This window comes from Cardinium endosymbiont cEper1 of Encarsia pergandiella (genome assembly GCF_000304455.1).
Taxonomy (GTDB): Bacteria; Bacteroidota; Bacteroidia; order Cytophagales; family Amoebophilaceae; genus Cardinium.
In genome coordinates, this window is sequence record NC_018605.1 from 403,699 (window position 1) to 634,384 (window position 230,686).

General features: G+C 36.2%; 185 protein-coding genes, 7 tRNA genes and 16 pseudogenes (1 of these 208 cut by a window edge). 139 read left to right on the forward strand and 69 right to left on the reverse strand.

What is annotated here, in order from left to right; genetic code table 11:
* Positions 1-29: 29 nt before the first annotated feature.
* The 8 genes from AL022_RS01770 (at position 30) to AL022_RS01805 (ending at position 10,133) form a co-directional block, all read left to right on the forward strand.
* Positions 30-2,279: a BamA/TamA family outer membrane protein gene (locus AL022_RS01770; protein WP_148269033.1), complete on the forward strand. Its 2,250-nt coding sequence runs from the start codon at positions 30-32 to the stop codon at positions 2,277-2,279.
* 71 nt (positions 2,280-2,350) lie between these two features.
* Positions 2,351-2,554 carry a hypothetical protein gene (locus tag AL022_RS01775; protein WP_014934536.1) on the forward strand — a complete coding sequence of 68 codons (204 nt, stop codon included), beginning with the start codon at positions 2,351-2,353 and terminating at the stop codon, positions 2,552-2,554.
* Positions 2,541-3,227, forward strand: a complete 687-nt coding sequence (locus tag AL022_RS01780) for a nicotinamide mononucleotide transporter family protein (RefSeq protein WP_041546078.1) — start codon at positions 2,541-2,543, stop codon at positions 3,225-3,227. Before AL022_RS01775 ends, AL022_RS01780 begins: the two co-directional genes overlap by 14 nt.
* A 527-nt stretch (positions 3,228-3,754) precedes the next feature.
* Positions 3,755-5,308 (forward strand): Rne/Rng family ribonuclease, encoded by a 1,554-nt coding sequence (locus tag AL022_RS01785; RefSeq protein WP_014934539.1) that lies wholly within the window; start codon positions 3,755-3,757, stop codon positions 5,306-5,308.
* Between the two features lie 393 nt (positions 5,309-5,701).
* Entirely contained in the window at positions 5,702-7,132 is a 1,431-nt protein-coding gene (locus AL022_RS01790; RefSeq protein ID WP_014934540.1) for a hypothetical protein, read from the forward strand.
* Positions 7,133-7,342: 210 nt separating this feature from the next.
* Positions 7,343-8,677: a hypothetical protein gene (locus tag AL022_RS01795; protein WP_014934541.1), complete on the forward strand. Its 1,335-nt coding sequence runs from the start codon at positions 7,343-7,345 to the stop codon at positions 8,675-8,677.
* A 137-nt stretch (positions 8,678-8,814) separates the two neighbouring features.
* Positions 8,815-9,501, forward strand: coding sequence for an SIMPL domain-containing protein (locus tag AL022_RS01800; protein WP_014934542.1), 687 nt, complete (start codon positions 8,815-8,817; stop codon positions 9,499-9,501).
* An 83-nt stretch (positions 9,502-9,584) separates the two neighbouring features.
* Positions 9,585-10,133, forward strand: coding sequence for a CvpA family protein (locus AL022_RS01805; protein ID WP_014934543.1), 549 nt, complete (start codon positions 9,585-9,587; stop codon positions 10,131-10,133).
* 212 nt (positions 10,134-10,345) lie between these two features.
* Here AL022_RS01805 and typA read toward each other — a convergent pair whose 3' ends face one another.
* The 6 genes and pseudogenes from typA to AL022_RS01835 form a co-directional block, all read right to left on the reverse strand.
* Positions 10,346-12,163: a translational GTPase TypA gene (typA, locus tag AL022_RS01810; RefSeq protein ID WP_014934544.1), complete on the reverse strand. Its 1,818-nt coding sequence runs from the start codon at positions 12,161-12,163 to the stop codon at positions 10,346-10,348.
* 207 nt (positions 12,164-12,370) lie between these two features.
* A complete protein-coding gene (radC, locus tag AL022_RS01815; protein ID WP_014934545.1) occupies positions 12,371-13,105 on the reverse strand; it encodes a RadC family protein in 735 nt (244 codons plus the stop codon).
* 13 nt (positions 13,106-13,118) lie between these two features.
* Positions 13,119-13,385 (reverse strand): 30S ribosomal protein S20, encoded by a 267-nt coding sequence (gene rpsT, locus AL022_RS01820; RefSeq protein WP_014934546.1) that lies wholly within the window; start codon positions 13,383-13,385, stop codon positions 13,119-13,121.
* 167 nt (positions 13,386-13,552) lie between these two features.
* Positions 13,553-13,699 (reverse strand): annotated as a pseudogene (locus AL022_RS04665) (IS982 family transposase); the annotation flags it as partial.
* A gap of 70 nt (positions 13,700-13,769) precedes the next feature.
* Positions 13,770-14,735: an ankyrin repeat domain-containing protein gene (locus AL022_RS01830; protein ID WP_014934547.1), complete on the reverse strand. Its 966-nt coding sequence runs from the start codon at positions 14,733-14,735 to the stop codon at positions 13,770-13,772.
* Between the two features lie 20 nt (positions 14,736-14,755).
* Positions 14,756-15,049 (reverse strand): ankyrin repeat domain-containing protein, encoded by a 294-nt coding sequence (locus tag AL022_RS01835; RefSeq protein ID WP_014934548.1) that lies wholly within the window; start codon positions 15,047-15,049, stop codon positions 14,756-14,758.
* A gap of 411 nt (positions 15,050-15,460) precedes the next feature.
* Here AL022_RS01835 and AL022_RS01840 point away from each other — a divergent pair, with 411 nt between their 5' ends.
* A complete protein-coding gene (locus AL022_RS01840) occupies positions 15,461-16,441 on the forward strand; it encodes a zinc dependent phospholipase C family protein (protein ID WP_014934551.1) in 981 nt (326 codons plus the stop codon).
* A 212-nt stretch (positions 16,442-16,653) separates the two neighbouring features.
* On the opposite strand, the gene AL022_RS01845 is transcribed toward AL022_RS01840, so the two are convergent.
* Complete coding sequence (locus tag AL022_RS01845; protein WP_148269035.1) at positions 16,654-17,406, reverse strand: hypothetical protein; 753 nt, start codon at positions 17,404-17,406, stop codon at positions 16,654-16,656.
* Between the two features lie 375 nt (positions 17,407-17,781).
* Here AL022_RS01845 and AL022_RS01850 point away from each other — a divergent pair, with 375 nt between their 5' ends.
* Positions 17,782-18,627, forward strand: coding sequence for a glycogen/starch synthase (locus AL022_RS01850; protein ID WP_014934554.1), 846 nt, complete (start codon positions 17,782-17,784; stop codon positions 18,625-18,627).
* Positions 18,628-18,704: 77 nt separating this feature from the next.
* On the forward strand, positions 18,705-21,356 hold the full coding sequence (locus AL022_RS01855) for a UvrD-helicase domain-containing protein (RefSeq protein WP_158309911.1): 2,652 nt from the start codon (positions 18,705-18,707) through the stop codon (positions 21,354-21,356).
* A 234-nt stretch (positions 21,357-21,590) separates the two neighbouring features.
* Here AL022_RS01855 and AL022_RS01860 read toward each other — a convergent pair whose 3' ends face one another.
* From AL022_RS01860 to AL022_RS01895, 8 genes are all read right to left on the reverse strand, one after another.
* Positions 21,591-22,040 carry a hypothetical protein gene (locus tag AL022_RS01860; RefSeq protein WP_014934556.1) on the reverse strand — a complete coding sequence of 150 codons (450 nt, stop codon included), beginning with the start codon at positions 22,038-22,040 and terminating at the stop codon, positions 21,591-21,593.
* A gap of 343 nt (positions 22,041-22,383) precedes the next feature.
* A complete protein-coding gene (locus tag AL022_RS01865; protein WP_014934557.1) occupies positions 22,384-22,566 on the reverse strand; it encodes a hypothetical protein in 183 nt (60 codons plus the stop codon).
* A 179-nt stretch (positions 22,567-22,745) separates the two neighbouring features.
* Positions 22,746-23,420 carry a PASTA domain-containing protein gene (locus AL022_RS01870; RefSeq protein WP_014934558.1) on the reverse strand — a complete coding sequence of 225 codons (675 nt, stop codon included), beginning with the start codon at positions 23,418-23,420 and terminating at the stop codon, positions 22,746-22,748.
* A gap of 56 nt (positions 23,421-23,476) precedes the next feature.
* A complete protein-coding gene (locus AL022_RS01875) occupies positions 23,477-24,796 on the reverse strand; it encodes a D-alanine--D-alanine ligase family protein (RefSeq protein WP_014934559.1) in 1,320 nt (439 codons plus the stop codon).
* An 89-nt stretch (positions 24,797-24,885) separates the two neighbouring features.
* Positions 24,886-26,892, reverse strand: coding sequence for an ATP-dependent zinc metalloprotease FtsH (gene ftsH, locus AL022_RS01880; RefSeq protein WP_014934560.1), 2,007 nt, complete (start codon positions 26,890-26,892; stop codon positions 24,886-24,888).
* Between the two features lie 165 nt (positions 26,893-27,057).
* Positions 27,058-27,696 (reverse strand): superoxide dismutase, encoded by a 639-nt coding sequence (locus tag AL022_RS01885; RefSeq protein ID WP_014934561.1) that lies wholly within the window; start codon positions 27,694-27,696, stop codon positions 27,058-27,060.
* A gap of 34 nt (positions 27,697-27,730) precedes the next feature.
* A complete protein-coding gene (locus AL022_RS01890; RefSeq protein ID WP_014934562.1) occupies positions 27,731-28,186 on the reverse strand; it encodes a nucleoside deaminase in 456 nt (151 codons plus the stop codon).
* A gap of 25 nt (positions 28,187-28,211) precedes the next feature.
* Positions 28,212-28,670, reverse strand: coding sequence for a deoxycytidylate deaminase (locus AL022_RS01895; RefSeq protein ID WP_014934563.1), 459 nt, complete (start codon positions 28,668-28,670; stop codon positions 28,212-28,214).
* 505 nt (positions 28,671-29,175) lie between these two features.
* Here AL022_RS01895 and rpmB point away from each other — a divergent pair.
* From rpmB to sufB, 17 genes are all read left to right on the forward strand, one after another.
* Entirely contained in the window at positions 29,176-29,433 is a 258-nt protein-coding gene (gene rpmB / locus AL022_RS01900; RefSeq protein WP_014934564.1) for a 50S ribosomal protein L28, read from the forward strand.
* Between the two features lie 42 nt (positions 29,434-29,475).
* On the forward strand, positions 29,476-29,661 hold the full coding sequence (rpmG, locus tag AL022_RS01905; RefSeq protein WP_014934565.1) for a 50S ribosomal protein L33: 186 nt from the start codon (positions 29,476-29,478) through the stop codon (positions 29,659-29,661).
* A gap of 14 nt (positions 29,662-29,675) precedes the next feature.
* Positions 29,676-29,834, forward strand: coding sequence for a DUF4295 family protein (locus tag AL022_RS04240; RefSeq protein ID WP_014934566.1), 159 nt, complete (start codon positions 29,676-29,678; stop codon positions 29,832-29,834).
* Positions 29,835-30,111: 277 nt separating this feature from the next.
* Positions 30,112-31,074, forward strand: coding sequence for a signal recognition particle-docking protein FtsY (gene ftsY / locus AL022_RS01915; protein ID WP_041546084.1), 963 nt, complete (start codon positions 30,112-30,114; stop codon positions 31,072-31,074).
* A 258-nt stretch (positions 31,075-31,332) separates the two neighbouring features.
* Positions 31,333-31,521, forward strand: coding sequence for a 50S ribosomal protein L32 (gene rpmF, locus AL022_RS01920; protein ID WP_014934569.1), 189 nt, complete (start codon positions 31,333-31,335; stop codon positions 31,519-31,521).
* Between the two features lie 89 nt (positions 31,522-31,610).
* Complete coding sequence (locus tag AL022_RS01925) at positions 31,611-32,618, forward strand: beta-ketoacyl-ACP synthase III (RefSeq protein WP_014934570.1); 1,008 nt, start codon at positions 31,611-31,613, stop codon at positions 32,616-32,618.
* An 83-nt stretch (positions 32,619-32,701) separates the two neighbouring features.
* Positions 32,702-33,277 (forward strand): elongation factor P, encoded by a 576-nt coding sequence (efp, locus tag AL022_RS01930; protein WP_014934571.1) that lies wholly within the window; start codon positions 32,702-32,704, stop codon positions 33,275-33,277.
* 2 nt (positions 33,278-33,279) lie between these two features.
* The gene (accB, locus tag AL022_RS01935; RefSeq protein ID WP_014934572.1) at positions 33,280-33,729 is read left to right on the forward strand and encodes an acetyl-CoA carboxylase biotin carboxyl carrier protein; all 450 of its coding nucleotides are present in this window, start codon (positions 33,280-33,282) and stop codon (positions 33,727-33,729) included.
* A 38-nt stretch (positions 33,730-33,767) separates the two neighbouring features.
* On the forward strand, positions 33,768-35,123 hold the full coding sequence (accC, locus tag AL022_RS01940; protein ID WP_014934573.1) for an acetyl-CoA carboxylase biotin carboxylase subunit: 1,356 nt from the start codon (positions 33,768-33,770) through the stop codon (positions 35,121-35,123).
* Between the two features lie 40 nt (positions 35,124-35,163).
* Positions 35,164-35,433 (forward strand): hypothetical protein, encoded by a 270-nt coding sequence (locus tag AL022_RS01945; protein ID WP_014934574.1) that lies wholly within the window; start codon positions 35,164-35,166, stop codon positions 35,431-35,433.
* A 123-nt stretch (positions 35,434-35,556) separates the two neighbouring features.
* Entirely contained in the window at positions 35,557-35,871 is a 315-nt protein-coding gene (gene rplU / locus AL022_RS01950) for a 50S ribosomal protein L21 (protein ID WP_014934575.1), read from the forward strand.
* 9 nt (positions 35,872-35,880) lie between these two features.
* Positions 35,881-36,135, forward strand: a complete 255-nt coding sequence (rpmA, locus tag AL022_RS01955; RefSeq protein WP_014934576.1) for a 50S ribosomal protein L27 — start codon at positions 35,881-35,883, stop codon at positions 36,133-36,135.
* 85 nt (positions 36,136-36,220) lie between these two features.
* On the forward strand, positions 36,221-36,577 hold the full coding sequence (rpsP, locus tag AL022_RS01960; protein WP_014934577.1) for a 30S ribosomal protein S16: 357 nt from the start codon (positions 36,221-36,223) through the stop codon (positions 36,575-36,577).
* A 105-nt stretch (positions 36,578-36,682) separates the two neighbouring features.
* Complete coding sequence (gene acpP / locus AL022_RS01965) at positions 36,683-36,937, forward strand: acyl carrier protein (RefSeq protein WP_014934578.1); 255 nt, start codon at positions 36,683-36,685, stop codon at positions 36,935-36,937.
* Positions 36,938-36,948: 11 nt separating this feature from the next.
* Positions 36,949-38,199: a beta-ketoacyl-ACP synthase II gene (fabF, locus tag AL022_RS01970; RefSeq protein WP_014934579.1), complete on the forward strand. Its 1,251-nt coding sequence runs from the start codon at positions 36,949-36,951 to the stop codon at positions 38,197-38,199.
* On the forward strand, positions 38,184-38,921 hold the full coding sequence (gene rnc / locus AL022_RS01975) for a ribonuclease III (RefSeq protein WP_014934580.1): 738 nt from the start codon (positions 38,184-38,186) through the stop codon (positions 38,919-38,921). Before fabF ends, rnc begins: the two co-directional genes overlap by 16 nt.
* A 170-nt stretch (positions 38,922-39,091) precedes the next feature.
* Positions 39,092-40,534: a Fe-S cluster assembly protein SufB gene (sufB, locus tag AL022_RS01980; protein WP_014934581.1), complete on the forward strand. Its 1,443-nt coding sequence runs from the start codon at positions 39,092-39,094 to the stop codon at positions 40,532-40,534.
* An 86-nt stretch (positions 40,535-40,620) separates the two neighbouring features.
* Here sufB and AL022_RS01985 read toward each other — a convergent pair whose 3' ends face one another.
* Positions 40,621-42,096 carry a sodium:solute symporter family protein gene (locus tag AL022_RS01985; RefSeq protein WP_014934582.1) on the reverse strand — a complete coding sequence of 492 codons (1,476 nt, stop codon included), beginning with the start codon at positions 42,094-42,096 and terminating at the stop codon, positions 40,621-40,623.
* A 588-nt stretch (positions 42,097-42,684) separates the two neighbouring features.
* Between AL022_RS01985 and AL022_RS01990 the strand changes: the two genes are divergently transcribed.
* The 3 genes from AL022_RS01990 (at position 42,685) to AL022_RS02000 (ending at position 45,018) form a co-directional block, all read left to right on the forward strand.
* Complete coding sequence (locus AL022_RS01990) at positions 42,685-43,422, forward strand: ferredoxin--NADP reductase (RefSeq protein WP_014934583.1); 738 nt, start codon at positions 42,685-42,687, stop codon at positions 43,420-43,422.
* 192 nt (positions 43,423-43,614) lie between these two features.
* A complete protein-coding gene (locus tag AL022_RS01995; RefSeq protein WP_148269037.1) occupies positions 43,615-44,244 on the forward strand; it encodes a site-2 protease family protein in 630 nt (209 codons plus the stop codon).
* 51 nt (positions 44,245-44,295) lie between these two features.
* On the forward strand, positions 44,296-45,018 hold the full coding sequence (locus tag AL022_RS02000) for a hypothetical protein (protein ID WP_014934585.1): 723 nt from the start codon (positions 44,296-44,298) through the stop codon (positions 45,016-45,018).
* A gap of 255 nt (positions 45,019-45,273) precedes the next feature.
* On the opposite strand, the gene AL022_RS02005 is transcribed toward AL022_RS02000, so the two are convergent.
* Positions 45,274-46,428 carry an ankyrin repeat domain-containing protein gene (locus tag AL022_RS02005; protein ID WP_041546086.1) on the reverse strand — a complete coding sequence of 385 codons (1,155 nt, stop codon included), beginning with the start codon at positions 46,426-46,428 and terminating at the stop codon, positions 45,274-45,276.
* A 304-nt stretch (positions 46,429-46,732) separates the two neighbouring features.
* Between AL022_RS02005 and mutS the strand changes: the two genes are divergently transcribed.
* The 6 genes from mutS (at position 46,733) to AL022_RS02035 (ending at position 51,380) form a co-directional block, all read left to right on the forward strand.
* A complete protein-coding gene (gene mutS, locus AL022_RS02010; RefSeq protein ID WP_014934587.1) occupies positions 46,733-49,330 on the forward strand; it encodes a DNA mismatch repair protein MutS in 2,598 nt (865 codons plus the stop codon).
* 71 nt (positions 49,331-49,401) lie between these two features.
* A tRNA-Gly gene (locus tag AL022_RS02015) sits at positions 49,402-49,474 on the forward strand.
* Between the two features lie 104 nt (positions 49,475-49,578).
* Positions 49,579-49,664, forward strand: a tRNA-Leu gene (locus AL022_RS02020).
* Between the two features lie 22 nt (positions 49,665-49,686).
* On the forward strand, positions 49,687-49,962 hold the full coding sequence (locus tag AL022_RS04245) for a SemiSWEET family sugar transporter (protein WP_041546088.1): 276 nt from the start codon (positions 49,687-49,689) through the stop codon (positions 49,960-49,962).
* 130 nt (positions 49,963-50,092) lie between these two features.
* Positions 50,093-50,608, forward strand: coding sequence for a metallophosphoesterase family protein (locus tag AL022_RS02030; RefSeq protein WP_014934589.1), 516 nt, complete (start codon positions 50,093-50,095; stop codon positions 50,606-50,608).
* Positions 50,609-50,621: 13 nt separating this feature from the next.
* Positions 50,622-51,380, forward strand: coding sequence for a TatD family hydrolase (locus AL022_RS02035; protein ID WP_014934590.1), 759 nt, complete (start codon positions 50,622-50,624; stop codon positions 51,378-51,380).
* 21 nt (positions 51,381-51,401) lie between these two features.
* Here the strand turns inward: AL022_RS02035 and AL022_RS02040 are convergent, their stop codons facing one another.
* Positions 51,402-54,185 carry a putative LPS assembly protein LptD gene (locus tag AL022_RS02040; protein ID WP_148269039.1) on the reverse strand — a complete coding sequence of 928 codons (2,784 nt, stop codon included), beginning with the start codon at positions 54,183-54,185 and terminating at the stop codon, positions 51,402-51,404.
* A 403-nt stretch (positions 54,186-54,588) separates the two neighbouring features.
* On the opposite strand from AL022_RS02040, the gene secD reads away from it, so the two are divergent.
* Positions 54,589-57,492 carry a protein translocase subunit SecD gene (secD, locus tag AL022_RS02045; protein WP_014934592.1) on the forward strand — a complete coding sequence of 968 codons (2,904 nt, stop codon included), beginning with the start codon at positions 54,589-54,591 and terminating at the stop codon, positions 57,490-57,492.
* Between the two features lie 74 nt (positions 57,493-57,566).
* On the forward strand, positions 57,567-58,793 hold the full coding sequence (locus AL022_RS02050) for an MFS transporter (RefSeq protein WP_014934593.1): 1,227 nt from the start codon (positions 57,567-57,569) through the stop codon (positions 58,791-58,793).
* A gap of 172 nt (positions 58,794-58,965) precedes the next feature.
* On the opposite strand, the gene AL022_RS02055 is transcribed toward AL022_RS02050, so the two are convergent.
* On the reverse strand, positions 58,966-59,610 hold the full coding sequence (locus tag AL022_RS02055) for an alpha/beta hydrolase family protein (RefSeq protein ID WP_014934594.1): 645 nt from the start codon (positions 59,608-59,610) through the stop codon (positions 58,966-58,968).
* A gap of 188 nt (positions 59,611-59,798) precedes the next feature.
* Here AL022_RS02055 and nth point away from each other — a divergent pair, with 188 nt between their 5' ends.
* Positions 59,799-60,437, forward strand: a complete 639-nt coding sequence (gene nth, locus AL022_RS02060; RefSeq protein WP_014934595.1) for an endonuclease III — start codon at positions 59,799-59,801, stop codon at positions 60,435-60,437.
* A 14-nt stretch (positions 60,438-60,451) separates the two neighbouring features.
* On the opposite strand, the gene lepA is transcribed toward nth, so the two are convergent.
* Positions 60,452-62,251, reverse strand: coding sequence for a translation elongation factor 4 (lepA, locus tag AL022_RS02065; protein ID WP_014934596.1), 1,800 nt, complete (start codon positions 62,249-62,251; stop codon positions 60,452-60,454).
* 131 nt (positions 62,252-62,382) lie between these two features.
* Here lepA and rplS point away from each other — a divergent pair, with 131 nt between their 5' ends.
* From rplS to AL022_RS02095, 4 genes and pseudogenes are all read left to right on the forward strand, one after another.
* Positions 62,383-62,739: a 50S ribosomal protein L19 gene (gene rplS / locus AL022_RS02070; RefSeq protein ID WP_014934597.1), complete on the forward strand. Its 357-nt coding sequence runs from the start codon at positions 62,383-62,385 to the stop codon at positions 62,737-62,739.
* A 250-nt stretch (positions 62,740-62,989) separates the two neighbouring features.
* Positions 62,990-63,062 (forward strand) — tRNA-Thr (locus tag AL022_RS02075).
* Positions 63,063-63,313: 251 nt separating this feature from the next.
* Positions 63,314-63,992 (forward strand): annotated as a pseudogene (locus AL022_RS04385) (transposase); the annotation flags it as partial.
* Positions 63,993-64,327: 335 nt separating this feature from the next.
* A complete protein-coding gene (locus tag AL022_RS02095) occupies positions 64,328-65,953 on the forward strand; it encodes a tetratricopeptide repeat protein (RefSeq protein WP_014934601.1) in 1,626 nt (541 codons plus the stop codon).
* Between the two features lie 336 nt (positions 65,954-66,289).
* Here the strand turns inward: AL022_RS02095 and recJ are convergent, their stop codons facing one another.
* Genes recJ through pdhA form a run of 3 tightly spaced genes read right to left on the reverse strand, consistent with a single transcriptional unit; the run spans position 66,290 to position 69,749 of the window.
* Positions 66,290-67,999: a single-stranded-DNA-specific exonuclease RecJ gene (gene recJ / locus AL022_RS02100; protein WP_014934602.1), complete on the reverse strand. Its 1,710-nt coding sequence runs from the start codon at positions 67,997-67,999 to the stop codon at positions 66,290-66,292.
* A gap of 14 nt (positions 68,000-68,013) precedes the next feature.
* On the reverse strand, positions 68,014-68,709 hold the full coding sequence (locus AL022_RS02105; protein WP_014934603.1) for a tetratricopeptide repeat protein: 696 nt from the start codon (positions 68,707-68,709) through the stop codon (positions 68,014-68,016).
* A 5-nt stretch (positions 68,710-68,714) separates the two neighbouring features.
* The gene (pdhA, locus tag AL022_RS02110; protein ID WP_014934604.1) at positions 68,715-69,749 is read right to left on the reverse strand and encodes a pyruvate dehydrogenase (acetyl-transferring) E1 component subunit alpha; all 1,035 of its coding nucleotides are present in this window, start codon (positions 69,747-69,749) and stop codon (positions 68,715-68,717) included.
* Positions 69,750-70,531: 782 nt separating this feature from the next.
* On the opposite strand from pdhA, the gene AL022_RS02115 reads away from it, so the two are divergent.
* The 12 genes from AL022_RS02115 (at position 70,532) to AL022_RS02165 (ending at position 80,876) form a co-directional block, all read left to right on the forward strand.
* On the forward strand, positions 70,532-70,774 hold the full coding sequence (locus tag AL022_RS02115; protein WP_014934606.1) for a F0F1 ATP synthase subunit delta/epsilon: 243 nt from the start codon (positions 70,532-70,534) through the stop codon (positions 70,772-70,774).
* A gap of 375 nt (positions 70,775-71,149) precedes the next feature.
* Positions 71,150-71,710, forward strand: coding sequence for a Pvc16 family protein (locus AL022_RS02120; RefSeq protein ID WP_014934607.1), 561 nt, complete (start codon positions 71,150-71,152; stop codon positions 71,708-71,710).
* A gap of 5 nt (positions 71,711-71,715) precedes the next feature.
* Positions 71,716-72,579, forward strand: a complete 864-nt coding sequence (locus AL022_RS02125) for a hypothetical protein (protein WP_014934608.1) — start codon at positions 71,716-71,718, stop codon at positions 72,577-72,579.
* Positions 72,580-72,646: 67 nt separating this feature from the next.
* Entirely contained in the window at positions 72,647-74,107 is a 1,461-nt protein-coding gene (locus AL022_RS02130; protein ID WP_242388166.1) for a phage tail sheath family protein, read from the forward strand.
* 101 nt (positions 74,108-74,208) lie between these two features.
* Complete coding sequence (locus tag AL022_RS02135) at positions 74,209-74,673, forward strand: hypothetical protein (protein WP_014934610.1); 465 nt, start codon at positions 74,209-74,211, stop codon at positions 74,671-74,673.
* A 74-nt stretch (positions 74,674-74,747) separates the two neighbouring features.
* Positions 74,748-75,203 (forward strand): hypothetical protein, encoded by a 456-nt coding sequence (locus AL022_RS02140; RefSeq protein WP_014934611.1) that lies wholly within the window; start codon positions 74,748-74,750, stop codon positions 75,201-75,203.
* A gap of 32 nt (positions 75,204-75,235) precedes the next feature.
* Entirely contained in the window at positions 75,236-75,685 is a 450-nt protein-coding gene (locus AL022_RS02145; protein ID WP_014934612.1) for a phage tail protein, read from the forward strand.
* A 45-nt stretch (positions 75,686-75,730) separates the two neighbouring features.
* Positions 75,731-75,904, forward strand: coding sequence for a hypothetical protein (locus AL022_RS04495; protein ID WP_014934613.1), 174 nt, complete (start codon positions 75,731-75,733; stop codon positions 75,902-75,904).
* An 18-nt stretch (positions 75,905-75,922) separates the two neighbouring features.
* On the forward strand, positions 75,923-77,233 hold the full coding sequence (locus AL022_RS02150) for a CIS tube protein (protein ID WP_014934614.1): 1,311 nt from the start codon (positions 75,923-75,925) through the stop codon (positions 77,231-77,233).
* Between the two features lie 33 nt (positions 77,234-77,266).
* Complete coding sequence (locus AL022_RS02155; RefSeq protein WP_014934615.1) at positions 77,267-78,712, forward strand: S1C family serine protease; 1,446 nt, start codon at positions 77,267-77,269, stop codon at positions 78,710-78,712.
* A 147-nt stretch (positions 78,713-78,859) separates the two neighbouring features.
* Positions 78,860-80,317 (forward strand): S1C family serine protease, encoded by a 1,458-nt coding sequence (locus AL022_RS02160; protein ID WP_014934616.1) that lies wholly within the window; start codon positions 78,860-78,862, stop codon positions 80,315-80,317.
* A gap of 100 nt (positions 80,318-80,417) precedes the next feature.
* The gene (locus AL022_RS02165; protein WP_014934617.1) at positions 80,418-80,876 is read left to right on the forward strand and encodes an Lrp/AsnC family transcriptional regulator; all 459 of its coding nucleotides are present in this window, start codon (positions 80,418-80,420) and stop codon (positions 80,874-80,876) included.
* A 153-nt stretch (positions 80,877-81,029) separates the two neighbouring features.
* Here AL022_RS02165 and AL022_RS02170 read toward each other — a convergent pair whose 3' ends face one another.
* Entirely contained in the window at positions 81,030-81,710 is a 681-nt protein-coding gene (locus tag AL022_RS02170) for a hypothetical protein (RefSeq protein WP_148269041.1), read from the reverse strand.
* Between the two features lie 291 nt (positions 81,711-82,001).
* On the opposite strand from AL022_RS02170, the gene AL022_RS02175 reads away from it, so the two are divergent.
* The 3 genes from AL022_RS02175 to AL022_RS02185 all read left to right on the forward strand — a co-directional run bounded on the left by AL022_RS02175 (position 82,002) and on the right by AL022_RS02185 (position 84,261).
* Positions 82,002-82,075, forward strand: a tRNA-Ile gene (locus tag AL022_RS02175).
* A gap of 97 nt (positions 82,076-82,172) precedes the next feature.
* Entirely contained in the window at positions 82,173-83,036 is an 864-nt protein-coding gene (murI, locus tag AL022_RS02180) for a glutamate racemase (RefSeq protein ID WP_014934619.1), read from the forward strand.
* 118 nt (positions 83,037-83,154) lie between these two features.
* Positions 83,155-84,261: a lipase family alpha/beta hydrolase gene (locus AL022_RS02185; protein WP_014934620.1), complete on the forward strand. Its 1,107-nt coding sequence runs from the start codon at positions 83,155-83,157 to the stop codon at positions 84,259-84,261.
* Positions 84,262-84,340: 79 nt separating this feature from the next.
* On the opposite strand, the gene AL022_RS02190 is transcribed toward AL022_RS02185, so the two are convergent.
* From AL022_RS02190 to AL022_RS02200, 3 genes are all read right to left on the reverse strand, one after another.
* Entirely contained in the window at positions 84,341-86,044 is a 1,704-nt protein-coding gene (locus AL022_RS02190) for a M3 family oligoendopeptidase (protein ID WP_014934621.1), read from the reverse strand.
* 208 nt (positions 86,045-86,252) lie between these two features.
* Entirely contained in the window at positions 86,253-87,128 is an 876-nt protein-coding gene (locus AL022_RS02195; RefSeq protein ID WP_014934622.1) for an Rpn family recombination-promoting nuclease/putative transposase, read from the reverse strand.
* A 399-nt stretch (positions 87,129-87,527) separates the two neighbouring features.
* Positions 87,528-88,220, reverse strand: coding sequence for a ComF family protein (locus tag AL022_RS02200; protein WP_014934623.1), 693 nt, complete (start codon positions 88,218-88,220; stop codon positions 87,528-87,530).
* A 139-nt stretch (positions 88,221-88,359) separates the two neighbouring features.
* On the opposite strand from AL022_RS02200, the gene AL022_RS02205 reads away from it, so the two are divergent.
* The 6 genes from AL022_RS02205 to mnmA all read left to right on the forward strand — a co-directional run bounded on the left by AL022_RS02205 (position 88,360) and on the right by mnmA (position 93,772).
* Entirely contained in the window at positions 88,360-89,622 is a 1,263-nt protein-coding gene (locus AL022_RS02205; RefSeq protein WP_014934624.1) for a M16 family metallopeptidase, read from the forward strand.
* Positions 89,623-89,768: 146 nt separating this feature from the next.
* The gene (gene rplM / locus AL022_RS02210) at positions 89,769-90,218 is read left to right on the forward strand and encodes a 50S ribosomal protein L13 (protein WP_014934625.1); all 450 of its coding nucleotides are present in this window, start codon (positions 89,769-89,771) and stop codon (positions 90,216-90,218) included.
* Between the two features lie 10 nt (positions 90,219-90,228).
* Positions 90,229-90,618: a 30S ribosomal protein S9 gene (gene rpsI, locus AL022_RS02215; RefSeq protein ID WP_014934626.1), complete on the forward strand. Its 390-nt coding sequence runs from the start codon at positions 90,229-90,231 to the stop codon at positions 90,616-90,618.
* Positions 90,619-90,654: 36 nt separating this feature from the next.
* Positions 90,655-91,593 (forward strand): 30S ribosomal protein S2, encoded by a 939-nt coding sequence (rpsB, locus tag AL022_RS02220; protein WP_014934627.1) that lies wholly within the window; start codon positions 90,655-90,657, stop codon positions 91,591-91,593.
* Between the two features lie 38 nt (positions 91,594-91,631).
* Positions 91,632-92,465 carry a translation elongation factor Ts gene (gene tsf, locus AL022_RS02225; protein WP_014934628.1) on the forward strand — a complete coding sequence of 278 codons (834 nt, stop codon included), beginning with the start codon at positions 91,632-91,634 and terminating at the stop codon, positions 92,463-92,465.
* Between the two features lie 200 nt (positions 92,466-92,665).
* The gene (mnmA, locus tag AL022_RS02230; protein ID WP_014934629.1) at positions 92,666-93,772 is read left to right on the forward strand and encodes a tRNA 2-thiouridine(34) synthase MnmA; all 1,107 of its coding nucleotides are present in this window, start codon (positions 92,666-92,668) and stop codon (positions 93,770-93,772) included.
* A gap of 29 nt (positions 93,773-93,801) precedes the next feature.
* Here mnmA and AL022_RS02235 read toward each other — a convergent pair whose 3' ends face one another.
* Both AL022_RS02235 and AL022_RS02240 read right to left on the reverse strand, forming a co-directional pair.
* A complete protein-coding gene (locus AL022_RS02235) occupies positions 93,802-95,730 on the reverse strand; it encodes a RecQ family ATP-dependent DNA helicase (protein ID WP_014934630.1) in 1,929 nt (642 codons plus the stop codon).
* Between the two features lie 157 nt (positions 95,731-95,887).
* Complete coding sequence (locus tag AL022_RS02240) at positions 95,888-96,829, reverse strand: hypothetical protein (protein WP_014934631.1); 942 nt, start codon at positions 96,827-96,829, stop codon at positions 95,888-95,890.
* Between the two features lie 256 nt (positions 96,830-97,085).
* On the opposite strand from AL022_RS02240, the gene AL022_RS02245 reads away from it, so the two are divergent.
* Genes AL022_RS02245 through dut form a run of 3 tightly spaced genes read left to right on the forward strand, consistent with a single transcriptional unit; the run spans position 97,086 to position 99,883 of the window.
* On the forward strand, positions 97,086-97,934 hold the full coding sequence (locus AL022_RS02245; protein ID WP_041546094.1) for a DUF3108 domain-containing protein: 849 nt from the start codon (positions 97,086-97,088) through the stop codon (positions 97,932-97,934).
* 27 nt (positions 97,935-97,961) lie between these two features.
* Positions 97,962-99,392: an Asp-tRNA(Asn)/Glu-tRNA(Gln) amidotransferase subunit GatA gene (gatA, locus tag AL022_RS02250; protein ID WP_014934634.1), complete on the forward strand. Its 1,431-nt coding sequence runs from the start codon at positions 97,962-97,964 to the stop codon at positions 99,390-99,392.
* Positions 99,393-99,448: 56 nt separating this feature from the next.
* Positions 99,449-99,883 carry a dUTP diphosphatase gene (dut, locus tag AL022_RS02255; protein WP_014934635.1) on the forward strand — a complete coding sequence of 145 codons (435 nt, stop codon included), beginning with the start codon at positions 99,449-99,451 and terminating at the stop codon, positions 99,881-99,883.
* Here the strand turns inward: dut and dusB are convergent.
* On the reverse strand, positions 99,880-100,866 hold the full coding sequence (dusB, locus tag AL022_RS02260) for a tRNA dihydrouridine synthase DusB (protein WP_014934636.1): 987 nt from the start codon (positions 100,864-100,866) through the stop codon (positions 99,880-99,882). The two genes, dut and dusB, sit on opposite strands and share 4 nt — an antisense overlap.
* Positions 100,867-101,185: 319 nt before the next feature.
* On the opposite strand from dusB, the gene AL022_RS02265 reads away from it, so the two are divergent.
* Positions 101,186-101,259 (forward strand) — tRNA-Ile (locus AL022_RS02265).
* A gap of 113 nt (positions 101,260-101,372) precedes the next feature.
* Complete coding sequence (gene sppA, locus AL022_RS02270) at positions 101,373-103,091, forward strand: signal peptide peptidase SppA (RefSeq protein WP_014934637.1); 1,719 nt, start codon at positions 101,373-101,375, stop codon at positions 103,089-103,091.
* Between the two features lie 53 nt (positions 103,092-103,144).
* Here sppA and AL022_RS02275 read toward each other — a convergent pair whose 3' ends face one another.
* Positions 103,145-104,092, reverse strand: coding sequence for a 5'-3' exonuclease (locus AL022_RS02275; RefSeq protein ID WP_014934638.1), 948 nt, complete (start codon positions 104,090-104,092; stop codon positions 103,145-103,147).
* Between the two features lie 31 nt (positions 104,093-104,123).
* Entirely contained in the window at positions 104,124-104,669 is a 546-nt protein-coding gene (locus AL022_RS02280) for an ankyrin repeat domain-containing protein (protein ID WP_014934639.1), read from the reverse strand.
* Positions 104,670-104,938: 269 nt separating this feature from the next.
* Here AL022_RS02280 and AL022_RS04670 point away from each other — a divergent pair.
* The 7 genes and pseudogenes from AL022_RS04670 to pheS all read left to right on the forward strand — a co-directional run.
* Positions 104,939-105,016: pseudogene (locus AL022_RS04670) on the forward strand (transposase); the annotation flags it as partial.
* A gap of 275 nt (positions 105,017-105,291) precedes the next feature.
* Positions 105,292-108,081 carry a leucine--tRNA ligase gene (gene leuS, locus AL022_RS02285; RefSeq protein WP_014934640.1) on the forward strand — a complete coding sequence of 930 codons (2,790 nt, stop codon included), beginning with the start codon at positions 105,292-105,294 and terminating at the stop codon, positions 108,079-108,081.
* Between the two features lie 215 nt (positions 108,082-108,296).
* Positions 108,297-108,782 carry an RDD family protein gene (locus AL022_RS02290; protein ID WP_014934641.1) on the forward strand — a complete coding sequence of 162 codons (486 nt, stop codon included), beginning with the start codon at positions 108,297-108,299 and terminating at the stop codon, positions 108,780-108,782.
* 158 nt (positions 108,783-108,940) lie between these two features.
* Complete coding sequence (locus AL022_RS02295) at positions 108,941-109,420, forward strand: ankyrin repeat domain-containing protein (RefSeq protein ID WP_014934642.1); 480 nt, start codon at positions 108,941-108,943, stop codon at positions 109,418-109,420.
* Positions 109,408-109,545: a hypothetical protein gene (locus AL022_RS04500; RefSeq protein ID WP_014934643.1), complete on the forward strand. Its 138-nt coding sequence runs from the start codon at positions 109,408-109,410 to the stop codon at positions 109,543-109,545. Before AL022_RS02295 ends, AL022_RS04500 begins: the two co-directional genes overlap by 13 nt.
* 116 nt (positions 109,546-109,661) lie before the next feature.
* On the forward strand, positions 109,662-111,275 hold the full coding sequence (locus AL022_RS02300; protein ID WP_014934644.1) for a hypothetical protein: 1,614 nt from the start codon (positions 109,662-109,664) through the stop codon (positions 111,273-111,275).
* A 12-nt stretch (positions 111,276-111,287) separates the two neighbouring features.
* Entirely contained in the window at positions 111,288-112,343 is a 1,056-nt protein-coding gene (gene pheS, locus AL022_RS02305) for a phenylalanine--tRNA ligase subunit alpha (protein ID WP_014934645.1), read from the forward strand.
* 112 nt (positions 112,344-112,455) lie between these two features.
* Here pheS and AL022_RS02310 read toward each other — a convergent pair whose 3' ends face one another.
* Entirely contained in the window at positions 112,456-113,958 is a 1,503-nt protein-coding gene (locus AL022_RS02310; protein ID WP_014934646.1) for a sodium:solute symporter family protein, read from the reverse strand.
* 442 nt (positions 113,959-114,400) lie between these two features.
* Here AL022_RS02310 and murB point away from each other — a divergent pair, with 442 nt between their 5' ends.
* From murB to AL022_RS02325, 3 genes and pseudogenes are all read left to right on the forward strand, one after another.
* On the forward strand, positions 114,401-115,438 hold the full coding sequence (murB, locus tag AL022_RS02315) for a UDP-N-acetylmuramate dehydrogenase (RefSeq protein ID WP_014934648.1): 1,038 nt from the start codon (positions 114,401-114,403) through the stop codon (positions 115,436-115,438).
* 143 nt (positions 115,439-115,581) lie between these two features.
* Positions 115,582-116,165: pseudogene (locus AL022_RS02320) on the forward strand (IS256 family transposase); the annotation flags it as partial.
* A 64-nt stretch (positions 116,166-116,229) separates the two neighbouring features.
* Positions 116,230-117,318 carry an IS481 family transposase gene (locus AL022_RS02325; RefSeq protein WP_014934650.1) on the forward strand — a complete coding sequence of 363 codons (1,089 nt, stop codon included), beginning with the start codon at positions 116,230-116,232 and terminating at the stop codon, positions 117,316-117,318.
* Positions 117,319-117,372: 54 nt separating this feature from the next.
* On the opposite strand, the gene AL022_RS04645 is transcribed toward AL022_RS02325, so the two are convergent.
* Positions 117,373-117,495, reverse strand: a complete 123-nt coding sequence (locus AL022_RS04645; RefSeq protein ID WP_014934651.1) for a hypothetical protein — start codon at positions 117,493-117,495, stop codon at positions 117,373-117,375.
* Between the two features lie 281 nt (positions 117,496-117,776).
* On the opposite strand from AL022_RS04645, the gene prmC reads away from it, so the two are divergent.
* From prmC to AL022_RS02340, 3 genes are read left to right on the forward strand one after another with little or no spacing between them, the layout of a single operon-like run.
* Positions 117,777-118,676, forward strand: a complete 900-nt coding sequence (gene prmC / locus AL022_RS02330; protein WP_014934652.1) for a peptide chain release factor N(5)-glutamine methyltransferase — start codon at positions 117,777-117,779, stop codon at positions 118,674-118,676.
* 34 nt (positions 118,677-118,710) lie between these two features.
* Entirely contained in the window at positions 118,711-119,568 is an 858-nt protein-coding gene (locus AL022_RS02335; RefSeq protein WP_014934653.1) for a hypothetical protein, read from the forward strand.
* Positions 119,569-119,622: 54 nt separating this feature from the next.
* Positions 119,623-120,570, forward strand: coding sequence for a Ppx/GppA phosphatase family protein (locus tag AL022_RS02340; RefSeq protein WP_158309912.1), 948 nt, complete (start codon positions 119,623-119,625; stop codon positions 120,568-120,570).
* 516 nt (positions 120,571-121,086) lie between these two features.
* Here AL022_RS02340 and gap read toward each other — a convergent pair.
* Together gap and AL022_RS02350 are read right to left on the reverse strand one after the other, a co-directional pair.
* Positions 121,087-122,073 carry a type I glyceraldehyde-3-phosphate dehydrogenase gene (gene gap, locus AL022_RS02345; RefSeq protein ID WP_014934656.1) on the reverse strand — a complete coding sequence of 329 codons (987 nt, stop codon included), beginning with the start codon at positions 122,071-122,073 and terminating at the stop codon, positions 121,087-121,089.
* A 12-nt stretch (positions 122,074-122,085) separates the two neighbouring features.
* On the reverse strand, positions 122,086-123,198 hold the full coding sequence (locus tag AL022_RS02350) for a hypothetical protein (protein WP_014934657.1): 1,113 nt from the start codon (positions 123,196-123,198) through the stop codon (positions 122,086-122,088).
* A 448-nt stretch (positions 123,199-123,646) separates the two neighbouring features.
* Here AL022_RS02350 and AL022_RS02355 point away from each other — a divergent pair, with 448 nt between their 5' ends.
* Together AL022_RS02355 and rnr are read left to right on the forward strand one after the other, a co-directional pair.
* Positions 123,647-125,944, forward strand: coding sequence for a transglycosylase domain-containing protein (locus AL022_RS02355; protein ID WP_014934658.1), 2,298 nt, complete (start codon positions 123,647-123,649; stop codon positions 125,942-125,944).
* A gap of 425 nt (positions 125,945-126,369) precedes the next feature.
* Positions 126,370-128,463 (forward strand): ribonuclease R, encoded by a 2,094-nt coding sequence (rnr, locus tag AL022_RS02360; protein WP_014934659.1) that lies wholly within the window; start codon positions 126,370-126,372, stop codon positions 128,461-128,463.
* 75 nt (positions 128,464-128,538) lie between these two features.
* Here rnr and serS read toward each other — a convergent pair whose 3' ends face one another.
* Positions 128,539-129,810, reverse strand: a complete 1,272-nt coding sequence (serS, locus tag AL022_RS02365) for a serine--tRNA ligase (RefSeq protein ID WP_014934660.1) — start codon at positions 129,808-129,810, stop codon at positions 128,539-128,541.
* A gap of 614 nt (positions 129,811-130,424) precedes the next feature.
* Here serS and rho point away from each other — a divergent pair.
* The 3 genes from rho (at position 130,425) to AL022_RS02380 (ending at position 134,394) form a co-directional block, all read left to right on the forward strand.
* Positions 130,425-131,951, forward strand: a complete 1,527-nt coding sequence (gene rho / locus AL022_RS02370) for a transcription termination factor Rho (RefSeq protein WP_014934661.1) — start codon at positions 130,425-130,427, stop codon at positions 131,949-131,951.
* Between the two features lie 147 nt (positions 131,952-132,098).
* Positions 132,099-132,806: a phosphatase PAP2 family protein gene (locus tag AL022_RS02375; protein WP_014934662.1), complete on the forward strand. Its 708-nt coding sequence runs from the start codon at positions 132,099-132,101 to the stop codon at positions 132,804-132,806.
* The gene (locus AL022_RS02380; RefSeq protein ID WP_041546104.1) at positions 132,778-134,394 is read left to right on the forward strand and encodes an ArnT family glycosyltransferase; all 1,617 of its coding nucleotides are present in this window, start codon (positions 132,778-132,780) and stop codon (positions 134,392-134,394) included. Before AL022_RS02375 ends, AL022_RS02380 begins: the two co-directional genes overlap by 29 nt.
* Positions 134,395-135,290: 896 nt before the next feature.
* On the opposite strand, the pseudogene AL022_RS04260 reads toward AL022_RS02380, so the two are convergent.
* A pseudogene (locus AL022_RS04260) lies at positions 135,291-136,254 on the reverse strand (IS5 family transposase).
* A gap of 592 nt (positions 136,255-136,846) precedes the next feature.
* Positions 136,847-137,743, reverse strand: coding sequence for a DUF3822 family protein (locus AL022_RS02400; RefSeq protein ID WP_014934668.1), 897 nt, complete (start codon positions 137,741-137,743; stop codon positions 136,847-136,849).
* A gap of 301 nt (positions 137,744-138,044) precedes the next feature.
* Here AL022_RS02400 and AL022_RS02405 point away from each other — a divergent pair, with 301 nt between their 5' ends.
* From AL022_RS02405 to AL022_RS04675, 6 genes are all read left to right on the forward strand, one after another.
* Positions 138,045-138,398, forward strand: a complete 354-nt coding sequence (locus AL022_RS02405; protein WP_014934669.1) for a DUF4296 domain-containing protein — start codon at positions 138,045-138,047, stop codon at positions 138,396-138,398.
* Positions 138,399-138,417: 19 nt separating this feature from the next.
* Positions 138,418-138,876, forward strand: coding sequence for a Smr/MutS family protein (locus AL022_RS02410; protein ID WP_014934670.1), 459 nt, complete (start codon positions 138,418-138,420; stop codon positions 138,874-138,876).
* A 72-nt stretch (positions 138,877-138,948) separates the two neighbouring features.
* On the forward strand, positions 138,949-140,898 hold the full coding sequence (gene gyrB, locus AL022_RS02415) for a DNA topoisomerase (ATP-hydrolyzing) subunit B (RefSeq protein ID WP_014934671.1): 1,950 nt from the start codon (positions 138,949-138,951) through the stop codon (positions 140,896-140,898).
* Between the two features lie 145 nt (positions 140,899-141,043).
* Positions 141,044-141,220 carry a hypothetical protein gene (locus tag AL022_RS04505; protein WP_014934673.1) on the forward strand — a complete coding sequence of 59 codons (177 nt, stop codon included), beginning with the start codon at positions 141,044-141,046 and terminating at the stop codon, positions 141,218-141,220.
* 96 nt (positions 141,221-141,316) lie between these two features.
* On the forward strand, positions 141,317-141,511 hold the full coding sequence (locus AL022_RS02420) for a hypothetical protein (protein ID WP_014934674.1): 195 nt from the start codon (positions 141,317-141,319) through the stop codon (positions 141,509-141,511).
* Positions 141,512-141,609: 98 nt separating this feature from the next.
* Positions 141,610-141,735, forward strand: a complete 126-nt coding sequence (locus AL022_RS04675; protein ID WP_014934675.1) for a hypothetical protein — start codon at positions 141,610-141,612, stop codon at positions 141,733-141,735.
* A 182-nt stretch (positions 141,736-141,917) separates the two neighbouring features.
* Here the strand turns inward: AL022_RS04675 and AL022_RS02425 are convergent.
* A pseudogene (locus tag AL022_RS02425) lies at positions 141,918-143,004 on the reverse strand (IS481 family transposase).
* Between the two features lie 52 nt (positions 143,005-143,056).
* Complete coding sequence (locus tag AL022_RS02430; RefSeq protein ID WP_014934679.1) at positions 143,057-143,830, reverse strand: glycoside hydrolase family 25 protein; 774 nt, start codon at positions 143,828-143,830, stop codon at positions 143,057-143,059.
* 388 nt (positions 143,831-144,218) lie between these two features.
* On the opposite strand from AL022_RS02430, the gene AL022_RS02435 reads away from it, so the two are divergent.
* Positions 144,219-144,686 (forward strand): deoxycytidylate deaminase, encoded by a 468-nt coding sequence (locus AL022_RS02435; RefSeq protein WP_014934680.1) that lies wholly within the window; start codon positions 144,219-144,221, stop codon positions 144,684-144,686.
* 353 nt (positions 144,687-145,039) lie between these two features.
* On the opposite strand, the gene htpG is transcribed toward AL022_RS02435, so the two are convergent.
* From htpG to AL022_RS02455, 4 genes and pseudogenes are all read right to left on the reverse strand, one after another.
* On the reverse strand, positions 145,040-146,857 hold the full coding sequence (htpG, locus tag AL022_RS02440; RefSeq protein WP_014934681.1) for a molecular chaperone HtpG: 1,818 nt from the start codon (positions 146,855-146,857) through the stop codon (positions 145,040-145,042).
* Positions 146,858-147,574: 717 nt separating this feature from the next.
* Positions 147,575-148,201 (reverse strand): annotated as a pseudogene (locus tag AL022_RS04265) (IS6 family transposase).
* A gap of 179 nt (positions 148,202-148,380) precedes the next feature.
* On the reverse strand, positions 148,381-149,475 hold the full coding sequence (locus tag AL022_RS02450; RefSeq protein WP_148269043.1) for a hypothetical protein: 1,095 nt from the start codon (positions 149,473-149,475) through the stop codon (positions 148,381-148,383).
* A gap of 185 nt (positions 149,476-149,660) precedes the next feature.
* Positions 149,661-152,255 (reverse strand): ATP-dependent Clp protease ATP-binding subunit, encoded by a 2,595-nt coding sequence (locus tag AL022_RS02455; RefSeq protein ID WP_014934686.1) that lies wholly within the window; start codon positions 152,253-152,255, stop codon positions 149,661-149,663.
* Between the two features lie 274 nt (positions 152,256-152,529).
* On the opposite strand from AL022_RS02455, the gene AL022_RS02460 reads away from it, so the two are divergent.
* Both AL022_RS02460 and AL022_RS02465 read left to right on the forward strand, forming a co-directional pair.
* A complete protein-coding gene (locus AL022_RS02460) occupies positions 152,530-154,620 on the forward strand; it encodes a hypothetical protein (protein ID WP_014934687.1) in 2,091 nt (696 codons plus the stop codon).
* A 72-nt stretch (positions 154,621-154,692) separates the two neighbouring features.
* Positions 154,693-157,479 (forward strand): PD-(D/E)XK nuclease family protein, encoded by a 2,787-nt coding sequence (locus AL022_RS02465; protein ID WP_014934688.1) that lies wholly within the window; start codon positions 154,693-154,695, stop codon positions 157,477-157,479.
* Positions 157,480-157,641: 162 nt separating this feature from the next.
* Here the strand turns inward: AL022_RS02465 and AL022_RS04270 are convergent.
* The 5 genes and pseudogenes from AL022_RS04270 to AL022_RS02490 all read right to left on the reverse strand — a co-directional run.
* Positions 157,642-158,312: pseudogene (locus tag AL022_RS04270) on the reverse strand (IS982 family transposase); the annotation flags it as partial.
* A 386-nt stretch (positions 158,313-158,698) separates the two neighbouring features.
* Positions 158,699-158,893 (reverse strand): RpnC/YadD family protein, encoded by a 195-nt coding sequence (locus tag AL022_RS02475; protein WP_014934690.1) that lies wholly within the window; start codon positions 158,891-158,893, stop codon positions 158,699-158,701.
* 35 nt (positions 158,894-158,928) lie between these two features.
* A complete protein-coding gene (locus AL022_RS02480; protein WP_014934691.1) occupies positions 158,929-160,146 on the reverse strand; it encodes an IS3 family transposase in 1,218 nt (405 codons plus the stop codon).
* Between the two features lie 82 nt (positions 160,147-160,228).
* On the reverse strand, positions 160,229-160,984 hold the full coding sequence (locus AL022_RS02485) for an Rpn family recombination-promoting nuclease/putative transposase (protein ID WP_014934692.1): 756 nt from the start codon (positions 160,982-160,984) through the stop codon (positions 160,229-160,231).
* Between the two features lie 476 nt (positions 160,985-161,460).
* Positions 161,461-162,069: a hypothetical protein gene (locus AL022_RS02490; protein WP_014934694.1), complete on the reverse strand. Its 609-nt coding sequence runs from the start codon at positions 162,067-162,069 to the stop codon at positions 161,461-161,463.
* A 210-nt stretch (positions 162,070-162,279) separates the two neighbouring features.
* Between AL022_RS02490 and AL022_RS02495 the strand changes: the two genes are divergently transcribed.
* The 4 genes and pseudogenes from AL022_RS02495 (at position 162,280) to AL022_RS04680 (ending at position 168,542) form a co-directional block, all read left to right on the forward strand.
* On the forward strand, positions 162,280-165,177 hold the full coding sequence (locus AL022_RS02495) for a sodium:solute symporter family protein (RefSeq protein ID WP_014934695.1): 2,898 nt from the start codon (positions 162,280-162,282) through the stop codon (positions 165,175-165,177).
* 2 nt (positions 165,178-165,179) lie between these two features.
* Positions 165,180-165,710: an HD domain-containing protein gene (locus tag AL022_RS02500; RefSeq protein WP_014934696.1), complete on the forward strand. Its 531-nt coding sequence runs from the start codon at positions 165,180-165,182 to the stop codon at positions 165,708-165,710.
* Positions 165,711-165,818: 108 nt separating this feature from the next.
* Complete coding sequence (locus AL022_RS02505; RefSeq protein WP_014934691.1) at positions 165,819-167,036, forward strand: IS3 family transposase; 1,218 nt, start codon at positions 165,819-165,821, stop codon at positions 167,034-167,036.
* Positions 167,037-167,319: 283 nt separating this feature from the next.
* Positions 167,320-168,542, forward strand: a pseudogene (locus AL022_RS04680) (IS256 family transposase).
* A 344-nt stretch (positions 168,543-168,886) separates the two neighbouring features.
* Here the strand turns inward: AL022_RS04680 and AL022_RS02515 are convergent.
* The 3 genes from AL022_RS02515 to AL022_RS02530 all read right to left on the reverse strand — a co-directional run bounded on the left by AL022_RS02515 (position 168,887) and on the right by AL022_RS02530 (position 173,000).
* A complete protein-coding gene (locus AL022_RS02515; protein WP_014934699.1) occupies positions 168,887-170,035 on the reverse strand; it encodes an RtcB family protein in 1,149 nt (382 codons plus the stop codon).
* A 337-nt stretch (positions 170,036-170,372) separates the two neighbouring features.
* Positions 170,373-171,563 carry an IS256 family transposase gene (locus AL022_RS02520; RefSeq protein ID WP_041546106.1) on the reverse strand — a complete coding sequence of 397 codons (1,191 nt, stop codon included), beginning with the start codon at positions 171,561-171,563 and terminating at the stop codon, positions 170,373-170,375.
* 525 nt (positions 171,564-172,088) lie between these two features.
* Entirely contained in the window at positions 172,089-173,000 is a 912-nt protein-coding gene (locus tag AL022_RS02530) for an Rpn family recombination-promoting nuclease/putative transposase (protein ID WP_014934702.1), read from the reverse strand.
* Between the two features lie 348 nt (positions 173,001-173,348).
* Here AL022_RS02530 and AL022_RS02535 point away from each other — a divergent pair, with 348 nt between their 5' ends.
* The 4 genes from AL022_RS02535 (at position 173,349) to AL022_RS02550 (ending at position 176,877) form a co-directional block, all read left to right on the forward strand.
* The gene (locus tag AL022_RS02535; RefSeq protein WP_014934703.1) at positions 173,349-173,951 is read left to right on the forward strand and encodes a tyrosine-type recombinase/integrase; all 603 of its coding nucleotides are present in this window, start codon (positions 173,349-173,351) and stop codon (positions 173,949-173,951) included.
* Between the two features lie 739 nt (positions 173,952-174,690).
* Positions 174,691-175,890 (forward strand): sodium:solute symporter family protein, encoded by a 1,200-nt coding sequence (locus AL022_RS02540; protein ID WP_158309913.1) that lies wholly within the window; start codon positions 174,691-174,693, stop codon positions 175,888-175,890.
* A complete protein-coding gene (locus tag AL022_RS04445; protein WP_148269045.1) occupies positions 175,877-176,071 on the forward strand; it encodes a hypothetical protein in 195 nt (64 codons plus the stop codon). The genes AL022_RS02540 and AL022_RS04445 overlap by 14 nt, the downstream gene beginning before the upstream one ends.
* 383 nt (positions 176,072-176,454) lie before the next feature.
* Entirely contained in the window at positions 176,455-176,877 is a 423-nt protein-coding gene (locus tag AL022_RS02550) for a hypothetical protein (protein WP_014934707.1), read from the forward strand.
* Positions 176,878-177,020: 143 nt separating this feature from the next.
* Here the strand turns inward: AL022_RS02550 and bioB are convergent, their stop codons facing one another.
* Positions 177,021-177,983 carry a biotin synthase BioB gene (bioB, locus tag AL022_RS02555; protein WP_014934708.1) on the reverse strand — a complete coding sequence of 321 codons (963 nt, stop codon included), beginning with the start codon at positions 177,981-177,983 and terminating at the stop codon, positions 177,021-177,023.
* Between the two features lie 27 nt (positions 177,984-178,010).
* Here bioB and AL022_RS02560 point away from each other — a divergent pair, with 27 nt between their 5' ends.
* The 16 genes and pseudogenes from AL022_RS02560 to AL022_RS04390 all read left to right on the forward strand — a co-directional run.
* Positions 178,011-179,147, forward strand: a complete 1,137-nt coding sequence (locus AL022_RS02560; protein ID WP_014934709.1) for an aminotransferase class I/II-fold pyridoxal phosphate-dependent enzyme — start codon at positions 178,011-178,013, stop codon at positions 179,145-179,147.
* Complete coding sequence (locus AL022_RS02565; protein ID WP_014934710.1) at positions 179,144-179,806, forward strand: alpha/beta hydrolase; 663 nt, start codon at positions 179,144-179,146, stop codon at positions 179,804-179,806. Before AL022_RS02560 ends, AL022_RS02565 begins: the two co-directional genes overlap by 4 nt.
* Positions 179,775-180,512 (forward strand): methyltransferase domain-containing protein, encoded by a 738-nt coding sequence (locus tag AL022_RS02570; RefSeq protein ID WP_014934711.1) that lies wholly within the window; start codon positions 179,775-179,777, stop codon positions 180,510-180,512. Before AL022_RS02565 ends, AL022_RS02570 begins: the two co-directional genes overlap by 32 nt.
* Positions 180,509-181,126: a dethiobiotin synthase gene (gene bioD, locus AL022_RS02575; RefSeq protein WP_014934712.1), complete on the forward strand. Its 618-nt coding sequence runs from the start codon at positions 180,509-180,511 to the stop codon at positions 181,124-181,126. The genes AL022_RS02570 and bioD overlap by 4 nt, the downstream gene beginning before the upstream one ends.
* Positions 181,117-182,367, forward strand: coding sequence for an adenosylmethionine--8-amino-7-oxononanoate transaminase (gene bioA, locus AL022_RS02580; RefSeq protein ID WP_014934713.1), 1,251 nt, complete (start codon positions 181,117-181,119; stop codon positions 182,365-182,367). The genes bioD and bioA overlap by 10 nt, the downstream gene beginning before the upstream one ends.
* Before the next feature lie 683 nt (positions 182,368-183,050).
* Positions 183,051-183,521, forward strand: coding sequence for a transcription elongation factor GreA (gene greA / locus AL022_RS02585; protein ID WP_014934714.1), 471 nt, complete (start codon positions 183,051-183,053; stop codon positions 183,519-183,521).
* 87 nt (positions 183,522-183,608) lie between these two features.
* Positions 183,609-183,953 (forward strand): 4Fe-4S binding protein, encoded by a 345-nt coding sequence (locus AL022_RS02590; RefSeq protein ID WP_014934715.1) that lies wholly within the window; start codon positions 183,609-183,611, stop codon positions 183,951-183,953.
* Positions 183,954-184,005: 52 nt separating this feature from the next.
* Positions 184,006-184,311, forward strand: a complete 306-nt coding sequence (locus AL022_RS02595; RefSeq protein ID WP_014934716.1) for a DUF3276 family protein — start codon at positions 184,006-184,008, stop codon at positions 184,309-184,311.
* Positions 184,312-184,389: 78 nt separating this feature from the next.
* On the forward strand, positions 184,390-185,487 hold the full coding sequence (gene ychF / locus AL022_RS02600) for a redox-regulated ATPase YchF (RefSeq protein ID WP_014934718.1): 1,098 nt from the start codon (positions 184,390-184,392) through the stop codon (positions 185,485-185,487).
* A 353-nt stretch (positions 185,488-185,840) separates the two neighbouring features.
* On the forward strand, positions 185,841-186,374 hold the full coding sequence (locus tag AL022_RS04550) for a CPBP family intramembrane glutamic endopeptidase (RefSeq protein WP_198407661.1): 534 nt from the start codon (positions 185,841-185,843) through the stop codon (positions 186,372-186,374).
* A 191-nt stretch (positions 186,375-186,565) separates the two neighbouring features.
* Positions 186,566-187,663 (forward strand): dual-specificity RNA methyltransferase RlmN, encoded by a 1,098-nt coding sequence (rlmN, locus tag AL022_RS02610; protein WP_014934720.1) that lies wholly within the window; start codon positions 186,566-186,568, stop codon positions 187,661-187,663.
* A gap of 122 nt (positions 187,664-187,785) precedes the next feature.
* Complete coding sequence (locus AL022_RS02615) at positions 187,786-189,069, forward strand: malic enzyme-like NAD(P)-binding protein (protein WP_014934721.1); 1,284 nt, start codon at positions 187,786-187,788, stop codon at positions 189,067-189,069.
* Between the two features lie 139 nt (positions 189,070-189,208).
* Positions 189,209-191,608 carry a phenylalanine--tRNA ligase subunit beta gene (gene pheT, locus AL022_RS02620; RefSeq protein ID WP_014934723.1) on the forward strand — a complete coding sequence of 800 codons (2,400 nt, stop codon included), beginning with the start codon at positions 189,209-189,211 and terminating at the stop codon, positions 191,606-191,608.
* Positions 191,589-191,876 (forward strand): hypothetical protein, encoded by a 288-nt coding sequence (locus AL022_RS02625; RefSeq protein ID WP_041546108.1) that lies wholly within the window; start codon positions 191,589-191,591, stop codon positions 191,874-191,876. The genes pheT and AL022_RS02625 overlap by 20 nt, the downstream gene beginning before the upstream one ends.
* A gap of 4 nt (positions 191,877-191,880) precedes the next feature.
* Positions 191,881-192,168 carry a cell division protein ZapA gene (locus tag AL022_RS02630; RefSeq protein WP_014934725.1) on the forward strand — a complete coding sequence of 96 codons (288 nt, stop codon included), beginning with the start codon at positions 191,881-191,883 and terminating at the stop codon, positions 192,166-192,168.
* 41 nt (positions 192,169-192,209) lie between these two features.
* A pseudogene (locus AL022_RS04390) lies at positions 192,210-192,335 on the forward strand (IS6 family transposase); the annotation flags it as partial.
* A gap of 90 nt (positions 192,336-192,425) precedes the next feature.
* On the opposite strand, the gene mnmE reads toward AL022_RS04390, so the two are convergent.
* Entirely contained in the window at positions 192,426-193,787 is a 1,362-nt protein-coding gene (mnmE, locus tag AL022_RS02635) for a tRNA uridine-5-carboxymethylaminomethyl(34) synthesis GTPase MnmE (protein ID WP_014934727.1), read from the reverse strand.
* Complete coding sequence (gene truA, locus AL022_RS02640; RefSeq protein ID WP_014934728.1) at positions 193,777-194,538, reverse strand: tRNA pseudouridine(38-40) synthase TruA; 762 nt, start codon at positions 194,536-194,538, stop codon at positions 193,777-193,779. Before truA ends, mnmE begins: the two co-directional genes overlap by 11 nt.
* Before the next feature lie 223 nt (positions 194,539-194,761).
* Between truA and AL022_RS02645 the strand changes: the two genes are divergently transcribed.
* From AL022_RS02645 to AL022_RS02690, 10 genes are all read left to right on the forward strand, one after another.
* A complete protein-coding gene (locus AL022_RS02645) occupies positions 194,762-196,249 on the forward strand; it encodes a potassium/proton antiporter (RefSeq protein ID WP_014934729.1) in 1,488 nt (495 codons plus the stop codon).
* Between the two features lie 75 nt (positions 196,250-196,324).
* The gene (gene lpdA / locus AL022_RS02650) at positions 196,325-197,719 is read left to right on the forward strand and encodes a dihydrolipoyl dehydrogenase (protein WP_014934730.1); all 1,395 of its coding nucleotides are present in this window, start codon (positions 196,325-196,327) and stop codon (positions 197,717-197,719) included.
* A 207-nt stretch (positions 197,720-197,926) separates the two neighbouring features.
* On the forward strand, positions 197,927-198,697 hold the full coding sequence (locus AL022_RS02655) for an enoyl-CoA hydratase/isomerase family protein (protein WP_014934732.1): 771 nt from the start codon (positions 197,927-197,929) through the stop codon (positions 198,695-198,697).
* A gap of 373 nt (positions 198,698-199,070) precedes the next feature.
* Positions 199,071-199,736 carry a hypothetical protein gene (locus AL022_RS02660; RefSeq protein ID WP_148269047.1) on the forward strand — a complete coding sequence of 222 codons (666 nt, stop codon included), beginning with the start codon at positions 199,071-199,073 and terminating at the stop codon, positions 199,734-199,736.
* 435 nt (positions 199,737-200,171) lie between these two features.
* The gene (locus AL022_RS02665) at positions 200,172-201,947 is read left to right on the forward strand and encodes a 30S ribosomal protein S1 (protein WP_014934735.1); all 1,776 of its coding nucleotides are present in this window, start codon (positions 200,172-200,174) and stop codon (positions 201,945-201,947) included.
* Between the two features lie 9 nt (positions 201,948-201,956).
* Positions 201,957-202,029, forward strand: a tRNA-Cys gene (locus AL022_RS02670).
* An 82-nt stretch (positions 202,030-202,111) separates the two neighbouring features.
* A tRNA-Leu gene (locus tag AL022_RS02675) sits at positions 202,112-202,198 on the forward strand.
* A 353-nt stretch (positions 202,199-202,551) separates the two neighbouring features.
* Positions 202,552-203,670: an HD domain-containing protein gene (locus tag AL022_RS02680; RefSeq protein ID WP_014934736.1), complete on the forward strand. Its 1,119-nt coding sequence runs from the start codon at positions 202,552-202,554 to the stop codon at positions 203,668-203,670.
* Positions 203,671-203,840: 170 nt separating this feature from the next.
* Complete coding sequence (locus AL022_RS02685; RefSeq protein ID WP_014934737.1) at positions 203,841-204,959, forward strand: ankyrin repeat domain-containing protein; 1,119 nt, start codon at positions 203,841-203,843, stop codon at positions 204,957-204,959.
* Between the two features lie 76 nt (positions 204,960-205,035).
* Positions 205,036-206,316 carry a serine hydroxymethyltransferase gene (locus AL022_RS02690; protein WP_041546274.1) on the forward strand — a complete coding sequence of 427 codons (1,281 nt, stop codon included), beginning with the start codon at positions 205,036-205,038 and terminating at the stop codon, positions 206,314-206,316.
* A gap of 38 nt (positions 206,317-206,354) precedes the next feature.
* On the opposite strand, the gene AL022_RS02695 is transcribed toward AL022_RS02690, so the two are convergent.
* Positions 206,355-207,140, reverse strand: coding sequence for an ABC transporter ATP-binding protein (locus AL022_RS02695; protein WP_041546111.1), 786 nt, complete (start codon positions 207,138-207,140; stop codon positions 206,355-206,357).
* A gap of 10 nt (positions 207,141-207,150) precedes the next feature.
* Positions 207,151-207,894: an MlaE family ABC transporter permease gene (locus tag AL022_RS02700; RefSeq protein ID WP_014934740.1), complete on the reverse strand. Its 744-nt coding sequence runs from the start codon at positions 207,892-207,894 to the stop codon at positions 207,151-207,153.
* Between the two features lie 283 nt (positions 207,895-208,177).
* Between AL022_RS02700 and AL022_RS04280 the strand changes: the two are divergent.
* Positions 208,178-208,885, forward strand: a pseudogene (locus tag AL022_RS04280) (IS6 family transposase).
* 293 nt (positions 208,886-209,178) lie between these two features.
* Here the strand turns inward: AL022_RS04280 and AL022_RS02710 are convergent.
* A complete protein-coding gene (locus AL022_RS02710) occupies positions 209,179-210,114 on the reverse strand; it encodes an Rpn family recombination-promoting nuclease/putative transposase (protein WP_014934743.1) in 936 nt (311 codons plus the stop codon).
* Between the two features lie 260 nt (positions 210,115-210,374).
* On the opposite strand from AL022_RS02710, the pseudogene AL022_RS04290 reads away from it, so the two are divergent.
* Positions 210,375-210,536 (forward strand): annotated as a pseudogene (locus AL022_RS04290) (IS6 family transposase); the annotation flags it as partial.
* Here the strand turns inward: AL022_RS04290 and AL022_RS04530 are convergent.
* From AL022_RS04530 to AL022_RS02770, 9 genes and pseudogenes are all read right to left on the reverse strand, one after another.
* On the reverse strand, positions 210,474-211,427 hold the full coding sequence (locus tag AL022_RS04530) for an SLC5/6 family protein (RefSeq protein ID WP_014934745.1): 954 nt from the start codon (positions 211,425-211,427) through the stop codon (positions 210,474-210,476). The pseudogene AL022_RS04290 and the gene AL022_RS04530 overlap by 63 nt on opposite strands.
* A 206-nt stretch (positions 211,428-211,633) precedes the next feature.
* Positions 211,634-212,341 (reverse strand): annotated as a pseudogene (locus tag AL022_RS04300) (IS6 family transposase).
* A 135-nt stretch (positions 212,342-212,476) separates the two neighbouring features.
* The gene (gene ileS, locus AL022_RS02725) at positions 212,477-215,764 is read right to left on the reverse strand and encodes an isoleucine--tRNA ligase (protein WP_014934747.1); all 3,288 of its coding nucleotides are present in this window, start codon (positions 215,762-215,764) and stop codon (positions 212,477-212,479) included.
* Between the two features lie 197 nt (positions 215,765-215,961).
* A pseudogene (locus tag AL022_RS04305) lies at positions 215,962-216,641 on the reverse strand (transposase); the annotation flags it as partial.
* 236 nt (positions 216,642-216,877) lie between these two features.
* Positions 216,878-217,432, reverse strand: a complete 555-nt coding sequence (locus AL022_RS02745) for a DNA-3-methyladenine glycosylase (RefSeq protein WP_014934750.1) — start codon at positions 217,430-217,432, stop codon at positions 216,878-216,880.
* A gap of 846 nt (positions 217,433-218,278) precedes the next feature.
* Positions 218,279-218,935 (reverse strand): LysE family translocator, encoded by a 657-nt coding sequence (locus AL022_RS02755; protein WP_014934752.1) that lies wholly within the window; start codon positions 218,933-218,935, stop codon positions 218,279-218,281.
* Between the two features lie 68 nt (positions 218,936-219,003).
* Positions 219,004-220,842: an ABC transporter ATP-binding protein gene (locus AL022_RS02760; protein ID WP_014934753.1), complete on the reverse strand. Its 1,839-nt coding sequence runs from the start codon at positions 220,840-220,842 to the stop codon at positions 219,004-219,006.
* A 65-nt stretch (positions 220,843-220,907) separates the two neighbouring features.
* A complete protein-coding gene (gene hemW / locus AL022_RS02765; protein WP_014934754.1) occupies positions 220,908-222,149 on the reverse strand; it encodes a radical SAM family heme chaperone HemW in 1,242 nt (413 codons plus the stop codon).
* Positions 222,122-224,599, reverse strand: coding sequence for a valine--tRNA ligase (locus AL022_RS02770; protein WP_198407662.1), 2,478 nt, complete (start codon positions 224,597-224,599; stop codon positions 222,122-222,124). Before AL022_RS02770 ends, hemW begins: the two co-directional genes overlap by 28 nt.
* A 208-nt stretch (positions 224,600-224,807) precedes the next feature.
* Between AL022_RS02770 and AL022_RS02775 the strand changes: the two genes are divergently transcribed.
* From AL022_RS02775 to AL022_RS02810, 6 genes and pseudogenes are all read left to right on the forward strand, one after another.
* Positions 224,808-225,005, forward strand: a complete 198-nt coding sequence (locus AL022_RS02775; protein ID WP_014934756.1) for a PD-(D/E)XK nuclease family transposase — start codon at positions 224,808-224,810, stop codon at positions 225,003-225,005.
* Between the two features lie 58 nt (positions 225,006-225,063).
* A pseudogene (locus AL022_RS04310) lies at positions 225,064-225,743 on the forward strand (transposase); the annotation flags it as partial.
* A gap of 224 nt (positions 225,744-225,967) precedes the next feature.
* On the forward strand, positions 225,968-226,810 hold the full coding sequence (locus tag AL022_RS02795) for a lysophospholipid acyltransferase family protein (protein WP_014934758.1): 843 nt from the start codon (positions 225,968-225,970) through the stop codon (positions 226,808-226,810).
* A 212-nt stretch (positions 226,811-227,022) separates the two neighbouring features.
* A complete protein-coding gene (locus AL022_RS02800; RefSeq protein ID WP_014934759.1) occupies positions 227,023-227,562 on the forward strand; it encodes a hypothetical protein in 540 nt (179 codons plus the stop codon).
* Positions 227,563-227,908: 346 nt separating this feature from the next.
* Positions 227,909-228,745, forward strand: a complete 837-nt coding sequence (locus tag AL022_RS02805; RefSeq protein ID WP_014934760.1) for a hypothetical protein — start codon at positions 227,909-227,911, stop codon at positions 228,743-228,745.
* Between the two features lie 533 nt (positions 228,746-229,278).
* Positions 229,279-230,368 (forward strand): annotated as a pseudogene (locus AL022_RS02810) (IS481 family transposase).
* Between the two features lie 80 nt (positions 230,369-230,448).
* Here AL022_RS02810 and AL022_RS02815 read toward each other — a convergent pair.
* A protein-coding gene (locus AL022_RS02815) for a sodium:solute symporter family protein (protein ID WP_158309914.1) crosses the window boundary here: on the reverse strand, positions 230,449-230,686 show its final stretch. Its footprint extends 3,140 nt past the window's final position; 238 of the gene's 3,378 nt are visible here — the last part of the coding sequence; its start codon lies off the right edge, out of view; its stop codon occupies positions 230,449-230,451.

The following is a 230,686-nucleotide window of genomic DNA, read 5'->3' on the forward strand; positions in this document are numbered from 1 at the left end:
ATCTATTGCTATCTATTTATGCAAGCTTCTTGCATGCATTTGTTGGTAAATCTGTACCCATTAAAGAAGTAATTATAGGCGTCAACCATATACATAAAAAGGCATTGCAGAAACATTCTATTTACCACCCCTACACTACTTTTTTAGCCATGCCCATTAAAAAATGGCTTTATCAGTGGGGTAATCACCATTTTAATCTTGAAAAGATAAAAAATGAGCGTGCCTCTATTGAAGCAACTTATGGCTACCGAATCCGTACAGCCGCCAGTGAAAAAGAAAAAATTAAACTTATGGCCAAACGGGATAAAGCTATTAAACGAAAAGACAATCTAGCGGCAAATGGGAACCGTCTCATGCGTATGGGTGAAAAACCCTTATACTATGATCCAATCTATGTGCACCATAATGAAAAAATATTTTTAAACTATCTCCATTCCAAAGGCTATTTAGATGCTGAGATTACTACTAAAACTGATTGGCAAAAATCAAGTATACGTGTGACCTATTACATAAAGCCAAAAAATTTATATAAAATTATTTCAACCAAGTTACAAGCAAGCGATCAAATAATCCGCACCCTATTGGCCAACCATAGTAGTGAAAGTTTGATTAAAATAGGCGATCCTTATGCTTATCAAAATTTTGTCAACGAGCAAGAACGTATTCTAAACCTATTGTCAGATAATGGTTATTTTGAATTTAATGAACAATATGTGCACTTTATAGCTGATCGATCAGACCGTGACCATACCATAGCGGTAACTACTGTAGTAGATCTCCCCGATCCTAAAATGGTCTACCATAAAACAAAAATAGGACGTATTGTAGTGGATTTAACGACTCAAAAGGATCACGCTTCGGGTACAACCTGTCTGCTAACCAAAGTATGTCAAGATCTTTATTTTTTAGTTCCATCAGATGGATATCCCTTAGATGACATAGCCACTAAAATACCGCTTCGACCTGGAGATTTGTACAACAAAAGTAAGATTTTAGAAACCTATGAGCGGCTCCATCGAATTGCTATATTTGGCTCTATTGCTATTTTACCCAAGATAGAAGCGGATCAATTGGTCATTTACATTCATGCCAAGCCTGATGAACGGGTACGATTCCAAGCAGAATTTGGGGGGGAATGTGTGGACTTCAACCTTAAGAAACTACGTCCTGCCATCAAATTAAATCCCATTATAAAGCGGGTTGGAGGGCTAGGTATACTGCAGATAGAGGCTAGTATTGCGCGAAGAGAGGAGTTTGTAAACCAAACAGCTTACCAGAATGTTGCCTACGGATTGCGTGGTAAATTTACTACGCCATGCTTTACACTTTTCTTATCAAGAAAAACCAATCTAATGTTGGAAAAGCTTAATCCGAGCACTACTATGACGATCGATTATAGTTTTACTAAAAATTCTGTTTACACTAGCAAAAAAATAGATGCAGCATTAAATTATGATTGGTATAGTAAACAGGTCTTATACCAATGCGTCCCTTTTAAAGTAACATTTGACTACCCCCAAGTTCCAGATGACTCAAAAATAAACCAATCGCATGTAAAATTACCCTCTTGTTTGACTAGCATGGGATGCATATTTACCATACGAGCGGCCACGCCTGCGTTATATTTTAATCCGCTGGTTAGCTACAGATGGATGATTTCAATCGGTATAGAGCATGGAGGGTTCTATGAGCATCTTTTTCTAGTGAAGAAAATTTTACCTAAGGAGATTCAATTGTATAAGTATTTTAAAATTGAGATAGGGTATCGCCATGCCTTTGACCTTACGGCCTATACGACGCTAGTTTACCAAGCTAAATTAGGTGTTGTTAAGGGATACAAAGCAACGGATAAAGTCCCCCTAGACAAACAATATACAATAGGAGGATATGATAGCGTGCGCGCTTGGGATAGAGGAATGGTTGGGCCTGGTCTGTATGAAAGCGAAAAAAATAAACAGGAAGTACAAAAAGGTGATCTGCTTTTACTAGGCAATATAGAACTAGGTCGAAAATTGATTGGCTATTTAGAGGGGGCGCTTTTCTTAGATATAGGCAATACTTGGAAGCTAGGCAAAGATACGCCATTAGAAATGAAATTTAATTTTCATAAATTTTACAAAGCTTTTGCACTAGGAGGTGGTTTTGGATTAAGATTAAATTTCTACAATACTTTTATACTTTGTGGGGATCTGGCATTCCCATTGTATAGACCTTCTTCTGGCAGCAAACTACAAAAGCTGAAACCCATTTTTAATTTAAACATTGGCTACCCTTTTTAAGATTGCCATATACTTGTTATATGAGATAAAATAAGCTATACTCTATACATTTTAAATTAGGAGGTAATCATATGCAGCAAAATACAATAGCACTAAGGTTAAACATTACTGAAGTAAATGTAATTATTAAAGCTTTGTCTGAAAAGCCTTTTCGAGAAGTATATGAATTAATAGGAAAAATTCATGCGCAGTCCAATGCACAACTCAAATCAAGTTGCACGCAACTTCAAACCAATAAATCCATTGATACCCATGATTTACATGATAAAGTATGATGATATATTTTTAATTTTATCTATTCTTGCATTAGATATGCAGATGCATCAACTTTTAGTAGCTACTATGGATGTAGTACAATCGCTCCTCTATCACCCACAAAGGTTATTAGAATTTATCTTAGTAGTTGTATCCATTTTTGCCCATTTTTTAGAAGCACGTCAAAATATTTGGAGCAGAATTTTAGCCTTTCCTATAGCTTTAACGAATATCTATGTTTACTCGGTTAGGCAGCTCTATGGAAAAGTAATCTATAGTATCGTTTTTATATTCTTCAATGCATATGCTTATCTAAGATGGAAAGGAACCTTACATCGAAAATCGGTACAAATTACTAGAATATCCTATAAAATGCTTTTATCTATTACTGGCGTGAGTATGTTGGGTAGTATGGTGTGGACCGTTATAGCATATGTATATCTTAATAAATTCCCATTGATATCTACATATGGCGATACTTGTTATATGTTTTTGGGTTTTATAGATAAGTGGCTGATGTCGCATAAAAAATTAGAACGATGGATCATTGCGGTTTTTCGTTATATCATCTTCTCTTTGACCTGCTATCAAAAGGATGCCATCATACTGAGTATACAGTACCTGATCCTATCACTTATAGCGATTTATGGTCAAATACAATGGTACATATCCTACAAAGCAATGAAAATATAACTGGATCTGGTTTGAGTAGCTAACATCAATAAGATCAGATAGTAATTTACACCAGCTGTTGAATCGCTGGTTTGCCTCTAAAAACCTCTTTATCGTACCCATGTATGGCTATAATCATTATAAGCATGCATGTAATTAGAGAAAAAAACAGTAAATTCGAGGCATTAATCTCCAATGCCTGAACTGTATTGGGATTTTAATAAGGTTTATGGCATAAGTCAATAGACCTGATACATGAATAGTATCCTCTTATGCAACAGAAGTTATAGAGCAGGGAGGGCTATTCTAGAGTGGTATATAAATATAACTTACGAAATCTTAGTAAAATGCCTTGTGGTAGGAAAAGAAAAAGACAAAAGGTAGCTACACATAAGCGTAAAAAGCGTCTTAGGTTAAATAGACATAAAAAGAAAAATAGATAGCACTTAAGTGCCAAGAAGCATTATTATCTACTTTGCTTAACGATTTATTAAATAGGCTACTGATTGCTTTCTAGGTTTTTGTAAAAGCGTAAACAAAATGAGCACGTGGGTAATGAATTAATAATTAATAGTACAGATAATAATTGTAGAATAGCACTTCTAAAAGGTGGAAATCTTTTTGAGTATCAGGTAGAAAAAGAAGATAATAAATTTAAAGTAGGCGATATTTATTTGGGAATTATTAAAAAAGTAGTCCCCAGTTTAAATGCAAGTTTTGTAGATGTAGGATATAAAAAAGATGCTTTTTTGCATTATTTAGATCTTGGTCCGCAGTTTAATTCATTAAAAAATGCGATTCAAGTAGTTAGGCATCAGCAAGGTAATGTAGAAAATCTAGTTGATTTTGTAGTTGAGCCCCCTATAGATAAGCTTGGTAAAATTGGAGATGTGCTCACAAAAGGGCAAGAAGTATTGGTACAGATTGTCAAAGAGCCTATTTCCAGCAAAGGGCCTCGTATAGCTTCTGAGTTAACTTTACCTGGTCGTTATATGATACTTATACCTTTTGTAGATACCATTAGTATTTCTAAAAAAATTACAAATGGCGAAGAAAGAGATCGACTACACCGTTTAATTGCTTCTATTAAGCCAAAAAATTTTGGCGTAATTGTGCGTACGGTAGCAAAAGGAATTGATGTCGCTACATTAGATAGAGACCTCAAAGATCTTATCAATAAATGGAAAAAGGGAATAGAGCAGCTAGTTAATGCATTACCTGGTGAAAAAGTTATAGGTGAGGTAAATAGAGCCTATACTATTTTACGCGATATGCTCAACGAATCTTTCGATAGCATTGTGGTGGACGATCAACTTCTTTATACTGAAATCAAACAGTATATACATACAATTGCACCTGATAAAGAGAAGATTCTTAAACTTCACCAAGGTAAGATTAAGCTTTTTGAACAGTGGGGTATAGAACGTCAGTTAAAAACCCTTTTTGGCCAAACCGTTGGTATAGAGGGGGGGGGCTATTTAGTGATTGAGCATACTGAAGCCATGCATGTTATTGATGTGAACAGTGGCAATAGAGCATTAGATGAAGAGGGGCAAGGGAAAATGGCTTTAAATGTTAATTTAGCCGCTGCACAAGAAATTACACGGCAGTTGCGTTTGCGGGATATGGGGGGCATTATTGTAGTGGATTTTATAGATATAAAGGACATAGAAGATCGTAGGCTTCTTTATCAAAAAATGAAGGAGCTTATGAAGGAAGATCGTGCTAAAACTTCTGTTTTACCATTGTCCAAGTTTAGTATTATGCAAATCACACGGCAACGGGTGCGACCAGAAATGAATGTAGTGACAAGAGAGCTTTGCCCATCTTGTAATGGAACAGGAAAAATTGATGCTTCTATATTGGTTTCAGAAAGAATTGAAGAAAACTTGCGTCTTGTTTTGATGAATCAAAATGAAAAAGGCATAAGACTTTTAGTCCATCCTTATCTCTATGCCTACTTTACCAAAAATTTGTTCTCTAAGCGATTTAGATGGTTTATACAATATGGTAAATGGGTTACACTGGTTGAAGATTCTTCAATGGCAGTAACAGATTATAAACTTATCAACCGAAATCAAGAAGAAATAGAGCTTTATTAGTGCTTTTTATACATTTATTACCAATGGTTTTAGCTTATTAATAAGCCAAAACCATTTTTTATGCGTTTTATAAGTCAGAACAAAGTATGCATACATTTTACTTGCTAAAGTAAAAACATTTGTTTCGCTAGATGGTTGTGTTAGGCTTGTGTAATTCAAAAGGAACCATTACATTAATAGTGGACACTATTGACACATAAATAAGAAATAGCAAACCCACAGCCAGCTAAAAACCAAAATAAGCTAAGGTATGATAGTTGTATTATGGACAACTGGCATCGCTAATGTAGTTGGCTTATTTTTGATTTTTTAAGATGTAGGTGCCACTTAGAAAAGGGCTAAATGAGGTAAAAGCAATAAAAAAGATAACGTAATGAACAATAAAAATTAATTATGGCGCCCACCAATCTATCTGAACGTAGCAAAGCATCCACTTTATTGACAGCTATTGTAAGTATGGTTTTTTGCTTATCTACCCATTCAAGCGACGCAAAAGATAAGAAGATTAAAAATCTTTCTACAATTTTACAAAATACAAAGGACTATTGCAAAAAAATATTTAAAAAAAGTTACCATTTAAAAAATTTACATCATCAAGGGCTCTATGACCTCCAACAGGCAGCAATAGAGGGTGGTGTTGCTATATGTAGCCTAAAATATCGAACACAAAATGGTGCGCGTGTCAGTCTGCTGGACCAGGCTAGGCTACAACCGCTGCACAGTGATCGGCCCATTGATCCAATTATAGATCATAACCCAAGATTTTGGCCATATGAGGTGTCTCATCAAAGCTGGCATAAAGCTAGTCTTATATCCTATTTGCAACAACCCGACACCCAGATAAATAGCGATGCTCCCGCTACGGCTACAAAAAAAACAATTTTAATAGATCAGAATAATCTATTGCATGATCAGCCTATAGCTACAGATGGGCTATTGGAAGAATTGCTGGGTGTTCACACACTTAATAAAAATGATAATCAATTGAAAAATATATTTTCTAAAATTTCATTTGATTGCACCCTAGGCGTTGGAGCTGTTTTCTATACCAACCGCTTAGAACAAATGCAATTACTCCAAAGGAAAAACAATACTTACTTTTTTAGAACTAAGACAGATGAAGTATATAAACCCAATTGGTTCCACCATACGCTTGATGAAGTCATAGACTTTGATCCATTTGATTCTATAGAATATAGTAGCACTGAAAAGACAGAATTTCAAGGAAAAGGGTTAGGCGTGCCTGTTACATTAGGGATACAATATCTTTGTGGCCAACGGCTGTTTATAGGTTTGGGTAGAGAAATGATCTTTAATGCGACCAATAGATTGACCCATTATTACAACCACATACCCCGTAAGGCCTATCATACGCATAAAAAATGGTCCGCACAGGGAAGATGGTTTGCCAAATGTGGGTGGTATGCGTTTGGTAATGAAAAGCATAGATTTTTTGGCGATATGCGGCTATTTTATGTGCATCATTTGGGTAGTAGGTTGGCTAGGTTGGTAACCTTTGGCCCCTATTTACATCATACAGTTGCCTATAATTTCGGTGTAGGATACGAGCAGCAGCTGACGGATTACCTTTCATACACCATGCGTTTTGCTATGGAATGGCAAAGATTTAAACAGTTTGCCAATAAAATTTACAATATTCAATATACACAACCGGCTATTTATCTTCAAATGGGTCTTGCTGTGCGGTGTACTAAGTGTAATCTTGATAACCATTTAAAAAATAGGGCCTGCCATACTAAACCCCATACCTTAAATGACCCAACCAAGTTAGACGGTTTACAAGATTTGCTCGATTTAGATTAATCCTTCCTTAGAAATATTTGTTTATTCCAATCATATTTATTATAATGTGCTATGCTGTATAAATCGTTCAATTTTTGTCGAAAGTGCAGCCATTAGTTAAGCAAATAGCTAATTTTTTATCCTCTTTCATTATATAAAAAGACTGAATAAAATCTATAATTAATCTTATAACACTTTAATGAAATCATACCACCTAAACATATTATTGCCATGAAAATTAAGATCGGGTTACTTAGCTTATTTTTTGCTAACAGCATCATATATCCTATATATGCTGATAAATATGCAACTCAATTAGAGGCGGATGAAGTAAATATAAATCCGATAATTGAGAAAAACGATGAAAAAGTAGACGAAGTTCAAGTAGAAGAAGCTAAATCTAAGGATTTAATAAAATTGGGTGCTACTATTACCATGGGCCCTAGTATCGTATACCAGGAAAAAAGATGGTCGTCTCAAAATAGGATTGGTGCAGATCTAACCTTCAAAGCGGAGGTGCCAAACGCTTGGTGTAACCAAGCTGCAACTTTTAAGATAACTGCTGCTTGCCAACAAGAAAAAACTACGCTTACTAGTGCTGCTGTTACCATTGGGAAAATGATAACGATTGGTTATGGTTCTACTATTTTGTCTTATGAAAAAGCAGATGGTAGTTTACTTATTTCTCCAGGAAGATCTGTGTTACAAATAAAACATCAGTATACTTTTGATTGGTTACGAATTGCCTATGCAATTGAGAAGCCTATTGCATTGCAAGTAGGATGGTTTGATAAAAATCAACTGGAGGAAAAAAAATCAGCATCAAAAGAAAAGGAAGAGAAAAAAGAAGGACAAGGAGAGAAAAAAGAATCAGAAGAACCAAAAGAACCTACAGGCGGCAGTCGGCTTAATAAAGTGGATGACTCAGAACAAAAGGAACGTTTTTTTAAAGTTCAAAATAATTTCCCATCCGTTGGTGTAAACCTAAGTGTCATTAGAGATCACCTTAATATTGGCCTGAGTGGCTTAGGGCGTTTTTCTGATTATACGCATAGTACCGACCTTAGTGCGCAAAATTTGCCTAATAAGTTAGCGTTTACTTACGGTGGCCATGTAGGTATTCAGTATCAAGTAATACCTAAAAAGTTTACCCTTACAGGACAAGGGGCTTATGTACATGGTTTGGGTGATTACCTACCGGGCCTTGCAGCAGTTCAAAGTGAGAAGGAGCGGCAAGAAATGTGTGCCGCCTACTATATACATAAGGACCAAGATCAGTTGTCTTTTATAGATGCATGGGGCCTTGGCGCTGCTTTAGAATACTGTGTAACACCTAAGTGGACGTTATCTATAGCAGGCTCTTATCTTTCTACTGTAGAAGATGCTCAGAAGCCGCCTATAGCATTTCTTAACCAATGGAACCTCATTCCGAAAGTAGCCTATAAGTTCAATAACCATTTCACCTTTTCTGGTAGGTATGATCTAGGCATCGAGTCCAGGGTAGATGAGACAAAAAATAAAGGAGCTGTACAGAAATTCTCTGGGAGTATAAATTTTAGCTTGTAGCATCGCTAGAAGGGACATGGTTCAGTACCCTATTTAAAATTTAATTGTATATAGAAATGGGGTTTACCTAGTTTGAAGGTGCTAACCCATAAAGCTAGCTATTGCCCCTAACTATCATAACTATACATTAAATTACTATGCATAAAAATATAATAAAAGCTACTTTAATGCTAAGCTTAGGATTCGTAGTAAGCAGTATTATTTTTGCCTTAGGGCTATACTATACCCGTTCAAGCGTGGCCGCATCTGTTAGCGTAAAAGGGCTTTCAGAAAGGGAAGTTGATGCCAATCTAGGTATATGGACCATTCCGTTTGAGGCAGTGGATAGTGACTTAGAGGGCGTCAATAGGAAAATCAAAAAGCAAACAGAAATATTACTTGCCTTTCTAAAACAACAAGGTTTTATAGATAAAGAAATTATACATGGTACCCCAGAATTTCGTTATCTTGGGAAAAATGAAGCACAACCTGTTGGTAACTCAATAAAGATGGAAATCGTTGTACATACATCTAATGTATTTTTACTATATGAAACTGTACAAAAGTCTCAAGAGTTAATGAAACTAGGCGTTTGCATAACCTATCATAGGTGGGATGGACCAGCTAAATTTATCTTCACAGATTTAAATACAATTAAGCCATCTATGATCCAAGAGGCTACTATAAATGCCAGAAAAGCTGCAAAGCAGTTTACTACTGATGCAAATGTTCCTTTAGGGAAGTTGCGTAACGCTTCTCAAGGTGCTTTTTCTATAGAAGATACCCATATTCCTACTAAAAAACGGGTCCGTGTAGTAACTCAGATGCAATATGCTATTCAATAAAACCATGGTTCGTTTATTATTTTGTCTGTTTGGATTTATACGCAGTTTTTGCTTGTCATATCCCACAATAGCTAACCATGTAAATGGTGCAATACCCAAGATATATTGATGCTAATAAGCGTATGAATGGTTTGGATATTTTACTGATTATACCACTTATTTGGGGGAGCTATAATGGGTTTAAGAAAGGGTTTGTTGTAGAGCTAATTGCTTCCTCCCTAGTAGTATTGGGTTGCATAAAAGGTGTACCTATGTTTTATACATTGCTGCCCATTGTAAAAGACAAATTACCTCGTTTAGCTACTTGCCTTCCTATTGGCTTGGCCGTTCTTATGCTTTTCATAGGGGGAGGAGTCATTTATTTTCTAATGAAATTAATAAAAAGCATTTTAGTGATTAGTCTGCTGGGTATATTTGATAACCTATTAGGAGCACTATTTGGGTTGTGTAAGGTCGCATTCTTTATCAGCTTGTTGATCTACTGTTGGCGTCTTTTAGAGCTTACTGCTTTGCCCAGTATCTATACAGAGAATAGCCTATTGTTTCCATTATTAGAAGCTATCATTCCGAAGCTTTTACAGTCTCATTATCTGTTTAGTGCACGGTCTGCATTAAAAATGAAATGTCATTGATCCCTTCCTACACATAAAATCTAAGCAGCACCATCCTTTTAACTATCTAGAAACGCTACCACCAATCGCAAAAAAACTGTGTAAAAGTATTTTCTAGAATTTTTTATCCAAGAGGTTGATTTTTATCTATCTTCTGATCAAGTAAAAAGTAATATATATATATTACTTTTTTACCTTGTCCCTAAGCAAATACTATACAAACTTAGTAAAAACTAATAATGTGATTTAGCAGCTCTTTTTCGTTGATTAGGATCCAATATAGCTTTTCGTAAACGGATAGATTGCGGTGTAACCTCTACACGCTCATCATCTTTTATATACGTAATCGCTTCTTCTAATGTCATCACAACCGGTGGACTTAATCGAATAGATTCGTCTGAGCTTGATGCGCGCATATTGGTAAGCTGTTTTCCTTTTAATAAGTTTACTTCTAGATCATTATCCCTATTGTGTTCTCCTACAATCATCCCACCGTAGACTTTTTCACCTGGACCGATAAACATTTTACCTCGGTCTGCTAAATTAAAAAGCGCATAGGCAACTGCATCGCCCATACCCATTGCAATCATTACCCCATTGCGTCGTCCAGTAATGATTCCACGATAGGGACCATAACTATGAAAGGTCCTATTCATAATACCAGTACCTCTAGTTTCAGTAAGAAAAGTGCCATAATAACCAATTAAACCACGTGATGGCCCAACAAAAATAATACGTGTTTTGTCCCCACCTATTGGACGCAGGTCTCTCATCTCTGCTTTTCGTACATTCATAGATTCAATTACAGCGCCTGAAAATGCATCATCTACTTCTATTTGTATTTCTTCTAATGGTTCTAATTTTTCACCATTAGCTCCTAATTTAATTAATACGCGAGGTCTACTAATAGAAAGTTCAAATCCCTCTCTTCTCATGGTTTCTATTAAAACCCCTAACTGTAATTCACCACGTCCTGCTACTTCAAAAGAATCTTTATTAGGGCTTTCTGTTACTTGAATCGATACATTTGATTCGAGTTCACGCATAAGTCTATCACGTAGGGCATTAAAAGTGACCTTATTCCCTTCTGTTCCAGCGAGAGGAGAATCATTTACTGAAAAATTAATGGCCAGTGTAGGTGGATCTATAGGAATCGCAGGTAAAGCTTTCATCACGGTAGGTGCACAAATAGTATCCGCTACGTTGGCTCGTTGCATCCCTGCAATCGCAATAATGTCACCAGCATACGCTGTTTCAATGGGTAGATGTTCCATGCCCCGGAAAGCCATAATTTTTGTAACCTTGCCATTTTCTACCACGCCATTCTCTTTGTTCAGTGCTTTGATGGCCTGTTGTACTTTTAAGCTACCTGTAAAGATACGTCCTGTTAACATACGGCCTAAATAAGGGTCATATTCCCTTGCCGTTATAAGCATCGAAAAATCACTATTTAAATCTACAGTTGGCGCCGGTACATGGTCTAGGATTAGATCAAATAAAGGAGATAGATCTTTTCGTTCACCATCTAATGTTCTACTGGCCCAACCTGCTCTGCCAGAAGCATAGGCGGTAGGAAAGTTAAATTGCGCTTCTGTAGCTTCAAGTGCTATAAAAAGTTCTAAAATTTCATCTTCTACTTCTTCTACACGTGCATCCGGACGATCAATTTTATTTACGACTACAATAGGACGTAATCCTAGTTTTAAAGCTTTGCTCAAAACAAACTTAGTTTGGGGCATCGTTCCTTCTGCAGCATCTACCAATAAGACCACACCATCCACCATACTTAATATGCGTTCTACTTCTCCACCAAAGTCGGCATGACCAGGTGTATCTACAATATTAATACGGGTATCTTTCCAAACTAAAGAGGTACACTTGGCCAAAATCGTAATGCCACGTTCCCGCTCTAAATCGTTAGAGTCCATAACCCGATCGGCTACTTCTTGATGGGCTCTAAATGCGCCACTTTGCTTTAATAGGTTGTCTAATAAGGTAGTTTTTCCGTGGTCTACGTGTGCTATAATGGCAATATTACGTAATGGTTGCATGAAATATTTTAGTTTAATGGCCGCTTAGGTTACTAGTAGTTTTAAATAACGTTAATGAAAAAAAGTGGTTTCTATTTATTGCCCTTCATGGTGACAAGAAGGCAATACATCCAAAAATAGCAATGAACTTCCTATAAAAAGATAATTGAGAAGATTACAACATATCTATAGGTAGAATGGTTACGTGCATTTTTGGGACCTTTTGTCTCAAAGCAGTCCTTCATCAGAAAAACTAAAATAGTTTCTGTCTGTAAATATAATATGATCTAAAACAGCTATATCAAGCAATTTCCCAGCTTTGTCAAGCGAATTGGTTAATACAATATCAGCAGTACTCGGAGTCGTATTGCCAGAAGGATGATTGTGCGCCAATATAATAGAAACAGCTTGATGGTCTAGCACCAATCTAAATAAAAATTTAGCATCTACAATAGTCCTACTCGTGCCTCCACTACTGAGTTTTATCTTCTTGATGAGATAATTTGCTCTATTCAGCAACAAAATCCAAAACTCTTCTATAGATTTATCCGTTAAATCTGGCTGCAGCAATTTGTACGCTTTAGAAGAACTGTTGACCAGTTCTTTTTTTCGGAATGGTTCGTCGGTTCGCCTACGCGTAAGTTCCATAGCACAAACAATAGCAATCGATTTTGCTGTGCCTATACCCCTAAATCGCTGCAATTCTTGTACAGAACGTTTGGCCAGTTCTTGAAGACTATTGCCATTGGCCAGTTCTTGAAGACTATTGCCATTCGTTTTTAAGATATGTTGTGCCAACACCACAACGCTTGTGTTACGTGTACCAGAGCCTATAAGAACAGCTAAAAGCTCTGCATCGGTTAAGGTTGCTGCTCCTTTTTGGAGTAGCTTTTCTCTTGGTCGATCTTCAGGCGCCCAGTCTTGAATCTTGAGCGGAGCTGTTACATATATCTCTGATGCCATATCACTTAAGCGATTAGGCTACAGTTGCAGTTAACCTATTGACATATTTAGTAAGCTTGGCTTTACTATTCGCACTTTTATTTTTGTGCACAATGTTTTTTGCTGCTAGCTTATCTAACATAGAAAAAACCTTAGGTAACAACTGTTCTGCAGCCGTTTTATCTGTAATTTTACTCACCTTTTTTATAAAGGTTCTACATGTTTTTAGCTGATAACGATTACGAAGATACTTAGTATGACTTGACCGTATGCGTTTTTCAGCTGATTTATGATTTGCCATATGAATGGAATTAAATATTTAAATGCTTGCTTTGCTTACAAGATACTACTTTTTTATATATCATTCAATTATTTGATGGCCAAGATAGGATCAGCCAAAGCGCTGCTATTTTTCTAGATCATACCCCCGAAAAAAAGTGATATATTAACCTCAACGCTGGATTGTACTTATTGTAAATCAGTTATATATTTTATTTTTAAAAAATCCTTTATTAGTCGATAAGCTGGAATGCCAGCTATCAAATTTATAATAAAATTAGGGATACTGCTATTGCTAGCATGTTGTATGTAATGAATATTTTTCAGTTGATGGATCTTTTTCGAATCATTCGTTCTACCGTAAAAAAATCGTTGGACCATTTAGCGTCAAGCTTATATTTGCTTTTTAAAGTTTTTTTAGAGCTATTTTTAATAAAGTAACGCATTTTGGGTGTTTATGAATCATAGCTAATTTAAGTGGCGTATAACCACCTTCATTTTGGGTATTAATTAGAATATCTTTAACCCCTAGTAACACTTTTACTACTTCTCTATGCCCCTTACATGATCCAATATGAAGGGGCGTAAAACCATATATACTTTTTGCATTAACATTAATATTGGATTGTTCTACTAACGCTTTTACTACTGCTACATGACCTTTTTCGGCTGCCAAATATAGTGGCGTACGACCACCATAATCTCCTAGATTAACCCGAATATCCTTAGCACATAGTAGTGCTTTTACTACTTCTACGTGACCTTCATGGGCTGCGGTATGAAGGGGACTCCAACCATATTCATTTTTTAGATTAACATTAATATCTGGCTGGTCTAATGGATTTTCTAATAACAATAATCTCACTGTTTTTGCATCATCTGTTGTTATTGGTATATAACTTCCAGGATGACCACAAATAGCATCATTTTGAATATTAATATCAATGCTTTTGTTTTCTAATAAGGTTTTTACTACTTCTATATGCCCCCTATATGCTGCGATATGAAGGGGCGTCCAACCATACTTATTTTTTCTATTAACTTCAATACTTGGTTGTTCTAGCAATACTTTTACTACTGCTACATGACCTTCTTGGGCTGCCGCATGGAGTAAAGTCCACATATCTTTATTTACTATGCTAAGGCTATAGTGGTTACCTTTAAAGAAGGCAATAAATACTTTTACTACCTCTACATGACCTTTATATGCTGCCATATGCAAAGGCGTCCAATCCATTTTTCCTGTACTGATCCGGATACTTGGTTGTTTTAACAACATTTTTACCACTTCTACATGACCTTCTTGGGCGGCTGCGTAAAGCGGCGTAAAACCACCTTTATTTTCTATATTCACACGAATACCTTTAGCCATCAATAACGCTTTTACTATCTCTACATCGCCTTTATATGCTGCGATATGAAGGGGGTACCATTATATTTATCCTTTGCATTGACCAAGATATCTGGTTGTTTTAACAACGCTTTTACTACTGCTACTTGACCTTCTTGGACGGCTAGATGCAGAGGAGAGCGCGTTGCTATATGTAGACTAGTATCACTTTCTTGTACCGATGCATATGGCTCGCCATAACCATAGATCGGAAGTAAAAAAAACAAAAGAAGCTTATACAATATTGCTGATGTGGTAGAAGAGTGGATATATGTAATTTGTTTTGTATACACCATATGTAAAAATGATTTAGTATTGTTTGTAATGCGTTATTTTATAGCCTCTAATCTGTACCTATATGGATCTTAATGGGTTACTTCTTGGAACAAATAAGATAAATCTGTTACTTAAATGCAAATAAAAATAGGATAAAAAATATTCTATGCATAAAAGCTACTAAAAATATAATAATGTACCTGGTTACTAGTTATTTATAGTTAGTATTTAATAAGTTTTTAATCATGATGTTATCGAAAAATATGTTTAAATACTTTAATTATCAAATGTTTGTTTACGAACTTAGGTTGTATTATGCTATAAGTTTATTAGATTCAAAATCGATGGGGTTAAAAATACATAAGGTCGCATTACATAATGGCATAGCTTTTCCCATTTGATGGGTGCATTACAATTTTCTTGTTTAGGCAATGAAAAAACAATTTTTGGTATCTATTCAAACCATTTATTGGTTTTGGATAACCTTTTTCCTTCCTTTAGAGGCTTGGCCTTGGGGTTTTTTTGCACACAAGCAGATTAATCGGTACGCTATTACTACGCTACCGCCAGCTATGTTTGCTTTTTATAAACCACATTTAACATTTTTAACTGAAAACTCTATAGATCCAGATAAACGTAGATATGTGGTCAAAGGTGAGGCCTCAAAACACTTTATAGATATGGAGCATTACCAGGCTAGTCTATTGGATCGACAAAAACTTTTATTTCAACAAGCGGTCGAAAAATATGGTGCTAAAGCGGTAGAGACACATGGTCAACTCCCTTGGGTTATACTCCATGTACACAAACAATTAACAGAGGCTTTTAGGGAGAAGGATATTGCTAAAATCCTAAAAAAATCAGCAGATTTAGGCCACTATATTGCGGATGCGCATGTGCCCTTACACACTACACAAAACTACAATGGACAAATGACGGACCAAGAAGGGATTCATGCTTTATGGGAAACCCGACTCCCTATTTTATTTTTCGATACCTATAATTTTTTTGTTGGACAGGCGGTTTATATAAAAGATCTATTAAGCCATATTTGGCATATTGTCTTAGCATCTCATGCATTGGTTGAAGAGGTACTGCATCTAGAAAAGGAGCTTTCCGCACAATATCCTATGGTAGCAAAATATAGTTTTGAGCAAGATGGTCAGCTACTCAAAAAAGAATATTCAGTTGCATTTGCTACTATCTACCATCAAGCACTACAAGGACAGGTTGAGGCACGTTTGCAACAGTCTATTAAAGAAGTAGGTAACTTCTGGTTAACGGCTTGGATCAATGCAGGATCCCCAAATTTAAATGATTTTAATGCAGATCTACCGATTCAAGATGCAGTAGACGAATCTTTCCAAGAAAGTAGCCCTTTAGAAGGCATTAGGGAATGTGGAGGCGAATAAACTAGTTTCTTGCATTCAATAAGGTTCTGTAACGTTTGTTTTTATGAAAATTATATGTATATCCCTACAGGTTTCCTAAAAATAAATTATCTCGGGCATTTTATTGCTTATAAATTTTTGAATATATAAGGAAAAAATAGATAATAAAGCGAAGATCTATACCAAATAAAAAATATATATACGTCACAGAACCTTAAACTTGAAAGTAGATTTTACCTTATATATTTTATATATTCAGAAGTTTTTTTGACAAAATCCCTAAACCCCCTGTCCTGTTTTTTAGATGCTGATGATGGATTTTGATGAATAACTTTTTCACTTTTATTATTTCCCTCCTCCCTTTTAAAATCTATTTCTTCATAAATAGGCTCTTCATCTTGGTTAGTATCAGTTCTATTTTGATAAATAGGCGCTTCACTTTTATGCGCTTGTGCTAGATTTTCATTTATCCGGCTTAGATTTTGGTGGTTACCATTGCTCCGCGGCGTTTCATAATAGGAGGCTGTCTCAATAATCTCTTTATCTGTATTAGGAATCTCTTCATAAATAGGATCGTTATCAGTAGTTTCGTCATCAACGATCTCTATATAGATAGGTTCTTCTTGATTATTTTCTATTTTTTTTGCTTTTTTTTCTAGTCCTTCGATTGAATGTAGAGCTGTTGTTGTTGATGCAATAGGATCCAATGTAGCCATCTCTTCGCTTACATTATCTAGCCTTTGCTCAAATCGATTAAGATCAATATTTAATTGGTTATCAGACTCTACATATTTATGTGTTAAAACAGATTTGTGCTGTTTTGCTTCTATAGAAGCATCTAACCATTGGGCTTCATTTTGCTTCAATAGTTTATTATTTTGATTGGTTATACCTGCATAGCTTTTTAATTTTTTGCTATCCTTTTTCCCCATTAAAAAAGGTCTTTGTGTACTTTGATCAAAGCATGCAACGCCAAAGGATGCCATAGAAGTGTATATTACCGTACTTTTTAATAAAAATTTTATCCTTTTTTCCATTACTTACTTTTTAAAATTAAACTAGATATTAAAAAAATGATTTTGCCCCGTATATATACCTATTTGGTATAAATTTCCCCTTTTTTTAAAAATAATAAAATTAATATTCAATACATAATACCATTACTAACCGCGTTCTCCATCATATCAAAAATTGCAAAAAGCAAACCCATAAGATTAACAAAAATTATACTGTTAATCTATTGCAACCATCTTAGATTGTACGAATCTATTTACATTTATAAGAAATTAAAATAAAAAATATTGAACATGAGTTTTAAAAAAAAAAGAAAAAAACATTATATTTAAAGCTAGTTTGCTAATATGCTTGTTTTAATCCGACCTTCAAAAGTATCTTCCATGATGTCTCTACAAAGGATACTATATGTAGCAAGTGAAATAGCTCCTTTTTTGGAAACTTCCCTTGTATCAAATTGTGTACGTAAGCTACCTGAAGCCATGCAAAGCAAACAGATAGACGTACGAATTGTAGTACCTAAATTTGGTACCATCAATGACCGCATGAATAGACTACATGAAGTGTTGCGTTTATCAGGTTCTATTGTGTCAGTAAATGATGTAGATCATTCCATTTCTGTAAAGGTAAGCACGATACCTAATACCCGGTTACAGGTTTATTTTGTAGACAACAATGATCTATTTGGCAGTAGAAGATCGGTTTTTAAGGATCAAAATAATAATTTTTTTGAGGACAATGATTTGCGAATGATTTTTTTCTGCATGGGTGTAATGGAAACGCTTAAAAAATTAGAGTGGGAAGCAGATATTGTACATTGTCATGATTGGATAACGGCGCTTATACCTATTTTTTGGAAAAAGCTGTATCAAAATCATCCTCTTTTTACAAAAGCTAAGCTTGTTTTTACGCTTTATAATAATACTTTCTCTCACCATTTTCCCTTTCTGACAGAAAGGATAGAAAAGATAGGTATTGCGCGGGAAGATGCAGTATTATTGACCCCTGGTGGTTTTCGAAACATCATTCAATTTGCTATGGACTATTCTGATCTGGTATTGCGTGGCGAAATACTTGATGCAGTTGAATTTGAAGATTTATTTAAAAGCAACGAGTTACCTTGGGTCCAAAATGATGATCAATATAACGAAGGCTATTTTGCCGTGTATAAAAGCCTACTGCTCCCGGTCTAATGGAACCGAACCAGTATAGCCTTGCATAGAAAAATATATGCAGTTATATTCATGTAGTTACCTGTGAAATGAATGCTATGGCTGAATTGCATATTTATCGTGCTGCTGCAGGTGCTGGTAAAACCCATATATTGGTAACCCGTTATATTCAATGGGCTTTACGTTACCCAGATGCTTTTAAAAATATTTTGGCGGTAACCTTTACCAATCGTGCTACCCAAGAGATGAAGCAACGCATTTTAGCTTATTTGTATAGCTTATCTATTGGAGAAGCAACTGTTTTACAAGAAACACTATGCCAGGAAGGATGGACGTCTGCTCAGTTGCAGCTGCGCAGCAAGGAGGTATTGTCGATGATGGTTCATCACTATGGTGATTGCGCTGTTACTACGATTGATCGTTTCTTCTATAGAATGATTCAGTCTTTTGCTAAAGTACTCGGTTTACAGCACCATTTTTCGGTTGAAATGGATGAACGATTGGCTTTAAAAGAAACCATAGAAGAGCTATTTACCGTAGATGATCCATTCTTGCAACAGTGGATAGTAGATTTTGCACTTACGAAACTATTGGTTGGTAAAAGCTGGAATATTAAAAGCAACATTCAGGAGATAGGTAAATCACTTTTTAATGAATCGTTTAAGCTACATGAAAAAGCATTATTAATGGCTTTTCAGCAACAAGAAACATGGCCGCATTTTGTGTTGGCTACACAAACATCTGTCCATTCCTTTGAACAAAGCATGCAAAAAATCGGTCAAGCTGCGTTGACCATATTGCACCAAGAAGGCCTTGCACCGACAGATTTTGCCTATGGTACCAAAGGGGTAATAGGTTATTTTTTAAGATTGGCTAGCAAGAAAGGGTTTACACCAACCAAACGAGCTGTTATAGCAAAAGATCATCTAACCAGTTGGTACAGCGAAAAAAAACATAATGCCCTTGCTAGGGTAGTGGAGCAATTGCTCCATCCTTTACTTGTAAAGGCTATAGATTTGTATGTAAAAGAGGGGTTAGCCTATAGAACAGCGCTAGTAGCTGCCCGTTTTTCCTATGCTTTTGGTATAATAGGTGCATTGCTTATAGGATTGGAACGGTATCGATCAAAAAACAATGTCTGTTTTATCTCAGATATTTCTGCTTTGCTTTACCAAGCCATTCAGGAAAGCGATGCTTCCTTCTTGTACGAAAAAACAGGCCATTCATTTCATCACTTTCTGATAGATGAATTTCAAGATCTTTCTCTTTTTCAATGGATGAATATCAAACCATTGTTGCGTAATAGTCTGGCCCAAGGCTATAGTAGTCTATTAGTTGGAGATGTCAAACAAGCTATTTACCGTTGGCGTGGCAGCAATTGGAAACTTTTAAACCATCAAGTAGAAGCAGCGTTTAAGGAAAGTACCCTTCATTATTTAACGACCAATAGGCGCAGCCAAGAGGCTATTGTATTATTTAATAATTATTTCTTTAAAATGGCTGCCAACCGGTTGGTTGATTACCTTGAAAGCAGGTCTAATTTTCATCCTATTGATGCATTGTCATATGAATGGGCCCAAATGAGACGGGCCTATGGCGATGTGGTCCAAGAAACCAATGGGCAAAAAGGAGGCCATGTAGGATTGTACCTACTTCGGTCTGACCAAATGGATACAGCAGGTCATCCTATTCATTGGAAAGTCCATGCGCAAAAAAACTGTATGGATCTGCTAGAACAGTTAGAAAAAGAAAATATCCCAGCAAACGATATTGTTATATTGGTGCGCAATAATAGTGAAGCCGCTTTGCTAACCAATGGCTGGCAAACCAGCCATACGACTGGTCGCTATGCGGTACGGTCAGATCATGCCTATGCTTTATGGAGTCATATAGCGATAAAAGTATTGATCCATTCATTATATTATCTTAATGATGAGGATGATCTAATAAATAAAGCAGCCTGGGTGCAAGCCTATTGGCATTGTATACATCAGGATTTAGCCATTGGACATCATGATAGATTGTATAGGGTAGTAGATGCAACCTCTATCGAAAATTTATTGCCCGAGCCATTTTGGGTACAAAAAGACTTTTTAAAAAATCTATCTGTCTATCCTTGTGTCGCGCTACTGATCACCTGTTTATTTAAAAATTCTTCTGATTTTGATGATGTTTTATCTCTTTTTCAAAGTGTTGTTTTAAACTTCAGCCTTACAGAATCTGCTTCTATAGCAGACTTTTTAGTTTGGTGGGAAAAAAGAGGACGCGCCATACTATTGCCTACAAGTCATCTTGAAAATGTGGTTAAAGTAATGACCATCCACCAATCTAAAGGGCTTGCATTTAAAATAGTCATGATCCCTTTTTGTAATTGGACTTTGGATCATCTACCACAAAATGGGCCCATTTTGTGGTCTGTGGACCAACAACCATCGGCCCACTTTCCTATATGGCCTATAAGCTATGGCGTAAATTTAAAAGAAACCCATTACGCCAAAGCCTATTACCTCGAGCAGATGCAAATCCATCTAGATAACCTCAATCTGCTTTATGTGGCTTTTACAAGAGCAGCCGAACGACTTTATGTGATGGCACCCCTTCCAGCGCAAACGGAGGGTATGGATAGCGTTGCTGATTTGATCTACCAATCATTGGTACAAGACAGAACCAATCAGCCTTTTAAAGATGCATGCCCATTAGCTGTAGCAGTGCAAGAGACGGTTGCAGCCACTATCTTTTGTTTTGGGTAATGCGACTATATCCGTTTATCCATCTGTCCATATTACTTTTCAAGAAACAAAAAAGCCCTGTGTAAAAAACCTTGTTTACAGATAAAAAGCAAAACAGATGATTACAATAAAAGGGACCAGATAGCTTACCGCTGTTTTTTTAGCGGTAAGTGGCGTTCTTTCTGCAATTTTTTACACAGCGCTTTATTGTTTGCTTGATTCTTGGTCAAGTAAAAAGTTAAGATATAAATTCCTTTAAGTTCTATTTTTAATTTCTTGTTTAAGAGCTCTTTTTGCTTGTAATAGCAGTATTTTACTGTTCTTAACCTCCTGTGGGGTATCTAGTGATTCATGTAATAATTCATCTAATTTATCTTCAGTAATTTTACCCAATATAAATTGTTTGGCCGCATTTAAGTGTTTTTTTACTTTAGTCCCCGTCTTTCTAGCCCAGTCTGATACGTTTGGCTCATTTTCACTAAGCTTACCATACATAATTTTTATGACATCGTCTAAATCTTTTTTGGGCAAGCGTTCTGAAGATGCATGCAAACGTATTTCCTTTTCGAGGTCCTTTTCGAGTCCTTTTTCGAATTCTTTCGTTGTTGTTTCCTTGTCCTTAGAACAAGATGCTGCGCCGCTATTTAAAATAGCCATACTCCACAGGGCAGAAAAAAGGATAGATTTTATTTTATATTTGTTCATAATTTATTCCAATAATGTATGATGAAAATTTGTATTGAGAATATAAAAAAATAGGCTAAAATAGCCACATTAAGAAGCTTTATCTGTCAAAAATTGATGCGTTGATTGGATAATTCAAAATAAGCGGTATTTATGGTAAAAGGGTTGTATGCTTTTACTAAGCGGTTAGGATAGTAGATTATCAGCACCCACGACCGATAAACCATTGAGGACTAAGACAATAGATTTACTATCTATACAAAAGGGGATAGTTGCTCAGCACTATGGTAGAAAAAGCATTAAAGAACGCCTTGTAACTGTACCAGAAAACAGATCTTTTTACCACAGTGCTGAACAGATGTATCTATTTAGCTTCTTCCCTACTTGCCAACTCCTTCTCAATTTCTTGCATCCGTTTTTGGAGTTCCTCCTTTGGTAGATCTTTTAATTTCGTTTCCTCCTTAGAACAAGATGCTGCGCCACTATTTAAAATAGCCATACCGTAAAGGGCAGAAAAAGCGATAGATTTTATTTTATATTTGTTCATAATTTATTACAATAATGTATGATGAAAATTTCTATTTTAAAAAATACAATATAAGCTAAAATAGCTACATTAAAAAATTTTATCTGTTAAAAATTGATGCGTTGATTGGATAATCCAAATAAATACTCCCCAGCTATGCTACTACTGTCATGAACAGATACCAGTCTTTAACCCATTCGTTAAAGCTGAACGATCCATAGATTCATAGAAGTGCCCAACGGGACCTTGGTGCCTGGCATAGGATTTTGCTGTATCACGCTACCGATGGGTGCGTGACGTTTTTTAAGATGATGCAGCACACCTATCCGCATGCCCCGCTCTAATAGTGTGATATGTGCTTCTTCTAAAGGCATGGCTATTACATCTGGTACTTCAATAATTTCTTCACCTAATCCAGCGCTTACCACTAAGTCAATAGTCGATCCCTTATGAATAAATTTTCCAGTAGGTATGGGATGGTGGTCATGCCATTGTTCCAAAACAGCATATTTTGTAATGTCTGGGACATATTTGATGCTACCTAACTTTAGTCCTTTGTTCTTTAGGAGGAGTTGAGCCTGCCTAATAGAACCCTCAATAAGGTGGGGCATAGATACAAGTGGGGGATTTGCTGCATTTAAGGTTAAATAGATTTTTCGTTTTGTCTTTACCCAACCACCTGCTGTTGGAAATTGTTGTAAAACAGTAAAAGGCGGTAGTTCTGCTGCGTAACTGCTGTTGTCTGTTATAACGTAACGCAAATCATATTTGCTAAGCGCGCCATCCAATGCTTCTAAAGGCATACCGGTTAGATCGGGTACTTGAACTATTTTACCTTGATGGGTAATATAAGGTAATGCTATATAGAAAAACATATATAATATACCGATAAACAAGCAAAATATGTAAATAAGATGTTGGAATATCTTTATTAGCTTTTTTTTATGCATGTATCTAAGATTAGCGTTTCGCTATAGGCAGCAAAATTTCTTTTGGTCCATCCATATTGGATAATGGCATGTATAAAATCAAATGGTGTATAACCGTTTAAAGCACATTGGTGAAAAATACAGGTAGCTGGTGTCATAGCAGGCAGTGCATTGATTTCAATAATCCATACCTCTATTTTTTGATGGGGATAGATTTTTACAAAAGCATCTATTCTGGCATAACCTTGTATATTTAAAACCGTTGCTATATTTGCCAGTTCGTGCTTGACCTTTTTGCTGATTATAGCAGCTACTTTGGCATTACCATCAAAGCGTGCTGGGGTAATATTATGGCCTTCCCCTGCTAAAAATTTTTCTTCTAATGAAAGTATGGCATCTACTGCTACCGTTTCTGAAGGTTCAAATACTTCATATAAGGTTTTCCCATTATGATCTATATGGGTTAGTAAACCTGTTGTAGTTTCTAAACAAGCCAATGCTTTTGGATCTTTTTCAATCAGTGCTTCTAGTAGAAATCGTTTTTGTTGCGGAATATAGTCTGCTACTTGTAACCCCAAGGGTTGCATCACTTTGTTAGACATTAGTGGTTTATCTCTAAAAGTAGCAGATGCATAAGCAGTCAACATATCACTATTGACAATGCGCATGACCCCCGCACTGCAACCATCATCTACAGGTTTAGCAATAATTGGATACGTAAACAGATTCGCTACAGCATGGATCGTAGTAACCTGATCATCATCCCAATCTTTTTGGGTAACCACAAGCTGCTGTGCAACCTGAAATCCTTTTTTAGCTAAAAATTGATTGGTTGCATATTTATCGATCGTTAAAGCGGTAGTAGCTATACCAGATCCGTTGTAAGGTATATCATACTTTTCTAGTATCTTTTGTAGAGTTCCATCTTCTCCAGGCCTGCCATGCAAAGCGATAAAGATAAAATCTATTCTTTCTTTTAAAGCAGAAAAGGTAAGTTCTTCTGCCGTAAAAATAGCATCTTTTGCATAATTTTTAGTAATGGAAACGGCTTCTTGTCTTATAACGGTTAATAACGCTTCTGCGGCTCTAAATCTAGTTGGATGTAAAAGCGCATCGTGCACATCATCTGCATTATCTTTTAACAATAGCGCAGCAGGTAGTATAAAAATTCGAAAGGCCTTCGTAGAGCCAGATAGAAAAAGCGGAAGCGCTTCGTATTGGTTAGAAGCGGCCAATTTACTGTAAATATTTCGCCCACTTTCTAATGATACATGCCGTTCGGGTGTAAACCCACCCATTAGTACACCTATTTTTTTATGCATCTTTTTCGTTCTATCTGCTAGATGGCAAAAACAAATCTATCTTTACTGATCTAAATAGTTTGATGAGTGGCTACAAAACAAATGCTAGTTTAGACCTGCTCTAGGTCATTGGGCAAAGGGAACATTGCTTGGCCATCATCCGATTGCGGAAGTGATACTTCAGGTGATGGCGCATCTTCAGTAGGTATATTTTTTGCTTCTTTGGCAAAGCGTTTGCCTATCAAACGTTCTAAATCTGACTTAAATATAGTTTCTCTTACCAGTAAAGCCTCAGCCAAAAGCGTTAGTTGGTCCATTTTTTCTCTGAGCAACGTTTTTACCCGTTCATATGCACCATCTATGATCGCTTTGACTTCCTCATCTATGGTATGAGCTGTTTTTTCTGAGTAAGGCTTGGTAAAAGTATAATCTACTTGTTTGGAGTTGTGAAAAGAGAGGTGACCTACTTTAGGGTTCATCCCATAGACGGTAACCATGCTATAGGCTAATTTAGTAGTACGTTCCAAATCATTTACCGCACCTGTTGAAATTTTTCCAAAAATAAGTTCCTCAGCTGCTCTTCCTCCCAGCGCCATGGCCAACTCATCTAATAATTGATTCTCTTGATAGATAAATTGCTCTTTTGGCAAATACTGCGCATAGCCCAATGCAGCGATACCACGTGGTACAATACTTACTTTCACCAGTGGATGTGCATGTTCTAGAAACCATCCAGCAATCGCATGACCGGCTTCGTGGTAGGCTACTATTTTTTTCTCTTCTGCAGAAATTAGCTTATTTTTTTTCTCTAACCCACCAATAATGCGATCTATAGCTGCATGAAAGTCGCTTATGGTTACAAATTTCCTATTTTTCCTAGCGGCTATTAAAGCTGCCTCATTACACATGTTAGAGAGATCCGCTCCAGAGAATCCAGGTGTTTGTTCGGCAAGTTGTTTAATCCGTATATGCCTTTCCAGCTTTAGTCTTTTGCTATGGCATCGTATAATCGCCTCCCTGTCTACTACATCTGGGTTATCTATACTAACCTGACGATCAAATCTTCCTGGTCGCAGCAGTGCAGGATCTAGTACTTCTGGTCTATTGGTGGCAGCTATTACAATCACCCCAGAATTGGTTGATACCCCATCCATTTCTACCAAGAGTGAGTTTAAAGTATTTTCACGTTCATCATTCACCCCCGGCATATTGGCTTTGCCTCGTGTCCTACCTACTGCATCGATTTCATCGATAAAAATAATACATGGTGCTTTTTCCTTTGCTTTTTTAAATAGGTCACGGACACGTGCTGCACCTATCCCCACAAACATTTCGACAAAATCTGATCCAGAAAGACAAATAACCGGTACACCGGCTTCACCAGCGACCGCTTTGGCCAGCAAGGTTTTACCCGTTCCTGGAGGACCTACTAGCAATACCCCTTTGGGGATTTTTCCACCAAGCAGCGTAAATTTATCAGGCATTTTCAAAAAGTCTACTACTTCTTTTACCTCTTCTTTCGCCTCTTTCATGCCAGCTACATCTTGGAAAGTAACTTTTAACTGATTGTTTTTATCAAAGATGGTTGCTTTTAATGTATTCATATTAAAAAGCTGTGTACCAGGACCTGCCATACCACTGCCTGGCTTACGAATAAAAAACCAGTAAATAACAAATAGCGTCAATAAAAAGGACCAATTGATAAAACTAGTAGGCTCTGAACGTTCTTGACAGCTGTAACCTATTCTAGCTTCAGGATCTATTTTTGCTTCTATCGCGCCAAATTTTTTATCAAAAATGTCAAAATTGGGTATTCTAAGCGTGTAGACCAATTGCCTGCTGTTTTTCCAAGAAGGTCGTCCTGCTAATTCTTGTTGGTAACGGGGTTTGCGTAATGCGTCTTCTTTGAGTACTACTTCCACTAGATGCTGATTGGTGATTAAAGTAACCGATTTAACCTCCTGGTTCAGCATCATTTCTTCAAAACGTTTCTCAGAAATGGGCATTATACTTTTTTCTTTGTTATAATAGAAAAGTAACCCTATTACCAATATGGCCAATATAAAAATAGACTGTGGGACGTTGTGTTGTATAAATTTTTTTTCTCTTTGTTTCATAATCTGATTTAAATTGAACCGCTATTTTTTCTGAATGAAGATGAAAATTTCAAAAAGGATGGAAATACAACAAGAAATTTTTTAATAATGCTTACAGTTAAAGGGAATAAATTGCGTGCAAACCTAAAGCTATAAGTCGATCTACAACGAAGATAATAGAGCTTTTTATTTTGTGGCTTCTATATACCTGTCTTCGACAACCTTCCAGTGAACCATTTTCCAAAAAGCTTGTATATAGGCTGAGCGTCTGTTTTGATAGCTTAGGTAGTAGGCATGTTCCCATAGATCTAGCCCTAAAATAGGGATACCTTGTTCTTGAATAGGAAGGGTATTCATAAGTGGATTATCTTGCTTATCAGTTGTAGAAATAAATAAACTACCGTCTTTCTTGGCTACCGTTAACCAGGTCCATCCAGCACCAAAGTGGGTAGCAGATGCTGTTGAAAAGGCTTCTTGGAATCCTTCAAAGCTGCCAAATGATTTTTTTAACCTGTCTAGTAAGTCTGTTCCAGGTTTTGGGGAAGCATGTGGTGTGAGGCTATTCCAGAAAAATAGATGGTTAAAATGGCCACCAGCGTTATTCCGTATAGTAGTATGGTAGGCGCTGATATCTTTTAGCAGATGGGTTAATACTGATATTTCGGTTCCTTTTGCGGTAGCTATTGCGGTACCGGCTACTGCTTGATTGAGTCTATCTACATACGTTCCATGATGTTTGGTATGGTGGATTTCCATGGTTTGGGCATCTATATAAGGTTCCAATCCATTGTAGGCATAAGGCAAAGAAGGAAGTGTAAAAATCATAAGCATCTAAAATTATAATAATTAGTTCTATCCGCTACAATATAGTGTTTCTTAGCTTTTTAAAAAAACAAATCAGTAATTCTTTACTTGCTTCCGCTAAAATATTTCGGTGTATGGTGGTTTGAGGGTGTAGAATAGGGGCAGAGCAGCTTTGGTAGCCTCTTTTTGGGTCACTGGCGCCAAAAACAAGTCGTTTTATTTGAGACCAGTAAAGTGCGCCACCACACATTATACAGGGCTCTAGCGTAACATATAGTGTACAACTGGGAAGGTATTTGCTATTGAAGTAATGGGCAGCAGCTGTAATCGCCAATAGTTCTGCATGGGCGGTTGGGTCTTTAAGTTGTTCTACTTGGTTATGGGCACGTGCAATAATTTGATGTTCTGCTACGATTACCGCTCCAACGGGCACTTCTCCAATTGTAGCTGCATGCGTAGCCTCTTGCAGGGCTGCTTCCATAAAGAAAGCATCTTCGTGTATTGGGGCCATTGGGCTTATGTAATGGGTAAAGGATCTATGGGTGATATGGGTCTGCTATGATACCGAACTCAGTTAAAAAATTTAATCCCTCTTCATAATCTAAGTTTTTATAGGCTGCATAAGAATCTTTGTATACCACCCTTTTAATGCCTACACTAAATATTATGCGGGCACAAGGTAGACAGGGCGAAAGCGTCGTGTACAGCACACCATCTTTTATATTTATATGATGGGTTAATGCATAAAGAATAGCATTTTGTTCTGCATGGATAGATAAAGCACATCCTCCTTTTATACTTCTAGTGCAACCTGTTTTCGGCCATATTTCATCGCAATTATAGGTACCCGGTGGAGGGCCATTGTATCCTGTAGAAATAATACGGGTCTCTTTTGTTAAAACAACGCCTACTTTTTTTTTAACACAGTGTGAGCGTTTAGCCAATTGAATCGCCAATGACATAAAAAGATGATCAAATGTAGGTTTTTCTGCCATTAATTTTTATAGGTATAGCACCTGTTTTAGGTTGAACAATAATAAATAAGTTTAAAATTGAAATAGCGTTACCCGTTGCGTGGATAGTTTAAGGTTGCATCACGTTATATACTGTTTGGTTAAAATTCATCGTTAGGTACCTACAATAGGTACATACAAAGTAATAAATGAAGAATGAAATATGGATTCTTTTGATACCAACTTATAATGATTTTATTTATCGTTCAAGTTAAAAAGTTAAAAAATTTAAAGCATCAAAGATAGTATATCTCCAGCAATTTATAAAATAATAAACATATCATGTTATTATAGTCTGATTTTATGTAGTCCTTTAGGCGTGGGATCGTACAAAAAGCGGTAAATCTATTTTAAGCAAGATAAGTTAATCTTGTAGCGCTGCGTTCATTCGATAAATTTTTTATTCCTATTTAGTTTTAATGGCTCAAGGGTTTGAATAATGTGCTAAGTTATATTATATTTGTACCTGTATTAAAGCATATAGAAAATGGCAAGGATTTGTGATATAACAGGTAAAAAACCAATTGTAGGAAATAATGTATCCCATGCAAATAACAAAACCAAAAGGTGGTTTTATCCGAATTTGCAAAATAAGCGTTTTTATATTCCGGAAGAGAATATTTGGATTCCATTGAAGGTTTGCACTTCTGTGATCCGTACCATCAATAAGAAAGGCATTTATGCAGTGCTAAAGGAAGCCAAACAGAAGGGAACCTTATCCAAGCAATACCATTGGTTGGTCTAAATAAAAACCACGTGAAACTTGATAAAAAAGTAGCAAAGTAAAATGGCAAAAAAAAAAAGCGGTAGGGTTCAAGTAATTTTAGAGTGTACAGAGCACAAAAGTAGTGGTATTCCTGGTATATCTCGCTACTGTACGGGAAAAAATAGAACGACTACTACTGCACGAATGGAGTTAAAAAAATATAATCCTATATTGAAGCGTCATACACTTCACAAAGAAATCAAATAAGCATTGTATATATTATGGCAAAGAAAGTAGTAGCTACCCTTGCTAAGGGAGATACCGTTAAGTTAACCAAGTTGATTCAAGTAAAAAAATCAACAAAGACAGGTGCTTATACTTTTCGCAGTAAGATTGTCCCTTCTGAATTGATAAAAGAGATGGTATCTAGCAAAATATAACCATTGCCTATCGTCTTTATGGTTTGAAAGGTGGTTTTTTTTCTAGTTTTGCTATCATATTTGTTATCGAGCATCCAACTATTTAAAAATAGCAATACAATCGCCATCAGCGTAGATTGTTTAAAGCCATTTTCTAGATTTTTAGCCTGAATGGTCTGAATAACAAAAAGCCATAGTATAAAAGTTAAACCAGTTGTAAGATAAGTCCTTTTATCTGTATATATTTCCAAATCCAATAGTAGATCCGTATAATAGATAAAAAAATAAGTTGCTTGCTATGGGTATTTTCAATTTTTTTTCTAAGCCGCCCCCCCCTAAAGCACACTTAGCAGAAAAACTGACTAAAACGCGTCATTCTTTTTGGAGTAAGCTCTCTAAGATTGTGGCTGGAAGGTCTACAATTGACAGTGATGTATTGGATAGATTGGAAGAATTATTGATTGGTTCAGATGTTGGCGTACCCACTACCATTAAAATTATCAATGCTATAGAGCAGCGTGTAGCACGGGATAAATACCTTACTACAGGTGAACTAGACCAGATTTTACAATCTGAGACGGAGCAACTTTTATATGCTTTACCTAGCTCGAAGAGCGATCCTATCGCCACTACTCCATCTGTTCGTCCCCATGTTATACTGATAGTGGGGGTCAATGGTGTAGGTAAAACTACTACTATTGCTAAACTAGCTGCACAGTTTATTAGCCAAGGGAACAAGGTTATACTAGGTGCTGCAGATACTTTTCGTGCAGCAGCTATAGAACAACTGATGATTTGGGGTAATCGTGTAGGTGCAGCAGTAGTAGCACGTCCCATGCAATCAGATCCCTCCTCAGTGGCACATGAGACCGTGCAGCAGGGTATACGCAATCATATAGATGTAGCCATTATAGATACCGCTGGCCGATTACATACAAAAGTGCACCTTATCAATGAGCTGGCTAAAATTAAGCGGACCATTCAAAAATGTCTTCCCGGTGCGCCACAAGAGGTGTGGTTGGTCTTGGATGGTACAAATGGACAAAATGCTTTTTTGCAAGCAGAAGCTTTTACAGCTGCTGTAGCAGTAACCGGTATCGTGGTGACCAAATTAGATGGCACATCTAAAGGAGGGATGGTGCTGGGTATAGCAGATCAGTTTTCCATTCCAATTAAATATATTGGTGTAGGCGAAAAAGTGGAAGACTTAAGGGTTTTTGATCCCCATGCATTTGTTGTTTCCTTATTTCAAAAATGGTAATGAACTAATCACTTTTAGGTAACAGCCATTTAATGGCTACAATAAAGTGCTACAGATTTTTATGCTGTAAGAACTATACTTCAGTTTATCTTAAAAATATCTAGCGCCATTTAATGCTGCTTTATGCCATTTGCATAATAATTTTCTATCTGGTAAAATTATTCGTAAATTTATCCATCTGTTACGTCCTAGAAGGGATAGATTGGCGTAAGCAGCTCTATTCCTTGGGAAAAATTTTAAATAAAAAAATCTAAAAACATGGCACAGCCAAAGAAAAGATCATCCGCTTCCAGAAGAGATAAAAGAAGGACACATGTTAAACTTGCGATGCCTCCGTTAGTGGTTTGTCCCGTTACTGGTGTAGTACATACTCCTCATCGTGCCTTTTGGCATGAAGGTAAAATGTATTATAAAGGAAGGGTGGTAATGCATCGTGCAATACCTTAATAAGCTCTTTGCAGATGGTTCAGTTGTCCCCTATACTATTACTGACTTAGGAAAAGTCTATAAAACAATTACCCCAATCTGCTCAATAAATGAAAATAATAAATCGTGCTGCCATTGCAGGCGTATCTGGCTATCTTCCAGATCATGTGTTGACCAACAGTGCGTTGGAGCAGATCGTAAATACCAATGACCAATGGATCACCACTAGGACCGGTATTCAAGAAAGGAGGATCTTAAAAGGAGAAGGGCTGGGTACCTCAGTCATGGCCATACAAGCCGTAAAAGATTTGCTCCAGAAAACAGCGACCGATCCTGAAACAGTAGACCTCCTTATATGTGCTACCATTACCCCAGATATGATTACGCCTGCTACCGCTAATATTATTGCCCATGCAGTGGGCGCTACCCGTGCTTTTAGTTATGATCTACAAGCTGCTTGTTCTGGTTTTCTTTATGGGCTAGATACAGCTGCTCAGTTTATTGCTTCAGGTAGGGCTAAAAAAGTGGTTGTCGTAGGGGCAGATAAAATGTCTTCCATTACCAATTATACAGATAGAGCTACTTGTATTCTTTTTGGCGATGGTGCGGGTGCCGTACTGGTAACAGCCCATGCGCCAGAGAGTGGTTGTGGGATTGTAGATACCATCTGTAAAACAGATGGCATCGGTCAAGATTTTCTTTATCAAAAAGCAGGCGGTAGTAAATTACCTGCTTCACATGAAACCGTATCAGCCAATGCACATTATATTTACCAAGATGGGCAAACGGTATTTAAGGCTGCTGTTACAGCTATGTCAGAAGTAGTTATAGAAATGATGGCCCGTCATAAGCTTACCCCAGCAGATATTACCTATCTCGTTCCACATCAAGCCAATCAGCGCATCTTGAAACTTGTAGCCGATCGTGTAGCCATTCCTATGGAAAAAGTTATGTTGAATATTCATAAGTATGGCAATACAACTGCTGCAACTATTCCCCTTTGTTTATGGGATTACGAACAAAAACTCAAAAAAGGTGATAAGTTGATTGTAACCGTTTTTGGAGGAGGATTTACTTGGGGTGCCATGTATATAGTCTGGGGGTATGACGGTTTGTAACCTATTTAATCAAGTTTGTTGGTATATAGTAAAGTAAAAGTTTATATCTTATAAAGATCACCAATAGGTTTAGACGAAATAGTATGGCAAACACAAGTGATATTAAAAATGGTCTTTGTATTGTATTAAACAATGATATTTATAGCGTTGTCGAATTTCAACATGTCAAGCCAGGGAAAGGTGCTGCCTTTGTTAGAACCAAACTAAAAAGTTTAACAAAAGAAAGGCAAATTGATCATACGTTTAATGCAGGTGTAAAAATCCATACAGCACGGATTGAGCGTAGGCCTTATCAATTTCTTTATAAGGATGCTTCAGGGTATACCTTTATGCATACCGAGACTTTTGAGCAACTGACCATTGCTCCATCCTTCATCCATACCCCCCAATTCTTAAGAGAAGGCCAGCATGTAGAAATTGTTTACCATGATGATGCAAATCAAGTATTAAAGTGTGCATTGCCTCCATCTGTGGTATTGCGGATTACCTATACAGAGCCGGGTCTTAGAGGGGATACCGCTACGAAAACATTAAAGCCAGCTACTCTAGAAACCGGCGCAGAGATTAGGGTACCTCTATTTATTAACAATGAAGACTGTGTAAAGATAGATACCCGTACAGGTCTTTATATGGAGCGTGTAAACGAGCAGAAAAAGTAAGTATGAAAACTACAGAAATTCAAGAACTGATTGACTTTATTACCCAATCAGGGTTAGAAGAAGTCCATATTGAAACAGAAGCCATTAAAATCCATGTTAAAAGAAGTAATGCCATTCCCCAACAGGTTGCATCCCTTGCTTCTAATGGCCTTCCCTCCCCTACGCAAGTGGTCCCAATGCTACAAGAAAATAAACTTGCAGCCAATTATGTGACCATTAAGTCGCCGATGATTGGTACTTTTTACCGATCACCAAGTCCTGAAGAAGCTCCCTTTGTAAAAGAAGGAGATCCAGTTGTAAAGGGGACCAAGCTCTGTATTATAGAAGCTATGAAGCTCTACAATGAAATAGAATCAGAGGTTACTGGAAAGATTATTCAAATATTAGTTGATGATATCTCTCCTGTAGAATACGATCAACCGCTTTTTTTAGTAGAGCCCGTGACCGAATAAATAAGAAATGCTGCTTTACTTAACCAGTTTGATATGCTATGTTTCAAAAAATATTGATTGCCAATCGTGGAGAAATTGCCTTAACCATCATTCGGGTTTGCAAAGAAATGGGCATTAAAACTGTTGCCGTCCATTCTACTGCAGATAAAGATAGTCTGCATGTCCGTTTTGCAGATGAATCAGTCTGTATTGGCCCACCTGCAAGCCACCTATCTTATCTCTCTATTCCATCCATTATTGCCGCTGCTGAAGTAACCAATGCCCATGCCATTCATCCAGGTTATGGTTTTTTATCTGAGCATGCTAGTTTTGCAGCTATTTGTGCAGAATATGGCATTAAGTTTATAGGTCCTTCCGATAGCGCAATTGGTAAAATGGGTGATAAATCTACTGCAAAAGCAACCATGCAGGCTGCTGGTGTGCCTACTATTCCTGGTTCCAATGGTTTGCTCAGATCAGTTGAAGAAGGCATTCGTTTGGCCCATGAAATAGGCTTTCCTGTATTGCTAAAAGCAACCGCAGGAGGGGGAGGGAAAGGCATTAAGTTGGTGGATGCTCCGGAACAATTTCAGCAAAAATGGGTAGAGGCTAGGCAAGAGGCCATTGCCTCTTTTGGTAAAGAGGGGCTTTATTTGGAAAAATATATAGAAGAACCACGTCATATTGAAATACAAATTGTTGCCGATCAATATGGTAAAGTCATTCATCTATCTGAACGAGATTGTTCCATTCAGCGTAGACATCAGAAACTGGTTGAAGAATCTCCTTCTCCCTTTGTCACCGAACCGTTACGGGCAAAAATAACCGATGCGGCTATAAAAGGCGTATCGGCTATAGGGTATGAAGGCGTTGGTACCATGGAATTTTTAGTAGACAAGTACCAAAACTTTTACTTTATGGAGATGAATACCCGCATTCAGGTAGAATATCTCGTTACAGAAGCAGTTACCGGTTTTAATCTACTAAAAACACAAATCGAAGTAGCCGCTGGCCAACCACTGAATAGATCCAACCTTTATCCACAAGGTCATGCCATAGAGCTCCGTATTAATGCAGAAGATCCCTTTAATGGCTTTCGTCCATCTCCTGGAAAAATTACCCATATGCATTTTCCTGGGGGGCTGGGTATAACCATTGCAAGCCATATTTATGCCGGTTATGTAGTGCCCCCTTACTATGATTCCATGATTGCAAAGCTTATTGTCCATGCCGATACTAGAGTGGATGCCATTGCCAAAATGAGGCGTGCCTTGGAAGAGTTGGTTATAGAGGGCATTCAAACCAACATACCTTTTCATTCTGCTTTGCTAGAAGATGAAGCCTTTCAGGAAGGCCGCTTTACAACGCAATATTTAGATACTTTTGACTTTTCACGGTTGCAACAATCGGAATAAAACGAAAGGTACGCTATAGATACTTTAGAGGAGGTATAGTGTGGCTCCATTTATTTTAGCTGTTTTAGGGTTCCGTGCTTCTTCCTCTGTTGCCTTAATAGGCATGTCTACTGGATTACTATCTATGTTGGCTTGGCAAAAATCGATCGCGCCTATACTGCATACAACTAGTGGCCACGTACCTTGTATGTTGATGAATGGGCTAGTTATCATCCTTGTACACTATATTGTTAGGCAACCTAGAAGAACAAACAAACTAGAAAAGCCTTTTGAGATGGTTAAATCTATTCAACAAAAAAATGAGCTGTAAAAAACAAGCATAAAAATAATATCGGTTGGCCATTTTTTATTTTATAGAATAAAGCTTAACTTTGTTGAGCTTTATTCTTTCTAGTAGTAGAAAAAATATTATTCTTTTAGCCTATAGAAATATATGTATGCAATTGTAGAAATAGCTGGATCCCAATTTAAAGTTTCCAAAGAGCAGTGGCTTTATACCCCTAAATTGCAAAGTGAAGTAGGTGCTTTGCTTACTTTTGATAAAGTGCTCCTTTTAGATGACGGGGAAGGAGCAGTGGTAGTTGGTGCACCTATACTAAATAAAGTAACTGTTAAGGCAAAGGTATTGGAACATACCAAAGGAGATAAAATTATCGTTTTTAAGAAAAAAAGACGAAATGGATATAAAGTTAAGCGCGGCCATCGTCAAGAGCATACCAAAATTGTTATTGAAGACATTGTAAAGTAATATAATCCTATGGCACATAAGAAGGGGGCAGGTAGCTCTCGTAACGGAAGAGATTCAGAAAGTAAACGGCTCGGCATAAAAAAATATGGTGGAGAAAGCGTAATAGCTGGCCATATCCTTGTTCGACAAAGAGGTACTCGTTATTATCCTGGTAAAAATGTTGGGTTAGGTAGGGACCATACTCTATTTGCCTTAACCAATGGTGTAGTCGTCTTTAAAAAAAACAAGGACCTGCGTTCTATTGTTTCGGTGGATAGTATCTAGTCCATTCTTACATAGAGGTTTTGTTAACAAGTAAAAAATAATTTATTAACCATTTGCGAACGAGATTCGCTAGAAAGGCAATACTATGGCTGTAAAAATAAGATTGGCTAGATGTGGTAGAAGACATTTAGCAGAATATGATATCGTTGTAGCAGATGCAAGATCACCACGGGATGGTCGTTTTATAGAAAAAATTGGGAACTATAATCCCAATGCAGCGCCTGCAACCGTTAAGCTTAATGAGGCCAGTGCATTAAAGTGGCTTTTTCAAGGTGCGCAACCTACCGATACAGTAAAAACACTTTTATCCAAGCAGGGTATTATGCTTAAAAAGCATCTTCAGATAGGTGTTATGAAAGGCGCCATCACCCAAGAGCAAGCCAATCAAAAATTTACTAATTGGCAAGCAGACCGGCTAAAAAAATTGGCTGCTCATTTATAATAGTTGTTTAAATTTTTCTTTATGTATTGCCTTACGCAACCAGTAGTGGCATAGTAATTTTAATAATCAAATTCATTTTCATCAAGTTACAAAACAGTTAATTAAATGGATAAAGAAGATATTATGGCTAAAGTAGTAGCCGTTGTAGTGGATAAATTAAATGTTTCAGCGCAAGAAGTATTGCCTACTGCTCATTTTGTAAATAACCTGGGTGCTGATTCCCTAGATCAAGTAGAATTGGTTATGGAACTTGAAAGAGAGTTTGATGTACAGATTCAGGATGATGAAGCGACCCATCTGCAAACAGTTGGTAGTGTTGTAGATTATTTAGAAGAAATCTTATCCAAACGTAAGGCTTAGTTGATTTTTCTATGTCCTCCACAAGAGTAGTGGTTACAGGATTGGGTGCCCTTACCCCAATTGGCAACAATGTTAAGGCATATTGGGATGGCCTAGTTTCTGGTCAAAGTGGCGCAGCGCTTATCACTAGCTTTGATACAACTAAACATAAAACAAAGTTTGCTTGTACCTTAAAAGGGTATGATCCTCATAATCATCTTGATGCAAAAGATGCAAGGCGAATGGATCCATTTGCCCAGTATGCTATGGTAGCTGGAGATGAAGCCATACAAGATGCTGGATTAATCACTCCTTTGGTAGATAAAGAGCGTGTAGGGGTTGTGTGGGGCTCTGGTATAGGTGGTTTAGGTACTACAGAAGCAACCGTTTTAGGTTTTGCGGCTAGTGGTATGGACCCTAAAATCAATCCTTTTTTTATTCCTAAAATTATACCGGATATTCCCTCTGGTCATTTATCTATTAAATATGGTTTTAAGGGGCCTAACTTTGCTACAGTTGCAGCATGTGCTTCTGCAGTAAACGCTATAGTAGCTGCTTTTCAATTGATTAAACTAGGGGATGCAGATGTAGTGGTAGCAGGCGGTTCAGAAGCGCCTATTATTCAAATAGGCATCGCTGGATTTAATGCATTAAAAGCGCTCTCGCAACGCAATGAAGACTACTTAACTGCTTCACGTCCTTTTGATCAGACCAGAGATGGTTTTGTGATGGGAGAGGGAGCAGGTGCTTTGATTCTTGAATCTTATACCCATGCCCAAAAAAGAAATGCTAAAATTTATGCCGAATTAGTAGGTGTAGGTATGTCTGCAGATGCCCATCACATTACCGCGCCAGATACAGGAGGGGTCATTTTAGCATTGCAACGTGCTTTCACCAGTGCCCAAATTACACCAGATGGTATAGATTACATTAATGCCCATGGGACCAGCACTCCATTAGGTGATCTCAATGAGGTGGAGGCTATTCAACATGTATTTGGTACCCATGCTTATAAGCTTAACATTAGTTCGACTAAGTCCATGACGGGTCACTTATTGGGTGCGGCAGGGGCGATAGAGTCTATTGCTACTGTTTTGGCCTTGTTACATCAAGTCGTTCCCCCAACCATTAATCATAAAATATTAGATGAAGCCATTGATCCACGGATCAATCTAACTTTAAATCATCCAGTAAAAAGAACCATATTATTTGCCCAAAACAATGCCTTTGGTTTTGGTGGACATAACGTTTCTATAATCTTCAAAAAATGCGAAGATTCCTAAATTTATTCCAGTATATTTTTATAAAGCAAAATCCTGCTACCCAACAGTTGGTCTCTTTTATAAGAGCAGTTACCGGAATGATGCCTATAAATCTGGCTTTATATAAGGTAGCCCTTCAGCATAGTTCTATAGAAGAAGGACATACTTCCAATGAACGACTTGAATTTCTAGGTGATGCTATATTATCTGCTATTGTTGCAGACTATCTCTTCAAAAAATATCCATTAAAAGAGGAAGGTTTTTTAACAGACATACGGTCAAGGTTGGTCAATAGGGATGCTTTAAATGGGTTGGCACGTAAAATACATTTAGATAAGCTGTTGCATTATGATACCAATCTGGTAAACCCAAGTCGCCATAAATTTATGTATGGCAATGCCTTAGAGGCTTTTATTGGTGCCGTTTATTTAGATCATGGCTATGAGCGTTGCCAAAAGTTTGTTATTGATTATTTAATAGTCAATTATATAAGTCTAAAAGAGCTGATAGAACATGATACCAATTTTAAAAGTAAGATCATTCAATGGGCACACAAACATCACCTTCAAGTAGTTTTCAAAATTCTTGAAGAGAAACAATGTGAACACTATAAAGAATTTACTGCTCAGGTGCTGATAGGTGAAAAAGTTATGGGAGAGGGGACGGGTAGAACTAAAAAATGTGCTGAACAAATGGCTGCCCAGCAGGCGCTACAATATACAGCGCAAATAGAAACAAATTAAAAGCGCTCAGTAGTCTTTTTAGTTGCGACTTTTGACAAGAACTATCTTTCTCTATTTTTAGGCAGCGCAGTTAGAAAGCTAAACAGATACATTGAAAATTGATTGATGATTGGGTCAATACTAAGGTTTTCGTTCTTATTTTCTATAAATAGCATCTATCTAGAACAATTATGGCAAAAGAAGATATACAAGATATTATTCATGCATCTGATTATCCATATGGATTTGAAAGCAATATTCCTGTAGATACCATTCCCAAAGGCTTAACGGAAGCTACCATTCGCCTTATTGCTGAGAAAAAAAAAGAGCCAGCGTGGTTGCTCAAACGCCGTTTAGAAGCTTTTTATCATTGGTCTAAATTAAAAGAGCCTACCTGGGCAAAAATTGTCTATCCACCTATAGATTACCAAAATATTATTTATTACGCAGCACCCAAACAAACGGTACAGTTAAACAGTTTAGAAGAGGCTGATCCAGAACTTTTGGCTACTTTTAAGCGGTTGGGCATTTCGTTAGAGGAGCAAAAAAGACTAACGGGTGTAGCGATGGATGTGGTGCTAGATAGTGTTTCCGTGGCCACGACTTTTAAAGATACATTAAACAAGCTAGGCATTATTTTTTGTTCTTTTAGTGAAGCGGTTCAGCAACATCCTGATTTGGTTGAAAAATATTTGGGTAAAGTAGTCCCTATGACCGATAATTATTTTTCTGCCCTTAATACTGCTGTCTTTAGTGATGGTTCCTTTTGCTACATTCCTAAGGGGGTCCATTGCCCTATGGAACTTTCTACCTATTTTCGCATCAATGCCACTAATACCGGTCAATTTGAACGCACCTTGATTGTCGCAGAAGAAGATGCCTATGTTAGCTATTTAGAGGGGTGTACAGCACCTATGCGGGATGAACATCAATTACATGCCGCTGTAGTAGAGATTTATGCTGCAAGAGGTGCGCATGTAAGATATGCTACAGTACAAAATTGGTATCCAGGCAATAAAGATGGCGTAGGTGGTGTCTATAATTTTGTAACCAAGCGAGGCCTTTGTGCTGGCGCGTACGCTAAAATTTCATGGACGCAAGTAGAAACCGGTTCAGCCATTACTTGGAAGTATCCAAGTTGCATTTTAATGGGCGACCATTCAGTAGGTGAATTTTATTCTGTAGCAGTAACCAAAAACAGACAGCAAGCAGATACAGGTACGAAAATGATCCACTTGGGTAAACATACTAAGAGTCGGATTGTAGCCAAAGGTATTGCCGCTGGTCAATCCAATAATAGCTATAGAGGTTTGGTCAAGATCGCCCCTGGAGCAGTACATGCCACTAATTTTTCTCAGTGTGATTCTTTGTTAATTGGTAATAGCTGTGGTGCCCATACTTTTCCTTATATAGCAGTAAGCCATCCAACTGGCCAAGTCGCACATGAAGCCACGACATCTAAAATTAGTGAGGATCAACTTTTTTATTGTAATCAACGTGGTATCGATCATGAAACTGCTATTGCACTTATTGTCAATGGTTATTGCAAAGAAGTACTCAATCAGTTGCCTATGGAGTTTGCAGTAGAAGCACAAAAATTATTGGCGCTTACGCTGGAAGGTAGCGTTGGATAATCGGACTTTTTGCATAACATTGTCTACTTGTTTAATATTACTAGAGATGTGGGGAGGCTACCATATAGGATGCTACTATTCTAACGCTAACCTTTTTTATACCTTTTAAAGGCTCTGGTAAGTTGTTTTAGTCTTTTTTGTTGATTATTCAGCGGCATCCACCCCGTACCTGTTGGTTGTGGAAGTAGATAATGTGCGGCCATCATGCCTAGCCCATTGGCCGTTACGTGAACCAAATCAATTCCTATAGAAAGTGTTAAACACAATCTTTTACAAAGTAATCTAGTCAATATAGCTGTAGCTATTCCCATCAAAACCGTACGGGAAGTACCCCGAAAGCCAAAAATAGCTAAGATAAAGGGGGCAGGCACTATATATAGATACAAATCAGTAGCAATAGTTCTAATAGAAACTATTGCTTCATATAGGTCATTATTATTGTAATGTATAGCTAATACAACGGCCAATAAGGTGACCATTGCTGCAGCTACTTTAGCTACCCGGATTTGAAGCTTATCGGAAGGCTTTATAGCTCGAATACTTTTTGTCAAATCGTAACCAATCATAATACCAGCCATGTGCAAATAAGAATCAGCTGTGCAGGTGGCTGCCCCTATTATACAAATGACAATACATGTTTTTAGAAAAGGTGACATATCAGCTATTATATAATTCCAAACGGCTGCTGCTGACAAGGTTGGATCGTTTACAAAAACCAATAAGCTAATTGAGCATATGAAAAATGTTATACCTAGACTCAGAAGACTGTTATATAGAAAAACTTTTTTGACTTGCATAGGACTAGCACATATGTAGGTGCTCTGCATAATTGGGGGACTAGTACTTTCTAAAAGGCTAGATGAAAAACATATAACTAAACATAATATTTTAATAGGCGGATGGAGCAGGCTACTAAATGTAAATTTTTCTTGCTTTTGTAAGAACGATATAGTTTCTAAAACCGATTTACCTGTTTTTAGATACATAAGCCTAGTAATCAATAAAATAATGGCGGTAAAGGTTATAAATTGCAGTAGATCTCTATTCGTAACCCCACGGATGCTCCCAAAAGTAGTGTAAGCAATAAGCACTAAAGCTGCCAATACAGTTATGGTACGATTATCAATATCGATACAGATGCTGATCATGGAGGACATTACTTTAATTTGGATGGCCACGACACCAACCGCATCAATAGTACTTAATAGAGCAGTAATAACTCTTGGATACTTTCCATATACGCTACCTATCGTTTCTGCAATAGAAAGATGCTGGATAAATGGGACCATACGTATCCAGATCAGGCTAATCATCCAAAAAGTGATACTACTGGTAAGCCCTATAATCAATAGGGAAAGACTAGTATGCATTGTAAGCAATATGATCCATTCCCCCGAAAAAAAAGTAGACAGTAGCATTGCCATCAACTTAACCGTAGAAAATTGTTTGTTGCCCACAGCATATTCCCGAAATGTGGTTGCTGGCTTACTAGCTAGTCCTACTACTAAGGTCAATACTAAAAAAGCCCCTACTATTAAAAGAGGTTTATAGAGTGTTACCATATGTCACTTTATACCAATAATATCAAACATTGTCCAAACAGGGGTGATCTGTAATGCTTACTACATGTACAAGCTGGATTAATAGGTTTGATGCAAGGATTACATGCAATGTGATCCACTTGTTAAAGATAGCGCAATAAGATAGAAATTTTTACATAGGTTTTCAATCAAGAATATTTTAACCCTGAACTCTTTATTTATTTACTTGATTTATAAAAGTGTTAGAATCGTATTTTTACTAAACAATTAGCTGTTTTACCTACTTTTATAAAGTAATTTATAACATAAAAACTTGATAACCATAATAATTTATATAAAAATATTCTTTATACAACTGTTTATAAATAAATTCTATTAAATTTCTTATGAATGATTATCATATTAAAAAATATTCTAATCCAGAATTGACGTTAATTTAATTTTTGTTTGGAATAGACGCGACAGAACCGTATACAAATGTATACCTCAGGATTGTCATTTGGGTTATCATAAAAAGTTTCGACGGATGATTAATTTTTTTTAGATTTGGGGTAAACATTGAAGCGCTACCCAAATAAAGCAGCAAAAATTTGACAGGTATTATAAAAAATGGAACAAAATCAATTTAAAGTTGAGTTTATAGCTTCTAAAATGCTTACACCTAGTGTAGCAGAGTTGTCTTTTAGACGTTTGGATAAACTACCTTTCCCATTTGTACCAGGTCAATTTATTACTTTTTTATTGCCGCACCCCTCTGGAAAAATAGTGCCACGTAGTTATAGCTTAGCCAATAGCCCTTCGCAAACCAACCAATTGGACATTGCAATAGCGCCTGTTCAGGGCGGTTTTGCGACTAACATCCTCTTTAATCTAAAAAGCGGAGATCTATTAGATTGTGTCGGACCTAAAGGTAGGCTTATCCTTCAAGAAGCAGAAGAACCCAATCACTACCTGTTAGTAGCTACTGGAACTGGTGTAGCACCTTATCGTTCTATGCTTCCCACACTTGCTGAACGGCTAGAAGAAGATAAAAAGGTAACCTTGCTATTAGGTGTCCGTTATGCGAGTGACCTGCTTTATGCAGAAGATTTTATTGCTTTTGCCCAAAAATATCCACACTTTCACTTTCGTGGCTATCTGAGTAGAGCAAGTGCAGAGACACCTCCTTATCAATATATAGGGTATGTACAATCCGCTTTTGAAAGCCTTGATTTAAATCCAATGACGGATTTGGTATACCTATGCGGTAATCCATATATGATTGATGAAAGTATTCAACAGTTGCAAAATATGGGTTTTAATCTACAATCTATAAGAAGAGAAAAGTATATCTCTCGTAGGGTGTAAAATAAAATCTATTGACCAAAACAATCTATGGACATCTTAAGCAAGCAAGCGGCTTAAGGCTATGCGTGGCTTTAAGGCCTTGCTTATCGTTTAGAAATGGGTTACGTAAGGGGTAAAGTAAAGTGGGCCCTATTATACTATTGCCTATTTAATTTTAATTTATAGGTGGATCACCTAAAATATAGTATAGTTTTGCGTTTTAGATTTTTAAAAATTTCAGTATCTATTGAGCTGAGTTATTGGGTCTTTTTATTGTTGGTCATCACTAGTGTAGGTGGCCAATATATAGAGGTTTTGCTATGGTCTAGTGTCTTTACCTTAAGTATATTGGTACATGAATATGGCCATGCGTTAGCAGCTCTTTTTTTTGATGCAGCACCCAACATTGTATTACAAGCTTTTGGTGGCATCACTCGCTTCAATGTCGCACGCTTAACAAGTAAACAAAAATTTTTAATTATCCTTGCAGGCCCCCTTTTTCAAGGATTATTGACACTGATGGCCTATCTGTTGCTTCAATTTAATATTTTTAATAACTATCTGTTGCAGTATTTGCTCTTTATAACTATGTATGTAAATAGTAGATGGTTGCTGTTGAATTTAATACCTATTGTGCCACTAGATGGTGGCTGGTTGTTGCGCTATATACTAGAAAAACTTTTTGGTCATAAGGGCTATCTAGCCAGTATTATCATCGGCTTGGTCGCTGCTGCCATTGCCATTCCTTTTTTGTATCTTGCAGGCTATCACTGGTTCTTTATCGTGCAACTCTTTATAGCTGGATGGCATTACTGTAAATGCTGGCAACAGGCAAGAAAATGATAATAAAAAAACATATTGTGCGCTTTAACCTGTACAAGTAAACCCTATTGTATGGAATGGAAATTTGTTTTGTTGTGCCCAATGCAGATAAGGTTGATAGGCCTATTACCAATCGCAATCGGTTGTCAAAGAGATGCACCTAGGCATGAACCCGGACCTATTGCTCCTACAGAAAACAGGCAACCATCCAATAAACCGCAGGATAATGTAAAAAAATCTACGCAACCTAATCGTGATAGCTCATCCTCCGATTTCTTGTACAAGGAAAATTTGGCATTTATTTTTAAGAATATAGGTTGGTCTGATCTTTTACCACCCCAATTGCAAAATTTAAAAACAACCATCTTATCTATCACCCCGCCTGCTGGGGTATATGCACAAAATGATTTCAGTAGCTTAATACAAGACCATTTACTAAATTTAGAGAAAACTGGTAGCGTTGTATCACATGGATTATGCAGTAGATTAGTGATTAGATTTAACAACAATCAGCAGCATAATAGCTCTAATAAGCCTAGTTTATTTGGAACAGAATTTATAACGCTTAGCTTCAACCCAGGCAACCCAGAAAAGCATACCTATGCTTTAATAGGATTTGTGGTCACTAAACCAAAGCATAGTCCTGATTCGGAAGAACATCTTATTCCATTTGTACAATTGAAACAAGGGTGGTATTTCGATAACCATGACTGTATAAAATTTATTAAAATTCATGAGGCGATTCAGCTAGCCTCAGAAAGAGGGACTATCTTTGTTTACCAACAAATCACATAAACTTATGCAAAGCCATGCATATGGTAATTTTTGCTTGATAAAAAATCTGGTTTCGTTTTTGATGGTTAACACCCTATTCATTTATTGGCTTAATAAGCTATTATTTGGCTTTTTTATACCCTTTTGATGTGGCTATAAATATAGTGTACAGCCAGTATTACTAAGCCATTGACCAACATGCTTTAAAACAAACGCGACAGAGGCCCTTTTTTTGCTGCTATTACAAAAAGAAAGGGCTTACTTTTCTGTATGGTTTTATGCACCTATTGCGTTTTGTAAAGGCTTATATCGATCCACTATTTTGAGCAATTTAGCCCTATATCCCTCGTTGATGGTCCTTTTTTGCTCTAAGCTATTGATTTCATTAGCAATAGATTCCCAATCCGTTGTAGTCAAATTATTGTGTACAGTGGACAAGATAGATGCGAACGGCTTCATATTTTCTTCAAAAATACGAACTCGTCTTTGTGTATCATATTTTGGCAAATAAGCACGTGCAAATACCGAGCGGCCTTTTGTATCTTTCTCAAAAAGTTTACCAATGGATGTACTTTTGTCGTTACACAAATGCTCTATTCTATGAAAAACTATTTGAAATGCATTTGTATCGGTGCCACGCACCGCCATATGTAGTGGGGTTCTTCCTTTTTTATCCTTATCGCATAAATCTTCTATCGTAGAAAATTTTTTGACCAGCGATAGTACTACATCATCTAGATTATGTTCAATCGCCAAATGGAGCGGTGTGTCACCCTTTTTATTCTTTCCCTTTAAATCTTGATCAGAGAGCTTAGTAATGAGTAAAGAAGCTATATCTTCAAGCTTCTGTTCAATTGCCAAATGTAATGGGGAAGAACCTGAAGTTGCATCTTTTGTACGGATATCTGTTTTAGGGTCATTTAATAAAATGGTAGCTATTTCTTTCTTTTTATTCAAGAGCGCTTCCAAAAGTGAAGTTGAGCCTTTTTTTGCTTTATTGATATCAATATGCTCGCTCTGAGCTAGCCGTTTGACGATTTCAATATAATTTTTTTCTATAGCTAGGCCAAGTGCAGTTTTGTTGCTATTGTTATAATATGTGTTGGGAAAATCTTTATGGTTATATTCTAAATCACGTTTAGATGCAATGTCTTCATCGATACGCTTGAGCACAAGAACTACTTTTTGAAGCTCTTTATTGCTTACAGCAGCGTATAGCATGTTATTGCCTACTTCATCTTCCTGACTAATATCTTTTTTATTCCCTATTTCTTTAATAAATTGTTTGTCATCTATCTTTTTTACCATATAATCCATCGTTCCACCACCTGACCGACAGCTTCTACCTTGCAAGATAAACGATAGCGATAGAACCGTAATACTTTTTATAAAAAAACAACGTTGTTTGGTATGTACATTAAGCGTTTTCATCTGTTTTATTGATTGGTTATTCATAATATTATACGTTTTCTTTGTAGCTACAACTGAATTTTTAGCAACAAGTAATCTTTGGATAACGATTCGGTATGGCTTATGGTAAAACTTTTACCTTTGCTTCATTAAGATTACTTACTTTTATTATAAGCAATCAAATGGTAAAAAACTAGATGCCATCTCGTATTTTACCATTTTAAAACAAATCATTATTGTAAATTTGGTTTGTAGGGACATCGATTTAGACCAAATTGCCTAATGTAAGATCCTTAATCTATTTAGATGGTATAATTTTATTGTTATGTCAAAATCGGTTGATTCAACGCCATTAATGCGTCAGTATTGGGCGATTAAAGAAAAGTATCCCGGCGCATTGTTGCTCTTTCGAGTGGGTGATTTTTATGAAACCTTTTTAGAAGATGCGGTTAAAGCCAGTAAGGTGCTAGATATTGCGCTTACGAAGCGGTCTAATGGATCAGCTGCTAGTGTGGCTTTAGCAGGGTTCCCCCATCATGCTTTAGATGTTTATCTACCTAAATTGGTAAAAGCAGGTTATCGTGTAGCCATTTGTGATCAATTAGAAGATGCTAAACAGGCTAAGGGTATTGTACAAAGAGGCGTGACTGAACTCGTTACGCCTGGTCTTTCTTTTAGTGAAGCGGTTTTAGATACAAGAGCCAATAATTACGTAGCATCCATTTTTTTTGACAAAACATTGCTAGGGATGGCGTTCTTAGATCTTTCTACTGGAGAATTCTTTGTCACACAAGGTACGACTGATTACATGCAAAAAATATTGCATCATTTGGGGCCATCTGAAATTCTTTTTAACAAAAAACAGCAAACGTTATGGAATAATTTTACGCAAGATTGTTTTCATACTTATGGATTGGAAGATTGGATTTTTCAATTTGATTATGCTTATGGTTTATTGAATGACCATTTTGGAACCCATTCTTTAAAAGGTTTTGGCATCTCAGATTATTCTGCAGGTATTGTAGCAGCGGGTGTTATTTTACATTATTTATCAGAAACGGAACATAAAGCAATCAAACACATTCGTTCAATGGTCCGGCTAGAGTTCCATCAATATGTTTGGTTGGATCCATTTACCGTTAGGGCTTTAGAGCTGCTGGTTCCTCAGCAAGTAGGCGGAACCGCACTGATTGAAATATTGGATAGAACGGTTACTCCTATGGGGGCACGATTGCTTAAAAAATGGTTGTTGTTTCCGCTGAAGGAGGTGGTTGTGATTCAAGAGCGGCTCGATATAGTAGAATATTTAGTAAAAGATGCCCCATTAGCCACTTTGTTAGTCAACCATTTGAAACAAATAGGTGACTTAGAGCGGTTAATTTCCAAAGTAGCAGTTGGAAGGGTGAATCCACGGGAGATGGTAGCCTTAAAAAGGGCATTGCAGCAAGTGCAATCCATACAAACAGTGTTGCAAACCATTCCATTTCCTTTGCTACAAAAAATGAATGCGCAGCTTCATGGGTGTCATGCTTTGGTGGACCGTATCCACCAAACACTACAAGAGCAGCCCCCCTTACTTACCCATCAAGGCGGTCTGATTCAACCGCATGTCAACGATAAATTGGATGGCTTGAATGAAATTATGCGTACGGGTAAGGATTACTTGGTTGAACTGCAGAAGCAGGAAAGCCAGCGTACCAATATCCCTTCTTTAAAAGTTGCTTATAACCGTGTATTTGGCTATTACCTTGAAGTCTCTAATGCGCATAAAAATAAAGTGCCCACGGATTGGATCCGCAAACAAACCTTAGCCCATGCAGAACGATATAGCTCAGAAGCCCTAAAACAGTATGAAGCCCAAATTCTACATGCAGGTGAAGAGGCGCAACTGCTAGAGCAACAACTCTATCAAGCACTAGTAGCAGAAGCGGTAGAATATATTCCTCAAATTCAAGAAAATGCAAAATATATTGCACAATTGGATTGTTATCTTTCGTTTGCCAAACAAGCTTGTGAATATCATTATAGCAAACCTATGGTAGATAATGGAACTTTGCTCCATCTGAAAAACAATCGACATCCTGTTATTGAACAACGCTTACCCATAGACAAAACCTATACGCCTAATGATATGTATTTGGACCCCTCATCACAACAAATCATAGTGATTACAGGGCCTAATATGGCTGGTAAATCGGCTTTGTTGCGTCAAGTTGCCCTAACGGTATTAATGGCACAAATGGGTTCTTTTGTACCAGCTTCTGATGCGCAAATTGGTGTGGTAGATAAAATATTTACAAGGGTAGGTGCATCGGATAACTTGGCCCAAGGGGAGTCTACTTTTATGATGGAGATGACCGAAACCGCTAGCATTATGCACAATCTTAGTGATCGTAGTTTGGTGTTGATGGATGAGATCGGGCGTGGTACCAGTACCTACGATGGTATTTCTATTGCCTGGGCATTGGTAGAGTATTTGCATCATCATCCACGTTATAAGGCTAAAACGCTTTTTGCCACCCATTACCATGAATTGAATGAATTGGCAAAGTCACTTCCTAGGGTTAAAAACTTTAATGTAGCGGTCCAAGAAATAGAACAAAAAATCTTATTTTTACATAAACTGGTACCAGGAGGTAGTCAGCATAGTTTTGGTATCCATGTAGCACAAATGGCTGGTATGCCCTCTATCATTCTGGAAAGGGCCAGAGAGGTATTGGCCCACCTATCGCAAGTAGGTGGAAAAATCCATGCACAAGTAGAAAATCTGCAACAATACCAGCTAAAACTTTTTGGTCCAGATGAAACTTTGAGTGATTTGAAAGCTTTTTTAGATGGTATGGATATTGACCTTCTTACTCCGGTAGAAGCCTTATTAAAGTTAAATCAGATCAAAAATATGGTTAAAAGATTTAATAATTAGCGATAAAAGTCCGTAACTATTTTGAAAAAAAGGAATCTTTAAGTAAATTGGAACTATTGTCTAGCTTATAAGCGAGAATAGCTCAGTTGGTAGAGCACGACCTTGCCAAGGTCGGGGTCGCGGGTTCGAGTCCCGTTTCTCGCTCATCATATCTGTTTATAGAATCTATTCACTATATCTTATAGTTACAGTTGGTGATAAAGTAGATGGCATCTTTATTTTTAATGGACCCATAGGTGTGTAACTTTGCCAGGATGGTGAAATTGGTATACACGCAAGACTTAAAATCTTGTGGCCTTTGGCCATGCGGGTTCAAGTCCCGCTCCTGGTACCAATATTCTTTTCTTATTGTATCCATGCGCTTTTGTTCTATTTCTTTCTTAGATATTGTAGCATGTATTGGTTCTTTTACAGCTGTTATATCCCTTCTTCCACAAATTATACAGTCATACAAGACAAAATCTGTGGATGATGTTTCCATGTTGATGCTGTTGAATCTAACCGTTGCCTCGGTTAGCTGGACGCTTTATGGCGCACTCACTGCTGATAAGCCCTTGCTAGTCACCAATTTATTACTGACGGTTGGTTCATTGATACTGGTAGTGCTCAAACGAAAATACCGTTCTACGTAAGTTGGGTACCTATTGGTTGAGCGCAATCTGTCTTTCTTGAGTCTATGCGCGGAAGTGGTTACCGATCTATTGTAATCGGTTGGTTGTCTCTTAGGTTTTGTTTTTTGACCTTATAGCCTTATATATTGTCATGAAAATTGGTTTATTTTCAGATACCCACGGATGGATAGATCCTAAAATTTTTGATCACTTTGAAAAATGCGATGAGGTATGGCATGCAGGCGATATTGGCGATGCCAAATTGCTAACTGCATTTGATCAGTTTAACCATTTTAGAGCAGTACATGGTAATATTGATGACCCCATAATAAGACAAAAATATCCAGTATTTCAATCATTTCAATGTGAACAGTTGCATGTATGGCTTATGCATATAACCGGGCATCCATCTTTGTATACGCCAGCAATACGCGCTAAATTAAGCCACGCACAACCTGATATTTTAGTGGGAGGCCATTCGCATATTTTGCGGGTAATGCACGATGCAAAACGTCCTCCACTACTTTATATTAATCCTGGTGCGGCTGGACGTCATGGTTCCCATTACATGCGTACCCTATTGCGTTTTGAAATAAATAATAAAAATATCAACCATATAGAAGTGATCGAATTGGGCAAAAGAGCCACATTAGTAAATGACCACTAACCACTGATAGATTATGCAATTTATTGACACACATGCACATATATATGATCTTCAAAATGCGTTACCACTGGTTTTAGAAAGGGCACAAAAAAACTATATTAAAAAAATTTATATGCCCAATATAGATACCACAACCATAGCAAAGATGATGGATGTGGCTGCATTGTATCCTTGTTTACCTATGATGGGCATCCATCCTTGTTATATCAGAAAAGATTTTGTCAAGCCATTATACCTAGTAGAGGAATGGCTTAATAAAGGTGGTTTTATAGCAGTCGGTGAAATTGGTATAGATCTATACCATGATACTACTTTCCTCGAAGCACAACAGGAAGCATTTAGGATTCAACTTGCATTGGCCAAACGCTATCATCTTCCTGTCTCTATTCATTGTAGAAATGCTTTTAAGGAAGTTATCCAACTACTCGAAAAAGAACAAGATGGCAACCTAAAAGGGGTTATTCACTGCTTTACAGGTAATCTACAAGAAGCAGAAAAATGTATAGCCCTAGGTTTTGCGCTGGGGATTGGCGGCATACTTACCATGGTCAAAAGTGGATTAGCGGCAACAGTAGCCGCTATAGATCTCAACCATTTGGTGTTAGAAACCGATAGCCCTTATTTAACACCAGCACCTCTTCGAAGGAAACCCAATGAGCCAAGCTACTTACCATACATAGCCGAAAAGCTTGCAGTGGTCAAACAAGTAACCTTAGCAGAAGTAGCAGCCGTCACTACACAAAATGCTGAAAAAATTTTTGAGTCAATGTAAGTATTTGGATCCTACTAATATTTAGCCCAAATCAGTTACTTTATTATACGTTCTTTTTCTTGGTAATTTCAATGCTTTTAAAACATTCGCCTTAACCCCCAAAGAAAAATCATATTTACCCGATTCGCCTAGTGGATGCCATGTATAACTAAGTTGCCAACAGTGTAAATCCCTTTGAATGGAAATTTCTGTAGCAGATGGATCAAGTTTACTTTTCGTAAAGTTATAGGTAGTGGATAACGTTACTTTCCACTTTTTCACTAAGGTAATACTGCCGTTAAGAGTTACATATTTTTCTGTATTGGTATTCTTTTTATCGTCCTGATTGGAATATAATGTTTGATACGTCTTGTTCGACTTATCCTGCTTATACTTATACCATGGGCTTTGATAAATCCAATTAAACTCCCACCCAAAATTCCAAGGCAATTCAAAATCTATCTTTCTTCTTTCAAGCTTATCAGTCGACTGATCACGATCATTTAATAGTTCCTTGGGTTTCTTTTTTCCCTCACTGGAATGATGTGCGAAATCTATATTTACCTTGCATTTTGCTGCTTGCACTTTGCCAAGATACTGACCATGGTTCCATGCAAATTGGTTTATTCTTTTTTCTCGGGTTTGATTTATTTCTGACGATTGAATAAATTGATAAGGATCAAAATTTGTTGTTAAATCAAAGCCAATCTTGCCTATTTTTCCCACTTCTATCTCGCTAGCAAGGTGTATATCAATACCATCTATGAGATGGAATTCTTTTTCTGTAAAATCATATTTTGTTTTAAAATCTAAATTTTTTAGTAAATATATCTTACGATTGGTTTCTTTTTTTTCTTTTTCTTCTGGATTGGTTTCTTTTTTTACTTTTAACTCCACTGTATTGTGTAGCTTAAATTTTAGGATAGAGGTAGCTCGATTGGCCAAACTTATGTAGGGCCGCAGTCCTTTAAAGGCATATTCTTTTTCTATTTTTCCTTCTTTATCTTCTATTACTTTGCAATATTTTTCAGAGAAATCAGGTGTATAGGTAAAGTCAACACTGGGTTCTGTCTTGATACGAAACGCTTGAACCCATCTTGCGTTTTCAAAATAATGGGTATAGTATAACGTAGTGCCTATTTCTGCACCAAAATCGCAAGTATAGATTCTATTAAAGCCTGGTACCTGTATAGGTCCTTTTGTATCCTTATTCAGCCAATACCATACTTCATTATAGGTAAAATGCGGCTCTATATTGATAAAATCAAATACTTTGCATGGCATGGTAACCGGTATGGTATGTTTTATACCATTTTCTATATAATGGTTCCATGGACAGGTTACAGGAACAGAGTGAGCTGACGCACTCGATGACCAGGACGAAAGGGTGGATTCTGTAGGCGATTGCTGGGCATTCTGAAAATGCGTTTCAAAATTTATATTATGCTTTAACTGAATATTATCGAACCAATAGTTGGTGCTTTTAGCGTGATCTGTTCTAAATGGATAGCAAGTATCTGTGCTTAGGCTACCTTCTGGCAAGGTCCAATGTTTAAAATTATACCGAAGGTCATTTTTGTATTTTACTTGTAACGTTAATGCATATGGGAAGCCTACCAATCGGTCTCGGTAAGATAGACTAAAACCAGATTCATTTTCCATTTTTTTTGGAATTTTTTTATCCTCATCGTCTACTGTTTTGGAAAATTTTTTGTGAAGGTGCACATTTGTATTCAAGCTTCTAGAGGCACGTATAACGGTTTTATGTTCCCATTTTAAAGACCATCCCTTATCTGTTTTTGTTGTGTTTATTGCATAATCCAGCTCTCCACTACATAAGTGTCTTTTTTTATAACGGAGTGCATTTTTAAGTTCTACAATACCACTGGAATAAATACTACCTAAAAAAGAAATGTCTGCATAATCATTGAAGTTTATATAATATCCACCATTACGGAGGTAAAATCCATTGTCTCCTTCCCCTATTTCCGGTGGAATAATACCATGTGTACGCTTGCCTTCTAGAAATAGGGTGCCAAAAATAGATCCCAATGGCGTAGGCACATGATCAAAATAAAAACGAAAAGGTCCAGTAGTAATTTGCTTATCTTGAACCATTTTAGCCCGTTTGGCACGTATGTAAAAATGGGGATATGCTAGTCCACAAGTTGTATAAACTATATCTTCAGCATAAAAGGTTGATTCGTCCTCTTTTTTTATCTGCTTGCTTTTTATAATAGAGTCTTCTTGTTTGGTAAGTAGTGTCGTAACTAAGGCCCTTTTGGTACCGATATTATAGCGCATTTTATCCATAAAGAAAGTCCGCGTTTGGGTAGAACCATCTTTCCCATATTTGTCTTTTGTTAGGTCATTATAGGTAAAAATAGGCTTTCCTGTTAATGTATTATATGGATGAGTGGTACCTTGTGCATAAATGGTGTTGCTATGTAAGTGTAAAGCGATTAGATTCGCTTTTAGTTTCATACGATCATAGGTAAGCGTACTGGGGCCAAGTAAAGAAAGTATACGCTTATTCGCATCGAAAACAATTGAATCTTCTGCTTGATAATGGACAATACCCAAAGATTTATCTTTTGCTATGTGGGCGCGAGGTGGCATGAAAAGCCATGGGTAGCTTTTATCTAAGAAAAGTTGGTTGTTCCATTTTTTATAAATGCTGTATGGTTTATTTTTATAAAAAAAGTTATTCGGTATCATCCAGCTGCTATACCCATTGTTGTAGGGACTACTAAAATAGAGCCCACCATGCAAATATTTAGTTGCTTTTGATACAATAGATGAACCACTAATTATAAATGTTACCAAAGCAACTATACGTAGGAAATAAGACCTGGCCACACAAACAAATTTTACTTTTACCTTTTGGCATCAAGAGAAACAATCCCAAATATAAATCTATGTATTTGTTTTTCATATAGTAAGCGCAAACTATTCTATCTATGCAATACGTTTTGCCATCGTAAAAGCTAGTGGTTGTGAACATAGCATCTCTATGGCTATGGTACAAAAGCTAGAAGCTTGGCACTAAAAGAAACCCGTAATCTTATCGTTTTTAACCTAAAATAGCCAATATAATTACAAAGCATAACCATGTGGTCAAGATAATTGAAGACAACGTATCGCTCTGATTTGTAGAAATTGTAACAACCTTTGCCAATCACATTTTATTTGTTTTAATAGATGAAAGAAAATATATTTGTTCTAAACTATGCATTCATCCATCTTAGCCTCAATGAAATCTAAAAAAATAGTGTTTTTTCTGGCAATTGTTACTACCTTGCTCTCCCTGTATTATCTTTCCTTTACGTTTATAGACTACCGGGTGCAACGGCAAGCAGAAAAGCAAGCAATGGATGAGCAGGGAAGAGTAGACTTTGATAAAAGTCAGGCCTATTTGATGAAGATATGGAAAAAACCAGTTTGCAATCTATTGGGTACTGTCTACACCTACGAAGAAGTAAAAGAACGTTCCCTGAAATTAGGTTTAGATCTGCAAGGGGGTATGCAGGTAACCATGGAAGTTATGCCAGTGGAACTTGTAAAAAGATTGGCTGCTTATCCTACAGATCCGCTTTTTCTAGAAGCACTCCAATGCGCACAGCATCAGCGAGAAAAAGGTACAACGACCTCTTTTGGTAAACTTTTTGTAGCTGCCTATAAAAAGCTTGCCCCAAATGGAAACCTAAAAGATATTTTTGCTACTGCCCAAGTGGGGCCTTATATTTTTTCTAGTGAGGATGATATTATAAAGGCAATTGATCAAATTATTTCAAAGGCGCTGGATCGCTCCCTTGCCATTGTAGGTGCTAGGTTAGATCGATTTGGCGCTACGCAAACCACTATGCAAAAGTTACCGGGTAGTGAAAGAATTCAAATTGAATTACCAGGTGTTACCCATCCGGAGCGGGTAAAAAAGTTGCTACAAGGTGTTGCACAGTTGCGTTTCTGGACCGTTGAAGAAGCCAATGAATATGGTCCGCTACTAGAAGCTGTCAATAATTTTTTGCTTGATAAAGAAAAAGAAACTATACTGCTAACCTTTCCCAAAGCGCTTACAGAGGAAGAAAAAAACCAACGTCTGCCGAAAGCATCCATAATCAAAAGGATTTGCAAAGATACTTTTCCTTATAGGTTGGCATATGCTCCTGAAGAGATGGACCAAATAGATGCCATACTACACAGCAAACCGGTTAAAGCGCTATTACCTAAAAACATTACTTGGATGTGGGATAAAAAGGCAATAACCTTAGGCGATGGCACAAAAGCGGTTGTGCTTTATGCGATCCAATTGTCTAGGGAAAATCAACCACTTTTAGAAGGAGATATTATTACTGATGCGACCCAATCGTTTGCTGAAAATGGCAAACCATTTGTAATGATACAAATGAACCAAAAAGGTGCACGTATCTGGAAACGCATTACTGCCAGTCATATTGGCAAACGCATCGCTATAACTTTAGATGATCGGGTATACACTGCACCAGTAGTCAACCAAGAAATTCCAAATGGTGTTTCTAAGATAATTGGCGATTTTACCTTAGAAGAAGCCAAAGATTTGGCCAGTGTATTGCAAACCGGTGCGTTACCAGCGCCACTTAAAGTAGTTGAAGAAGCCATTATGGGACCAAGTTTAAGTAAGGTAGCCCAAAACCAAGGACTTATGGCCACAGCTGTGGGTTTAGGGCTGGTGCTACTTTTTATGTTGATTTATTATGCAAAAGGAGGTATAATAGCCAATGTAGCCCTCTTATTGAACTTGCTTTTTATGGTGGCTATTTTGGCACAATTGGAGGCCACCTTAACCCTACCTGGGATTGCTGGCCTTGTCCTTACGATTGGTATGTCTATTGATGCCAACGTTTTGATATTTGAACGCATACGCGAAGAATTGGAACAAAAAGTATCTATAAAAGAGGCCATTCAACATGGATATACCAAATCATATGGCTCTATTATAGATGCCAATATCACCACCTTTCTTGCTGGCGCCATACTCTATTATCTGGGTCAAGGGCCGGTTCGTGGCTTTGCCCTTATCTTAATGCTGGGTATCATCACTTCCATTTTTACTTCTATCTTTATTACAAGGTTGATTTTCTCCTTCTTTATCGATACCTATTCCATACCCAACTTGACCTTTTCTTATCCAACGATACCTAGGCTTTTTAAAAATGTGCAAATTGATTTTATTAAAAATCGTTACCGTTTTTATCTATGTTCCTTATTATTTATAGCCATTGGTGGTTGTTGCTTTTACCACTATAAAGGACTTACTTTGGGCGTAGATTTTGCAGGTGGTCGTTCCTATACGGTCCATTTTTGTAAACCCATTGATGCTTCCTTACTCAAGGAAGGACTGTCATATAGATACAAAGAAAGCGTAGAAGTCCGTACCTATGGTGCCAATAATGTAATGCAGATTACTACTAGCTATTTGCGTGATGAAGATGCCTCTGATAAAAAAGTGCTCAATAAATTGGTTGCTGCATTGAAAGACTTAACGCAATTAGAGGAAAATAATAATCTATCAACTGGTAATGATTTTCGCATTACAAGTAGCACTAGGGTAGGGGCTACTGTAGCACATGATGTCCAAAAGAGTGCACAAAAAGCCATATTACTTGCTATATTGGGCATATTTTTTTACATTAGAATTCGTTTTAGAAGACCGGGATTTGGCTTAGCAGCTGTCGTAGCCCTTGTACATGATGTTTTAGCAGTTATAGCTGGTTTTTGTATAGCACGCGGTTTTGGCCTCAACTATGAAGTAAATGAAGTATTCTTAGCAGCGATGTTGACTGTTATTGGCTATTCTATAAACGATACAGTCGTTATTTATGACCGGATAAGGGAAAAATTGGCCAATAAGGCTATGGGTATGTCCCCCCACATCATTAATGATGCGATTAGAGAAACGCTGAGTAGAACAGTTATTACCTCTTTTACAACATTATTAGCTATTGCTGTACTTTTTTTCTTTGGCGGTGCTGCCTTGCAGGGTTTCTCCTTTGCCTTAACACTAGGTGTATTATTTGGCACTTATTCTTCCATTTGCATTGCAGCTCCTCTTTTAGCAGATTTTGGCCGTAAGCTTTCTGCTACTAAACAGTAGTCCAAATATCCCAAAATTGATGGTGTAATCGTTTGTAATAGCCATCATAATCCAAATAAAGAAACGTATAATCTATGAACATCAAACAAATTATTCCCATTTATATGGTCTTAAATGGACTAAGTAGCATTGTGCCCACTATTTTGGTAATTGGTTTTTCAATTACTTTGTTTGAAACAGATACCAGTGGTATTTCTGCAGCTTATTTGGAGCCAGCTAGCTTATTAGGGATTGGTTCGGCTGGATTAATTGGAGGTTTTTTTTTAAAACGTTTTTCTGCCTATACCATAGGGGTAGGTGCCCTTGTATCGGCTAGCTTGACCTTATTAGTTTTGTCGGTATATAGTGGTGTACATCTACGCGTCTGGACCCTTACATTGTGGGCACTGGCCTGTATCATGAGTATTGAACATTCCAATGGTCTTGCTTTTATGAGTAGACAAATAGGGGCCCGTGATAGGCCTTTCTTTTTTTCTAATTTTCAAATTTTTTTACAATGTTTTAATGTTTTAGCACCTATATTGGCGAAAAATTTATTAGCTATGATAGGATTGAAGGCAGTTTTATTGCTTTGTAGCTTTATTTACATTTTGCGCATCATACCTTGGCAGTTATGCCGCGTGGCAGATATTGGTACAGAAGCAACCGCACTACAACCATTTGGCGTTTTGACCGGTTTTAAAGAAATCGTTCAAAATCCTGGACTATTGCGCATCACCAGTTTTCGTTTGGTGAATTACATAGCCACTATTGCCTATACCGTTAGCTTGCCTATTTTGGTAGCAAGGATTGCCAAAGGCAATAGCCAAGTCAATGCAACATTATACAGCTATAGCATCAGTATGATCAATCTAGCCTTTATTGTAAGTGGCATATGCGGTTCATGGATCCTAAGAAAAAAACCTAAATGGATCATTGGTTTTTTTAATATTAGTCCTGTCTTTATTGTGTTGGCTTCGATTATCGCTTTTTATGTAACAGAGCCATGCTATCTTGAGGCCACTGCATTGCTCTATGGCATGGGACTTTATTTGTTTAGAATCGCTATTGCAATTATAGGTCAAGCTTTAACTAAAAATGAAAAGCTCGCCCACGTGATTTTAGTAGGGGATGCAGTAGTAAAATGTTTTGCTTATGGGGTTGGTTCTTTGATACCATGGTGGATAGTCCTTCCACCTTTATGGGGCATAGCTCCTCCCTTTGTGGGTTTTGTTTTATGCTCTTTACTTTCACTTGGTATGATTAAACCCATTACTAAAATATATCTCGCATCCTTGTACAAAAAAAATAGTACAAAATAATAATAGCTGTTCACGCTAGTGGTAAAACAGGGATTTGGACCTTACTTTATCAAAAGTACAATAAGCTTTTTTACCTGTAAGCCATCTTTGCACATTACAACTTTTTACAAAGGCCACTCCTTGCAAAGTAACCTTTTCAGATAAGTGAAGGGATAAAAACTGCGCAAATGATTTATTGGTTTAAGCCACTTTTTTTGATGAAATCAACAGCAATGTTTAAACCCCTATGGTCTATTGAATGGGAAAGATCCTCTAATTTATGCGTGCTACAGGGTACATTATGGTCAAATAAATATTGTCTGGCATGTTCTATAGCATCTACCGCTACTACTGTGTCCAACATACCATGAATCAAACAAATAGGTGTCATCGTATTGATGCATGATGAAGGGGCTACTAGCAACCCAGAAAATCCTATGGTACATAAAAATGGCTCCATCTGTACAAGGGTTAAATAGATGCCCATCATAGCCCCCTGTGAAAAGCCAATTATAATAGTCTCCTTATTCGTAACATTTAGTGCTATTTGTTTTTGTTTAATGAACTCGTTAACCGGTGGCACATTCCTTCCCAGCAATCTTTTCATTATATATGGCGTTCGATCTTGTAGGCTAAACCATTGTCGGCCATGTGAGGCCATATCATATGGTTCTATGCCATGTGGCGCTATGAAATGACAATCCGGTAAATGATTTTTCATATATGGAACCAATTTGATTACATCATGGCCATTAGACCCTACACCATGTAACAATATTACTAATTTTTTTGCTGGTAATATTTTACTATATACTTCAGGATGTATTAAATTACTCATTATTGATCTGCTACTATGCTAAATTTATAAGATAGACGTTTTAATCTATGCGGTGGCCATTGATACATGTAATATGGGGCCCGGATATTCGATTGGTTATTAAACTACGTTTGCACCCTTCCCCTAATACATAGGGCAAATATAACCCTTTCCTAACAGCCCATATGGCCCTTTGACATAAATATATTATGGAACAACTAATAGTTGACAAAATTTTTGAAATTTTAAGTTATAAGAATCAAAACCCTACTACAGAACTTGTCTATAAAAATGATTTTACTTTACTCGTGGCCGTACTATTATCCGCACAAGCTACTGATATATCAGTAAATATAGCAACAAAACCTTTATTTGAACGATTTGATACACCAGAGAAAATCGTATGCCTTGGAGAAGAAAGATTAAAACAATATATACGATCGATTGGGTTATTTAACCATAAGGCTAAAAATATTATAGCACTATCTAATCTATTGATCAACCATTATAACAGCCGTGTACCCAACCACTTTGACGCACTGGTGCAATTACCAGGCGTAGGCAGAAAAACAGCCAATGTGGTATTAAATTGTCTATTTAACCAGCCAACTATTGCGGTAGATACCCACGTATTTAGAGTAGCCAAAAGGATTGGACTGGCAAAGGGTATCACACCGGAAAAAGTGGAACAGGAGTTATTAGCCGCCATAGACCAAAAGTGGCGCAAACATGCCCATCATTGGCTTATACTACATGGTAGGTATATTTGCAAAGCACGCAAACCCAATTGCACCATTTGTCCCATTCAAACCTATTGTACCTACTATCAAAAAAGTTGCAAAAAATAGTACGCTACGTTGCTTTAATCATCTAATTTTAATACCGCCATAAAAGCCTCTTGTGGAATTTCTACTGAACCTACTTGTTTCATTCGTTTTTTACCTTTTTTTTGTTTTTCTAAAAGTTTCCTTTTTCGTGAAATATCACCACCATAACACTTGGCAATCACATTTTTTCGTAAAGACTTTACTGTTTCTCGAGCAATGATTTTTGTACCAATAGCTGCTTGAATACTTACTTCAAACATATGTTTAGGAATAATTTCTTTAAGCTTTTTACACAAAACTTTACCCCGTTCATAGGCACTTGATCTATGTACAATAGCCGACAGGGCATCTACTTTTTCATTGTGCAATAGGATATCTAATTTTACCAAATCTGCATCAGCAAACCTAGCTAGTTCATAATCTAAGGAAGCGTAGCCACGTGAAATCGTTTTAAGTTTATCAAAAAAATCAAAAACCACTTCTGCTAGGGGTAGTTCAAAAGTAAGTTCTACCCGGTCAGTCGTTAGATAAAGTTGATTTTTTAAAATACCTCTTCGATCCATACAAAGTTTTATAATTCCACCCAAAAATTCTGCCTTTGTAATAATTTGAGCTTTGATAAGTGGTTCTTCAATGCGATCAATAGTATTTGGATCAGGCATATCTGCAGGTGCTTGTACCTCTATGCGTTGCCCTTTTGCGTCTATTACATGAAACTGTACCGACGGAACTGTAGTGATAATGGTAATATTAAACTCTTTTTCTAGTCGTTCTTGGATAATCTCCATATGGAGCATCCCCAAGAAACCACATCTAAACCCAAAGCCTAAAGCCGCAGAGCTCTCTGCTTCCCAAATCAGTGCAGCATCATTTAATTTCAGCTTTTCTATAGCATCTCGTAATGGCTCATATTCTGTGCTATCTACTGGATAGATGCCTGCAAAAACCATAGGTTTTACTGCTTCAAATCCTTTAATTATGGCCCCTACCGGACGCCCAGCTTTATCGATATGGGTAATCGTATCCCCTACTTTTACCTCACTTGCATTTTTAATGCCTGCAATCATATAGCCTACATGGCCTGCTGCTAAAAATGGTTGGGGGATTTGTTGCAGTTTTAAAATACCCACCTCTTCGACTTTATAATCTATCCCTGTACTAATGCACTGAATCTGGTCTCCTGGCTGAATCATTCCATTAAAAATGCGAAAATAAACCTCTACACCACGAAACGTGTTGTACAGTGAATCAAAAATCATTGCTTGCAGAGGAGCTTTAGGATCTCCTTTAGGCGCAGGTATACGGGTAACTACTCCTTCGAGTAGGGCATCAATGCCGATGCCCTGCTTGGCGCTAACCGAAAGAATCTCATCTCGATCGCATCCTATAAGCTCTATGATTTGATCTTTTACCTCTTCTGGCATCGCCCCGGGCAAATCTATCTTATTCAATACAGGAATAATGGTAAGGTTTTGTGCCAGGGCCAGATATAGATTAGAAATGGTTTGCGCTTCAACCCCCTGTGCCGCATCAACCACTAGCAACGCTCCTTCACATGCCGCAATAGAGCGCGAAACTTCATAGGTAAAGTCTACATGTCCTGGTGTATCAATCAAATGGAAGAGGTAAGATTCATCCTTATATGCATAAGCCATTTGGATCGCATGGCTTTTAATCGTGATACCCCGTTCACGCTCTAAATCCATATTATCCAGAACTTGATTTTTTTGATCACGTAGGCCAACCGTTTTAGTGGCTTCTAGTAAACGGTCTGCTAAGGTGCTTTTGCCATGGTCAATGTGTGCAATGATGCAAAAATTCCGAATATTTTTCATTAAACTTGTTTGAGTGAAAATAAAAAGGCTGAATCCATTTCAGACTTAGCCATTTACAGTATTGCAAGGTACGGAATTTAAAAAATAGTATTATCTTTGCATTAATATTTATATAATTTTCTAACCTTATTATGCATCAGTTAATAAAATACGTTGAGGCCACCTGTAATCCCCAGCCTGCCCGCACATTTCCTAATTTTAAGGCTGGTGATACCATCAATGTCCATGTAAAAATACAAGAAGGCAATAAAGTTCGTATTCAACAGTTTCAAGGTGCGGTTATTCAGCGTAAAAATCCCAACACCAATGGGGAAACTTTTACCGTACGTAAGGTATCTAAGGAAGTAGGGGTAGAGCGTATTTTCCCTTTGCTTTGTCCTAATATTGAGAAAATAGAAGTAAAAAGAAGAGGTCGTGTCCGTAGGGCTAGGATTTATTATCTGCGGGGCAAGCAAGGTAAAGCAGCTCGTATTAAGGAGCTTAGGTAAGATCATTTACCGCATGCTTTTTGCTTAAAAAATCAAGCCCACTCTAAAAAAATATTGGAAAAAAACCTTTTAGCTAAAAAACTTAGTCCGGCTTACAGACTACAAAAAGAGGCTTCTGTAGGCCAGCTGTAAAGCTTCTTTGTATAGCAAAATTTTTTACAAAAAGGCGTTTTTCGCAACGTCCCCTATGTCCCTAAAATAGATAAATATATTTTATATATATTTGTTTATAAGTGCCTAATTTTTTGCTGCCTCCTTAGCTCAACTGGTAGAGCAACTGATTTGTAATCAGTAGGTTGCTGGTTCGATTCCGGCAGGGGGCACTTAGCCTCCTATGCATCTTATGGCGTAATAACTGTGCAGCTGTGGCCATCCACTTTATCTTTATAGACTATTTTTGTCATGTTTATGCCCATATGTATATGGTTTTATATTCGATCAGTAATCTTTTTGAGACCGTTGCAATAGCTTTGTTAATTTTTAGGATAAAAAGTTGGCTTAAAATTTATTAAAAGGCTAAGTTATATAGGTTTTTGAGAATTTGTATTTAAGCTTTTTTCTATTATATGTATGTATGTCAATAAAAGTAAGCGGTCAATTAAGTTTATCAGATGTTTCAGCTAGTCGCCGCAAATGTACACACACTTTCTTTGATCAAATGCATAAACTGATTAATTGGTCATCGATAGAAAAAGAACTTCGTATTTATTATCCTAAAGGCTTACGTTTATCAGGCAAGCCTGCCTATAGTCCCTTATTACTTTTTAAAATGCTCTTGCTTGAGCAGTGGTAAGGTAAAAAAAGCTATGATTTGCATGAAGATGATACTATATCGGTATCGCAGAGCTATCAAAAAGGAGTAGATCCAGAAGCTAGTTGGATCAAAAAAGGTCATAATCTTTATTATGGCTATAAGAGACATGTCCTAGTAGAAAGTAAAGAAGGTTTAGTTCTGGCAGTCAGTACTACGCTGGAAGTAGGCTCTATGGAGATAAAGGCTATAGCGGTTTCCCTAAAGAAACTTTACTAAAGAACAAAAATTAAAATCAGCTATTCAAAAGAAAGGTAGTAGAAATCATCCCTTATCATCTGCTGCTAAGCAGTTTAATAAATTGGTATCTAAGACGCGCTATAAAGTAGCAAGAGTATTTGGCAGCATTAAGAGGTGGTTCCGTAGTGCAGGAGCTAGATATATAGGACTGGATAAAAGTCATACGCAACATGTTATGGAAGCTATAGCCTATAATTTATATAATGAATTTTATGGATCCTTAACTGCAAAAACTACAAAAAATAGCACTACAAGCTTAACAAAAATCACAATAACTATCTATAACAACGGTCTCGTATTGTATAATATACCACAATGCTCTGGGACTAAACAGCTAAGATCGTATGGCCTAATAGATTATACTGTGCGTACAAAGTAGCTTCATTTGTATTTTTCAATATAGCCATTTAATTTGCAACCGTTAACAGACCATTTATCCCCTTTGTTTTATCGATTTTCTATGGTACATAAAAAATCGATCCAGTGGTATGGTAGAGACATGTTTAGCCGTTAAGTAGTGCAATAGTAGATTAAAGTATGGATAAAAAATATGAGATGATCATCGATAAAGTAGATAGGTATAGATTTTTTTGTGTACTGATGTGGTGGGTAATCCCCCACTCCCTTTTAGCTATTCCTTCATCGATAGTAGAAATTGTGCGTACCTTTGAAGGCCAAAATAAACAAAAAAGTGCTAAGCCAAACCATAGTGAAGTGCCACCTTTATCAGTAGATGGTGCAGATAATAACTCAGATGGGGCATCTAGCTTGTCTAATGCGCAACAGGCGCGATTGGCTATCGATGGAGCCATTAAAGATAGTAAGCTGGCAAGCCACCCTGCTACTTGGTATTATAGAGGGGTTATTTATGATCGACTCTTAAGGGATCATATCGCTTCAAAAGAAGGACCCGCCTTCTTGGATGAGGCTCTTGCCGCCTATGTGCAAGCGCAGCAATTGAGTGTATCCAAACATAAACAATTTCATAGCTTTGCCCTTAGTAACTTAACCGCTCTATGGAGTTATTTTTTAAACCGAGGGATTGGCTACTATAGGCAAGAATCATTTGATCAAGCTATAGATCAATTTGCTATTTGCAGGCGTATTTTGCCTAAAGAAGCTACGCCATTGTTGTATATGGCTGTTGTTTATCATAGCCATGACCAGCCAGAAGAAGCATTGCGTTATTATCAAGACTATTTAAAAGTACAAGGCCCACAGTTTGCTGTTTTGCGTGCTATGGCTGCTATTCATTACCATAAGCTTAAAAATTTTGATACAGCTATAGCCATTCTAAATGAAGCACTTCTTCAGTTCCCTTTTAATAATGAGTTATTAGAGGAAAAATGCTCTATCTATGAAGCCGCTGGAAAAGTAGATGGCTATGTAGATGGCTTAGCGGTTGGGCTCCAAAGTAAAGAGCTCCATGCCTATTACGCATATGCTTATCTGCTAGAATATTTAGGACGTATAGAAGAGGCCGTTTTTTATTATCAGCAAGTTTTAAAAAATCACCCCCATCAATATGATGCGTTGCGTCAAATGGGTTTTTTATTTTACAATAAAGCCATAAAACTCCATAGGGATACGGTACAATTATTTGGACACAAAGAGCCATTAGCTTCCCATCCTAGGTTGACTGATTGGTATGGGTTAATCCATGTAACGCTTAGATATACAGGGCCCGATGGTATGGGATTTCTAGCGCGTCACCATATATCGCCCATTTTTAGTGTAAGGCGTTGGCGCTATAAGCCACTTCTATTTTCTGTCCCCCCTATCTGTGTAGTATACCATTATCACCTTGTTCAACACAGTAAAGTAAACAGCTTAAATCTGTTGTTAGAAACAGACAATATACCCTATAGCAGCCCTTTATATAGCTATATAAACCAAAAAAAAACACTAGCATTGGCCTGTAATCAGTCCGCACAAAGGGTATCAAAACTAAAAAAGTATCTAAAAAAATCTTTGTATTACCTAAAAATGGCCCATATACAAGATAAAAAAGATAAAAAAGATAAAAAAGTTGCACAAGCTTTGTACCATAGTTATTACTATTTAAAAAAATATGGGTCTGCTTACAGATTGTTACAAGCGATGCACAAAAAAAACCAATATCTTTCAGATGACCCATTTTTCGCCCATAAAGAAAAAGATTAAAGTGTAGTAGTCATTATAATTTCATATATGCTAGGTATTACAGAAACTCGTTCTATTAAACAATCTTCTTGAAAAACTAAGAATTTCTTACGTCGTAATATTATTTTAAGAGGTGTTTAGGGGGATGGTATATCAAAAATGAACAAAAATGAACTTAAAAACCAACAAATAATGAATTTTATGGATCCTTAACTGGAAAAACTACAAAAAATAGCACTACAAGCTTAACAAAAATCACAATAACTATCTATAACAACGGTCTCAAAACATAGCAATACAATAAATTTATACAAAAATGGTATTTCAGGGCCGACTAATTAAAGTCTATTTATTGGTTTAAGCCATACATACTGTTTCTTTAATATCCTTGACCATAAGTTGTAAAGATTTATGACCCAAATAATAATTGTATCCTATGGTGTAGGCTATAGCAAACGGCTTACCAGTTGCAACAAGTGGGAAGTAGCCACCCAAGCCAAAGCCTATGGCTTCATAAGACACTGAACAATCTGTTTGGTAAAGTTCCAACTTAAGATGTTTTCCTTTTATTAAATAAAATTTACGTGCATAAACTTTTTCACTAGCAAATATCGGCGTAGGATTCCCTGGACCAAAAGGAGTCATTTGCATCAATATGTTTACAAATTTCTGAGTAATGGCCTGAAAAGGGATTAGGGCGTGAATGGGTTGTTGAGGGATTAACAAATCATCGGTTATGGTCTCTGATACTACTTCTTCAAACTGTTTCTGAAATTTAGCTACATGGGCTAGTGGCATGGTAAGGCCTGCCGCAAAAGCATGTCCGCCATATTGGTGTAAAAGCCCACTACAGGCTGAAATGGCCTCGTAGATATTATAGCCAGATATGGAACGAGCAGAACCAGTAGCTTTACCATCAGAGCGTGTTAAAACCACAGTAGGCCTATAACATTGTTCAATGCAACGGGAAGCTACGATGCCAATAATACCTTTATGCCAATCTGGATTAAAAAGCACATTGCTTTTGCTTGGATAGGTTTTATTTTCTATCATGGCTAAGGCTTCTTGTGTAATCGTATGGTCAAGCGATTGGCGCAAGGCGTTTTGTTGATCAATAGATTGGGCTAAATGATAGGCTTTTATTAGATCTTGTTCTATAAGTAGCTGAACTGCCAAAGAAGCATGGCTCATACGTCCAGCTGCATTAATCCGCGGGCCTATTTTAAAAACAATATCAGAAATCATAATGGTAGTAGTTAATCCTCCTAGCTCTATTAATGCTTGTAGCCCCGGACGAGGTTGAGTAGCCAATTGTTTGAGGCCAAAATAGGCTAAAATTCTATTTTCATCTACCAATGGGACTATGTCACAAGCGGTACTAACCGCTACAAGGTCTAAGTAACCATAGAGGGTTGCAGGTTTTAAACCACAGTGGCTACAAAAGGCTTGTAATAGTTTAAAACCTATACCACAACCTGATAATTCTTTAAAAGGATAGGAACAACCTGGTTGTTTGGGATTTAAGATTTCATATGCTAGTGGCAACACATCTCCTACTTCATGGTGGTCACAAACCATCACATCTATGCCGCGTTCAGCTGCTAGCGCAATCGGTTCATACGCTTTTATACCACAGTCTAAGGTAATGATAAGTTTGACGCCATCTTGATGGGCTTTTTCTATTGCTTGCATGGAAACCCCATAGCCTTCCACCATACGATCTGGGACATAATAACTTACTGCTGCACCAGGCAATGTGTCAAGAAAACCATAGACCATAGCCACAGCTGTCGTACCATCTACATCATAATCACCATAAATTAATATTTTTTCTTTTTTTGTTAAGGCTTGATACAAACGGCCTACAGCCCGTTCCATACCTTGCATTAAAAAAGGATCATACAACTGTTCTAAATCAGGACGAAAAAAATGCTTAGCTGCTTCAAAAGTTTCTATTTCCCTTTCGACTAAAATAGTTGAAATAGCAGAGGGGATACCGAGTACTTTCTCCAAAGCTGATACCGTATTATATGGCTTAAAAGATTGAATTACCCAACGTTTCTGCATAGATGCAATAGCAATTAATCCATTGATAAAAAAGCTGATAAACGACTAACTTCTTTAATAGCCAAACCACTACCATATGAAGAGTTTGGATATTTTTCTACAATCTCTTGGTAACAACGATAGCTATTTTTATATTGTCCATCTGCCTCAAAAGCACTAGCTGCTTTAACCAAATAGACAGGCGTATATACACTGTTTGGCCTATAACGAGCAGCCTTTATATAATAGGCAGCCGCTTGTTTATAGTTTTTTTGTTCACTGTAGGTATCACCAATGACAGACCAAGAACGGGCTTGTAAAATATAATCCTCAAGCTTAAATCTACTTAAAAAAGAGCGGGCTTTTTCATATTCCTTTTGATGCATGTAGGCAATTCCCGCATAAAAGCAACCTATATTGGCCGTTGTAGTATAAGGGTATTGTGCAATGACTTCTAAAAACCCTTTATGGCTCCCCTCGCCTTTGAGCGCCTTATCAAAATCACTGGCTTCAAAATGATAGATTGCTTGAAAAATATCATCTTCTACCTTTAGATTTTTTGTTTTGGTTAAATAAAAAAATCCAAGGAAAGCGGCTATGGCAAGAAAGGTCATGTAAAAGCCAACGACATACCATTTTCGTTTGTTATGCTTTAAAGATACTGACTTAGCCTTTGCTTTGTCGTTTTCTGAAGGATTTTTAGGAATACTATTTATGTCTATTATTTTCATAGCACTTAATACTGAAGAAATGGATAGTCAATTTGTTTGTAAACGTAATGATACGCAGTTGCTGGATCTGGAAAAGGAGATGTCTCAGCAAAAGCAATTGCTTGTGCAATCTGATCTTTTACCTTGCGCTCAATCGCTTCCAATACGGTTGCATTTGCCACTTTCTTTTCTAAGATCAATGCTTTAAGCTTAAGAATAGGATCTTGTTCTTTATAGGCTTCTACCTCTTTTTTGGTACGATATCCAGCGGGATCAGACATAGAGTGGCCTCTATAACGATAGGTTACCAATTCCAGCAAGCTGGGTATACCTTTTCTAGCTTTTATAGCTGCTTCCTCTACAGCACAGTGTACCGCTTCTACACATAACCCATCTACGCGGGCTGCATCCATACCATAGCTGCTACCCAATCGATAGAGTTCCGTAACATTAGAACTTCGTTCTACTGAAGTACCCATTGCATATCCGTTGTTTTCAATTACAAAAATAATCGGTAAACGATAGAGCATCGCCAAGTTAAACGCTTCATGAATAGCACCTTGACGTACTGCACCATCGCCCATATAAGTTATACAAAGATAACCTGTTTTTTTATATTGCTCAGCAAACGCAATACCGACTCCTAGCGGCACTTGTCCACCAACAATACCGTGGCCACCTAAAAAGTGACAGGATTTGTCGAAGATATGCATGGATCCGCCATATCCTTTAGAAACACCAGTAGCTTTACCATAAAGTTCCGCCATTAGATGGTCTGGACAGCTCCCCAATGCAAGAGGATGGGCATGGTCACGATAAGCCGTAATGTATTTATCTCCTTGGCGTAGTGCTGTAACAGCACCAGCTATGCAGGCCTCTTGTCCTGTATACAGGTGGCAAAATCCTCGAATTTTTTGCTGCCCATAAAGTTGGGCCGCTTTATCTTCAAATTTACGAATCAACCACATCATCTTGTACCATTGCTTGTAAAAATGCGAAAGATCTCCTGTACCAATAGGGGATACTGTAGATGATGCTTTATCTATAGTTGATGGGGCCATGGTTATACTGGATTGTAATCAGTTGATATATTTTTGCCCCTTAGCAAACCGCTATTCTTTTACTTTCCTAAAAATTTAGCAGGAGGAGCAGTATAGTCAAGTAAAGTTACCTAAGTAGTTACAAAAAATCAAAATTATAGTGGCCCGAAAAAATTTCGTAGAAAATAAAAATTTTGTTTCGTATAGTTTTAGTTGCAGGCTTGACGAGCAAGATAAATATAGATATGTTTTTTCGCTTTGAAATTCTGTAGATTAAGTAAGTATAATAAGCAATATATGAGATGTTTTTTTAAGCTTTGACTGCAAGGGTTTCCGCTGGTGACCAATTAATCAAATGATTGATTGCATCAAATAAGCTATACTTGCATTTGTGGCAGCTAGCTGAAATATTTGATAAACTTAATAAATGCTTGATTTGATTGCCATACAAATACCATTAAAAAGTTTACATACAAACTCTAAAGCATGGATATAAGTTAACTATTTAATAAAAATTAATCTGATTTTGTATCCTTATAATTTAAAAGTCTATTGGAAGAGTCTCATTGTAAATAGAGCAGTAGATCGTTATGGTGAACCTTTTAGGAACAATCAAACAGAATTTTTTTTAAGTCTTGATATACTGTATTGAATATTTGCTGAATCTATATTGATTTGTAATCGTTTAATGCCATTTGCTTTTAAAAAACCTTTTGTTTACCTTTCATCCATAAGGAGTCGGAACAATCAGTTAATGCAGGTTGTACATAGTAATCCCTTAGTATAGGATAAATATATTATATATGAACTTGTCTATCGTAGCCCCTAGTGGCAGCCTTTTCAATGGAGAAGTGAATAGTGTAAAGTTGCCAAGTCCCCTTGGTCCCTTTCAGGTATGCGCGAACCATGCTCCCATATTAAGTAGTTTAACAGCAGGGCAAATTACTTATACAGTTGGATCTATTACATCATCGATTTCAGTAAAAAGTGGTTTTACTTCGATAGCTGATAACCAAGTTATGGTAGTTTGTAAGCCAGTAAAGTAAAAAAATGGACGATTTAGTCAAATAAAGCTAACAAATAGCCTATATTAAGTATAAATATAGCTTTTGTACTTCTTTAATCTAATAGAAAATTTTCGACTTTTGGGCTCTTTAATTTTAAAAGAACACCATCTGCTATTGCTTTGGCCTACTATATTACAACTTTTAAGTAAAGCAAGTAGTCTAAAATAAATTTTTTGGGGTTGAGTAAAAAATTAATCTAAAAATGTAATATATTAAACAGTATCCTCCTGTTTGTTTATCTGAATAGATAGATAACTAATCAATAATTAGATCAGCAAAGCCAATCTGGCCCATTTTTGTAATCATTACAGGCAATATGCAATAAGCATCATTAATAACTAAAGGGACTAAAAAATGCTACACCATTGCACTAGTATTATATTATCTGAGGCCAATCAATACATTCAATCTAAAACGAATGTCAAAGGGCCAGCTATATCTTTGGCAATTTTAGCAAATTCTCAAGTAGAAAGCAAATCCTTAAAAGGTATTATGATGAGATTGGTGGATATTACGTCCGTAGAATTGTGTAGCAATCCTACTCAATATGTCCCACAAGGAGATGGTTTTATATTACGAAAAGCACCAGAAGCGTTCAACCTTTATTTTTTATTTTCTATTGATTATAAGGCATCTGAGTTGCTAAAAAATTTAGAATTACTGGCTTATATAGCTGCATTTTTTCAAAATAAATCCCATTTTGATACCTGTAATACTCCCATTTTACAAGAAATAGGGGTAGAAAGTTTTTCCGTTGAGTTGGTTAAAATGACTCCATCAGAAAAGACCATGCTTTGGGAAAGTTTGCATGCGCCGTATAGCCCTTCTTTACTATATAAAGTGGGCCTTATATTTATAGGAGATACTACTATGGGTTTAAAAGTCGTATCCACATTTTCATCACGTGAAACGTAATAGTTATGGCCTTTGCAACAAAATTATTTCGAATCGCTATTTCAAATAATTATTATAAATCTAATAATGTCCAAAATGATTTTGATATTGAACCAACTTTTTCGACTGCTTCTTGGATGGTACAACGTAGAGTGCGCATGTTACGTCACTCGGATGGCATGGAGCTTATATGGCTTTCACAGGATTATGACCATCCGTTGGAATTGTTTAAAAAAAAGGCAGAGGGCATCATTCTTTCTTTTATGATGATCTTAAAAAATAACCAAGCATTGAATCTTTCACAATTAGACGCAGGTTATCCAACAGGGGAAGTCTATTATTTATCTAATCGGTATGGTAATAGTGATTTGCTACATAACAAACCCTTTATGAGTAGATCAGACTTGGTAAAGATTCGGGAAGTAAAACATTATCCTACACAACCAGGTTGTAATGTCTTTGCGATGATTGATATAGATCTTACCCATTGGGTCCATCTGTTATCCAAACAAAAAGACCCTCTTTTTACAAAAACAATTGTCTATAAAATTAAAATTCAAAATCGTTCCACTTTTTGGCGATACTATGTAGTAGATACTAAAAAACGACTCAATGGATTGCTAACCATTCTATCTAAAGAAGATGGCTCTTACTTTACTGCTGTAAAGGCTTCCACTGAATTCCCTAATACCTATTGTGCAGAATCTACAATGGCCATGGAGCTTTGTGATCAATACGATCGTTCTTTCTCACTTTGTAAGCTTGATAAAAGCACTGAGGAACATACAACAATAGTATTAGAAAAATTGCCTTACCCTACCTATGATTCGCTCAAGAAAGATAAGACCAATAAAAAAAAACTCTATAGTGATATAGTTGTATATGTTTAATTTAACTTTTATATAATTAATTAAAAATCAAATAAATAAAATGGCTGAAAATTTAAAAACTCCCGGCGTGTACATCGTCGAGAAGGATACGGGTGCCAACGCTGTGGTTCAAGTATCAACTGCAGTTCCTGCTTTTGTAGGTTTTACTGAAAGAGCTGAAATTAATGGAAAATCCTTTCATATGAAACCGGTTCAGATCTCTTCACTTTCTGAATATGAGTTGTTTTTTGGAGGGCCAGCTGTTCCTGTTTATACCATTAAAGAGGTTACCAGTGGAGATAAAGATTTGGTAATGAATGGGAAATATTATGCAATCGAACAGAGTCAAAACTCTACATTTTACCTTTATAATAGTTTAAAACTATTTTTTGACAATGGTGGAGCAGACTGTTTCATTGTATCTGTCGGTCAATATGGCGATCCAAATGTCCAGCTAACCATTACACCGGATTTATTTAAACAAGGTATAGATACGTTAGCTGGAGAAGAGGTACCAACTATGTTGTTAATGCCGGATTCACTTTTATTAGATGAAGAGGATGCCTCTTACTATGCGGTGCAGACCTATGCACTGGCCCATTGTGGGAAGTATCTGAATAAAGTCGCATTATTTGATATATGGGGCGGTAACCATGAATTATCTATCGAAGATAAAAACAAATATGTAAATAGATTTCGTGAATACATTGGGTTAGATAATTTGAGTTATGGAGCTGCCTATTATCCATGGGTTAGAACAAACATTATCCCATTGAATAGTATTGATTACAAAAATTTTGATCTAGACTCGCTAAAGAATGTGTTGCAATCAGAGCATCAAACCATGCTTTCTAATTTAGTCAGTGCTACGACAGAAAAAGAAAAAATTTACTGGGATGCTGGACTAAAGAATAGTAGTAAAGAGTACAAATTACTTCGTAAAACCATTGCAGATCGCTTAAATATTCTTCCAGCAGCTCCGGCTATGGCAGGCCTTTACACTAGAACAGATAAGGCAAGGGGTGTATGGATTGCGCCAGCCAATCAAAACTTAAATGCTGTGCTTGAACCAATGGTTAAAATTACCCATGAAGAGCAAGAAGCACTTAACGTAGATAGCATTAGTGGTAAATCCATTAACGCCATCCGTACTTTTAAAGGAGCGGGTGCTGCTGTAGTTTGGGGTGCAAGAACCTTGGCTGGCAACAGTCCAGAATGGAGATATATTAATGTGAGAAGGTTGTTTATCCTTATTGAGCAATCTATTAAAAATGCTGCATTTTCTGTTGTTTTTAGGCCAAATGTACCCGTTACCTGGGCCGTTGTACAGGGTATGATTTCTAACTTTTTGACCAATCTTTGGAGACAAGGTGCTTTAGTGGGTGGAAGTCCTGCAGAGGCATTTACAGTCCTTTGTGGATTAGGTGAGACCATGTCGCAAGATGACGTTAATGAAGGCATCATGCGTATTTCGGTAAAAGTATCAGCTCCTAGACCAGCTGAGTTTATTGTGATTACCTTTGAGCAAAAAATGGGTGCAGACGGTTAGCCATCCATGTATACGTGTATAGGGGGGTAAACTAGTTTTTTTGCCCCCTGTATTAAGACGATTACTTATAATTCTAAAAAATATTTAAAACTGAAATAACCATGGCTGATAATTTGTTAATACCTGCTATAGTCCATTTTAATTTAGGTTCTTCAAAGGTTAGTATAACCGATTACCATATAGCAGTTGCTTTAGAGAATGGAGCACAATATGTTAGATCCATCAATGGACAAGCTAAGGCAGTCTATGCGATACACAAAGGAGGCGAAATCAAGCAAACAGCTGATGTAAAAGTTTCTATACTGAAAACACCAGATAAAAAATTTGATGATGATATTAAAAAAATAGAAAAAAACTTAAATGCGACTAAAGAAAATAACCCTGACAAGTATGTAGAAAATATGCTCTTTAGCATTGCAACCAATGATGATAAACCATTTACCCATATGCAATTTCAGGGTTATGTGAGTGACATGAGTAGTGAAGTAGATCCTGAAACTGGATTACAAGAAATAACTGCAGAACTTTCTATTTATGATCCAGTTAGTTTTGTTATTAAGCAATAACTTGCTGCATCCATTATTGAATTTTACAGATATTAAGTAGGTTAACTAGAAAAAAATAGAAATAGCAAGATATTATGCAAAGAGTAACTATTGATTATAAACACTTTAATAAAGCAGGTTTTGATACTAAAACCTGTAGTGTTTCTGCGGTTGGTATGCCTAATCAAAGAACATCTACTAGAGCTACCATATATGATACAGCAACCCGTGCACCTCTTTTTCAGAATCAACACAGTGCACAAGAAGTAGTAACTTTTACCGTAGAATTTTTACCCTTTATAACGGGCAAACAGTTGTTGACAAAAGCATATGGTTTGGTGCAAGAGGTGCTTGTAGATAAATATAATGCAGAACCATTTACGCTTTGTGTACATAAAAAAGATGGTTCAATAGATACAAAAACAACTGTAAATGATGTTATTGTACAAAAAGCAGAGTTGTTTTTAAATAGGAAAAACGAAGCTACAGGTGAAATGGGTTATATCCGTATACGCTTTACTTTACAAGGCTTGCAGCTAAATACAAAGTAACCGTATGATGTTCTAACATTATTCTGATCTTTATGGCTGATTTTAATTTAGTCCATTCACATTCTTTTCAGGTAGAAGTATTGGGTGTAACAGATGGTAGTTCCCCGGAATATTTCTATAGGGTTGAAGGATTAAATAATTTTTTAAATATGGAGGCCTATTTACCTGGCGGTGCCAATAGGCCTTATTATAGATCCAGTGCATGTGAAACGACTGATTTAATCTTGACTAGGCCCTTAGTAGAAGGAAAAACCAAAATGACGCTTTGGTGTGAGAACGCAATTGATAAAGGTCTTTTTACACTTACCCAGGCCCATATTTTGATCCTTAACAAGGAAGCTAAAATTCTAGCACAGTGGAAGTTAGAAGATGTCTATCCAAAAGGGATAGCTATTACGCCATTTCAGTTAAATGTGCAAGAGAATACTGGAATAGGAGAAACCATTACGATTGGGTATTCTAGGCTGGTACGGACCAAGTAATAACCATCATGCTTAGTCTCGTGTATAAAATTGATTGTATTGATTATGCCTGTTAAAATTAATGAACTAGTGATCCAGGTTAAGGTTTATGAAACCAATAAACAAGTAGACCATACTAAAAGTATGCCAGCTGGTTTTTTATTGCATACTACGGAGCAGCAAAAATTAGCATTGGAGAGGGACGTTTTAAACCTATTAGAAGATCGAGCCACAAGGTAAGATGATCCATTTGTAGTTATGAGTAATGTCAGCAAACTAGTTATTAAAGCATGTAGTGACAATAAGTTTTCTTCTTTTACGGGGGAGTTTATCACTTCTATTAATCCAGAAAACATAGTGATTAAAAGTGGCGTATCCTACTATGTGCCTGAAGGAATGGCTAGTGCTCATTTGATTAAATATCGTGGGTCTCCTCCAAGATTGCTCTCTTTTAGTCTTTTGTTTGATAGTACAGGGATTATCCCTGGTAGCAATGCCATTGCAGTGATGGAACAAGTGAAGCAGCTACAAGATGTTACCTATAGTGTCCATAAAAAGCATAATGCGCCTAATTATATTCGTATCATTTGGGGACATATTGATTTTAAAGGCAGGCTGGTAGATCTAGATATAGTTTATTCTATGTTTCAAGTAGATGGTACCTTGGTCAGAGCGGAGGCGCGTATAGCTGTATTAGAAGAGCTTGTTCCTTTAGGTAAAGGGAAATCTGCTGCTGGTGTAGATACCAATTATACAAAGCTATCTGGTAATCATGCAACGGTACATTCAATGAAGCCTGGACAGTCTGTATCTAGTGATACAGCTTTTGCACCGACGCCCAATGGTATGGATGGTGCTTATAGTGGTGCGCCACCTGGTGCTTATGATGGAGGTCCTGATCAGGTTTATCATGGGGCTAGTGGTTCTAGCCATCAGATGGATGGTGCCAACGTGGGCCATGCTGGAAAGCCTACTGCTAGCCTGGACAAAGATAGCTCTGGCCATTATGGTGCTGGTGCAGACATGGATCCTAGTTCTACACATTCTGCCAGTTATGGTACTGGATCAGATGTTGACCATACTGGTAATGGCTTTAAAGGCGGCGTTGCAGGTAATGGGCCTGGTGGAAGTGGGGGGGGGATTGGTGGAGGAGGACATAGGCTAGCTAGTGATTCAGGTTCATCAGCAGGAGGTACTGTTTCTACACGAATGGACAGATCCTCCAATCGATCTGCTCCAAGTAGTAAAAGCCCTCCGTTAGGTGGTGGTCTGGCTAGATCTTCCAAACATAATGTGGCTTCTGGGCCAGGTAGTCCTGCGGCTAAAGGCAAAAGACGCTTCCCGAAAGTAGGCACGATAGCTGGTCATGCCGCATCAGCTGGTCATGCCGCAGTTGCAGTTGCGGCAAATGCACCAGATAGTTTACGTAAACTAAGTAGCCTAAAAGGAAACGTTAATCTTATGAGAAACAAAATAAGCTTCTTGCGAAGGCTCAAAAATTTTGCTAAAAAAGTGGCACCTAGAGCCTATGATGCTGGAAAAAAAGTAGTAAAATCAAGTGGTTTTTAAAAACAGTAAATCATTATTAATTGAAAATATTATATGCGGTATATAAAATCTGTTGTTTTAGGCGTGTTTTTAAGTGTCCATTTTATTTGTTATGGTAAGGCCAAATTTAAACCCAGTGTAATTGAAAATGCCAAGCGGTCTGTAGTTTCTGTGGATACGCGTGCAGCGCTTACGGCTTATACCCCTCCTAGGGAGTCGTATGGCAACGGGGTGGTAATAGATAAGGCAGCAGGGTATATTTTAACTTCTGGCTTTACGGTTGGGCCTGTTATAGTCGCAGACTATACGATTGGTTTTTTTAATGGTATAGAGGCTCCAGCAAAATTGATCTATTATGATACTTGGGCAGATTTTGCGCTTTTACAAATAGATCCATCGCTCTTTCCTAAAGAAGTACAGGCGGTAAAGTTAAGTAATACAAATCCATTGCTGGGCCAATCTGTTTTTACTATTGCTAAAGAAAAAAATAAAAAGGCTATAGATTATCCTGGAAGCATAGATGATACCAATTATAGTATAGAATGGACCATGCCCCAGCATTTTATTCGCGTCAGTATCCCTAGCAAGAGTGGTGCAAGTGGTTCTTTGATTTTCAATGAGGCTGGAGAGGGCATCGCCTTAAATTGTGCTGGTTCAGACACCATGGATATTGGCCTACATCTAAACTATGTGCACCATGCACTAGCTGCCTTAAAAGCAAAAAAATTACCTGTTAGAAAGCATATTGGTGCTTTATTAACTACTTATTCACTAGATGACGTAGTCCGTTATGATCATCTCTCGGCAGCGTCACAAAAGACCTATTGTACAAAATTTCCAAATGCAAAAAATAAAATTTTACAAGTAGACAGTACACTAAAAGGTACACCAGCCCATCTTAGACTTTTACCGGGAGATTTAATTTGGGCGCTTAATGGTCAATTGGTGGGACCCAATTTAGTAGATTTTGATTGGGCTCTAAATAAGTCATCAAAGGACCAGCTGTTGTTAACCATTTTTCGCAATGGCTCCTTTCATGAAGTGACTATACCTTGTTATGATTTGAATAGCCATCGCATTGCTAAAATAGTCCAATTTGGCGGTATTACTTTTTTTGAAACAGATGATATGTGTAGTACACTGGTTGGCCTGTCACCTAAAACTTTGGTTGCCTGTATTGCAGAACCCAATACCATTTTCAAAGTACCTGCTTTCCCTAATGATCGTTTCAAAATTTTAGCTATGCGGTTGTTAGCTATGAATGGTCAGCCTATTCAAAGCTTGGATGTGTTAATTGAATTGATTCCGCAATTGGTGCATCAAAAATATTTTACAGTTGAATACATCAATTATATTCCACTAGGGCATGGAATGTGGCGAAAATTTGTGCATAATCGTTATAAAGGTAATGTAGAATATGACCCGAACTTGGCACCACCTAAGGTTTGGGCATGGGATGCCATTCACCTTGAGTGGAAGGGGCAAGAAATCGTTCTGTAATAGATAACTGGCTTATCTAAATGCTATAAACTAAAAAAGACTTATGAGGAAGTCTCAAAAAGAGGAGATGCTTATGCCATGGTATGCGCTTTTGTGATTTTTATTGATATTTTTAGCTTGTTCTAAGCGTTATTTACTAAAATCCTTATGAAAATAAATGTTTTAAAGCCTAAATGCTGGGCTATACTTTTTGCCCTTTTCCTGCCTACACCCATTCTTTTAGCCAAGGAGTTATTTCCTGAAAAGGTAATTGAACAGGCTAAAAAATCAGTGGTAACCATTGAGGTAAGTGCTTCTTTTGCAGCTTATGAAAAAGGAAACAAGTGGAGTGGAACAGGATGTGTGGTAGATAAGCAACATGGCTATGTGTTAACCAATCGACATGTAATAGGGGCTGCTGTAGTGGGCAGTTACAAAGTAACCTTTTTTAATGGCATTCAGCAAGAGGCCCATCTAATCTATTATGATCCATGGTTGGACTATGGATTTTTACAAGTTGCGCCTACAGTTATTCCACAAGAAGTTACCGAAACTACTTTTAGCCGCCGTAATCCAGTTATAGATCAGCCTATTTTTATCGTTGGCAATAATGCAGGGCATAGTTTTTCTTTACATACAGGCCTTGTAGCAGATTTGTATGAGGTGGAAGGTGAGATGCCCCAACAATCTGTTAAGCTTAGTTTAAATACTAAAGGTGGGTCAAGTGGTTCGCCTGTTTTTAACAAAGATGGACAAGCTATAGGGCTTAATTATGCTGGCAATAACACATTTGCGTGGGCCATCCATCCTGAATATATTCGGTATGCCTTATCGGCCATTCGGCAGGGTCGATGCCCCATTAGGAAGCAAGTCGGGGTCATTACCCAATCTACGCCTATTAAAGATTTGGTCCAGTATGATGGGTTGCCCATAGCACGCCAACAACAATACATCAAGACATTCCCTAATGGCGCGACCTCTCTGATTGCAGTAGATGATGTCCTAACGGGTAGCCCTGCAGATGGGTTTCTCTTTCCTGGAGATGTGATTTGGGCAGTTAATCGTCAGGAAATAGGGCCTAATTTGGTTGCTTTTGATATGGCTATGAATCGCGCTACTACAGATCATGTGTTGTTAACCATTTTTAGAATGGGTCAGTGGCATGATATCAAGATAGGACTTTATGATCTTGAGCGCCATAAGATTATAAAGATGGTCTATTTTGGCGGGGCTATCTTTTTTGAAATGGATGATTATTGCGCTAAAATAAATGGTATAGCTGCTAAGAGCTTAACCTTTGTTAAAGCAGATGCAAATCATATTTTTAACCATGTTGCGTCTAATAGGATTAAAGATGATTTTAGGGTCAAGGTTTTATCTTTTAATGAAAAACCGCTTGCCACTCTTCAAGCATTAGAGGCAGTGATACCATCTTTAATAGCTAAAAAATACTTTACCATAGCCTATAGCGACTTGTCTCCTTTTTATTCATTTGGTGCGCTACATTTAGGTGCTAGGCCATCAAGGGACTATGTGGCATATAAAGCGCATAGTCCTCAGCCTAGATGGTTTATTTGGGATGAGACCCATCATCAGTGGACCAGTTCTCCTATAATTGTAGATTGATTTTTAACTCTTTACAAGGTGGATTTTTTATCATATACCAAGTGGTTGGGGGGGCTCATATTGCCCTTAATTTGATCCCGTTAGCTGAATAGATTGACTTATGGAACTGGATAAGGTAGATAAACATATTTTAAATATTTTGCAAGTTGATTCAAAAATTACAAATGCTGCCCTTGCACAAAAAATCAATTTATCCCCTGCTGCTACCCTTGAACGGGTAAAAAAGTTGGAGCAGCATGAAATTATTACCCATTACGCTGCACAAATCGACTATCCCAAATTAGGTTTTGGGCTACATCTAATGGTTGCTATTCGTCTTCAAAAGATTACAGCTGACCATATCAAGTTATTTAAACTTACGATTAATAAAATACCATCCATTGTAACTTGCTATCAAGTAATAGGTGATTTTGATTTTATTTTAATGGTTTATGTTAGAGAGCTATCTAGTTATCAAACAATGGTCGTAGAAAAACTCTATATGTTGCCCATGGTGGACCATATCAAAACTTTGTCAGTCAGCCAACTACTTAAAAATAAGCCATTATATCTGGAATAGGGGGGCTTTACCACTGACCTGCATAGATAAGTGGTTTCTTTTGCCAAAGGGTATACGATATTGAGTTGTTCCTGAAATATTATGTATTTGTTTGTTAATCAGAAAACATAGTTATAAACTGTATTAGTTAATTACTAATTTTTTAAAAAGCAGCTAGCCAGCTGTATGGATAAAAGTATACACCTTTTTTCCTTCTTTAATATACTTGTTGTGCCGTTTTGCCGCATCCGTAGTGGTTAAAATTTCATAATCTTGAATTTCGTTGTTTTGCTTTTTCTTTTTTAACGCTTCTTGTAGTGATTCACTTATAGCTAACTTGCCTTCTATTCCTTTGCCAATAATCAATATAATTTCTTTGGTGCTCCCTTCTATAGGATCTATAGCCCACCATTCATCCAAAAATTCTTTTGGTAGACCACCTTCTTTATCATCATGATTAACCCTATGCTTCATACCACATTTTATCGTTTCAGGAAATTTTTCCGATGTCACACGCCCATAAAAATTAGGGGTTAATACCCAGTCAAAGGCTTCTGAATCGGCTTTATCCGTCTGAACCATATTATTCTTAACCTGAAAAGTAGCATCATTGCAATGAATTGGCTTTTGACCACTTGCAATATGAAAGCGCATCTTGCCTAAATCCAATTTGGTAACCCGACACTTGTCTTCAGGTAAATCTTCCTCTGACTCATTTAACTCAATCCATCTAGGATGATGATCTTCCATTTCTTTTTTTTCACCAGGGCATGAGGATGCGCCCAAGAAGCACACCGGAATGATAACAACTAAAGCCTTCAGCAAGAATAATAAGAAGCCTATAAAGCAATGCATAAAAAATGGAATAAAAAATCTAAAAAAAGCTAACCCAAACATCCTGGGCAATTTAAAAAAAATAAGTCGAATACAAAAATGATTGGAGACACCCTTTAGCTTACTCCCCAGATGCACAAAGTCGCTCTATCTGAAGCTATATCGAAAAATTGAGTGATTCAGAATCATAACAGATAAAAATCTAACTCACTATGCGCAAGATAGCTGGTTTTTTCAGAAAAAAGACGTAACATTGTGTAGTATTGTGGATTTTATCCCCAAGACCTACCTGTAGCGGTAAATTTTATAAAAGGGCCCATAGCTCAGTCGGTTAGAGCATCTGACTCATAATCAGCAGGTCCCAGGTTCAAGTCCTGGTGGGCCCACACCATTTATCTTATTGTAATGATAACTTGCCTTAACCCATCAGTTGCCTGTTTTGTTTATATAATCAAGTCTTAATGGTGGCCATTTTCTTCTACTGTGTTTTCCGATATATATACCTATGCGCCGATTGCCATTTATGACAGTGGTGTAGGTGGTTTAACCATTGCTAAGGCAATTAAAGCAATATTACCACAAGAATCTATTCATTATATCGGAGATACTAAAAATTTACCTTATGGTGATAAAACATCCGTAGCATTATGTGGTTATATTGCACAGGTAGTAAATTTTTGCCTAAGTAAACGGTATAAGCTGCTGGTCATTGCGTGTAATACAGCGACTGCTGCCGCAGATTATTTTATGCCTAATTACCTTAAAACAATAGGACACAAAATGGGTATCATCAATGTGGTCGATCCAGTAGTCAGATACATCGATGGAATGAATCACTATAACCAGATAGGTCTTATAGCCACAAAATATACTGTATCATATGGCATCTATGCAAAACGATTTCGAACCACTGGTATCACATTAACGTCTCTGGCCACGCCGCTACTGGTGCCTATGGTAGAGGCCTCTTTCAATGGAAAATCACTAGATCATCTTTTGTTAGATGATTATTTAAATCAAATCGTTTCCCCAAACTTAGATGCACTGATTCCAGCTTGTACACATTATATATTTTTAGAACAAGCATTAAATTTTTTTTTAAAAAAACACTTTTCAAAAGAGATTAAACTGATCAATCCAGCGAAACTTACCGCATTAGCGGTCCAGCAACTTTTACGTACACATCATCTTTTAAATAAAACAAAAAAAAAATTGCCTGACTGCTTTATGGCAACCGCGCTAACCCCATCTTTTCAAAATGCTAGTGATAAACTCTTTGGACAAAAACCTATAGCCATCAATCTATCGGACTATACACCATCTATAGACCTTGCATCACTCTGTTGATGGTGCCATATGCTTGTAATTGAATTCGATTTAAATTATATTAAAAATTACTAGCCTATATCTATTGGTTTAACAACCGTCACTAAAGCAGACAAAGGATTACTTCCACTTAGAAGATATGTTTTTATTTAAAATTTCTATTTGCATAACTTTTTTACTCTTTACGATTGGTTGCGGTTGTAATAGACTTGCCCAAAATGGTACTATAAATTTCCACGAAGATGATACCAAGCCACTAATCGTCTTGTTTCATGGGTTAGGTGGGGATGTCTTCTCTTTTAAGACACTTCAAGAGGCGCTTGAGAATGAATTTGGTAAAGACTCTGTGGTTGCTTTGGATTACATAACCAAGGAGCAGACGCTCCTATATTCTATAAAAGAGCAAAGTAATAAATGCTTTGATAAACTTTCAAAGAAAGAACCTAACCTAAAAAATAGGCCTACACTACTAATAGGTCATAGCCAAGGCGGTCTTCGTGCATATAGGATGTTTCATGGATATAAGGATGTATTAAATGTAAAAGGCATTATTACACTAGCTACGCCATGGGAAGGGGCGCCTGTCATTGAGACAGTTAGGAAACTAAACGAACGTGACACAACTACCGGGATTAAAAACGAAGCATTGTATGTAAGATATTTTACACCGCCTGTTTTGAATGATATGTGCAGACTATCCCATAGTATGGGTCAGCCTACCAACTGGATTGAACAAGAGCTTGTGAGCAGGCTAGAAGCATTCCCAGTTTTAGAGCTATTTGTTGGATTCTACGATTTAAAACCAGGAAGTGAATTTTTAGAATCGATTCAGGATGCCCTGCCTGAAGAAGAAGTACCTATACTAGCTATAGGAGGCACTCTCAGTGACTTTAAAAATTTTCTACCTAAAGAAAGTAGCTATGAGAGTAGCTATGATTTTAAACATCTCAACACAGCGTGGGGTAAAATTATAGTTGGCGAAGCAGATCTTGATCTTATAGACAAACATGATATGATTGTGCCGCTCTATAGTCAGCTTGCATCGCATATTCCAAACAAAGAAAATTTCAAAAGAATGGTTATTGACGATGCCCTTCATGGTCAACTTTTAAATGAATTTCCTATTGAAGCCTCTAAAAGTATATTATGCCATCCTACTATGGTAAAAGAGGTGATTCAGTTTGGCAAAGATATTTTCTACAGTGATGCTATCACATCTGAATATCAAGTATCCGAATACAACTGATCCAATCAAACACCATCATGACACCATAAAAGCTCATACAAAAAAAGTAGATTTTATTGGGCAAAGTGCAATCGTAAAGCTAAAGGTCGGCCCAAGTTTTGCGTATGAATTGCGCGAGGGAACGAATATGTTCCTTGCTAAAATCAAAAGCAACACCCGCTGTTTGGTAGACCTTAGGGATCGATGTGGTATAGCCTAATTTTAATGCATTTAGGTAACCATTTAATGCTTGTTTAGGATTTGTTTGGGCCTGCTTCCATACTCCTATTGCACCAAGCTGTGCGATAGCATATTCAATATAATAGAAAGGTACTTCAAAAAGATGCAATTGCTTTTGCCATAAATGGCTTTTCACTACCTCGTAACCTGTCCAATCCGTTACACTATCTGAAAAACTACTAAAGATACGATCCCAATTTTCTGCTCTTTCTGATAAAGTATGATCAGGATGCGTATAGACCCAATGCTGAAAAGCGTCAATGGCAGCTATCCAAGGCAAACAACTGATCACATGGATCAAGTGATCTTTTTTAGCACGATTAAGGTCTTCTTGTTTGGGAAAGAAAATATCCCAATAAGGCATAGTAAGCAACTCCATAGACATAGAGGCCAATTCTGCAATTTCTGATGGACAATGCTTAAAAGGATTTAGCGACAAGTTATGCACTAAGAAAGAATGAATCGCATGGCCTCCTTCATGAAACATAGTTCGTACATCATCTATAGTAGAAGCTGCATTCATAAAAATAAAAGGTACGCCCGTCTCATCCAAAGGATAATTATATCCACCAGGTGCTTTTCCCTTACGGGAGGCCAAGTCCAAGTGGCCCATTTTTTGCATGGTATGCAAACAGTTTGCTAAAAAAGGATCCAGCTGCTCAAATACCGTAATCGTCTTAGCAACTAGTTCTTCGGCATCTGTGAAGGGACGCAATGGCTTTCTACCCTGTATATCTACTGCATGATCAAATGGCTGCAGTATCGTCAATCCGAGCGCTGCTTTCCGTGATTTTGCCCATTCATTGAGTAGTGGAACTATTTCTTCTTGGATCGCTGTATGCAAGGTTAAACAATCTGCTGGGGTGTAATCAAATCGATCCATAGATACGAAAGCGTAGTCTCTAAAATTCTTAAACCCAGCATTTAAAGCCAATTGATGGCGTTGCTGAATCAACTTTGAGTAGAGTGCATTAAGTGTATCTTTATCTTGCAACCTGCGTTGTTGTATCTTATCATATACCTCACGTCGAAAGGATCGGTCAGTAGATGCTAAATGGGGTGCGGCTTGTTGCAAAGTACACTCTTCCCCAGCTATCTCTACTACCATCGCACCTGCTATCACACTAAATTTACTTGTATTTAACTGAATTTCAGTTTGGATAGGTATGTTTTCTTGTCTGTAGCAACGCAATTGATTTTCGATCTTTCGAAAAAAGATATCATATTGCGTTTTTTTACGTAGTATATGGGCCGCTTCTGCAGCTAAAACTTTTTGATGCAATTGATCTGTAACAGCAGCTAGATGAGGGGTAATGGCTGTAATATAGTATTCATAACGATCTTTAGCCACTGCATCAGTCGTATTGCAAGAGGTACGAATGTAACGCCAGCCTGCATCCTCTTCTAGTGCCCCTTCTAGTTCACTCCAATCGGCTAAAAATTGTCTTAGATCGTCCAATGAAGAGAGGTCTCTAGCAAGTAAGTGGCTGTAGAAGGGCTGAATGGAAGTCCAATCTGTGATGACGTAATCTGGTGGCAAAAAAGTACGAATGTATTTTTGCATGGAATATATTTTTTATATGACGAATTTTTTATAGTGAAACACCAATCTACCCATATTAAATAGGAATCGCAAACGGATCTGTCGCGTCTGTAGTTGATTTGGGGTCCCTTTTGTCTTAAATTTTGGGTATTATGCGGTCATTAGCTTAATAAAGTTCTAAAAAATAGATACCTGTTTTTTAGTTCTGATTATTTTATATTTGTCTCCTCTATTTAATTTTTTGAATATCAGACCTAGATAAACCAGTAAGGAGCCCAATATCTTCTATAGCGTAACCTTGTAGAAGCATAGATTTCGCTATCTCTAGCTTACCTTCTTGTCTCCCTTCTTGTCTCCCTTGTTGTTCTGCTTCTTTTCTATATTTTTCTATTGTATTGGCTTCTATTCTCAACCATTTCAAGTGGTCTTCATAAGCCATTCTTTCTTCATCCGTGAAGTTTAGCGTATCTAAAACATGCAATGCTTTTTTCAGGGTATTGATGGCTAATGGTGCTGGTAAGTTGTCTTTATTCAGTAAATCATTACGGGTAAGAAAAGCGGTCCAAATGTCTAAGGAGGTTTTGATCTTTTTTAATAAACTATTTAGATCTTCATCTGGATCTTTACTGAACTTAGTCAGCTCTACAGTATGTAATTCTAAATCCTTAAAATAGGGTAACCCACTTTCTTTTTCTGTAATATGAAATACATTATGATACTTCTGATTGTCTGTTATAGATACAAAGTTAAGAATATGAATACCTATTGCTTTATTTAAACTAGCATAATCCTGAGCACCCTTTAATTGATCTGTATACAACTTGGCCCAGTAGTATAAGGCACGTTTATCGTAGTCTGCTTCGTCTGTAATTTGAATCTCTATATTAAACCTTTTTCCTGTTTCACTTAAGGCTTTAATATCTAGGATAGAAAGTTTGTCGCTTCTAAAACTTTTTGGGTTATAAGGGTTTAATAGCGTAACATCTATTACCTGATCTTCTTTTGAAACCGTAGCATTTATTAACGCAATCAATAGATCTTTATTTTCTTCTACCCCAAATATTTTTTTGAACGCTAAGTCTACTTTCGGGGTAATCTTTTCCATAAATCATTTATATCTATTGCTTTCTAATCACAGGCATGTAATATAATTATTACACAATCAATATACATACTTTTTATGCCATTTAGTAAGCGAATCCTAGTTTATATACAGGATCCTCCTTAGATAGGAGCACAATTATGGATCTCTTGTGTCTGTAGTTGATTGTATATAGGTCTCTGTCTTATTCCTAACTTTTATCTGTTATGCCGCCATTGGTTTAGCGAAGTGCTCAAAAGTGGTCCCGTTTTTTCGGCCACTATATTATAACCCCTTATATTTTAAGTGATCCAAGAGGTCTTAATGTCTAAATTTAATCAGTCTATTGCAACGATCTTTCTTTATGATTTTTACAAAAAAATCTATATTTTTATACACTAACAATACTTCAAGGTCGACTAGTTAGGATTCTACTACTGCTATGGTTGCAATACTTACTTGTCCCACACCTGCTGCTAAAAGTGTATTCGTGCAAGAGGCTAATGTAGCCCCTGTAGTGGGAATGTCATCTACCAATAGCATATGTTTGTCTGTTAGTAGATCTGGGTGCTTTACTTTAAAGGCACCTTGAAGATTCGTAATGCGTTCACTTTTGTTTTTGGTTGTTTGGGATGGCGTATAACGTGTTCGTTCTATACATCCTTCATATAAAGGTATGTGTAATGCATCAGAAAGCCCTTTCGCAAAAAAATCACTTTGGTTGTAGCCTCGTTCCTTAAGTCTTTTGGGATGTAATGGAACTGCTACAATAGCATCCATACTTTGGATGATAGGTGTTTTATCTAAGATACTACCATACCGTTGTCCGAATAGATAGCCAATTTTGGGTTGATTTTTATACTTCATCGCAAAGAGTACCTGCTCAAGACGACTTTTCTTTCTTAGTCTATAGCCTGTCAATCCATAAGTTATTGAGGCTTTACCTACAAAATGATTGGTAATAACATTATCTATTAATGTATGGGAATCTGTTTCTGGAAATCCGTTAAAACAAATTGTGCAGATCAAAGTTTCTCCCTGTACGAGTCTATCATTGCATCCTACACATATGGGAGGAAAAAGTAAATCTAATAATCCGGATATAAATGTTTTCATAGTATGAAGTATAAGCTTATATCACTTCATCGCATTGATTTTGTACTTTTGTTGGTAATCCAATAAGTTGAGTAGAAAAGAACTACCCTTTATGTGCCTTTCCCATTCTGAATGTAATAAATTTTAACTCTATATTTTTATGCTCGATAGAACCATTCCACCACCGTTTAAAGACATTGATCCTATCTGTTTTCCATGGCCAGAAAGCCACTTACTTCAAAATAAAATTCCCCTCTATGTCTTAAACATGGGGACTCAATCCATTATAGAGTTAGAGCTGATTTTTAAATCTGGTAGTTGCTATGCATTACAACCCGGTGCTGCCTATTTTACAACGGCTATGTTATTAGAGGGAACCACAACGAAAAGCAGCCAAGATATTGCCCATATAATTGACTATTATGGTGCAACCATTGATACGCGTGTACAGAAAGATTTTTGTATCCTCTCGCTTTCCACGCTTGCTAAGCATCTTAATCCCCTGTTAGACTTATTGGTAGAGATTCTATTAATGCCTAGTTTCCCTGAAAAATCACTCCAACGCTTAAAGCATCTTAAAGTACAAGCCATTCAAATAGCTGATAAAAAGAACGATCAGGTAGCCTATAAGCGATTTTGTACCGCACTCTTCACAGCAACACATCCCTATGGTAGACCGCTAACTTTACAAGATGTAGATCAAATTCAACCGGCAGATTTACACCACCATTATAAACAGCTCTTTTTTTCAGATTGTACTGCTTTTGTCAGTGGACAAGTTACGCCATCAGCCTTAGCATCTATTAAACAGTCCTTAGCCTATTTGCCCTATCAAAAAAGTTTACAAGTAGCCTCCGTTCCATCTCATCATCTTCCTGAAAAAGTCCATCTAGTGGATCAACAACATCTTCAGTCTGCTATTGTAATCGGTAAAAGGTTATTACTTAAAAAGGAAGCAGATTTTTTACCAATGATGGTGGTCAATACCCTTTTAGGTGGGTATTTTGGTGCTCGATTGGTACAAAATATTCGGGAAGATAAGGGCTATACCTATGCCATTCACTCCAGTATGGTTTCGTTGTTACACGCTGGTTATCTAGCCATTACCACGGAGGTAGCTGAAGCAGTCACAGAAGAAACCATTCAAGAAATTTATAAAGAGATTGCAATATTACAGGATGAACAAGTTTCCGAAGAAGCCTTGCAAAATGTTAAAAATTATTTATTAGGCCATTTTTTGACTATGATTAACGATCCCTTTTCAATCATGGAAAAATTTCAAGGCGCCTATCTCCATGGCTTAGCTCAAGATTATTATACTGAATTTTACCATCATGTACGCAATATAACCCCGTTAGAAGTTAGAAACTTAGCACAAAAATACTTATCTTTGGATTCCTTTACAGAAGTGGTTGTGCGGTAGTGCCCCTTTTATCAGGAGTTATTATAGGTTGGTTCAATGGCCTTCTATTTGTGTTTTACACAATAAAAAGGTATATTTGAGTCTATTAGTTATTTTTCTTACCATCCTCAAATTTTTTTGTTGGTTCAACTTTTTCTTTAAAAAGCGTGGATTATATTAGTTATAAGACAAAATATGCGAACAAGCAGGGTGTCAATAAACAATGGGTTGTTGTTGATGCTTCCTCTCAGCCGTTAGGTAGATTGGCTAGCCAGATTGCTTACCTTATTCGTGGTAAACACAAACCTAATTTTACCCCTCATTTAGATGGAGGTGATCATGTAATTGTTTTGAATGCCGAGAAAGTAGCTTTATCAGGTAATAAATGGGTAAAAAAAATCTATACCACTTATTCAGGCTATCCTGGTGGGTTAAAGCATGCTACGCCTCAAGAAGTTCAAGCTTCGAATCCCAAGCGTATAATAGAACATGCGGTAAAAGGAATGTTGCCTAAAAATAGATTAGGAAGAATGTTGCTGCATCATTTACATGTTTGTGTATCATCTATTCATCCCTATTCGGCTCAGCAGCCAACCGCGATTACTCTAAAATATTAATCATTAACCGATGGAAACAGTTAACGCAGTAGGTCGAAGAAAGACCGCCGTAGCTAGGGTGTATCTTCTTAAAGGGACAGGTGCTATTACCATTAATCATAAATCACTTAGAGATTATTTCCCAGTAGAAGAAATTGGCTTAATGGTTCAGCAACCTTTCGAAAAGTTAGATATAGTAGGCCAATATAATCTGAAGATTAATGTTACCGGTGGGGGGATGCGTGGCCAAGCTGAAGCCATTCGCTTGGGTATTGCTAGGGCACTTTGCAAATTAGACTTAGAAAACAATAGGCCTATACTAAAGAAAGAAGGTTTTCTAACTAGGGATGCTAGGGTCGTGGAGCGCAAGAAATATGGTCATAAAAAGTCTAGAAAGAGATTCCAATTTACCAAACGTTAAGCCCATGTGCACAGTTATTATTTGTTATTACCCATAATGATGCAATTAGAATTTAAAGCACTACTTGATGCCGGTGTCCATTTTGGTCATTTGACTAGAAAATGGCATCCTAAGATGGCTCCCTTTATTTTTATGAAACAAAATGGCATACATATTATCGATCTGCATAAGACGATAGACTGTATGCAAAGAGCTTCTTTGCAACTAAATGCAATGGCGCAAGCTGGGAAAAAAATTCTCTTTGTCGCTACTAAAAAGCAAATTAAATCTTTTGTAGAGCAGACTGCAAAAGATTTAGATATGCCCTATGTTACAGAACGGTGGCTTGGTGGCACACTGACTAATTTTCTAAATACGCGAAAGTTATTGAGGCGTATGCTTGCCATAGAGAAAAATATGCATACATTTGCCTACAAAAGCTTGGCCAAAAAAGAAAGATTGGTTATTGCGCGAGAGCAAGAAAAGCTTACTAGAATATTGCAGGGATTGGTGAATGTTACCAGATTACCCTCTGCATTGTTTGTAATTGATATCAAGGAAGAACATATTGCTGTTAAGGAAGCTAGAAAATTAGGGATCCCAGTTTTTGCCCTTGTAGATACCAATACAAATCCAGATATAGTTGATTTCCCCATTCCTGGTAATGATGATGCATGCCGTTCTGTCGATATAGTAGTGCGTTATCTTGCTGATGCAATTAAAGAAGGCGTAGAATCCTATAAAAAAGAAAAAGCAGAAGCTATCGCTCAACAAGAAGAAGCGGTTGCTCATTCAGCTAATAAAGTAGCCCCTGAAAGAGGTATTAAAGTAGTACAAGGTGTCGTAATCAAGAAAACAGGTTCTCCCCGGTCTAAATTTTCTACTCCTGCAACTAAAGCAAAAGTAGTACAGGCTACTGCCCCCCTTAAAGATCAGTCAGTTGACAAAAAAGAAGTAAAACCTACTGTATCCCTTAAGGATCAGCCGGAAAAGTAAGCATAACTATTACGTCATTTGAATATTTTATAACATATATGGTCGTTACCGCGCAGGATGTAGCTGCACTAAGGCAAAAAACAGGTGCAGGAATGATGGATTGTAAAAAAGCCCTGATAGAAGCAAAGGGTGATTTTACACAAGCAATTGATTTTCTTAGAAAAAAAGGGCAAAAAATATTTGCAGATCGTGCCACGCATCATGCAAGTGAAGGGGCTGTTTTTGCTGCTGCAAGTTTGGATCATAAAATGTCGTTTTTATTGGTGCTGAACTGTGAAACGGATTTTGTAGCTAAAAATGAGTTGTTTTTGAAGTTAGGTAAATCTATTTTAGAGGCTGCAGTGGCATACAGGCCTATCTCTATGGAAGCTTTACAAGCATTGCCATTGGGCAATCAAACGGTCCAAGGAGCTGTTGTGGAATCTATTGGTACCATTGGTGAGAAAATTACCATTTCTAGTTATGAAACCTTGACAGCTGAAACAACCGTTCCCTATATTCATACTGGAAATCGTTTAGCAGTTTTGGTGGGATTAGAAGGTGCGCAAGGTGAACAAGTGCGCGCTGCAGGTAGAGATGTGGCCATGCAAATAGCGGCTATGGCGCCAGTAGCACTTGATAAAAATCAAGTTGATCCGGCTATGCTAGTAAAGGAATCAGCGATTATCCATGCACAAGTTATAAATGAAGGGCATAAAGATGATAAAGCAGAAAAGATAACACAAGGCAGATTACATAAGTTTTTTCAAGAAAATACACTATTGCCTCAGCCATTTGTGAAAAATACTAAATTGACCGTTGCGGAATACCTTCAAACCGTTGCACCATCTTTAACCGTTACCGCATTCAAGCGCATTGCAGTTGGTGCATAATTTCGCCTTTTATATCTAAAGGGCGCTCCTTGTTGCGTATCCTTGTATGAACGATTTTATACTTATTTATTTCTATAAGCCATCTATACATGGCTATGGATCATTCTCTATTGCTTCTTTTAAATCCACTAAATAGTGGAGCTTGTTATGCTCCAAATTATACAATACTTTTAACAGATTTAAAGTTCAACTAGATTTAGATGAGTAAAAAAGGTCGTGTATTAGTGGCTATGAGTGGTGGCATAGATAGTTCTGTAGCGGCTGTAATGTTGCATGAGCAAGGATACGAAGTAGTAGGCATTACCATGAAAACATGGAATTATGCAAGTAGTGGTGGTAAAAAAAAAGAGACCGGCTGTTGTAGTTTAGACGCCATCAATGATGCCAGGAATGTATCGGTTGAGTTGGGATTTCCTCATATTATTTTAGATATAAGAGAAGCATTTGGTAGCTATGTAATTGACCATTTTAAAGCTGAATATTTAGCTGGTAGAACCCCCAATCCATGCGTATTGTGTAATACACATATTAAGTGGGATGCCCTTTTACAACGTGCCAATACATTAGATTGTGATTACTTAGCAACCGGGCATTATGCAAAAGTCCGCGCATCAGGAGGCCGTTATATTATTTCTAAGGGATTAGATCCTAAGAAAGACCAATCATATGCCCTATGGGGCGTTTCGCAAGAGAGTCTGAGTAGGACTTTGCTTCCACTGGGTGGATATACAAAATCTTTTATTCGAACCTTTGCTGCTGAACGTGGCTTTACCGACTTGGTTCATAAGTCTGAATCATACGAAATATGCTTTATTCCGGATAATGATTACCGTGGATTCTTAAAACGACAGCTTCCTGGATTAGAAGAAGGCGTTAAGGGGGGTACATTTATATTGGAAGATGGTACCGTGGTCGGCCATCATGAAGGATATCCTTTTTATACCATTGGTCAGCGTAAAGGATTAAACATTGCTTTAGGCTATCCAGTATATGTAACAGCTATACACAAGGATACGAATCAAATAGTGTTGGGTACGTTTGATCAGTTGCTTCGAGATGGTATGTATGTACACCAACTCAATTTATCTAAATATATAGATCTTAAAGGTAAGAAGTTAGATACCCTTACCAAGGTTCGGTATAATGATCCTGGAACCCCTGCTGTAATTGAACAGGTAGGTGATCAGATGCATGTATTTTTTGGTACCGGTGTACATGCCGTTACACCAGGCCAAGCTGCTGTTTTTTATGAAGAAGAAGATGTAATAGGAGGGGGGTGGATTTTATCCGCTTTTCAAAAAAAGTAGGATACGATACTGAACCGATCAAATGAAGTTTATCCATGTAACGGCTTTGAAGGTTCATTGATTTCTAGTTCGCCAGGCTTTTGATAATATATTTCTTTTGCATCTAGCATTGCTCTTATAATATGTAAAAGTTCTTTTTCTTTATCATAATCAACTGTTTCTATTATATTTTTAAGGTCCTGTTTGCCATTTCTAATGGCATTCATAACGTAATGGCGGCCTTCTAGCATCGCTGTATGGTGTATAGCTTCGTTGCTCTTTTTTTTACAAATATCGCATTGGTTACAAGTCGTTTCGGCTTCATCAAAATAATCTAATAATGTAGCCAAGCGGCACCGTCGGTCGTTGGTAACATATTCTATAACAGCTTCTATTTGTTGATAGGCTATTTTATTTTTTTGCTCAATTTTATGAATAGGCAATGGCAGTTCAGCAGCAAGATACCGTGGTGTTAAGAAAGTAATTTGTGGACTCGCTTTTTGTGGAAGATATTCTAGAACCTTGAGTCGATGCAGGGCATCTAATTGGTCGGCTACTTTGTATTCTGTAATGTGAATAAACTGGGCTATTTTTTTTTCAATAATTTTACAATATGGTGTAAAAAGTGTACCACCATAGAGCCTTAAAAGGGCTTTGATACATAAGTCATAAGCTGGATGACGGAGTTGAAACGCATACAATGCTTCCCTAGATAGCAAAAAATAGACCCTAGAAGGTTGGTAATAGGCTTCATTAAGTTGTATAAACCCGTCTGACTCTAATGCTTTGATGCCATAGTAGGCTTCTTTTGCGTACAGACCAGTTGTTTGTTTAAAATCCTCTAAATCAAAATCGTAGGTAACGAAAGCATGAGAGCCTACTGCGATTTTATAGTAATTAACCAGATGTTGGTAAACTTTTCTAACTTGATCAATAGTAGGGTAACTTTCCTTCCACTTTTGTTTTAAATGTGCAATATCTTGTTCATCATACCAAAGAATAGCGTAGGCTGTAGCATTATTTCGACCTGCTCTTCCTGCTTCTTGGCAATAGGCTTCTAAGGAGGCAGGTAGATCTAAATGCATTACTAAAGAAACGTCTGCTTTATCAATCCCCATGCCAAAAGCAGCTGTAGCAACCATGGTTCGTACTTTATTTTCGCTCCATAAAGCTTGTTTTGTAGCTCGATCAGCCGTCGTTAAACCAGCATGGTAAAATGCACTGGTAATACCATTTTTTTGCAAAAAAGTAGCGATGTTCTCTGTTTTTTTGCGTGTATTTACATAAATAATAGCTGGTCCATTGCTCTGTTGTAATGCTTTGAGCAGTTGTGTTTCTTTTTGATCTGTTTTGCGTACCCAGTAGACTAGATTGGGCCTATGAAAAGTTTGAGCAAAAAGAAGCGGATGGTTTAGTTGTAAACAATCTTGAATATCCTGTTTAACCCTTTTAGTGGCAGTAGCTGTAAAGGCTACTGTATTGGCCTTTGGAATCGTTTGCTTAAAGTGCGCAATTTCTAAATAAGAGGGTCTAAAATCATATCCCCATTGTGAAATACAGTGCGCCTCATCTACTACTAAGGTCGTAATAGGCATAGTAGCCGCACGCAGTTTAAATAGGTCAGTCTGCAAGCGTTCTGGGGATACATACAATAGTTTAACTGTACCATATACACAATTATCTAGTCGTCGTTCTATTTCTAAACTAGACATGCCTGAAAAAATAGCTTCTGCATGAATACCTTTTTGCGCAAGTTGTGTTACTTGATCTTTCATAAGCGCAATAAGTGGCGTAACCACTAAGGTTAAACCTGTTTTCCGCAAGGCTGGTAATTGAAAACAAAGCGATTTTCCACTTCCAGTAGGTAAAAAAACCAATATATCTTTGCCATCTAAAATACCCTTCATGATTGCTTCTTGGAAAGGTCTAAAGGAAGAATAGCCCCAATGTTTTTTTAATAAATCATAAATTTTATCCATGGCTGGTCGGCAGCTTTATACTGTTTTAAAAGCGCGTGGCTAAAGAATAAAGCAGATGGCAATGAAATATTTGTATAGATTGAAATTTACCTACTGGCATAGCATGCAACGCTTACAAGGCGCAAAATATACCAATAACACACTATAGTTAAATCCGTTAGAGGTATATATTTATACTAGTGTAAAAATTTCCTATACGTTTAAGATAGCTCGTTAGTAATTTGATGTCATCTGTTTTTTTTAATTCTATTTCGTATAAAATACCATTTAATTTGGTAATGCCATGCGGTAATGTTGATAGTAAATCTTCATAACTTAAACTATACAGATCATTTGCCAATTGATCAAGCAATCTTAAGCTCGTTGCAATGGCTTGTTTATTTTTTTCATATCTATAGAACTTAGCACTATCTAATATTTTATTTATCTGTTTTTCTTCCTGAATCGATTGCCATAGTTGTTGGCCCGTTTTATGCCCGTCTTTTTTCCATTTTAGCAGATAAGATTGAAGCCTTTTTAGCTTATTGTGCAACATATCTGGCTTATTGCATATAAAATATAGGCACTCTTGGTACGCTAGTATTGCCTCAGTAACCTTAATGTTTTTCGGTTTAGCATACTCTTCTGCTATACAAATTTTAAATGCTTCCATTAGCGTAGTATTAGCTTGTAGCTTTTTCATGGAAGTGAGTAACGCTTTTTCATTTTCTTTTGTAGGCGCTTTCAACAGCTTCCCGAAGCGATCATAGTAGCTTTTTAGAAGTGTAGTATCATGCTTTTGTTGCAGCTTTTTTATTATTTTTTCTTCTATTTCTTCCTTAAAAAAATTATTCCAAAGCTCATCTGGGTTTTTTTCTGTATCAGTTGTGCACCATTTCTTCGTCCTATCTGCTAACTTTTTTCTAAAATCACTAATCTCATCAGGTGATTCTAGCATAGAAATTGTTTTTTCGAATGATTCTATGCTACTTAGCTTAAAGTGGTTCTGCGTATAGTACCCCTCGTCTTCTTGGCTTATGTATTGATATTCCTTGTTACAGGTAGATCCACAGAAAAGAAGCAGTGCAAGCGTATGACTAGGATATTTTCTTAAATTCATATTTTTTAAAAATATTATAATCTGTTTGATTTGAAAGGATTGACTATATTAACTTATAATATACCGCCCATTGGGGGACTTGGCCAAGATAGTTTTTTATCTCTTTTTTTCCTATTGCTAGCTTTTTATTTTTATGAATAGCTTGATTCCCTCGTAACTTGTTGGCCATTTTATTTGGTCTACTGCTTTTTTTGTTGTAAAATTATAAGTTTAATCAACTAATTATCTTTCTAATTAGGCTAATATTTTCGTGGGTATGGTGGTAAAAAGATATGTAAAGAAGTTTTTTGTCTGTTGCCTGACGAGTACTTTTTTAAGTGGTCTACATGCTAAAGCTTCTGGCACAGTTGAACCTCCTTTTCTTCTAGGAGAACGGTTAGAGTATCAGGTTTGTTACAGTTTTATCCATGCGGGTACCGCTACCATGTATGTAGATGAGCAGTTGCATAAGTTAAATGACCACCTTTGCTATAAAATTCAAGTAAAGGGTGTTTCTAGTAATGCATTGGATGTTTTAGGGTTTAATCTGTTGGATACCTGGGAAAGTTATTTAGAGGCTGATGTGTCCAATCTATTGCGGCCACATAGATGTGTCACCCATCTTCAAGAAAATGGCTATGTAAGACAAGAGCAAATTGATTTTGATTACGTATCCAGTCAGGCCAGGGTAAAAGTGGCTGAAAGTAGCCATAATATGGAGCCTGAAGTTACCTATCATCCGCTCTCTAGTGTTCAAAACATCAAAGACTTAATCAGTGGTTATTATGCGTTGCGTTCTATTGATTGCACAAAACTACAACCAGGTGATAAGCTTACGGTCACTGTCTTGTATGACCAGCAAATCTATAAAGATGTTGGGATTCTGTTTCTTGGAAGAAAGAAGATTGAAACCAAATTGGGCAAAACATCCGCGTTGGTTTTCGCACCTTTAGTGCCTGTTGAGGATAGTATATTTTCTGGAGAGCGCCCAGTAGAAGCATATATTTCAGATGATGCCAACAAAGTTCCTCTAAAATTAAAAGTTAATCTAGTAGTAGGTTCAGTAGAAATAGCACTTACTGGCTGCAAAGGTCTTAAAGAGCAGATTCATTTTCAAAAACCTTAAATTTTTATTTTTTATAATTTTGTCTTTATGCTCCATTCTGCCTATTCTTTTAGCCTACTTCGGTTGCTATTCGCATCAAAAAAAGTTACTGCTATGGAAGTAGTTGATCACCTTTTGCAGCATATTGAAATACAAAAAGACTTAAATGCCTTTGTAAATGTTTATGATCAGGAGATAATAGAAAATGCCGTTCTAGTCAATCAAAAAATAGCACACAATCAAGGAGGCCCTTTGGCAGGGATGGTGGTGGGGTTAAAAGATATGATTGCTTATAAAGATCATCCATTACAGGCTGGTAGTAAAATTTTGACCAATTATATTTCTCCATTTCATGCAACCGTTACCCAGCGGCTTTTGGCAGCTGATGCATTGATTATTGGCCATCAAAATTGTGATGAATTTGGCATGGGCTCTTCTTCAGAAAATGGTTATTTTGGTACCGTACTAAATCCTTTAGATAAAACAAGAGTTGCCGGTGGTTCTTCAGGTGGATCTGCAGCAGCCGTAAAGGCAAAAATGTGTCATGTTTCGATTGGTACGGATACAGGTGGGTCGGTTAGACAACCCGCTGCATTTTGTGGCCTTGTAGGGCTGAAACCTTCTTATGGTAGAATTTCTAGGCATGGTCTAGTTGCGTATGCTTCTTCCTTTGATACAGCTGGTATTTTAGCCCATACAGTAGAAGACTGTGCAAGTGTGCTGGAGGTAATAGCTGGGGCTGATCCATTTGATAGTACTGCATCGGCTAGGGAAGTGCCCTGTTATACAAGTGTATTGCATGATTCAGCCCGTTATAAAGTAGCCTGTTTAGCAGAAACACTTAGCCATGGAGGTTTACAGCCGGAAATAAAAGATCATACATTAGATGGGCTAGAACTGTTAAAAAAAGCGGGCCATCAAGTACACAATGTCCATTTTGAATTACTCAAATATGCCCTACCCACTTATTATATATTGGTCAATGCAGAGGCAAGCACTAACCTTGCTCGTTTTGATGGTATTCGTTACGGCTACCGAAGTAGCCATGCTACAACATTAGAAGAGGTCTATATCAAGAGCAGAACAGAAGGTTTTGCTAAGGAAGTGAAAAAGCGGATTATGCTCGGATCATTTGTGCTCAGTGCATCTCAATGTGAAACACATTACATTAAAGCACTAAAAGTTCGTAACATGATTAAAAAAGTCATGCAAGATATCTTGAGCCATTATGATTTTATCATATTGCCTACCACTACAACTACTGCTTTTAAGGTAAATAGCTTTGTCAGTAATCCATTATCCATGTATTGGAGCGATCTCTATACTGTATTGGCATCAGTAGCTGGCCTACCAGCTATTTCTTTACCAAATGGAGTAGATCAAAAAGATTTACCCATTGGTGTGCAAGTGATAGGTAATTATTTTGAAGAAGCCAAGCTACTTACCTTTGCAAGCCACTTTGAATCTATTGTAAAATAGTTAACCTATTCTGTAAACTTGCTGTAAAAAGTAAAATTTTAAATAAATGGTATTGTATGGAAGTTCAAATTGTTAACTACTCACACCATCCATTGCCTGCTTATGCTACATTAGGGGCTAGCGGAATGGATTTGCGTGCTTTTATCCATCTTCCTATTAGATTGGCTCCTAGGAAAAGGATGCTGATTCCTACTGGTATTTCTATTGCTTTACCACAAGGCTATGAAGGCCAAATAAGGCCACGTAGCGGCTTGGCGTTGCACCATGGCATGACAGTCTTAAATAGCCCCGGAACAATTGATGAAGACTATAGGGGGGAAATAAAAATATTGCTTATGAATTGCGGTGATGAACCCTTTGTAGTACAAGATGGGGATAGAATTGCGCAGCTAGTGGTCGCCAAATATGAATCGATTCGTTGGACAGTAGTACCGATGCTAGACCAAACCGATAGGGGATCGGGAGGCCATGGCAGCACTGGTAGAAACTAGTCTCCGTCAGATCTCTTTTGCGTTATTTCATCTAATAGGTCACCTATAGCCCTCGCATCATTAGCAGTTACCAAGCTAGACCGATACGGTTTTATCCCAGTCACACCTCGAAAATAATTGGCATAGTGGCGCCTCATTTCTAATATGCCCGTTCGTTCTCCCTTCCACTCTATCGCATGGGTCAAATGTTTTTTTACAGTTTCAATCCGCTCTACTAGGGTAGGAGGAGGGAGGAGGTTACCTGTTGCATGATAATGTTTGATTTCTCTAAAAATCCAAGGATAGCCAATGCTGGCACGCCCAATCATGATACCATCTACCCCATATTTATCTTTATAAGCAAGCGCTTTAGTAGGACTGTCAATATCCCCGTTCCCAAAAATCGGAATATGAATGCTCGGATCTGCTTTTACTGCTCCAATATAGCTCCAGTCTGCTGATCCTTTGTACATTTGTTGTCGGGTCCTTCCATGAATGGTTACAGCCTGTACGCCAACATCTTGAAGGCGTTGGACTACTTCTAAAATTTTAATCGATTGATGGTCCCATCCTAATCGCGTTTTGACCGTAACAGGAATCGAGACTTGTTTAACGATTTCTGCGGCCATTGCCTGCATCTTAGGAAGATCTAAAAGGATACCAGCGCCTGCTCCTTTACACGCTACCTGCTTAACAGGACAACCATAGTTGATGTCTAATAAAGTAGGTTGGGCCCTTTCTACAATAGCAGCTGCTGTTCGCATCACTTCTATAGTATCTCCAAAAATTTGTATCCCAATAGGACGTTCTGCTTCATATATTTCCAATTTTTTTATACTTTTAGCAGCATCTCTAATCAGTCCTTCGGAGGAAATAAATTCGGTATACATCAGATCTGCCCCATGTGCCTTGCATATGGCACGAAAAGGAGGATCGCTAACATCTTCCATAGGTGCCAGTAAAAGTGGAAAATCACTTAATACACAGTTTCCAATTTGTAACATAAATAGGATGAATATATTTTTAGCTCCTTGAATTTGATCTTTGCACCCACTTGTTGGATGGGCTGGAAATGTCCGGGTAGTTGGTGACCTTCTACAAATCTACGCTTAAAATTAGTATTTCCTATGCATAAAAAGATTGCTGCCTTCCACTAATGGTATGCAGTAGATTAAAATAACTTATTTATTATAGCTATTTATTGGGTATATACAGAATATATACGTAATTTAGCTGTGTTGGAGGAGGCTATGGAAAACCTGTAATAGGTTTGAGTCTAAGTAGGTTTGTTTTTATTCCAAATAATTTCTGTAAAAGATTATAGGGTCTGTAGCTCAGTTGGTTAGAGCGCTACACTGATAATGTAGAGGTCCGTGGTTCAAGTCCACGCAGGCCCACCCTAGCGCACCAAGTTACAAACCGGTACCGTACACCATAAAAATTACAATACATTTCTTGGCACATCTTGTGCGCTCTAGTCATTACTTAATAGACTTTTTTATAATCTAAAATGGGCATAAAATCTTTTATTAAACAGGTATTTACCATTGCTATAGGATGCTTAATCTCTTTATTATCTTTATCCTATATAGTTCTTTTTGTACTTTCAAGATTAACTGCTACCGATATCAGCGAAGTAGCAAGCAATTCAGTCCTATCATTCAATATGGAAGGCCGAGTGGTTGAAAGGATGCCGAGTGGATTATTTGGATCTAATAAAGGAGTGGTTAATTTTAAAGTAGTTACAAAGGCCATTCATGAAGCAACCAAGGATCATCGTATTTCCGCTATTTATTTAGATTTATCTTATCTATATGCCGGCTGGGCTGTTTTAGAAGAAATAAGAGAAGCTTTGTTGGCTTTTAAAGCCCAAGGTAAAACCATCATCGCATATGCGGATGGTTATACGCAAAAGTCCTATTATTTAGCTTCTGTAGCAGACGAAATCATTCTAAATCCTAGTGGTTGGTTGGTATTCAAAGGATTGTCTGCAACAATTGATTTCTATACAAAACTTTTTGAGCATATTTCTATAAAGCCTATCATATTCCGTATTGGAGCCTGTAAGGATGCGGTGGAGCCCTTTTGTTTGACCAAAATGAGTGAAGAAAGTAAAAATCAAACAAAGGCATACCTTGAGTCTGTGTATGATCACTTTTTAACAAAAATAGGTAGTACTAGAAACATAGCGGTTGCAGCGCTAAAAGCGCATGCCAATAACCTTTCAGCGGTACTGCCCAATGATGCCCTTCGGGCCCATTTAATTACCAAGATAGGCTATGCAACAGATGCGAAAAGGTTGTTAAAAGAAAAACTAAAATCTCCTGCTTTTGTCAGCTATATTCATTATACTACTTCAGAAAGCGCATCTAATTCCGTTAATCAAGTTGCCGTTGTAATGGCTGAAGGGGAAATTGTGAATGGGTCCAGTAGTACCGGTTATATTGGTGCCCGCGGTTTTATTAAAACGATAAAGGCTATTCAAGAAGATAGCAATATAAAAGCCGTAGTATTGCGCATTCATTCACCAGGGGGTAATGTGGCTGCTTCAGATATTATATGGAAAGCAATAGAGGAACTTAAATCTGTTAAGCCAGTCGTGGCTTCTATGTCTAATGTAGCTGCTTCTGGGGGGTATTATATTGCTGCGTCATGTAATTATATTTTTGCACAACCTACTACCATTACAGGTTCGATTGGTATTTTTGGTATGTTATTTGACCCCGCTGCATTGATGCATAAAATAGGTATCTACCGTGATGTGGTGAAGACTGCTCCTTTTGCAGATTTTTTAGAACCTAGGCTAAGTTGTTCTGAACAAGAGTCTAAATTTATGTATAAAGTATTGCAACAAAGTTATGACGATTTTTTGCGTAAGGTTGCCAATGGACGTGGGATGGATATAGCCTCTGTGGAAAAATTAGCAGGTGGTAGGGTATATACTGGTGCAATGGCTCAAAATAATGGGCTAGTCGATGGGCTCGGCGGACTGGAATCAGCTATTGCTAAAGCCGCTGCTTTGGCCCAGTTAACCGACCAGTATAGCATTTGTTATTTACCCCGTCCTAAAACAAAATTAGAACAGTTGATAAACTATACTACGGGTAACATCAAAATGGAGGTACTCCATTCCTTGGTCGAAGAATATCCTATACTGAATCATTACCAACTGCTATCTAAACCCTGTGGCATACAAGCCATCCTTCCTTATACGATTCATATTGATTAACTGAATACGGTTCCCTTGCCCATCCAGACCAGGAGATGAGACCAATCATCCTCTTAGCTGTCTATAGTTGAGTGAATAGGATCAAATAAACCAGCTATTTGGTCGCCTTTTTTTTGTGGTTTTGGTCTACCAAATAACCGCTCCTTAAGTTGTTTAAATTCTAGTAAGGTAAATAGAGATGCTAATTTGTCCTTGTTGGGCACCTGGCAATGGCATTTTTCTAAATCTAGCGTGATGGGCACATCTGTTCGAATCGTAGCCAGTTGTTTGGAAAGCATACCTTGCGCTGCATATTGGATAAGGTTTGCTTTTAACTTACCCGTTAGCGCATGGCTATGTGCCAATATATTTTCTAGATTATCAAATTCTTTTATAAGCTTTCGAGCAGTTTTTTTGCCAATAGAAGGAATGCCTGGAATAAAATCAGAAGGATCTCCTTCTAATGCTAAAATATCTTTTACTTGTTCAGGTCTAGCAATTTCCCATTGCGTCAAGATTTCTTTTTCACCAAGTATAGTTGATTTTTGGCCATGGCTATTCGGTTTATAGAGGTAAATATTATATTGTACCATCTGAGCTAAGTCTTTGTCTGTAGACATGATATAGGTCGTACATCCCATTATCGCTGCCTTTTTGGCTAATGTACCCAGTAGGTCATCTGCCTCATACCCATTACCGGTTATCGATAAAATACCAAACCCTTCTAGAATGGATTTGATGTATGGAATCGCTATAGAGATCTCTTCTGGTTGAGCTGGCCGGTGGGATTTATAGGCAGGAAATAGTTCATGTCGAAAGGTTTTTTCTTTTCCGTCAAAGACAACGATGAGGTGGGTAGGTTTTTCTTCTTGCAGTACCTTTACTAAGGTATTCACAAAGCCAAGTATCGCCCCTGTTTTAATGCCCTGTGCGGTAGTAGTCGCTGCCTTTCCAAGCGCAAAATGCGCTCTATAGATCAGCGACATACCATCTAATAAAAAAAGCTTGTGGGGAGTGGGCATAACATTAGACCTTCTGCGAATCTAGTACAATCTAATCGTTTCCCTTTACCATCTCGAAAGTTCCGTTACTAACACCACCAGCTGATTCTAATAACTTAATACATTCTGAAAAGTTATTCATCTTAGCTAAGTCTAGAGCTGTTGCTCCATTCTTAGTTGCTTCATTGATATTAATTTTTTTATAGTTCAGTAGTGCTTTAACTACTTCTGTATGACCAGCAAATGCTGCAGCATGTAGTGGGGTATAACCACGCCAGCCGCATTTATACATCTCAATACCTCCATGATCTAGTAATGCTTTTACTACTTCTGTATCTCCTAACATTGCTGCAATATATAATGGCGTTTCATTATATGTGTTTGTTAAGTTAACATTAATAGATGGATTTGAGCATAGCGCTTTAACCTTTGCTAAATTACCTTTCTGTGATGCGTAATGAAGAGAAGAACCATATGTAGAATCTTTTTCATTGATATCAGTTTGATCCTTACCACAACCAGCAGTAAATAAGACACAGATAGCTATGCCTGATATGGTACAGAAAAATTTAAAATAGGAGGTATATTTTGTATGCATGAAGATTATTATTTATTGGTTACGAGTTTCTTTTGGTAAAAATTTAGTACCATAGGAAATACAGTTATATGAATTGATAAAGATAGAATCCCTCTAAAATCACCCATAACCTTCCTTTGTAGTTTGATAGGCCCATGTTATAATGCCATCGTTCACAACGTCAATGCTGGATTAGACCGTAAAAAAAGGGTTTAAGGTGTTCCTTTTTCCTTTACAATTTCCAAATTAAAAACCAAATTAGCAAAGAACTCTAATCTATGAAAATTAGTTGTAATACCAAAAGAGCTTATGTCCACAAAGTTTTTAAATCAATTGCTAATAAAGGTAAAACCACTACTGGGTGGTTTTAAAGTCCCAGTGTGGCGCAGATGGATAGGGGGTGTGTCCATGTAAATACCTATTTTTAGGAAAAATAGGAAACAAAATTTATAAAAATTTGTCTGATTTTTTCCGTCCAATATAATGTTTGCTTATTAATTTTAAGTTAAATTGCTATGTAAAAGATAAAATCTAGAAAAGCTGTTTTATTTTTCAGATTCAGCCGTTGCTACACCTCGATACAGCTGTAGCGGCTATACCAATCTATTATTCGTTTTACCCATTATCCAACCATATTTTAAGCATGCAACCCTATATTTTTACCGAGATAGAGCAAAAATGGCAGAATAGATGGAGGGAACAAAGATCTGTTACAGCAGATAGGTCTCTTACTACGAACCATTTACCCAAGTATTATATATTAAATATGTTTCCTTATCCTTCAGGATCAGGACTCCATGTAGGGCATTATATGGGATATGTTGCTTCAGATATATTATCTCGGTATTATAAGCATAGTGGATACCATGTGATGAATCCAATGGGGTTTGATGCTTTTGGCCTTCCTGCTGAACAACATGCGATTCAAACTGGCCAACATCCTGCTGTTACCACTGCGAAAAATATAGACAAATATATTGTACAACTCAAACAAATTGCCTTAGACTTTGATTGGGATAAGTCAGTAAATACTAGTGCGCCTGAATATTATAAATGGACACAGTGGATATTTTTAGAAATGTTCAATAGCTGGTACAATACTGCGACACAAAAGGCTGCCCCTATTCATACACTTATCTGTGAATTTGTTGATCACGGTAATACCAAAGTGCAAGCTGCCTGTGACGACCATACCCCTATTTTTTCAGCTAAGGAATGGAATGCATTTTCTGAGACAGAAAAACAAGTTCAACTGTTGCATTATCGCTTGGCTTATTTAAAAGATAGCATGGTAAACTGGTGTGAAGCCTTAGGTACTGTTTTGGCCAATGAAGAAGTCAAAGATGGTTTTTCTGAACGAGGAGGGTATCCAGTCACACGGAAAAACATGAAACAGTGGAGTTTGCGTATGACCTCCTATGCAGAGCGCTTGCTAATAGATTTAGACGGGTTAGATTGGCCCCTTTCTACTAAGGAGATGCAACGGAATTGGTTGGGTAAGTCTCAAGGTGCAGAGATTACCTTTAGGGTACAAGGGCAAAAAGGAGAGACCATTACCGTTTTTACCACTAGACCTGAGACCATTTTTGGTGTTTGTTTTATTGCCTTAGCGCCTGAGCATCCTTGGGTTAGTGCTATGGCAGATCAAACAGGTGACGTAGCACTTATTGCTTATATCGAGCAATCTAAAAATCGTTCAGATCGAAGCCGTCTTGCAGAAACTATCTTTTTAAGTGGTCTATTTGTTGGCGTTTGTGTTATACATCCCTTTACAGGTGCGCCATTGCCTATCTGGGTGGCAGATTATGTATTGCCTAGCTATGGTAAAGGAGCTATTATGGGGGTTCCTGCACATGATAGACGGGATTATATATTTGCGCAATCTTTTGATTTACTCACTTTACCTGTGATAGAAAGTGGCTTGCTGATAGAAGATGGCCCATATGAAGCAGCTGAAGGCAAGATGATTAATTCTGATTTTCTAAATGGTCTTTCTGTAGCAGAAGCGGCTGAAAAAGTTATGCAAAAACTTATCCAAAATAAAATTGGGCAATCTAAAGTGAACTATAGACTACAGGATCCTATCTTTAGTCGCCAACGTTATTGGGGAGAGCCTTTCCCAATATACTATAAAGAAGATGGGCTCCCTTATGCCCTTTCGCAGGACCACCTGCCCCTTGTGTTGCCAGAGGTAAGTAGTTATACACCAAACCCATCTGGTGCACCGCCATTAGCCAATGCCTTCCATTGGTCTACACCGGAAGGATATCCTTTAGACCTCCATACAATGCCAGGTTGGGCAGGTTCTAGTTGGTATTTTTTGCGCTATATGGATCCCCACAATCGGGAAACCTTTTTAAGCAAGGAAAAAGAAGCCTATTGGAAAGAGGTAGATTTCTATATAGGTGGTGCAGAACATGCAACAGGCCATCTCCTTTATGCACGCTTCTGGACCAAACTATTATATGATTTAGGTCATATTCATATTAGTGAACCATTTCCGAAGTTGCTCCATCAAGGCCTCATTCAGAAGTGTACGGCAATAGTATATCGTTTAAAAGATAAGAATGTATTGGTCAGTGCCGGGCTTATAGCGCAATATGATGTCGTACCTATATATATTCCAACAGTATTTGTCGAAAAAAATGTTTTAGACCTAGAAGCCTTAAAAAATTGGCGTTTTGAGTTTCGCGATGTGAATTTTCTATTAGAGGAAGGTAAATATGTATGTGGGGGGAAAATGGAAAAAATGTCTAAGTCTAAATACAATGTAGTCGACCCAGATAGTGTAATGGCCCAATATGGTGCTGATGCTTTGCGACTGTATTTGATGTTTTTAGGGCCATTGGAACAATCTAAACCATGGGACTTATCCGGTATAGAAGGGCTCTTTCGTTTTCTAAATAAAGTATGGCGTTTTGTACATCATGCAAAAGCATCGTGGACCACTACTGCGCTACCTCCTAATCAGGAGATGGTTAAAATATTGCATCAAACCATTAAAAAGGTAACAGAATCCATTAAAAAATATTCTTTTAATACCGCTATAAGTAGTTTAATGATTGGTCTAAACAGGTTGTCTACTTTTGAAAGACCAATCCAATCTGTGGTAGAAGATTTTATTCTATTGTTGGAACCTTTTGCACCTTATATAGCTGCTGAGCTATGGGAAAGTATAGGCAAAACAGGTAGCATTACAGAGGTAGCTTTTCCACTTTGGAATGAAACCTATTTAGCAGAAAAAAGCTTTCAGTATGGTATTGCAGTCAATGGTAAGCTACGGACCAAAATGGTTTTTGATTGTAATGCGTCACCTATCGCTATAGAAAAGGCAGTATTGGCCCATGAGGTGATCCAAAAATGGATCGCAGGTAAGGTAATTAAAAATGTGGTGGTGGTAGCTAATAAAATGGTAAATGTGGTTTTACAATAGCGTTTTTCAGGATGGCTGATGTTGTTATATATGGCTTATAATGCTATATTATATGATATCATCATCTCTGAGAATCTTTAAAAGAAATATTAAGAGCTGCTCGTTTTTTCATAGGTCAACTTATTATTAATTTATTTAGAAGCTTGGGTAAGTAATGGCCATAGCCGTTTACAAACCTAGTTTTAGTGCAACAAAATTTTAAAATTTATAATCTTATGAAGGATAGCAATTGGATTGAACCTGAAAAAATAACGGCTGGCCATGCATGGCGCAGATGGGCAGCAAGGGGGGTTGATCAAAATGTGTTGAACTTTTTATATTGTATAATCTTAGTGTTGGTTCCGGTAGGACCAAATATACTATGGATGAAAAATCTATCGCATGATTTTCTTTCTCTTGTGTTTCAGTCTAGTGTTGCTAGAGGTATTTTATACGTGGGTCTTATGGTCTTGCTAATCCTATTATGTTTTAGATATTTTCTCATATTGTTAGATAGTTTGGTGGTTGCTGCATCTATGACTTGTTTTGGTAATACACCAGGGAAGCAGCTTTTCGGTATAAAAATACTACATGAAACAGGTCGTTCTATTACTTTCAAAGAAGCGTTCAAGTGTGAAATGATCATTCGACGAAAATCACTATATATACTTATTCCGATCATAGGAATAATAATGTGTTTAATATACACGTACAGAGCCTAATAAGAGATTAATAAAATATAATATAACCACTTGGGATAAACAAATACATCTATTGCTTTTATTCTAAATAGCCAGTAGCAATAACTGTATAATACCCATAATTATGATAACAGGAAAATTATAAATATATTTAAATTAAAAACAAGTTATACATTTTTATGATTAGATATATCCAATCTATCACACCGGTCAAGTCTTCTTACACAATGGCAATAGTAGCTGGAACAGTTCTATCCTTTACCGCTTCTTGCAGTAACTTAACAGCCAGATATGGCCACTTGCCAAATAAATCTGATACCGGTCACAACCCAGTTGGTATGAATAACACTAGTAATCCAGCCAATGCAATCGTAGTAGATCTTGATAATACAAGAAATGAAGCCGGTAATACTCCGCTCCAGCTGGCCGCTATAGATAATAATCTAATTAGTTTAGTATCATTGCTAAGGGAACCAGATACTAATCTCAATGCACGAAATGCAAGTGGTAATACTGCGCTCCAGCTGGCCGTTTTGCATAATCATCCAAGGTCTGTACTATTTTTAATAGTATTCGGTACATCAATAATTGATATTAATGCACAAAATGAGGCTGGTAATACTCCTCTTCATCTAGCAGTGCATTTTTGGCGCATATAGAGATTCTAGAAATCTTACTAGGTAGACCCGAAATTGATCTAAATGTAAGGCATGCAAATGAGCTTACCCCTATGGATCTAGGAGCTGAATCGAATCCTCAAGGAGTAGTGCAAATGTTCCAGTAAAATAATATATTGCAGCCTTTGTAGATTGGATGATGAAACCTCTAGGCAATCGCATCTTATTTTAGCTGGCTATTCTATTCTATAGGTTACTTTTTTTAAATCAAAAGATCATCAAGATGCAATACGCTTGGCTATTTATCGCTTTATTTTTTTCGATCTATGCTCCACTATCCTATGCGGAAACCAAAGCAGGCGCTATAAAAGATGCTGAGTTTGTAATTGAAAAACAAAAAAAGAATACAGTAACCCAGGAGCAAAGGTTATTTTTCAAAGCGCCTATACCCACTATAAAACAGCTGAATAAGCCTTTAAAAACCCTAAATGAATTAAAACTAAACGCTATATTATTTCATCCTGCCCCCCAACTATACCTTCCTTTTTCTTTACAACAGAAAGGAATGCCTCCTTCTTGTCATCGCTATTGCAAAATAGGTATCTGTACATCGTTGCTCCCTTACCTAGCGGTTGGATTAGACCACTATCCTTTCGGGAAAGGTATTTGGTCCGCTAACCTGGCTTTGCTTCCACCATTATGGCGCAAAAATTCAAAAGAAGTTTCGTTTACTTTAGAAGGTAGGTATGACGTTGGGTCATGGCGCTTCCAGCCCCATTTAAATTATCAGCCTGCTTGGCACAAATATAGTGACCTCCATACCTGTATGTTACATCAAAGTAAGATCAGCTTATTCGTTAAACAAGCCAGCGAATCTTCTATTCAAGATGGGCAAGTAAACATAAAAGTAATTGATTATAAAAATAAAAATATAAGTGAAAATCTATGTACCTTGCATTATAAATGGATTAAACGGTTGGACAATTGGTTTTTTAAAATAGCTAGCTACCATGCTATAGCCCGCTATGTAAATGGTACAGTGCCACAAACACGGCTTATTTTTTCGGCCACGCCTAGTCTTTGTCTACACCTACATAAGGCTATGCAGCTAAAAGTGGGGTTAAGGATGGCTTATCATAATGATCTAGTTCCCGTAGAAATATCTAATTTTGATCTTTATCCTATGGTCAAAATAGAGTATCAGATAGCCATTTGGGTTGCCCCTTATATAGGCATACAGGGTATGGGCGTAGGCAGCAGCGTAGTGCCATTGCACCTACATGATGTAGTAGCCAAAAATCCTTTTATAGCTTCCAATTGGAAGCTATCCCATCTCCATCAATACTTCAAATTATATGGTGGTAGCAAAGGGATCATTGGGCCTAATCTTTCTTATCGCTTTGATATAGCCTATCGGCAACTTAAAAACCAATCTAGAATCGTCAAGGATCAGCAGGATCAGGTTAGACTAGTTTATCATTCACAGGACTATAAGCTGGTAAAAGTAATAGGAATCGTTGACTATGCTATGCCAAAATACCATGTAACCATACAAGGCACCTATTACCCATATGTTGCAAATCAATCCGCACCGATCTGGTGGTATGATAAACCAAGATACAAACTAAAGCCGACTTTCACCTATATCCCCCATTCAAAAGTTTTCTTGACCAGTAATCTGCATCTAGATGGTGCAACTACTGTAAAAGATATAAATGGTAATTCCATGCCAATCGGAATGCGCATTAACCTTTCTGTAGGGATTGATTATTTTATTTTTAAAAAGTTTGTAGCATTTTTAATGGCTAGTAACCTCCTCAATCGTGCGCATATTGCTTACACCCGGTATCCGGATCAAAAATTCAACCTTATGGTTGGCCTAGCATATAAATGGTAATTATATAATATTATGATCGATCACATTGCCCGACTACGGGAAAAAATGAACACTGCACTGATTGAAGATAAAGCAACATTAGAACGTTTTCGGCAAGATTTTATTGGTAAAAAGGGCTGTATTGCCCATCTATTTGAAACCTTCAAGCAGCTCCCTATTGCAGCAAAAAAAGCAATAGGTCCAGCATTAAATGGGTTAAAAAATGAAGCAGAGAAGAAATTTAAAAGTGCAGCAAGCGCACTAGAAGCGGTCCCTCCACCAGCTATGCAGCAACCAGTTGATGTAACTCTTCCTGCTTTTGGTGCGGCGATAGGTAGTCTACATCCTTTAACCATTGTTCAAAACAAGATTATCTCTATATTCCAGCGTATGGGCTTTAATCTCGCAGAGGGATCAGAAATTGTAGGCGACTGGCACAACTTTGGTGCATTAAACTTCCCTGAAAACCACCCTGCCCGTGATCTGCAGGATACATTTTTTTTGCAACTTAATCCAGCTCAGTTGTTGCGTACCCACACCACTGCTGTACAGGTTGAAACCTGTACAGCCCAAAGCCCTCCTATTCGATCTATTGCGGTGGGGCGTGTGTTTAGAAATGAAGCCATTTCTGCACGATCGCATTGTTTTTTTCATCAAATCGATGGCATGTATGTACACACAGATGTCACCTTTAGTGACCTAAAAGGTACCATCTATCATTTTGTAGAAGCAATGTTTGGTAAGGCTACGAAACTGCGCTTTAGGGCCTCTTATTTCCCTTTTACAGAGCCCAGTGCAGAGGTAGATATACATTGTAGATTGTGCCAAGGCAAGGGATGTACCGTATGTAAATACGCTGGTTGGGTAGAGATATTGGGTGCAGGTATGATTGATCCGAATGTCTTAACCAATTGCCATATCGATCCCGAACAATATAGTGGCTTTGCTTTTGGAATGGGCATAGAACGGATCGCTATGCTCCTTTACCAAGTTGATGATTTGCGCTTATTTTCTGAAAATCATCTTGCTTTTTTGCGTCAGTTTAGGGGTTGTTTGGGATTTAGTGAAGCGTCTTTTTTTGCAAAATAGTTGTCCTGTTCATTTTGTATGGCTTACCTTGTAAGCAGTATAAAAACGTCTTGTTTCTTAATTGAGACGATACAGATGACCTATACCTGCTTTTACAACCATCTGGGAACCACTATTCTGCATCTATATTTTTTCTATGTTTTTTAAATGCCCGTATCAGCTGTCTCATTCTTTTCTGTTCCGGATCTGGCTCCATCCATCCTGTACCACACGGTTGAGGCAGTAGATAGTGTGCCGCCATTGTGGCCAAACCATTGGCGACTGCGGCAATACATTTACCATCTATTGCTATTTTAGGCTTGAGCCAATGGTTCCAAATCAGCATGACCAGTATACTTATACCCATGCCCATGAAAGCGGTAGGCGTAGTACTGCGAAAACCAAGAACAGTTAAGATAAAAAGAGGTATCACGCTAACCGTAAAACAACCTATAAGCCATTCAAAAACAAATGCACTTAATGTAAATAGATTGGGATAGTAAACCGTTACGATCATAGCCAATAGACCGGTAACCAGTGTAGCTAATTTAGCCAGTCGAAGTTTGTGCATATAAGGTGGTGCTTCTATGTTGCGCATGCTTTCCACCATATCATGACTGATCATAATAGAAGCAGTCTGTAAATGAGAATCAGCGGTAGACATCGTCATGGCCAATATACTAATGGCGACATATCCTTTATAAAAAGGCGACATATCCTCTAGTATATAGCCCCAAATTTCGTCTTTCTGTAGCGTTGGATTTCCTACAAAAATAAACAGTGCAATAAGAGCAATACTTATGAATATAATGGCTTCAAAAAGCACTACACGCGAGAAAACCTTTTTAGCTTGAATGGGGCCAGTAGACATATAGAAGCGTTGTATAATTGAAGGAGAGCAGAAAAATAGTAAATGTAAATTATTCAATAACTGTATGCAATACTTTTTGTCAAATTCTAATAAGTGCTTGCATTGAAATTTTTCTTGTTTTTCTAGGAGCTTTATGATTTCTAAAAAAGATTGATCTGTTTTTAGCAATACAATCTTAAGGAGGTAGGGTATAACAATTGTAAAAGTTGTCAGTTGGAATAGATCGGTAATGGTAATGGAACGAATACCTCCAAAAGCGGTATAGCTAATAAGGGTTAAGGTAGCCAAAACAGTCAGGATATCAGGGTTTATTGTATCCATACACATGCCAATAGTGTAAGACATTACATTGATTTGAATAGCCACGCTACCAATACAAGAACAGGTAGTTAATAAAGCCGTAATCATCCTTATATACTGGCCATAGATGCTACCTATGGTCTCTGCTATAGAAAGGTGCTGTATAAATGGCCCCATATGCAACGCTAGTAGACTTAGTATATAGCTTCCTACTGTGTTCATTGTAAATATCAAGAATGGGTATTGTATCCCCTGATCATATATATTCGGTAGTTCACGCATTAAGAATCCCCCTCCAAAGGAGGTAGCTAAAATAGTAGCGATCAAGGTAGTTATATGAAATTCTTGTGTACCTACTGCATATGCACGGAAAGTAGTGTCCTTTTTCCTGATGTAAAGGCCTATTGTAAGGGTCACGAACAAAAAGGCTAATACCATCAATAAGGTGATGTTATAGAGTGGCATAGATGGCTTAAGATTGGATAAAACGCATGAAACGCCTAAGATGTAATATAATAAAAATAACTGACTTATATACTTTTCTTTTCCTAACTTAGCATAAGTTAAACCAAATTTTTAGTAGCTGTTCATTTACTGGTAAAACTATAGTAGCATTAGGATAGAAAGATAAGCGTTTTGTTTCCTTGTATTTAATTTTTATGATACTAGCTATCAAAAACCTATAAAGGTCTATATAGACCATTTAAAAACTATAGGCTAGTAAATGAGCAAGAGCAAGAAACAAAATTAAATATAAGTTGGCTGATTTTTCCGGTCCACTATTTAAATATACTGGGAGAGCAACGCGCCTATTTTACCACCGTCTAGTCCTTATCTAAAATAGAAAATGTCTTACTTTTGTTGAAATAGCACATCAATTATAGACGCGATAAAACCACACAACTTCATGATGTATTGCCTCAACGACTATCCCTTACAATCTTTAAATAGTTTTAAGGTTCCAGCATATGCAGCCCATTACATTCGGCTTAACCGCTTAAAAGATATAGAGGGTTTTTATACTGCGGTAGATATAAGAAAAAAGCCTTTATATATACTAGGTGGTGGTAGCAATACATTATTTGTCAGCAACTTCCCTGGTTATATACTTCATGTTCAACTATCAGGTATTGAAATCATAGAAGAAACCCACTATAAAGTTCTTATTAAGGCAGCTGCAGGCGTGCCGTGGCATACGCTTGTTTTATTTTGTGTCAACAAAGGATATGGGGGTATAGAAAATCTATCGTTGATTCCAGGTACAGTTGGTGGCGCTTCGATACAAAATATCGGCGCATATGGTATAGAACTTAAAGATGTATTGGATACTATTGAAGCCATTGCATTATCCACTGGTCAAAAAATAATTTTTAAATCTTCAGCATGTGGCTTTGGCTATAGAACAAGTTTTTTTAAAACAAAATGGCACAATCAGTATTTAATTACACATATCACATTGGCTGTACATAAAGAAAAAGTTTTTTCTATAGGATATGAAACCATTCAAGCTATGTTGGAAAAAATGAAGATTAAGCAGTTATCATTTAAAGCAATAAGTGACGCAATTATTGCCATTCGAAAACAGAAACTACCAGATCCTACTATTTTGGGTAACGCAGGTAGTTTTTTTCAGAATCCGTTGGTGCCTATAGCCCATTATCAATGGCTTAAGGAGCAATATCCCTCAATAATTGCCTTCAAAACAGAAGATATAGAACAGATAAAAATTTCAGCAGCCTGGCTTATAGAAACAGCAGGTTTTAAGGGATTGCGTAAAGGAAGTGCAGGGGTCTATGGCTCACACGCGCTTATACTAGTAAACTATGGGGGTGCTACTGGTAAAGATATTATAAGTCTAGCTAGTCAAATCAAAAAAAAAGTAAAAATTCAATTTAATATCACGCTAATACCAGAAGTTAATATGGTAGGTGGTGTAATTAAATAACGTCAATTGAGGGCGTATGTCACATCTGTAGTGAGTTTGTAAATAAAATTGTGTAAATGCTTATTTGTTATTAAGAAATCTATCGTTATAAATAATCGGTAGTAATAAATAAGTCATAATCAATGGAATCACAACAAATAAATATAGATCCAAATCTACTAAAAGAATTATCGAAGTCTATTAAGAGTGAAAAAGATTTAGCTATTCTGAGCAAGCAACTATTAAAACTGACGGTAGAACGTGCTATGGATGCAGAGCTAGACGATCATCTTGGCTATTCAAAGCATTCTATAGAAGGTAGGAACACGGGAAATAGTCGTAATGGTTACTCTCTTAAGCGCTTGAAGGGTGATTTTGGCGAAATGGAAATTAATAGGCCACGAGATCGAAACAGCACGTTCGATCCTCAAATTGTTCGCAAAGGTCAAACTAGGTTCACTGATTTTGATGAACAAATTCTGTCACTTTATGCCAGAGGGATGACCACCCGAGATATTTCAGATACGTTCAAAGAGCTCTATGGTAGAGAGGTATCACACAGTTTAATTTCGAAAGTAACTGAATCTGTTATTGAGGAGATTACTATTTGGCAGAATCGTCCATTAGAAAGCGTATATCCCCCATACTGTATTTAGATTGTATCGTTATCAAGTCTCATGAAGATAAACGCGTAATAAATAAATCAATTTATTTGGCATTAGCCATTAATTGTCAAGGCCAAAAAGAATGTAGTAGTTAGGATTTACTCTGACAATTGTTAAATTGTGTTGATATAAATACCGACTATTATTATGAACTTACATCAAAAAATAATTAAACCTAAACTAGGTTTATTAGAGGTAGCCAAAACGTTGGGCAATATCTCATCAGCGTGTAAAAGCATGGGTTATAGCAGAGATAGCTATTATCGTTTTAAGTCCTTATATGAACTAGGTGGTCAGGATGCCCTACATGAGATAAGTCGCAAGAAACCTATATTAGCTAATAGAGTAGATCCTAAGATAGAACAATCAGTAATAGATATGGCCATAGATTATCCAGCATATGGTCAACTTAGGGTATCAAACGAGTTAAAGCAGGAAGGTATACTTGTTTCTCCTGGAGGCGTAAGATCTATCTGGTTACGCAATGACTTAAATAATATAAAGAAACGTCTTAAAGTTTTGGAATCCAAGATGGCTGAAGATGGTCTTGTTTTGACTGAATCCCAGTTATCAGCCTTAGAAAGACGTAAAAATGAACAAGAATCATATGGAGAAATAGATACGGCACATCCTGGTTATTTAGGTTGTCAAGACACTTATTATGTGGGTACCTTTAAAGGTATAGGTAAAGTATATACGCAAGTATTTATAGATAGCTATTCTAGAGTATCTCATGCAAAACTATATACTGATAAGACAGCTCTGACAGCAGCTGATCTGTTAAATGACAGAGTATTACCTTGGTACCAAGAACAAAGTATACCAATTTTACGTATTCTAACAGATCGAGGTACCGAGTATAAAGTCAAAATAGAACATCATGCTTTTGAGTTATTTTTAAGCATTGAAGGTATAGAGCATACGGTTACTAAAGCCTATTCACCGCAAACCAATGGATTTTGTGAGCGTTTTAATAAAACAATGAAACAGGAATTCTTTGATACAGCTATGCGTAAAAAAATCTATACAGACCTGGATGATTTGCAAGAGGATTTAGATAACTGGTTACACTACTATAATCATGAGCGACCCCATTCTGGAAAGTACTGTTACGGAAAAACACCTATACAAACTTGGCAAGATAGCAAAAAACTAGTACTTGAAAAAAATAATCAAATCGCCTATATTAAAAACATGACTGACAACCTAAACTTAACTGACAACTATATACTATAATTTTTTATTGCCTGTTAGATTAAATCCTGACTACTACAAATTACACAAAATCGTTTACAGGCTCAAATCTTTCACTAATTCACCATACTTTTTGTTACCTATTTTACGCCCCTGATGGGCAATCGCATAAACCTCATCTATTGATAAGTTATTACCATCTATTATAACTTTGTTCATGGAGTTAATTTTAAGGCTTTGTTGCATCGCCGATCACAGCTTGCAATGGTTATGCTTTTGTCCCACCTTTTTAGGCCATTATAATAGGTATAATTTTATAAAAATGGCTTATCTCTATTGGATCTGTTTGGGTTATCCTGTTGCATTTTTTATGCTAGTTTATGGATTAACTTTTTATATTTACTTAACATGCCCTCACTAAAAGTAGCTAGTAGGGTAGGTTGATTATAAAAAAGTCAGCAACTGCATGAATCCATCAGATTATATTTTATATACATCCAATGAATCAACTTTCTAATACGCCATCTTCTGTAGTTGAAATGCCTCTTCTTACACTATCAGATCTATTCTGCCAGTCGTTAGCCTTGGCTATACCCAACCAACTAGAATGCCGTGCTATAGTACAACAATTGTTGAACTATTATTTACAAGTTGATCTAACAGATTATATACTCAATCCACTCTGTACCATTTCACCTCCTGTTCAAAAAAATCTGTTGGATGGGTTAAGTAGATTAAAAAAGTATGAGCCCATTCAATACGTTATTGGCACCACCTATTTTGTGGGCAATCTCTTTAAGGTAACGCCTGCTGTACTGATTCCACGACCAGAAACAGAAGAATGGGTAACATGTTTAATGCGTCATCTTTCACCTCCTGCCTCTATCCTAGATATAGGAACCGGTAGTGGTTGCATTGCTATTACCCTTAAGAAGCAGTTTCCAACGGCTTTAGTAGATGCGCTTGATATAAGTAAAGAAGCTTTAGCGGTTGCTGCCTATAATGCAGCGCAGTTAGGTGTGGACGTGCATTTTATAAAAGCGGATATTTTAACAGATCCACTTCCTTCATGTAATTGGTCGTTAATCGTTAGCAATCCCCCCTATGTATCCATACAGGAAAAGGCTTTTATGCATCCAAATGTGCTAGACTATGAACCTCATTTGGCTTTGTTTGTCGATGATGATGATCCACTTTTATTCTATAGACAAATTATTCAATGTGCGGTTCGTCATTTGTGCCTCAATGGTATACTTTGTTTAGAGATTAATGAAGCATTAGGTGAAAAGATTGTAGATTTATTGTGCTGCGCAAATTTTAAGGAAATATCCTTATATAAGGATATACGTCAAAAAGACAGATGGATTATGGCTGTACTAAACGATAAGCCTAATATCTAAGTGTAGATTTAATTTAAATATTGGTATTTTAACTATGGAGTGTGCATTCACGATAAAGATCTTACGTATTGCCGTTGTCTATACATTTTTTAGGATTACAGCTTTTGGAGCTAATCCAGAAAATATCTCTATGGTTGATACCGATGGCTTGCGCTTTCAGCAAGCGCAAGCAGATGCTGATCTAGGAATAGGCAATAGGTTTTCAGAAAAAGAGGGTACCCAGATAGAAAAAGGGGAATATCCATTGGTCAAGGTGGCACATAGAAATGTTATGGATCTTTTACGCCTCTCTTTGGTCGCTAAAACTATCCACGTGGCTAATTATACACCTATTTTACAGGACGTTGGAATAAGGGTAAATTGGTTTGCATGGCTACAAAATATGTGGAAAAGTCGACAAAAAATCTATGGAGTAGGGATTGACTGCCATTCTATTGGTCCAATACAGTTCTCCATTGATGGAGCCTATCAATCTTATCAGCTGGAAAAAGAAGAATGTAATCATAAGTCAAAGGGGTACTATGGTTTAGTAGCGCTACTATATGTAATGCACCCCAATCCGCTTACCAATGCTTATTGTGGTATTGGTTATGGGCATAGCCAATTTGACCTTATTACCTCTTGTAAGCCCCCCCCTGTGCGTCAGCCCCTTATAGCAGGTTGGATTCAGTTGGTTGGAGGATCTGAGTGTAGATTATTCTCTCAACTTTATGGAGGGATGCGGCTTGGAATAGCCCATCGTTTCCATTGTACCGACGAAAATAATAATCATCGTCAGGTATTGAACTATTATGTTCCAGGTTATGGTAGAATAGTAAACAAACTAATGGCCGATGTAACGTTGTATCTAAAATGGAGTATCTCACTCCTTGAAAAAAAAATAATTATTTAGTTTTATGGTATTTAACAAAATAAGGACTAAAACAGCGTTGTAATGGTAATGATTATGTCGAAATTAGCTGTTATTGATTTGGGTACTAATGTTATAAATGTTTTAGTAGGGGAAATTGATCGAGAAAAGTATACCGTACTTTACGAAGAAAAAATTATAAGATCTATGATTCAAGAGCCCCTAAATTCTACGCATATCTCATTAGAAGAACAAAAAAATATTGTAGATACAATGGTAACCATTAGAAAAAAGTTAGATGCAGAGGGTGTCCACTTTATGGTTGCCAAGGCTACAAGCCTCTTACGTGATGCCCCTAATGCAGCTGAAGTCATTAAAGCAATTTGTTTTGAAACCGATATTGAAGTAGAGGTTATTTCTGGTATAGACGAAGCTATGTTAATTTATCAAGGTGTCCGTTCTTCTTTTAAATTAACAGATAAGGATGGCTTAATTGTTGATATAGGCGGGGGAAGTGTAGAGTGTATTATCTTTGACCATCTACAACCGTTATGGGCAGGAAGTTTTAAATTAGGTATACGTCATGTTGCGGCTCAATTTCCCTATAGTGCGCCTATTACGCCCCTTCAAGTAGCGCTTTTAGAAGACTATTATCGCACTGCTTTGGCACCCCTTTTTGTTGAAACTAAGCTACATAAGCCCAGTCAACTTGTTGGAAGTTCTGGTGCTTTTCGTACATTACTAATGTTATATAGATGTTACTATGGTGCTTCAGCTATTGAAACAAATAGTAGTGTAAAAAGAGTCTCTGCGGAGCAGTTTTTTAAAATTTATGAGATTATACGAACCACTCCTGTAAATATTTGGCAAAAACAGCTTGATATTGAACCTGTTTTTTTAAAGCTAATTCCATTGTCTGCTGTCTTTATTAAAGTGATTATTAAAGCATGTCATCTGAAAGAAATTATTATTTCAGATAATGCGTTAAGAACGGGTTTATTTATTCAAGAATGGAATCTTTTAAGACAAAAAAATCTTATTTAGGTTAAACAGGTATCAAAAAATAGCTCGTCCAATATGCTATATAAAAATTATATCATTGCAAAATAAGAAAGATTCCAAAGGTATCTAGTCTAAATATATAGTACAATATTTGCATTGTTTCAATAATAATTGTAGATTAAAAATTGTCGTTGGATTTGATTCATTACCTTATTATTTTTCATCTATGATATCATTTAAAACTGGCTTTTTGATTTTCATAATACTATACATGATAGCAATGAATTATTTATTGTTTCATTACGTAAGAGATAAGTACTTTCGTAAATAAGTAAAACTCCATATTGTGGTTGACGCTATCGTTGAGTAGGCTCTTTACCCAGTATTGCTTTTGCCTGTTGTACCTAACTTTTTTTAATAAAATTAATAACTTAGTAGGGTTAACTTTCATAATAATAAAAAAAATTAAGGTAAGCAATTGCCAAAAGCTTTCACTCAATGCTTTTTCATTGGCAAAAAAAACAACTAATACGGCCTTGCTTTTATAATTTAGACTTATTAGAGCAGTCGTATAATTTCTATCAGCCGATGGGCGTAACTTCCTTCGTTGTCGTACCAACTAATTACTTTTACCAGTTTTCCATTAACGTAGGTTAATTTTCCATCAAAAACAGAAGACTGGGTACTTCCTATTACATCTACAGAAACAATCGGATCTTCCGTATAGGCGAGTATATGTTTAAGTGGACCTTGGGCTGCTTCATACATGGTCTGATTTAAAGCTTCCTTAGTAGTTTCTTTTTTTAATAGTGCAGTAAAGTCTACTACTGAACCATTTGAAACAGGAACCCTCATGGCCATTCCATCTAATTTGCCTGCTAAATGAGGCATTACCAGCCCTATTGCTTTGGCCGCTCCTGTAGAGGTAGGAATAATAGATAGCCCAGCTGCTCTTGCTCTTCTTAAATCATTATGCGGTGCATCTTGTAGCGACTGATCAGCTGTATAAGCATGAATGGTATTAATCACCCCTTGTTCTATACTAAAATGATCATCTAATACTTTGGCAACTGGTGCCAAACAATTGGTGGTACAGGAAGCATTAGATAAAATAACTGGCTTTGTTTTTAAAATATCATCATTTATACCCAGTACAATAGTAGGAATAGCTTGATCCTTAGCAGGTGCTGAAAGTACTACCTGTTTGGCACCTGCTGTTAAATGGCTGGTTGCCCCCTTTGTATCTAAAAAATGACCAGTAGCTTCTATGACTACATCTACACCTAGTTTAGCCCAAGGCAATACAGATGGATCAGGGGAGGAATAGACCTGAATGTATTGGTTGCATATGGTAATGGTGGAAGCATCACATGTAACCTCTCCTTTGAAGGGGCCATAGTGGGAATCATATTTAAATAAATGGGCTAAAATTGTACTATTGGCTAGGTCATTAATGGCTACTACCTCTAAATCACTATAACCTAAAATCGTACGTAAAGCCAATCGACCAATACGGCCGAATCCATTAATCGCAATTTTTTTCATCGTTAAAATATATTATCCTTGTAATAGTTCATCAAGTTTAGTTAATAGTATGACTTGATCTGATGTGGTTTTTTTCCATATACTCAACCTATCAAAATTAGACAATGAAGAAGGCGTGTTACACAGTTTAATGGTAAGTGGTGGCCAACCTTTGTAAAGATAAATGATGGTTCCCAAAAGTTCGATGCGTTCTTTTTTGTTAAATCCTGTATGGTACACAGATAAAAAATTCTCGATACTATCCCGATTTACCTTATCGAAAAGATCTTTTAATGCATTTTGATCTGCTTGAGGGAATTCCATAATCGAGAATAAAAATTGCTTTCTTTCTTTACCTTCTAATGATAGTTTAGGACCCCAGCCATCTGTTGGTACCGCTTTATCTTTTTTTAGTTGTGCTTGTTGCTTTTGTTTAATTAACCCACCCAGATGATCGTTCGTTACGCCGCTTTTTTGACTATTCAAGTGAATCGTTTTTAGAATCTCTTGTCGGTCATGATCTGGCAGTTGGGATAAACTTTCTTTTGCATCATCATTTAATTGCTGTAATGGATTAGGAAAGGTGGATGTAATCAGCTGGTTGATCTCTTCTGGTTTAGTAGCATGGAGAATCTTTTTTTTTAACTCAATAGTTTTTTCTTGGTCTGATTCGACCTGAAGAAAGTCAATATATTGTTGTTGACATTCAATAGAGGTAAGTTGAATCTGCTGTAACAGCTTTTCGTTTTCCTTGATAAGCTCTGCTTGTGCATCTAAGTCAGCTTGATGAAAATGTGTTTGGAATACAGGTCGTTCAGATTTGGGTAGAAGCTTTAGTAATTTATTATATATTGTTTGATTTTCAATACTTTTGTCTATAAAATTTTCTAAAGCATCTGGCGTTTTAATGTTAGAAATGGCTTTTTGTATTTTTCCCTTCCCGACCTCATCATTCATTTGAAGTAGTTGTAGGTACCTTTCTTTCCCCTTGTCAGATATCCCAGACAAAACTGTGTTTCGTTTAGGTATAAGCTCGCTTCGCACACCATTACAACTGAAGAAGGAAAAAAAGACTGTAAATGTAGCATAAAATAAAAAATAATGTAAGAAAAATGGATTGATTTTCCGGGCACTTCTATTTAACATATCACTGCTGTGCGTAATGTGGTAATTTTAAAAAATTATCTAGTATGCCATAAAGAACATATCTACAATAGTAGATAAAGTATACCTAATAGTTGCAACCATTTCTCAATCTTACGAAAAAAATATATAAGTTGGAACTATTCACCTCAATCTAGGATGGATTTCTTACATGAAGAACGTCAATCTTTTTTGTCCTTACTTTTTTTACATTTAAATAATTAATGCTATTTTTTTGCTTCAACCAGTTGATTAATCTAAATGTAGGAATACGTTTTGTATGCCGGTCAGCGCTATGATTACAGAAGGTGCCATAGCTTATTGTAGCCAAACTACATACCCTATTCAAAGCATATAGTGGACTGCAAAAAACAGATAAAATTTATAAAAATTTGTCTTAATAAATCAGTCCACTATATTTGGGGAAAGTTACATGGGTAGATTATAACATATGGAAAAAATAATACGCATACTCTGGAAATGTTTTGCAGCAGCAATTATAAGTATTCCTACTTATCTTTTTTCTGTTCAAGTTGATTTTTACCATTTATATGGTAGCATGCCCTCAACAGAATTATTAGAAAACCCACAAAGCGAATTCGCTTCTGAGCTCTATGCTGCAGATGGCGTTTTGCTGGGCAAGTATTTTAGAAACAACCGCAGCTCTGTAACTTACGAAGAAATTTCGCCCAATATGATTCATGCGCTTATCGCCTCGGAAGACTACCGTTTTGAAAAACATGCTGGCATAGATTTAAGGGGCTTATTACGTGCCTTTTTTCTTTCGATTGTATTACAACAAAACAAAGGAGGGGGAAGTACGCTTACCCAACAGTTGGCTAAAAACCTCTTTAACATTAGAAAAGAGACAAACTATCGAGGCAGATGTTCGCATATTCCCTTCCTTAGTAAACTGATCCTTAAAACAAAAGAATGGATCTTAGCGGTTCAACTAGAACGTGCTTATACCAAGCAAGAGCTTATAGCCATGTATCTGAATACAGTTACCTTTGGGAGTAATACATATGGTATTAAAGTAGCCGCACGTACATTTTTTAACAAAACAGCGGCCGAATTACGCATAGAAGAAGCTGCACTATTGGTAGGACTATTACGTGCACCTACCCGATACAGTCCTATCAAAAATCCTGAAAAAGCCAACCATATTAGAAACGTAGTATTAAGACAAATGGTCAAGTATGGATTTTTAAAAAAGTCTGATTATAACCTTATTTCAGAAATACCTACCGAGTTACACTATCAAGAAGAAAATTATGAAAAAGGCATAGCACCCTATTTTAGAGCAGTAGTACGTGATTTTCTATTAAAATGGACGCAAGAAAATGGATATGATCTTTTTTCAGATGGACTGCGCATCTATACAACCATTGATAGTCGGATGCAAGTGCACGCAGAAGATGCTGTAAAAGAACACATGGCGCAGTTGCAAGCTAAATTTGATGACCACTGGAAAGATCAGAATCCATGGATTCATGAAAATGGGAACGAAATAGCAGACTATATTGAAAAAGAAATACAAACAACACCTTTTTCCCAAAGGTTACATAAAGATTATGGAACAGATGCCGAGTCAATTCATAGGGTATTGCATACACCTGTACCCACTCTATTATTTTCCTGGAATGGGCCTATTCAAAAAATGATCACCCCTATAGAAGCGTTTAAACATCATCGAAGGATATTACAGGCCGGATGTATGGCCATGGATCCCTATACAGGCCATATTAAAGCCTGGGTAGGTGGTATTGATTACAAATATTTTCAGTACGATCATGTAAAACAGAGCAAGCGACAAACCGGTTCAACTTTTAAGCCTATTGTCTATACAGTAGCATTAGATAATGGTTTCTTGCCTACAGATCTGGTAACAGATGTACCCGTTACGTTCTTACAACCCAATGGTGAAATGTGGACACCGCAAAATGCGTGGAAAAGCTATTCTGGTAAGCCCTATACCTTGCGTTATGCTATGGCTAAATCTTACAATTCTATCACAGCTTATTTGATTAAACAGATTGGCGCCCAACGCGTTGTAGACTGTGCCAACCGAATGGGTATCAAAGGGCCTTTAGATCCGGTTCCTGCTATTTGTCTGGGTTGTAGTGATGCTTCTATTTATGAAATGGTAGGTGCCTATAGTACTTTTTTGAATGAAGGGGTTTGGACAGAACCTTTCTTTATTACCCATATTGAAGATAAACATGGTAATATATTACAAACCTTTATTCCACAACATTGCGAAGCGATTCATAAAGATACCGCTGATCTTATGACTTATATGCTGCAAGGCGCGCTGGATGAAGGCGCTTTAAATAGTGTACCTATTGCCCTAAGAGAAGAGAACGATATAGCAGGGAAATCGGGTACCACCTCTAATCATTCCGATGGTTGGTTTATAGGGTTAACCCAGAATCTTTGTACGGGGGTTTGGGTAGGTGGAGAAGACCGCTGTATTCACTTTAGAGATTTTAAGCTAGGAAATGGCAGTGCAACCGCTCGCCCTATATGGGAAAAATTTATTATGAAGTTGTATAATGATCCTTATCTAACTTATAGAAAAGGGCCTTTGATTACAAACAGAATTTTTTCTGAAAGGGTAAAAAATATTATTCAAGGTAAACCTAAGCATAACTTGGGTCTATCTGGCCATAGATCTAATGATGCATCGACCGATCTAGCCGATAAACAGAAAACAGCTATAGCACTAGACATAGATAAAATACTTTAAAACTATAGTGGACTGAAAAATTAGGACAGGAAAAGACTAATTTTGTTTCTTGCTGGTATGTTTTCATCAATTTAAAATGAATAGATCAAATAGGAAAAAATAAAATTAGAAAGTTTAGTTCATCAGAAAAGAGTAAAATAGTATTAGCGTTAATAAAAGAAAATTTAACATGGACAAAAATAGGAAAGAAAATTTATAAAAGTTTGTCCGGTTTTTTCAGCCCACTATAATTACGATTTTTTAAGATCCGTGATAACCTACATACGATGCAGATGCTCCATACTTTAGAATAAAAACAATTGAAAAAAATAATCATATCTTGTATCTTAAGGATAAAGCTAACAGACTAGACTCAAACGACAGACGGAATCCTTCCTTTATAGTGTCTGTAAGATACAGATCTTGATTTTTATAAGACAAAAGCAGTGCAAAATTATACTACGATTATTTGTAAGACCTTACAACAAGATTCACATCACCCATATACCATACAACAACTCTGTACAAGATTAAATATCAATTCAAAATCAGACAAAAACAAGTTACAAAAAGCGTTATTACATCTTGTGCAACAGCGTAAAATTAAAAAGCTAAAAAGAGGACGTTATGCATATGCCAGTACTTATGTAACAGGTCGAGTAGATTATGTCCGTGCAGAATATGCTTATATTATCTCACCTGATCAACCTATAGATATATTAGTGCATCAAAAAAATTTACTATATGCACTAGATAAAGACTTAGTTAAGGTTTGCTTGTTTCCAGGGAAACGCCGCAAACGACCGGAGGGTGTGGTAGTAGAAATTATTGAACGCAATACTGCACCCATCATTGGACGCATCACTGTTTCTGGAAAGCAACCCCAAGCGATTTTTGAACAAAAACGGACTACATATACCGTTCTATTAGACGGAAAATATAACGACATCCTACAAGAAAATGACAAGGTAGTTATTGCATTAACTTCTTTCCCCAATACGCATAAGCAATTAACAGGTACCGTAGTGGAACATCTTGGTCAAGCTGGCCTACATGAAGTAGAGATGCATGCGATTATGGCTGAGTTTGGTTTAAAAGAGGGGTTTCCTGACCATGTAGTGGAAAGTATCAAAAATATACCTACGGTTATTACTGAAAAAGAAATAACCAAAAGAAGAGACATGCGGCATATACCTACTTTTACCATAGATCCAGTAGATGCCAAAGATTTTGATGATGCCCTCTCCTATCAGCCTCTGGCCAATGGCCACCATCAAGTAGGTATCCATATTGCAGATGTAAGTCATTACGTTATACCAGATAGCTTGCTAGATAAAGAAGCATATGCACGCAATACTTCTGTATATTTAGTAGATCGTTGTATTCCGATGTTACCGGAAATACTTTCTAATGGGTTATGTTCCTTGCGTCCAAATGAAACTAAATTAACCTTTTCAGCTATTTTTGAATTAGATGCACAAGGAAAAGTTTATGACAAATGGTTGGGAGAAACCATCATTTATTCGGATAAAAGATTTTCTTATGAAGAAGCGCAAATGGCCATAGATTTCCAAAGAGGTGATTTTTACCAAGCGCTTACGGTATTGAACCACTTAGCCAAACAGATTCATGCAAAACGCTCGCAAAAAGGAGCGATTAATTTTGAAACCCGATCGTTAGTATTTGATCTGGATACCAATGGGAAGCCACTTAAAGTGACTTCAAAGTGCCGCACAGATGCGCACAAACTTATTGAGGAGTTTATGCTACTGGCCAACCAGGAAGTAGCTACGTATGCAGCATACCTAAAACAAAAACAGGAAAATTTACGACCTACTTTTATATATAGAACACATGGCTATCCAGATCCGGACAAGTTAAATGATTTTTTTCTATTTGTGAACCAACTAGGATACAAAATAAATAGAGCCAAAACATCTATATATAAAGCCATGCATGATTTAGAAAAGGCTATTCAGGGGAAAAAAGAAGCACCTATTATCCAATCGCTGGCCATCCGATCTATGGCCAAAGCGCTTTACACCACAAAACCTGACCCACATTTTGCATTGGCCTTTGCACATTATACCCATTTTACTTCTCCGATCAGAAGGTACCCAGATGTACTGGTACACCGTCTTTTGAAGCAATATTTAAAAGGTGAACACATCTATGATGTAGCATCCTATGAAAAAAAATGCCAGTATGCTGTAGAAAAAGAATACCTCGCTGCAAATGCAGAAAGGGCTTCTATCAAATACAAACAAGTAGAATTTATACAAAATCTAAAGGAACAAATATTTGAGGGAATCATCAGTGGCATAACGGAATGGAATATGTATATAGAAATCTTATCCAATGGTTGTGAAGGAATGGTGCGCCTATCAGACCTTACCGATGATGTCTATGCTTTTGAGGAGAAGCACTTTCAAGTAGTTGGAAAATGGTCTAAAAAATGTTACCGATTAGGGGATATCGTAAAGGTAAAAGTAAAAAATTGCGATTTAGATAAACGACATATTAATTTTTTGTTATGCTAATCTGGGTATATAAAAAGAAGCCTATAAGTGGCATAAGATCGAAAGCCTTTTGAAAAAAGTTGCAATAAGAAAGATTTAGTCGATTATATCAAATCCTGTATAAGGTTGTAAGACCTTTGGAATACGGATCCCCTCTGGGGTTTGATTTAATTCCAACAGTGCAGCTAGTACACGTGGAAGGGCCAGCCCACTGCCATTTAAGGTATGTAAAAGACAAGTTTTTTTGGTTTTATCCTTATATCTTAAGGACAACCTATTGGATTGGAAGGTTTCAAAATTGCTAATTGAGCTCACTTCTAGCCATTTATCTTGACCTATGGCATGCACCTCTATGTCATAGGTCATAGCAGCACAAAACCCTAAATCTCCATGACAAAGCTTTAGAACACGGTAAGGTAGCGCCAGGTGTTCCACCAATCCTTGTACATAGGTTAACATTTCTTCTAAGTTTGCGTAAGAAGCGTCCGGATGGGCAATCTGAACCAATTCTACCTTATCAAATTGATGCAACCTATTCAGTCCGCGTACGTCAGCGCCCCAAGAGCCTGCTTCTCTTCTAAAGCAGGGTGTATACCCTACATGTTTAATGGGTAGAGCAGTCTCTGCTATAATGGCATCACGATAGATATTGGTGATGGAGACTTCTGAAGTAGGTATTAGATATAATGGTGTGGATCCAATTTGATACATCTGGCCTTCTTTGTCAGGGAGTTGACCCGTTGCATAGGCAGATGCTTCATTTACCAAAATAGGAGGTTGAATTTCGGTATAGCCTGCTTTTAATGCTTGATCCAAAAAAAAGTTGATTAAAGCACGTTGTAACCTAGCACCTTTTCCCTTATATACTGGGAAACCAGCACCGGTAATTTTATTGCCTAACTCAAAGTCAACTAAGTCATATTTTTTAACCAAATCCCAATGGGCCAAAGGCCCTTTTACAACCATTCGTGACGTTTGATAAATAATAAGATTATGATCAGCATGGCTCCCTACTGGTACGCTTTCATGAGGCAAGTTTGGAAGCGCATAAAGCTGCACCAATAGATCTAATGCATGTGCTTTAAATTTCTCTACCAACTGCTTAATGCTTTTTTTTAATTGGTTGCTTTCTTCTTTTTTTGCTTCTAACGGAGCAGCTCCATCGTTTTTGCGCAAGAGATCTGCTATTTCCTGATTTAGCTTATTGAGTGTAGCGGATAAGTTGTCTAATTGAAATTGTATGGCCCGTTTTTCTATGTCCAGGTTGCATATGGCTTGAATAAGCTCTTCTGCATTAGATACACCTCGCTGATGTAAGCCATTTATTACTGCTTCTTTGTCTGTTCTTATACGATGTAACTCAATCATGCTATTTGTGTTGAATCCCTGTAATATAGGTTTTATTAACCTAAAATCACAATAATTTAAAGCTTTGGTTCTGTCTTTCTTCCAAAAGAATACTTTGTTTGATTTTTTCAAATTATAGTTGTATTATTGCTCATATCGGTTTGCCACGGGGCTGCATTCAAAGTTCTAAGTTGATATTCATTTCTTGGGTTTAATCTTTTTAGTATAATTTTCCGCATTATATCTATTCTATATTCTATATAGGTACAAAAATGTCTTTATTTTTTGACCATTCTTGCTATATTTAAAAAGCAAAATCAAAGCAAATAAGCAGGCAATGTCTTATTTTGGATTATAGACACTACTTTTGTTTAGTAATTAAAAATAGCTAATTTTCAGATGTTTAACACATAAATTATTAAAATGATTTTACAGAATGCCATTGAGGCATTTTATGTAAAAATATTTTTGTGAATGAATAATCAACTGGCAAAAGGTATTTGATGTTCAAGCACTTGGCTTACATGGCTACTACAGTAATATAAGCTACTACTATTTTAAGCAGATTCGTTAAAATAGTTAAGATCATGCCTATTATTTTAATAGGGTTTATTTAACTTACACCTAACTCAATCATGTACAATATCGGAGAACTCAATCAAAAACTTATTTCTGAGTTGCGCGAATTAGCAGAAAAATTTAAAATTAAAAGCTATAAAACGCTTTCGAAGGAAGAACTTATTTATAAAATATTAGACCAGCAAGCGCTACTACCTGTAAGGGAAGTTACTCAGAAAAAGCATACGCCAATGGCTACCCTGCAACCAAAAGAGGTATCCCCACCTTTATCACCCAAAAAAAGTTATACAAAATCTAAGGCAGTAGAAATACAAATTGACACTAATGTAGAAGATAAAAATAGTGAAGTTACCGAGTCAGCTAAATCAGGAGTGATCCAATGCGCGCCTATTTCTACTACAAAAGAGGCAAATGAATCTACCGCTTTATCTGAAAAAGGAAAAAAAGAGACAGTAGCCCAGCACAATTTAGATACTACGATTGAAGGAGAAGGTGTACTGGAAATTATGCAAGATGGCTATGGATTCTTGCGTTCATCTGACTATCATTATTTAGCTAGCCCAGATGACGTCTATGTATCTCCCTCTCAAATCAAGTTATTTAATCTAAAAACAGGTGACACCATCCGTGGAAAAATACGTCCACCGAAAGAAGGAGAAAAATATTTTGCACTTTTAAAAGTAATATATATGAATGGCGTGACGACAGAAGAGGGACGCAATCGTATTCCCTTTGAACATCTTACGCCACTTTTTCCACATAATAAGTTACATATTTCCAACGGGTCTAGCCAATATTCAACCCGTATTATGGACTTATTCTCACCTATTGGTAAGGGACAACGTGGTATGATTGTAGCCCAGCCTAAGACGGGTAAAACAGTACTATTAAAAGAGATCGCCAATGCCATTGCATCCAATCATCCAGAAGTTTATTTAATTGTTCTTTTAATTGGGGAACGTCCTGAAGAAGTGACAGATATGTCCAGAAATGTACAAGCAGAAGTGATCGCTTCGACTTTTGATGAACAAGCTGAACGGCATGTAAAAGTTTCTAATATTGTTTTAGAAAAGGCAAAGAGAATGGTAGAATGTGGTCGTGATGTAGTTATCCTCTTGGATTCTATTACCCGATTGGCTCGGGCACATAATACGGTCAGTCCCTCTTCTGGTAAAGTACTTTCTGGTGGTATTGATGCCAATGCACTGCACAAACCACAGCGATTTTTTGGTGCAGCGCGCAATGTAGAGCATGGAGGTTCATTGACCATTTTGGCTACAGCACTTATTGATACAGGATCTAAAATGGATGAAGTAATTTTTGAAGAGTTCAAGGGTACGGGTAATATGGAATTACAACTGGATCGAAAGTTAGCCAATAAGCGTATCTATCCAGCTATTGATGTGCCTGCTTCTGGAACAAGACATGAAGAGTTGTTAATAGGTAAAGAGGAATTGGCACGAATTTGGATATTACGCAACATTATGGCAGATATGAGTTCTACAGAAGCTATGGATTTCTTACTTAAAAAAATGAGGGGTACACGTAATAATGAAGAGTTTTTGGTTTCTATGAGCAATTAGTAAATATACCAGACAACAAGCTGTAAAAAATTATTAAAATCAAAGATAAGCGTTAGATTGGTATCATCAGTAGTATACTACTTTTACAACTTATTTTTCATATGGGTTTTTTACTTCACTTTATTGCTACCGTTTCAAAAAAATAGCATGAAAAAGATAAGGACCATTAAAATAATTTGGCATGAAAATATTTTATTTTTTTACCTAATTACTAGCTTATTAGTTATCGGTATTTTTCCGCTTTTTGTATGGGATAAAGTTGCGTTTTTTAAATTGCTTAAACAGTGGCACCATCCTATGGTAGATTGTATAGCGCCTTATTGTACTTGGCTGGGTGATGGGATTACCTATCTATCCTTCCTATGTATAGTCACCTTATTACATGCAACTTGTAGAAAGGCTATTGTGATAGCGGGAAGTTTTGGCATTATGTCTATGGTAGTACAATTATTAAAACGTGTTTTTTTTAGAGGTACATTAAGACCTATGGCTTTGCTTCCTGTAGATGAACCGCTACACTTAGTAGATGGGGTATCGCTACCAATAGATTTTAGTTTTCCTTCAGGTCATGCTGCTACCATCTTTTCCTTGATATCTGTACTACAGCTATTGTATAGCAGCAAAAAAAATATATATAGTCTAATTTTGTTAGGAATAGCCCTAATGGTTGTCTATTCAAGAATTTATCTTTGTCAACATTTCTATACAGATGTTTATGTAGGTGCTTGGATTGGTACAATGGCTGCTGTAATAGCATACATCTCTGTTATGGATTATAATGGGCCAAGTTGGTTGGACCGTTCTATCTATTTTTTGTTGTACACCCATGGGAAACGGTTTTCGATTAAAAAATAGCATTGTTTTTTATTTTATAGTTGGGTTTGGGTGCATTTTTGCACTCGGTATAAGAGAGATCCATCTATTTGATTTAGATGAACTCTATTTTGCCGAAATTACCAGGGAAATGATACGTACGGGAAACTATGGTCAAGTGACTTTTAATTTTGAACCACTCTATGAAAAACCACCTTTTTTCTTTTGGCTACAAGCAGTTTCTATGCATTTTTGGGGCATTAATGAGCTAGGCGCCCGTTTCCCTAATTTGGTCTGTGGACTATTAACCCTTGCAACGGTATACTACATAGGTAAGCAATACAAAGATCAATGGTTTGGGTTTTTATGGATGTGCTTGTACGCAACTACTTTTTTGCCTCATTTTTATTTTAAATCAGCCATTATAGATCCTTTTTTTAATTACTTTTTGTTATTGGCGATCTATTTTTTATCTCATAGCATCATGCCATCTAACCCATGGTTGTATGGCAGTGCAGGATTATCTATAGGTTTCGGACTATTGACCAAAGGACCTATGGCCCTGATCATACCATTGGCCACGCTAGGATTATCTTACACTTGGTTTAAGGGCAATGTGGTTTCCTTCAAATCATTGGTTAGCGCACTATTGATTGCCACAGCGGTGGTATCCTGTTGGCTTATTCCAGAGATTTGGTCTAATGGATGCACGTTTATTAAGAAATTTTGGGATTACCATCTATTGCTCTACCATCAACCAGTTTATACCCATGACCAACCTTGGTACTATCACCATCTAGTGCTTTTTTTTGGATGCTTTCCAAGTACGCTACTTGCTATATTGATTTTAAAACAAAAAAAATTCATTCAAGAGCGTTACTTTGCAGCCAATATGCAAGCTTTATTAGTGGTTGTATTGGTTATTTTCACCTTAGTTGGTACAAAAATCGTCCATTATAGTGCTATGGCCTATTTCCCTATAACATTCTTTGCAACTGATTTTTTGCACCAAAAGATCTACAATAGACAATATAGCCATTCAGCTATGGCTTTTTTAGTCATTGGCGTAATGATAGGGAGCACTTTAGCGCTTATGCCATGGATCATGTTACATAAAACCTTATGGATCAGGCTTGTACAAAATCAAACTATAAAAGACGCACTACAGGTACCGGTTATATGGAACTACTGGGATAGCATCCCAGGTATTATCTATACCATAGGTATAGCGACTGCTTACTACTTTCTTGTACAATCCCGCTTTATTCCTTTTATAAGTAACTTCGCGTTAATCAATATTTGTACATTAGCATTATTCTTGATCCGTATAGCACCTAAAGTAGAAGCTTATACTCAAAAATCCATGGTTGATTTTTGTAAAGCTTGTAAAGGAAAAAATGTATATCTTGCTACCGTTGGTTTTAAATCAGCTGCCCCTCTTTTCTATGCTGACTTACCGAAAATTTTACGGGTAACTGACATAAATTGGCTATTAGAAGGCCCTATTGATAAGCCTTGTTTTTTTATTTTATATAAAAAAGATAGTGCTATTTTAAAAGATTATTTAGATATTACTTATATAAAAAGTTCTGGATGTTTCGCATTTTACAAGCGATTGCCTAAAACATAGATTTAGCTAAATAGCTGCAATAGCCTAAAAAAATTAGAAACAAACCATCAAAGATAAACAATCGGATGTTTTTATCGAGTACTATATCTATATAAAGTAATAGACTGATCACTAATGTATATAAAAATTTGTCCTATTTTTTCAGTTCACTATATTCTTTATGAAACGGATAAATTCTGTTACATACGTTGGATATGTTTAAAACTATAAACTTGCAATTTAATTTTTGTGCTAATGTTTAGAACAATTTTTGATCATAACAGAAAGTACAAAATTTGAAGTCTATTTCCTTAAAAAGGTCGTTAAAAGTGTTTTTAAGACACTTTTAAACATATGCAGCAAACGAACAACACTCTTTTGAGAACTTTGCTAAACTTATGGCTGCATAATATCAAAAATTTAAGACAAGTGATAAAATCTAGATAACATGAAACATAAACGCGACAGAACCTTAACTTTTATATATTATGCTGAATTATATAAATAAAGTACAAGAATTTTTTATCGGATTTCTAAGTCGGTTTTATAATTGTATTTAGATCCTATTATTTTGTAACGGTTGTATTAAAGATATAAAAGGTAAAAAAACGTATAAATGTGATGTCTGTGGTGAATATTTTATAAATTTATTTATCTTCAAACTCCACAAAAGCAATCATAGAGAAAACAGATCCCATAATACTAGCCCGATATATTCAAATACGCCGAATCCTGTAGAAATCAAGATTTAATCCTACAGATATGCAAAGTGGTGAGACCGTTGTTATAGATAGTTATTGTGATTTTTGTTAAGCTTGTAGTGCTATTTTTTGTAGTTTTTGCAGTTAAGGATCCATAAAATTCATTATTTGTTGGTTTTTAAGTTTATTTTTGTTCATTTTGGATATACCATCCTCCTAAACACCTCTTAAAATAATATTAGCAGCCCTATATAAATTATAGGCTATAGCTTCCATAACATGTTGCGTATGACTTTTATCCAGTCCTATATATCTAGCTCCTGCACTACGGAACCACCTCTTAATGCTGCCAAATACTCTTGCTACTTTATAGCGCGTCTTAGATACCAATTTATTAAACTGCTTAGCAGCAGATGATAAGGGATGATTTCTACTACCTTTCTTTTGAATAGCTGATTTTAATTTTTTGTTCTTTAGTAAAGTTTCTTTAGGGAAACCGCTATAGCCTTTATCTCCATAGAGCCTACTTCCAGCGTAGTACTAACTGCCAGAACTAAACCTTCTTTACTTTCTACTAGGACATGTCTCTTATAGCCATAATAAAAATTATGACCTTTTGTGGTCCAACTAGCTTCTGGATCTACCTCTTTTTGATAACTATCAGATACGGATATAGTGCCATCTTCATGCAAATCATAGCTTTTTTACCTTTGGGACGTCTAGGAGTAGAGGTAATAGAGGCGTCAATAACGGCACCATGTTCAACTAGTACACCATTACTAGATAGCTGGTTATTAATTAGATTTAATAACTTATCTAAAGCTTTTTTTTCTGTAAGAGCAGTCCTAAATCTGCTTAATACACTATGATCTGGAACGGAATTATCCATCGATATACCACAAAACCTGCTAAAAGTAATACGATCATTTACCTCTTCTTCGACTTGGTAATCACTTAATCCGTACCACTGCTCAAGCAAGAGCATTTTAAAAAGTAATAAGGGACTATAGGCAGCCTTGCCTGACAAACGTAAGCCTTTAGGATAATAAATACGAAGTTCTTTTTCTATCGATGACCAATTAATCAGTTTATGCATTTGATCAAAGAAAGTGTGTGTACATTTGCGGCGACTAGCTGAAACATCTGATAAACTTAACTGACCGCTTACTTTTATTGACATAATAATATCATAAAATTTTTATTACAAAACCTAAACAATAAATACAAGTTAAACTTTTAATAAATTTAAAGATTACTTTTTTATCCTAAAATCTAAAAATCTATTGCAACGGTCTCATATTATTAGAAGTTTGTACTAAATTGACTCATCTTATAAACTATCGTCGCAAACACGGGCTCTAAGGGCCAACCAACTATTCAGTTTTTAAAATGAAAAGAGCTGGGGGCGGAACGTGTAAAACGGTATCTAATACCAGCACTTGAGCGACCTTATTCCAGCTCTTTAATTACGATAATCTTATAATACAAACGTACGACACTTAAATCAAAAGACCGCTCTTGATTCAGTATCATACAAAGATCATAAAACAGTAGTTGCATTATTACGGGCAGCTGGTGCTGTTACTGGCTTTAAAAACGCCAAATAAATATATGTCAGATCCTATAAATAAATCAGTCAGTACTTCTTTCATTTGTAACTTAAACAGCTATCATGATGGGAATATCAATAACCTATTGCGCTTTTAGCTATTTTTCTTGCGCTATCCTTAAATGGATAAGAACAAAGACAACAGCTCTCTCTTAAATTATTGCTATACTTTGCTATGGGTATGACACAATACACTACTCATTAGATCAAAATACAACATAGGTGAGGTGTTACTTTCTTTAAAAACATATGGATTTGATTTAAAAAAATCAATTTTTGTTTTTAAGGTGGTCTTTGGAAGATATGCCTTCAACTGACCATAAGCCAATGATTTTTTTTCAATCAATCCACCTACCAGTAATGTACACGCAGTACGCTCTAATTGCATAACCTGGACTACAGCTGATAGGTAGCTTAACAAGTCATGAGATGTTTTATAAGCAAACAGATTACAATAAAGCAGTTTTCTTTTATTATGGACCAATATGTACAAATAGTCCTCTGCCAACCAGACAAATAATTCTGCTTTATGTGCGCATTCTATTTGAAATCCTTCTATAATAGCATTAGCTTGGTGGATAATATGAAAATTGCTACCAGTATAACGTTTTCTAAACCAATCTAATACAGAAGCATTTTCTGAAAACACAACTGACATTTTTGCAAATGCATGGGTAAAAGAGATCACTTCATCATGTGGATCGACACCACAAGCAACGTGCATATAGGTACACAAATCTTTTTTGCTTAGCAGCAAGTGAGGTATAAGGGTAAATTTTTGATTCGCAATAGATAAAGTAACAGAAAACCAATTTTTTTTAATTAGAAAAAAATCTTGATTATAAAATTGCTCTAAACTTTTGATGTAGCTCGGGTGATTTTTATCCAGAGGGAGTGCATATACGCCTAGCAATAAGCATGCTTGAGTAGTCTTTTCTATACAACATACCTTAATCAAACCATAACCTATATTAATAGACAAATGGTAGTTGATACTTTTATCGAAGTCGAATTTGCTTGGATGAACAACAGCAAGAATTTTTTTTGGGAAGACTTCCATAATCAATCTTTATATGAGCTATCGTTACCTACATAAAAATAGGCCATAAAGTTGCTCCCATTTACCTCCTAACGAGTGGCTTTATATTTGACTTGTGGTTATAGTATATCTAAATTATCTGGCTATTAGGGAATAGACAGATTGGAGGATGGCTCCCTATAGTATCCTAATTTTAGTTGCTATAATAGTTACTTTTTTTTAAATGGCCACCTAAACCTAAAGTATTTAATTTTTACCGTACCCAATATAGGAGTTTTTACTTAACTTTACATAAAATGAATCACTTAAACGCGCTTATAGCATGAAAAAAATAGCTACTATTCTTTTCACATTATTGCTATTGTACTGGACCCGTAACGCACCCTTCACAACAGCTTTTACCAGCCATACACCTATGGCTATAGTTAATGAACTGGTTTTTGTAAATGTGATAAGAGATCTGGAATTGCTCAATAGTTGGTTGTGCAATAGCTATTACCCTGAAGCAACTATATCTATATTACGTCGTGAAAACCAAAAAAAAATATTAGCACTATATCAGATAGACGCACAATCTTTCAACCAAAGTACAAAATATTATCTAGAAGATTCTTCAGAAAGGGCACTTGAAGTCTATAGAAAAGTTTATCAAGCTTTAAAAGAACTTTCTATTTAGTTTTTAAATTCTTTTATATATGTGCTCCAACATTGCAATTGGTAACTATGTACGCATTAAAAATCAAGCTGCTATAGGTCAAGTAATAAGTATCCATCTACATAAGGTACTAATTGCCTTTGGGAAATTGCACTTTTATCTACCACTTCAATCTGTTGAAAACGTAACGTTTCCATCATCTATTCGAAAAAATAGATCTTTATCAAATAATCTTACGATAGACACACGATCTATGCCAGCTGATCCAATACTTGATCTACATGGTTTCAACAAAGCTCAAGCGCTATGTGCACTAGAAAAATTTCTAAATCATGCACTGCTATTAGGCCATTGTCGATTAAAAATCATCCATGGGCAAGGAAAAGGCATTTTGCGTAGTGCCGTACGGCATTACTTAAACGGCCATCCTTTGGTAAAAGGAATAACCCTACAAAGTCCTGTACACTGTATGGCCGGTATGACTATAGTTGAAATATAGTGTGTCTTTCGTTTAAACCTATTATCTTCGCATATAAATTTTTTATCTAAAATATTAAAATAGCTTTTAAAGATGACCCCTACTATTAATGACTATTCAGCAGATAATATCCAAGTCTTAGAAGGGCTAGAAGCTGTTCGCAAACGTCCTGCCATGTACATTGGGGATGTAGGCGTAAAGGGATTACATCATCTTGTGTGGGAAGTAGTAGACAACTCTATTGATGAGTCTTTAGCAGGCCACTGTACTAAAATTGGGATTATTATACACGAAAACAATGCGATTACTGTATGGGATAATGGTCGTGGCATTCCCACTGGCATGCATCTAAAAGAACAGAAATCAGCTTTGGAGGTAGTCATGACCATACTGCATGCAGGTGGTAAATTTGATAAAGGTACCTACAAAATTTCTGGCGGTTTGCATGGTGTAGGGGTTTCTTGTGTAAATGCACTATCTGCTCACTTAGCGGTTACCGTATACCGAAACGGAAAGATTTATAAGCAAGAATATGCACAAGGCGTTCCATGCTACTCTGTTAAAGAAATAGGTACTACAGCACTACGGGGCACTACCGTTCATTTTAGGCCAGATAGTTCTATTTTTACGACTACGGTCTATAACCTACATACCATTATTAATAGACTGCAAGAATTGGCCTATTTAAATGTAGGGCTAAAGATGCAACTAGAAGATCGTCGTGAACAAGACGAACAAGGTAACCCTTTTCAACAAACTTTTTACTCTGAAGGAGGCCTTCTAGAATTCGTTTCCCATCTAGAGCGCACCAAAACCTCCATTATGCCCACGCCCATCCTTATAGAAGGAGAAAAAAATAATATAGGCGTACAGGTTGCCATGACGTATAATACAGGCTATTCTGAAACAGTAGTTTCTTATGTAAATAACATTCATACGATTGAAGGAGGTATGCATGTAACTGGATTTAAAAGAGCTTTAACCCGCACTTTAAAGAACTACGCAGATAAATCTGGCTTACTAGAAAAAGCCAAAATAGAGATTATTGGAGATGACTTTCGGGAAGGACTAACTGCTGTAATTTCTGTAAAAGTAGCTGAACCTCAATTTGAAGGACAAACAAAAACCAAACTAGGGAATGCAGAAGTACAAAGTGCTGTAGAAAGCTGTGTAGCTGAAGTATTACATTACTACCTAGAAGAACATCCTAAGGAAGCAAAACTGATTGTTAACAAAGTTATTGTAGCCGCTCAAGCCCGCCAAGCTGCCCGGAAAGCACGTGAAATGGTACAACGCAAAAATGTATTAATGAGCAACAGCTTGCCTGGTAAATTAGCAGACTGTTCCGAACGAGACCCTACGCTTTGTGAACTCTTTCTGGTAGAGGGTGACTCTGCTGGTGGTACTGCTAAAATGGGTAGGAACAGAAGATTCCAAGCCATTCTTCCTTTAAAAGGTAAAATTTTGAATGTAGAAAAAGCACAAGCATATAAAATATATGATAATGAGCAAGTCAGAAATATGATCACTGCACTGGGTGTAGCGATAGGTACAGATAGTAACGAACAAGCGATTAATCTAGATAAATTACGTTACCACAAAATTGTGATTATGACTGATGCAGATGTAGATGGTAGCCACATTCGTACCCTTATTTTAACTTTTTTCTTCCGCTACATGCGGGACATTATAGAGAAAGGACATCTGTATATTGCCTCTCCTCCACTCTATCTGGTGAAACGAGATAAAGAAGAACACTATTGCTGGACAGAATCAGAAAAAGAAGAATGGGTCACACAATTTAGCCTTAAAGATGGAAAAGTTGATGCGGTATTTGTCCAGCGTTATAAAGGTTTGGGCGAGATGAATGAGATCCAACTTTGGGATACTACTATGGATCCAACACGTCGGAACCTAAGACAGGTAACTATAGCCTCTGCATTGGCGGCAGAACATCTTTTCTCTATGTTAATGGGGGATGAAGTGCCCCCTCGTAGAGAATTTATAGAACATTATGCCAAATATGCTAAATTGGATATTTAGATTTTGTTTCATCTTTATGATATGGATACTGTGCTTAGGGTCGAATATTTTATCTTTTTATAGCTTTATTAACTTAAAGTGTGTAAATTTAATATGTGTTTTAGTTTTATTTAGCGTTTTAAACGCTTTAAATTTAAAGTAAGTTATGTTTAAAAATGTGTATTGCCTATCATTAGGTGTGGTATTAGGTGCTGTATTGGGCATTTTAGTCTGCGATGATACTAAGAAGAAAATTACAAAAGCGATCCAAGGCAAGGCAAAAAAGTTATCAGGCTGCATTAAATCATTGTCTGAAGAAACGGTCCATACTATTAAAGGATAAGCTTACATAGGTTTATAGCATACCATAGAAGCAACTAAAAATTGCCATGCTTTGCTACTCTATCTGCTTTAGAACGCTTAACAATCCCTATAGTTTATGTCTAAAAAATTATCGTTATACTTGGGAACCATTTTAGGGGTACTTTTAGTATGGTGGGTTGTGTCTAATAGACAAAAAATTAAACTTAAGGGAGAGGTATATCAGGGAACAAAAGGGGCTACCCTATCTATTGTAACCAAACTCTTACTGAAGCGTTGTGTAAACAAAATAGTTCGTATACTATTGCGGTAGCTAAAAAACGATAAATAAACAAATGTCCAAAACTCATAACCTTTCTAATTGACAATGGTTTCAATGTATACGCCTGAGACAAATCAGCGCAAATTCCATTGCATTTGGCTGCCAAAAAAGGGCATACGTCCTGTATAAAAATTTTAAGCAAAGAAGGAAAGCTAGTTGATGAAGCAACCCAATCTGGAGCCCCCCCTTATTCCTTGCAGTTCAGGAAGGTATAGTGGACCGAAAAAACTGGACAAGAAATGACTTAAATTGTTGCCTATTTTAGTAGTTTTATTGTTTCATAATCGAAGTTTATCAAATAGGAAGAAACAAGGTCAAAAAATTCAGTTCAGTAAAGAAGACTAAAATAGTTTTAGATTTGTAGTAGTTGAGATTTAATCTGACAGGCAGTAAAAAATTATAGTATATAGTTGTCAGTTAAGTTTAGGTTGTCAGGTATTCTTTTAAGATACGCGATTTGATTATTTTTTTCAAGTACTAATTTTTTACTATCCTGCCAAGTTTGCATCGGAGTTTTTCCGTAACAATATTTTCCAGAATGAGGTCGCTCATGATTGTAGTGATGCAACCAGTAATCTAAATCTTCTTGCAAATCATCTAGATTGCTATAGATTTTTTACGCATGGCTGTATCAAAAAATTCCTGTTTCATAGTTTTATTAAAACGCTCACAAAATCCATTGGTTTGCGGTGAATAGGCTTTAGTAACCGTATGCTCTATACCTTCTATGCTTAAAAACAACTCAAAGGCATGATGCTCTATTTTGCCTTTATACTCAGTGCCACGATCTGTTAGAATGCGCAAGAGGGGTATGCTTTGTTCTTGATACCAAGGCAGTACTCTATCATTTAACATATCAGCAGCTGTCAAAGCTGTTTTATCAGTATAGAGTTTTGCATTAGCTACTCGAGAATAGCTATCTATAAATACCTGGGTATAAACCTTACCTATCCCTTTAAAGTTACCAACATAATAAGTATCTTGACAGCCTAAATAACCAGGGTGTTCTGTATCTATTTCTCCAAATGCTTCTTGTTCATTCTTACGTTTTTCTAATGCGGCTAGCTGGGATTCAGTTAAAACAAGACCATCTTGAGCCATTTTGGCTTCTAATGCTTTAAGACGTTTTTTTATATTATTTAAATCATTACGTAACCAGATAGACCTGACACCACCTGGAGAGACCAGTATACCTTGCTGATTTAACTCGTTTGATACCCTAAGTTGACCATAGGCTGGATAATCTATGGCCATATCTATACTGATTGTTCTATCTTAGGATCTACTCTATTAGCTAATATAGGTTTCTTGCGACTTATCTCATGTAGGGCATCCTGACCACCTAGTTCATATAAGGACTTAAAACGATAATAGCTATCTCTGCTATAACCCATGCTTTGACACGCTGATGAGATATTGCCCAACGTTTTGGCTACCTCTAATAAACCTAGTTTAGGTTTAATTATTTTTTGATGTAAGTTCATAATAATAGTCGGTATTGATATCAACACAATTTAACAATTGTCAGAGTAAATCCTAACTACTACACTGTAGTTGATTTTGCAATTGCATCTTATTTAGATCTACATTACCTTGAATACCTGGAACAGACCCTGTACTAGAATATTGCCATATTTTCCATTCTTGCCAACCATTTGGTAACTCATTTGATGATGGTGGTGTGCTTCTGTATCTAGCAATCCATAGTGGACACTTTTTAACTATATCAGGGGTGGTTTTTACATGTTGATCCCAAAAATTTTGTCTTGTGTATATGAAAGGAGTTATGTTTATCTCCTTGAGATATCCAACGCTTTCTTCTACTACGCTGCTCACTAAACTATAATCTGATCCATTGCTTTCCTCTACGTCTAACGCTATAATTCGTTCATTATTAGCTAATTTAATCTGGTCAGTTAATTTCTGTGCTGCTTGTATTTGACGTATAAAATTATTCATTTGATCCTTAGCCGAACTTGAGCCAAACCTTAGGAAGTGATAAGCACCAGGTTGAAAGCCTGCATTACATATATTTTTATAGTTTTGTATAAATTTAGGATCTTGATAGCTTTTATCTTCTGTTGCTTTAGCAATAATGAAAACTTTATTACTATTACTAGGGGTTAGTTCGTTCCAGTCAATATCTTCTTGATGATGAGATATATCTATTCCTTCTTGATATTCTATTGTTATTTTTTGTTGAGGTATCATATTGTTTTTTGGATGATGGTTGCATCCGGTTAAGGTTAAAGTAAATAATACGCTAGCCCAAACAGTAGAACGATAGTAATAAATAAATAGTTGTTGCATGGTTCCAATAGAATAACAAATTAAGTTTATATTACAAAGTTTAAATCAGTAATTTAGTAAATATTTATAATAATCTTAAGGCTGTAGGAATAGATCATTAAAGTGTAGGGTATAAAAACCGCTTTTAATTTATGTAACCATTTTAGCTTCTCGGTTCCTACTATTGATTTTTTCGATAATCGTCTTATATCCATCCAGTCAAATAGAGGTACATTTAGTCCCATAATGTCAAAAATTACAAATTAAGGATCATACCATCCATCTATTACACTCATCTCGTTCTATGAAAAAAATCATCTGTAGTGTGATATATTTCTATTAATTTTGATAGATTTATGGTTGGCTACTTTTTTATCCAGCTCATCACCCATTCAGGTATATAACATTAATGACGCAAAGACCTACATTCGATCATATTTTTATGTCGCTTGCCATGCACTTGGCGGAACGCTCCCATTGTGTTAAAAAAAAGGTAGGCGTTGTATTAACAAAAGAGACCCGAATTATTTCCACAGGATACAATGGTCCTCCAGAAGGTACCTATAATTGCGATGAGATATGGCCTAAAACAGGTTGTGCTAGGAATATAAAAGGGAGTTGTTCTTTGACCATTCATGCAGAACAAAATGCTATTCTTTATGCATTAACCCATCATATCAATGTAAGGGATGGTGTGCTTTATACAACTCTTGCGCCTTGTCTATCGTGTGCGCGTATGATATTTAGTGTAGGTATTAAAAAGGTAATATATAAAGATGCTTACGCAGCCTATAAAAATTTGGATGATGAAGAGGGATTAAATTTTTTAGATACATTTGGTGTCCTCTTAGAGGGATATGACCCATATAAAATATAATGAATTACCCTAATAAGCTTTGGTAAAACTGGCGCTCGAGGATGTTGGAGCGGATGAAAAAAACAAGCCGAGTATCGCGCTGCTGCAACCACTTTACCCTTGTTCCTTTCCAGGCCTGGGGGATTTAGTAGGAGCTAGCCGTACCGGCTTGCCATAGTAAATTTAATACTTTTTATTGAAATCAAAAAAATGTTGGAGCGAAATAAGTGAATCCTGTTGTAATTTTTTAGCTGGTTAAGAATAGAAGGGCTTATATGAGCCCTTCTATGGTCGCAATAAATGTCGGCCCCATAGGCCATTTCATTACAAAAAAAGGCCTATATATTTACCATTGAAAAGATTAATCGATCTAGCTATTCTTCTAATAATTTATTTGTGTAATTTTTTATAAACCCAGCTAGCCATTCCCCTTCTAGCAACCCTTGTGCCAGTAGGGCCAATTGATAGCTCTGTTTTACCAGTGCTTTTTGAACAGTTTGGTCAGTAGTAGCCAAGATTTTTTTTGCCAAAGGATGGTTCCCGTTAATGGCTACATGCATAGAGCGAAAATGCTTTTGTTTCGCTTCATCTCCTTGTGCAAATTGGGTCATACGCTTCAAATGCTCCGAAGTAATAAAAGCCACAGGCAACTCCTCTGGTAGCATAGATGCGACCTTCCAAGTAGTTTGTTCTGCACCAATCGTTTTTTCATAAATAGACTGTAAGCTTTCACTTTCTTCTTTTGTAAGCCTATGTTCCGTGACCTCTTCTTTTTCAATTAGGTTACCGATGGTATCGGTGTCAATTGCTTTGAGTTTGACTTTATCAAGTTTATATTCCACAAAATTGATAAAGTTGGTGTCAATGGGGCTATTTAGGACCAATACATCATATCCCTTTTGTTGTGCTGATTGTACGTAGACAGCATGTTTTTTAGGGTCTGTTGTATAGAGCAAAACCAAATTTTCATTTTTATCAGTTTGATTTTTAGCCATTGCATCTTTGTATTCAGCTATCGTATAGTAATGGCCAGTTGTGTTTTGCAAGAGAACTATTTCTCGTATCCTTTCATCAAATTTAGGATCGGTTATCATACCATACTTGATAAAAAGGGAGATATCATTCCATTTAGCTTCATACCCTTTACGATCTTGTTGAAAAAGAGCTTCTAACTTCTCGGCTACCTTTTTAGCAATGTATGTATTAATTTTTTTTACATTACCATCTGCTTGTAGCGCGCTTCTAGATACATTTAGCGGTATATCTGGTGAATCGATAATACCATGTAACAACCGTAAAAAGTCAGGAATAACTTCTTTTACATCATTGGTAATAAACACTTGTCTTGCATAAAGTTGAATGGTTTCTTTTTGCTCAAAGTAGTTGGCTACTTTAGGAAAATAGAGTATACCTGTTAAAGTAAATGGATAGTCAATACTTAAATGGATCCAAAAAAGTGGATCTTCTGCAAAAGGATAGAGCTCTTTATAAAATTTAAGATAGTCTTCAGATTGTAAATCTGCTGGCCGTTTGGTCCATAGTGGCATGGGATCATTGATCACCTTTTGATCAAATACGATTTCTATGGGTAAAAAGCGACAATGTTTATCTAAAATAGCTTGAATACGTTCTGGCTTCAAAAATTCTTCCGAATCTTCTGCAAGATGCAAAATTACTTCTGTACCTACTTCACTTTTTTCAGTAGAATATATTTCAAAATTGGTGCTACCATCACAGCTCCAATGGGTTGCTTCGGCTCCTACTCCTACTTGATAAGATTTTGTAATAATTTCAACTTTTTTAGCTACCATAAAAGCTGAGTAAAAACCCAATCCAAAAAAACCAATCAATTGATTTTCTCCTACTTTGTCTTTGTATTTTTCTACAAATGCAGTCGCACCCGAGAAAGCAATTTGGTTGATATATTCTTTGATTTCATCAGCTGTCATACCTAATCCATGGTCTTTAATGGTCAGTGTTTTGGCCGATGCATCAAGTAGTACTTCTACTTGTAGCTTATCGGTAGCCCCCTCGTAAAGGCCCATAGCCCCTAACTTTTTAAGTTTTTGTACCGCATCTACACCATTGGCTACCAATTCCCTCAAAAAAATGTCTTGATCAGAATAAAGAAATTTTTTAATAATTGGAAAGATATGTTCAGTATGTACCGATATAGTTCCTTTTTCATTCATGCTTGCTATTAATTTAAGTTAAATGTATTTATGCTGTATTCTGTCATATTGGTACCTGGCCAACCATTTACAATAGGTATCTAAAGGGTAGACTTTTATGCAACTATATTGGTTATGAATTTATTGGCTGATGGCCCAAGTTTTGCCATATGGGATTCCATATGTATGGACCAAAACCATAAACTTATATCCATATTTTACTATATAGTTGGAACAGTATGGATGTTGATTATCCAACAAAAACTATGCCACTTGATTTAAAATAAGGCTTTTAGATAGTTTATCCCATAGTGGCATAAAAGCATTTTATATATATTTTTTGATATGGGTAATAAGCTCTATTCCTTTTTCCCAAAGTTCAGGTTATTATAAACTATAATCAGGAACGGATGTGCCTAATTTTAAAGTGTTGAACCATTTCTTTACTCTAGATCATTATTAAAAAATATTCTAATCCAGCATTGACGTTAATAATAAAAAAACATTTTACACAATCTTATAGAAAGACCCGTTACGTTATATATTATATAATTTATGTATAAATATAACTCTATATGACAGAATCATTTATCAATATCCGCTACCCTTTTTTTGATTTTTAAAATAAAATCTTGATTATATAAATCATACCATCTCTATAGTAGGTTATACTCTTTGGTGCTGTCGCATCTGTATTTAATTTTGTATAATTCTCTCCCTTGTTTTGAATTTTGGATATTATGCGGCCATAAGTTTAGCAAAGTTCTCAAAAGTAGATGCTTGTTTTTTAGATCCGATTAGTTGTCNTTTTTGAATNATTCTAATATTTTCTATTCCTGTAATGGTAATGTTAGCCGAATGGAAACNCTTAAATCCCAACATAGGNTTTATCCGTTTTTTGATAAACCTGTGATCTTGTTNGACTCTATTATTTAAGTATTTGTTTTGAAATATTTGAATCTTATGATCTTGATCTATTTCTGTATTTAAAGTATCAAGTGCAGATTTATTGCTACCGTTTTTGTCAACTACCACTTTGGATGGAGTGTTATTATCTTTGATAGCCTTACGAAAAAAAGAAAGAGCTGTAGACTTGTCTCTACGTTCACTTAGAAAAAAATCAACTGTATCTCCATAACGATCTACTGCTCTATATAAATAAATCTACTTACCATTTAGTCTGACGTAAGTTTCATCCATTCTCCAGCTACTACCAACTGGGCGTTTTCTTTTTCTTACTTCTTGATCTATAAGGGGAATAAACTTAATGACCCACCTTTGTAAAGTAGCATGATCAATCTTTGCGCCTCTCATACGCATCATCTCTTCCAAGTCTCTATAGCTTAAAGAAAAACGACATTTCATGTAGACAAATCACAAGATTAACTCCTGTGAAGAACAAAATCCTTTAAAATATGGAAATAATTTTGGTGTAATACTAAACATTTTAGTCAATTTTTAACTAAAATTACTAAAATAACCGGATCCCTTAAAACAAACGCGACAGAACCATTTTTTTTGTCCTAATTTTTCAGTCTACTGTATTACGAACCATTTGTCAAATTGTGTTTAGTTAAAAATTCTATTATCAAAGCTATGGCTTTTTTGTTTTGAAATAGCGTTGTACCATATTGCACTTTATAGTCAGATAACATCAGCATTAGATTCCAACAATGGAGTTGATCCTTAGCAATATGGGTTGCTATATTCTTGGCATAAACAGGGTCATTACCAGAATTCGAAATATTTTCAAAGCTAGGTCCTCTACATAATTGACTTTTTATGGAGATCAGTATGTCGTGTGCACCATGCTTGTCTTGAGTAGCCAATAATGCATAATGTTCATTCAGTTGCTGTACTTGCCTTTCATGGGCTTCTTCATAATCGAAATATTCACATAGATTAGAAAGATAACCGCCTATAAGGAGTATAGGGATATGGTGGGTTTCTTTGTCGTTCTTATTTTCACGTATGAATTTTTTAATATGTGCAATGCATGTACTATTGCTACGCATATCGCTTAACCCTTTGAACAAAAATTTAGTAAATTTGTTGATGCAAAACCCGTTGAGTAACCAAGCGGCTAACTGCATATTGACTTGTGAGGTGTCCGGATGGCCTATAGCATTTAATCCTGGTTTTGCCTTTGTTGTAAACGCCTTTACATCAGCTACCTTATTGTCAAGTGCTTCTGTGCCACACAGCGGTGCATGAGCAGTAATTACAGCAGTAATGTTAAGCTCATTACTATAGTTGGCTGCCAATATACAACCAACTAATCCACCCTGGCTATAGCCAAATATACTGATCTGTAAATCCTGAAGTGCTTCTTCAGCATATTGCGGATAGGTATTACGTATTGTTCTTTTTATTTCTTCAGCAACTTGTTTGCTTTGCGTCTCAATGGATAGATAGGCTGATTTTAGCCCTTCTCTACATTTTGGCTGAATGATTAAAATATCTTCTCTAAATACTTTCGCTGCTACTTCCTTGATCTTATCATTTTCAGAGGCATCCATGTTAAGACCATGTAACAACACCAGTACAAATTTAGGCAAAGGTTCAGGCAAAAGGACCACTGTTGCGGAATGATTTGGATTGGGTTGTCTTTGTCGGGTTAAATAGCCTCCCATTTCCATTCGATGGTATTGCTGACAGTTGGCCAATGTGTAAGCTACCACCCAATAAAGGTATTTTTTGATAGAGTATGGTACGATAGGTTGCATTAAAAATGATTTAGGTGGATGGATTGGTTTAGACCCAACCCATGACTATGGTATTTAAATAAATTTTCCCAAATTTCCCTATCGAATCGCGGTATTATTTAGGTAGCATTTGAAAATACTACCGATCCTTGGTAGTAACAAATGAGAATGGGCTGATCTTTGCTGACCTGTCTAGATAGTAATGCTTTAGATAAACCATTAAGTATAATGCGCTGCATCAAGCGCTTTAGCGGCCTTGCGCCAAACTGCAAGCTATATCCTTCTTCTGCTAGGTAGTCTATAAGTGGCTCATCCATCTGGATGACTATGCCATTCTTTAGTAGGTCTGCTTTAAGCTTTTCTACTTGAATATGCACAACATCCTTAATAACCCCTTTAGAAAGGGGATTAAACATGATAATTTCATCGATCCGATTTAAAAACTCTGGACGCATTTGGCTTTGCAGCAATTGTAGGACCGCTGTCTTGGTCTCTTCTAAACTTTCTTTAGAAGGCAAATCTTCAATACCAGCAAACCCACTTTGAATAAGATGTGCACCTATATTACTCGTCATAATGATAATGGTATTTCTAAAATTTGCCGTTCTGCCCTTATTATCAGTTAGTCTACCATCATCCAATACTTGCAATAGAATATTAAAGACATCGGGATGTGCTTTTTCTATTTCATCCAATAAAATTACAGAGTAGGGCTTGGTACGTACTGCTTCTGTAAGTTGCCCTCCTTCATCGTATCCTATGTAGCCTGGTGGTGCACCAATCAACCGACTAACTGCATGTTTTTCCTGGTATTCTGACATATCTATACGAATCATAGCCTGTTCATCGTTGAATAAAAATTGTGCCAGTGCTTTAGCCAGTTCAGTTTTACCTACACCAGTAGTACCTAAAAAGATAAAAGAACCAATAGGCTTACGAGGATCTTGTAATTCAGCACGGCTTCTACGTACTGCTTCAGCAATAACCTGAATAGCTTCTGCTTGACCGGCAACGCTTTTGGCCAGGACAGCCTCTAACTGTAGTAGTTTTTCGCGTTCATCTTGTAGCATTTTAGAAACAGGAATACCGGTCCTTTGCGCTATAATTTCAGCAATATCCTCTTGTGTGACTTCTTCTTTAAAAAGTGGGCTAGTCTCACGAAGTGCTTCTATCTTTTCTTGTAAAGCCTTGAGTTTTTTTTCTGCTTCTATAAGCTTTCCATATCGAATTTCTGCAACCTTACCATAGTCAAAATTTCGCTCAGCTTGTTCAGCATCCAAACGCAATTGTTCAATTTGTTTTTTCTGTGTACGAATACCCTCCACAATAGACTTATCATTTTCCCATTTTGCTTTGAGGGTTTGGTTTTTTTCATTTAGCTCCTCAATGGTTTTAGACAACTCTTCCAATTTTGCAGTGTCTTTTTCTTTTCGAATTGCCTCTCTTTCAATTTCTAATTCGGTAATTTTTCGTTGTATTTGGTCTAAGTCTACAGGAACAGCATCCAAATCAATTCGCTTTTTAGCAGCTGCTTCATCCATTACATCTATCGCTTTATCAGGCAGAAAACCTGGTAAATAACGGTCAGATAGGCGTACAGTTCCGATTACTGCATTGTCTTTAATGTGTACACCATGATGGAGCTCATATTTGGGCTTTATGCCTCGTATAATAGAAACTGCATGTTCTTGGCTGGGTTCATCTACCATTACGACTTGAAACCTTCTTTCTAGGGCTTTGTCTTTCTCTATATACTTTTGGTATTCCTTTAGCGTAGTGGCACCAATAGCGTGTAGTTCTCCACGCGCAAGCGCTGGTTTAAGTAGATTCGCTGCATCCATGGCCCCTTCTCCAGAGGCACCTGCCCCAATAAGCATGTGGATTTCATCGATAAAAAGAATAAACTCCCCGTTGGAATCCACGACTTCTTTAATGACGGATTTAAGCCGTTCTTCAAACTCGCCTTTGTATTTGGCACCAGCAATCAAAAGACCTAGGTCTAATGCAAAAATAACCTTAGATTTGATGTTTTCAGGCACGTCACCAGCTACAATTCTTTGCGCCAGTCCTTCTACAATAGCTGTTTTACCTACACCTGGCTCTCCAATTAATAGGGGATTACTTTTCGTTCTACGTGAAATAATTTGTACCGTTCTTCGCGATTCTTCATCACGTCCAATCACTGGATCTATTTTGCCTTCTTTAACCAATTGATTTAAGTTTTTTGCGTAACGTTCCAATGATCTATACTTAGACTCTGCACTAGGATCGGTAACCTTATGGGTACCCCGTAAGGCTTGAATCGCTTGTAGCAACGGAGCTTCTTCTATGCCGTGCTTTTTCATTAATGTTGCCGTTTGATCTTTACCTGAACAAAGACTTAACAGTAAATGGTCTACTGCGACAAAGTCATCGCCTAATTTTTTCTTGTAACTTTCTGCTTCACGAAGGGTAACATCCATATTGGGTGATAAATAGGGCTGCTGACCAGATGCTTTTGGATAGGTTTGGATGAGTTTATCTAATGCTTCTTCTAAAGGCGTTAAGGCAACTTGAAGTTGCTTAATAAGAAAGGTAACATGTGTTTCATTGCTGATTAAAATGGCCTTGAGTAAGTGACCATTTTCGATCGTAAGTTGTTGGTTTTTTTCCGCTACTTCTATAGCGCTTTGTATTGCTTCTTGTGCTTTAATAGTGTACTTTCTAGGGTCCATAATGTTTCTTATTTATCATTATTTAACGCTTTGGTGTTAAATATAGCATTTTTTTGTAAAAGTATTTAGACGATTGATCTACCTATACTGAGTAACACATTTGATGGTACAAAGTAACCACTATACTATAGATGCAACGTTTTCTATCTGTCTATAGCGCATCCATCAGGTGGATACGCAGCCAATTGTACAACCATTGGTATCCTGCACATTTTTCCCTAATTTACCTTAAAATTATAGGTGTGGTATAAGACATATGCAGAGCAGTTAATTTTTGCTCCATAGTCAAAAATTTAAAGCATGCGTATATACTTTATTTTTTTTTATCCTATTGGTTCATAAGGTTTCTATAGCTTTTTCTGTATCATTAGGCCATTTAGTTGCTTTTGATGATTATGTAAACGCAATCTACCAGCGGCAAAATTTTACGGAAGAAGCAGATTTTGAATCCATCAAAGAAAGACTTCAAGAAGCCTATGCTGCCCCATTAGACTTAAATAAGACAACAGAAGCATCATTGGATGCATTAGGTATTTTATCTAAAAATCAAATAAAAAATTATTTTACCCATTTAGCGACTACAGGTCCATTGTATTCCAGATATGAACTACAAGCCATTCCTGATTTTGATTTGGTCACTATAGCTTTGCTATTGCCTTTTGTTTATGTAGCAGAAACTTATCATTTACCCTGTCATTGCTTGAAAAGCAGTACAAGCAAATCCAACTATTTTTTATTTCGTTATGTGCCTGCATTGTGCTCAAGGGATTTTAGTCAGTCTTCAACCTTAGGCAATTTAAATCGCTGTACTTTTCAATTTTTATTTGATCATCAAAATGATATAACATGGGGTATCACCGCTAGAAAACAAGCAGGGGAATCTTTTTGTTGGGACCATGCTACCTATCGTTATGGATTTAACCTATGGTCCATCTTTGTAATGGTAAACCATAAAAAGTATATAAAACGAATGGTAGTTGGTGATTACCAAATAGGCCATGGACAGGGCTTGTTATTAAGTGCAGGCTATACCCACAAAGGAGATGCGATCAGTTCGGTCATCCGTTCCAATCATATCGGCATTCGTCCCTATAAGGGCATTAGACGTGTTGGATTACGAGGTGTAGCCATCACATCTGATGTGGGCATGGTGGAGTTAACTGGATTCTATGCCAACCATAACCTAGATGCTGCCCTACTGTTAAATGGTCAACAGAAGTGTTATACCCATCGGATAGATTGCATCGGTAAGTATGATACCAGCTATAACTTAGCAAAAAAAGGTGTGGTGAATGAACAGGTCCTTGGGTGCACCATACGGAAGCAATGTCATAGGAATCAAACAGAGGTGGGCATGAATCTGCTTTATAACCATTACGATATACCTGTTATGATAAAAGATAAAGCAACTGTTTCCTATTTATTACAAAACCAACTTGGGCTTAGTCTATTTTATCGTTTGCTATGGAAAAACTGTATAGGATTCGGAGAGCTAGGGTGTACTTTTCCAAATGCAATTTGGTCTAAAAAGTCAAAAGCCTTGATTATAGGATGTATTATAAGTTTTTCCCGTCATATAGATCTGTCTGGTACATTATATTACTATGGGAAAAGATGGTACACACCCTATGGAAATGCTTTTAAACATTATAGCACAGACTATGGAAATGAAAAAGGGGGGTATGCCTGTTTGCAGTTTACGCCTTTATCTAGCTGGAAACTTACAACCAGTAGTCACTTTTTTACTATATTATACCCTAAACCACAGCTGAAAATAGCCAGTATTGGCCATTATCTTACCACGCGTTCTAATTATATATTCAATCGTTCAACTATATTGCTGGTACAGCATAAGCTATATCACCATCCCCGCAATAAGTCTAAAGCAGCAGATCGCTCAGATGACATACAAGCTCAGCGAGCGATCCAAAATAGTTTTAAATGTAGGATAGACCACAAGCTTACCCATTATTGGTGGAGCAATTTGGAAGTACAATATACCCATTATAATTTTTTAGGAGAACCCCATCATGGCTATGCGCTATCCGGTAGACAAAAATGGCAAAGAAATAAATGGAAGCTTACCTGTAAATCAATTTTATTTAAAACCCAAAACTATAGTACTAGACTATATTTTTATCTGCCTAATCCATTATATAGTGGTACACAGTTTCGTTCCTATTGTGGCAATGGTATGGCTACTACTTGGTTGGTTTGTTGGAGGCCGGTGGAGGTAGTGCGCCTGGAGATGCAATATACTTTTATATATTTATTTGATAATATAAATAAAACAAAATCAGTACATAAATGTCTGTCCACCAGAAGTAAGCACAATGGCATCATCCAAATTCTAATAAACTTTTAACCCAGTATACTATTTAAAACTTTCGGTAAGAAGCAGCGATAATAAAAATCAATTATAGACGAGACACAATCTATGAAAACCCTAACCCATCAACCTTTTTTAGCACAAGTCATCCACCATTTGCATCGGTCCAATAGGAAGCAGCAATCACTTTTGATATTTCCTACCCAACTATCTATTGATTATTTTCAATCTCTATTTAATAAAAAAAGGGCACAAGAAAGTGTTACTTGTTTACCGCTGCATCAGTTCATAATAATGCATAGTAGCATCAAGCCACTACCTACTTTAACCTTGCTCAGTAGGCTATATAGATTAGTCGAACGGGTTTTAAATAGGAAAGAATCTTTTGAGCAATTTTATGGTTGGGGGCTTACCCTGTTACAAGATTTTAATGGTATAGATACCCATCTTTTAAACAGTAGTGCATTCTGCGCATCCTTCATCCAGCAAAACAAAAAGACCGTTGATACTTTTGTAGACCAAAATCTATTGGGATCTCTTGAAAAGGCTAGGACTTTATCACTATTGCAAGAAAAAGAGGAGTTGCTTGTTAGCGAACAATTGCCCTTGTTGTATGAATCTTTTAGAGAAAGTTTAATAGAAAAGCAAGAAGGATATGAAGGTTTATGTTATAGCATGGCACAACCATTACCGAAGCTAATCGCTACTTATCAGGAGCTCATCTTTATTGGGTTTAATAGCTTAACAGCTGTTGAAGAGCAGTTTATTCAGCAATGTCAGGCAATCGCTTCTACTACTTTTTTCTGGGATGTTGATGCCCATTATTTAGACCATCCAAATAACGTAGCGGGCCACTATCTGCGCCAGCATAGAGCAAAAAAATGGTTTCAGAAAAGTTTTCTAACTGCTACTTATTTGAATGATCCTAGTAAAAAAGTTTGGCTCATAGAAACCTCTAGTATAGTCGCACAGGTGCAAGCAGTAGTGACAGCTTTACAAGAAAAAACGAATAAGGGTCTACCCAAGTTTCCAGCCAACCAAACTGCCATAGTAGTAAGTGGTAGCGATTTACTTATACCTTTGTTAGATCAGCTTTCTAAGCTATCTATTCCCTTACATTTTAAATTGGAGTACCCATTTAGGGCTACGGTTATATATAGTTTATTAGAGCAATTCGTAAAGCTTTGGGAAGCTACTATGGAAGGGAAGCAGATGGAAATCTATATAGCTAACCTTTTGGCCCTATGTGATCCATTTGTGAAAGACATGATGCAATCGGGGGAGGCTATAGGCAATGCCCTTTCAAATGATCCATCTTATCAGTCGGGAGTCTTTGACCTATGGTTGAACAAAACGCATAAAAACCTTTTATCCTATCTTAAGGAAGGGTTAGCTTATATAGATCACTATTTTATAGAAACAGATGGTCTTTTCTTAGCCCTGAATAAAAGGGCATTAAGTCATCTACTGAAATATATTGATGGCCTAGCAGCAGAAATGGATAGCTGTTCTGTTGCTTTTTTATTAAATCGTCTAAAAGAAAGTAAAATATGCTTTCATCAAAATCATCCTATAACAGGACTCTATATTGTAGAAGTTGCTGCATCCTATAACTTAGATTTTGAACATATTTTTTTTCTGAACATGAATGAAGGGTCCTTTCCTAAACCGATGCATCATGATTCTTTTGTACCGTATGACTTGCGTTATAACTTTGGACTGCCATTTTTAGATAAAGTAGCAGAAAACAACACAGCGTATGGATTTTATAGATTATTGCAGCGTGCCCAAAATATCTATTGTTACTATGTCCAAAAAAATAGTTTAGCTACTTCTAGTGAAATGAATCGACTATTAATGCAATTGACCTTTGATAGTACATTAAAAGTTATACAGTCTGATCATGCTATGCATCTCCCCACCAGGTCAATTCCTGTTATATCTATTCAAAAAGATGATGGAGTAATGCAGTTATTAAATAGGTTTTTGGTCAAAGAGTCATCAGCTGCTGCTTCTAGTTTAACACCTTCTGCATTGATTGCTTATTTATCTTGTCCACTTCAATTTTATTTTATCTATTTGCTTCAATTAAAGCAGCGCGTATGGCCCAAAGATGGCGCAGAGGCTGTACAGTTGGGGACATTGTTTCATCGTGTTATGGCACGATGTTACCAACCTTTTGTAGGTGTACAGATGGATAAAGAAATGGTCATGGAACTGGCGTCAAATATAAAAATAAAGCTAAAAGAAGTTATAGCTGCGCAACGGACTGAACCAAGTGCGCCTATGTTACTCCATGCACTACTAGAAAAGCTCTTAGTGCGTATGCTGGACTCAGATCGTTCGGATGCACCATTTACCATTTTAGGCGTTGAGGTAACCATTAAGCAACCCATCCTGTTGAACCTAGATATAGCACGCAAAGTTTGGTTAAGCGGTGTGATAGATCGTATAGATACATCAAACCACTTAATTCGCATTATAGACTATAAGACCGGCTTATCCAAGTATACAATAGCCAGTATAGCTAGCTTATTTGATCCTCCTCAGATTAAAAAAAATAAAGCTATGTTTCAAACTTTTTTATACGCTTGGCTTTTTAAATCACTACATGGCATGCATGGTCCACAACAGGTTATGCCTTATTTGATTCATATTCGTTCGCTTTTTTTATCTGATTATAAGCCTGGTATATTCATTCAACAATCGGGCAATGGTAAAAAGTATCAACAGATAGAAGATATTATGGAATATGCACAGCTATTTGAAGGGGCATTAAAGGCGTTGCTCTTGGAAATTTTTAATCCTGCTATACCTTTTGTACAAACACAAGATCTTGAAATATGTGCCTATTGCCCATACGTGCGCATTTGTCAAAGGGATATAGTGGCCTGAAAAAATCAGATAAAAAGGGATTTCTCATTTTATCAAATAAGTTTTTATTTACTTTTGCTAAAGACTAGCTAAATAATCGACCTTGAAATAATATATAATTATTTGTGTGATTCGTAGAGATTGTTACAATAAAAAATGTAAGATTAAATCTCAACTACTACAAATAAAAGTATTTTTCATATTTTTTCTGATTTGGGTAATCAGTTCTATACCTTTTTCCATAAGTTTTTCAAATAATTCTTTACTCAAATACCCTTTATCGGCAAATACTTTTACGATCAAATTTTTACATAAATTTTCTACTGGCCATCTATCATTGGCCTTACCTGTAGTAAGAGAAAAGTTCATAATTTCATATAAATCATTGACAATCAAGTTTAAATTAATTCCATAGAACCAACCAGTAGTGGTTTTACCTTTAGTAGCAATTGATTTAAAAACTTTGTGCGAATAGGCTCTTTTGGTATTATAAACTTTAATGGCTGTTGAATCCATAAAGTAACATTCTGTTTTCGTTTTGGAAAGATTTTGTGAAAAAAAATAGAAGGGAACCATTGTTCTTTGAACTAGGGATATAAATCTAGTATAACTTACTAAATTTCTAAACTCACTTGAATGAAATTGCTGTAAATGAAGATAATATAACTTAAAATTTCTAAACCCAATTACATGAAAAGCAATTAATATTGTCATTATTTCGCTCAAAGTCAATGAGCATATTCTAGTTGGTTTCCTCTCAGAGCTGGTTAGCAACTTTTTTCCATATAAGGCATAAATTTTATTAGAAATTCATCAACAACGTAATATATTTCAACTAATTTTGATACATTGATAAGCAGCTCCTTTGGTTTTTATGGTTATTTTTCAATCCCACAAATTTAAAACACAAAGGAGCTTTTTATACTCATTGCTTAGTTTCTAATCCAGAATTGACGTTAATATCTAATCCGTAACGATGAGTTTATGATATTTTGTTTTTTGAGATGGGAATATGATATATTTTATGGAGTATTTTAGCTGGGTATTTAGGTTGTCTTAAAAAACGACCCTTTAATGAGACAAGAACTATTTCTAAAATACACAAGCTTATTCAGATAAGATAAGAAATTTCTAAACTGATATTAAAACCGACTAAATAAGCATTTACACAATTTTATTTACAAACTCTTTTAAATTGGTTATGAGCCTTTATTTTTATCTTATAGGTCACTATAGATAACTACATAATATCCTGAATATCATACTTAGATAGTCCGGTAAATAACATTACCTTATCTAATTGGAAGCCATCTTTAAGCATAGCCTTGGCTATAGAAAGGGCTTTCTTTTTTTCGCCCTTTTCTTCCCCTATTCGGATACCTTCTTCTCTACCTTTTTGTTTTCCTTCTTGTATTAATCTTTCAGCTACAGACATGGCTATATAGTGGACCGAAAAAATCGGACAAAGTTTTATAAATTTTGTTTCCGTGTTATTTCTGCTTTAGCGTATTGATTTTTTACATGTGTAAGATAGACGTTCATAGGTTTTTGATATTTAATACTAGAATGAAATCTTTTGTAATTATATTTATGCATGTAATCGTTAATGCCCTGTTTAATCTCTTTAATATTTTTAAAGTCATTTATAAACAAGCAGTTATATTTTATTGTTCTAAAAAAACGCTCTATAACTACATTATCAATACTTCTACCTTGCCCATTCATTGATATTTTAATACCATACTTTTTTAACAATTGTATGTGACCATGACTGGTATATTGACTTCCATGATCGCTATTAAAGTACTCTGGAGCAGGATATTTGCTAAGAGCTTCTTCTAAAATATCTGTTACAAGTGTTGTATCCATACTGTTAGATACTTTATAGCTCAATATAGCCTTACTATGCCAGTCTATTATAGCTGCAAAATAGATAAATCCATTATTAGTTTTAATATAAGTTATATCCCCGCTCCAAACCTGATTTGATTTAGGTACATAAAGACGCCTGGTCTGACCAGAGGAAAACCAATACTTATCTAGTAAATAACCATGTGCTTTATATTTAGAAGACTTAAAAGAAGTAAAAACTTTTTTACGCGGATAAACAGCACATAAGCCCATTCTACGCATATAATGTAGCACACGATTTTTTCCTATAGACAAACCATCTTCTAATAACTGGTTATATATATAACGGTATCCGTATTCTGGATGATCGATATAAATATCAGCTATTTTATTGATAAGCTCCTTATTAAAACTATCTTCTATACTAGATTTATAATATAAAAAAGAACGATTAATCGATAATAATTTACATTGTCTTGCCTTAGGTAAATGAGTAAGCTTGGATTCGACAAGACCTTTTTTACTTAATAAGTCCAAGCTCTTTAGCTTTCCCACTGCCCAGTCCCGCTCAACTGTAGTTTTACCTAATGTCTTGGCTAAGGAATCATTTTCATCCTTTAAATGAGCTATTTCATCTTTGTATGCACTAACAACTTTGGATGGATCAAAAGCTAAATAAGCATGCTCCATAAACTGATGTTTCCAATTTTGAAGTGTTTTGCTAGTTACTCCATACTTGGACGATAACTCTACTAACGTCAATTCTTCTTTTAATAAATCTAAGACTATTTTAGTCTTCTCTACTGAACTAAACTTTCTAACCTTTTTTCTTCCCATTTTATAAACTCGTTTGTGAAACAATAAAACTAGTACAATACGAAACAAAGTATCTAATTTTCTGTCCGATTTTTTCGGTCCACTATACTATATTCTTTAATTTTGGGTTAGAGTTTTTTATTGTTTCCAGTAAATTTGGATTATCATCTACCTTCAACATATATAAAAATACTGCATCCGCGTAACTAATGTAATCTTTTTCTAGAAATTCTACAATTAAACTGATACGATCAGAAAACCATTGCGTAAAATCTCTATAGATACCTTGCTTTAGAACCATGGCTGCAAAAGCAGCTTTTTTATAGCTAAGAAGTTCATCTTCAGACGTACTATATAAATCAACTAAATGAAAACTATTAAACATATACGATTTTACTAGCTCAGGATCCGAAAAGAGATCAAATAAACTACTTGAACCTTTATAGGGCTTGTTTCCGCTGTATACACAGATATTTAATATAACTGGAAGAGGTACATTTCCATTCTCTTTTAGATGTTGTCTCAACAATTGAACGTTATATTCCAAAAACCTTAGACCCATATAAGGATCTTCAGTAGACTGATGTTCGGCTAACAAATATAGGTAACCAGAATTACCATTTATATTGGTTTTGAAGCCTAAATCAGATTCTCCTCGTCTACCAACTGGATCTACGAAACTCTTATTAGTTAACTCTAATGATTCTTTATCTATTCTAGAAAGTAGATCAGAAGGAAGGTTCGCTGATAAAAAATCTAGCATTGCCTCTTTATTACAAAAAGTATTTTTAAATAACTGGTCATGAGGCTTATCTAATACCTTTTCTTTATCATTGGTTTTGTTCTCTTCCTTATTCATTGGATCAATATATCAATAGCTTAAAAAAATAAATACTCTTATAACCTAAACTCTGAATTAGAATATGAGACCGTTGCAATAGAAAATTAAATCTACTCAAAATAAGAAAAAAGCTATGTAATTATTGTTTTTATGTCCTTTTTATGACATAGAAAGGAAGTATTTTACCAAAAATGTATGCAAAAATGTATGCAAAAATGTATGCAAAAATGTCTAAAATATTTTTTTAAATTTTCTATTGCAACGGTCTCATTTTGTTGGTTTTATAAAATAACATTACTTATAAAAAAGTAGTTATTTCATTATGTAATGAAATAACTATTAGATTATTTAGTTAAATAGTTAGTTCTGTCTACCACAGATTGAACAACTTGTTCACATTTGTTTGGTAATCCAAGATAACGGGTTTCTGCAATTGACCTTCCATCTCTTATTGCTTGTCTAAAAGCTGTTTTTTTCTAAAATATGAATTCTATCTATAAAATAGGTTCTATTTCTTCTTGAAATACTTTCATTGTATTTCTACTTTTTACTTCTATATTAACAACTTTGATACCTATTTCTTTAACAATAACATGTTGTCTAATATCTAAAAATCGATTTGAATCGATCAAATATTTTTCTGGATTACCCTTGTATTCAAATTTTTCTTTAGCCCGTTTTTCTGCTGTTATATAGTCTTCCGTAAGTACAATAGACAAAAACGGATAAGTATTTTTTATATGTTTAGAAAATAGAAAAAATAACTTTTTAGCATCTTCTAAGTCCCAATCAGATAGTTGGTTTTGGTAACCAAATGTTTCTAAAAAAGAACCTTTAGAAACTACTATAAAATCTTGATTCCAATCAACTTGATCAAATATTGCTTTACTACAAGTAAGGTAAAGTAAAGCTTCTGTAAAAGAAGATAAAACAATACCCTGATTAACGACTATGTCATTAGCTAGTCTTCCATAGTTAGATCCCTTTGGATCAGTTATGCAGCTTACTGTTCTACCTTTTTTTTCAAAATACCCAGCCAAACAATTTGTTATTTCTTGTCTAGGAGTACCTGATATTCCATTAATAGTATATAAAAAAGCCATGAAAATTATCTTGTTTATTAGATTTAACAAATCTAGTTTACTAATATAGTAATAGTACTCTATTGAATAGTAGAGTAAGTTCTATAATAAAAAATCCAATTATGATTGATTTAAAGTCTATTATATTTAAAATCTTGAAAAATTTTAAATCCTTATTTTACTTTTAAATATTTTATTAAAGATTAAACATAAAAACAAAAATTTACTGAGATGCATTACACAGATTTAGATCATATCATCGTATATATATTTTTATTGGTTACTTTTTTAATAGGACTTTTTCAGGGAAAAGCTCTAAAAAATATGGAAGAATATACTATTGCCCATAAAATGTATGGAGTTATTCCATTAGTTGCTACTTACTTGGCTACTGATATAGGTGCAGGAAGTATCCTAAGTGATGCCTCAGCTGTATTCAATAAAGGTATTATCGTTAATATTTCTATTTCTTCTTTATTTATTGCTTATATAATTAGAGCACTATTCATAGTTCCTAAAATGGTTTATTTCGATAATTGTTTAACACTTGCGGAGATCATGGGTACATATGGAAAATCAGCCAGAATCATTACAGGAATTTTAAACGTTTTGAATGCCATTATACATACCGGAATACAGTTAACGGCTATTGGTATAATCAGTGAACCTTTATTAGGCATAGATCCTACTTGGTCTATATTAATGGGAGGTTTTATTACAATATTATACACAGCAATAGGAGGTATTAAGGCAGTTACCATAACAGATATCGTCCAATTTTTTATATTTATCGTCGCTGTTCCCCTTATTACTTATAATGTAGTATATCATATTGGAGGTATAGAAGCATTATTTATAAAAGTACCTTCAGAAAGATTTTTGATAATAGATCATGAACGATTCTATCGTTATATGATCTACGTTGTAATATGGTTGTTGCAAATAGGTATGGTAGATCCTGCTGTTGTACAAAGAATGCTTATGGCTAAAAATAAACGTCAATTGCGTAATAAGTATATAATCATTGCCTTTTTTGATCCTATTTTTCGATTCTTAGTCATGCTTATTGGGTTAGGAGGGTTAGTACTATACCCTACTATAAAATCTAGTATAGTTGTACCACATGTCATTCAGACATTATTACCAGCAGGAATAAAAGGATTAACTATAGCTGGTCTATTGGCCATTATAATGTCTAGTGCTGACTCTTATATTCATATAGCTGGAGTAACCTTAGTACATGATGTAATTAACCCCTTATCCAAAAACAGATTGACAACTTTTCATGCTTGTTATTGGGCACGATATACTACACTACTGACAGGATGTTTAGCCACATTTATAGCATTAAAAATGACTCATATCCCTTATTTGGGATTTAAAGCATTGGAACTGACCGCTCCTATGCTTTTAGTACCATTTATAGCAGTCATTATTGGACTTAAGGCCAATAAAAAAGCTTTCATAGCCTCTTTATTAATTGCAGTAATGGCTTTTATGTTGTCTAACTTACTACTCCTTAGTATGTACAATATACTATCCATACCCATTACTACCTTGAGCAGCGGATTCATTTTTCTTTTGGTATACTATTGCACATATAAAAAATGGGAAAAAATGGATCGTGTTGTAAGTAAATTTATCATAATGTTTAAACCAACTAATCGTGGGTTACACCAAATGATAAACAAAAATATACCTAATCTTCATACAATTCTATTTCACGTAAAAAATAATCTGCAAAAATACGGATCCCCTTATATATTATCTGGGATATTATGTGGGTGCAACCTGCTTATACCTAATTTTATAGATCGACAAGCTATAGCATCTAACCAGATATTATTACTTAGCTTGATATCTGTAGGTATTATTTGTTGCTTCTTTGTAATTATAAAGGATAAGTGGCCTAAAATAATTCAAGATAAATACCTTCCTTTATTCTTTCTTTTTACCACTTCCTACTGTTTACCATTCTTAAGTACTATCATGGTACTAGCTACAAAAGGAAACATAATATGGATCATACATATGCTACTGTCTATAATATTTTTTATCGTTCTGACAGACTACCTAAATATGATATGGCTTACTTTATTGAGTATTATGTTCGGATGGTTTATATTTGCAGATCATTTTGAGCCTATCAAATGGAACGTTCATAACATATCGTATTATCTAGTTGGTTATCATTTTATTATTTCTCTACTTATTGGGTTTATTTTTTCTTACATAAAACAAAAGAAAATCACACAACTATACGCACAACAACAGCAAATAAGGCACACCCATAAATTAAACGAATTGGATTACCTATATAATTTACGACATCAAATATTACAAAAAAGATATTTCTTTAGTAAAGAATCCTGTTCTAACTATGTAGAAAAAGATCACAAAGAAATATCTAACCCATCTGTTCAAGATAATCTTTATATAAATAGATCTATTGAGGAAATAGATGACTTTAATTTCTATTATAGAAATCAGATTTACACCAATATATCTTATTTACGTCTCAATATAGCTTCTATAGAAATTAATGAACTTCTTGCTAAACTAGCATTATTTCTTAAACCATTAGGATTAGAAGAGAAAGTACAAGTACACGTTAATACAACATGCAAGTTTATTTGTTGTGATAGTGTACAAATTATTCAACTTTTGGTAAATAGACTACATGATCTAGAAAAACAATCGAAATACTTTCTATTTACCTTATCCTTTCAAGAAACTACATTGTCCTATCCATTACACGTAGCAACCAATCGTAATTATAAAAAGATAGTCCCCGCAATTGCATTGATACTTTCTACAACACAAAATTATACAATAGCAAAACCTGCTTATACAGTAGAGAAAAACATGTTTGAAATCAATTTTCCTAACGATATAACTGAATTAATTAAATATAAAAATCAACGTATAATCGATGCACACTATGGATATAGTGAGACCATAACCACTGAATCAGATAATCAAGCAGTTTATATCATACCAATAGATTTAAAAATGCTTCGACCTAAAGTAATAGATGAACCATCTTTACCGGAAGGACCATTAGAAACCAACGCATCTGTTGCTTTAGAAAAAAATTTCTATCTCAAATACAAGGAAAAACTGATTTAGATGTGACCATTGTGCAGAAGGCTATACATCAAATTAAACAGATACACAGAGGTCAGTTCAGAAAATCAGGTGAATTATTTTATACACACCCTTTAGTAGTGGCCACTATTTTATTAAAGATGACTAGTGATCCAGACGCTATCATTGCAGCTTTACTACATGATACTATAGAAGATACACCACTTTGTCTGTATCAAATAGCTTATCAATATGGAAAAGAAGTAGCTTATATAGTTGACAAGGTTACAAATATAGATTGTATAACATCAAAAAAGATAAAACTTACAGAAACGGAAAATAAACAAAAAATATCTGATTATAAAGATATAAGAGTTGTTATGGTAAAATTATCAGACCGGTTACATAATTTACAAACTATTGGATTTCACTTATTTGATAAACAAAAGAAAATAGCTCAAGAAACGTTAGATTTTTACATACCACTTGGTAAAATACTTAACATTCCTTCTGTAAATGAAATAGTTCATGAAATGCATACAATTTGTCGATCGATTATCGATAAAGCTATTTAAGCATAAAATAAAATATGATATTATAGTGGACCGAAAAAATCGGACAGAAAATTAGATACTTTGTTTCGTATTGTACTAGTTTTATTGTTTCACAAACGAGTTTATAAAATGGGAAGAAAAAAGGTTAGAAAGTTTAGTTCAGTAGAGAAGACTAAAATAGTCTTAGATTTATTAAAAGAAGAATTGACGTTAGTAGAGTTATCGTCCAAGTATGGAGTAACTAGCAAAACACTTCAAAATTGGAAACATCAGTTTATGGAGCATGCTTATTTAGCTTTTGATCCATCCAAAGTTGTTAGTGCATACAAAGATGAAATAGCTCATTTAAAGGATGAAAATGATTCCTTAGCCAAGACATTAGGTAAAACTACAGTTGAGCGGGACTGGGCAGTGGGAAAGCTAAAGAGCTTGGACTTATTAAGTAAAAAAGGTCTTGTCGAATCCAAGCTTACTCATTTACCTAAGGCAAGACAATGTAAATTATTATCGATTAATCGTTCTTTTTTATATTATAAATCTAGTATAGAAGATAGTTTTAATAAGGAGCTTATCAATAAAATAGCTGATATTTATATCGATCATCCAGAATACGGATACCGTTATATATATAACCAGTTATTAGAAGATGGTTTGTCTATAGGAAAAAATCGTGTGCTACATTATATGCGTAGAATGGGCTTATGTGCTGTTTATCCGCGTAAAAAAGTTTTTACTTCTTTTAAGTCTTCTAAATATAAAGCACATGGTTATTTACTAGATAAGTATTGGTTTTCCTCTGGTCAGACCAGGCGTCTTTATGTACCTAAATCAAATCAGGTTTGGAGCGGGGATATAACTTATATTAAAACTAATAATGGATTTATCTATTTTGCAGCTATAATAGACTGGCATAGTAAGGCTATATTGAGCTATAAAGTATCTAACAGTATGGATACAACACTTGTAACAGATATTTTAGAAGAAGCTCTTAGCAAATATCCTGCTCCAGAGTACTTTAATAGCGATCATGGAAGTCAATATACCAGTCATGGTCACATACAATTGTTAAAAAAGTATGGTATTAAAATATCAATGAATGGGCAAGGTAGAAGTATTGATAATGTAGTTATAGAGCGTTTTTTTAGAACAATAAAATATAACTGCTTGTTTATAAATGACTTTAAAAATATTAAAGAGATTAAACAGGGCATTAACGATTACATGCATAAATATAATTACAAAAGATTTCATTCTAGTATTAAATATCAAAAACCTATGAACGTCTATCTTACACATGTAAAAAATCAATACGCTAAAGCAGAAATAACACGGAAACAAAATTTATAAAACTTTGTCCGATTTTTTCGGTCCACTATATATAAACCATAAATCATCCATAAAATTATTACAATTATAAGTATTAAGGGTACTAGGCAAAATCATGCGTAAATGTACGCTAAGGCTTAAATCATTTAATCAAATTTTTATTTATGACATATTCTGCGTAGAGCAAGATATTATCCCATCCGATAGGGCTAATATGCTCTAATAATTTCAAATTATGAGTCTCTCTTTATAAGTGTGTAAATATTTTTTAGGGTTTATATTTACCTAAATGATAACACTTAAAATAGATGAAAAAAAAGATATATGTAAAGACGGAATAATCAAGGCGATAGAAGTGCTTATAGACTCAGGTGTAGACCTATCGACTCTGTTTGATCAAGGCGGTTTACTGAAACAATTAAGCAAACGTCTTGTAGAAAAAGCGTTAGAATCAGAAATGGATAGCTATTTAGGTTATACCAAATATAGTCGTAGTGATTCAGCAAATGCTCGTAATGGTTTATGTAGTAAGCAAGTTATAACTGATAACGGGGTTATATCGGTTGATGTCCCCCGAGATAGATCATCGGCTTTTGAACCTGTTTTATTACCTAAGCGTCAAAGAAGAATCCCTGGTTTAGATGATAAGATTTTATCTTTATATGCTAAAGGGATGAGTCTATCAGATATTCAGCTTCAAATACAAGAATTGTATGGAGCAGAAGTTAGTGAAAGCCTGATAAGTAAGATCACAGATTCTATTATTGAAGATGTTAAGATATGGCAAAATCGTCCCTTAGAATCAGTTTATCCAATTGTTTTTTTGATTGTTTTNTAGTTAAGGTTAGACAAGACAAACGCATCATGAATAAGTCAGTCTATGTTGCGTTAGGTATAGATCGATTAGGGATAAAAGATGTTTTAGGACTATGGATGAGTGAAAATGAAGGATCTAAGTTTTGGTTAGGTAATTTGACAGAGCTCAAAAATCGTGATATGCAGGATATGCTGATTGCTTGTACAGATAATTTATCAGGTATGTCTGAGGCAATCGGTGCTGTATATCCTAAAACAGACCACCAACTCTGTATCGTTCACCAAATTAGGAATAGCTTCAAGTATGTATCCTATAAAGATAGGAAAGCATTATCTGCTGATTTAAAGCCAATTTATACATCAGTAAATGAAGAAGAAGCACTAATGGCATTAGAAACTTTTGCCAACAAATGGGATAAACAGTACCCACAAATAGCCAAGGCTTGGTATGACAATTGGAATAATCTGATGGTATTTTTACAATACCCTAATGCAATACGTAAAGTTATTTATACAACAAATATTGTTGAATCTGTAAATAGTCAATTCCGTAGAGTTACTAAAAATAAAAGAGTGTTTCCTAACGATTTAGCTGTTTTTAAAACCTTGTATCTAACTATTAACTACATAACCAGAAAGTGGACCATGCCTATGCATAATTGGAGTGAGGCTATAGCACATTTTTTAATTAAATTCGAAAATAGAATTTAAAACACATAAAAATATTTTACACACTTAAATGGACAGAGCCTAAAGGAAATAACACGGAAACAAAATTTATAAAATATTGTCCGGTTTTTTCGGTCCACTATATCCGCATAATATACAAATTTGAAGACAAGGGATAGAACTAGAACTATATAAAACCAAATACAGATGCGACAGAACCCCAGAAAGTGGACCATGCCTATGCATAATTGGATTGAGGCTATACCACATTTTCTAATTAAATTTGAACATAGAATTTAAAACACATAAAAATATTTTACACACTTAAATGGACAGAGCCAGTCTATCAGATTAAATCCTAACTACTACATATAAAGACAGACTCTTTAAAACCCTTTCCAGTTAATAATTGGCTTTAAATGTTGTAATATTTTAACACTATTTTTCTGTAATTCCATGACTTCTGTTATATTTTTATAAGCAAAAGGACTTTCATCTATTGTTTTTGTCATTATAGGTGCAATGATCCCTTGCATGGCTTCTTTAAACTGATCTAGCTTGACATGTTTTTGTGCTTGTTTACGAGACATTATTCTACCAGCTCCGTGTGAAGAACTACTTAAAAAATCATCATTACCTAGCCCTTCAACTAGAAAACAACCATCCTTCATATTAGCAGGTATTACACCACGTTCTCCCTTATCTGAAGAAGTTGCTCCTTTTCTATGTATAAATAGATCTTTCCCTACTTTAATACAATGGTTGTGATTTTTATTTGTCCACAAATTTTCTGTCGTGTTGTATGAAATACCTGTTACTTTATGGATAGATTTTTCAACTTTTACCGCCATAGAGATTCTATTTAACAGAGCAAATTCCAAACAATATTGCTGAAAAATCATATATTCATTATGTAAACTTGCATCTTCAATAGCAAATGTTTCTTCAAACCCTTTCTCCAATCCAGAAACAGCTTTCATAAAATAAGTAGCTATATGATGGCCAACACTTCTTGAGCCACTGTGGATCACCAACCACGTTTCATTACCACTGATCAATATTTCAATAAAATGATTACCAGAACCTAAAGTACCTAAATTTGGTTTTGATTTATGATATACCTCATTCCATAAAGCTTGATAAGTTGTCAATTCCTTTAATCTCCTAATGGCTGTTTCCATTTCATCAACCAAATAGACTCGGTCATTTTGTTTATTGTAGCGACCTGTCCCCATAGGTATGTCTCTATTAACTTGATTAAATAGTTGCTGGGCCTTTTCATGTATAATATTTTGTTCATCTATGTGGTTGGCTATTTTAACAGCGATCATCCCACATCCTATATCATAGCCTACCCAAGAAGGTACAATTGATTTGTATGTTTTGATTACACTACCTATAGGTGCAACATATCCAGGATGTGCATCTGGCATCAAAGCAGCTTCTACGACAAAATTTTTGCTACAACAATTGTTGAATTGTTTCAGCGCCTCTTCTTCTATGTTTAAACCGTAAACATTAATTTTTTTAGCCATGAAAATATTTAATAACCTGAACTCTGGATTAGACTATATTTTTTAATTTGATAATGAATTACACAATATAATTATATTTATATCTTGTATAACAGTGTAAAAGAATGATTTATATAAATAAATATGATTATCAACTATTTATAATATAAAACATCTAATAAAGGTAAATAAAATAGCTCATTTTTTAGTAAAAACCAGATATTTAATTATCTGTAAATCAGTTAAATAAATACAAAGTTCACCTTGATAGCCTTACGAAAAAAAGAAATATATGCAGACTTGTCTCTACGTTCACTAGGCTCTGTCCATTTAACTGTGTAAAATATTTTTAAGTGTTTTAAATTCTATGTTCGAATTTAATTAAAAAATGTGCTATAGCCTCACTCCAATTATGCATAGGCATGGTCCACTTTCTGGTTATNTAGTTAATAGTTAAATATAAGGTTTTAAAAACAGCTAAATCGTTAGGAAACACTCTTTTATTTTTAGTAACTCTACGGAATTGACTATTTACAGATTCAACAATATTTGTTGTNTAAATAACCNTACGTATTGCATTAGGGTATTGTAAAAATAGCATCAGATTATTCCAATTAGCATACCAAGANTTGGCTATTTGTGGGTACTGTTTATCCCATTTGTTGGCAAAAGTTTCTAATGCCATTAGTGCTTCTTCTTCATTTACTGATGTATAAATTGGCTTTAAATCAGCAGATAATCCTTTCCTATCTTTATAGGATACATACTTCAAGCTATTCCTAATTTGGTGAACGATACAGAGTTGGTGATCTGTTTTAGGATATACAGCACTGATTGCCTCAGACATACCTGATAAATTATCTGTACAAGCAATGAGCATATCNTGCATACCACGATTTTTGAGCTCTGTCAAATTACCTAACCAAAACTTAGATCCTTCATTTTCACTCATCCATAGTCCTAAAACATCTTTTATCCCTAGTCGATCTATACCTAACGCAACATAGACTGACTTATTCATGATGCGTTTGTCTTGTCTAACCTTAACTACAAAACAATCAAAAAAAACAATTGGATAGACTGTTTCTAATGGACGATTTTGCCATATCTTAACATCTTCAATAACAGAATCTGTGATGTTACTGATCAGGCTTTCACTAACTTCTGCTCCATACAATTCTTGTATTTGAAGCTGAATATCTGATAGACTCATCCCTTTAGCATATAAAGATAAAATCTTATCATCTAAACCAGGGATTCTTGTTTGACGTTTAGGTAATAAAACAGGTTCAAAACTGGATGATCTATCTCTGGGGACTTCAACCGATATAACACCATTATCAGTTATAACTCGCTTACTAGACAGGCCATTACGGGAATTTTCTNAANCACTACGTCCATACTTGCTATAACCTAGATGGGAATCCATTTCTGATTCTAACGCTTTTTCTACAAGACGTTTGATTAATTGTTTCAGTAAACCGCCTTGATCAAACAGAGTCGATAGGTCTACACCTGAGTCTATAAGGAATTCTATCGCCTTGATTATGCCGTCTTTACATATATCTTTTTTTTTCGTCTATTTTAAGTGTTATCATTTAGGTAAATATAAACCCTAAAAAATATTTACACACTTATAAAGACAGACTCAATGATAATTTTATTGAATCTCTTACATTTCCCTCAGAAAATTTAATTTTAAGTATTAAACTTAACTATATATTTAGAATGGATTAAACCTAATGATAGAAAATTTTACAAATTTAAAGTTGCATTAGCCAGGTTAGATTTTTATAGTGTACTAAACATGTCTATTCATCTAGATTTTGGAAACATAACTGGTATATATATAGATGATATATTAAGAGATAATAGAAGATTAACACCCAATAAAAAATCATATACGTGGGATTATAAAACCCAAACAGATAAAGGTGACATAACTTTTGGAGCCTGTAAACGATTTTGTGTAAGTTCAGTTTTAGCTCTATCCACTTGGGGTACTCAATATTTAATATGAAAATCAGTAAAAAAATGACTTACAGGATCTGAATGCACAGGTAGTGTGTTAAATTTATATAATATCCTTAATATCAGAAGGATATAAACCTGTAAGGAGCGTAATGTCTTCCATAGAATAGCCTTTTGAAAGCATAGATTTAGCTATTTTTAGCTTACCCTTTTCTTCCCCTATTCGGATACCTTCTTGTCTCCCTTCTTCTATCCCCTTTTTTCTTCCTTTTTCTTCTCCTTCTTGTCTATATTTTTCCACTGTATTGGCTTCTATGAGTAACCATTTCAAGTGATCCTCATAGGCCATTCTTTCTTCCTCAGTGAAGTTTAAGGTGTCTAAAACATGTAAGGCCTTCTTTAGGCTAGGAATAGCTAATGGTGCAGGTAAGTTATCTTTGTTTAATAAATCATGACGCGTAAGAAAAGCCGTCCAGATATCTAATGATGTTTTGATTTTTTTCAATAAACTCTGTAGATTTTCATTTGGATCTTTACTGAACTTGGTTAACTCTACTGTATGTAATTCTAAATCATGAAAGTAGGGTAACCCGCTCTCTTGTTCTGTAATACGAAAGACATTATGATACTTTTTATTATCTGCTATGGAGATAAAGTTAAGTATATGAATTCCTATGGCTTTATTTAATTTAGCGTAACCTTGAGAAGCCTTTAACTGATCTGTATATAACTTAGCCCAATAATATAAAGCGCGTTTATCATAATCTGCTTCATCTGTGATTTGGATCTCTATATTAAACCTTTTGCCAGTTTCACTTGTGGCTTTAATATCTAAAATAGATAGCTTGTCGCTTCTAAAATTTTTTGGGTTATAAGGATTCAATAGCGTAACATCTACTACCTGATCTTCAATTGAAACCGTAGCGTTTATTAAAGAAATCAATAGATCTTTATTTTCCTCTACTCCAAATATTTTCTTAAAGGCTAAATCTACTTTTGGCGTAATTTGTTCCATAGAATATTCTATCTATTTAATCCGTAATCAGAGGTATATAATATAATTACACGCTACAATATACGTAATTTTTCTGTCCAATATAGTTAGATACACAGGGACCAATTTTTAAAATTTAATACAAAATGGGACCTAAGAAAAGAAAAAACATATGAAAGATATCTTTAATCAGGTTCGCGTTCCGCCTTATATCACGAACTATCAAAAAATGAGTCTAAAAATCGAATGATCTTTTGTAACTCATTATCTATTATATTGTAATCCATACAAAGTAATTACTGATTTCATAAATAACGAATTAAATTCGTAAATTTTAATCCTTTACGAACTTAAATGAAATAGCATAGCATGGCGTATCAATATGTAAGGGAACCTTTACGATTTGAGGAATCAGATCGGCTCTGTCAGGCTTGTGAAACTGTTCAAGAAAAATTAATCGTATGGACTTTATTAGATACAGGGTTAAGAGTATCCGAATTGTGTGGACTTACTACAGAGCAAATCCTATGGCAACAAAAAGCAATCCGTGTTTCTGGTAAAGGTGGACCATATGGGAAAAAATCTAAAAAAAGAGTGGTACCTATGTCTAAGCGCGTTCAAACATTGCTTGAACATTATTTCACTATTAATAATTCCTGGCCTATTGGAATAAGGCAAGTACAAAAAATTATTAAACAGATTGCTAACAAAGCAAAAATAACACAAGAAGTTACTCCCCATGTTTTGCGTCATACTTTTGCCACGTTGGCATTACAAAAAGGCATATCGTTGGCATCTGTACAAAAGATACTTGGACATGATAGACTAATGACCACAGCAATATATCTCAATTTTACAGATGCACACGTTATGGAGGAATATGCCACTAAATGGTACGCGTTTAGCGTACATTTGCGCACGATTTTGGGTTCTGTCGCGTTTGTTTTAAGGGAATGGGATCAAACTCGGTAAACCAAAAGGAACACTTCAAAAAAGTAAGTTTGATGTTGATAGAGACAAGATTATAGAGTTACTGAGTTTGGGTCTATCTGTTAGAAAAATAGCTAATTTGTTGAAATATAAAAACCATATCTCACTAAACACATATATCAACAAACGAAAATTATTTGATACAAAATTATGAATTTTATAGAAAATATAAAATGATTGATATTCAAATGATTATAGAAAAATTAATAAGGAAAAATAAAAGTCAGGATGATACAGAATCAATTGGTTAACAAGGATTTAATAACTAAAATCAGACAACCCGGGCTTTTAGTTAAATAACCCCATGTCTTCATTATGAACAGTAGCTATAGGACATATTTTTACAAAAATTTTAAGGCATAAGTTACAATATTTTTACTTATGAGTTCAATAAATAACCTAAAAATATCTATAACGCATATGTTTCTTAGTTATGTAAATGAGTATTAAGTTTCGCAAAGGGTCCACGGAATTGATTCACGTATTATCGATACGATTCTTTGTTGTTTAATGAGTAACCCTAACTGTTTTTATATGTTTCCCCCCCCCCCCCCCCCACTGAAAGTACTTCATTTTCATCCCAAAAAATGTAAATAAACTTTATAAACTAACTATTACTGTAAAATTTTTACATAATCTAGAATTCAGGTTAGTAAGGTTCCGTGATCACCTGAGGAGAAATTCTCGGGTAACTCGATATTGGATTATACTTTCTCTATTTGTGAACAGTTTTAGTAGATGGCTTTTTAGTCGTTTGATGTTACGTATGGGGCCATTTATGCAAAACCTTTCTGTCCCAGAGATGATGGGTAATGTATATGGTACTTGGCCAAGGATTATTACGGCTCTAGTTGGTATTTGCAGTTCTATTTGCTTCATTGCTATGCAGATTATCGTAATGTCCAACGCGATTAGCATATGTACTCTAAATTTATTTAATGCCGACATCATTAGCATTCTTGCTACTTTAGTCCTTATTTTTTATTCTATGTTTGGAGGTGTTCGTGCGGTTACCTATACAGATCTACTGCAGTTTGTAACTTTTGCTATAATTATTCCACTTTTAGCTTGGTTTATATTCAAACAAACAGGTAAATCAATGGTAGAGGTAGTTGCTTTGTTACAAACTGAAAAAAAATTTCAATGGAACAGTCTGCTGAACAGTTTATTCCACTTTGATATTAAATCATTGGGTATGTGGGCAATGATGCTATGCACTATGGTTCCTGATTTAGGGGCACCTGCAATTATGCAAAGGGTCTATATGTCTTCTGGACCTACTCAAGCTAAAAAAGTCTTTTTGTATGTGAGTGTTTTAGGTTTTTTGATCAGTGGATTTATACTTCTGATTGGTGTATTTGTTTTTATAGGGGGTGGGTCAACATTACCAGTGGAAGGTGTATGGGACTATATCATGACTAATATTTCACCCCTGTTTAAGGGACTAGTTTGTACCAGTTTTTTAGCCATGGCTATGTCTACAGCCGATTCTTATTTAAACGCCTGTTCCGTTATAGTTAGCAATGATATGGTAAAGATCCTACAAAAGAGAGAAAAAATTACTGATGTCTACCAGTTTAAAATAGCTAGATGGACTACCCTATTAGTGGGCCTATCGAGTATGTTTTTAACTTTTTATTGTAAGGATCTTTTAGATTTACTTATGTTATCCTTTGCTTTTTCTCTTCCAATAATAGCCTTTCCAGCTTTGTTAGCTGTTTTTGGCTTTCGGGGTACGTCTCGTACGGCTTTAATAGATGGGTACAGGTGTCTTGGCCATTTTAGCTTGGAAAAAATGGGTTACATCCACAACTGGTATAGACGGCTCCTTTGTTTGTATGTTGGCCAATGGTTTAGATATGATGGTCGCACACTATCTACTGAAACAGCCGAAAGGTGCAGGATGGGTGAAACCCGATAACGTATTTAGACAAATCCAACAAGAGGATTCCCGGAAGCACGCGGAGCAAAAAGAAGCGATTCAAAACGCTTGGGCCAATAAAAAAGACACTTTTGCTCAGCTGATACCCAACAATCTTACCCTATATTTAATAGGGATCTATACAAATTATTACTGCCATTCTAAGTTATTGGTTTATTAGACCAGGTTGCATCCATGCTGCCATATGCCAAGTGGTGCTAGGTGCTTTTTGTATAGCTTCTAAAGCTTTCCTTGGCAAAATACTTCCCAACTGGTTTATTAACCTAGATTCGCTAATCACCTTAGCTGTTTATCTACCCTTAAAACTGATTGAGAACTGGTGGGATATGCTAGATCCCATCTTTAGTCTATCTTTATCTTTGACCTATTGTGGGATAATATTATGTCTATTCCCCCTCTATCTCGCTATAGAGGTGGTTGCCATTACATTTTTAGGGGGCATTATTGCATTTGAGTGGTCTTTTGCCCTATTCGCTTCCCTATATCCGCTATTTCTAGCAGGCCTATGTATGTTTGCCATAATGCTATGATAAAATAGATTATATGGATCCTAAAAAAGAAAAAGAGGCCCCACCATCTATAGACCTGGAGCAGGATACCCTATCTAGTGTAGTCCGTGCCCATTATGGCTATCTAGAAGCTGCTTTTGACCAAAAACAACCTACTATGTTGATGGTACTGCCCATAGATATTACGGATATCCTCAATAAAATGACCGCTAAATTGCCTATAGATTCCTTAACTATAGAAGCGCCTGTTACCCCTAAGGAGCAAGCAGATTCCATGATGAAACTCATGCAATTCCACGACCATATCTGTAAAGCATCTTATCATGCAGATCCTATGGATCTAAAGACCATTTCAGGTATACTTTTACTGCTCAGGAAGCATTTTGGCTTTAAGCGGCATGTCTCCGGACAATTGTTTTATGTACGGGCAGTAGGCATGGTTCTGTCGTGTCTGTAGTTTATTTTGTATAGGTCTCTCCCTAACTTAATGCTTTTTTTAAATAGATGCGAGAGAACCCTTTTTGGTGCCACTATGTTTTTCCAAGCAAGTCTAACAAATAGGAATCTTTCTAATGTTGTATTTTTACAGTGATTTTAACATTATGCATCTATTGCCATAGGCTTTATAACCATTTTTTTCAATCCCAACCGTTGGAATAAATTATGATCTTGTTCTGGTATTGGATTTTGAGCAGTAAGTAGCTTTTCACCATAAAAGATTGAATTGGCTCCAGCAAGAAAACATAATGCTTGAAATTCATCTGACATTTTCTCTCGCCCAGCTGCCAAACGAATATAGGATGTTGGCATCATGATGCGTGCTACTGCAATCGTACGAATAAAATCAAACGGATCAATATTGTCTACATCCTCAAGAGGCGTTCCAGGAATCTTCATCAGCATATTAATTGGAACGGATTCTGGTGGCGTATCCATGTTAGCAAGAAGGATCAACATTTTTATGCGATCTTCATTTGTTTCTCCCATACCGAGAATGCCACCGCAGCAGACCTTAATGTCTGCATTACGGATCTGCTCTAGGGTATTTAAACGATCTTTAAAACTACGTGTCGTTATAATTTTATCGTAATAAGCTTCCGAAGTATCCACATTATGATTGTAAAAATTTAACCCAGCTCTTTTGAGCATATTAGCCTGGTTATCTTTTAATAAACCAAGTGTAACACAGGTTTCAAGACCTAGCTTTTTTACTTCTTTAACCATTTCGCAAACAATTTTTAAATCTTGATCACGTGGTCCACGCCAGGCTGCACCCATACAGAAGCGGGTGCTACCCGTTTCTTTTGCACGTTTGGCTGCTGCAACTACTTCTGCAATGGTTGATAAAGACTTTTTTTGTAATCTAGTGTTATAGTGTGCCGATTGGGGGCAATAGGCGCAGTTTTCAGGACAACTACCTGTTTTAATACTTAAAAGCGTACTAACTTGGATTTCACTAGCATTAAAGTGTTGCTTATGTTCTTTTTGTGCTGTATACATTAACTCTGGAAATGGAAGACTAAAAACTTTGTCTACCTCAGAAAAAGTCCATTTTGGAACCATTATTTTGACATTTTTTTAGATAAAATTATGTACAAGTTATATCATAAATACCTTCATGAACAAAAATCTAAAGAAAAATATAGACAGTTACAATTAGATTTGGATAAAAACCACATTGATTTCTCTACGAATGATTATCTTGGGCTCAGTAAGTCAAAAGTAGTATTTTTAGCAGCACAATCTGCTGGACAGGAGTTTGGAGTAGGTGCTACAGGTTCTCGTTTACTCTCTGGTAATAAAAGCCTATTTCAGCTTTTTGAAAATAAAATTGCCCAAGATAAAAAAACGCAAGCAGGTCTTATTTTTAATTCAGGTTTTCAAGCTAATATAACAGTTCTTTCTAGTCTATTAGATGCATCAGTATGGGGTAGTCGACCTATTGTTTTTTTTGACAAATTGAATCATGCAAGTTTGTATCAAGCTGTATTTTTAAGTCATGCTGAGCTTATACGCTATCAACATAATGACATGGATCATTTAAGTAAGTTGTTGACCAAACACAAAGATGACAAAAGGCCAAAGTTTATCGTTACGGAAACCATTTTTGGTATGGATGGAGATATAGTACCGATAGATGAAATTTTTACGATTAGTAAAGAAAATGAATCTTTTCTATATTTAGATGAAGCACATGCAACGGGTATGATTGGCCATAATGGCTATGGATTATCCACGCATATTAACCTTGCAGAAATTCCCCATTTAGTATTAGGCACTTTCAGTAAAGCTTTGGGGTGCTTTGGTGCATATGTTGCTTGTGCCAATATCCTAAAGGAGTACTTAATTAATAAATGTCCAGGGTTTATCTACTCGACTGCCCTTTCTCCAATGGTAATTGGAGCCGCATCTAAAGCTTGGGACTTAGTAAGGCATTATACTGCTCAACGTCAAAATTTATATTTTAAAGCTGAAAAACTCAGGAGAAAATTGCAGCACCTTGGATTTAACATAGGTCATTCAATCACCCATATTATACCAATTATTATAGGGGATGAACGCCATGCCATCTATGTAAAAGAGCAGCTTTTAAAACATCGATTGGTTGTTTCTATGGTACGTCCACCTACTGTTCCACCTGGTACCTCAAGATTACGGATTGCACTTAATACAAGTCACAGTGATCAGGATTTAGACTATTTAGTAGATATACTTAAACAAGTATGAAACCACTTTTTATATTTTGTCATGGTTGGGGATTTGATCAGCAGTTTTTTGAGCCACTTATAAAAGAATACTTTCCTACCGTTGGCTGCCATTCTTTAGACCTTGGTTATTTTGGAAATGAAAAAATAGACCTTCCGACTGATCAGCCATTTATTGGTGTGGGTCATTCCCTTGGATTTATAAAATTGGCTTCCCTAAAGGTGAAATTTACGGCACTTATTGGGATACAGGCTTTTATAAACTTTTTAGGATTTGATCCACAATTGCAAAAAAAAAGAAGGTTAGAACTTAAAACCATCTTCAACTATTTTCACCGCAATCCGATAGATACATTGACATCGTTCCATAAACGTTGTGGACTAGATTATACCTTTCCCAAAAGTTTTAATACAACAAAGTTGATCCAAGATTTGGCATTGCTCACTACTACACATCCATTCCCATCTATACCACTATTGATAATAGGTGCAAAAAATGATTCTATTGTACCTCCACCCCTTATATATGATAATTTTAGTAAATTAAGTAAATATGTTAAAGTTATAGTGCATCACAAAGGTCATCATTGCTTAGGCCTATATGAGCGTCATTTTATATATCAGCAAATTATAAATTTTTTAGATAGAATTGGCCAAAGTATACATACAACGCAACTTTAACAGCGCAAGCGCATCTTATGATGCAGTTGCTTCTATTCAAAAAAAATGTGCTACACAGTTAGTTGGTTGCTTGAAAAAGCATTTTCCTACATGTCATCCAGATACTATTTTAGATTTGGGTACAGGTACTGGATATATTCCAGAAATATTATTGTATGCTTTTCCTGAAAGCAAGTTTACTTTAAATGACCTATCATTTAATATGCTTGATAAAGCAAAAAAGAAACTACCCAGTAAAAGGGTCAGCTATATTTTAGGTGATATGGAAGTACAAGATTTCGATTTTCATGATCTTATCATCTCCAATTTGGCACTACAATGGGTAGACGATTTATATAGAACCATAAGAAAGTTTTACGAAAAATCAGGTTTTTTTGCTTTTTCATGTTTACTCGATGGTACATTTAGTGAATGGTCTAAAATCTTTATAGATGCCTCTCTGACTACACCCATCCATCGGTATCCATCTAGACCAGCATTAGAGCATTATATAGGTTCCTTAGAGCCAAGTAAATACTTTTGCGATGTATGTGCCTTTGATGTAGTTTTTTCAAGCGCAGCCGACTTTATGAGATACTTAAAGGCACTAGGCGCAAATTACAGCCACCAGCACATTACGATAGCTGATTTAAAAAGGATTATTAACATGTATAGAGATAAAATTAAGGTCACGTATAAAGTATTTTTTTGCATTTTAAGTAGATGAAAATCTTTATCACCGGAACAGATACAGATGTTGGTAAGACCATTGTAAGTAGCTGGCTTTGTCTACATACTGGATACGCTTATTTTAAGCCTATTCAAACCGGAGCTATTTTAGGTAGAGACAGTTATACAGTCAATCAATTAACAGGAACCGATGTCTATAAAGAAGCATTTCTCTTTAAAGCGCCATTATCCCCCCATTTGGCTGCATCAATGGAAAGCAAGGAAATTGACATCAACAAGATAGAGTTACCTAAAGTCAACCATTTAATTATAGAGGGTGCTGGAGGCATTCTTGTTCCAATTAATGAAAATATACTTATGGTTGATCTAATAAAGCAGTTTGCGATACCGGTCATCTTAGTAGCTCGGTCTACGCTTGGCACTATTAACCACACATTGTTAAGTTTAGAAGCCTTGCGTGCAAGGGACATACCTGTACTAGGCATAATTTTAAATGGGCCATATCATCAAGATAATCTTCAAACAATCGAATCCTATGGTAAAACGCAAGTGCTGGCATCTATCCCTAGATTAGCCCATATAACCCAAAAACACTTAATAGAAGTACCCTTTTCTGATCCATTACAAACTATTTTTAAACTATGCATCTAAAGGACAGAGATCGCAAACTGATATGGCATCCATTTACGCAAGAAAAAACAGCTGAACCGCCTATTGCCATTAAAAGGGGCTATGGGTCTTATCTGTATGATACAGATGATACACCATACTTAGATCTTATCTCTAGTTGGTGGGTAAATTTACATGGTCATGCGCATCCCGATATAGTCAAAGCTATACATGCGCAAAGCATGACTTTAGAACATGTGATTTTTGCTGGATTTACCCATGAACCTGCGGTACAGCTTTGTGAAAAGCTCCAGCCTTTGTTACCAGGGTTTTCCAAATTCTTTTTTTCAGATAATGGTTCTACAGCGGTTGAAGTAGCACTAAAGATGGCTTATCAATATTGGCGCAATCAAGGTGTACTTACAAGAACCATCTTTTTAAGTTTTGATGGTGGATATCATGGCGATACATTTGGCGCAATGAGTATAGGGGTAAAATCTGGTTTTCATACACTATTTTCAGATCTATTTTTTTCCGTTTTAACGATTCCTTTTCCTGCAACTTGGGATGGAGATGAAGCCATGCAAAGTAAAGAAGCCTATGCACTTGAAGTATTGGCCTCCCATTTAAGTACCAGTGGTGATCGCATTGTTGCATTGGTTTTAGAGCCTTTAATACAGGGGGCAAACGGGATGAAGATGTGCCGTCCAGCCTTTGTTGAACAGATCGTTCACTTGGTACAGAACTATGAAATCTTAGTAATTTTTGATGAAGTAATGACCGGTTTTGGCCGTACCGGTACCTACTTTTGTTTCGAACAGATTAACATTATACCAGATTTTCTATGTCTTGCTAAGGGATTAACAGGAGGCTTTTTACCCCTTGCTTTAACCATTACGACAGAAAAAGTTTATAAAGCATTTTGGGATGAGCCACTTAACAAATCTTTTGCGCATGGCCATTCTTATACAGCGAATCCTTTAGGCTGTGCAGCGGCCATTGCTTCTTTGGACTTATTGATGCAACCAAGTACTATGCAATCCATTCAAGCCATTCATCATACACATACAAAAGAAATAGTCAATTTACCAGCAAAACATAAACGTATTACCGGTACAATAGCCGCATTTGATGTAGGCAATGCACAAACCTTCAAAAGAAAATGTTTAGAACAAGGACTTTTGATCCGGCCGCTTGGTAATGCTGTTTACCTGTTACCGCCCTATTCCACCACCGTCTCTGAATTAGAAGAAGCTTACGAAAAAATTAAAAATATCCTTTGATATTCATTTAAAAAGGATGTAGCGGACAGAAAAATTAGGACAAGAAAATATTAATTTTATTTCTATGTATTTGATTTTATTATGTTATTTGTTTCACACCTGTAGCAGTTTACCGCCCCATAATACCTAAAATATAAGAGAAAAGAGCGCGTTATACAAAATCAACCATAGATGCGATACAACTATTAATTTTATTCTTTTATTTTTTATATTAGAGCTTTGGCCATGCCGACAGCAAACAGCCATATTGTACGGCTTCCCAACCAAGTTAATTTGACAATATTACTAATTGCTACCAAGTAGCCAAAAATACTGTTATTTTTTGTGCTAATGTGTGTATATGCAGAACAATAAAAAAATTGGGTAAAACCTGACTGTATAATTTTTGTAAGTACGAATCAAGATGAAAGGTAATATCAAAGCAATTGGAAGATTTTTAGCAGTACTCCTTGCCTTACTCTCCGTAGGTATGCATTGGGGCGTTGTAGTCATACCCATCCTTGCTGGGTATAAATTTAACATGTTATGCATTGCCTTCCTACTCCTATTTTTGTCTATAGTTCTTTGATAAATAAGCAGTACTAGCATGAATGTATTAAACATACTAGAAATAGTGTTTTTTTAAAGCAATCGAACAATTTGCGTTGTAAAAAATAATTAAAACCATAAAACATAGAACCTCGATGACCTATTATACAGAAGAAGGATTAGAGCGCATGAAGAAAGAGCTAATTTGGTTAAAAAGCGAAGGGCGCATTCGGGTGGCCAATGACTTGGCAGAAGCTCATAAAAAGGGAGATCTAAGTGAAAATGCCGAATATGATGCTGCTAGAGATGCACAAGGATTATTAGAAGCAAAGATTGCTGCTTTAGAAACTTTGGTGGCCAATGCTAGAGTACTACAAGCAGATGAAATTGACTTATCTCGCGTTTCTATTCTCTCTAAAACACGGGTTAGGAATAAAAAAACAGGTACAGAATCTGTTTTTATGCTTGTCTCTCAGGGTGAAGCTGATCTAAAGCAGGGTAAGATTTCTGTTGAATCCCCTATGGGCAAAGGGCTATTAGGTAAAAAGGTATCTGAGACTGCTCAAATCGATACCCCCTCTGGTATCATTGAATTGGAAATTTTAAAAATCGGCTTAGATCTTTAAAATTATTCATACAAACCTTACATAAGAATTTGCTGCAATCTTTTATTTCTATTAATTTAGCAAGTATTATAAAATAGTTTTAGCAATATGGCTTTACGGATAACAGAAGCATGTATTAATTGTGGTGCATGTGCAGTTGAGTGCCCTAATACTGCAATATATGAAGGTGGAGCAGATTGGAAATGGGCTGAAGGTACGCAGTTGAAAAGCGTGGAGGTAGGGGGAACGTTATTGGATGCAACCACGCCACAACCACCCTACACAGATGATACCTTTTATATTGTTACAGACAAGTGTACAGAGTGTGTTGGTTTTCATGAAACACCCCAATGTGCAGCAGTTTGCCCAGTAGACTGTTGCGTATTAGATCTAGATCACCCAGAAACAAAAGAAAGATTGCTAGAAAAAAAGAATTTTTTACATGGGCATTAAAACGTGTCGCCAGAACCAGGATATATAATTTTATATATAAATTAACTATACAGTGGAATTACACAGAGGATTAGATGAGGTTTATTCCAAAAGAGTAAATGCAGGAAAAAGAGTTTATTTCTTTGATATAAAGTCAACCAGAAGCAAAGACTATTATCTTACCATCACCGAAAGTAAGAAAAGAGCAGAAACAGATGGCATGGCTTACGAAAGGCATAAAATTTTTTTATATAAAGAAGATATAAATAAATTTATTCGTGCACTTAATGAAGTAGTTGATCACCTTAAAACTACGCTAATGGCGGACTATGCATTCGATCAATTTGATCGGAATACAGAAGAAAATCCAAACAAATAAGCTATTCACATCAAATTAAGACACATTTAGGATGCTGATAGCCGTCATATTAAAGTTTTTGATTTTATACATTGATCCATGGCTTTAAAATGTGGACTTGTTGGGTTGCCCAATGTAGGCAAATCTATGTTATTTAATGGTTTATCAAATGGGAATGCAGCTTCTGCGAACTTTCCTTTTTGTACCATAGAGCCTAATCTAGGTATGGTAATGGTGCCAGACCCACGTATCGACCTCCTTGTTAGACTGGCAAAATCTAAAAATAGTATACCTGCTATTATAGAGTTTGTAGACATAGCTGGATTGGTAAAGGATGCCCATCAAGGAGAAGGGTTGGGTAATAAATTCCTTAGCCATATTCGCGAAGTGGATGCAATTGTACATGTGATCAGGTGTTTTGAGGATGAAGATGTATTACATGTAGCTGGTGGTGTAGATCCTGTTTTTGACAAACAAATTATAGACCATGAACTACGGTGCAAGGATATCGATAGCTTAACCAAAAGGTTAAATAAAATGGAGCAGTTTGCTAAACATCCATCAAAAGCTTCACAAGATGGCTATAAGCTATTGAATCTATTTTTAACAGCACTTAAACAAGGCCGTAATGCACGAGATATTCGCGTAACAGCAGCAGATCAGCCATTGATTGATGATTGGCAGCTACTTACGTCAAAACCTGTTATTTACTTTGCCAATGTAGATGAGGCCACCATACTTGGCCACAAGAACCTTCACTTGTCTTCCCTACAAGAGGCTGTTACCGAAGAAAATAGTAAGATGATTGTAGGCTCAACTGCATTAGAAATACAACTTAACGCATTAAGTGGTGAAGAAAAAGATTTTATCTTACAAACATACAAACTTAAAGCATCTGCATTAGACACGCTTATTCAATCAGCCTATTCGTTGCTTCAGCTTATTACCTATTTTACAGTAGGCCCACAAGAAGTACGGGCATGGACTATTCAAAATGGCACGAAAGCACCTCAAGCAGCAGGCGTAATTCATACAGACTTTCAACGTGGATTTATTAAAGCAGAGGTTATTGCTTTTGAAGATTATCAAACCTATAAAAGTGTAAATGGTTGTCGTGAAGCGGGAAAGCTACGCATAGAAGGTAAAGATTATATAGTCCAGGATGGTGATGTAATCCTTTTTCGTTTTAATGTGTAGGTAGGCTAAATGGCATATATCAAATGAACGCTACCTACCTGCTTTTAATGTGTACCATAGTGGTAGCTTTATTTTGTAAGAAAAGCAGACCTATCTACCTATGGATAATCGCTACAAATTTAGTAGCGTGGTACCAAGGTGTAATAAATAGCATCGGTATCTTTTTTTTAGCGCTATTTACCACTCTTAATTATATATATTTAAATTTTCTACTGAACAAGTTCCTAAAGACTTTATTGTGTATAATAATATATACATTTATAGTAGCAGCTATGATTCATTATCTCCCAGGGTTTTTGAATTTATGGGTGGTCCATGAATCAAAACTATCCACATTATCTATACCCTTTTCAATGCATTTAAACTTTGATCAGCCTATGGTTGTGCTAATGGTTTATTGTATGAGTGACCTATCTACTTTAGAAAAAAATAATAACCTGAGCTGTCAACAGCTCATGAAATATACCATTGTTCCCTATATATGCTCTATTCCATTTATTTTTATACTCGGTTATCTAAGTGGCCTTATATTATTTGATCCTTGCCTGACCAATATACTGTGGATATGGATCATGCATAATTTTTTTTTAGTTTGTCTGACAGAAGAAGTACTTTTTCGTGGTTGTTTACAAAGAGCCATTCAAAATGGGTTAACCCGTTATGGCGTGCACAATGGATTATGGGCCGTTATACTCGCTTCATTCCTATTTGGCATAGTACATTTTAAAGGAGGTCTTATCTATATGGGACTCGCGGCTATAGCTGGTTTTTTATATGGATATGCCTATTACAAAACAGGTAAAGTAGTATGCGCGATGATCGTCCATTTTGCTGTAAATCTACTCCACTTTTTACTATTTACCTATCCCATGGCAATGGCTAAATAAGATTGTTTCTTCTAAAGAAGCAAAGCTTAACGATGGTTTTAGCAGCTTAAGTCTATTGGTCATCATATGCATGTATCATATTTTGAATAAAATATTTCCAAACCATTAAATTTTTTTCTAGTGCTTATTTGCGCATTATAACAATATACTAGTATGCTATATAATTTTAATACTTTATTTTAACCAATTTTATGTCAGCACCTCTAAGCAGCTGTTTGTCCAAACCATCTATCTATAATTTAACTGAAAAAGAATTGATACTTTGGTTGACAGAACAGGGTGAAAAACCTTTCCGTGGTGGCCAAATTTGGAAATGGATCTACCAAAAACGGGTCAATAGCTTTAGTGCAATGAGTGACTTAAGTGTAACCACTCGATCGCTACTAGATAAACACTTTTCATTGACTTCCATAGTAGAAGATAAGGTTCAATATGCTAAGGATGGAACGATTAAATGTTTACTGAAACTGCATGATGGCCATTTAATTGAAACAGTTTTAATGGAACATAGGTATGGGCTATCGATTTGTGTTACCACACAAGTGGGTTGTAATATTGGTTGTACATTTTGTGCCAGCGGTCTCCTACCCAAGAAAAGAGATTTAACAGCAGGCGAAATAGTAGAGCAATTCCTCCATATGCAAAAAAAGTTGGATACAGCGCCTGGGCAAAAAAGAATTAGCCATATCGTTGTCATGGGTATTGGAGAACCATTCGATAATTATGATCATCTTTTGCGCTTCATACATATTGTCAACCATGCAAAAGGCCTTGCTATTGGTGCACGACATATTACGGTTTCTACCAGTGGACTAGATCGCAAAATAAGAACTTTTGCAGATGAAGGTCTACAGGTGAATCTTGCCCTTTCCTTGCATGCAGCCAACAATATACTACGTACACGGATTATGCGGCTCAATACAGCTATTCCCATAGAAAAACTTATGGAAGCGATAGATTACTATCTGGAAAAAACAAATAGACGCCTAACTTTTGAATATATTCTACTAAAAGATGTGAATGACTCAGAATCATGTGCTTTTGAGTTAGCCAATTTAATTTTGGCACGCAAGCAACGCCACTTGATTCATGTAAATCTTATTCCCTATAACCCAGTAAATGAATTAGGCCATTACAAACGCAGTCTACCCAAAACCATTTATCATTTTATTTCTACACTGCGTGCACAGGGCATTTATGCAATCGTGCGTGGAGAACATGGTACAGATATTGACGCCGCTTGTGGACAATTGCGGAGCAAACAACTACACTATAAACTAAGCCATTGATTCATACAGCAACTTTTAGTATAAATAATTTAAAAATGGTAACTTGATGTATCTGCTACTGATTAGCAAGCAAATATTTACGTTAATATGTCCAAGATTTTTTACCTAAATATCGAAATATTATGAATAAAACAGCTGTTACTAAGGAACAAATTTTAGCCTATCATGCCCAATTTCCTGCTGGTAAAATAGGTACCTGTGTCACCAAATCCCTTCATACACCTCGTGATATCATTACAGCTTATACACCTGGTGTCGGTGTAATTTGCGAAGAAATTGCTGCCTGTAGTGACCGTATTTACCAATATACCAATAAAGGCAACTTGGTAGGTGTGCTATCCAACGGTACAGCTGTATTAGGTTATGGACATATCGGACCTTTAGCCGCTAAACCAATTATGGAAGCAAAGGCAATGATCTTAAAAAGGTTTGCTGGTGTGGATGCTTTTGATGTCGAAATTGATGCAACTGCTCCTGAAGAAGTGATACAGGTTATTAAAGCATTGGCGCCTACTTTTGGTGCCATTAACCTAGAAGATATTAAAGCACCTGAATGCTTCCAGATTGAAGAATCTTTAATAGATCAATTGGATATACCGATTATGCATGATGACCAACATGCTACGGCTATTGTGGTAGCGGCTGCTTTATTAAATGCCTTATTAATTGCAAATAAAGATATTACAGAGATACAAATCGTTTTTAGTGGAGCTGGTGCAGGAGCCATTGCAACGGCAAAACTTTTGATTGCCTTAGGCGCCAATCCGGCGCAGATTGTTATGTGTGATAGACAAGGAGTGATTCGTCGGGGTAGTGATACACTTACTCCTATTAAAGCACCTTTTGCTACAGACCGCCCCGTGCATACCTTACATGATGCAGTAATCGGATCAGATGTTTTTATAGGACTCTCTTCTGGGAACATATTAATGAGCCAAAGTATAGAGCGAATGGCTAAGGATCCTATTATTTTTGGATTAGCCAATCCTTTACCAGAAATTTCTTACCGAGATGCTATGGCTACTAGACCAGATGTTATCTTTGCCACAGGACGTAGCGATTTCCCGAACCAAGTAAATAACTTAATTGCTTTTCCTTACATTTTTAGGGGTGCTTTAGATGTAGGTGCTTCTGCTATTAATGGAGCCATGCAACAAGCTGCTGTACAAGCTATTCAAAAACTGGCACAAGAAGAGGTCCCCGTTGGTATTCGTAAATACTATGGTGAAACCATCCATTTTGGTAAAGAATACATACTCCCCAAACCGATGGATACCCGTTTACTCTCTACCGTTTCTATAGCTGTTGCACATGCTGCTATGGATTCTGGCATAGCTAGAAGTCCTATTAATGATTGGGATGCTTATGCAGTGCAGCTATTAAAACGAGTCAATCATCAAAACTAAAGGCAAACTATTGATAGACTTGTTTCTTTTTACAAAAGGCGCCTATCTAAAAATAGCGCAAACCTATCTAATAAACCAAATGGTTATACAGAAGCGTGGAATGATGGCTACATAATCATGAATGGATTGATTACGCATTATGAAGATATCACTAAATTGGCTAAAGTCTTATATAAATTTTTCATTAAGCGCTTTAGAATTGGCACCTCTTTTAACCCAAAGGGGGTTAGAAGTAGTACACATACACCCCACCATTAAGGGTGGTTTGGAGGGGCTTATAATAGGTGAAGTGCGATCATGCCTACCCCATCCTAATGCAGATAGATTACAGCAAACCTTAGTGGATATTGGATCAGATAGACCGTGCACTATTGTTTGTGGTGCCCCTAATGTAGAAGCTGGTCAGAAGGTAGTGGTCGCACCAGTCGGTAGTACCATTTACAGTTATGTAGACCAAACCCCTTTGCAAATTAAAAACGTTAAAATTAGAGGGGTCTGGTCTGAAGGAATGATTTGTGCAGAAGATGAAATTGGCATCGGACCAGCACATGCTGGTATTATCGTATTGTCCACTATGTTACCTGCCGGAACGCCGGCCAAAGATTATTTTAAAGATCTAGTAGATGAAATTTTAGAAATCGAAATTACACCCAATCGAGCAGACGCTTGCTCACACCTAGGTATAGCCAGAGAGCTAAAAGCTATTTTACACCTTCCTACAACGCTTCCTTCCATCGAGGATTTTCACACTGTACGATCTGATCGGCCATTAAAAATAGATCATATAGATCCTGTACTATGTCCACGTTATACAGGACTCTTGGTTAAAAATAACACCATTCAACCTTCTCCCGAATGGCTGCGTACTAGGTTATTGCGCATTGGTGTAAAACCAATTAATAATCTAGTAGATGTAACCAACTTTGTATTGCATGAATTGGGCCAACCCTTACATGCTTTTGATTATGATACCATCATCGGTCAGTCGCTGATGGTTCAGCTATGTCCTCCAGGTACTTTATTTACAGGATTAGATGGAATAACCAGAACACTGGCTGGTCATGAACCAATGATTTGCGATGAAGTGGGTCCTATAGCAATGGCTGGCATTATGGGCGGATACAAGACACGTATTACAGAAACCACCCAACATGTTTTTATAGAGAGCGCTTATTTTCATCCAACCGCTATACGTCGTGCAGCGCAGCACCATCATATTAAAACGGATGCTTCTTTTCGATTTGAACGTGGGACAGATCCCAATCTTCCCCTTTATGCGCTAAAAAGAGCAGTACTATTGTTGCAAGAACTGATCCCGTCTGCAGAAGCATGTGACGTAGTAGAATATTATCCAACCCCATTAGCCCATTTCAATATTCCTATTGCTTATGCAGAGATTACGCGATGTTTGGGTAAAGCAATTCAGCCAACTACCATTAAACAAATTATAACAGACTTAGAAATAGCTATTGAAGCAGAAACTGAGCAGGGGTTTACTGCAAAGGTACCACCTTACAGAGTAGATGTAACCAGAAAAGCTGATCTGATTGAAGAAATTGCACGAATATATGGCTATGACCGCATTCCTAACCATTTACCTGCTGCTTGTTTCGCTCCTGAAAGTACAATAGATAAGACCCATAAAGTGGCAGAAGAAATTAGAAAAATTTTGGTATCCAATGGCTATTATGAAATATGCACCAATTCTTTAACCAAAGAAGCTTATACAAGTATAGGAGCTACCCCAAAAACAATCTCTATTCTTAATCCACTGAGTGCATCTACCAATGCATTACGGTCTAGTTTGCTCTTTAGTGGACTAGAAGTGATCGCTTACAATCTTGCACGTCGTCACCACGATTTACAACTATTTGAATTGGGTACGATCTATCACCAAGATGGCACATCATATAATGAAGAAAAAAGATTAGCCCTTTGGTTGACTGGGCAAGTAGAACTGCTTAATCAGATAAGCCAGGTAAGGCCTATAACGTTACAAAACGTTCGGGCTACTATAGAACAACTTGTACAAAAGTTGGGTATTATGGATCTATCCTACAAAGCAGTTAACCACCCATTCTATACACAAGGCGTTGAAGTCGTAGACAGTGGTAAAGTAGTGGCAACTTTTGGCCAGGTTCAGCCATCTATTACAAATTATTTTTCGTTGGAGCAACCTATTTTCTTTGCAGATATTTGTTGGAATCAACTGTTAAAGATCAGTAGACTACATAAAATTTATCAACCTATTTCTAAATTTCCTGCCGTTAACAGAGATCTATCGTTGATAGTAGATAAGGCAATTTGTTTCCAAGACATAAAAGATTTAATTTTAAGGAAGGGGCATAAAAATATTCAATCCATCCATCTTTTTGATGTCTACGAAGGGCCAAGTTTACAAGAAAATAAAAGGGCTTATGCCATTAGTTTTACCCTACAAGATACTGAGAAGACATTAGATGACAAAAGTATTGATCAAATTATGTATCAACTGATGCAAGCTTTTGAACGTGAACTGCATGTCATTATTAGAAGATAATTCATCTAAAGAGGATCACCTCATTATAGCACGATTTGAAAAAACAGTTGCAAAGCTATTACAACTGCATGGAAACTACCAAAAACAAATTGTACATTTAACAGAAGAAAATGAAGCATTAAAGTCTTTACTGGAAGCGTCAAAAAGAAACCCTAATGCACCTACAGCAACCCATGACTCCCCTCGATTGGGACATAATTTAGTCCATCAGATTAATCAGTATATTAAAGAAATAGATCTCTGTTTGGCCTATTTTGAACAAGTGTAACACCATGGAATCACTCTCTATAAAAATTAAAATCAGTGACCGAATCTATCCTATGAAGATACAACCAGAAGATGAAACCTTTGTAAGAAGGGCGGGTAGTATCTTAACAGAACGGATTAGAGGATATCAAAAAAAACTTGGCATTCACGATCAGCAAGACCTGCTAGCTATGGTAGCATTTGATTGCTTAGTAGCCTATTTAAAAATGCAAGAAGCCGCTGGTACAACAACCAATCAGCTGATAGAAAAGATAGAACGTTGGAACGATTCTATTGAAAAAGTATTAGAGTAGATAGATGCGTTCTATCACCTTTGTTTAAAACAAATGTTATCTTCCATGCTGCTAACATTACCATTACAGGAATAGAAAATATTAAAATCATTCAAAAAGGACAAATAATCCGAGCTAAAAAACAGGTATCTACTTTTGAGAACTTTGCTAAACTTATGGCCGCATAATATCTAAAATTTAATACTAGGGAGAGATCTATACAAAATCAACGATAGACGCGGCAGAGCCTAATCCATTGGCATAAATGAAAAAATCTGCTACTTCCCAATGCAGAATTTAGAGAAAATATCGCCCAGCACTTCCTCTGTCGTAATTTCTCCCGTAATTTCTCCTAGTGCCTGTAGGGCACTGTTTAGATCTACAACTAGTAACTCATTCGATCGTTTTTGCTCCAGCCCAATTATAACTGCTTCTAGGGCTTGTTTACTTTTTTGTAACCGATCGAAGTGGCGTGCATTGACCACAATAGTGCCAATTCCATCGGTGGGCTTTTGTGCGATCTGTTTCAAAAGTTGATCTTTAAGTGGCCCTATACCTTTACCAGTTTGGGCAGCAATCCACAAATACCCTTTAAATGGTGTTAGATCACCAGATGGCACAAGATCCATTTTGTTGCCAACTTTAAGTAATGGGAATCCTTCTAACCCCAAGGCAATCAGATCTTCCTCTGCTTGTCTAAAACTCGTATTCGATAGATCTACCAAGTAGAGCGCTACAAAGGCTTTGCTTAATTGTCTTTTGGTCCGTTCGATGCCTGTCGCTTCTATGCCATCTGAGGTCGTTTCTCGTAAACCAGCTGTATCTATAAACCTAAACCGTATACCCCCTAAGTGTAACGTTCCCTCAATGGTATCCCGTGTAGTACCTGCTATAGGGGAAACAATGGCCCGTTCTTCTTCCAATAATCTATTCAATAATGTTGATTTGCCTACATTGGGTTTGCCAACAATCACTACAGAAGCCCCCTGTTTTATGACATTCCCCATTTGAAAACTATCTATCAGCCTCTCTAAGGTTTCAATAAGTGCATCGGCCAATTTTTTTAAATCTGCTCTGTCTAAAAAGGCTACATCTTCCTCTGCGAAATCGAGTTCTAGTGCCAACATAGCTGCAAAATGGCGCAACGATTTACGTAATCCTTCTAAAGCTAAAGAAAAACCACCCCGCATTTGATGAAGCGCCGTTTGATGGGCTAGTGTGCTATCCGCTGTAATTAAGTCGGCTACCGCCTCTGCTTGTGCCAAGTCAAACCGACCATTTAAAAAGGCTCTCTTGGTAAATTCACCTGGTTCAGCTATCCGGACACCTTGTGCTACAAGCAGTTGTATCATTTCTGTGACAATAAAGGGAGCTCCATGACAAGAAATTTCTACCGCATCTTCTTTGGTAAAAGAATGAGGGGCTATAAAAATCGAAACCAGTACTTCATCAATTTTAGTTGCACCCTTTTGAATGACCCCGAAATGAATGGTATGAGAAGCTTGTTGGGTCAGGTCACTGCCCCGAAATATTTGGTTGACGATGCCAATAACACCCTGTCCAGATAGCCGTACTACTGCAATGGCACTCACCCCTTGTGGTGTAGCAAGTGCTACAATAGGATCTTGGTTATGATTCATTGGTTTGTATAAATAATTTTTCTGGATACCCTACTTCCACCAATGTTAACCCATCTGGTGGCATCAAGGCAAGCGTAGGGCGTACCCTAGGTTTCTGCCGAATCAGTTCTTTTAAGGTGGCTATATCCATTTTACCAGTTGCTACTTTCAGGATCGTAGCTACAATGGTGCGAACCATACCGCGTAGAAAACGATTCGCTTTTATCTGAAAAATAATTTTGTGATCCATCTGCAACCAAAAAACCTCTTCTACATTGCATACGAATGTTTTTACGTCATCAGTTTTTTTACTAAAAAATGCAAAATCCGATTGTAAACAAAATAAAGCTGCAAGCTGATTTAATAAGTCAAGTGGTGGCATACGGCGTAGCCAAACCGATTGTTCCCTATAAAAAGGATCTTTTTGGGTGACTATCGTATAAGCATACCTACGGTAACATGCATCAAAACGGGCATGTGCATCCGATGCTACAGGGCGAATAGCTGTAATGCTGATATCAGATGGCAAAACCCTATTAAGCCTATAGGTCAAATCAGCAAGGTCTATAGGCGGTATGTGGTCAAAATGGGCGACTTGTTGCAGGGCATGGACCCCTTTATCGGTTCGACTGCTGCCTGAAATAGCAATAGTTGTAGATAGTAGCTTACCCAGTGCCGTTTCCACTACTTGTTGCACAGAGGGCCCATTTTTTTGAATTTGCCAGCCACTATACGCTTTACCAAAATAGGATATGTATATAAAATAACGCATACGATGGTTTGGTGTAGCCTATAAAGCTTAATTTTTTGCTAAGTTAAAGGTTAAGATCTATCATAAAAGTAGCCATACATAGATTATTTATCTAATATAGTAGCCTATGATGCACTAATTTTTATGTAAATTTACGTTAATTTCAAAAAACATTGTACAGCATACCTCTGTATGCCTGTTGTCGTTTATCGCTTTAGCCTTGTGTGTTTTAATTTAGAAATTTATGCATTTAGTTCCAGAAAGCTTGCTGATTGCCGGTTCTTTTTTACTCTTCTTGAGTATTGTCATTACCAAGTTATCTACCAGATTAGGTATTCCAGCATTGATTATTTTTTTATTGGTAGGCATGGCTGCCGGTCATGAAAAATTAGGAAATATTGATTTTCATAACCCTATAGCTGCCCAATTATTGGGTGCTGTTACCCTAAGTTTAATTCTTTTTACAGGAGGCATAGAAACCGAGTACAAGCATATACGCCCTATTCTTTGGAATGGTATATTACTGGCAACTGTAGGTATTTTAATTACTACTTTTAGTGTCGGACTATTTATTTGGGCGCTTACCAACTTTTGGGGGGGTAATATACAATTCACTTTATTAGAAGGGCTACTGATGGGTTCGATTGTTGCCTCTACAGATGCAGCTGCAGTTTTTGCGATCATTCGGGCTAAAAATATGCACCTCAAAGCCAATCTTAGTCCGATGTTGGAATTAGAATCGGGGAGTAATGATACGATGGCTTGGTTTTTAATGTTTTTGTTTAAAACGTTGCTGCTTAACAAACAAGCTATTGGACCCATGCAAGCGATCGGTATCTTTATTCAAGAAATGGTCGTAGGAGGGCTAGCGGGCCTTTTAGTAGGTAAAATCATGCTGATATTGCTCGATAACTTGCGTCTTTCCAATCGTTCGCTTTACCCAGGTTTAATGTTGGCGGTAGTTATTTTTACTTACTCAGCCACTCACTTTTTGCATGGCAATGCCTTTCTTGCGGTTTACCTGGTTGGATTAATCTTAGGCAATAAAGATTTCCCACATAAAAAGAGCATTATTCAATTTTGTCAAGGCATTTCTTGGTTGATGCAAATTATTATGTTTATTATGCTTGGGCTGTTGGTCTACCCCCATAAACTTCTACCTATAGCTGGGATTGGCCTGTTGCTTTCCATCTTTTTAATGTTTGTAGCCCGTCCGTTGAGTGTCTTTGTTTCATTGTTTTTTTCTAAAACATTAAATGTAAGCCACAAGATTTTTATCTCTTGGGTAGGGCTTAGAGGAGCTGTTCCTATTGTTTTTGCTACCTATCCATTGTTAGATAATATTCACCAAGCAGATATTATCTACCATATTGTCTTTTTTATTGTGCTTACTTCTATCTTATTTCAAGGCACCACCCTTTCGCCTCTTGCCAAGTGGCTACAATTAGAAGCACCAACCGTCCACAAACATGAACCTACTATTCAGTTATCCAAAGAAGTAAACAGTGAGCTAATAGAAGTAATGGTTTCCCAAGATGCTCCGGCTATTGGTAAAAAAATCGTACAGTTGAGTTTTCCAGAAAATGCATTGATTGTGCTTATCAAACGAAATGGTGTACATCTAATTCCAAGAGGTGATACCGTTATTGCTCCTTTTGACTTGCTGATGATTATGGCAGAAAACCATCAAGCCATTCATACCATCAAGGAACAATTCGGTATAATAGATTAGTGGATGGATAACATAATGACCTACCATACCAGTAGCTATCATTTTTTACCTATATCCCTAAAGTAAACAATACATATGTGTCAAGAATACGATCTTATCGTCATCGGAAGTGGTCCAGGTGGCTATGTTGCCGCTATTAGAGCGGCTCAGTTGGGTATGCAGGTCGCAGTTATAGAACAAGAAGCCCTTGGTGGCGTTTGTTTAAATTGGGGTTGTATTCCTACAAAAGCATTATTAAAAAGTGCACAAGTATTTGATTACTGTAACCATGCTACCGCTTATGGTATTGAAGTAATAAAAGCAAGACCCAATTTTCAAGCTATTATAGAACGTAGTCGGGATGTCTCAGCTATTATGTCTAAGGGCATCCACCATCTTTTTAAAAAGCATAAAATTACTATTTTAGAAGGGCGTGGTAAGTTACTCCCTGCTGGTACTGTTTCTGTTACCATATCAGCAGGTGCTACCCATTTTTACCGTGCGCCACATATTATCTTGGCAACTGGTGCAAGGAGTCGTCAGTTGCCCCATTTATCTATCGATAGATCGCATATTATAGGTTATAGAGAGGCACTTTCGCGTACGACACAACCTAACTCTATAGTGATTGTAGGAGGAGGAGCCATTGGATGTGAATTTGCCTACTTTTACCATACCATAGGTACAAAGGTTACTTTGGTAGAGTATAATTCCTCTTTATTGCCATTGGAAGATGAAGAAATCTCCAAATACATTCTAAAATCTTTTACAAAAAAAGGGATACAGGTATATACAGCTTCAGAAGTAACTAAAGTAGATCGCTTAAAAAGTGGTACCGTAGCACATATTACTGCTCCATCTGGTGATTTACAAGTTGAAAGCGAGCTGGTACTTTCGGCTATTGGCGTGCAACCGAATGTAGAAAATATAGGTTTAGAAGAAAATGGCGTACTGATGGAGGCAGATAAGATTGCAGTGGATGGCTATTATAAAACCAGTTGCAATGGTGTCTATGCTATTGGAGATCTTGTCAAAGGGCCTGCCTTGGCCCATGTAGCATCAGCAGAAGGTATAGTCTGTGTAGAAAAAATAGCAGGACTTACACCTGACCCGTTGGATTACAATAATCTACCTTCTTGTATCTATATACAACCTGAAGTGGCTTCTGTAGGTTATACAGAAAAGTCTGCAAAAGAAGCTGGTTATAAAGTTAAAGTAGGCGTTTTCCCATTTTCTGCTTCTGGAAAAGCACGGGCAGCTGGTCTATCAGAAGGGTTTGTAAAGGTAATTTTTGATGCCCAGTATGGAGAATGGCTTGGGGCGCATATGGTAGGTGCGCATGTGACAGAAATGATCGCCGAGGTAGTTGTGGCACGTAAACTAGAAACAACTGCACATGAAATTCAAAATAGTACCCATCCACATCCGACTATGTCAGAAGCCATTGTAGAAGCAGTTTTTGCTGCTTATGGAGCGTCCATACACCTTTAGTGTATGGACGCTCCATATTTGGAATCGGGGTTGGTATTCAAAAAAATCGTTGCACTATTTAAATATCCTGTATATTTGATGATATCTAGCTTTGGAATAAAATCAGATGTTAAATAGTGTAGACATAATAAATAGTGTAGATATAAAAAGCGCAATATGCATTTGCATACTGCTTGGTTAATTAAGCTATAAAAAATTGCGTTTAGTATGGACAAAACAGCATCGTTACAAAGTAATCTAGAAGATGGTATTTTAACCATTACCCTTAAAGCCGATTCAAAAGCTTTTACTTTAACAGATAAAAGACTTATTGAATTGCGTCATCTTATTCAAGAAGTCTATGATAATGAAGCTATAGAAGGTGTTATTATTACTGGAGAAGGAGAAGAAATCTTTTCTCTCGGCACAGAGGTTTCTGAATTGCTCAAATTAAATGAGTTGAATGCAAGAAAATTTGCAGAAAATGGTCAAGAAGTGTTGGCTTTTATAGAAGATTGTCCTAAACCTATTGTGGCCGCTATTAATGGCTATGCTTTAGGCTCCGGCTTTGAGCTTGCATTGGCTTGCCATTTTCGATTTGCTTCTGAGAATGCCATTTTTGCTTTTTCAGAAATTGCTTATGGGGTTATTCCTGGATTTGGAGGTACGCAACGCTTGACTCAATTGCTTGGTAAAACCCGCGCATTAGAATATCTAATGACCGGTAAGCGTATTGATGCCAAAGATGCAGAACGAATGGGATTGGTTAGCGAGGTGGTGAGTTATAAGGAAGAAATGCTTAAAAAAGCTAAGAAATGGCTTACCTCTATTGTAAATAATGCAGACTTGGCATTGGGTATGTTGGTAACTTGTGTCAATGCAGCTGAAAATCCAGATGAAAATGGATTTCAAACAGAAGCAAATGGTTTTGCCAATTGCTTTAAAGCTGTAGATATCAAAGACAAATTGATGAAAATTATAGATAAAAAGCACTACTAGCAATCAAATAGTAAAATATCTGTTAGATAAAGTTCATTTGGCGGGGACCAATCATTGTTATGTACCTATTTGGCAGGTCCTAAAATAGAAGTTCCAGCCCTCCCGCTAAACGTTGGTGCACTATCTGTAAGGTCCTGCTTGCCCATTACAATTTTTTACAAAAAGCATTTTTACTCTTCTTAAGAAGGTAATGTGTTGTCAAACCTTTCAATAGATGCTTTTCTAAAAAATCTTCGAATGCTTTGGAAGTTGTACATTATATGTTTATACTTGCGAACCGTACAAGCGGGTAGTAATGTAATACACACAATAGTTTAATAACCTAAAATAAAATAACATAATGATAATAAGTAACCGTTTGCGTAGACTATTCATGGTAAATATTTTCTGTTTTTCTGCATTGGGATTGAGTGGATGTGGTGGTTATAATCACGCTAGGTTAGGTGTCCAGTCAGAACCAAAATTTGTAGGGGAAACCCAGCAACAAGTACAACAAGAGTTTTCTAGGTCCGAAAAATTTATTGAGTGGGCTGGTTACCTTGGTAAGCAGACTGGATATATTTCTGGAGGTATATTTGGAGGAATAATTGGTGTTTGTGTAGATGGTCTCTATGTGCTTTCTAATGGTAATAATATAGACCCTAGTGTCTCTAGAATGGCTACTACCTATAACTTGGCTTCTTATGGTGCTAAGTTTTTGGGTACAGGTGGCAACTATGCTTGTACTGGCGTTGCTGCTGGCCTAGTATGGATTACGCCGCATGTCTTTAACTCTACGAAATGGATTGCTTGTACGAGTTGTAATCGTGTTAAATGCGCTTGTGCTTCCATTTATGATTATTACACTCAGACGGCTGATGTTTCAGATGATAATAGCGATAATCGGGAGCCAAATATTTCTACTTATGAAGTCCATATTGGGGATAACCCAGAGCCTTTTACTGTGTTAGCATACAAAGATCATGATTTTGATAATGATTCTGCTTTTGAGTCTGGTGATGATGCTGATATTGATGAATATTTTGATGCCAAGGAATAGACTAAAACATAAAGTATAACATAAAGCGCTCTGTTTAAGAATGCGCTATACTGTTTCTATCGCTTATGTTAGTCGTCAAAAAACTAGCATAAGTTGCTTCTTTTATAAGGTTTAGTCCTCTTCCAAAAATCTTTTCTTCCAAAAAAAATTTGCACAGAGCTTGATCTTTTAGACCTCTTTTATCAACAAAGAAGTTTTGCATAAATGCTTTATCCCATTAAAGTTAGGGCATAAAGCTACTTATACTATAGGCAAATCATAGTAATCCTTATATTTTTTTGTAACTTTAGGGCCTGTAAGGCAGATCTGGATCGCCAGATTCTTGCACTTATGTAGAAGTCGTATAATTAATTTCATTTTTTAACCACACAAAACAGCACTCCACAAGTAGTGTACCGCTGTTTTTTAAATAATACAAGTCAATACCTTGCCCTTATGCATGCAACAGAAGGAGTTTTCAACTGGGATCAATATGACAATCCTAATAAAAAATTAGGCAGTGCATATACAGATCAACAAAGAGAAGATATGGCTGCCCTATATCGAGCTACTTTAAGCGCTATTAGTCAATATGAAGTAGTAAAAGGATCGGTTATAAGTATTACCCATAAAGATGTGATTGTTGGGGTTGGATACAAATCCGATGGTTTAGTAGCTGCTTCTGAGTTTAGAGATCTACCGGATTTAAAACTAGGTGATGAAGTTGAAGTATATATAGAAGAAACAGAGAATACCAAAGGCCAACTGGTACTTTCTCGGAAAAAAGCAAAGTTGGTAAGAGCCTGGGAAAAAATTCAACATGCATTGGAAGATGGAGAAGTTTTAGAAGGGTTGGTTAAGCGCAGGACCAAAGGAGGGTTAATTGTAGAAGTTTGCGATATTGAGACCTTCTTGCCTGGTTCACAAATTGACATTAGGCCTGTATTAGACTTTGATGTTTTTGTCGGTAAAACGATTGATGTAATCGTTATTAAAATTAACCATACCAATGATAATGTAGTAGTTTCTCATAAAGCACTAACTGAAAAAAAACTGGAAGGGCAGAAATTTGAAATTATTAGCAATCTTGAAAAAGGGCAAATTTTAGAAGGCTATGTCAAAAACATAACCAAATTTGGTGCTTTTATTGATTTAGGAGGGGTAGATGGCTTGCTCCATAAGTTAGATATGTCTTGGAGCAGAATCAATCATCCAGAAGAGTTGTTCACGCTTGGCCAAAAGGTGCGTGTAGTAGTTATTGGATTTAATGAAGATAAAAAACGTATCTCTTTAGGTATGAAACAACTTCAAGAGCATCCATGGGATGCCCTTCCAGAGACGTTAGAAGTAGGATCTACCATTAAAGGTACCATAACCAATATTGCCGATTATGGTCTTTTTATAGAGTTGATGCCAGGTATTGAAGGGTTTGTCTATATTTTAGATATATCATGGTCGCAATACTTGCGTGATATCAATGAATATTACAAAATAGGTGATACCATTGAAACCTGCATATTATCATTGGATCGAAAAAATTATAAAATATCTTTAGGGATCAAACAACTGACGGGCGATCCGTGGGAACATGATAGATTTTTATCTACTTATGCAGTGGGCACTACCCATGAAGGAGTTGTCAGAAACTTAACCCATTTTGGGGCTTTTATAGAGCTGGAGCCGCGTATTGAAGGGCTTTTGCATGTTTCTCGTCTTTCTGAGACCAAGCGGGTTGCCCATCCTTCTGACGTCTTGAAGTTAGGAGAAAAATTAGAAGTGATTGTGTTAGGTATTAGTCGAGAAAATAGACGCCTTTCACTGGGTTTAAGGCAAGAAAACCCATGGGATATGTGTGAAAAAATCTTTCAAGTAGGTACCTTACATAAAGGGACTATTGTAAAAAAGATTCCAGGTCGTGGCGCTATTGTTGAGTTGGTACATGGTATAGAAGGACAAGTAGCACAGCACCATTTTATTAAAGCAGATGGTCAAGAGCCAGAAGTTGGAGAGGAGTTGGATTTTCAAGTAATAAAATGTGTTAAAGCAGATAAAAAAATAATTTTATCACATCAGATTCTTTTTAATCCAGAGGTAGACGCCAAAGTTGAAGCTAAAACAAGGGGAGAAGCAAAAGGGACAATAGAGAAAGCACCATCTACTAGAGGCTTTGAAGCTTTTGCCAACTTGAAAGAACAGTTAGAGCAACATACAAAAAAGGAAAGTAAAGAATAGTTGCTTTTGGGTCGCGTGGCCGAGTGGTTAAGGCAGGGGTCTGCAAAACCTCTTATCGGTGGTTCGAATCCACTCGCGACCTCTAAGTTTACTGTTTTAAGTAGATGGAATGGAGCTAGCATGGCTATCTGTATGTATGCTTGCTGGTAATTTTTTTGTTTTTTGCCTGGGTGGCGGAATTGGTAGACGCGTTGGTCTCAAAAACCAATGATAGCAATATCGTGCCGGTTCAATTCCGGCCCTAGGTACCATTAAATGCTATGTTTTTAAGTTAAAAGCGCAGTAAAAAAATAATTTCTCTCCTTTTAATCAAGTAAAAATATAGTAGAAATTTTTTTGCTCGGAAAAGAGTATAGTATTTCAAAATTGATTAAACATATCAGTTTTCTCTTTTGCTATGTTAAGATGTTGCATCTAAGTCATAATGATTGGCTTGTTTTATAGGTTTTACAAAATTAGGATATTTCTTTTTCTATAGTTGGCCATACAAGTTTATAAAATTGTAACTTTAGAGCGAAGTTATAAACTTTACTTAAACTGAGTCATCAGTCAAAACGCACTTATGCTGGCATTGGTTTATGTAAAAAACTTTTGATTGTATAGAATGATAAAAAGAAACAAAATACTTCACCTAAATACTTGGCACCTGCATCAACTTGCAAGAGCACTATCTAAAAATTCAAACGATGTCAAAGAGGTCTCTTTGGCGTTGCAGCAGGCCTGTTCGTGGTTAACTTCTGAAGAAGGAGCGCAAGATTTAAAAATATGCCAGCATCTTCTAAGGGAATGTATTCGGGTAGCTATTATTGCGGCTACTGAACTTTCTTTAAATTTAGCTGCTGTTGTTGCTGTAATCTTAGCACCACTTTTTTTAAAAGGGCTGGTACGGAAAAAAGCTATTCAAAACTGTTTTGGTTTAGAAACAGCTGCTATATTGGTGGAGTTGCGTAGTGTATATGATGGTAAATTCCGCCCTAGTACCATTCTTAATGGTCTAAATCATCCTGAGATAACGCTTCCACGTATTGTAGCAATTTTGTTACAAATTGCTGATATTATTCGTCTAAACGGTAGTGGCGTATTTTTAGGAAGTGTGCATACACCATTGATTTACTATTCTGGTACTAAGCTGTTGCTTGACTTAAAGCGTTTGTATATCCCACTTTTGCATAGAATGCGGTTATATAATATCCAAGCTAAATTGGCCGATTTTTGGTTGAAATATACCTATACGTTGAGTTATTATTCCATTACGGCTAAGTTAGGTATGACCAAGTTGCAAAGACAGCAAAAGTTAAATCTTATTGCTGAGGAGGTCTATTCGGCTATTCACGCACGTGGCATTGATTTTGTATTAAAAAAACGTATTAAATCTGTTTATTCTATTTGGCATAAGATTCAGCGGTTAAAAGTAGACTTTGATCAAATACATGATCTTTCTGCTGTTAGAATTATTTTAACAGGTATGGATGGTAAAACACTTCAGGAAGAAAAAATAGCTTGCTGGAAGGTGTTTACTATTCTCAGTGATCTTTATCAGCCAATGTCTAATATTATGAGAGACTGGATTAGTATACCAAGAGATACTAGCTATGAATCGCTCCATTTTACCTTTGAAACTTGTAAATATGGACCATTAGAGGTACAAATACGTACAGAGCGCATGGATCATATTGCAGAACATGGTGAGGCAGCACATTGGAAATACAAATATTTAGATTAGCCGTTGCAGATCTATAGGCCAATATTTTTTATTTATTTGTTTCTATTTAGATCGGAAAAGCTTCTATCCAACTTAATTTTTCTTGATCAATAAACTATCTAAATATATAGATTATTTATATTGATTCTATTTATATAAAAAATAAAGCGTTATTTAGTCATTCAATAGATATGAAACGGTTATCCCTTGTTTATTTTTCTATAAAAAGTGTAAGCCTATTGATTGGCTTTTGGATCTTATCTATCAGCGGGTCACATAGTTATGCGTGTTCAGAAACCCATCAGGTACCAGTAGCCAATCAGCCATTTACTGTGAACAGACCACTTGTATGGGCCATTCAAGATAATAATCTAAAAAAGGTTACTGCCCTACTGATTGATAAAAAAAATGTTAATAACCAAGATTTTTTAGGATATAGTCCATTGCATTATGCGGCTAAATATGGCAAAGCAGCAGTGGTTGCATGTTTGCTTGAAGCCAAACCTTTATTAAATCAAATAAGTGTTAGCAATGGCCATACACCTTTGTTATTGGCCATTGAAAGGGGACATAAAAAAATTGTGTCGCTTTTGCTGGCAGCTGGTGCAGATCCAAATATTTTAAATCATAAAGGGTGCCATCCACTACAATTGGCTATTCAACAAAACAGAAAGGACCTTGTGCAATTATTATTGCAAGCAGGTGCTATGTGTAACGTTACGCCTAGTCCTTTATTGTTGGCCATTAAAGGGCGAAGTCTGCCAATCATTCGGCTGTTGTTGGAACAAAAACAAATTGTTGAAACACAGGATAAGAATGGATATACAGGCTTCCATTGGGCAGTTAAACAAAATAGCGTAGCTATTTTTCAATTACTATTAAGGTCTGGTCGTTTTAACATCAACGCTAAGGCAGCTAATGGTGCGACACCATTGCATCTTATAGTTGCCAATAAAAAAAGCAAGTTGTTAAAAACTTTGCGCCATCTGCCCTTATTGGAAGTAAATATACAAGATCGTATAGGCAATACACCCTTACACTATGCGGTCGTTACAAATCAACTAGAAGCTGTGAATGGTTTATTGCGTTATCCTGCGTTGGATGTAAATATACCCAACCACCTAGGTAAAACCTCTTTACATTATGCTGTTCAATACCGACATACCGCTATAGTAAAAAAACTATTGGTACATGTGGGTAATGGTCTATCTATACAAGACAAAGAAGGCATTACCCCATTAGAACTTGCTATGCATCAAAATAATACTAAAATTTATAAGTTAATGTTAGCCTATATAGAAGCCTTTTAGGTATGGCTTAATCCTTTTACTGCAGGGGTAGTAAATTTTTGTTACCTGGGCTATATGTATTATATATCACCTGATGATCAAACAAGATTCAATTATTTTTTCACTCATAGCAAAAGAAAAAAATCGTCAAGAAACAGGGTTAGAATTGATTGCTTCTGAGAACTTTGTTTCTGCCCAAGTAGCAGCTGCTACAGGTAGTATTTTAACCAATAAATATGCAGAAGGTCTTCCAGGTAAACGCTATTATGGAGGATGCGATATTGTAGATGCAGTAGAGTCTTTAGCAATTGACCGGGCTAAAGCATTGTTTAACGTAGATTGGGTAAATGTACAGCCTCATTCTGGTTCACAGGCCAATGCAGCCTTGATGATGGCAGTTTTAAAGCCTGGGGATAAGATACTCGGATTTGACTTAGCCCATGGTGGTCACTTAACCCATGGCGCTTCTGTAAATTTTTCTGGAAAGTTATATCAATCTTTTTTTTATGGTGTTAACCAAGCAAGAGGATCTATTGAGTGGGAGGAAGTAGCACAAAAAGCAAGAGTCGTGCAGCCCGTTATGATCATTTGTGGCGCTTCCGCTTATAGCCGTGATTGGGACTATGTACGGCTACGGGCCATTGCAGACGAAGTAGGCGCATTTTTATGGGCAGATATTGCCCATCCTGCTGGTCTTATTAGCCAAGGGTTACTCAATAACCCTTTCCCTTATTGTCATTTTGTGACGACTACCACACATAAAACATTACGAGGCCCTAGAGGAGGTATGATACTCATGGGAAAAGATTTTGAAAATCCTTTCGGTAAAACCAATGCCAGAGGCATGGTTCAAAATATGTCTGCTTTAATAGATGCTGCTGTTTTTCCTGGTACACAAGGTGGACCATTGGTGCATAGTATAGCTGCTAAGGCTATTGCTTGTTACGAAGCTATGACCACCGACTATAAAGCTTATGCCATACAAGTGCAGCGCAATGCTAAAGTTATGGCACAGGAGTTCATGGATAGAGGCTATAAAATTATATCTGACGGAACAGACAACCACTTATTATTGCTGGATCTATCTAGTAAAAATATTACTGGTAAAAAAGCAGAAGCAGCTTTACAAAAGGCAGATATTACCACTAATAAAAATTTAATTCCTTTTGACCGTACGAAGCCACAAGTTACCTCAGGTATCCGCTTAGGCACCGCTGCTATAACGACTAGGGGGTTGGTGGAAGCTGATATGGTACGGGTCGTAGAATGGATCGATCGTGTGCTTAAGAATTTTGATCATGAATCTAAAATAAAAAAAGTAAAGGAAGAAGTTAATAAATATATGTGTCATTTCCCCTTAACAGTGGTAGATCATTAGGTTATACCTATCGGATTGAACACCCTGTCAGAAGTTTCCTACTTGATTGTATAGTTATTTACCTCTATTTCCCTTTTTCTCTTAAACAGCAGCTCTTTAATTTTGCCGACAAATAGAAAATCTTCTAGCTCTACTAGATTCGTATGTAAAATATCCTTAGAACAACCCTCCCACAATTTTGTACCTTGGTACAAGAACAAGATAAAATCGCCCAGAGATAAAATAGTATTCATATCGTGGGTTACTACTACTGTAGTCATGTTGTAAGCATAGGTTACCTCAGCAATTAGTTCATCTATTTTAAGTGCCGTTTGGGGGTCTAGTCCTGAGTTAGGCTCATCACAAAATAGGTATTTAGGATGGTTCACAATGGCTCTAGCGATCCCTGCTCGTTTTTTCATACCACCACTTAGCTCATTAGGCATTTTGTGAGCTACATCTGGCAGGCCTACCTGTGAGAGACATTCATGGACACGATCTTTCTTTTCTGCTATACCCATATTGGTCAGTACATCTAACGGGAAACGGACATTTTCTTCTATGTTTTTAGAATCAAACAAAGCCCCTCCTTGGAAGAGCATACCCACCTTTTTTCTTATTTCGGTTTGTAGTAGCTTCTCACCATAGACTAGATCACGTCCATCAAAAAGTGAAAATCCCTCATCCGGTAAAACCAAACCAAGTAAGCATTTGACCAAAAGACTTTTTCCAGTTCCACTGGAACCGATTACTAAACTGATTTGTCCTGTTTTAAATAGACCACTGATCTTATTTAAAATGATTTTATTATTAAAAGATTTAGAAATATTTTCAAAGGAAATCATGGTATTCCGTTTAGATACGATGGCTGAGTAAACCATAGACTAAAAATAAATCTGCGATTAAAATCGCAATACCACTATTGGTAACGGCATTTGTACTGGATTTTCCTACATCTAACGATCCACCTTTTGTAATAAATCCTTTATAACAAGCAATGGAAGAGATAAGGAATCCATAAACCAAAGATTTATAAATTGCTATATGGACATCATATGCATCAAATGTATTTCTTAATCCATTGATATAGGCTTGAGGAGGGATCGAAGTAAGCCATTTACAAGCAAGAAACCCACCATATATAGAAAGAAACATAGCAATAATGACCAGAAATGGATACATTAAAACCGTAGCAATAATTTTTGGTAAAACCAAATAATTATTGGCATTTACACCCATAATTTCCAATGCATCTATCTGCTCACTAATGCGCATAGTCCCCAGCTCGCTGGCCATACTAGAACCTATTTTGCCTGTAAAAACAATACCAATTACCGTTGGTCCTAGTTCAGAAATGGTCATATTACGTACTGCAATACCTATAAAGTCTTTTGTAATAAATGGATTGCTTAATTGAGAAGCAAGCTGGATACAGGTGGCTCCACCCATAAAAATAGAAATAATACAAACGATAAAAAGAGAATTTACCCCTACTTGAATACATTCTTTGGCAACCCGAGACAAAAACATTCGACATGGAATAGGGTTGCCAAACATTGCACGTAAAAAAAGTAGATATGCGTTAAATCCTTTTACCATAGCTTAAAAATCTGTACAATCAATTAAATATTACTCCAGGGAAAATAACTAAAAAATATACAGCAATCAAGCGATCATTTTGTTTTATCTATTGTACCTTACTTGTCTATGGTTGTCCGCTATGGCCATCCATTTAAAAGCAGTAAAGTTGTATCAATTTAAACAGATGGTTTAGTTTTATAATGAAACCGAATAAGTAATAAAAGACTCATTAGCATGGGTTCTGTCTCATTGGTTTTAAGAAGGTATTTATTTTAGTAATTTTAGTTAAAAATTGACTAAAATGTTTAGTATTACCCGTAGATTATTGCCCTATTTTAAAGGATTTTGTTCATCACCAGAGTTAATCCTTCTATTTGTGTATATGAAATGTCGTTTTTCATTAAGCTATAGAGACTTGGAAGAAATGATGCATATGAGAGGCGAAAAGATTGACCATTCTACTTGACAAAGGTGGGTCATTAAGTTCATTCCACTCATAGATCAAGAAGTAAGAAAAAGAAAACGCCCAGTTGGTAGTAGCTGGAGGATGGATGAAACTTACGTAAAACTAAATGGTAAGTGGATTTATTTATATAGAGCAGTAGATCGTTATGGAGATACAGTTGATTTTTTTCTAAGTGCACGTAGAGACAAGTCTGCAGCTCTTTCTTTTTTTCGTAAGGCTATCAAAGATAATAACACTCCATCCAAAGTGGTAGTTGACAAAATCGGTAGTAATAAAGCTGCACTTGATGCTTTAAATACAGAAATAGATCAAGATCACAAGATTCAAATATTTCAAAATAAATACTTGAACAATAGAGTTGAACAAGATCATAGGTTTATCACAAAACGGATAAAACCTATGTTGGGATTTAAAAGTTTCCATTCAGCTAACATTACCATTACAGGAATAGAAAATATTAGAATCATTCAAAAAGGACAATTAATCGGATCTAAAAAACAGGTATCTACTTTTGAGAACTTTGCTAAACTTATGGCCGCATAATATCCAAAATTCAAGACAAGGGAGACAACTATACAAAATTAAATACAGATGCGACAGAACCGTTTTTAAAACCTTGTATCTAACTATTAACTACATAACCAGAAAGTGGACCATGCCTATGCATAATTGGAGTGAGGCTATAGCACATTTTTTAATTAAATTCGAACATAGAATTTAAAACACATAAAAATATTTTACACAGTTAAATGGACAGAGCCATTGACTACTAGATTTAATTCTATTTTAGATTAGTTATGAATTCTTATTTTTATGTTATAGCGTACTATAAATATCTATATAATAGACTGAATATCAGANTNAGATAGTCCNGTAAATAATATTACTTTATCTAATTGAAATCCATCTTTAAGCATAGCCTTGGCGATTTCCAGCTTACCCTCCAGCTTACCCTCCAGCTTACCCTCCAGCTTACCCTCTAGCTTACCCTTTTCTTCCCCTATTCGGATACCCTCTTGTCTACCTTTTTCTTCTCCTTCTTGTCTATATTTTTCCACTGTGTTGGCTTCTATGAGTAACCATTTCAAGTGATCCTCATAAGCCATTCTTTCTTCATCCGTGAAGTTTAACGTATCTAAAACATGTAAGGCCTTTTTAAGGCTNGGGATTGCTAAGGGACCAGGTAAGTTATCCTTATTCAGTAAATCATGACGCGTAAGAAAAGCCGTCCAGATATCTANTGATGTTTTGATTTTTTTCAATAAACTGGTCAGATTCTCATCTGGATCTTTACTAAACTTAGTCAACTCTATTGTATGCAATTCTAAATCATGAAAATAAGCTATACCACTCTCTTTTTCTGTAATACGAAAGACGTTATGATACTTTTTATTATCTGCTATAGAGATAAAGTTAAGGATATGAATTCCTATTGCTTTATTCAACTTAGAATAACCTTGAGATACCTTTAATTGATCTGTATATAACTTAGCCCAATAATATAAAGCGCGTTTATCATAATCTGCTTCATCTGTGATTTGGATCTCTATATTAAACCTTTTCCCAGTTTCACTTATCGCTTTAATATCTAAAATAGATAGTTTGTCGCTTCTAAAATTTTTNGGGTTATAAGGATTTAATAACGTAACATCTACTACCTGATCTTCTCGAGAGACCGTAGCATTGATCAACTCAATAAGCAAATCTTTATTTTCTTCTACCCCAAATATTTTTTTGAAGGCTAAATCTACTTTCGGAGTAATTTGTTCCATAATATATCATATCCACTTGTCGGAAGTCAGAACTGTATAAGCTATTTATACCCTACAATATACATAATTTTTCTCTCCTACTTTTTCAGTACAATATAGTTTATGAATAAGATTTAATATTTGATAAATTGTTTTGTCTCAGCAAACGGTCGTTTTACAAGACAACTAAAATACCTACCTAAAATACTCCATAAAAGGTTCTGTCGCGTCTGTTTTAAGGAGTAAATTATTTTAGTAATTTTAGTCAAAAATTGACTAAAATGTTTAGTATTACCCGTAGATTATTGCCATATTTTAAAGGATTTTGTTCTTCACCAGAGTTAATCCTTCTATTTGTATATATGAAATGTCGTTTTTCATTAAGCTATAGAGACTTGGAAGAAATGATGCATATGAGAGGCGCAAAGATTGACCATTCTACTTGACAAAGGTGGGTCATTAAGTTCATTCCACATATCTGACGAAAAATTTTTTACCACTAAGTTTGGACTATCTATAAATATAAGTATCCCAATTAATACAAAACATCCTTTTATAACAAGTCCAAGAATACTAGCAAGTGAGAAAACTTTGTAAACTTGAGTCGGACTACAACACGTGTATAATCTATGTATAACTGATGGAGTTATATAAAAAAAAGAACCTATAAAATGTATAACCAATTTAATTAACTTCCTATTATTTTGGAAAACATGGTTTAATTGAAATCTTTTTTCTTCTTTTAGAATTAATATTATTTCTAATAATGATTTACCTGTTTTTATAAATAAAAACTTAATAATTAGAAATAAAATAGTCATAAGGATTATAAATTGTAATACATCACTAACAGTAATAGCACGCACACCGCCAAGTATAGTATATGAAATAAGATATAAAGCTACCATAAAAGTTATAACACGATGGTCAATCGACCTTATATAGATTCTTATGATATCGGAGATTATATTGATTTCAATAGAAGTAAGGCTAATACAAAGACAGATACTTAATAACGCAGTAATAGCTCTTGGATATTTACCATATACACTACCTATGGTATCTGCAATAGAAAGGTGATTCATAAATGGACCCATACGAAACGATAAAATACTGATTAGCAAAAAAGGCTTTATAGCTCCCAAAAAAACTACAAATATGTAATATATATCATAATTATAAACATTAGGAATAATACGCATCATTGACCCTCCTCCAATGGCTGTAGTCAACACTGTAATCATTAAAGTAATTGTATGAAAATTCTTATTACCGACAGAATATTGAACAAACGTATTTTTTCGTTGATCCTGTAAATGATTGGATCTGTCCATTTAACTGTGTAAAATATTTTTATGTGTTTTAAATTCTATGTTGAAATTTAATTAAAAAATGTGCTATAGCCTCACTCCAATTATGCATAGGCATGGTCCACTTTCTGGTTATGTAGTTAATAGTTAGATACAAGGTTTTAAAAACGGTTCTGTCGCATCTGTATTTAATTTTGTATAGTTGTCTCCCTTGTCTTGAATTTTGGATATTATGCGGCCATAAGTTTAGCAAAGTTCTCAAAAGTAGATACCTGTTTTTTAGATCCGATTAATTGTCCTTTTTGAATGATTCTAATATTTTCTATTCCTGTAATGGTAATGTTAGCTGAATGGAAACTTTTAAATCCCAACATAGGTTTTATCCGTTTTGTGATAAACCTATGATCTTGTTCGACTCTATTGTTCAAGTATTTATTTTGAAATATTTGAATCTTGTGATCTTGATCTATTTCTGTATTTAAAGCATCAAGTGCAGCTTTATTACTACCGCTTTTGTCAACTACCACTTTGTATGGAGTGTTATTATCTCTTATAGCCTTACGAAAAAAAGAAAAAGCTGCAGACTTGTCTCTACGTTCACTTAGAAAAAAGTCAACTGTATCTCCATAACGATCTACTGCTCTATATAAATAAATCCACTTACCATTTAGTTTTACGTAAGTTTCATCCATCCTCCAGCTACTACCAACTGGGCGTTTTCTTTTTCTTACTTCTTGATCTATGAGTGGAATGAACTTAATGACCCACCTTTGTCAAGTAGAATGGTCAATCTTTTCGCCTCTCATATGCATCATTTCTTCCAAGTCTCTATAGCTTAATGAAAAACGACATTTCATATACACAAATAGAAGGATTAACTCTGGTGATGAACAAAATCCTTTAAAATAGGGCAATAATCTACGGGTAATACTAAACATTTTAGTCAATTTTTAACTAAAATTACTAAATTAACTTATCCCTTGAAACAAACGCGACAGAACCTTAAATACCATCTATCTATCTATCTATCTATCTATCTATCTATCTATCTATCTATCTATCTATCTATCTATCTATTCCACTTTGGTAAGCCGAATCACTACCTTTACATCCTCTACATGGATTTCGCATCCTACTAGCTTGGATACAAATTGTAGTGCTATGGCTTGTGTTTCGGTACAAATATAATCTTTATAGGTGATAATAGATTGATTTATAGAATTTTCATATTGTTCTATATCAATGATGATTTTGTCTTCAATATTGAAGTTTAAGGTTTTACGCAATTGCTGAATACGGTGCACAAATTCACGTGCAATGCCTTCTTCTTGCAGCGCGCTATCCAAGGTAGTATCTAGTACAATGGTTATTTCACCCTCTGTGGCCACACACCATCCAGGTATATCTTCTGTAAAAATCAATATATCTGCTAAGGTAAGGGGAATTATTTCATCTTGTACGTGTAATAGATGGGTGTTGCCTTCTTCTAAAGAATAAATTTCAGATGGTGTTAAGGCGATAATAGCCTCATTAAGGTATTTCATTTTAGGACCATACCGTTTACCTAAAAGAGAAAAATTAGGTTTTGCTTTTTTTAGATGATGGATATTATCTAAGTAATGGATCTTCTTTACATTAATTTCTTTTTTTATCAGCTTTTCTAGACCAGGCCATCCAGCTGAAGTAAACAGACCTGCAATGCTGATACTAGATAAAGGTTGGCGCACCTTAATGCTATATTTTTTACGTAAAGCATGTGCCAAAGAAACAATTTTTTGTACTTGCGCCATCTCTATTTCTAGTCTTGGATTTAAGGCCTCTGATGCTGCTACTGGAAAATCTGATAAATGAACAGAATAATGCTTTTCTTTTTGTGTAACATGGTTCAATGCTTGATAGAGGTAATCTCCATAAAAAGGCGCTATAGGTGCCATCAGTTTAGCAACCGTTATAAGACAATGATATAGGGTCTGATAAGCAGCTTCTTTGTCCTGATCCTGTTGGTTTTTCCAGAACCTTTTTCTATTCAGCCGTACATACCAATTACTCAAATCATCTATTACAAAATCTTGAATCATTCTGGCCACTGGTGTAGGCTCATAGTGGTCATAGGCTTCTGTTACCATTTTAATTAGTGTATGTGAACGAGAAATAATCCACCTGTCACTCTGGGTTAGGTCCCTATTGGTAAGTACATGTTTATTAAAATAGAACTGATCTAGATTGGCATAAACGGCAAAAAAATTATACGTGCTGTGTAAGGTAATGAAAAATTTACGTACTACCTCTGCTACGCCTGCGGCATCAAATTTTAAACTATCCCATGGACTGGCATTACTAATCATATACCAACGTATGGCATCTGGACCATATTGTCTCAATAATTCGGTTGGATCAAGCGTATTACCAATGCTTTTAGACATTTTATTGCCATATTTATCCAATACTAGTCCATTGACCACTACATTTTTAAAAGCAGGAATTTCAAAAAGTAATGTGGAAATAACATGTAAGGTAAAAAACCATCCTCTAGTTTGGTCTATTCCTTCTGCAATAAAATCAGCAGGGAAATTTTTTTCAAATATTTCTTGATTCTCAAATGGATAGTGCCATTGTGCACAAGGCATTGCACCAGCATCAAACCAAACATCTATTACAGCTGTCTCCCGATACATAGGCAATCCATTGCTGCTTACCAAAACAATATCATCTACATAAGGACGATGTAAATCAATATCTTCCGGTAGCTGCTGTTGCATAAAACCAGCCAACACAGCTTGCTCTACTTCAAACCTTAGTTCGGCTAAGGAACTGATACACTTTTCTTCTTTCTGATCAGCTGTACGCCAGATAGGGAGTGGAGTACCCCAGTAACGTTCACGACTCAGGTTCCAATCTATTAAATGCTCTAGCCAACTACCAAATCTTCCTTTCCCTACAGCAGCAGGCTTCCATCGAATGGAATGGTTTAAGTCAATCAATAATTTTTTGTAAGCTGTTGTCTTAACAAACCAGGCATCTAGTGGATAGTAAAGAATTGGTTGATGGGTACGCCAACAATGGGGATAATTGTGTTCATATTTTTCTACTTTAAAAGCTTTATTTTCTTGCTTTAGTTTCGTAGCAATCAATAGATCTACAGGAGGTAAAGTCGACGCTTCTTCATAGGCCGATTTTACATAACGTCCAGCAAAATCAGTGATTTCTGCTACAAAACGACCTTGTCTATCTACAATTGGAACAGATGCACCCGATGCATTGGTCACCATAATAGGGGCAATATTTTCTTTTTGGGCGATTCGGTAATCATCTGCACCAAAGGTAGGTGCAATATGGACAATACCAGTACCTTCTGTGGTATTGACAAAATCAGCTGCGATCACCTTAAAAGCATCTCCTTTGGGCTGTACATAAGGTAAAAGCTGTTCATAACGGATGCCTACTAAATCCGCGCCTGTATACCTGTCTACAATCTCCCAAGGTAAACTAGCACGATCGGATCTAGTATCGGACTGATGGCCATCACAGCTAGTGGGCGCACCTGTAAAAAAACGTTGTACCGCATCTTCGGCCAAAATAACGTAAATAGGCAGATGGGTATAGGGGTTGATGGTAGCTATTTTAACATAATGAATAGTAGCCCCTACCGCTAGGGCACTATTTGCAGGAAGGGTCCATGGTGTAGTTGTCCATGCCAGAAAATATTCATTGTCTTGTCGTTTAAACTGTGCTACAATCGAAATGTCTTTTACCAACTTATAGCAACCTGGCTGGTTTAATTCATGCGAACTTAGTCCTGTGCCAATAGTAGGGGAGTAAGGCTGTATAGAATAGCCTTTATAGATCAGTTTTTTATTGTACAGTGCTTTCAGAACGTACCAAACCGACTCAATATAATCGCGTTCATAGGTGATATAAGGATTTAGATTGTCTTTCCAGTAGCCTAGCTGCTTATTCAATGATTCCCATTCGCTTTTGTAAGCCATAACCATTGTTCGACATGTCTGATTGTAATCGGCTATGCTAATTTTTTTACCAATATCTGCCTTGGTAATACCTAATTTTTTTTCTACTTGCAGTTCCACCGGCAAACCATGTGTATCCCAACCACTTTTGCGACATACATAATAACCCTGCATGGTTTTATACCTAGTAAAAAGATCTTTAACGGTCATGGCCAAGATATGGTGTACACCTGGTGCACCATTGGCTGAAGGAGGTCCTTCAAAAAAGACAAAAGGCTCACTGCTTTCACGTTGTTGCATAGAGCATGCAAATGTTTCTTGTTTTTCCCAAAAGAGATCTATTTTTTTTGCAATGTCTAGCAAGTTGAGTTGCATTTGCGTTTTGTATTTTTTCATTTACGTGTAGGTAATTTAATCTTTAATATAAAAACACTATATACTACAATTTAATGAAAAAGTTAGGTTCTATTGTCTCTATAATTGGTTTTATGTAACAAATTGAGACCGTTGTTATAGATAGTTATTGTGATTTTTGTTAAGCTTGTAGTGCTATTTTTTGTAGTTTTTGCAGTTAAGGATCCATAAAATTCATTATATAAATTATAGGCTATAGCTTCCATAACATGTTGCGTATGACTTTTATCCAGTCCTATATATCTAGCTCCTGCACTACGGAACCACCTCTTAATGCTGCCAAATACTCTTGCTACTTTATAGCGCGTCTTAGATACCAATTTATTAAACTGCTTAGCAGCAGATGATAAGGGATGATTTCTACTACCTTTCTTTTGAATAGCTGATTTTAATTTTTTGTTCTTTAGTAAAGTTTCTTTAGGGAAACCGCTATAGCCTTTATCTCCATAGAGCCTACTTCCAGCGTAGTACTGACTGCCAGAACTAAACCTTCTTTACTTTCTACTAGGACATGCCTCTTATAGCCATAATAAAGATTATGACCTTTTTTGGTCCAACTAGCTTCTGGATCTACTCCTTTTTGATAGCTCTGCGATACCGATATAGTATCATCTTCATGCAAATCATAGCTTTTTTTACCTTACCACTGCTCAAGCAAGAGCATTTTAAAAAGTAATAAGGGACTATAGGCAGGCTTGCCTGATAAACGTAAGCCTTTAGGATAATAAATACGAAGTTCTTTTTCTATCGATGACCAATTAATCAGTTTATGCATTTGATCAAAGAAAGTGTGTGTACATTTGCGGCGACTAGCTGAAACATCTGATAAACTTAATTGACCGCTTACTTTTATTGACATACATACATATAATAGAAAAAAGCTTAAATACAAATTCTCAAAAACCTATATAACTTAGCCTTTTAATAAATTTTAAGCCAACTTTTTATCCTAAAAATTAACAAAGCTATTGCAACGGTCTCATGTTCTCTAAATCCAAGTTTTGGGTAGGATATCATGCTAGCTATTTTTTAATTTAATATAGAGATACTAAAAGAACTATATTCTTAAACAAGAGCAATCGAATATAAGCAATATTACAAGGTAGGGGTACAAACTAGCTTAGGTGGCATAGCTGGTATACAATCTATATCTGTAACAACATAGCGCCATATTTTATCTAACCCTTTTGAAATGCCTATTCTAGGTGTTGACTTATAAGATAATTGACAACCTATATCTTTAATATATAATGTTTTTGATACGGTTACATCGATCGCATTATGCATTAAATTAATGCCTAAATATTGGCAAAGTTTACCTGGACCATTTAGGTAAGTATAAGGTGGATCGGTCAGTTTTATACCTCTAATAAGTGTAGCAGCTGGAAAATTTAAAGCTTCCGTAACAATGTTTAAACAGTAATATTTGCCATATATAAAATATACATAGGTAAATCCAGCTAGTCCAAACATGACTTTGGTTCTTTTGGTCATACCTTTGGTTGCGTGGCAAGCGGGATCATCTGTACCAATATAACTCTCCGTTTCAGTAATAATGCCCTTAAGGTTATGAAAACATAGTAGTTTGCCAATTAAATTGGTACTGACGGTATTTGTATCTTGTATAAAAAAAGATCTATTTAGGACCATTTGGAATCATTGGATCTTGGTGCAATCACATGCACTATGCCTTGCTTACGATCCAACTGTTTTATATTATTTAGACGATAAAGGCCTAAAGATGTACAGGCTTTTTATATTGGAATAAACTACTTTTACATATAAGATTAGAGCTGAACATAGGCATATTAGACATGCAAATAGAGTAGTATAGGTTGTTTCTTTATAGAATATTAGCCAAACCTTACCCATAGGAAATTCCTTACTGAAGAATAGACCCATTATCAAATGGTCTACAAATGCAGCAATTAATAAACTGATAAAATTGCTTACTAGAAAACTGTATTTAGCCTTTAGTTTTAAGAAAAGCTTGAGACCAATATACGCAGCAACCAATATAGCAAATAAAGAGCTTGTTATAAGTCCATCAATAGGTTTCCCAGAGATGCAATATTGCTTATGGTATAACAACCCAAGTGAAGTGGTCGTCGAGAATAGAATGCTTATAGTTGCTTTCCGATGGCCATGGCCATTTGCTATTACATTCAAAATATGTGTTAAAAACGTAAATAATAACGCACAGTATATTACTTTAGAAGTAAAATTTATCGAGTATACAGACGCAAATAATAAAGCCAGTTGACTGTAATAGTTATTTAGTATTTTTTTCATATTTCTTAATGTTTAATTATACTCTATATGCTTACATTAAAACATCGTAAATATAGCCATTTATATGCTTTAATACCCTCTAACCTTGTAAAATATTTCAATATATAAATGGGGCAACAATATAGATGCTAGTTAACTGCTTATCTTAAAAATTAAAAGCCTATTGCTGCAATCGTCTAGCGATATTAATGTAACTACTTTGGATTAGCCTATAAATAGTATTTTACAGGCAATACCTATCAAACTAATACCACTTAAACACTTGATCCATGGGAGAAAACCATATAGCTTCTTGGTCAAAATGGGATGAGAAAAAAGCAAAACTATAAGTGTATACCAAATAAAAGATGTACAAATCAATATCAGTACATAGCAGAATCGGATTAAAAAAGTAGTTTCTGGACGGACTGTAGAAGAAACAATAGTCATAAAACCAAATAGTGCCTGAGGATTGAACATATCTGTTAAAAATCCTACCCGAAAGATTGCTATATATTTCATAGAAGATTTGCTTAAAGGTTTGTCCAATACAATAGCATCTAAAAATTTTTGCCCTGTCTTCATAGTGATAGAATACCAAAAGTATCCAATTCCTAAGTAAAGTAGGTAGATACAAGCCATATACTTAACCAACTGGAAGCACCAAAATAGCTTAGCAGTAATAAAACCAATGCCACAAATGGCACATCCTTTACATATAAAGGCACTAGAGATAATCCCTATGATAGTCATCATACCTGCTTTTCTAGACATGGTACTACTATGACATGTTATGATGGTAAAATTAGCACCTGGTGTTAGAAGGTTCAATAGGTTGGCCATATAAAATATGATAAAATCATCTATGTAAAAGTTCTGCATAACCAATACTGTTTAGCTACTTGAATGTAGTATTAAAAGTTAAAAATTCTCTTTAAAAGAGATTTAATCTAACTTTGTTGCCCTAAAAATAATTTTTTATAAAGCTCTTCTTGTGCCAATAATTGTGCATAGGTGCCCTGTTCTACTATTTTCCCTTGCTCTAATACAATAATTTTGTCAGCATGACAAATGGTACTTAATCTATGGGACACCACAATAGAGGTTTTATCTTTAATAAATAATTCAAGACTTTCTTGTAGCCTTCGTTCAGACGCAGTGTCTAAAGCTGAAGTTGCTTCATCTAAAACTAAGATAGGTGGATGACCTAATATCGCTCTTGCAATACAAATACATTGTTTTTGACCACCAGAGAGTTTATTTCCATTTTCTCCAATAATCGTATCATATGCTTGAGGTAAGCTCATAATAAAATGATGCGCACAAGCTATTTGAGCTGCTTCTATCACCTCTGTCTTGCTAAATCCTGGTCTGTTAAGGGTAATATTATTAAAAATTGTATCGTGAAATAAAATAGATTCTTGCGCAACAATTCCTATTAAACGATGTAACGATCGTGCATTAATATGGGAAATAGGTAGATGGTCTATTTCAATGGTTCCATTATTTGGTTGATAAAGGCCCGATAGAAGGGATAAAAGAGTGGATTTTCCTGATCCAGAAGCACCAACCAATGCAACTGTTTCGCCTTTTTGAATCGTAAAATTGACCCGATCTAAAACCTTTTTTGCATCTTTATAAGCAAAAGACAGATCCTTAAAAATGATTGTACTTTTGAACATGGTAGCGGTATAGGTTCTTAAATTTTTTTTCGACTCAGATTTTTCATCTAGTAGATCAAAAATACGTCTTCCGGCAGCTATGCCTCTTTGAATATGGCCCATAGATCTTGCAATCATTTTAATCGGTATAAGTGTTTGGGAACAAATAATAATGTATGCAATAAAAGTACTGGGTGTAAGCATGCTACGATCTAAAAGAAGCAAATGGCCACCGTAGGCAAGTATAATCGAAACTGCTCCTACACTTAATGATGCAGATGTAGGCGCAATCATATAGCTTTTTTTAGCTACTCCCATATGGGTATGGACATACCACTTTGCTTCTTTTTTAAACTGATCAATAGCATATTTATCGGCCCCAAAAATTTTTATAACCTGCATACCGCTTATCGTCTCTTCAGTTACATTCATTAAGTTACCCAGTGACTTTTGGGTTTGATCGGTCCATTTACGCAAGGATTGTATGATTTTAGCTATAGCCCATCCAGCAATCGGTAAAAACAGTAGCGTAAATAGACTAAGTTTTAGCGACATGTAAAACAGCACAGCTATGTAATAAAAGAGTTGGGTCGGTTCTTTTAAAAATACCCGAAAAGTATCCGCTGCTGTATGTTCTATTTCTTGAATATCAACAGTGATCCGTGCTATTATATCCCCTTTCTTTCGATGGGTAAAGTATTGCGTAGGCAGGGCTAAAATGTGTTTAAAGAGTGTAAGACGTAAATTATGCACTAGATTTATGCGTACTTTAACCATGGCAACATCTGCTAGATACCTAAAAAATCCACTCATTGCGTTAGACAACATAAATAAAAATGCCAACCCAAAGAGTGCACCTATTTTACCTTGATGTATAATGATGTTTATAAAGCAGTAATTAAATAATTTGGTTAAATAATGAATATCGAGGTGCGGTTTTGGAAAATATTGCTGGTCCAATAGTAGATGGTTTAATTCTTCTTGATTAAATAATATTTTAAGCAAAGGAATCACTAAGCCATAGGTGGCCAATCCAAAAAAAATGGATAGAAGGATGGCAAATAAATAGTACAAAGCGGATCTTCTCCAAGGCCCTGCGTAATGTAAAATTCTAGCATAAGTGCGCATTGAGCATGAATATTCTTACTATTGATCTAGCCATAAAAATTGGATATATGATGCCATCTCAACGATTAATCCTCCATAAAAAGATCACTAGCTATTTGATCCGCTAGTAATTTACCACTATTTGTTAAATAAAGTGTATGATCGTTCATATGGCCCAACCCCCATAATATAATTTTATTTAAATAATCTTTTTGTATGTACATCAGGTCAATAGCATATTTTTTATAAATCCAATCAAAATCGCATCCCCAGCAGGTTCTAATACTGGTCATAATGTATTCATTGATGTGATTGGCAATTGTTAATATTTCTTCAGTATGGGGAAGCTTTCCATCTTGAATCGCCTGAACATAGCGTCCATTGTGATCAATATTCCATTGTCTTTGTGACCCATTGTAGCCATGTGCAGCGGGTCCTATACCTATATATAGACCTGATTTCCAGTAGTTGGTATTGTGTCTAGAATATTTTTCCGGCTTGCAAAAATTGGAAATTTCATAGTGTACGTACCCCTGGTTACAGAAAGTTTCTATTGCCGATTCAAATTGTTCTGCCGTTAGTGTTTCATCTGCTTCAACCATTATGCCTTTTTGATGCCAATAACTCAATACGGTTTTGGGTTTAATGGTTAAACAATAGGCAGAAATATGCTCTGGTGCCAGCAATAGGACTTCCTTTAAGTCGGCGGACCAATCCTGTGTAGTAGTAACAGGAAGCCCATACATAAGGTCTATATTTAAATTATTAAAACCAGCAGTACGTGCCCACGCTATACTTCTTTGTGCCATTGCACCCGTGTGGGCTCTATTCATATAATGCAATACAGTGTCATTAAAGGACTGTATCCCTATACTAAGTCTATTGATACCCATATGATGCCATCCTTGCAATTTTTCTAAGGTGATGTCATCAGGATTTGCCTCTAAAGTAACCTCTGCTGATGGCGCTATAGGAAAATATCGTACCACTTGATTCAATAGTTGGTCTATTTCTGAAAGAGATAATAAAGAAGGCGTACCGCCCCCAAAATAAATGCTGGTAATGGGCATACCTTGTAAATCATTCTGACGTAGCACGATCTCTTTAAGCATACTTTTGATTACCAATGATTTAAGATTTAAATTTGTGCTAAAGTGAAACGCACAATAGTGGCATGCTTGCTTACAAAATGGGATATGCAAATAGATAGCTGCATGACTGTTTTCTTGTATTGAGATCAATGGTTGGTTACGGTACATATAAACCTTGGGATGGTATGGAGGAATCAGTAATAGGTTGGTTAGCGCCAGATGATCCATATCATGCATTGTTTGCCTACTATTTGTAGTCCCGTATGATCCAATATTGCGTCACTAAATACTATGTTTGTGGCAGCTGTAACGGCTTTTAGCTCTTTGTTTAAATCTTCTTCCAAAGCCATACCCTGAATGGTTAGTAGCTCGATCGGCGCTTTTATGGAAAGCTTACTATCTGCTTTGGCTTTGCGTACCAATCTAATGATTTCTCTAAGGTGCGCTACTTGATCCAGTTGCATTTGACTTAAAGAAATCGCTAATGGCCATTTAGGCCAATTGCCCCTTTGGTGTATAGAGCCTTTGTGTGGATAAAGCCCATGGGAAAGTTCTTCCGTAATATGGGGAAAAATAGGTGCAAAAAGTTGTAATAGAGCATAAAAAGCATGGTAAAGCGTTATAATGGCACTCGTCTGACCTTGCTTATCTTGCTCCATACTATTGTAGACCCTAGTTTTACTAATTTCGATATAATCATCACAAAAAATAGACCAAAAGAATTTTTCTACACACTCTAAAGCCTCTGCATACCCGTAGGCCAGCCAATGTAGATAAACCTTTTCAGTCAAGGCGGCTAGTGACTGCAAGAGCCATTTATCTAAGGTATGGGTAATCTTTAATAGATTAGAAGAAAGTGGCTGATGTAATGCGTCTACTTTATCAAAATGGCTCAAGAGGAATTTACCAGCATTCCACAATTTAGTAACCAGCCGTTTCCCATTTTTTGTTACATGTTCAGAATAGCAAGTATCTACTCCTAAACGAGCATTGGCGGCCCAATACCGGATTACATCAGCTCCATATGTTTCCAACAACTTTTCAGGAAGGAGCACGTTGCCTTTAGATTTAGACATTTTCTGTTTATCTGGCGCCAGGCACCATCCATTGATCATAATATTCTTCCAAGGCAAACTGTCTTCATGCAAATGAGACTTGAGTAAAGTATAAAAAGCCCAAGTACGTATAATTTCATGGGCTTGGGGCCGCAAATCCATTGGAAACAACTGCTGGTGCCTCTTATAGTTTACACTAAAGTCTTTATGAATCGCATGGGAAGAAAGCTGTGGAGAAATACTACTGGTTGCCCAAGTATCCATTACATCATAGTCTGGTTCTACCTCTTCCCTTGTATAGCCTATGGGTAGATCTTGAAGTGGGTCTACAGGCAATTCGTCTAACCTGGGTAGCAATATTTTCCCTTCTTCACCAGGTCTTTTAGAATACCAAACAGGAAAAGGAACACCAAAATAGCGTTGACGGCTAATACACCAATCCCAAGCAATACCATTGATCCATTCTTCCAGTCTATGCTGCATCGCAGTAGGATACCATTTTAGTTGATTGATTTTAGCCAAAAGGGCTGCTTTATGTTCGATGGTGCGTACAAACCATTGGGGGGTAGTAAGAATTTCTAAAGGCGCACCAGAGCGTTCTGCGCATTTTATAGATTGATGTATGGCAGTTTGTTTGACCAAAAGTGCCTGCTCTTTTAAGATTTGAATAATTTTTTCACGCGCTGTTGTTACCTTGAGCCCTTCTAGTGGACCAGCATGGGTGATCCTACCTTGTTTATTTAAAATAATGGCAGTAAGGAGTTGATGTTTTTTCCACCATACTACATCTGTTTGATCTCCAAAGGTGCAGCACATTACCAAACCTGTGCCCTTATTGGGTTGTACCAGTTCATCTGATAAAATAGGGATCCTGATATTAAATATAGGCGTAATCGCATGGGTATGGGCCAAATGTTGGTAGCGCAAGTCATCCGGATGGTAGAATATAGCGACGCAAGCTGGCAACAATTCTGGTCGAGTAGTAGCAATAGGAAGGGGTGTTTGCGTTGTTTCATGGAAAAATAGAATATCGTTCATATAGCCCATGCGCGGTTTGTCTTCCATATCGGCTTGTGCTAAAGCGGTACCATCTACTGGATCCCACCACATAGGCTGTGCCTTACGGTATAGCGCACCTTTTTCAAAAAGTGCTAAAAAAGAAAGCTGTGCAAGCTTACGAGAAAGTGGACTAATGGTCTGATATTCTAAGCTCCAGTCAACAGAAAGGGCTATGGATTTAAAAACATTTCTAAACTTTTCTTCCTCCGAAACCACTACTTCCTCACATAATTTTATAAAAGCGGTTCTATCCATATGGGCTGCACGGACCCTTTGTTGTTTTTCTACCAATCGTTCCGTGGGTAAACCGTTGTCATCAAATCCCATGGGATAAAAAATATTTTTACCCAACATGCGTTGAAATCGGACCATAAAATCTGTTTGTGTATAGCTACAAATATGGCCCATATGCAGCTGTCCAGAAATGGTAGGGGGGGGGGTGTCTACGACAAAAGTATCTGCACGAGGTGATGCGGGATCCCAGCTATATAAGGCTTCTGTTTCCCAAAAGCATTGCCAATGTTTTTCTCGTTCTAAAAAATTATAATCCTTAGGTAAGGAAGGTATCGTCATTGGTTTTTGGTCGGAAAAAGGTTTAAGCATTAAAAATATCATAAATATAATTCGCTTCTATGCATTATCCTATCATTTAACTGACTAAAGCATTTATAGTATGGTAGGACTAACGATCTTAGATTCTTTTTTAATGACATAGACATACTATAATGCTAAAAGTTATTATATTGAATCTTATTCTTCTTAATAGCTCTAGTGTATCCTTATGGTGACCTCAAAATTTCTAAATCCAAAGAACGATGTAGCTTTTCGTAAGATATTTGGTAGTGAAAAACATAAAAATATTCTTATTCACTTTATCAATGATGTATTGGATGTAAAAAAATCAGATAAGGTACAAGATGAGATCGTTGCAATAGCTTTGTTAATTTTTAGGATAAAAAGTTGGCTTAAAATTTATTAAAAGGCTAAGCTATATAGGTTTTTGAGAATTTGTATTTAAGCTTTTTTCTGTTATCTGTATGTCAATAAAAGTAAGCGGTCAATTAAGTTTATCAGATGTTTCAGCTAGTCGCCGCAAATGTACACACACTTTCTTTGATCAAATGCATAAACTGATTAATTGGTCATCGATAGAAAAAGAACTTCGTATTTATTATCCTAAAGGCTTACGTTTATCAGGCAAGCCTGCCTATAGTCCCTTATTACTTTTTAAAATGCTCTTGCTTGAGCAGTGGTAAGGTAAAAAAAGCTATGATTTGCATGAAGATGATACTATATCGGTATCGCAGAGCTATCAAAAAGGAGTAGATCCAGAAGCTAGTTGGACCAAAAAAGGTCATAATCTTTATTATGGCTATAAGAGGCATGTCCTAGTAGAAAGTAAAGAAGGTTTAGTTCTGGCAGTCAGTACTACGCTGGAAGTAGGCTCTATGGAGATAAAGGCTATAGCGGTTTCCCTAAAGAAACTTTACTAAAGAACAAAAAATTAAAATCAGCTATTCAAAAGAAAGGTAGTAGAAATCATCCCTTATCATCTGCTGCTAAGCAGTTTAATAAATTGGTATCTAAGACGCGCTATAAAGTAGCAAGAGTATTTGGCAGCATTAAGAGGTGGTTCCGTAGTGCAGGAGCTAGATATATAGGACTGGATAAAAGTCATACGCAACATGTTATGGAAGCTATAGCCTATAATTTATATAATGAATTTTATGGATCCTTAACTGCAAAAACTACAAAAAATAGCACTACAAGCTTAACAAAAATCACAATAACTATTTCAGTTGTATGGCTGCTACAAGTGCGTTTAATAACCTTTTTACTATTTGTTTAAAGCAAAGTCAACGCAAGCAAGTGTAAAGTATCTATTATAGCAGGTCTAGTATCTATTACGGGTAGTTATTTTCCAGCATTTTCCCTTTGGTCATGTCTATTGTATATGCTTTATGTTATCTACTTTCTTTTTTACCACTTTCTCTGTTATATTGTATATCAGATTTATGCTATATAGTGGTCTACTACCTGATCGGTTATAGAAAAAAAGTAGTCATACAAAATTTAATGCATGCCTTTCCTACTAAAACGGTTCATGAACGTAAACAAATAGAAAAATTCTTTTACCGACGTCTATGTGAACTACTGTTAGAGCAAATAAAAGCTTGCACGATAACGTCTCAACAGCTTTTTCAACACATTACCCTTGAGGATATAGAAGCTATAGAGCAATTTTATAAGCGAAATCAATCGATTATATTAGTTTCGGGTCATTTTGGCAATTGGGAATGGGCTGCAAACGCCCTTGCGTTACAGACATCTTATACCATATGTGCAGGCTATCAACCCTTACACCATAAAGGTATAGATCGTATGGCACTGCATATAAGAACCCGTTTTCAACGAAAAGCTATTCCGATGGTTGCCCTATTCAGACATATGACTACCTATAAAGGGTCCCCTCAGGCTATCACACTTTTAATAGACCAAGCTCCACTTCATCAGCGAAACGGCTATGGTACTACTTTCTTAGCACAATCAACCACTGTTACCTTAACGGCTGCCAAACTGGCCCAAAAGTACAACCATCCCGTTTTTTACATTCAAACAGAGCGCATCAAACGGGGAAAGTATCGAGTAAGGCCTATATTATTGGCAGAAAGACCTGCCCAACTATCGGTTCAAGAGATTACAGAACGTTATATTAGAAGATTCGAAGCAGATATTCTGCGCAATCCAGCCTGTTGGCTTTGGTCACATAGAAGATGGAAATAAAAACGATTTTCAGTCATATCCCAAACGGCTGTAGTTACTCCTCTATACTATCCCCTTAACAATAAATCGATCTAGAAAAAGATAGAAATAAGGGCTACCATGTATTTGGATATAAATCAGAATTTACGTATCATTTTTAGTAGTACAACCCTTAAGCTTAATCCAATAGATTGAGCAAATTTGTAGCAATTATTTACAAATAAAACAATCATATGCAGTTCATAAAAAACAAAATAACCAATACAGCAAAATGGTTACTAGCCAGTAGCGGCGTGCTAATACTAAATGGCAATATGTGTACCTCGAAGACCCAGCCGCTATCTCATCAAAAATTACTACAACCAGATAGTGCGTATAGTTCCATTATATCTAGCCCAGAGAAAAAACAAGCAACGATTAAGAAACTTGCTGCGTTAGAACATGCCTTTAAAAGGTTAGCAAGTAATTCTCAAGAAGTACGAAAGCTATTATCACGTGAGATGTCATCCATACCACAACCATCATTCGATCGAATCTATAACAATCCTATCGATGCCGTGCCATTGGACAACACTAGAGAGGAAGCTATCTATGCAGAGCCTATTTATACAAAGATAGAAAATAACAACACAAATAAAGATAGGAATATACAACAGCATCTCTATGCAACCATAGGTGAAGAGAAGTCTGAAGAGCCTATCTATGCAGAGCTATTTGAAAATCATATCTATGGAAACGTATCTAAAAATCAGCCTCAGGTTACGGACTTGTAATGAGTAAAAAAATAAAAAGATATGTACCAGATTCCTAGACAAAGTTATTCAAAATAAACATTATAGTCGTAACCCGTAATTGATAAAGGCAGCTCTTTATTCGAATAATTTTGATCGATCGCTTAATCTTGTAGGAATGATTTGTAGTATGTCCTTACGGTAACTGTCCAAATCCTGAGGACGTTGCGTTATATCCTATACCTTCTATTTAATTAAGCCGTATACAGGTTAAAAGTAAGGGCTATATTGCTATCAATGTAAGTAAATGTTATTTATGGCCAGACCTATTGAGATACGAATAGATAAAGCGAACGACTTAGTATACTAAAAACAAAATAAAAACTATATGAAACGTTTATTAAGTAAGGGACTCGTTTATTGTGCCACACTAGTTTTAACAGGGCGTGCATGTAAAGCAACCATCCCGTCTAAACTTAAAAGTACTATAAAACCAATGCATAGTGATCGCATATTAAATAAACACCAAGCATATCAGCAAAATAAGGTAAAAGACCAAGGTATCTTAAAAACTATAGATATAACAATGCAAGAGGCGTTTGAAATGGAAGCCTGCTTGAAAGAATATCTGACCAAACTAGAATCATTAAATCATATAGAAACGAGAGCGCAATCACATACTACATCGACAATCGCTAACGACCATGCATATAATGGTGAAATGGTTCAATGTGCAAGTAGATCAACCATTCTTGAAAAGACAGAACAAGAACAAAAACAAATACCAAATGTTAGGCCAATATCAAAGAGAGAGGCTATACAACCTATACAATTTTTTACGTCAGATTTTAAATCAAATGTAGCCAATGTACATAAACATATACCCGATATAGAAAAACTGCATATCGACAAGACGCTAAAGAAAATAGAAGATCGTATAAATATGATAATAGATACACGTAAAAAAGATGATGATACTCAACTGACAGATGCACAAAAAGAAAAACTAAGGGAAATAAAACTTATAATAAGGAAGGAAAAGAGTCCATGCTGGTATGTAATTTACTTTTATTCGCTAACCAGCAAGGATATAGACAAAAAAAATGGAACAATAGATTCATCATATTTAGATTGGGCAAAAAATATAAATCGGGCGTTATCAGATACCGTAGAACAGACCAATAAGCTGCTACGTCTAATGGAAATACCAATAAATAAAGACTAAAGTTTTTAGATACCGAAGAAAATAGAAACAATTCGAGTCTGTCGCGTTTGTCGCATCTATTAACCTGAACTCTGGATTAGAATATATTTTTTAATTTGATAATGAATTATAAAATATAATTATATTTATACCTGTATATAACAGTGTCAAAGGATGATTTATATAAATAATTATGATTATCAACTATTTATAATATTAAATACCTAATAAATCTAACTAAAATGGCTCATTTTTTAGTAAAAATTATATATTTAATTATCTGTAAATCATTTAAATAAATCCAAAGTTCACGTTATTAAGATGCTAGACAAGAAGGTATTCTAATAGACCAAGAAAAAGGTAAACTACAGGGTAAGCTAGAGACAGCCAAATTTATGCTTTCAAAAAGCTACCCTATAGAAGATATAGTTGTGTGATTCGTAGAGATTGTTACACCTGAGTTGTCCGATTAAATTTAAACCTAACAAGATGTAGTAGTTAGGATTTACTCTGACAATTGTTAAATTGTGTTGATATAAATACCGACTATTATTATGAACTTACATCAAAAAATAATTAAACCTAAACTAGGTTTATTAGAGGTAGCCAAAACGTTGGGCAATATCTCATCAGCGTGTAAAAGCATGGGGTTATAGCAGAGATAGCTATTATCGTTTTAAGTCCTTATATGAACTAGGTGGTCAGGATGCCCTACATGAGATAAGTCGCAAGAAACCTATATTAGCTAATAGAGTAGATCCTAAGATAGAACAATCAGTAATAGATATGGCCATAGATTATCCGGCATATGGTCAACTTAGGGTATAAAACGAGTTAAAGCAGGAAGGTATACTTATTTCTCCTGGAGGGGTAAGATCTATCTGGTTACGCAATGACTTGAATAATATAAAGCAACGGCTTAAAGCTTTGGAATCCAAGATGGCTGAAGATGGTCTTGTTTTGACTGAATCCCAGTTATCAGCCTTAGAAAGACGTAAAAATGCAGAAGAATCATGTGGAGAAATAGATACGGCACATCCTGGTTATTTAGGTTGTCAAGACACTTATTATGTGGGTACCTTTAAAGGTATAGGTAAAGTATATACGCAAGTATTTATAGATAGCTATTCTAGAGTATCTCATGCAAAACTATATACTGATAAGACAGCTCTGACAGCAGCTGATCTGTTAAATGACAGAGTATTACCTTGGTACCAAGAACAAAGTATACCAATTTTACGTATTCTAACAGATCGAGGTACAGAGTATAAAGTCAAAATAGAACATCATGCTTTTAAGTTATTTTTAAGCATTGAAGGTATAGAGCATACGGTTACTAAAGCCTATTCACCGCAAACCAATGGATTTTGTGAGCGTTTTAATAAAACTATGAAACAGGAATTTTTTGATACAGCCATGCGTAAAAAAATCTATAGCAATCTAGATGATTTGCAAGAAGATTTAGATTACTGGTTGCATCACTACAATCATGAGCGACCTCATTCTGGAAAATATTGTTACGGAAAAACTCTGATGCAAACTTGGCAGGATAGTAAAAAATTAGTACTTGAAAAAAATAATCAAATCGCCTATATTAAAAACATGACTGACAACCTAAACTTAACTGACAACTATATACTATAATTTTTTATTGCCTGTTAGATTAAATCCTGACTACTACACCTGATGCATACTAGCACTAACATACTCAGGTATAATATTATTTATCTCTCTGATTGGCATTCATTCCTTATTCGCTCACATATATTCTCCATTTCTGGTATCCATAAGACAATATTGTTTTTTCTGGCCCACGGAATATAAAATTCCATAGTATCTTTGGCTATTCTTTTTTGGGACGATAGCATTCGTACAGATATAGTTCTTAAGTTATGCAGTCTATCAGCTAGTTTAATCTGAACCACACGAATATCTTTACACTGATTTAATATGATTTTATTT

What these genes read in the sequence shown, in the direction of transcription:
- AL022_RS02150 (WP_014934614.1), top strand. Translation starts at nt 75,923, where the DNA reads ATGAGTAATGTCAGCAAACTAGTTATTAAAGCATGTAGTGACAATAAG.
- AL022_RS02475 (WP_014934690.1), bottom strand. Translation starts at nt 158,893, where the DNA reads ATGTCTGTAGCTGAAAGATTAATACAAGAAGGAAAACAAAAAGGTAGA.
- AL022_RS02190 (WP_014934621.1), bottom strand. Translation starts at nt 86,044, where the DNA reads ATGCAAAAATACATTCGTACTTTTTTGCCACCAGATTACGTCATCACA.
- sufB (WP_014934581.1), top strand. Translation starts at nt 39,092, where the DNA reads ATGGCAAAAGAAGATATACAAGATATTATTCATGCATCTGATTATCCA.
- mnmE (WP_014934727.1), bottom strand. Translation starts at nt 193,787, where the DNA reads ATGAATCATAACCAAGATCCTATTGTAGCACTTGCTACACCACAAGGG.
- AL022_RS02165 (WP_014934617.1), top strand. Translation starts at nt 80,418, where the DNA reads ATGGAACTGGATAAGGTAGATAAACATATTTTAAATATTTTGCAAGTT.
- AL022_RS04550 (WP_198407661.1), top strand. Translation starts at nt 185,841, where the DNA reads ATGCATTTAAACTTTGATCAGCCTATGGTTGTGCTAATGGTTTATTGT.
- rpmF (WP_014934569.1), top strand. Translation starts at nt 31,333, where the DNA reads ATGGCACAGCCAAAGAAAAGATCATCCGCTTCCAGAAGAGATAAAAGA.
- AL022_RS02695 (WP_041546111.1), bottom strand. Translation starts at nt 207,140, where the DNA reads ATGATTTCCTTTGAAAATATTTCTAAATCTTTTAATAATAAAATCATT.
- acpP (WP_014934578.1), top strand. Translation starts at nt 36,683, where the DNA reads ATGGATAAAGAAGATATTATGGCTAAAGTAGTAGCCGTTGTAGTGGAT.
- rpsI (WP_014934626.1), top strand. Translation starts at nt 90,229, where the DNA reads ATGGAAACAGTTAACGCAGTAGGTCGAAGAAAGACCGCCGTAGCTAGG.
- gyrB (WP_014934671.1), top strand. Translation starts at nt 138,949, where the DNA reads ATGACCCCTACTATTAATGACTATTCAGCAGATAATATCCAAGTCTTA.
- AL022_RS02645 (WP_014934729.1), top strand. Translation starts at nt 194,762, where the DNA reads ATGCATTTAGTTCCAGAAAGCTTGCTGATTGCCGGTTCTTTTTTACTC.
- AL022_RS01985 (WP_014934582.1), bottom strand. Translation starts at nt 42,096, where the DNA reads ATGGTAACACTCTATAAACCTCTTTTAATAGTAGGGGCTTTTTTAGTA.
- AL022_RS02665 (WP_014934735.1), top strand. Translation starts at nt 200,172, where the DNA reads ATGCATGCAACAGAAGGAGTTTTCAACTGGGATCAATATGACAATCCT.
- rpsP (WP_014934577.1), top strand. Translation starts at nt 36,221, where the DNA reads ATGGCTGTAAAAATAAGATTGGCTAGATGTGGTAGAAGACATTTAGCA.
- bioB (WP_014934708.1), bottom strand. Translation starts at nt 177,983, where the DNA reads ATGGTTCCAAAATGGACTTTTTCTGAGGTAGACAAAGTTTTTAGTCTT.
- AL022_RS01790 (WP_014934540.1), top strand. Translation starts at nt 5,702, where the DNA reads ATGGCGCCCACCAATCTATCTGAACGTAGCAAAGCATCCACTTTATTG.
- bioA (WP_014934713.1), top strand. Translation starts at nt 181,117, where the DNA reads ATGCATCTAAAGGACAGAGATCGCAAACTGATATGGCATCCATTTACG.
- AL022_RS02655 (WP_014934732.1), top strand. Translation starts at nt 197,927, where the DNA reads ATGGACAAAACAGCATCGTTACAAAGTAATCTAGAAGATGGTATTTTA.
- secD (WP_014934592.1), top strand. Translation starts at nt 54,589, where the DNA reads ATGCATTCATCCATCTTAGCCTCAATGAAATCTAAAAAAATAGTGTTT.
- AL022_RS02000 (WP_014934585.1), top strand. Translation starts at nt 44,296, where the DNA reads ATGGAATGGAAATTTGTTTTGTTGTGCCCAATGCAGATAAGGTTGATA.
- pheS (WP_014934645.1), top strand. Translation starts at nt 111,288, where the DNA reads ATGATCGATCACATTGCCCGACTACGGGAAAAAATGAACACTGCACTG.
- AL022_RS02310 (WP_014934646.1), bottom strand. Translation starts at nt 113,958, where the DNA reads ATGCCACTCTATAACATCACCTTATTGATGGTATTAGCCTTTTTGTTC.
- AL022_RS02505 (WP_014934691.1), top strand. Translation starts at nt 165,819, where the DNA reads ATGGGAAGAAAAAAGGTTAGAAAGTTTAGTTCAGTAGAGAAGACTAAA.
- AL022_RS01895 (WP_014934563.1), bottom strand. Translation starts at nt 28,670, where the DNA reads ATGGCAGAAAAACCTACATTTGATCATCTTTTTATGTCATTGGCGATT.
- AL022_RS02490 (WP_014934694.1), bottom strand. Translation starts at nt 162,069, where the DNA reads ATGGCTTTTTTATATACTATTAATGGAATATCAGGTACTCCTAGACAA.
- AL022_RS04530 (WP_014934745.1), bottom strand. Translation starts at nt 211,427, where the DNA reads ATGGACAGATCCAATCATTTACAGGATCAACGAAAAAATACGTTTGTT.
- fabF (WP_014934579.1), top strand. Translation starts at nt 36,949, where the DNA reads ATGTCCTCCACAAGAGTAGTGGTTACAGGATTGGGTGCCCTTACCCCA.
- AL022_RS02615 (WP_014934721.1), top strand. Translation starts at nt 187,786, where the DNA reads ATGAATAAAACAGCTGTTACTAAGGAACAAATTTTAGCCTATCATGCC.
- dusB (WP_014934636.1), bottom strand. Translation starts at nt 100,866, where the DNA reads ATGTTACAAATTGGAAACTGTGTATTAAGTGATTTTCCACTTTTACTG.
- dut (WP_014934635.1), top strand. Translation starts at nt 99,449, where the DNA reads ATGGAAGTTCAAATTGTTAACTACTCACACCATCCATTGCCTGCTTAT.
- AL022_RS02295 (WP_014934642.1), top strand. Translation starts at nt 108,941, where the DNA reads ATGATTAGATATATCCAATCTATCACACCGGTCAAGTCTTCTTACACA.
- rplS (WP_014934597.1), top strand. Translation starts at nt 62,383, where the DNA reads ATGCATCAGTTAATAAAATACGTTGAGGCCACCTGTAATCCCCAGCCT.
- AL022_RS02335 (WP_014934653.1), top strand. Translation starts at nt 118,711, where the DNA reads ATGGAGTGTGCATTCACGATAAAGATCTTACGTATTGCCGTTGTCTAT.
- rpmA (WP_014934576.1), top strand. Translation starts at nt 35,881, where the DNA reads ATGGCACATAAGAAGGGGGCAGGTAGCTCTCGTAACGGAAGAGATTCA.
- leuS (WP_014934640.1), top strand. Translation starts at nt 105,292, where the DNA reads ATGCAACCCTATATTTTTACCGAGATAGAGCAAAAATGGCAGAATAGA.
- ychF (WP_014934718.1), top strand. Translation starts at nt 184,390, where the DNA reads ATGGCTTTAAAATGTGGACTTGTTGGGTTGCCCAATGTAGGCAAATCT.
- accB (WP_014934572.1), top strand. Translation starts at nt 33,280, where the DNA reads ATGAAAACTACAGAAATTCAAGAACTGATTGACTTTATTACCCAATCA.
- gatA (WP_014934634.1), top strand. Translation starts at nt 97,962, where the DNA reads ATGCTCCATTCTGCCTATTCTTTTAGCCTACTTCGGTTGCTATTCGCA.
- ftsH (WP_014934560.1), bottom strand. Translation starts at nt 26,892, where the DNA reads ATGAAACAAAGAGAAAAAAAATTTATACAACACAACGTCCCACAGTCT.
- AL022_RS04505 (WP_014934673.1), top strand. Translation starts at nt 141,044, where the DNA reads ATGTTTAAAAATGTGTATTGCCTATCATTAGGTGTGGTATTAGGTGCT.
- rnc (WP_014934580.1), top strand. Translation starts at nt 38,184, where the DNA reads ATGCGAAGATTCCTAAATTTATTCCAGTATATTTTTATAAAGCAAAAT.
- AL022_RS02685 (WP_014934737.1), top strand. Translation starts at nt 203,841, where the DNA reads ATGAAACGGTTATCCCTTGTTTATTTTTCTATAAAAAGTGTAAGCCTA.
- AL022_RS02170 (WP_148269041.1), bottom strand. Translation starts at nt 81,710, where the DNA reads ATGCATTGCTTTATAGGCTTCTTATTATTCTTGCTGAAGGCTTTAGTT.
- AL022_RS02145 (WP_014934612.1), top strand. Translation starts at nt 75,236, where the DNA reads ATGGCTGATTTTAATTTAGTCCATTCACATTCTTTTCAGGTAGAAGTA.
- AL022_RS01795 (WP_014934541.1), top strand. Translation starts at nt 7,343, where the DNA reads ATGAAAATTAAGATCGGGTTACTTAGCTTATTTTTTGCTAACAGCATC.
- rpsT (WP_014934546.1), bottom strand. Translation starts at nt 13,385, where the DNA reads ATGGCAAATCATAAATCAGCTGAAAAACGCATACGGTCAAGTCATACT.
- AL022_RS02350 (WP_014934657.1), bottom strand. Translation starts at nt 123,198, where the DNA reads ATGTTAAATAGAAGTGCCCGGAAAATCAATCCATTTTTCTTACATTAT.
- AL022_RS04245 (WP_041546088.1), top strand. Translation starts at nt 49,687, where the DNA reads ATGCGCTTTTGTTCTATTTCTTTCTTAGATATTGTAGCATGTATTGGT.
- mutS (WP_014934587.1), top strand. Translation starts at nt 46,733, where the DNA reads ATGTCAAAATCGGTTGATTCAACGCCATTAATGCGTCAGTATTGGGCG.
- rpsB (WP_014934627.1), top strand. Translation starts at nt 90,655, where the DNA reads ATGATGCAATTAGAATTTAAAGCACTACTTGATGCCGGTGTCCATTTT.
- AL022_RS01805 (WP_014934543.1), top strand. Translation starts at nt 9,585, where the DNA reads ATGGTGCAATACCCAAGATATATTGATGCTAATAAGCGTATGAATGGT.
- gap (WP_014934656.1), bottom strand. Translation starts at nt 122,073, where the DNA reads ATGAAAAAAATTGCGATTAATGGATTCGGCCGTATTGGTCGATTGGCT.
- AL022_RS02795 (WP_014934758.1), top strand. Translation starts at nt 225,968, where the DNA reads ATGTCTATTGTATATGCTTTATGTTATCTACTTTCTTTTTTACCACTT.
- AL022_RS02205 (WP_014934624.1), top strand. Translation starts at nt 88,360, where the DNA reads ATGCTCGATAGAACCATTCCACCACCGTTTAAAGACATTGATCCTATC.
- AL022_RS02030 (WP_014934589.1), top strand. Translation starts at nt 50,093, where the DNA reads ATGAAAATTGGTTTATTTTCAGATACCCACGGATGGATAGATCCTAAA.
- AL022_RS02200 (WP_014934623.1), bottom strand. Translation starts at nt 88,220, where the DNA reads ATGAAAACATTTATATCCGGATTATTAGATTTACTTTTTCCTCCCATA.
- recJ (WP_014934602.1), bottom strand. Translation starts at nt 67,999, where the DNA reads ATGCAGAAACGTTGGGTAATTCAATCTTTTAAGCCATATAATACGGTA.
- AL022_RS01990 (WP_014934583.1), top strand. Translation starts at nt 42,685, where the DNA reads ATGGAACAAAATCAATTTAAAGTTGAGTTTATAGCTTCTAAAATGCTT.
- AL022_RS02700 (WP_014934740.1), bottom strand. Translation starts at nt 207,894, where the DNA reads ATGGTAAAAGGATTTAACGCATATCTACTTTTTTTACGTGCAATGTTT.
- lepA (WP_014934596.1), bottom strand. Translation starts at nt 62,251, where the DNA reads ATGAAAAATATTCGGAATTTTTGCATCATTGCACACATTGACCATGGC.
- ftsY (WP_041546084.1), top strand. Translation starts at nt 30,112, where the DNA reads ATGGGTATTTTCAATTTTTTTTCTAAGCCGCCCCCCCCTAAAGCACAC.
- AL022_RS02055 (WP_014934594.1), bottom strand. Translation starts at nt 59,610, where the DNA reads ATGAGTAATTTAATACATCCTGAAGTATATAGTAAAATATTACCAGCA.
- htpG (WP_014934681.1), bottom strand. Translation starts at nt 146,857, where the DNA reads ATGAATGAAAAAGGAACTATATCGGTACATACTGAACATATCTTTCCA.
- AL022_RS01865 (WP_014934557.1), bottom strand. Translation starts at nt 22,566, where the DNA reads ATGAACAAATATAAAATAAAATCTATCGCTTTTTCTGCCCTTTACGGT.
- AL022_RS02185 (WP_014934620.1), top strand. Translation starts at nt 83,155, where the DNA reads ATGTTTTTATTTAAAATTTCTATTTGCATAACTTTTTTACTCTTTACG.
- AL022_RS02515 (WP_014934699.1), bottom strand. Translation starts at nt 170,035, where the DNA reads ATGGCTAAAAAAATTAATGTTTACGGTTTAAACATAGAAGAAGAGGCG.
- AL022_RS02405 (WP_014934669.1), top strand. Translation starts at nt 138,045, where the DNA reads ATGAAAAAAATAGCTACTATTCTTTTCACATTATTGCTATTGTACTGG.
- AL022_RS02590 (WP_014934715.1), top strand. Translation starts at nt 183,609, where the DNA reads ATGGCTTTACGGATAACAGAAGCATGTATTAATTGTGGTGCATGTGCA.
- AL022_RS02435 (WP_014934680.1), top strand. Translation starts at nt 144,219, where the DNA reads ATGACGCAAAGACCTACATTCGATCATATTTTTATGTCGCTTGCCATG.
- bioD (WP_014934712.1), top strand. Translation starts at nt 180,509, where the DNA reads ATGAAAATCTTTATCACCGGAACAGATACAGATGTTGGTAAGACCATT.
- lpdA (WP_014934730.1), top strand. Translation starts at nt 196,325, where the DNA reads ATGTGTCAAGAATACGATCTTATCGTCATCGGAAGTGGTCCAGGTGGC.
- sppA (WP_014934637.1), top strand. Translation starts at nt 101,373, where the DNA reads ATGGGCATAAAATCTTTTATTAAACAGGTATTTACCATTGCTATAGGA.
- AL022_RS02340 (WP_158309912.1), top strand. Translation starts at nt 119,623, where the DNA reads ATGTCGAAATTAGCTGTTATTGATTTGGGTACTAATGTTATAAATGTT.
- AL022_RS02245 (WP_041546094.1), top strand. Translation starts at nt 97,086, where the DNA reads ATGGTGGTAAAAAGATATGTAAAGAAGTTTTTTGTCTGTTGCCTGACG.
- rho (WP_014934661.1), top strand. Translation starts at nt 130,425, where the DNA reads ATGTACAATATCGGAGAACTCAATCAAAAACTTATTTCTGAGTTGCGC.
- AL022_RS02755 (WP_014934752.1), bottom strand. Translation starts at nt 218,935, where the DNA reads ATGCAGAACTTTTACATAGATGATTTTATCATATTTTATATGGCCAAC.
- AL022_RS02420 (WP_014934674.1), top strand. Translation starts at nt 141,317, where the DNA reads ATGTCTAAAAAATTATCGTTATACTTGGGAACCATTTTAGGGGTACTT.
- AL022_RS02325 (WP_014934650.1), top strand. Translation starts at nt 116,230, where the DNA reads ATGAACTTACATCAAAAAATAATTAAACCTAAACTAGGTTTATTAGAG.
- AL022_RS02105 (WP_014934603.1), bottom strand. Translation starts at nt 68,709, where the DNA reads ATGAAAATAATAGACATAAATAGTATTCCTAAAAATCCTTCAGAAAAC.
- mnmA (WP_014934629.1), top strand. Translation starts at nt 92,666, where the DNA reads ATGAGTAAAAAAGGTCGTGTATTAGTGGCTATGAGTGGTGGCATAGAT.
- AL022_RS02300 (WP_014934644.1), top strand. Translation starts at nt 109,662, where the DNA reads ATGCAATACGCTTGGCTATTTATCGCTTTATTTTTTTCGATCTATGCT.
- AL022_RS02235 (WP_014934630.1), bottom strand. Translation starts at nt 95,730, where the DNA reads ATGGATAAAATTTATGATTTATTAAAAAAACATTGGGGCTATTCTTCC.
- AL022_RS02400 (WP_014934668.1), bottom strand. Translation starts at nt 137,743, where the DNA reads ATGGAAGTCTTCCCAAAAAAAATTCTTGCTGTTGTTCATCCAAGCAAA.
- AL022_RS02430 (WP_014934679.1), bottom strand. Translation starts at nt 143,830, where the DNA reads ATGCAACAACTATTTATTTATTACTATCGTTCTACTGTTTGGGCTAGC.
- AL022_RS02355 (WP_014934658.1), top strand. Translation starts at nt 123,647, where the DNA reads ATGGAAAAAATAATACGCATACTCTGGAAATGTTTTGCAGCAGCAATT.
- AL022_RS02745 (WP_014934750.1), bottom strand. Translation starts at nt 217,432, where the DNA reads ATGGTCCTAAATAGATCTTTTTTTATACAAGATACAAATACCGTCAGT.
- rpmB (WP_014934564.1), top strand. Translation starts at nt 29,176, where the DNA reads ATGGCAAGGATTTGTGATATAACAGGTAAAAAACCAATTGTAGGAAAT.
- AL022_RS01890 (WP_014934562.1), bottom strand. Translation starts at nt 28,186, where the DNA reads ATGGCCCCAATACACGAAGATGCTTTCTTTATGGAAGCAGCCCTGCAA.
- AL022_RS02485 (WP_014934692.1), bottom strand. Translation starts at nt 160,984, where the DNA reads ATGAATAAGGAAGAGAACAAAACCAATGATAAAGAAAAGGTATTAGAT.
- AL022_RS02805 (WP_014934760.1), top strand. Translation starts at nt 227,909, where the DNA reads ATGAAACGTTTATTAAGTAAGGGACTCGTTTATTGTGCCACACTAGTT.
- AL022_RS04645 (WP_014934651.1), bottom strand. Translation starts at nt 117,495, where the DNA reads ATGAACAAAGTTATAATAGATGGTAATAACTTATCAATAGATGAGGTT.
- AL022_RS01840 (WP_014934551.1), top strand. Translation starts at nt 15,461, where the DNA reads ATGAAAAAACAATTTTTGGTATCTATTCAAACCATTTATTGGTTTTGG.
- AL022_RS02275 (WP_014934638.1), bottom strand. Translation starts at nt 104,092, where the DNA reads ATGCCCACTCCCCACAAGCTTTTTTTATTAGATGGTATGTCGCTGATC.
- murB (WP_014934648.1), top strand. Translation starts at nt 114,401, where the DNA reads ATGATGTATTGCCTCAACGACTATCCCTTACAATCTTTAAATAGTTTT.
- AL022_RS01870 (WP_014934558.1), bottom strand. Translation starts at nt 23,420, where the DNA reads ATGTTTTTCTATATAGCATTACCTTATATTACCCATCAAGGTAAAATA.
- AL022_RS02455 (WP_014934686.1), bottom strand. Translation starts at nt 152,255, where the DNA reads ATGGACCCTAGAAAGTACACTATTAAAGCACAAGAAGCAATACAAAGC.
- AL022_RS02680 (WP_014934736.1), top strand. Translation starts at nt 202,552, where the DNA reads ATGATAAAAAGAAACAAAATACTTCACCTAAATACTTGGCACCTGCAT.
- AL022_RS02480 (WP_014934691.1), bottom strand. Translation starts at nt 160,146, where the DNA reads ATGGGAAGAAAAAAGGTTAGAAAGTTTAGTTCAGTAGAGAAGACTAAA.
- AL022_RS01780 (WP_041546078.1), top strand. Translation starts at nt 2,541, where the DNA reads ATGATAAAGTATGATGATATATTTTTAATTTTATCTATTCTTGCATTA.
- AL022_RS02630 (WP_014934725.1), top strand. Translation starts at nt 191,881, where the DNA reads ATGGAATCACTCTCTATAAAAATTAAAATCAGTGACCGAATCTATCCT.
- AL022_RS02550 (WP_014934707.1), top strand. Translation starts at nt 176,455, where the DNA reads ATGGATCCTAAAAAAGAAAAAGAGGCCCCACCATCTATAGACCTGGAG.
- AL022_RS02240 (WP_014934631.1), bottom strand. Translation starts at nt 96,829, where the DNA reads ATGAATTTAAGAAAATATCCTAGTCATACGCTTGCACTGCTTCTTTTC.
- AL022_RS01835 (WP_014934548.1), bottom strand. Translation starts at nt 15,049, where the DNA reads ATGGTGTATACAAAACAAATTACATATATCCACTCTTCTACCACATCA.
- AL022_RS01845 (WP_148269035.1), bottom strand. Translation starts at nt 17,406, where the DNA reads ATGGCATCCTTTGGCGTTGCATGCTTTGATCAAAGTACACAAAGACCT.
- AL022_RS02410 (WP_014934670.1), top strand. Translation starts at nt 138,418, where the DNA reads ATGTGCTCCAACATTGCAATTGGTAACTATGTACGCATTAAAAATCAA.
- AL022_RS02380 (WP_041546104.1), top strand. Translation starts at nt 132,778, where the DNA reads ATGGGAAACGGTTTTCGATTAAAAAATAGCATTGTTTTTTATTTTATA.
- AL022_RS02135 (WP_014934610.1), top strand. Translation starts at nt 74,209, where the DNA reads ATGGCTGATAATTTGTTAATACCTGCTATAGTCCATTTTAATTTAGGT.
- AL022_RS01830 (WP_014934547.1), bottom strand. Translation starts at nt 14,735, where the DNA reads ATGGCTAAAGGTATTCGTGTGAATATAGAAAATAAAGGTGGTTTTACG.
- AL022_RS02035 (WP_014934590.1), top strand. Translation starts at nt 50,622, where the DNA reads ATGCAATTTATTGACACACATGCACATATATATGATCTTCAAAATGCG.
- nth (WP_014934595.1), top strand. Translation starts at nt 59,799, where the DNA reads ATGGAACAACTAATAGTTGACAAAATTTTTGAAATTTTAAGTTATAAG.
- AL022_RS01775 (WP_014934536.1), top strand. Translation starts at nt 2,351, where the DNA reads ATGCAGCAAAATACAATAGCACTAAGGTTAAACATTACTGAAGTAAAT.
- AL022_RS02450 (WP_148269043.1), bottom strand. Translation starts at nt 149,475, where the DNA reads ATGGAAATGGGAGGCTATTTAACCCGACAAAGACAACCCAATCCAAAT.
- typA (WP_014934544.1), bottom strand. Translation starts at nt 12,163, where the DNA reads ATGCAACCATTACGTAATATTGCCATTATAGCACACGTAGACCACGGA.
- AL022_RS04240 (WP_014934566.1), top strand. Translation starts at nt 29,676, where the DNA reads ATGGCAAAGAAAGTAGTAGCTACCCTTGCTAAGGGAGATACCGTTAAG.
- radC (WP_014934545.1), bottom strand. Translation starts at nt 13,105, where the DNA reads ATGGCATCAGAGATATATGTAACAGCTCCGCTCAAGATTCAAGACTGG.
- AL022_RS02050 (WP_014934593.1), top strand. Translation starts at nt 57,567, where the DNA reads ATGAACATCAAACAAATTATTCCCATTTATATGGTCTTAAATGGACTA.
- AL022_RS02535 (WP_014934703.1), top strand. Translation starts at nt 173,349, where the DNA reads ATGGCGTATCAATATGTAAGGGAACCTTTACGATTTGAGGAATCAGAT.
- hemW (WP_014934754.1), bottom strand. Translation starts at nt 222,149, where the DNA reads ATGCATGATATGGATCATCTGGCGCTAACCAACCTATTACTGATTCCT.
- serS (WP_014934660.1), bottom strand. Translation starts at nt 129,810, where the DNA reads ATGATTGAGTTACATCGTATAAGAACAGACAAAGAAGCAGTAATAAAT.
- AL022_RS02565 (WP_014934710.1), top strand. Translation starts at nt 179,144, where the DNA reads ATGAAACCACTTTTTATATTTTGTCATGGTTGGGGATTTGATCAGCAG.
- pheT (WP_014934723.1), top strand. Translation starts at nt 189,209, where the DNA reads ATGAAGATATCACTAAATTGGCTAAAGTCTTATATAAATTTTTCATTA.
- AL022_RS04495 (WP_014934613.1), top strand. Translation starts at nt 75,731, where the DNA reads ATGCCTGTTAAAATTAATGAACTAGTGATCCAGGTTAAGGTTTATGAA.
- AL022_RS01850 (WP_014934554.1), top strand. Translation starts at nt 17,782, where the DNA reads ATGCTTGTTTTAATCCGACCTTCAAAAGTATCTTCCATGATGTCTCTA.
- tsf (WP_014934628.1), top strand. Translation starts at nt 91,632, where the DNA reads ATGGTCGTTACCGCGCAGGATGTAGCTGCACTAAGGCAAAAAACAGGT.
- AL022_RS02560 (WP_014934709.1), top strand. Translation starts at nt 178,011, where the DNA reads ATGTACAAGTTATATCATAAATACCTTCATGAACAAAAATCTAAAGAA.
- AL022_RS02375 (WP_014934662.1), top strand. Translation starts at nt 132,099, where the DNA reads ATGAAAAAGATAAGGACCATTAAAATAATTTGGCATGAAAATATTTTA.
- AL022_RS02800 (WP_014934759.1), top strand. Translation starts at nt 227,023, where the DNA reads ATGCAGTTCATAAAAAACAAAATAACCAATACAGCAAAATGGTTACTA.
- AL022_RS01925 (WP_014934570.1), top strand. Translation starts at nt 31,611, where the DNA reads ATGAAAATAATAAATCGTGCTGCCATTGCAGGCGTATCTGGCTATCTT.
- AL022_RS01885 (WP_014934561.1), bottom strand. Translation starts at nt 27,696, where the DNA reads ATGATTTTTACACTTCCTTCTTTGCCTTATGCCTACAATGGATTGGAA.
- AL022_RS02125 (WP_014934608.1), top strand. Translation starts at nt 71,716, where the DNA reads ATGGCCTTTGCAACAAAATTATTTCGAATCGCTATTTCAAATAATTAT.
- rpmG (WP_014934565.1), top strand. Translation starts at nt 29,476, where the DNA reads ATGGCAAAAAAAAAAAGCGGTAGGGTTCAAGTAATTTTAGAGTGTACA.
- prmC (WP_014934652.1), top strand. Translation starts at nt 117,777, where the DNA reads ATGAATCAACTTTCTAATACGCCATCTTCTGTAGTTGAAATGCCTCTT.
- AL022_RS02775 (WP_014934756.1), top strand. Translation starts at nt 224,808, where the DNA reads ATGGTGACCTCAAAATTTCTAAATCCAAAGAACGATGTAGCTTTTCGT.
- AL022_RS01875 (WP_014934559.1), bottom strand. Translation starts at nt 24,796, where the DNA reads ATGCATAAAAAAATAGGTGTACTAATGGGTGGGTTTACACCCGAACGG.
- rlmN (WP_014934720.1), top strand. Translation starts at nt 186,566, where the DNA reads ATGTCAGCACCTCTAAGCAGCTGTTTGTCCAAACCATCTATCTATAAT.
- greA (WP_014934714.1), top strand. Translation starts at nt 183,051, where the DNA reads ATGACCTATTATACAGAAGAAGGATTAGAGCGCATGAAGAAAGAGCTA.
- AL022_RS02770 (WP_198407662.1), bottom strand. Translation starts at nt 224,599, where the DNA reads ATGACGATACCTTCCTTACCTAAGGATTATAATTTTTTAGAACGAGAA.
- AL022_RS02140 (WP_014934611.1), top strand. Translation starts at nt 74,748, where the DNA reads ATGCAAAGAGTAACTATTGATTATAAACACTTTAATAAAGCAGGTTTT.
- AL022_RS01860 (WP_014934556.1), bottom strand. Translation starts at nt 22,040, where the DNA reads ATGAACAAATATAAAATAAAATCTATCCTTTTTTCTGCCCTGTGGAGT.
- pdhA (WP_014934604.1), bottom strand. Translation starts at nt 69,749, where the DNA reads ATGGCCCCATCAACTATAGATAAAGCATCATCTACAGTATCCCCTATT.
- AL022_RS02095 (WP_014934601.1), top strand. Translation starts at nt 64,328, where the DNA reads ATGGATAAAAAATATGAGATGATCATCGATAAAGTAGATAGGTATAGA.
- rplU (WP_014934575.1), top strand. Translation starts at nt 35,557, where the DNA reads ATGTATGCAATTGTAGAAATAGCTGGATCCCAATTTAAAGTTTCCAAA.
- AL022_RS01800 (WP_014934542.1), top strand. Translation starts at nt 8,815, where the DNA reads ATGCATAAAAATATAATAAAAGCTACTTTAATGCTAAGCTTAGGATTC.
- AL022_RS02155 (WP_014934615.1), top strand. Translation starts at nt 77,267, where the DNA reads ATGCGGTATATAAAATCTGTTGTTTTAGGCGTGTTTTTAAGTGTCCAT.
- AL022_RS02195 (WP_014934622.1), bottom strand. Translation starts at nt 87,128, where the DNA reads ATGGAAAAGATTACCCCGAAAGTAGACTTAGCGTTCAAAAAAATATTT.
- AL022_RS02625 (WP_041546108.1), top strand. Translation starts at nt 191,589, where the DNA reads ATGTCATTATTAGAAGATAATTCATCTAAAGAGGATCACCTCATTATA.
- AL022_RS02660 (WP_148269047.1), top strand. Translation starts at nt 199,071, where the DNA reads ATGGTAAATATTTTCTGTTTTTCTGCATTGGGATTGAGTGGATGTGGT.
- AL022_RS02005 (WP_041546086.1), bottom strand. Translation starts at nt 46,428, where the DNA reads ATGAAAACGCTTAATGTACATACCAAACAACGTTGTTTTTTTATAAAA.
- AL022_RS02495 (WP_014934695.1), top strand. Translation starts at nt 162,280, where the DNA reads ATGCATTACACAGATTTAGATCATATCATCGTATATATATTTTTATTG.
- AL022_RS02120 (WP_014934607.1), top strand. Translation starts at nt 71,150, where the DNA reads ATGCTACACCATTGCACTAGTATTATATTATCTGAGGCCAATCAATAC.
- truA (WP_014934728.1), bottom strand. Translation starts at nt 194,538, where the DNA reads ATGCGTTATTTTATATACATATCCTATTTTGGTAAAGCGTATAGTGGC.
- AL022_RS02160 (WP_014934616.1), top strand. Translation starts at nt 78,860, where the DNA reads ATGAAAATAAATGTTTTAAAGCCTAAATGCTGGGCTATACTTTTTGCC.
- AL022_RS02280 (WP_014934639.1), bottom strand. Translation starts at nt 104,669, where the DNA reads ATGCATACAAAATATACCTCCTATTTTAAATTTTTCTGTACCATATCA.
- efp (WP_014934571.1), top strand. Translation starts at nt 32,702, where the DNA reads ATGGCAAACACAAGTGATATTAAAAATGGTCTTTGTATTGTATTAAAC.
- accC (WP_014934573.1), top strand. Translation starts at nt 33,768, where the DNA reads ATGTTTCAAAAAATATTGATTGCCAATCGTGGAGAAATTGCCTTAACC.
- AL022_RS02115 (WP_014934606.1), top strand. Translation starts at nt 70,532, where the DNA reads ATGAACTTGTCTATCGTAGCCCCTAGTGGCAGCCTTTTCAATGGAGAA.
- AL022_RS02290 (WP_014934641.1), top strand. Translation starts at nt 108,297, where the DNA reads ATGAAGGATAGCAATTGGATTGAACCTGAAAAAATAACGGCTGGCCAT.
- AL022_RS02465 (WP_014934688.1), top strand. Translation starts at nt 154,693, where the DNA reads ATGAAAACCCTAACCCATCAACCTTTTTTAGCACAAGTCATCCACCAT.
- AL022_RS01855 (WP_158309911.1), top strand. Translation starts at nt 18,705, where the DNA reads ATGGCTGAATTGCATATTTATCGTGCTGCTGCAGGTGCTGGTAAAACC.
- ileS (WP_014934747.1), bottom strand. Translation starts at nt 215,764, where the DNA reads ATGAAAAAATACAAAACGCAAATGCAACTCAACTTGCTAGACATTGCA.
- AL022_RS02530 (WP_014934702.1), bottom strand. Translation starts at nt 173,000, where the DNA reads ATGGAACAAATTACGCCAAAAGTAGATTTAGCCTTTAAGAAAATATTT.
- AL022_RS02760 (WP_014934753.1), bottom strand. Translation starts at nt 220,842, where the DNA reads ATGCGCACTTATGCTAGAATTTTACATTACGCAGGGCCTTGGAGAAGA.